The 230,686-nt window shown below is 44.2% G+C and carries 175 protein-coding genes, 1 tRNA gene and 9 pseudogenes (2 of these 185 running past the window's edge); 94 read left to right on the forward strand and 91 right to left on the reverse strand.

Annotated elements, in window-relative coordinates; translation table 11 throughout:
* From JMX03_RS06960 to JMX03_RS06980, 5 genes are all read left to right on the forward strand, one after another.
* Nucleotides 1-338, forward strand: partial view of a beta-ketoacyl-ACP synthase III gene (locus JMX03_RS06960; protein ID WP_201595524.1) — the end only. The gene continues 808 nt to the left of window position 1, outside the view; only the last 338 of its 1,146 coding nucleotides appear in the window; the start codon falls outside the window, past its left edge; its stop codon occupies nt 336-338.
* A gap of 224 nt (nt 339-562) precedes the next feature.
* Complete coding sequence (prfA, locus tag JMX03_RS06965; RefSeq protein WP_201595526.1) at nt 563-1,681, forward strand: peptide chain release factor 1; 1,119 nt, start codon at nt 563-565, stop codon at nt 1,679-1,681.
* Nucleotides 1,682-1,795: 114 nt separating this feature from the next.
* The gene (gene lysS / locus JMX03_RS06970; RefSeq protein WP_201595530.1) at nt 1,796-3,361 is read left to right on the forward strand and encodes a lysine--tRNA ligase; all 1,566 of its coding nucleotides are present in this window, start codon (nt 1,796-1,798) and stop codon (nt 3,359-3,361) included.
* A 174-nt stretch (nt 3,362-3,535) separates the two neighbouring features.
* Nucleotides 3,536-5,512 (forward strand): DNA polymerase III subunit gamma/tau, encoded by a 1,977-nt coding sequence (gene dnaX / locus JMX03_RS15405; RefSeq protein WP_201595533.1) that lies wholly within the window; start codon nt 3,536-3,538, stop codon nt 5,510-5,512.
* Nucleotides 5,513-5,719: 207 nt separating this feature from the next.
* On the forward strand, nt 5,720-6,619 hold the full coding sequence (locus tag JMX03_RS06980; RefSeq protein ID WP_201595536.1) for a LysR family transcriptional regulator: 900 nt from the start codon (nt 5,720-5,722) through the stop codon (nt 6,617-6,619).
* 146 nt (nt 6,620-6,765) lie between these two features.
* On the opposite strand, the gene JMX03_RS06985 is transcribed toward JMX03_RS06980, so the two are convergent.
* Both JMX03_RS06985 and JMX03_RS06990 read right to left on the reverse strand, forming a co-directional pair.
* Nucleotides 6,766-7,947 (reverse strand): aspartate aminotransferase family protein, encoded by a 1,182-nt coding sequence (locus JMX03_RS06985; RefSeq protein ID WP_201595539.1) that lies wholly within the window; start codon nt 7,945-7,947, stop codon nt 6,766-6,768.
* Nucleotides 7,948-8,032: 85 nt separating this feature from the next.
* Entirely contained in the window at nt 8,033-8,224 is a 192-nt protein-coding gene (locus JMX03_RS06990) for a DNA gyrase inhibitor YacG (RefSeq protein ID WP_201574789.1), read from the reverse strand.
* A gap of 214 nt (nt 8,225-8,438) precedes the next feature.
* On the opposite strand from JMX03_RS06990, the gene JMX03_RS06995 reads away from it, so the two are divergent.
* The gene (locus tag JMX03_RS06995; protein ID WP_201595542.1) at nt 8,439-9,116 is read left to right on the forward strand and encodes a DUF938 domain-containing protein; all 678 of its coding nucleotides are present in this window, start codon (nt 8,439-8,441) and stop codon (nt 9,114-9,116) included.
* A 141-nt stretch (nt 9,117-9,257) separates the two neighbouring features.
* Here the strand turns inward: JMX03_RS06995 and JMX03_RS07000 are convergent, their stop codons facing one another.
* Entirely contained in the window at nt 9,258-10,652 is a 1,395-nt protein-coding gene (locus JMX03_RS07000) for an ABC1 kinase family protein (protein ID WP_201595545.1), read from the reverse strand.
* 301 nt (nt 10,653-10,953) lie between these two features.
* Nucleotides 10,954-12,288: a phosphoribosylamine--glycine ligase gene (gene purD / locus JMX03_RS07005; RefSeq protein WP_201597846.1), complete on the reverse strand. Its 1,335-nt coding sequence runs from the start codon at nt 12,286-12,288 to the stop codon at nt 10,954-10,956.
* Between the two features lie 624 nt (nt 12,289-12,912).
* On the opposite strand from purD, the gene JMX03_RS07010 reads away from it, so the two are divergent.
* Nucleotides 12,913-17,748, forward strand: coding sequence for an NAD-glutamate dehydrogenase (locus tag JMX03_RS07010; RefSeq protein ID WP_201595548.1), 4,836 nt, complete (start codon nt 12,913-12,915; stop codon nt 17,746-17,748).
* Between the two features lie 92 nt (nt 17,749-17,840).
* Complete coding sequence (locus JMX03_RS07015; protein WP_201595551.1) at nt 17,841-18,479, forward strand: HdeD family acid-resistance protein; 639 nt, start codon at nt 17,841-17,843, stop codon at nt 18,477-18,479.
* Between the two features lie 100 nt (nt 18,480-18,579).
* Here JMX03_RS07015 and JMX03_RS07020 read toward each other — a convergent pair whose 3' ends face one another.
* From JMX03_RS07020 to JMX03_RS07050, 7 genes are all read right to left on the reverse strand, one after another.
* Nucleotides 18,580-19,659: a WG repeat-containing protein gene (locus JMX03_RS07020; RefSeq protein ID WP_201595554.1), complete on the reverse strand. Its 1,080-nt coding sequence runs from the start codon at nt 19,657-19,659 to the stop codon at nt 18,580-18,582.
* Nucleotides 19,660-19,713: 54 nt separating this feature from the next.
* Complete coding sequence (locus JMX03_RS07025; protein ID WP_201595558.1) at nt 19,714-23,664, reverse strand: AAA family ATPase; 3,951 nt, start codon at nt 23,662-23,664, stop codon at nt 19,714-19,716.
* 83 nt (nt 23,665-23,747) lie between these two features.
* Nucleotides 23,748-25,310, reverse strand: a complete 1,563-nt coding sequence (locus JMX03_RS07030; RefSeq protein WP_406947694.1) for an exonuclease SbcCD subunit D C-terminal domain-containing protein — start codon at nt 25,308-25,310, stop codon at nt 23,748-23,750.
* Nucleotides 25,311-25,457: 147 nt separating this feature from the next.
* Nucleotides 25,458-27,197, reverse strand: coding sequence for a uroporphyrinogen-III C-methyltransferase (cobA, locus tag JMX03_RS07035; RefSeq protein ID WP_201595561.1), 1,740 nt, complete (start codon nt 27,195-27,197; stop codon nt 25,458-25,460).
* Between the two features lie 265 nt (nt 27,198-27,462).
* A complete protein-coding gene (locus JMX03_RS07040; RefSeq protein WP_201595563.1) occupies nt 27,463-28,101 on the reverse strand; it encodes a phosphoadenosine phosphosulfate reductase domain-containing protein in 639 nt (212 codons plus the stop codon).
* Between the two features lie 65 nt (nt 28,102-28,166).
* Entirely contained in the window at nt 28,167-28,763 is a 597-nt protein-coding gene (locus tag JMX03_RS07045) for a DUF934 domain-containing protein (RefSeq protein WP_201595566.1), read from the reverse strand.
* Entirely contained in the window at nt 28,756-30,447 is a 1,692-nt protein-coding gene (locus JMX03_RS07050; protein WP_201595569.1) for a nitrite/sulfite reductase, read from the reverse strand. The genes JMX03_RS07045 and JMX03_RS07050 overlap by 8 nt, the downstream gene beginning before the upstream one ends.
* 250 nt (nt 30,448-30,697) lie before the next feature.
* On the opposite strand from JMX03_RS07050, the gene sat reads away from it, so the two are divergent.
* The gene (gene sat, locus JMX03_RS07055) at nt 30,698-31,951 is read left to right on the forward strand and encodes a sulfate adenylyltransferase (protein ID WP_201595573.1); all 1,254 of its coding nucleotides are present in this window, start codon (nt 30,698-30,700) and stop codon (nt 31,949-31,951) included.
* A gap of 129 nt (nt 31,952-32,080) precedes the next feature.
* Here sat and JMX03_RS07060 read toward each other — a convergent pair whose 3' ends face one another.
* Nucleotides 32,081-33,202, reverse strand: coding sequence for a Fic family protein (locus tag JMX03_RS07060; RefSeq protein WP_201595576.1), 1,122 nt, complete (start codon nt 33,200-33,202; stop codon nt 32,081-32,083).
* A gap of 311 nt (nt 33,203-33,513) precedes the next feature.
* Between JMX03_RS07060 and JMX03_RS07065 the strand changes: the two genes are divergently transcribed.
* The 4 genes from JMX03_RS07065 to JMX03_RS07080 all read left to right on the forward strand — a co-directional run bounded on the left by JMX03_RS07065 (nt 33,514) and on the right by JMX03_RS07080 (nt 37,538).
* Complete coding sequence (locus tag JMX03_RS07065) at nt 33,514-34,608, forward strand: sulfate ABC transporter substrate-binding protein (RefSeq protein WP_201595579.1); 1,095 nt, start codon at nt 33,514-33,516, stop codon at nt 34,606-34,608.
* A gap of 280 nt (nt 34,609-34,888) precedes the next feature.
* A complete protein-coding gene (gene cysT / locus JMX03_RS07070) occupies nt 34,889-35,773 on the forward strand; it encodes a sulfate ABC transporter permease subunit CysT (RefSeq protein ID WP_227677730.1) in 885 nt (294 codons plus the stop codon).
* 1 nt (nt 35,774) lies between these two features.
* Nucleotides 35,775-36,740 (forward strand): sulfate ABC transporter permease subunit CysW, encoded by a 966-nt coding sequence (cysW, locus tag JMX03_RS07075; protein WP_201595582.1) that lies wholly within the window; start codon nt 35,775-35,777, stop codon nt 36,738-36,740.
* A 75-nt stretch (nt 36,741-36,815) separates the two neighbouring features.
* A complete protein-coding gene (locus JMX03_RS07080) occupies nt 36,816-37,538 on the forward strand; it encodes a sulfate/molybdate ABC transporter ATP-binding protein (RefSeq protein ID WP_201595585.1) in 723 nt (240 codons plus the stop codon).
* A gap of 105 nt (nt 37,539-37,643) precedes the next feature.
* Here JMX03_RS07080 and JMX03_RS07085 read toward each other — a convergent pair whose 3' ends face one another.
* Nucleotides 37,644-37,958 (reverse strand): ArsR/SmtB family transcription factor, encoded by a 315-nt coding sequence (locus JMX03_RS07085; protein ID WP_201595588.1) that lies wholly within the window; start codon nt 37,956-37,958, stop codon nt 37,644-37,646.
* A gap of 541 nt (nt 37,959-38,499) precedes the next feature.
* Between JMX03_RS07085 and JMX03_RS07090 the strand changes: the two genes are divergently transcribed.
* The 3 genes from JMX03_RS07090 (at nt 38,500) to bfr (JMX03_RS07100) (ending at nt 39,924) form a co-directional block, all read left to right on the forward strand.
* On the forward strand, nt 38,500-38,691 hold the full coding sequence (locus tag JMX03_RS07090) for a (2Fe-2S)-binding protein (protein ID WP_201574770.1): 192 nt from the start codon (nt 38,500-38,502) through the stop codon (nt 38,689-38,691).
* A 197-nt stretch (nt 38,692-38,888) separates the two neighbouring features.
* Entirely contained in the window at nt 38,889-39,377 is a 489-nt protein-coding gene (gene bfr / locus JMX03_RS07095; protein WP_201574769.1) for a bacterioferritin, read from the forward strand.
* Between the two features lie 64 nt (nt 39,378-39,441).
* Nucleotides 39,442-39,924: a bacterioferritin gene (bfr, locus tag JMX03_RS07100; protein WP_201595590.1), complete on the forward strand. Its 483-nt coding sequence runs from the start codon at nt 39,442-39,444 to the stop codon at nt 39,922-39,924.
* Between the two features lie 179 nt (nt 39,925-40,103).
* Here bfr (JMX03_RS07100) and JMX03_RS07105 read toward each other — a convergent pair whose 3' ends face one another.
* Nucleotides 40,104-41,480: a DHA2 family efflux MFS transporter permease subunit gene (locus JMX03_RS07105; protein WP_201595593.1), complete on the reverse strand. Its 1,377-nt coding sequence runs from the start codon at nt 41,478-41,480 to the stop codon at nt 40,104-40,106.
* Between the two features lie 336 nt (nt 41,481-41,816).
* On the opposite strand from JMX03_RS07105, the gene yghU reads away from it, so the two are divergent.
* Both yghU and JMX03_RS07115 read left to right on the forward strand, forming a co-directional pair.
* Nucleotides 41,817-42,689 (forward strand): glutathione-dependent disulfide-bond oxidoreductase, encoded by an 873-nt coding sequence (gene yghU, locus JMX03_RS07110; RefSeq protein ID WP_201595596.1) that lies wholly within the window; start codon nt 41,817-41,819, stop codon nt 42,687-42,689.
* Between the two features lie 497 nt (nt 42,690-43,186).
* Nucleotides 43,187-44,305 (forward strand): DUF1176 domain-containing protein, encoded by a 1,119-nt coding sequence (locus JMX03_RS07115; protein ID WP_227677729.1) that lies wholly within the window; start codon nt 43,187-43,189, stop codon nt 44,303-44,305.
* Nucleotides 44,306-44,714: 409 nt separating this feature from the next.
* Here JMX03_RS07115 and JMX03_RS15140 read toward each other — a convergent pair whose 3' ends face one another.
* Nucleotides 44,715-44,837 (reverse strand): hypothetical protein, encoded by a 123-nt coding sequence (locus JMX03_RS15140; protein ID WP_265089848.1) that lies wholly within the window; start codon nt 44,835-44,837, stop codon nt 44,715-44,717.
* A gap of 144 nt (nt 44,838-44,981) precedes the next feature.
* On the opposite strand from JMX03_RS15140, the gene JMX03_RS07120 reads away from it, so the two are divergent.
* Nucleotides 44,982-46,601: a DEAD/DEAH box helicase gene (locus tag JMX03_RS07120; RefSeq protein ID WP_201595599.1), complete on the forward strand. Its 1,620-nt coding sequence runs from the start codon at nt 44,982-44,984 to the stop codon at nt 46,599-46,601.
* 247 nt (nt 46,602-46,848) lie between these two features.
* Complete coding sequence (locus JMX03_RS07125) at nt 46,849-48,093, forward strand: DUF819 family protein (RefSeq protein ID WP_201595602.1); 1,245 nt, start codon at nt 46,849-46,851, stop codon at nt 48,091-48,093.
* A 137-nt stretch (nt 48,094-48,230) separates the two neighbouring features.
* On the opposite strand, the gene JMX03_RS07130 is transcribed toward JMX03_RS07125, so the two are convergent.
* The 3 genes from JMX03_RS07130 to JMX03_RS07140 all read right to left on the reverse strand — a co-directional run bounded on the left by JMX03_RS07130 (nt 48,231) and on the right by JMX03_RS07140 (nt 52,243).
* Nucleotides 48,231-48,971 carry a peptidase gene (locus tag JMX03_RS07130; protein WP_201595605.1) on the reverse strand — a complete coding sequence of 247 codons (741 nt, stop codon included), beginning with the start codon at nt 48,969-48,971 and terminating at the stop codon, nt 48,231-48,233.
* A gap of 40 nt (nt 48,972-49,011) precedes the next feature.
* On the reverse strand, nt 49,012-49,797 hold the full coding sequence (locus tag JMX03_RS07135) for a transglutaminase family protein (protein ID WP_201595608.1): 786 nt from the start codon (nt 49,795-49,797) through the stop codon (nt 49,012-49,014).
* Between the two features lie 106 nt (nt 49,798-49,903).
* Entirely contained in the window at nt 49,904-52,243 is a 2,340-nt protein-coding gene (locus JMX03_RS07140; protein ID WP_201595611.1) for a circularly permuted type 2 ATP-grasp protein, read from the reverse strand.
* Between the two features lie 631 nt (nt 52,244-52,874).
* Here JMX03_RS07140 and JMX03_RS07145 point away from each other — a divergent pair.
* From JMX03_RS07145 to JMX03_RS07165, 5 genes are all read left to right on the forward strand, one after another.
* Nucleotides 52,875-53,618, forward strand: coding sequence for a M90 family metallopeptidase (locus JMX03_RS07145; RefSeq protein WP_201595614.1), 744 nt, complete (start codon nt 52,875-52,877; stop codon nt 53,616-53,618).
* Nucleotides 53,619-54,019: 401 nt separating this feature from the next.
* Complete coding sequence (gene capB / locus JMX03_RS07150; protein ID WP_201595617.1) at nt 54,020-55,783, forward strand: caprolactamase subunit beta; 1,764 nt, start codon at nt 54,020-54,022, stop codon at nt 55,781-55,783.
* Nucleotides 55,784-55,868: 85 nt separating this feature from the next.
* Nucleotides 55,869-57,950, forward strand: coding sequence for a caprolactamase subunit alpha (capA, locus tag JMX03_RS07155; protein ID WP_201595620.1), 2,082 nt, complete (start codon nt 55,869-55,871; stop codon nt 57,948-57,950).
* Nucleotides 57,951-58,111: 161 nt separating this feature from the next.
* A complete protein-coding gene (locus JMX03_RS07160) occupies nt 58,112-58,825 on the forward strand; it encodes a cupin domain-containing protein (protein WP_201595623.1) in 714 nt (237 codons plus the stop codon).
* The gene (locus JMX03_RS07165) at nt 58,825-59,163 is read left to right on the forward strand and encodes a helix-turn-helix transcriptional regulator (protein ID WP_201595626.1); all 339 of its coding nucleotides are present in this window, start codon (nt 58,825-58,827) and stop codon (nt 59,161-59,163) included. The genes JMX03_RS07160 and JMX03_RS07165 overlap by 1 nt, the downstream gene beginning before the upstream one ends.
* Nucleotides 59,164-59,335: 172 nt before the next feature.
* Here the strand turns inward: JMX03_RS07165 and JMX03_RS07170 are convergent, their stop codons facing one another.
* Nucleotides 59,336-60,010 (reverse strand): hypothetical protein, encoded by a 675-nt coding sequence (locus JMX03_RS07170; protein WP_201595629.1) that lies wholly within the window; start codon nt 60,008-60,010, stop codon nt 59,336-59,338.
* A 600-nt stretch (nt 60,011-60,610) separates the two neighbouring features.
* Nucleotides 60,611-61,519: a LysR family transcriptional regulator gene (locus JMX03_RS07175; protein WP_201595632.1), complete on the reverse strand. Its 909-nt coding sequence runs from the start codon at nt 61,517-61,519 to the stop codon at nt 60,611-60,613.
* 348 nt (nt 61,520-61,867) lie between these two features.
* Here JMX03_RS07175 and JMX03_RS07180 point away from each other — a divergent pair, with 348 nt between their 5' ends.
* From JMX03_RS07180 to JMX03_RS07205, 6 genes are all read left to right on the forward strand, one after another.
* Entirely contained in the window at nt 61,868-62,995 is a 1,128-nt protein-coding gene (locus tag JMX03_RS07180) for a zinc-binding dehydrogenase (RefSeq protein ID WP_201595636.1), read from the forward strand.
* A gap of 362 nt (nt 62,996-63,357) precedes the next feature.
* Entirely contained in the window at nt 63,358-64,284 is a 927-nt protein-coding gene (locus JMX03_RS07185) for a bestrophin family protein (protein WP_201595639.1), read from the forward strand.
* A 156-nt stretch (nt 64,285-64,440) separates the two neighbouring features.
* Nucleotides 64,441-65,805, forward strand: coding sequence for an amidase family protein (locus JMX03_RS07190; protein WP_201595642.1), 1,365 nt, complete (start codon nt 64,441-64,443; stop codon nt 65,803-65,805).
* Between the two features lie 99 nt (nt 65,806-65,904).
* Nucleotides 65,905-66,807 carry a polysaccharide deacetylase family protein gene (locus JMX03_RS07195; RefSeq protein WP_201595645.1) on the forward strand — a complete coding sequence of 301 codons (903 nt, stop codon included), beginning with the start codon at nt 65,905-65,907 and terminating at the stop codon, nt 66,805-66,807.
* 97 nt (nt 66,808-66,904) lie between these two features.
* The gene (locus JMX03_RS07200) at nt 66,905-67,192 is read left to right on the forward strand and encodes a hypothetical protein (RefSeq protein WP_201595648.1); all 288 of its coding nucleotides are present in this window, start codon (nt 66,905-66,907) and stop codon (nt 67,190-67,192) included.
* Between the two features lie 5 nt (nt 67,193-67,197).
* Complete coding sequence (locus JMX03_RS07205; protein WP_201595651.1) at nt 67,198-68,181, forward strand: CobW family GTP-binding protein; 984 nt, start codon at nt 67,198-67,200, stop codon at nt 68,179-68,181.
* Between the two features lie 96 nt (nt 68,182-68,277).
* Here the strand turns inward: JMX03_RS07205 and JMX03_RS07210 are convergent, their stop codons facing one another.
* The gene (locus tag JMX03_RS07210) at nt 68,278-68,991 is read right to left on the reverse strand and encodes a hypothetical protein (RefSeq protein ID WP_201595654.1); all 714 of its coding nucleotides are present in this window, start codon (nt 68,989-68,991) and stop codon (nt 68,278-68,280) included.
* Between the two features lie 479 nt (nt 68,992-69,470).
* Between JMX03_RS07210 and JMX03_RS07215 the strand changes: the two genes are divergently transcribed.
* From JMX03_RS07215 to JMX03_RS07260, 10 genes and pseudogenes are all read left to right on the forward strand, one after another.
* Entirely contained in the window at nt 69,471-70,451 is a 981-nt protein-coding gene (locus tag JMX03_RS07215) for a LysR family transcriptional regulator (RefSeq protein WP_201595658.1), read from the forward strand.
* Nucleotides 70,452-70,627: 176 nt separating this feature from the next.
* Nucleotides 70,628-71,899, forward strand: a complete 1,272-nt coding sequence (locus tag JMX03_RS07220; protein ID WP_201595661.1) for an NRAMP family divalent metal transporter — start codon at nt 70,628-70,630, stop codon at nt 71,897-71,899.
* A 384-nt stretch (nt 71,900-72,283) separates the two neighbouring features.
* Nucleotides 72,284-73,174, forward strand: a complete 891-nt coding sequence (prpB, locus tag JMX03_RS07225; RefSeq protein WP_201595664.1) for a methylisocitrate lyase — start codon at nt 72,284-72,286, stop codon at nt 73,172-73,174.
* A 91-nt stretch (nt 73,175-73,265) separates the two neighbouring features.
* On the forward strand, nt 73,266-74,393 hold the full coding sequence (prpC, locus tag JMX03_RS07230) for a bifunctional 2-methylcitrate synthase/citrate synthase (RefSeq protein ID WP_201574741.1): 1,128 nt from the start codon (nt 73,266-73,268) through the stop codon (nt 74,391-74,393).
* Between the two features lie 225 nt (nt 74,394-74,618).
* Nucleotides 74,619-77,279 (forward strand): Fe/S-dependent 2-methylisocitrate dehydratase AcnD, encoded by a 2,661-nt coding sequence (gene acnD, locus JMX03_RS07235; protein ID WP_201597853.1) that lies wholly within the window; start codon nt 74,619-74,621, stop codon nt 77,277-77,279.
* Between the two features lie 112 nt (nt 77,280-77,391).
* Nucleotides 77,392-78,645, forward strand: a pseudogene (gene prpF / locus JMX03_RS07240) (2-methylaconitate cis-trans isomerase PrpF).
* Between the two features lie 140 nt (nt 78,646-78,785).
* The gene (locus JMX03_RS07245) at nt 78,786-80,633 is read left to right on the forward strand and encodes an ABC transporter ATP-binding protein (RefSeq protein ID WP_227695433.1); all 1,848 of its coding nucleotides are present in this window, start codon (nt 78,786-78,788) and stop codon (nt 80,631-80,633) included.
* A gap of 151 nt (nt 80,634-80,784) precedes the next feature.
* Nucleotides 80,785-81,219, forward strand: coding sequence for a hypothetical protein (locus JMX03_RS07250; RefSeq protein ID WP_201574737.1), 435 nt, complete (start codon nt 80,785-80,787; stop codon nt 81,217-81,219).
* Nucleotides 81,220-81,371: 152 nt separating this feature from the next.
* The gene (locus JMX03_RS07255) at nt 81,372-81,980 is read left to right on the forward strand and encodes a GNAT family N-acetyltransferase (protein ID WP_201595667.1); all 609 of its coding nucleotides are present in this window, start codon (nt 81,372-81,374) and stop codon (nt 81,978-81,980) included.
* Nucleotides 81,981-82,184: 204 nt separating this feature from the next.
* A complete protein-coding gene (locus tag JMX03_RS07260; RefSeq protein ID WP_320158301.1) occupies nt 82,185-83,690 on the forward strand; it encodes a bifunctional 2-methylcitrate dehydratase/aconitate hydratase in 1,506 nt (501 codons plus the stop codon).
* Between the two features lie 103 nt (nt 83,691-83,793).
* Here the strand turns inward: JMX03_RS07260 and JMX03_RS07265 are convergent, their stop codons facing one another.
* Entirely contained in the window at nt 83,794-84,558 is a 765-nt protein-coding gene (locus JMX03_RS07265) for an SDR family oxidoreductase (RefSeq protein ID WP_201595670.1), read from the reverse strand.
* A gap of 167 nt (nt 84,559-84,725) precedes the next feature.
* Between JMX03_RS07265 and tnpB the strand changes: the two genes are divergently transcribed.
* The 3 genes from tnpB (at nt 84,726) to JMX03_RS07280 (ending at nt 89,551) form a co-directional block, all read left to right on the forward strand.
* Entirely contained in the window at nt 84,726-85,874 is a 1,149-nt protein-coding gene (gene tnpB / locus JMX03_RS07270) for an IS200/IS605 family element RNA-guided endonuclease TnpB (RefSeq protein WP_201595674.1), read from the forward strand.
* Between the two features lie 323 nt (nt 85,875-86,197).
* Nucleotides 86,198-87,592: a DUF2868 domain-containing protein gene (locus JMX03_RS07275; protein ID WP_201595677.1), complete on the forward strand. Its 1,395-nt coding sequence runs from the start codon at nt 86,198-86,200 to the stop codon at nt 87,590-87,592.
* A 258-nt stretch (nt 87,593-87,850) separates the two neighbouring features.
* On the forward strand, nt 87,851-89,551 hold the full coding sequence (locus tag JMX03_RS07280) for a DUF3482 domain-containing protein (RefSeq protein WP_201595680.1): 1,701 nt from the start codon (nt 87,851-87,853) through the stop codon (nt 89,549-89,551).
* A gap of 82 nt (nt 89,552-89,633) precedes the next feature.
* Here the strand turns inward: JMX03_RS07280 and JMX03_RS07285 are convergent, their stop codons facing one another.
* The 4 genes and pseudogenes from JMX03_RS07285 to JMX03_RS07300 form a co-directional block, all read right to left on the reverse strand.
* Nucleotides 89,634-90,629 carry an ArsA family ATPase gene (locus tag JMX03_RS07285; protein ID WP_201595683.1) on the reverse strand — a complete coding sequence of 332 codons (996 nt, stop codon included), beginning with the start codon at nt 90,627-90,629 and terminating at the stop codon, nt 89,634-89,636.
* A gap of 57 nt (nt 90,630-90,686) precedes the next feature.
* Nucleotides 90,687-90,962 (reverse strand): cory-CC-star protein, encoded by a 276-nt coding sequence (locus JMX03_RS07290; RefSeq protein WP_201595686.1) that lies wholly within the window; start codon nt 90,960-90,962, stop codon nt 90,687-90,689.
* A 40-nt stretch (nt 90,963-91,002) separates the two neighbouring features.
* A pseudogene (locus JMX03_RS07295) lies at nt 91,003-91,750 on the reverse strand (IS5 family transposase).
* 227 nt (nt 91,751-91,977) lie between these two features.
* Nucleotides 91,978-93,657 carry a carbon starvation CstA family protein gene (locus tag JMX03_RS07300; protein WP_201595689.1) on the reverse strand — a complete coding sequence of 560 codons (1,680 nt, stop codon included), beginning with the start codon at nt 93,655-93,657 and terminating at the stop codon, nt 91,978-91,980.
* 499 nt (nt 93,658-94,156) lie between these two features.
* Here JMX03_RS07300 and JMX03_RS07305 point away from each other — a divergent pair, with 499 nt between their 5' ends.
* Together JMX03_RS07305 and JMX03_RS07310 are read left to right on the forward strand one after the other, a co-directional pair.
* A complete protein-coding gene (locus JMX03_RS07305; protein WP_201574729.1) occupies nt 94,157-94,837 on the forward strand; it encodes a hypothetical protein in 681 nt (226 codons plus the stop codon).
* Between the two features lie 108 nt (nt 94,838-94,945).
* On the forward strand, nt 94,946-95,509 hold the full coding sequence (locus JMX03_RS07310) for a hypoxanthine-guanine phosphoribosyltransferase (RefSeq protein ID WP_201595692.1): 564 nt from the start codon (nt 94,946-94,948) through the stop codon (nt 95,507-95,509).
* A 99-nt stretch (nt 95,510-95,608) separates the two neighbouring features.
* Here JMX03_RS07310 and recD read toward each other — a convergent pair whose 3' ends face one another.
* The 3 genes from recD to JMX03_RS07325 all read right to left on the reverse strand — a co-directional run bounded on the left by recD (nt 95,609) and on the right by JMX03_RS07325 (nt 107,082).
* Nucleotides 95,609-97,816 (reverse strand): exodeoxyribonuclease V subunit alpha, encoded by a 2,208-nt coding sequence (recD, locus tag JMX03_RS07315; RefSeq protein WP_201595696.1) that lies wholly within the window; start codon nt 97,814-97,816, stop codon nt 95,609-95,611.
* Between the two features lie 101 nt (nt 97,817-97,917).
* Nucleotides 97,918-102,489 (reverse strand): UvrD-helicase domain-containing protein, encoded by a 4,572-nt coding sequence (locus tag JMX03_RS07320; protein ID WP_201595699.1) that lies wholly within the window; start codon nt 102,487-102,489, stop codon nt 97,918-97,920.
* Between the two features lie 84 nt (nt 102,490-102,573).
* Nucleotides 102,574-107,082, reverse strand: coding sequence for an exodeoxyribonuclease V subunit gamma (locus tag JMX03_RS07325; protein ID WP_201595702.1), 4,509 nt, complete (start codon nt 107,080-107,082; stop codon nt 102,574-102,576).
* Between the two features lie 499 nt (nt 107,083-107,581).
* Here JMX03_RS07325 and JMX03_RS07330 point away from each other — a divergent pair, with 499 nt between their 5' ends.
* The 3 genes from JMX03_RS07330 (at nt 107,582) to JMX03_RS07340 (ending at nt 109,155) form a co-directional block, all read left to right on the forward strand.
* Nucleotides 107,582-108,094 (forward strand): hypothetical protein, encoded by a 513-nt coding sequence (locus JMX03_RS07330; RefSeq protein ID WP_201595705.1) that lies wholly within the window; start codon nt 107,582-107,584, stop codon nt 108,092-108,094.
* Nucleotides 108,095-108,187: 93 nt separating this feature from the next.
* Nucleotides 108,188-109,006, forward strand: a complete 819-nt coding sequence (locus tag JMX03_RS07335) for a hypothetical protein (protein ID WP_201595708.1) — start codon at nt 108,188-108,190, stop codon at nt 109,004-109,006.
* 73 nt (nt 109,007-109,079) lie between these two features.
* A tRNA-Arg gene (locus JMX03_RS07340) sits at nt 109,080-109,155 on the forward strand.
* A gap of 232 nt (nt 109,156-109,387) precedes the next feature.
* On the opposite strand, the gene truC is transcribed toward JMX03_RS07340, so the two are convergent.
* The 10 genes from truC to JMX03_RS07390 all read right to left on the reverse strand — a co-directional run bounded on the left by truC (nt 109,388) and on the right by JMX03_RS07390 (nt 123,915).
* Nucleotides 109,388-110,146 carry a tRNA pseudouridine(65) synthase TruC gene (gene truC, locus JMX03_RS07345; protein WP_201595711.1) on the reverse strand — a complete coding sequence of 253 codons (759 nt, stop codon included), beginning with the start codon at nt 110,144-110,146 and terminating at the stop codon, nt 109,388-109,390.
* A gap of 122 nt (nt 110,147-110,268) precedes the next feature.
* Nucleotides 110,269-110,547 (reverse strand): peptidylprolyl isomerase PpiC, encoded by a 279-nt coding sequence (gene ppiC / locus JMX03_RS07350; RefSeq protein WP_201595714.1) that lies wholly within the window; start codon nt 110,545-110,547, stop codon nt 110,269-110,271.
* Between the two features lie 559 nt (nt 110,548-111,106).
* Nucleotides 111,107-112,402: a molybdopterin molybdotransferase MoeA gene (locus JMX03_RS07355; RefSeq protein WP_201595717.1), complete on the reverse strand. Its 1,296-nt coding sequence runs from the start codon at nt 112,400-112,402 to the stop codon at nt 111,107-111,109.
* 67 nt (nt 112,403-112,469) lie between these two features.
* Entirely contained in the window at nt 112,470-113,507 is a 1,038-nt protein-coding gene (locus JMX03_RS07360; RefSeq protein ID WP_201595719.1) for a peptidylprolyl isomerase, read from the reverse strand.
* Between the two features lie 219 nt (nt 113,508-113,726).
* On the reverse strand, nt 113,727-114,926 hold the full coding sequence (locus tag JMX03_RS07365; protein ID WP_201595722.1) for a globin domain-containing protein: 1,200 nt from the start codon (nt 114,924-114,926) through the stop codon (nt 113,727-113,729).
* Between the two features lie 263 nt (nt 114,927-115,189).
* On the reverse strand, nt 115,190-115,915 hold the full coding sequence (gene narI / locus JMX03_RS07370; protein ID WP_201595725.1) for a respiratory nitrate reductase subunit gamma: 726 nt from the start codon (nt 115,913-115,915) through the stop codon (nt 115,190-115,192).
* Between the two features lie 11 nt (nt 115,916-115,926).
* The gene (gene narJ, locus JMX03_RS07375; RefSeq protein ID WP_227695916.1) at nt 115,927-116,760 is read right to left on the reverse strand and encodes a nitrate reductase molybdenum cofactor assembly chaperone; all 834 of its coding nucleotides are present in this window, start codon (nt 116,758-116,760) and stop codon (nt 115,927-115,929) included.
* Between the two features lie 34 nt (nt 116,761-116,794).
* Nucleotides 116,795-118,333 carry a nitrate reductase subunit beta gene (gene narH, locus JMX03_RS07380; protein WP_201595731.1) on the reverse strand — a complete coding sequence of 513 codons (1,539 nt, stop codon included), beginning with the start codon at nt 118,331-118,333 and terminating at the stop codon, nt 116,795-116,797.
* A gap of 36 nt (nt 118,334-118,369) precedes the next feature.
* Entirely contained in the window at nt 118,370-122,128 is a 3,759-nt protein-coding gene (locus JMX03_RS07385; RefSeq protein WP_201595734.1) for a nitrate reductase subunit alpha, read from the reverse strand.
* 407 nt (nt 122,129-122,535) lie between these two features.
* Nucleotides 122,536-123,915 carry a NarK family nitrate/nitrite MFS transporter gene (locus JMX03_RS07390; protein WP_201595737.1) on the reverse strand — a complete coding sequence of 460 codons (1,380 nt, stop codon included), beginning with the start codon at nt 123,913-123,915 and terminating at the stop codon, nt 122,536-122,538.
* Between the two features lie 351 nt (nt 123,916-124,266).
* On the opposite strand from JMX03_RS07390, the gene JMX03_RS07395 reads away from it, so the two are divergent.
* Together JMX03_RS07395 and narL are read left to right on the forward strand one after the other, a co-directional pair.
* The gene (locus JMX03_RS07395; protein WP_201595740.1) at nt 124,267-126,312 is read left to right on the forward strand and encodes a histidine kinase; all 2,046 of its coding nucleotides are present in this window, start codon (nt 124,267-124,269) and stop codon (nt 126,310-126,312) included.
* Between the two features lie 55 nt (nt 126,313-126,367).
* On the forward strand, nt 126,368-127,027 hold the full coding sequence (gene narL / locus JMX03_RS07400) for a two-component system response regulator NarL (RefSeq protein WP_201595743.1): 660 nt from the start codon (nt 126,368-126,370) through the stop codon (nt 127,025-127,027).
* 425 nt (nt 127,028-127,452) lie between these two features.
* Here narL and JMX03_RS07405 read toward each other — a convergent pair whose 3' ends face one another.
* Nucleotides 127,453-128,934, reverse strand: a complete 1,482-nt coding sequence (locus tag JMX03_RS07405) for an MFS transporter (RefSeq protein ID WP_201595746.1) — start codon at nt 128,932-128,934, stop codon at nt 127,453-127,455.
* 311 nt (nt 128,935-129,245) lie between these two features.
* Here JMX03_RS07405 and JMX03_RS07410 point away from each other — a divergent pair, with 311 nt between their 5' ends.
* The 7 genes and pseudogenes from JMX03_RS07410 (at nt 129,246) to JMX03_RS07445 (ending at nt 135,810) form a co-directional block, all read left to right on the forward strand.
* The gene (locus tag JMX03_RS07410; RefSeq protein ID WP_201595748.1) at nt 129,246-129,632 is read left to right on the forward strand and encodes a DUF1971 domain-containing protein; all 387 of its coding nucleotides are present in this window, start codon (nt 129,246-129,248) and stop codon (nt 129,630-129,632) included.
* Between the two features lie 109 nt (nt 129,633-129,741).
* A complete protein-coding gene (locus tag JMX03_RS07415) occupies nt 129,742-130,512 on the forward strand; it encodes a YggS family pyridoxal phosphate-dependent enzyme (protein WP_201595751.1) in 771 nt (256 codons plus the stop codon).
* Nucleotides 130,513-130,748: 236 nt separating this feature from the next.
* Nucleotides 130,749-131,357: a TetR/AcrR family transcriptional regulator gene (locus JMX03_RS07420; protein ID WP_201595754.1), complete on the forward strand. Its 609-nt coding sequence runs from the start codon at nt 130,749-130,751 to the stop codon at nt 131,355-131,357.
* Nucleotides 131,354-132,505: an efflux RND transporter periplasmic adaptor subunit gene (locus JMX03_RS07425; protein ID WP_201595757.1), complete on the forward strand. Its 1,152-nt coding sequence runs from the start codon at nt 131,354-131,356 to the stop codon at nt 132,503-132,505. The genes JMX03_RS07420 and JMX03_RS07425 overlap by 4 nt, the downstream gene beginning before the upstream one ends.
* On the forward strand, nt 132,502-133,704 hold the full coding sequence (locus JMX03_RS07430) for an ABC transporter permease (protein WP_201595760.1): 1,203 nt from the start codon (nt 132,502-132,504) through the stop codon (nt 133,702-133,704). The genes JMX03_RS07425 and JMX03_RS07430 overlap by 4 nt, the downstream gene beginning before the upstream one ends.
* A 4-nt stretch (nt 133,705-133,708) precedes the next feature.
* Nucleotides 133,709-134,419 carry an ABC transporter ATP-binding protein gene (locus JMX03_RS07435; protein ID WP_201595763.1) on the forward strand — a complete coding sequence of 237 codons (711 nt, stop codon included), beginning with the start codon at nt 133,709-133,711 and terminating at the stop codon, nt 134,417-134,419.
* 105 nt (nt 134,420-134,524) lie between these two features.
* Nucleotides 134,525-135,810: pseudogene (locus JMX03_RS07445) on the forward strand (IS256 family transposase).
* 56 nt (nt 135,811-135,866) lie between these two features.
* Here JMX03_RS07445 and JMX03_RS07450 read toward each other — a convergent pair.
* The 12 genes and pseudogenes from JMX03_RS07450 to JMX03_RS07505 form a co-directional block, all read right to left on the reverse strand.
* The gene (locus JMX03_RS07450) at nt 135,867-136,295 is read right to left on the reverse strand and encodes an acetyl-CoA carboxylase biotin carboxyl carrier protein (protein WP_201595772.1); all 429 of its coding nucleotides are present in this window, start codon (nt 136,293-136,295) and stop codon (nt 135,867-135,869) included.
* A 35-nt stretch (nt 136,296-136,330) separates the two neighbouring features.
* On the reverse strand, nt 136,331-137,518 hold the full coding sequence (locus JMX03_RS07455; protein ID WP_201595775.1) for an NRAMP family divalent metal transporter: 1,188 nt from the start codon (nt 137,516-137,518) through the stop codon (nt 136,331-136,333).
* 42 nt (nt 137,519-137,560) lie between these two features.
* Nucleotides 137,561-138,298, reverse strand: coding sequence for a 5-oxoprolinase subunit PxpA (gene pxpA, locus JMX03_RS07460; protein WP_201595778.1), 738 nt, complete (start codon nt 138,296-138,298; stop codon nt 137,561-137,563).
* On the reverse strand, nt 138,288-139,208 hold the full coding sequence (locus JMX03_RS07465) for a 5-oxoprolinase subunit C family protein (RefSeq protein ID WP_201595781.1): 921 nt from the start codon (nt 139,206-139,208) through the stop codon (nt 138,288-138,290). The genes pxpA and JMX03_RS07465 overlap by 11 nt, the downstream gene beginning before the upstream one ends.
* 26 nt (nt 139,209-139,234) lie before the next feature.
* Complete coding sequence (gene pxpB, locus JMX03_RS07470) at nt 139,235-139,888, reverse strand: 5-oxoprolinase subunit PxpB (protein ID WP_201595785.1); 654 nt, start codon at nt 139,886-139,888, stop codon at nt 139,235-139,237.
* Between the two features lie 81 nt (nt 139,889-139,969).
* Nucleotides 139,970-141,322, reverse strand: coding sequence for an acetyl-CoA carboxylase biotin carboxylase subunit (accC, locus tag JMX03_RS07475; protein ID WP_201595788.1), 1,353 nt, complete (start codon nt 141,320-141,322; stop codon nt 139,970-139,972).
* A complete protein-coding gene (accB, locus tag JMX03_RS07480; protein WP_201595791.1) occupies nt 141,304-141,903 on the reverse strand; it encodes an acetyl-CoA carboxylase biotin carboxyl carrier protein in 600 nt (199 codons plus the stop codon). Before accB ends, accC begins: the two co-directional genes overlap by 19 nt.
* 100 nt (nt 141,904-142,003) lie before the next feature.
* Nucleotides 142,004-142,795 carry a putative hydro-lyase gene (locus JMX03_RS07485; RefSeq protein WP_201595794.1) on the reverse strand — a complete coding sequence of 264 codons (792 nt, stop codon included), beginning with the start codon at nt 142,793-142,795 and terminating at the stop codon, nt 142,004-142,006.
* A 269-nt stretch (nt 142,796-143,064) separates the two neighbouring features.
* Nucleotides 143,065-143,262, reverse strand: a complete 198-nt coding sequence (locus tag JMX03_RS07490; RefSeq protein ID WP_265090457.1) for an aldehyde dehydrogenase family protein — start codon at nt 143,260-143,262, stop codon at nt 143,065-143,067.
* Between the two features lies 1 nt (nt 143,263).
* Nucleotides 143,264-143,431 (reverse strand): annotated as a pseudogene (locus tag JMX03_RS07495) (fumarylacetoacetase); the annotation flags it as partial.
* A 463-nt stretch (nt 143,432-143,894) separates the two neighbouring features.
* A pseudogene (locus JMX03_RS07500) lies at nt 143,895-144,029 on the reverse strand (M14-type cytosolic carboxypeptidase); the annotation flags it as partial.
* A gap of 113 nt (nt 144,030-144,142) precedes the next feature.
* Entirely contained in the window at nt 144,143-145,495 is a 1,353-nt protein-coding gene (locus JMX03_RS07505) for an MBL fold metallo-hydrolase (protein WP_201595797.1), read from the reverse strand.
* A gap of 1,104 nt (nt 145,496-146,599) precedes the next feature.
* On the opposite strand from JMX03_RS07505, the gene JMX03_RS07510 reads away from it, so the two are divergent.
* The gene (locus tag JMX03_RS07510; RefSeq protein ID WP_201595800.1) at nt 146,600-147,790 is read left to right on the forward strand and encodes an acyl-CoA dehydrogenase family protein; all 1,191 of its coding nucleotides are present in this window, start codon (nt 146,600-146,602) and stop codon (nt 147,788-147,790) included.
* 216 nt (nt 147,791-148,006) lie between these two features.
* On the opposite strand, the gene JMX03_RS14965 is transcribed toward JMX03_RS07510, so the two are convergent.
* The 3 genes from JMX03_RS14965 to JMX03_RS07520 are packed head-to-tail and all read right to left on the reverse strand — an operon-like array spanning nt 148,007 to nt 150,233.
* A complete protein-coding gene (locus tag JMX03_RS14965; RefSeq protein ID WP_227695435.1) occupies nt 148,007-148,894 on the reverse strand; it encodes a sensor histidine kinase in 888 nt (295 codons plus the stop codon).
* Between the two features lie 20 nt (nt 148,895-148,914).
* A complete protein-coding gene (locus JMX03_RS14970) occupies nt 148,915-149,523 on the reverse strand; it encodes a hypothetical protein (protein WP_227695437.1) in 609 nt (202 codons plus the stop codon).
* 14 nt (nt 149,524-149,537) lie between these two features.
* Nucleotides 149,538-150,233 (reverse strand): response regulator transcription factor, encoded by a 696-nt coding sequence (locus tag JMX03_RS07520; RefSeq protein ID WP_201595803.1) that lies wholly within the window; start codon nt 150,231-150,233, stop codon nt 149,538-149,540.
* 273 nt (nt 150,234-150,506) lie between these two features.
* Between JMX03_RS07520 and JMX03_RS07525 the strand changes: the two genes are divergently transcribed.
* Complete coding sequence (locus JMX03_RS07525; protein ID WP_201595806.1) at nt 150,507-151,088, forward strand: Spy/CpxP family protein refolding chaperone; 582 nt, start codon at nt 150,507-150,509, stop codon at nt 151,086-151,088.
* Between the two features lie 103 nt (nt 151,089-151,191).
* Here the strand turns inward: JMX03_RS07525 and JMX03_RS07530 are convergent, their stop codons facing one another.
* The 3 genes from JMX03_RS07530 to JMX03_RS07540 form a co-directional block, all read right to left on the reverse strand.
* Nucleotides 151,192-152,139 carry an IS256 family transposase, variant Zn-binding type gene (locus JMX03_RS07530; protein ID WP_455233742.1) on the reverse strand — a complete coding sequence of 316 codons (948 nt, stop codon included), beginning with the start codon at nt 152,137-152,139 and terminating at the stop codon, nt 151,192-151,194.
* Nucleotides 152,140-152,325: 186 nt separating this feature from the next.
* Nucleotides 152,326-154,149: a hypothetical protein gene (locus JMX03_RS07535; RefSeq protein ID WP_201595809.1), complete on the reverse strand. Its 1,824-nt coding sequence runs from the start codon at nt 154,147-154,149 to the stop codon at nt 152,326-152,328.
* Nucleotides 154,150-154,223: 74 nt separating this feature from the next.
* A complete protein-coding gene (locus tag JMX03_RS07540) occupies nt 154,224-156,182 on the reverse strand; it encodes a hypothetical protein (RefSeq protein ID WP_201595812.1) in 1,959 nt (652 codons plus the stop codon).
* Nucleotides 156,183-156,483: 301 nt separating this feature from the next.
* On the opposite strand from JMX03_RS07540, the gene JMX03_RS07545 reads away from it, so the two are divergent.
* From JMX03_RS07545 to JMX03_RS07585, 9 genes are all read left to right on the forward strand, one after another.
* On the forward strand, nt 156,484-159,354 hold the full coding sequence (locus JMX03_RS07545) for an alpha/beta fold hydrolase (protein WP_201595815.1): 2,871 nt from the start codon (nt 156,484-156,486) through the stop codon (nt 159,352-159,354).
* Nucleotides 159,355-159,373: 19 nt separating this feature from the next.
* Complete coding sequence (locus JMX03_RS07550) at nt 159,374-160,576, forward strand: patatin-like phospholipase family protein (protein WP_201595818.1); 1,203 nt, start codon at nt 159,374-159,376, stop codon at nt 160,574-160,576.
* Between the two features lie 250 nt (nt 160,577-160,826).
* Complete coding sequence (ggt, locus tag JMX03_RS07555; protein ID WP_201597868.1) at nt 160,827-162,773, forward strand: gamma-glutamyltransferase; 1,947 nt, start codon at nt 160,827-160,829, stop codon at nt 162,771-162,773.
* Between the two features lie 238 nt (nt 162,774-163,011).
* On the forward strand, nt 163,012-166,692 hold the full coding sequence (dnaE, locus tag JMX03_RS07560) for a DNA polymerase III subunit alpha (protein ID WP_201595821.1): 3,681 nt from the start codon (nt 163,012-163,014) through the stop codon (nt 166,690-166,692).
* Between the two features lie 255 nt (nt 166,693-166,947).
* Complete coding sequence (locus JMX03_RS07565) at nt 166,948-167,352, forward strand: Hpt domain-containing protein (RefSeq protein WP_201595824.1); 405 nt, start codon at nt 166,948-166,950, stop codon at nt 167,350-167,352.
* Nucleotides 167,352-168,206, forward strand: coding sequence for an RNA methyltransferase (locus JMX03_RS07570; protein WP_201595827.1), 855 nt, complete (start codon nt 167,352-167,354; stop codon nt 168,204-168,206). The genes JMX03_RS07565 and JMX03_RS07570 overlap by 1 nt, the downstream gene beginning before the upstream one ends.
* Nucleotides 168,207-168,424: 218 nt before the next feature.
* On the forward strand, nt 168,425-169,315 hold the full coding sequence (cysE, locus tag JMX03_RS07575) for a serine O-acetyltransferase (protein WP_201595830.1): 891 nt from the start codon (nt 168,425-168,427) through the stop codon (nt 169,313-169,315).
* A gap of 165 nt (nt 169,316-169,480) precedes the next feature.
* Complete coding sequence (locus JMX03_RS07580) at nt 169,481-169,927, forward strand: PACE efflux transporter (protein WP_201595833.1); 447 nt, start codon at nt 169,481-169,483, stop codon at nt 169,925-169,927.
* Between the two features lie 166 nt (nt 169,928-170,093).
* Nucleotides 170,094-170,828, forward strand: a complete 735-nt coding sequence (locus JMX03_RS07585) for a glucose 1-dehydrogenase (RefSeq protein WP_201595836.1) — start codon at nt 170,094-170,096, stop codon at nt 170,826-170,828.
* 127 nt (nt 170,829-170,955) lie between these two features.
* Here the strand turns inward: JMX03_RS07585 and JMX03_RS07590 are convergent, their stop codons facing one another.
* The 8 genes from JMX03_RS07590 to JMX03_RS07625 all read right to left on the reverse strand — a co-directional run bounded on the left by JMX03_RS07590 (nt 170,956) and on the right by JMX03_RS07625 (nt 180,337).
* Entirely contained in the window at nt 170,956-171,549 is a 594-nt protein-coding gene (locus tag JMX03_RS07590; protein WP_227695444.1) for a 2-amino-4-hydroxy-6-hydroxymethyldihydropteridine diphosphokinase, read from the reverse strand.
* On the reverse strand, nt 171,512-171,922 hold the full coding sequence (folB, locus tag JMX03_RS07595) for a dihydroneopterin aldolase (protein WP_201595838.1): 411 nt from the start codon (nt 171,920-171,922) through the stop codon (nt 171,512-171,514). Before folB ends, JMX03_RS07590 begins: the two co-directional genes overlap by 38 nt.
* 50 nt (nt 171,923-171,972) lie before the next feature.
* Nucleotides 171,973-172,935, reverse strand: a complete 963-nt coding sequence (gene rarD / locus JMX03_RS07600; protein WP_201595841.1) for an EamA family transporter RarD — start codon at nt 172,933-172,935, stop codon at nt 171,973-171,975.
* Nucleotides 172,936-173,185: 250 nt separating this feature from the next.
* On the reverse strand, nt 173,186-175,465 hold the full coding sequence (locus JMX03_RS07605; protein WP_227695917.1) for a bifunctional prephenate dehydrogenase/3-phosphoshikimate 1-carboxyvinyltransferase: 2,280 nt from the start codon (nt 175,463-175,465) through the stop codon (nt 173,186-173,188).
* 255 nt (nt 175,466-175,720) lie between these two features.
* Nucleotides 175,721-176,869, reverse strand: a complete 1,149-nt coding sequence (gene hisC, locus JMX03_RS07610) for a histidinol-phosphate transaminase (protein WP_201595847.1) — start codon at nt 176,867-176,869, stop codon at nt 175,721-175,723.
* Between the two features lie 189 nt (nt 176,870-177,058).
* On the reverse strand, nt 177,059-178,213 hold the full coding sequence (pheA, locus tag JMX03_RS07615) for a prephenate dehydratase (protein ID WP_265090496.1): 1,155 nt from the start codon (nt 178,211-178,213) through the stop codon (nt 177,059-177,061).
* A gap of 361 nt (nt 178,214-178,574) precedes the next feature.
* Entirely contained in the window at nt 178,575-179,729 is a 1,155-nt protein-coding gene (locus tag JMX03_RS07620) for an RNA-guided endonuclease InsQ/TnpB family protein (protein WP_201595853.1), read from the reverse strand.
* Nucleotides 179,726-180,337, reverse strand: a complete 612-nt coding sequence (locus tag JMX03_RS07625) for an IS607 family transposase (protein ID WP_105243824.1) — start codon at nt 180,335-180,337, stop codon at nt 179,726-179,728. Before JMX03_RS07625 ends, JMX03_RS07620 begins: the two co-directional genes overlap by 4 nt.
* Nucleotides 180,338-180,677: 340 nt before the next feature.
* On the opposite strand from JMX03_RS07625, the gene JMX03_RS07630 reads away from it, so the two are divergent.
* Nucleotides 180,678-181,616: a transaldolase gene (locus JMX03_RS07630; protein WP_201595856.1), complete on the forward strand. Its 939-nt coding sequence runs from the start codon at nt 180,678-180,680 to the stop codon at nt 181,614-181,616.
* A gap of 120 nt (nt 181,617-181,736) precedes the next feature.
* Here JMX03_RS07630 and JMX03_RS07635 read toward each other — a convergent pair whose 3' ends face one another.
* Nucleotides 181,737-182,330 (reverse strand): adenine phosphoribosyltransferase, encoded by a 594-nt coding sequence (locus JMX03_RS07635; RefSeq protein WP_227695446.1) that lies wholly within the window; start codon nt 182,328-182,330, stop codon nt 181,737-181,739.
* A gap of 283 nt (nt 182,331-182,613) precedes the next feature.
* On the opposite strand from JMX03_RS07635, the gene JMX03_RS07640 reads away from it, so the two are divergent.
* Nucleotides 182,614-182,778 (forward strand): rubredoxin, encoded by a 165-nt coding sequence (locus JMX03_RS07640; RefSeq protein ID WP_201574662.1) that lies wholly within the window; start codon nt 182,614-182,616, stop codon nt 182,776-182,778.
* 13 nt (nt 182,779-182,791) lie between these two features.
* On the forward strand, nt 182,792-183,841 hold the full coding sequence (locus tag JMX03_RS07645; RefSeq protein ID WP_201595859.1) for an alpha/beta fold hydrolase: 1,050 nt from the start codon (nt 182,792-182,794) through the stop codon (nt 183,839-183,841).
* A 122-nt stretch (nt 183,842-183,963) separates the two neighbouring features.
* Here JMX03_RS07645 and JMX03_RS14975 read toward each other — a convergent pair whose 3' ends face one another.
* Complete coding sequence (locus JMX03_RS14975) at nt 183,964-184,317, reverse strand: WG repeat-containing protein (protein ID WP_227695448.1); 354 nt, start codon at nt 184,315-184,317, stop codon at nt 183,964-183,966.
* Nucleotides 184,314-184,991 carry a WG repeat-containing protein gene (locus tag JMX03_RS07650; RefSeq protein WP_227695451.1) on the reverse strand — a complete coding sequence of 226 codons (678 nt, stop codon included), beginning with the start codon at nt 184,989-184,991 and terminating at the stop codon, nt 184,314-184,316. Before JMX03_RS07650 ends, JMX03_RS14975 begins: the two co-directional genes overlap by 4 nt.
* A gap of 260 nt (nt 184,992-185,251) precedes the next feature.
* Here JMX03_RS07650 and JMX03_RS07655 point away from each other — a divergent pair, with 260 nt between their 5' ends.
* Entirely contained in the window at nt 185,252-186,184 is a 933-nt protein-coding gene (locus tag JMX03_RS07655; RefSeq protein WP_201595861.1) for a DMT family transporter, read from the forward strand.
* A gap of 81 nt (nt 186,185-186,265) precedes the next feature.
* On the opposite strand, the gene JMX03_RS07660 is transcribed toward JMX03_RS07655, so the two are convergent.
* Nucleotides 186,266-187,585: a solute carrier family 23 protein gene (locus tag JMX03_RS07660; protein WP_201597874.1), complete on the reverse strand. Its 1,320-nt coding sequence runs from the start codon at nt 187,583-187,585 to the stop codon at nt 186,266-186,268.
* Nucleotides 187,586-188,240: 655 nt separating this feature from the next.
* On the opposite strand from JMX03_RS07660, the gene JMX03_RS07665 reads away from it, so the two are divergent.
* Nucleotides 188,241-189,674, forward strand: coding sequence for an L-serine ammonia-lyase (locus JMX03_RS07665; protein WP_227695461.1), 1,434 nt, complete (start codon nt 188,241-188,243; stop codon nt 189,672-189,674).
* A gap of 131 nt (nt 189,675-189,805) precedes the next feature.
* Here the strand turns inward: JMX03_RS07665 and JMX03_RS07670 are convergent, their stop codons facing one another.
* From JMX03_RS07670 to xthA, 3 genes are all read right to left on the reverse strand, one after another.
* Nucleotides 189,806-190,204 (reverse strand): DUF4377 domain-containing protein, encoded by a 399-nt coding sequence (locus JMX03_RS07670; protein WP_201595864.1) that lies wholly within the window; start codon nt 190,202-190,204, stop codon nt 189,806-189,808.
* 573 nt (nt 190,205-190,777) lie between these two features.
* Nucleotides 190,778-192,001: a bifunctional glutamate N-acetyltransferase/amino-acid acetyltransferase ArgJ gene (gene argJ, locus JMX03_RS07675; protein WP_201595866.1), complete on the reverse strand. Its 1,224-nt coding sequence runs from the start codon at nt 191,999-192,001 to the stop codon at nt 190,778-190,780.
* A 43-nt stretch (nt 192,002-192,044) separates the two neighbouring features.
* The gene (gene xthA, locus JMX03_RS07680) at nt 192,045-192,869 is read right to left on the reverse strand and encodes an exodeoxyribonuclease III (protein ID WP_201595869.1); all 825 of its coding nucleotides are present in this window, start codon (nt 192,867-192,869) and stop codon (nt 192,045-192,047) included.
* A gap of 262 nt (nt 192,870-193,131) precedes the next feature.
* Here xthA and JMX03_RS07685 point away from each other — a divergent pair, with 262 nt between their 5' ends.
* The 4 genes from JMX03_RS07685 to JMX03_RS07700 all read left to right on the forward strand — a co-directional run bounded on the left by JMX03_RS07685 (nt 193,132) and on the right by JMX03_RS07700 (nt 197,425).
* Nucleotides 193,132-193,698 carry a hotdog domain-containing protein gene (locus JMX03_RS07685; RefSeq protein ID WP_227695463.1) on the forward strand — a complete coding sequence of 189 codons (567 nt, stop codon included), beginning with the start codon at nt 193,132-193,134 and terminating at the stop codon, nt 193,696-193,698.
* Nucleotides 193,699-193,707: 9 nt separating this feature from the next.
* On the forward strand, nt 193,708-194,577 hold the full coding sequence (locus JMX03_RS07690; RefSeq protein ID WP_201595875.1) for an ABC transporter ATP-binding protein: 870 nt from the start codon (nt 193,708-193,710) through the stop codon (nt 194,575-194,577).
* A 129-nt stretch (nt 194,578-194,706) separates the two neighbouring features.
* Nucleotides 194,707-195,498: an ABC transporter permease gene (locus JMX03_RS07695; protein WP_201574653.1), complete on the forward strand. Its 792-nt coding sequence runs from the start codon at nt 194,707-194,709 to the stop codon at nt 195,496-195,498.
* A 235-nt stretch (nt 195,499-195,733) separates the two neighbouring features.
* Nucleotides 195,734-197,425 carry an AMP-binding protein gene (locus tag JMX03_RS07700; protein ID WP_201595878.1) on the forward strand — a complete coding sequence of 564 codons (1,692 nt, stop codon included), beginning with the start codon at nt 195,734-195,736 and terminating at the stop codon, nt 197,423-197,425.
* Between the two features lie 64 nt (nt 197,426-197,489).
* Here JMX03_RS07700 and JMX03_RS07705 read toward each other — a convergent pair.
* From JMX03_RS07705 to JMX03_RS07715, 3 genes and pseudogenes are all read right to left on the reverse strand, one after another.
* A pseudogene (locus JMX03_RS07705) lies at nt 197,490-198,584 on the reverse strand (RNA-guided endonuclease InsQ/TnpB family protein); the annotation flags it as partial.
* Between the two features lie 8 nt (nt 198,585-198,592).
* Nucleotides 198,593-199,909, reverse strand: coding sequence for an IS4 family transposase (locus JMX03_RS07710; protein ID WP_265090459.1), 1,317 nt, complete (start codon nt 199,907-199,909; stop codon nt 198,593-198,595).
* A gap of 61 nt (nt 199,910-199,970) precedes the next feature.
* Nucleotides 199,971-200,201 (reverse strand): annotated as a pseudogene (locus tag JMX03_RS07715) (helix-turn-helix domain-containing protein); the annotation flags it as partial.
* 83 nt (nt 200,202-200,284) lie between these two features.
* Between JMX03_RS07715 and tnpA the strand changes: the two are divergent.
* Both tnpA and JMX03_RS07725 read left to right on the forward strand, forming a co-directional pair.
* A pseudogene (tnpA, locus tag JMX03_RS07720) lies at nt 200,285-200,530 on the forward strand (IS200/IS605 family transposase); the annotation flags it as partial.
* Nucleotides 200,531-200,568: 38 nt separating this feature from the next.
* Nucleotides 200,569-201,219: an IS1595-like element ISPssp3 family transposase gene (locus JMX03_RS07725; RefSeq protein ID WP_201595881.1), complete on the forward strand. Its 651-nt coding sequence runs from the start codon at nt 200,569-200,571 to the stop codon at nt 201,217-201,219.
* 71 nt (nt 201,220-201,290) lie between these two features.
* Here JMX03_RS07725 and JMX03_RS07730 read toward each other — a convergent pair whose 3' ends face one another.
* The 3 genes from JMX03_RS07730 to JMX03_RS07740 are packed head-to-tail and all read right to left on the reverse strand — an operon-like array spanning nt 201,291 to nt 202,325.
* Nucleotides 201,291-201,512: a transposase gene (locus JMX03_RS07730; protein WP_320158302.1), complete on the reverse strand. Its 222-nt coding sequence runs from the start codon at nt 201,510-201,512 to the stop codon at nt 201,291-201,293.
* Nucleotides 201,509-201,796: a transposase gene (locus JMX03_RS07735; RefSeq protein WP_201595885.1), complete on the reverse strand. Its 288-nt coding sequence runs from the start codon at nt 201,794-201,796 to the stop codon at nt 201,509-201,511. The genes JMX03_RS07730 and JMX03_RS07735 overlap by 4 nt, the downstream gene beginning before the upstream one ends.
* Nucleotides 201,797-201,830: 34 nt before the next feature.
* A complete protein-coding gene (locus JMX03_RS07740; protein WP_201595887.1) occupies nt 201,831-202,325 on the reverse strand; it encodes a winged helix-turn-helix domain-containing protein in 495 nt (164 codons plus the stop codon).
* A gap of 34 nt (nt 202,326-202,359) precedes the next feature.
* On the opposite strand from JMX03_RS07740, the pseudogene JMX03_RS07745 reads away from it, so the two are divergent.
* A pseudogene (locus tag JMX03_RS07745) lies at nt 202,360-202,485 on the forward strand (transposase); the annotation flags it as partial.
* Between the two features lie 141 nt (nt 202,486-202,626).
* Here the strand turns inward: JMX03_RS07745 and JMX03_RS07750 are convergent.
* The 5 genes from JMX03_RS07750 to sohB form a co-directional block, all read right to left on the reverse strand.
* Nucleotides 202,627-203,496, reverse strand: coding sequence for an SDR family oxidoreductase (locus JMX03_RS07750; RefSeq protein ID WP_201595889.1), 870 nt, complete (start codon nt 203,494-203,496; stop codon nt 202,627-202,629).
* A 139-nt stretch (nt 203,497-203,635) separates the two neighbouring features.
* Entirely contained in the window at nt 203,636-204,388 is a 753-nt protein-coding gene (locus tag JMX03_RS07755) for a histidine phosphatase family protein (protein WP_201595891.1), read from the reverse strand.
* Nucleotides 204,389-204,589: 201 nt separating this feature from the next.
* Entirely contained in the window at nt 204,590-205,840 is a 1,251-nt protein-coding gene (locus JMX03_RS07760; protein ID WP_201595893.1) for a phosphotransferase family protein, read from the reverse strand.
* A gap of 208 nt (nt 205,841-206,048) precedes the next feature.
* The gene (locus tag JMX03_RS07765) at nt 206,049-207,284 is read right to left on the reverse strand and encodes an acyl-CoA dehydrogenase family protein (protein ID WP_201597894.1); all 1,236 of its coding nucleotides are present in this window, start codon (nt 207,282-207,284) and stop codon (nt 206,049-206,051) included.
* A 314-nt stretch (nt 207,285-207,598) separates the two neighbouring features.
* Nucleotides 207,599-208,567: a protease SohB gene (sohB, locus tag JMX03_RS07770; RefSeq protein WP_201595895.1), complete on the reverse strand. Its 969-nt coding sequence runs from the start codon at nt 208,565-208,567 to the stop codon at nt 207,599-207,601.
* Between the two features lie 613 nt (nt 208,568-209,180).
* Here sohB and aspS point away from each other — a divergent pair.
* The 4 genes from aspS to JMX03_RS07790 all read left to right on the forward strand — a co-directional run bounded on the left by aspS (nt 209,181) and on the right by JMX03_RS07790 (nt 214,070).
* Nucleotides 209,181-211,007 carry an aspartate--tRNA ligase gene (aspS, locus tag JMX03_RS07775; protein WP_201597896.1) on the forward strand — a complete coding sequence of 609 codons (1,827 nt, stop codon included), beginning with the start codon at nt 209,181-209,183 and terminating at the stop codon, nt 211,005-211,007.
* Between the two features lie 104 nt (nt 211,008-211,111).
* Nucleotides 211,112-212,092 (forward strand): lysophospholipid acyltransferase family protein, encoded by a 981-nt coding sequence (locus tag JMX03_RS07780; protein WP_201595897.1) that lies wholly within the window; start codon nt 211,112-211,114, stop codon nt 212,090-212,092.
* A 114-nt stretch (nt 212,093-212,206) separates the two neighbouring features.
* Nucleotides 212,207-212,983 carry a glycosyltransferase gene (locus JMX03_RS07785; protein ID WP_201597897.1) on the forward strand — a complete coding sequence of 259 codons (777 nt, stop codon included), beginning with the start codon at nt 212,207-212,209 and terminating at the stop codon, nt 212,981-212,983.
* Between the two features lie 256 nt (nt 212,984-213,239).
* Nucleotides 213,240-214,070, forward strand: coding sequence for a hypothetical protein (locus tag JMX03_RS07790; protein WP_227695473.1), 831 nt, complete (start codon nt 213,240-213,242; stop codon nt 214,068-214,070).
* A 200-nt stretch (nt 214,071-214,270) separates the two neighbouring features.
* Here JMX03_RS07790 and JMX03_RS07795 read toward each other — a convergent pair whose 3' ends face one another.
* Complete coding sequence (locus JMX03_RS07795) at nt 214,271-215,353, reverse strand: glycosyltransferase (RefSeq protein WP_201595900.1); 1,083 nt, start codon at nt 215,351-215,353, stop codon at nt 214,271-214,273.
* A 55-nt stretch (nt 215,354-215,408) separates the two neighbouring features.
* Entirely contained in the window at nt 215,409-216,272 is an 864-nt protein-coding gene (locus tag JMX03_RS07800; RefSeq protein ID WP_201595901.1) for a glycosyltransferase, read from the reverse strand.
* 489 nt (nt 216,273-216,761) lie between these two features.
* Between JMX03_RS07800 and JMX03_RS07805 the strand changes: the two genes are divergently transcribed.
* Both JMX03_RS07805 and JMX03_RS07810 read left to right on the forward strand, forming a co-directional pair.
* Nucleotides 216,762-217,835, forward strand: a complete 1,074-nt coding sequence (locus JMX03_RS07805; RefSeq protein WP_227695918.1) for a glycosyltransferase family 8 protein — start codon at nt 216,762-216,764, stop codon at nt 217,833-217,835.
* 503 nt (nt 217,836-218,338) lie between these two features.
* Nucleotides 218,339-219,451: a glycosyltransferase gene (locus JMX03_RS07810; RefSeq protein WP_201595903.1), complete on the forward strand. Its 1,113-nt coding sequence runs from the start codon at nt 218,339-218,341 to the stop codon at nt 219,449-219,451.
* Between the two features lie 77 nt (nt 219,452-219,528).
* Here the strand turns inward: JMX03_RS07810 and JMX03_RS07815 are convergent, their stop codons facing one another.
* Both JMX03_RS07815 and glnE read right to left on the reverse strand, forming a co-directional pair.
* The gene (locus tag JMX03_RS07815; protein WP_201595905.1) at nt 219,529-220,458 is read right to left on the reverse strand and encodes a branched-chain amino acid transaminase; all 930 of its coding nucleotides are present in this window, start codon (nt 220,456-220,458) and stop codon (nt 219,529-219,531) included.
* Nucleotides 220,459-220,638: 180 nt separating this feature from the next.
* Nucleotides 220,639-223,473 carry a bifunctional [glutamate--ammonia ligase]-adenylyl-L-tyrosine phosphorylase/[glutamate--ammonia-ligase] adenylyltransferase gene (gene glnE / locus JMX03_RS07820; protein WP_201595907.1) on the reverse strand — a complete coding sequence of 945 codons (2,835 nt, stop codon included), beginning with the start codon at nt 223,471-223,473 and terminating at the stop codon, nt 220,639-220,641.
* Nucleotides 223,474-223,934: 461 nt separating this feature from the next.
* On the opposite strand from glnE, the gene tusD reads away from it, so the two are divergent.
* From tusD to JMX03_RS07840, 4 genes are all read left to right on the forward strand, one after another.
* On the forward strand, nt 223,935-224,444 hold the full coding sequence (gene tusD, locus JMX03_RS07825; protein WP_201595909.1) for a sulfurtransferase complex subunit TusD: 510 nt from the start codon (nt 223,935-223,937) through the stop codon (nt 224,442-224,444).
* A gap of 35 nt (nt 224,445-224,479) precedes the next feature.
* A complete protein-coding gene (locus tag JMX03_RS07830; RefSeq protein WP_201595911.1) occupies nt 224,480-224,803 on the forward strand; it encodes a hypothetical protein in 324 nt (107 codons plus the stop codon).
* 223 nt (nt 224,804-225,026) lie between these two features.
* Nucleotides 225,027-225,356, forward strand: coding sequence for a hypothetical protein (locus JMX03_RS07835; RefSeq protein WP_201595913.1), 330 nt, complete (start codon nt 225,027-225,029; stop codon nt 225,354-225,356).
* Entirely contained in the window at nt 225,353-225,682 is a 330-nt protein-coding gene (locus tag JMX03_RS07840) for a TusE/DsrC/DsvC family sulfur relay protein (protein WP_201595915.1), read from the forward strand. The genes JMX03_RS07835 and JMX03_RS07840 overlap by 4 nt, the downstream gene beginning before the upstream one ends.
* Nucleotides 225,683-225,737: 55 nt before the next feature.
* On the opposite strand, the gene JMX03_RS07845 is transcribed toward JMX03_RS07840, so the two are convergent.
* Entirely contained in the window at nt 225,738-226,301 is a 564-nt protein-coding gene (locus JMX03_RS07845) for a tRNA (cytidine(34)-2'-O)-methyltransferase (protein ID WP_201595917.1), read from the reverse strand.
* A 376-nt stretch (nt 226,302-226,677) separates the two neighbouring features.
* Here JMX03_RS07845 and JMX03_RS07850 point away from each other — a divergent pair, with 376 nt between their 5' ends.
* Nucleotides 226,678-226,821 (forward strand): entericidin A/B family lipoprotein, encoded by a 144-nt coding sequence (locus tag JMX03_RS07850; protein WP_201574635.1) that lies wholly within the window; start codon nt 226,678-226,680, stop codon nt 226,819-226,821.
* 57 nt (nt 226,822-226,878) lie between these two features.
* Here the strand turns inward: JMX03_RS07850 and JMX03_RS07855 are convergent, their stop codons facing one another.
* Together JMX03_RS07855 and hemW are read right to left on the reverse strand one after the other, a co-directional pair.
* Nucleotides 226,879-228,195, reverse strand: a complete 1,317-nt coding sequence (locus JMX03_RS07855) for an IS4 family transposase (protein ID WP_265090460.1) — start codon at nt 228,193-228,195, stop codon at nt 226,879-226,881.
* Between the two features lie 135 nt (nt 228,196-228,330).
* Entirely contained in the window at nt 228,331-229,626 is a 1,296-nt protein-coding gene (gene hemW, locus JMX03_RS07860; RefSeq protein WP_201595919.1) for a radical SAM family heme chaperone HemW, read from the reverse strand.
* A gap of 260 nt (nt 229,627-229,886) precedes the next feature.
* On the opposite strand from hemW, the gene JMX03_RS07865 reads away from it, so the two are divergent.
* Both JMX03_RS07865 and JMX03_RS07870 read left to right on the forward strand, forming a co-directional pair.
* Nucleotides 229,887-230,366, forward strand: coding sequence for an EVE domain-containing protein (locus JMX03_RS07865; protein ID WP_265090461.1), 480 nt, complete (start codon nt 229,887-229,889; stop codon nt 230,364-230,366).
* A 249-nt stretch (nt 230,367-230,615) separates the two neighbouring features.
* A protein-coding gene (locus JMX03_RS07870) for an MATE family efflux transporter (RefSeq protein WP_201595921.1) crosses the window boundary here: on the forward strand, nt 230,616-230,686 show its beginning. It continues 1,297 nt past the right edge of the window; 71 of the gene's 1,368 nt are visible here — the first part of the coding sequence; its start codon is at nt 230,616-230,618; the stop codon falls past the right edge of the window.

The raw sequence follows: 230,686 nt of genomic DNA on the forward strand, positions 1-230,686 counted from the left end.
ATGGCCGTAAAGTATTCCGTGAAGTCTGTCCAAAAGTGTCCGAAATTATTCTTGAGCACTTAAAAGAAAATGATATTCAGTCGAATGAAGTCAAGATGATGTGGCTACACCAAGCCAATGCCAATATGCTCGATCTAATCTTGCGTACGGTCATGGGTAAAGAAGCGGATAAAGGCATCGTGCCAAGCGTCATTGACGAGTTTGCTAATACCAGCTCTGCCAGTCCTATGATTGTTTTCCATCGTTATAAAGATGAGCTGAAATCTGGTGACTTGGGCGTAATATGCTCATTTGGGGCTGGTTACTCTATTGGTTCAGTATTGGTACGTAAAGTTTAATATTTAACCAAAGCGTACCCTACTGTCATTATAAAAATAGCCAAGAGAAATCTTGGCTATTTTTTATGATGTTTTTTAAAATATGACAAGTTTAGAGAATATTTAAAGAATATTGAGAGAGGTATGCTGATATAAGCGTTAAGATTACGCACTGGTTTTAATTTACCCCTAAAAATTTGCTATAATCTCGGTCTTATTTTCCTCATTTAGATAAAAGCCCTTTTATGAAAGAATCCTTGCGCTTACGCTTAGACCAGATGGTAGACCGCTACGAAGAGGTTACCGCCTTATTGTCCGATCCTGGTGTCATCAGCGATAATAATAAATTCCGTGAGCTGTCGGTTGAACACAGCGACTTGATGGACATCACTACTTTATGGCAAAACTATGTGCGTGCTGAAACGGATCAAGCCGATGCCGAGAGTATGCTGGCCGATGCATCAGATCCAGAAATGAAGGAGATGATGCAGGAAGAGATTGACAGCGCCCGCGAAGCTATCTTAGAGATGGAAGAAGCGCTCAACGTCATGATGTTGCCAAAAGATCCGAATGATAAAGTGCCTGCTTTTTTGGAGATTCGTGCGGGCACTGGCGGTGATGAAGCGGCGATATTCTCAGGTGATCTGTTCCGTATGTATCAGAAATACGCACAGACGCAAGGGTGGACGATAGAGATACTATCCGCCAACGAAGGCGAGCATGGCGGTTATAAAGAGATCATCAGCCGTATATCGGGTAACAGCGTTTATGGTCGCCTTCGTTGGCGGAAAGTATCTCTATCGTCCACCCTTGAGTCTGGTGCGCATCGTGTTCAACGTGTCCCAGATACAGAAAGCCAAGGCCGCGTACATACCTCTGCTTGTACCGTGGCAGTGATGCCAGAAGTTGAGATTGATGATACAGTAGAGCTCAATCCTGCCGACATCAAGATGGATACCTTCCGCTCAAGCGGCGCAGGGGGTCAGCACGTTAACACCACAGACTCTGCGGTGCGTTTGACTCACATTCCAACAGGTACGGTGGTTGAGTGTCAGCAAGAGCGTAGTCAGCACAAAAACCGTGACAAAGCGATGAAAATGCTGGTCTCAAAGATTCAGCAAGCCAAAGTACAAGCGCAGGTCGATGTGGCAGATTCTATACGCCGCGACTTAGTGGGTAGTGGTGATCGTTCAGAACGTATCCGTACTTATAACTTCCCCCAAGGTCGCATGACTGATCATCGTATCAACCTAACGCTGTATAAGCTTGATTCCATTATGGAAGGTGACTTAGACGAGCTGCTAGATGCTCTATTACGTGAGCACCAAGCGGACTTGATGGCAAGCATCGGTGGTGGAGATTAGTAGAGCCCGTAGGCTACGTAGGTGTCAGTAGCTACAACAACAAGCTACTTATTATTAATCTAAATTTATTATTTTACTTTATTCATCGAATTATCTAACAATTTTGAGAATTTTATGTCAAAGCCCAACAATCAAAATCAAAATCAAAATCAAAATCAAAATCAGAACCAAGAACAAGCCCCAACTGTCGAGGAAGCCAATGAGCTTATCGCCCAACTGCAAGCGAAGCTAGATGACATCAAAGCTTCAGGCAAACAGCCTTATCCAAACGATTTTAAGCGTACTGATTTTGCCCAAGATCTGCAAACTGCCTTTGAAGGCGTCTCAAAGCAAGAAATTGAAGATAATGCTGCCAAAGGTGAAAAGACACAGGTCAATGTGGCTGGTCGCGTCATGCTCAACCGCGGCGCATTCATTGTCATTCAAGATATGACAGGTCGTATCCAGCTGTACGTTGCACGTAAAGAGTTAGATGAAGAGACGCTGGCTAGCATTAAGTCACTAGACTTAGGAGATGTGGTTGGCATATCGGGTTATATTGGTCGTTCAGGTAAAGGTGATCTTTATGTCCATATTGAAGAGTTTCAATTATTAACCAAAGCCCTGCGCCCAATGCCAAATAAGTTCCATGGCTTGGCAGATGTGGAAGCGCGTTATCGTAATCGCCATCTGGACTTGATGACCAACGAATCTACTCGTGATACTTTTGTTGTGCGCAGCCAAGTGATCAGCGGTATTCGCAAGTTTATGCTGAATGCGCGTTTTATGGAAGTCGAAACGCCGATGATGCATCCTATCCCTGGTGGGGCGGTGGCGCGTCCGTTTGTGACCCATCACAATGCACTAGATATGCCGCTATATCTGCGTATCGCGCCTGAGTTGTATCTAAAACGCTTGGTCATTGGTGGTTTTGAAAAAGTATTTGAGATCAACCGCAGTTTCCGTAACGAAGGTGTATCCACGCGCCATAACCCTGAATTCACCATGATTGAGTTTTATCAAGCGTATGCTGATTATCATGATTTGATGGATTTGACCGAGCGCTTATTTAATCAATTAGCGATGGATATATTAGGCACAACTGAACTGACGTATCAAGGTGAGAGCATCAGTCTAAAAGCACCGTTTGCGCGCATAACGATGACTGAGGCTATCGAAAAATACGCTGAAGACTTTGATATGTCACGCATTGATGACCGAGAGTACTTAGCTGACTATGTCGCCAATACGCTTAAGCAGCCAGTAAATGATGTCTTTGGCGTTGGTAAGTTAATCACTATCATATTTGAAGAGACAGCTGAGCATCAATTACGTCAGCCAACTTTTATCACTGAATACCCAGCTGAGACGTCACCGCTGGCACGCCGCAACGACGACAATCCTGAAATCACGGATCGTTTTGAGCTGTTTATCGGTGGTCGTGAATTGGCCAATGGCTTTAGTGAGTTAAATGACCCTGCTGATCAGGCGGAGCGCTTCCGTGATCAAGTCGCTGAAAAAGACGCAGGTGATGTAGAGGCCATGCACTTTGATGAAGAGTATATCGAAGCCTTGTCTTATGGCTTACCGCCAACGGCAGGTGAGGGTATCGGCATCGATCGCTTGGTTATGTTATTCACTGACTCTGCCAGTATTCGTGATGTTATTTTATTCCCGCATATGCGCCGCAAGACTGATTAAGTGGGAGTCAATCTTTGAGTAAGGCTACTTATAATAAAGCCACTTATTGAGCGTACTATCAGTCACTGTTAAATCGGTAAGAAGCCAGACGAATGCGCTGGCTTTTTGCTACAATGAATAATCAAAATCTCACTTCAAACAAGTACTTCAAGCCACTTGGCATAATGGATAGATATGACGCAGCAATATCAAGTCTTAGCGCGTAAATACCGACCCAAAAACTTCCATGAGTTAATTGGGCAAACGCATGTCTCTCAGGCGTTAATCAACGCGATTGATTATAACCGACTGCATCATGCTTATCTATTTACTGGTACACGCGGTGTTGGTAAGACCACCATTGCTCGCATCTTAGCTAAATGTCTGAACTGCGATACTGGTGTGACCAGCACGCCGTGCGGTGTCTGTGATAACTGTGTGTCGATTGATCAAGGCCGCTTTATCGATTTGATTGAGATTGATGCCGCCTCGCGTACCAAGGTTGAGGATACGCGCGAGCTGCTTGATAACGTCCCTTATGCGCCAAGTCAAGGTCGCTATAAAGTGTACCTGATTGACGAAGTGCACATGCTATCGACGCATAGCTTTAACGCGCTCCTCAAAACCTTAGAAGAGCCGCCTGAGCATGTCAAATTCTTACTCGCGACCACTGATCCACAAAAACTGCCGATTACCATTATCTCACGCTGCTTACAGTTTGTGCTGCGTCCTTTACCGCAAACCTTGCTCAGTGAACATTTGGCCAATATTTTAACCCAAGAGCAGGTGGGCTTCACGCAGCCTGCACTTTGGCAGCTAGCAAGTGCTGCCAAGGGCTCGGTTCGTGATGCACTGTCATTAACAGATCAGGCGATTGCTTTTGGTCAAGGTGGATTAGATGATGTGACGGTCAATGCCATGCTTGGCTTGATCGACGCTGCTGATTTGGTCAGTTTGATCACAGACATTTATAATCATGATAAGCCTGCTGTTGCCGCCCATATCGAACAGATGCGCGCACAAATGGTCGATGCGACCAGCATGTTTGATGGGTTGGCTGAGCTACTTCACCAATTGGCATTGGCTCAGTTATTACCTGAGGTTGCTTTGAATGTGAACGAAGCGCAAGCGCAGGATATTAATACGCTTGCCCAGCACATCAGCCCTGACGTCTTACAGTTATATTATGAGATTGTGGTACAAGCACGAGAAGGCATCAAGCTTGCTAGTACTCCCATGCAAGCGCTTGAAATGTGTATTCTACGCCTACTCGCATTTCGCCCGTTACCGACCAATGAAATATTAGCTGAGGCACCTGCCACCACGGCCACGGCGACATCAACTGCACCTATAGAAAACACTTTCTCTACTGAGCCTGCAAAAGTCTCTGGACACTTGGCATCGGAAGCACCGACGCAGGCTTATGACGTTGATTATCAAAACCAAAGTAAGATAGAAAGTTCAACAAATTATTACGCTGATATTGAGCCAGTTCTAGACGACAGTCGTAGCGACATTGATGAGTTGCCAACGTTAATTAATAACAGCGCGCCTGAACCGATTGTTGAGCCTGAACCGATTGTTGAGCCTGAACCGATTGTTGAGCCTGAACCGATTGTTGAGCCTGAACCGATTGTTGAGCCTGAACCGATTGTTGAGCCTGAACCGATTGTTGAGCCTGAACCGATTGTTGAGCCGAGTCGAAATGATTCTCAATTAATATCACAATCGAATGATCCGCGTGTACTACTACGTTGTCCACCGCAAGATCTAACGGGGGAATGGACGCCAGAAAAGTGGGACTACTGGTTACAAACTGCTCGTGAGGCAGGTAGCCTCGCAACAGATGAGCTGGCTCTGGCGCGTCAAGGCATGATGAGTGGTAGTTGTAATGGTCAATCCGTCTTTGTGACCGCTGTAGATAGCAAACACTTACAAACTACCTTTGAAGCATTGGCTGAAAAACTGCAACACCAGTTCCCGCAAGCGGAGATTGCTTTACAAGTAGATGGTAGCGTGATGCAAGATGAGAATAAAACCCCTGAGCGCCGCCAGCGTCAAAGGGTAGCACAAGCTTCTTCAGTGGCAGAAACGATGTTACTTGAGTCACCGGTAATGCAGTATTTGCTGAGCCGTGGAGAAGGGAAGATGGGTAAGGTTAAGTTAACTTAAACAATTGAGGGAAAACTGGTTCTATGCCTTAGTAAGAACACTTAAGGTAGTATTGAATAATGGTTTTTTGTACCGTAATTCATTGATGTTATTGAGTATTAATAAAGTATGGTTTGCGTATTGATTTGTGGAATGGCTATATACTCCGCTATAATAGTTAAGTTATATTAAAAAATGAAATTAGCTGAAAACAGCTTAGGTGAAACTATGTTAGATAATTTACGCGGTATGGCCGTGTTCGCCAGCGTGGTCGGACACGGTTCTTTTAGTGGCTCAGCTCGTGAGCTTGGTATTACAACCAGTGCAGTTAGCCAACAGATTCGATCGTTAGAAAATGAGCTGGGCGTGGTGCTATTGCACCGTTCTACTCGTAAGCTAAGTCTAACCGAAGCCGGCGCGAGTTTTTATGAAGCGGCAAAAGATGTGGTCAGCGCTGCTGAGCAAGGTCGAATTAAGGTTAACCAGTTGCGTGATGAGTTAGCGGGCAGTCTACGTATCGCTACTACCCCTGAGCTGGGTGTCAATCATATTTTACCCGCCTTATCCACTTGGATGGCGGCACATGATGATTTAAGTATTACTTTTTTGGCAGACAACCACTATGTTGACTTGATCGATGAGCGTATTGATATCGCCATTCGTATGAGCCCTAGCATTAATGATCTAACATTAAGTAATCATCCCCTGTCTGATGTGCGTCAAGTGTTAGTGGCTTCACCGCAATATCTGCGCCATCACAAAAAACTCGAGTCTCCCAAAGACTTAAATGAGCATCAGCTCATTTGTATCGAAATCATGAAAGACTCCAACCAACTGGATTTCATACAAACCGAAACCGGTAAAAAAACACGGTTAAAAATGACATCACGTATCCATACCAATAATGTATTCATGGCGACGACTTTGGCCAAAGAAGGTCATGGTGTGGTCAGAATGATGGAAATGGACATCAAAAAAGAGCTTGATAATGGTGATTTGGTTGAGGTGCTCACGGGCTACCAATTACCAAGCTTTGTTCTATATGCCGTAACCTTGAACCGTGAGCAGCAACCTGCAAAAGTTACGCGCTGTTTAGAGGTATTAAAAAAATACTTTCATGCTGGTTAATTATCCAGAGCAAAATATAAAAGCTATTATGCATAACTAAAAACCTCCAGATTTTTTATCTGGAGGTTTTTTTAATTGCAGTTTTGAATAGTCAGTATTGAGCGTTCTAAGCGTTGACACCTATACTAAAAAACTAAAAACAGCGGCTAAAACAAGGGATTTAATAAGTTTAATAATCGTTCGACGACTTGCTCACTTTCGTTACGCTTCATATTTAATGGCGGCAGTAAGCGCACAACATGTCCGCCAGTGACGTTAATGATGAGATTTTGCTCATCGCGTGCACGGTCCACCAACTTACTGCAGTCGATAGACTCAGGTAGGGCGATACCTATCATCATCCCCGCTCCGCGACTACTGACCCCATGCGCTTGCAGTTTGTCTGTTATGCTATCACGGATGAACTGCCCCTCAGTGACAGCATTGCTCATGATATCGCTGTTAGCCAATACATCATAAACACTATGTACTACGCGGCTTGCAAGTGGCGTACCGCCATAAGTAGAGCCGTGGCTGCCGGCACCAAACAAACCATTGGCGCGGCCACGTACCATACAGGCGCCTACAGGGAAGCCATTACCAAGGCCTTTTGCAGTCGTTAAGACATCGGGACGGGCGTTGCTGTGCTGATAAGCGAAATATTTCCCTGTGCGACCATTGCCAGTTTGCACTTCGTCGAGCATAAATAGCCAGTTATGCGCGTCACATTCAGCTTGTAGCTCTTCCAAATAGGCAAAGCCATTGATCGCTGTATTCAGTCCACCTTCACCCTGAATAGGCTCTACAAACAGCGCACAGATATCATCGTGATCGGCGGCAGCTTGCTTAACGGCTGCAATATCACCAAAAGGCACACGAATAAAATCATCATCTAACGTAAAGAAACCCTCGCGTGCTTTAGGGTTGGCAGTCGCTGATACTGATAATAGCGTGCGACCATGAAAGGACTGCTCCATGACAATGACTTTAGGGCGCTTAAAGCCTTGTTGGTAGGCATATAAGCGTGCCATTTTTAGTGCCGCTTCATTGGCCTCGGCGCCGCTATTGGCAAAAAATACGCTATCCATGCCAGCGGCAGTACAAAGTGATGCGCCAGCACGCTCTTGCCACTCTATGCCGAATAAGTTGCTGGTATGGACTAAAGTAGCTGCTTGCTGCTGAATGGCCTCAGTGATTTGCGGATGGCAATGTCCAAGACCGCATACAGCGATGCCTGTGAGCGCGTCTAGATAGGGCGTATCATCTTTGGTATATAACCAACTGCCTAAGCCGCGGGTGAAGCTAATCGGTTGACGATTATAAGTAGGCATCAGATAAGTGGCTGACATACGGACATCCTTAGCGTGTTAAATAAATCAATGAAGTAAAGACATATTAGAGAAGATAGAGTGATAAGAGGTTCGCAGTATTAGGTTACAACTCGTCAGAAAACGGTGTTGTCTCAGCAGGGACACTGTATTCTTCATTTGCCCAAGCACCTAAGTCAATCAGTTTGCAGCGATCACTACAAAACGGCTTATATTTATTATCCTGCCACGCAGTGAGAGTGCCACAGTTTGGGCATGGGTAGGTTTTGGGTGCGGAATTGGGAGTAGGTTCTGTCATAGTAAAGTGAGGTTGCCCTGATGATATCAATATTGTATTGAGAAGAGTGTTATCAATGAATGAGAGCGGTTATAATAGCACGCAGTGGCTAAAAGTCAAATACAAGTCCATATACATGTAAAAAATGTCGATAAAACAACCATCTACAAGTAAAATAGCCTAAGCAATTATCATCTAACTAAAAAACTAAAATATAAACCAAATAGAGTAATCCATGAACCAAACAGAACTCTTCTCACATAATCAAAAAAGAGCTTTTCAGCATAAAAAACTCTCAGCACCACGTAATTTTAGCATTCCAAAAATTATTCAAAGTGATAATAAACTACCATTGGTACTTGAGATTGGTGCAGGGAAGGGCAAGCATGCCCTAAGCTTTGCCGCAGAAAACCCTGACAAGCATCTAATTGCTATTGAGCGTACACGCAATAAGTTCGAAGCTTTTACCAAGCTATTTAACCAACAGTCGCTTGATAATTTGACTCCTATCCATGCAGATGCGATCGCATGGACGGTATACGCCATCCCTCCTAGCAGTCTCGCCAGCATATATATCTTATATCCCAACCCTGAGCAGCATAACCCTAATCAGCAATGGTTAAACATGCCGTTTTTTGAGTTTTTATTATCACGCTTGCAAACAGGAGGGAAGATTGTATTGACCACTAATATCGAGGCTTATATGGACAATGCAGAGCAGCAAACTTCGAGTCTTTGGCAGCTACCACATGAGCGGCAAGTAGTAGCAGCGGAGAGTCAACGTACTCATTTTGAAGTGAAGTATCTGGCTCGTGGAGAACGCTGTTGGCAGCTAACCATGACAAAACCACAAGGCTATAGAACCAGATTTGATAGTTGGCATGCGCCTGCTGTTGATAAAGATATTAAATAAATAGCCTAAGTAATATAACTAATAACTCAAATAAAGTCTTTATTTGATAAGATTAAATTAAAAATAGCCTAAGTAAAAATAATTATTCAAATTAAAACCGCTACAGAAGAGCGGTTCCAAGATTTAAGTACTTTTATAGATTCATAAAAAAGGCTTTACTAGTTTTTCAGAGTCAGTATGAGCATTCACTACCGTTAAGAATGTGTAAGCACCGATAAACTTACGGCTAATAAACATAAACTCTTTCGGAGGCAAATTAAATTCAAAAGACTGCACTGCTTTGGTAGCACTTGCCGATATACGAGAATGTAGTTTACTGTTTGCCCAGATATAACGGTTTTGTGAATCCAAGCAGTCTGCTGGAATGTCTGGATTTGAGTCAGGATGACTAAATGGCTCGGTAGCAAGTAAGAACAAAGAGGCAATATCAGAGCGCACTTTGTCACTCATCGTATCGAAAAATTCATAACCCGTCATACTTTTCATCATTGCTTGATGATCATGATGATAGCCTGCACGTAGGAGGTTATGTGCAATTGTTAGAAGACCATCATCAAACTGACGAATAGCACCAAAATCTAACAATACCAGTTTATCTATCTCATTTTCATTCTCGCTAATGCGCACCAAGTAATTTCCAAAGTTTGGGTCAGTCTGCATCTCACCCCAGACAAAAATCTCTCGCATCATGATCTCGATTGCCGCTTGACCAATAGCATTTTGACGTTCATGCGGTAATAGCTGAAGTGCTTCGGAGGTGACAGAGACACCAGGCTCATAGGTCATGCATAGCAAGCGCTTACTTGAGTACTGACGATTGACTTTTGGCACGATATAACGTGGATCATCTATCAAGCGCTCATAAAAGCGTTCAGTCGTATTTGCTTCTGCATCATAATCAACTTCGTGGTGGAGTAGGTCGCGGATTTCTTCGAACCAAGTATCCAGCGCACGTGTTTGCGGCACCATATTGCTTACCTTAAGTAAGCGTTTAAATAAGGCAAGATCGGAGTCGATAGCTTCTGCAACGCCCGGATATTGAATTTTTAATACGACTTCTTCACCAGTAGCAATGACAGTTGCACGATGCACTTGGGCGAGGGAGGCGGTACCAATAGGTATAGGATCGACTTCAAGCTCATCGAGTTTTTCTCTCAGAGTGCGGCGCAACGTCTGTTCGATTTTTGGCCAGCTGAGAGTGGCAGTGTCATCGTTGAGTGCTTGTAGTGCACGAGTGATTTCAGGTGGCAATACATGCTCACCATATAGTGCCAGCATTTGGCCAATCTTTACCACTGAGCCTTTTAACTTACCAAGCTCTTCTACGACATAATTTGCCTGCGCCTCCATAAACTCTTGGTTGCGCTTTGAGCGAGTGTCTTTATCTAAGAATATGCCAGACATACTGTTACCCGCCCAACGTCGGCCGATATTGAGAGATGTCTTAGCGATTGACAGTCGACGCTCAAACCCAGAAGTTTTTAGGTTGTCAATTGACTGCTTATCATTAGAAGGTTTAGATGTATTTTGTGCCATAGATATAACCATTCATCAGTTGCAACTGATTTGCGGGTTGAAGACCAACAATACAAGAGATATGTAATGTCAGAATACAAAATCGTAATGACTCGTAGGTCATAGTACGAATGATGGTATTACGGTATCAAAGCAGATGCATTAAAGCTCTTCATTTATCGTAATATTTTTTACGGTAGTAATGTATTGTTCTTAAGTGACTGTCTTAAGTAGTAAGGAGCACCCCAGTCTTTATCAAAACTGGGGTTTATCTATAGAGTTTATCAGAGAACCAAAGACTTTGTCCCAGTAGTGTTTAGCCTTAAGAGTCTTTACGAGCAATCGCGTGGTGCCCGATGTCGCGGCGATACTGTGCTCCATCAAAACTAATCGCAGCAGTAACCGCTAAAGCCGCTTGTTGTGCACCCAAGATACTATCCGCAAGGGCAGTGACGCAAAGCACGCGCCCACCATCGGTGACGACTTCTTTAGGATGGCTGGTGCTGGTATCCGCGTCAAAACTATCATGAGTAAACGCAGTACCTGCATGAAAGACCTTGACTGCTGAAGTGTCATGAGGATCTAACTCTGGCAGACCAGTAATGACATCACCTTTAGAGGAGGTTTCGGGATAGCCTTTCGACGCCATGACGATACCAAGGGCAGGGCGCGCATCCCAGTCTGCTTGACTTGGCAGCTCGCCTGCGAGACCTTTAGCAACCAACTCGACCATCGACGATTGCAAGCGCATCAAAATAGGCTGCGTCTCTGGGTCGCCAAAACGGCAGTTAAACTCAATCACGTAAGGGTCGCCTGCTTTATCAATCATCAAGCCTGCATATAAAAACCCAGTGTAAGGGTGACCTGCCGCATTCATCGCATTGACAACTGGCTGAATCACTTGTGTCATCACTTTATCATGAACGTCTTGAGTGACCACTGGTGCAGGAGAATAAGCGCCCATACCGCCAGTGTTCGGGCCTGTATCGCCTTCATAAGCACGTTTATGATCTTGGCTGGTCGCCATGGGTAAGATGTTATTGCCATCAATCATGCAAATAAAGCTGGCTTCTTCGCCTTCTAAGAATTGCTCAATGACCACACGGCTACCAGCATCACCGAATTTATTGTCTGCAAGCATGTCATCGATTGCTGCATGTGCTTGTTCAATGGTCTCAGCAACGATCACGCCTTTCCCTGCTGCCAGTCCATCAGCTTTGATAACGATAGGTGCGCCTTGCTCGTCAATATAAGCTTTGGCGCTTGTAGCGTCTGTGAATCCTTGATAGGCAGACGTTGGGATATTATGCTCTGCCATGAATTCTTTGGCAAAAGTCTTAGAGCCTTCGAGTTGTGCGCAATACGCTGTTGGCCCCCATGCTTTGATACCAGCAGCACGGCAAGCATCGATGATACCAGTGACCAATGGCGCCTCAGGACCGACGATGACCATGTCAATGGCATTGTTTTGGCAAAACTCGATGACAGCGCTGTGCTCACCATTGGTATCTTGCAAGATAACATTCTGGCATTTAGGTTCAAGGGCAGTGCCAGCATTACCAGGCGCGACGTAGACATTTTTTACAGAATCATCTTTAGCACACTGCCATGCCAGCGCGTGTTCGCGACCACCTGAGCCAATCACCAAAATATTCATCATACGTTTTGCCCTTAGTATTAATAGTATTAAGCGTTAATAGTAAATCTTTAAGCACTGTTAAATATAGTGCCGTATTCTAACAAAAAAAGCGCAGCGATTGCCATGAGTATCCACTTGCCAGCACTGAATAGTGACGATAAAAAACAACCGACCGCTTTGCTATCTTGTTTTTGGTCCGTTATTAGCAATTATTAGACTGTCATCGGTATAGGGATAATCATATCCCAACAATCAGCCAATAAAACTATCTAATAAATGTTGGGTAGTAGCGTAAACCGTTTATATGAGTGAAGTATTTAAGTAAGCAATCAACTTGGGTCTGTTGCAGTAATAGACACTAAATTAATAATAATTCATGAAATAAATTTTTACACTTTAGCTATTCGTTCAGGTGCGTTACACTCTTATAGATTGATGGGCTAATGGCACTCAAAACCTAGGTTGCAAAGTCATCTACTAATCTAGATGCATCATTAAAAGGGAAGAGATGGAGGGTTGTGACTCAAATTAATCTAGTGTTGACCTGCTAGAGAAACATACCGTTTAAAAACATCAATAATTGCAATAAAGATTAAACTGATTTTATTTTAAATACCAAACCTATAAAAAGGACAGAAAGTTATGCATAACTCTCTTGGAATCACGGAAGAACGCATTGGCCAGATTAGCGATATTGCCACTAACTATGTACAAACGGATCAATCATTGCTTGAGCGTTTTATTCATAGCTATTATGAGCTATTACATAATGAGATAGCTGCTGCGATTAGTAACGCCGACTTAGCAGGTATGGCATTACATCATTTCACGCTACTAAAAGCCTATGATGGCAATAAACCCATACTCGCTATTTTTAACCCTGTCGCCGAAGAACATCATTTTCACAGCTCACACAGTGTTATCCAGATGGTTGCGTATGATCGCCCATTTTTGGTAGATACTATGCTCATGAGTTTGGAAGCTCAGGGCATTGATGTACACCGCATTTATAATACGATTGTCAGTGTAGAGCGCAATGAAGATGGCAGTCTTGCAAAAATTGATAGTGCGAGTGAAAGCGCTACCTCTCATATGTCGCTGATTCATTGTGAGATTGCTTATCAAGACACTGAAGAATTGGCAACACTATATCAAATATTGTTAGACAAAGTGGATACGCTCGATACCGTAGTCGGTGATTGGAAACAGATGCGGTCGCGTTTGATTGAAATCAAATCTGAGTTATCACAGCAGCCATTGCCTGAAGTGTTTTATCCACAGCAAGAAATACAAGCATTTTTAGACTGGATATTAGATGATCACTTTATCTTTTTGGGATACCGTGAATATCGCTTAGAAAATGGCAAAAAAGTAGCGTTAGATAGTGAGGACGCTGATCTGGACTTATATGCCATTGGTAACAGTGGCCTGGGTTTATTGCGCGGCGCAGCAGAAGACACACTATCAGAGAGCTTCAATAAGCTCCCTAAAAACCTCAAGCAGCTGCTCACTGAACCACGGGTATTGATGCTCTCAAAGTCAAGTCGTGTTTCACCTGTGCATCGCTCCGTCTATATGGACTTTTTGGGTATTCATAAGTTTGATGAAAATGGCGATCTGGTCGGCGAATGTCGCTTTATTGGCTTATTGACCTCACAAGCCTATCAATTGCGCGTGCAAGAAATCCCACTGTTGCGTGAAAAAGCCAACAAAATAATGGCGATGGCAAAGCTGCCAAGTGAAGGTCATGCTTATTATAAAATGATGCATGTAATCAACACCTTGCCACGTGATGACTTGTTTCAAGCCAGCGTTGAAGAGCTGTATCCTATGGTGTCGGGAATCAGCCAATTACAAGACAAGAAGAGCTTGCGCTTATTCAGCCGTATTGACCATTATCAGCGTTTTGTCTCCTGTTTGGTATATATTCCACGCGATAAATTCAATACTGAACTGCGACTCAAAGTACAAGAGGTACTAAAGGAAGCTTACGGCGGCACTTCATCTGGCTTTACCACCGAATTTAATGAATCTGAGCATGCCCGCGTCCATGTGCATGTGCGTACAGTACCTGGTCAAATAAACGAGGTAGACACCGCTGTGCTTGAAGCCAAGCTCTCTGCACTGATGGAGTCTTGGTCTGATCACTATCAGCGCATGCTGCTAGACAATGTCGGCGAGCAACAAGCCAATACCTTAAAGCGTCAATTTTTAGAGTATATTCCAGCTGCTTATGAAGAACGTTTTGATGCGCGCTCTGCTGTCGAGGACACCAAGCGTCTGGCCGCTTTGAGTGATGAGCAGCCGATGAACTGGCATTTGTATCGCTCTACAGGAGATGCTGGCAATAAATTGCATTTAAAGCTATATGGCCGCGAGCAACCCACCATATTGTCTAAAGTATTACCCATACTTGAAAGCTTCGGGGTGTCGGTGATCTCAGCACAGACTTATGAGTTTGATCTGCCAGAGCAGCCAATTTGGATGCAAGAGTATGAATTAATATTGGAGAATGTCGAAACGGTCAATATGCAAGTGGTAGGCAGTCAGTTTGAAGACAGTCTCAAGCAGATTTGGGCGGGACGTGTTGAAAACGATAGTTTTAATGAGCTGATACTTACGACCCAACTAGGTACATACGATGTGGTGCTGCTGCGGGCGTTGTCGCGTTATATGGTACAAGCACGAGCGCCATTCTCTAGCACTTATATTCAGCAAACTGTCGCAAAAAATAGCACTATAAGTGTGGCGCTGTCTGAATTATTTGATGCGCGTATGAATCCTGAACACAGCGAAGAAGAGCGTGCCAGCAAAACTGAGAAGATTCAGGAACAAGTTTTGGCGGCTCTGGCAAATGTCAGTAGCTTAGATGAAGATCGTATCTTTCGTTGGTTCTTAGATTTGATTAATGCCATGGTGCGTACCAACTTTTATCAAAGAGAGGCTGACGGTCAGCGTAAAGACCGCTTGTCGTTTAAGTTTTTGGCGGATGATATTCCAAACTTACCGAAGCCGAAACCCATGTTTGAAATCTTTGTCTATTCGCCACGTGTGGAAGCGGTGCATCTACGTGGGGGCAAAGCAGCGCGTGGTGGTCTGCGTTGGTCAGATCGTATGGAAGACTATCGTACCGAAGTGCTCGGCCTAGTCAAAGCTCAGATGGTCAAAAACGCTGTCATCGTCCCTGTCGGTTCAAAAGGCGGTTTCATCGTCAAGACCAAAACCATGGCCGATGGTCGTGAAGCGTTTCAAGCAGAAGGCATTGCCTGCTACCAAGCGTTCCTTCGCGGTATGCTCGATGTCACTGACAACATTGTTGATGGAGAGATTGTCCCGCCAGCCAATACCGTGCGCCATGACGAAGATGACCCGTATTTAGTAGTTGCCGCCGATAAAGGCACGGCGACCTTCTCTGATATTGCCAATGCTTTATCTAGCGAGTACAACTTCTGGCTCGATGATGCCTTTGCCTCTGGTGGTTCGGTTGGTTATGATCATAAAGCGATGGGTATTACTGCACGCGGTGGTTGGGAGTCGGTCAAACGTCACTTCCGTATGCGCGGTATGGATATTCAAAATCGTGATGACTTTACGGTTGTCGGTATTGGTGATATGAGCGGGGACGTATTTGGCAATGGTATGCTGAGATCCGCTCATACCAAGCTGGTCGCCGCCTTTAACCACTTGCACATCTTTATCGATCCAAATCCGGATACCGCCGCTTCTTTTGCAGAGCGCGAGCGCTTGTTTGAGATGCCACGCTCGACCTGGGATGACTACGAAAAGTCTCTCATCAGCCAAGGTGGTGGTGTCTTCTCCCGCCAAGATAAAACGATTGCGATCAGCGCTGAGATGAAAGCGCTGTTTGATATCAGTGAGGATAATCTATCGCCAAACGAGCTCATCAGCGCGTTATTAAAATCGCCTGTCGATCTTATTTGGAATGGTGGCATCGGTACTTATGTCAAAAGCGCCAATGAAAGCCATGCCGATGTTGGTGATCGTGCCAATGATGCAGTACGTGTTAATGGTGGTGAGCTACGTACATCTATCGTTGGTGAAGGTGGCAACCTAGGATTTACCCAGCAAGGTCGTATCGAATACGCGCAGACGGGTGGACGCATCTATACTGACGCTATCGACAACTCAGGCGGTGTCAACTGCTCAGACCATGAGGTCAATATCAAAATCTTACTTGGCAAAGTGGTTGAGCAAGGTGATATGACTCTCAAGCAGCGTAATGAATTGCTTGAAAGTATGACAGATACCGTCGCAGAGTTGGTACTGCGCCAAAACTATCTACAACCACAAGCGATTGAGCTTAGCCACATTCGGGCGGCGGCTAATTTAAGTGATCATCAGCGCTTCATTCAGATGCTAGAAGGTGAGGGACGTCTTGACCGTGCAATTGAATACCTACCATCAGACGAAGAGATTGCAAAACGTCAAAAAGCGGGGACTGGATTAACCAATCCTGAGCTAGCGATCGTGATGGCTTATGGCAAAATGTGGGTGTATGACAACTTATTATTGTCAGATTTGCCAGAAGCACCGTATTTCGTTAATGAGCTGAGCAAATACTTCCCTGATGAGCTGGTCGGGCGTTTCTTTGATGAGATGAAAGAACATAGGTTGCACCGCGAAATTATCAGTACTTATCTGACCAACAGTGTGGTCAACCGCTTGGGTATCGAAGCATTATTCCGCTTGTTTGAAGAAACAGGACAAACCCTTGCCACTATCATTCGTGGCTATGCGATTGCCCGTGATGTCTTTGATGTGCCGACTGCTTGGAAGACGCTAGAAGCGTTGGATAACAAAGTCGATGCGACTTTATTGTTGGAGCTTGAGCTGCGTCTGCGCGATGCCATTGAACGCGGTATGGTCTGGTTCATCAATGCCTTTGGTCAAGACTTGCGAGTCGCTGACATGATCAGCCGCTTTGAGGCCAGTGTCGAAAACTTAACCAAATCTGGCGGCTTTATTGAGCAGCAGTTTGCCCAGTATCTACAAGAAGATACCACCAAGTTAACGCAAGACGGTCTGTCAGATAGTGATGCGGCGCTGTTTGCTATGTTGCCTTATCATGTCGACGCGCTGGATGCAGCATTACTTGCTGAGCAATATGAGCGCCCTGTCAATGAGATTGCAACACTGTACTTTGAGGCCTATCAAGTACTGCAGTTAGATTGGATGATGGATAATATCGCCTCCTTACCGCAGCAAGACTATTGGGATCGCCGTGCACGCCACGCATTGGTAAATGAGTTATCACGTAGCTTGCGTCTACTAATGGATGCAGTATTGTCAAAGCCAGATGCCAAGCAAGCATTTAGTGAGTGGCGCTCACGTCATCTCGATCAGTTAGAAACAGTAAAAACCGAGATGCAAAAGCTTGACGACAATGATGATAGCGTGATCAGCCTATCTACTTTGTCAGTATTGATGAGTGAGCTGAGTAGTTTGGTTACTAAATAGGCTGTTCAGTAAGCGACTAAGCCAGTCTGCGTAACAATCCCTTATCATTCTCTTGTTAATAAAACATAATAAGAGAATATTAAGGGAAAGTTATGAGCACGCAAATCTTTAAAATGGTCAGGAACTCAATTAAATATTGGTATATACCACTTATTGTAGGGGTCATCCTTATTGGGTTAGGGATTTATACGTTTACTTCACCACAAGAGTCATATTTAGCGTTGGCTTTACTGTTTAGCCTATCATTTTTGCTATCAGGCTTATTTGAAATTGCATTTTCTGTTGTTAATAGACAAGTCTTAGATAATTGGGGTTGGATATTGGCTTTTGGTATTTTGACGTTTGCCATGGGTGTATTACTTTTAATTAATCCAGCAATCTCAATAATCACTCTTGCTTTTTATGTCGGGTTTTTAGTGCTCTTTCGTTCTATTAGTGCCATTGGTTATGCAATAGACTTGAAGCGCTATGGTATTTCAGATTGGGGTGTTTTAATGGTCGTGGGGGTCTTAGGTTTGATATTTTCACTCTTATTAATATGGAATCCTATTCTCTCTGGCATGACCGTTGTTATTTGGACTGGCTTAGCGCTAATCACCAGTGGTGTCTTTAGCGTTTATTTTTCATTCAAACTCAAAAAGTTAAATGCTCTGCCCAATAAAATCTCTGATAGACTGCGTAATCAGATAGAGTTGCTGCAACATGAAGTTAATGAAGAATTAAGAAGATAAGCTATTATTATATTTTTGATGCAAAAAGCCACCATTAATGGTGGCTTTTTATTGGCTGACTATCACCAGAGTGAAATAAAGGTCATAATAAAAGCTACATTCAATCCAAATCAATCAGACTGTTTAAACGCAGCATTTCGCCATTCTTTTCAAACCATACCTTATCTGCGTCATCACGATAGCTGTCAAACTGTGGCTCTAATACGACATTGCCTTGATCGTTAATCACACCAATCTTGCCAGCCTGCTTATAAGTATAAAGTTGGTGATATAACAGCTTTCTAATAGGTGTGTCTGAAGAGAGAATTAGCTTGCCATTGGCATCAATAATTTGGGCGCTCTCGATATCGTCTTGAATATCCTCGCTCATGCCCTCTGCGGTACTGCCAGCGACCAAAGTACTGCGCAGAAATAACGGCACATCGCCATAACTGTTAAACAACTCAATATGTTGGTTGGCTGCTAGTGGAATGATGACATCATTATTTTGGTCAATCAGCGCGGTTTTGTTTTGCAGGCTAGCTTGTAAATATAAAGGCTCGCCAGTACAAGCGTTCAGCGGATTGATTACATCATACTGCGGCATAATTGCCCAGTAACCTCTATCATCAAGCAGTCCTGTCAGACCATTATTTTTAGCGACTGTATTTTTAGCCACTATAAAATAATCTTGGTCATAATCAGGGGCGTAGTGTGCGTGCTGGATATGCACATCTGCTAATGGATAAATCCAGTCACCATGACGATTGATGATGCCTTGCTTGCTGGTGTTTTTGGCACTGCTGGCATCGTCTGAGGTGTGAATACTGACGATAAAGCTGGTCGCAATATCAGGCTCTGTTTGAATCTCATCATACTTAAAAGGCACGATAATCTTGCCAGCGGCATTTATAACGCCATATTTTCCGTGCTGTTTGGCAAGCACATAAGTGTCCATCAATATATAAGCATTGGTAAGATTGTCTATGATGATATTGCCGTTTAGGTCTTGTAGCTGCTGCGTATCATTGGCTTGTTTGACTAGCTTGCCAGCGAATTTATCATTATTTTCGATACGCTCGAAATAGCTATTGGGTAAGTAACCAGCACAACTGATGGTAGCGTGGGCAGGGGTGATAGCACTAACTGCACCAACAGACAAAATAGATATCGATGTTAAGAGCGCTAATTTGTTGGTCATTGCTATTGCCTTATTATCATACTTTTTATTAACTACTTTAACTGCTGTCTTAATTTACGAGGCTTTTTCATCGGTAGCATTGCTAACTCGGCGACAGCCTTGACCACTGATTTGGCTAAAGCCGCCAGAGAGTTTTTCGACCTTGATTTGGGTTAGGATACGATCCTTTAATGCCTGTACGTGCGAGATAATGCCAATGAGCTTACCTTCTTGCTGCAAGTTGGTTAAGGTGTCGAGCGCTATATCAAGTGACTCTTCATCAAGCGTACCAAAGCCCTCATCCAAAAATAATGAATCGACGCGAATGTTGTGACTGGCCATTTGCGATAGCCCAAGTGCCAGTGCCAGACTGATAATAAAGCCTTCACCGCCAGAGAGATTTTTGGTACTACGAATATCGCCGCCTTGATAGTTGTCGATGACATTGAGCTCAAGCGGATTACTGTCATCATGAATGAGCAAATAGCGGTCACTCATTTTTTGTAATTGCGTATTGGCATGGCTAATCATGACCTCAAACGTTAATCCTTGGGCAAAGGTACGATATTTTTTGCCATCAGCCGAACCAATTAACGTATGTAGCTGCTGCCAAACTTGTAGTTTTTGTTTTTGCTCATCAATCGCAATAAGCTGTGCTGCTTGTTCGCCTTTTCGATCGTCATTGTCCTTGAGCTTTTGGTCGATGGCACCGATCTGCTGACTTAACTCGTCGATATCCGTTTGTATTTGCTGATGCTGGCTTGCAAGCGTTTCTTGGCTTTCATCTGTCATGGGGTTGGCAAGTTTTTGTTCTAACGCTTGCTGAGTGCTTTCCAACTGCAACTTAGCTTGATGCAATGCGTTATTAATCTCTAATTTACGTGTATGTAGTGCTTCGCGCTCTTCTTTAGGCAGGCGGGCACTCAAAAAAGCAGCTTCATTGACGAACTGTGACTCTGCGAGTAAATCAGAAAAGGTGCTTTGCTGCGTATTCAGTGTGGTAGTCGCCGACTGTAGCTCTGTATCTAGCTGTTTCTCTCTAAGTTTTAATTGCTCTAGAGTCTGCTGTACGGTATCTAACTGTCTTTGTGCGACTACTTGCTTGGTTTTAGCTGCATCAACCGCACTGCGTAATTGAGTCTCTTCATTGTCCGTATCTTTATCTGCAAAAATCTCTTTTCTATCGTGCTTTAATTGTTCGATAGCCTTGGTTTTATGAGTAATTAAGCGCTCTAGCTCTTTAAGCGCTGTGTCTTCATTGCTCAGCTGTGCCTGCTTGGTTTCAATCTGCGCGGCCAAACTGCTTAAGGTATTGGCTAGCTGCTGCTGACGGTCTTTCTGCTCATTAAATTGTCGTTTTAACTGGTTTAAAGCGCTGCGCTGTTGACGCAATTTTTCGATATGACGGTCATATTCTGCGCTGTCCATTACCGTTTGCTCATCAAAACTATGACGCAGCTGCATAAGTGCGTCAGATAAGTCTGCCGCATTGAGCGCTGTAGTTAAGTGCTCTTTATATTTATCCGCTGGGTATTTATGCGTTAGAGATGAAACGGTGGTCATGAGAGGCGTTAATTCTGAGAAATTAGCGTCAATCTTATCTTTTATTCCATCAACTTTTTGTGAGTTAAGCTTAATGTCAGTTGTTAGATTATTAATATCGTGACTAACTGTTTGTTGCTGTTTTTCGTCGGTTTCGATGGCAGTACTGAGCTTTGCCGCACTCTCAGTTAAGTTTTCATATTCGACCACTATAATTTTAAGAGACTGTTTATATTCAGTCAGATCATGTTTGGCGGTGTCTAATAAGGATAAGCTATGACCTATATTCGTGATGGTCGTATTAATATCATCGTTTATCTGAGTAAGAGGATTGATAATTGCTGCGATTACTTCAGAGTAATCGTTCTTAGTCTCAAATAGTGACGATAGGTAAGACTGGATATCACCATGTAAGATTTTGGATTGCTGCTGTAGAGCCGCTAGCTGTTGTTGCTGGTTATTAAGAGCTTCTTTCTTTGTGGCGTATTCGATATTGTATGTTGATAAAGCCTGCTCAAGGTTATCAATAACAGTCTCTAATTCAACTATTTGCTGCTGAGTTTGTTGCGTCTTAGTCTGTTTTATTGTGGACGACTGGTCTTGCTCAGCATTGTCGTCGCTATTACTATTATCTAATAATGGATGATGTTTGCTATAAGGATGCTCATGCGCACCGCAAAGTGGGCAGGGCAATCCATCTTCTAGTTCTGCTATGTAGTCTTCAAGCTTAGCGACCTTTTGTAGTAAACTCAGATGCTCTTGCTTTTCTTGGCGTTTAAGTTTGGCGTTTTGAATATCTGACTGACGACTAGCAATGAGTTCTTCTAAGGTCGTTAATTCCTCGTTTAGCGTAGGTAGCGAGAGGTTGGTCTTTTTGATTTGGTTAGCAAGTTCAGACAGCTGGTGTAATTTAAAGCTGGCTTGCGTAATCTGAGTGTTGATCTGATCGATTTGCTCTTGCTCGAAGCGCATACTCGCAAGCGACTGTTTTTCGATGAGTGTTGCTTGCTGCTGTTGTACACTGACCAATTGCTCGCGTTTTTGCTTAATTAACAATTCATCTGCTTCTTGTTGCTTAGATAGCTTATCGAAATGACCTTGTAGCTGGCTTGATTGGTTGTCATGCGCAAGCTTATCCGCCGCTAAACTGACATTATCTTCTAGCAGCGTCTTTAATCGGCTACAGCTGCTATCAAAGGTCGCCATATCTGTATCGAGGTCGTTTAACTCTTGGTAATCGCTAAAATACTTTTCTATATTGGCAAGTTGAGCCTTAGTCTCTTGCTCTGTTTGTCCATGGCTGGCTATTTCTTGGCGTAATCGCTGCGTATTATTGACTAATATGTCTTTACGTTGATTGTCATCTGTTAAAGAATGGGATTGCTGTTTTATCTCAGCATCGAACTCGCGTATCTTTGCAATGATAGGCAAGGTGTCTTGCAAATTGTCCGTGGCTTGCTTTTCAATTTTATTGACATCGTTTACATGGGTAGAGGCTTGTGCAAGCGCTTCTTTCTGAGATGGAATCTTGCTAAGCAAATCCTGTTGTTCAGTGCTAATTCGATTGACCAACTCTCGGCTATAGCTAAGCTCTCGGAAGTGGCTGTCAATCTCTAAAGCTTTATTAGCAATATCTAGGCGCTGTGCTTCTGGAGTAAAGGCTGTCTGAGCCTGCTGTGCTACTGCAAAATCGGTCTGATAGGTCGATAGATTTCGCTGTAGCTGTTCAACACTATCCAGCCATTGCAGTTGCTCACTCAGGGTTTTGAATATTTGCCGTTGTGTGCTTTGCTGTTGATTAAGGCTATCTAAATCTGCTACTAGTAGCTTTTCATCTTCAAGACTTAATAATGATAAGCTACTAACGCCCGCTTGTAGCTTGCCAAGCACTTCTTCCTCAAAGCGTTTCTTTTCATGGACGTTTAACGATATTTTTGCATAGATAGCAGTGCCCGTTATTTTCTCTAAAATCGCTGCTCTATCGCCAATATCAGACTTTAAAAACGCGGCAAAACTGCCCTGTGCTAGCATGATAGAGCGGGTAAATTGATTAAAATCCATGCCAATTAGGTCTTGAATATAGGCGGATGTCTTAGATTTCTTCTCTTCTAAAATCTTGCCAGTTTTGACCTCACTAATCTCATGCTTAATCGGTAATAGGTTGCCCTTGGCTTTTTTGTGGGCGCGATGCTGGTACCAGTAGCATTGATAGCGTTTGGAATCTATTTCGATAATAACTTCTGCTGAGCATTCCCCCGTACCTTGGGTCATGATCTCGTTCGTTGAGCCGGTAATATCACCCAATCTTGGCGTCTGACTATAGAGTGCTAAGCAAATCGCATCCAAGATGGTGGTCTTGCCCGCGCCCGTCTGCCCAGTAATAGCAAAAATGCCTTCATTTAAAAAAGCGGGATCACTAAAATCAATGTGCCATTCGCCTTTTAAGGAGTTCAGGTTTTTAAGTCGTAGTTCTATCAGTCGCATGGGCAGGTCTTATTTTTATATAGAGTAGTTATAAAGAGAGTGGTGACCAGAAGTTCTTGACTAGCATCTAAAATGCGCTGCTATTATTCGGCCTGAGTGTCTTCATGACGCAGGTTATAAACAATTTGATCATAGGCGTCACGTAAGGATGATTTTTGCTCATCAGGAATATTGTGAGCAATTAAGCAGCGCTCAAATACCTCCTCCTCATTTAAGTCTTGTAGCGTTTCAGAGATCTGTTGTTGGTTAAGTACTTTATTATAGGTGCGCGTGTTTTTTATTTTTAATACCTCGCACGGCAAGCCATCTACCATCGCCTGAATATGTTCACGCAACTCGCTGACCACGTCATCACCCGTATAAATAACTTCCAACCACACGGATTCTGCTGCATCAAGAGCTTGGATGGTTTTATCGATAGTCTTATTAATAGACTCCAAATTACCTGAGATTTGCGCCAATTTTTGGAATTTTGGAATGGGTAGGGAAACCACTTGCATCTGACGTGACTCATCATGATGCAGAAGTTGATGTGCTAACTTAGCACCTGTTTGAGTTAAACCTTCTTCAACCGTGCTTTCCTCCTTTACATCACTTTCTACTGAGTCATCAAAGCCAAACAAGTCATCTATAAAACCAGTTGACCGACTTGCTACTTTTTTAGCGGCTTTTTCTACCGACTTTTCAATCTTGGTCACTGTATCAGTAAGCTTAGGCATATTGCTTTCAGATGTACTATTTGACGCTGGCATTTGATCGCTAAAATCATTTTCTACTGCGCCAAACTGTACCAGCAATACTTGCTTTTGTTGCTTGGACTCACCAAAACCCATCGCAATAGGCGATCCTGAATAGCGAATGCTCTCACGACCACCGACACGCTGCGGAACATGCAAATGTCCAAGTGCCACATAGTCAAAGCTTTCATCGAACATATCAGCAGAGATCTTACCGAGTGAGCCGACATAAAGCTCACGCACACCATCATCTTCAGTAGTCGTACCACCTGCCGCGAATAGATGCCCTGTAGCGATGATAGGGATATGACGCTGATGGGATTTTGTTAATTCAGTTTGCTTCGCTTTGGCAATGCTAGCCACTTCATCATAATGGGCACGAATGCCTTTGATAACGTTGGCGTCTTTACTATCTGCGGACTCGCCAGCGCTACTGCTACGCACGTCACGGTCGCGCAAATAAGGGACTGCGGCGATGATGCAATGCGGTGTACCGTCTGCATCGTCTAACACCAAGACCTCATCGTTTAAGTCTTCACAAGCGGTGCCAATGACATGCACGTTTAAAAACTTAAGCACGTTACTCGGTGCATCCAAAAAAGTAGGGGAGTCATGATTGCCCGCGACGATGATGATATGCTCACAGCATGATTTTGAGACCCTGCCTAAAAATTCATAATATAGCGCTTGTGCTCTGTTACTCGGCGTCATGGTATCAAAGATATCACCCGCGACGATAAGGACATCGACTTGCTGCGTGCTAATAGCATCCTGCAGCCAATTTAAAAACGCTTCAAATTCATCATAACGCATACGACCATAAAGCCTACGCCCCAAATGCCAATCTGAGGTGTGTAGGATATTTAAGGGTTTCATAGGCATGAATTTGGTATTGGCAGGTGTGGACATAGTTGAGCTTAAAGACATTTAATAGAAAGCTGTCATTCTAGCAAGAATTGTTGCGGTTTGCTCTTCTGCTCTGTTGCAAGCGCATAAAAAAAGTCCTGCCAATATATTATCGGTAGGACTTAATTTTTTAGAAATTAATAATAAAACCTAACCAATCACCAACTGCTCCAAGCCTTCTTCTTGCTGTGCAGCCAAATTAGCGACCATAGATAGCGCATGCGCTTGCTGGTCTATAGGTTGTTTTGCGCCTTTATCTTTAGTAGTTCCCTCACGTAGCCAGTTACCCGCTGTGTCAGCAGTATTTTGATTGTTTTGCTGATTGTGTAGGTTATACCAAGCCAAATCATGATGCAATGCAACTACGTCTCCCATAATTAATAGAGCTGGCGTGGGCAGTTGGTTCTGCTCTTGCTGAGCAACAATAGTCTCAAGCGTACCAGTTAATACTTGCTGATTGGGCATACTGGCGTTAGAGACGATAGCAATTGGGGTGTCGCTACTGCGCCCTGCGTCAATTAAACCTTCAGTCAAACGTGCCAGCGAATGCAAACCCATATAAAACACCACGGTTTCATCAGTGTTTAAAAAGCTTTTAAAATTGCTATTAGGTGCGCCAGCCTTCAAAAATCCTGTAACGAAACGCACTGATTGTGAGTGGTCACGGTGAGTCAGTGGAATTCCTGCATAGCTGGCGGCAGCGTTAGCAGCGGTAATACCAGGCACGACTTGATAAGGCACACCGTGCGCACGTAGGCTTTCAATTTCTTCACCGCCACGTCCAAAGATAAAGGGATCGCCACCTTTTAAACGCACCACACGGCGACCTTCTTTCGCACTTTTTACCAACAGCTCATTGATACCTAATTGTGCTACCGCATGGTTGCTGCGCTTTTTACCGACAAATACTTTATCGGCATCACGGCGGCATAAATCTAATACTTGTGGAGAGACTAACGCATCATAGTAGACGATATCTGCTTGCTGCATGAGACGCAGCGCTTTAAAAGTAAGCAGTTCTGGATCACCGGGGCCTGCACCAACGATATAGACTTCACCTACGGCTACTTGGGCTAGTTTTGTCTGACTGTTATTTTGAATAGCAGCGTTTTGAGTAGCCGTTAATTCATTTGTTGATACGGGCGCAGTCGCTGATAGAGACTCTATACTGTGCTCATTAGCATGTTGGCTAGTGAGCGTAACAGGGTTACATGTATTAGGGCTAATAGTATTATTGGCGCTATCTTCAAGAGTAGCTACTGTATTTTCTAAATCTGCTTTTAGCTGCGCAGTGGCTTGCGCTTCATTACCTGCAAACATCAGCTGACTGACTTGACCTTCAAAGGCGCGCTCCCAAAACTGCCGACGTCCTGTAAGAGTTGGTATCTTAGTTTTTACCTCGCTACGAAACACACCAGCAAGCTTGGCCAGTTTGCCATAACCTTGCGGAATTAGAGTTTCAAGACGTGCCCGCAATAGACGTGCCAGCACGGGCGCTTTGCCATTAGAGGAGATACCAATCACAATGGGATTGCGATCGACGATTGCTGGAAAGATGAAGTCACATAAATGCGGGGTATCAACCACGTTTACTGGAATATTAAGATCGCTAGCATCAGCGTGAACTTGATGATTCAGCGCCTCAATATTAGTCGCGGCGATGATAACGCGCGCACCTGTCATATAAGCTTTATTATAATTTTCATAGATGAGTTCGTGCTTACTATCTGATAGCAAGGCTTGTATTTCAGCGCTGATACTTGGTGCAAGAATCGTAATGGCAGCACCAGCGCGGCTGAGTAAGTCTGCTTTACGTAGCGCGACATCACCGCCGCCAACGATAAGTACTTTGCGGTCTTCTAATTTAAAAAATAAGGGAAAGGTGTTCATAGCATCACCAGCAATTTATTCAATGTAAGAGATGTCGCCATTATGAGGTATCACAGGCGCACTCTCACTTAGTGAATTGGCATTAGCATATTCGTTTTTGTCATGTTAGCGATAAGTTTTGGTGGAAAAAAGAATAGGGACAACAATAGAAAGAAAAATAAAAAAGCAGATGAGAATAGAGGAGAATAAAGGTGTTTGCCATAAAAAAACCCTCTTACCTATGTGTAAAAGGGCTTTCAAAATTATGGCTGACTATAGCTGTGTACTACAGCTGCGTATGTAAACCACACTCACGGCTTTCTTCAACCTTGGTTGGATCAAAGTAATCAAACTCATTTGGCAGATTATGCTCAAGCAGATAATCGTCTAAATCAGCGTCAGTCTTTTCAAATAAAGGCGCTACTTTCAGCACACCATCTTTTGATAGGCTGAGTACATCAAGACCTTGGCGGAATTCCGTTTGATCTTTTCGAATAGCATTGAACCACACGTCAGGCTTCAGCTCATCTAGCGCGCGGCGGAATGGCTCAAGTTTTACTTGGTCGGTAAATTTGTCATGCTGCGGATTATCAATGCCTGGAATACCGTTCATGGTCGCATTACGATGAGCAGCGGTTTGTTTAGGAATGTAAGTGATAACGTTCAAATCAAGGTCGTTTATCAGCTTATTAGCAAATTGGTAAGTAGCATCAGTGTTATAACCTGAGTCTACCCATAGTACAGTGATATCCGGACGCTGCTTGGCGACCAAATGTAAAATCGCTGATTCGTAAGGGCGGAAGTTGGTGGTGATGATCGGGTTTTTCGCTTGGGTCAGTGCCCATTCTACGATTTCTTCTGGTGACTTACCTTGCAGGTCTTGGTTTGCTTGGTCGATATCTAGATTTGGGTGTAACTGGCTCATGGTAAACTCCTCAATTGTTGTGAATATAAAAATGATTAATAATAAGTTTTATGATTGATGCTACATTAAGCGCCTGCAAACATTGGTAGTGCGGCGGCATTGCGACCATCGTAGCTACTGGCAAGGGCGGTAAACGCTTGTGAGATATTAAAGTCCGATTGTAAGTCGTGTTCATTGAGCACAAAGCTGTCGACGCCCACGCGTAATAGATAAGCAATTTGATCACGGCCAAACGCGCCAGCGACACGAATCTCACCTTGATAGCCAATTTGGCGCAAGGTTTGTGCAAAGCTAAAATTGCGTCCATCAGCGAATTTTGGCACATGAATGACGATGAGATCCTGCTTTAACAGCAGCTCACTGAGCGCTGCCAAGGCATCTGTATCTGTGTCAGCGGTCACCCATAATCCAATACGGCTACTATGCTGTTTGATCAGCTCATATACCTCTTTGACCAAACCCGTTGCTAGTGTCCCTGAACCATCTAATAGGTCAGCCAGTGGTACTAAGACATCAGGTTTTTCCTGTCTTTGCAGCAGCTCAAGTATCGTGAGGTCTATCGAGGCAATACCATCTGGCAGGGTATCAGTGGTTAACGCATGCCAGCTATCGTTATGGCTAATATCGACGCCCTGACTATCCAAAATATGGTGATTAGCCATAGACCTTCTCCTTAAAGGGATCAATACCAACGCGCTCAACCAATTCGCCAAAGCTTTCAACGTCATTATCAGTGGTGGCACGCAGATCGACATAGACATCAACGATCTTTTGAATGGTGTCAGCAACCGCTTCAGTAGGGACGGAGCGGCCTAGTATTTTGCCAAGTTTGGCATCGTTACTCGAGTTGCCGCCAAGACTGATTTGATACCAGTTTTCGCCTTTTTTATCGACGCCCAGGATACCGATATCACCCGTATGATGGTGCGCGCAAGCATTGATACAGCCCGACATGTTTAAGCGGATATCGCCAAGATCATATAGGTAGTCCAAATCGCTAAACTGCTTTTCAATTTGCTCAGCGATATTATGGGTGGTGGCGTTAGCCAGCGAGCAATAATCCCAGCCAGGGCAGACGATCATATCGGTTAAGGTGTTGATATTAGGTCGCGCCAGATGTAGCTCAGACAGCTGTTGCCATAACTCGTATAACTGATTGGTTTGCACGTCAGCGAAGACTAAATTCTGCTGATACGTACCGCGCAGCTCGCCAAAGCTATATTTATCAGAAAGGTCAGCAAGCGCATCCATCTGCGATTCGGTAACATCACCGGATGGTACATACTTACCATCGACTAAGCCTGCTTTTAAAGAAATCACTACCGCGCGGTAACCAGCGACTTTATGCGCCACAGTATTTTGGTTATACCAATTGGCAAAGTCTTTATCAGCGCTTAGTTGCTGCTGCAAATCAGACTGTGTTTGTAGGGCATCAAAGGTCACATAATCAGGTTCACTAAAGAAGCTGCTGGCATGCTCAAAGTTGGCATCCGTCAGCGTCAGTGGCCCGTCCTTGGTATGCGCTTCCCATTCGGCATCGACCAATTTGGCAAAGGCAGGGCCGCCCAAGGTGTCAACCAAAATCTTGATGCGTGATCGGTATTTACTGCCTTTATCACGACGGCCATGTAGGTTATAAACCCGCAATATGGCATCTAGATAGCTAAGCAGATGCTCGCGTGGCAAAAATTTATTGATAACTTTACCAAGGACGGGGATACGACCAAGACCACCACCGACCAAGACTTCAAAGCCAAGCTCGCCATCTTCATTTTTCTTTAAATGCAAACCAACATCATGCACTTGTGTCGCTGCACGGTCATTATCGGTGCCGATAACGGCAATCTTAAATTTACGCGGCAAAAAAGCAAACTCAGGATGAAAGGTCGACCATTGGCGAATGATTTCGCAATAGGGACGCGGATCGGCAATCTCATTTTGATGAATGCCGGCATACGGGTCGGTGGTGGTATTACGGATGCAGTTACCAGAGGTTTGAATAGAATGCATCCGTACCGAGGCCAACTCCGCCAAAATATCTGGCACTTCTTCTAGTTTCGGCCAGTTCAGCTGCATATTGGTACGGGTAGTGAAATGCCCATAACCTTTGTCATATTTACGGGTAATCTCCGCGAGCTTACGCAATTGGTAGCTGGCAAGCAGACCGTAAGGAATAGCGATACGCAACATCGGCGCATAACGCTGGATATAGAGGCCGTTTTGCAAACGCAGCGGCAAAAATTGCTCTTCTGGCAGCTCGCCTGCCAAAAACCGCTCGGTTTGGTCGCGAAACTGGGCGACTCGTTCTTCTACCAAGGTTTGGTCAGCGTAGTTATATTGATACATGACGTAATCTCAATTTTTTAAACATAAAAGCAGCGACGAAAATGATTGGCGTGTGTACTCAATCTTATTGCCAGTCGCAAGGTAAACAATTCAGAGTCACATCATATAAGCTTGCGCCTGCAAACATAAATTCCTTTAAGACATATGTATATCCAAAGTCAGCATAAATTTTCATAACGAAAGTTAGGTAGCCTATGCTTATCAAATTTATCACGACTTATTTCATCACTACCTATAAAGGTTTCAAAAAATGACATCTACCACTGCTAACCAACAGCCATCAAAACTTGTTCCGCCACATGGCAGCAGCGAGCTTAAACCGTTACTATTAAAGGGTGATACCCGCAACCAAGCATTGAAACTTGCCAGCAGCTTGCCGACGATTACTCTGAGCTCGCGTGAGCGTGGTGATTTGATTATGCTCGGTATTGGTGGCTTTACGCCGCTAAATGGCTTTATGAACCAAGTGGATTGGCAAGGGGTTGTTGATGATATGCGCCTGCAAAGTGGTGACAATGCTGGCTTGTTTTGGCCGATTCCCATCACGTTATCAGCGCCTAAAGCGACTGCCGATAACTTAAACCAAGGTGATAAGGTCGCGTTAGTGGCGAAAGATGGCGAAATCATGGGTATCTTAACGGTAGAAGAAACTTATACCATCGATAAAGAACATGAGTGTCAGCAAGTCTTTACCACCACTGATAACGAACATCCGGGCGTGCAGCAAGTACTTAACCAAGGTGAAGTAAACATTGCAGGTAGCGTCGAAGTGCTAAGCGAAGGCGAGTTCCCAACCTTATATCCAGAGATTTATAAAACCCCTGCTGAAACGCGGGAAATACTGGATGCTAAAGGCTGGAAGACGGTTGCCGCCTTCCAAACGCGTAATCCAATGCATCGCTCACACGAGTACCTTGCCAAGATTGCTATCGAGATTTGTGATGGGGTATTGATTCATTCATTGCTCGGGGCACTCAAACCAGGCGATATCCCAGCCGAAGTGCGCCAAGAAGCGATTAAAACGTTGATTGATAATTACTTTAGACAAGACACCGTTATTCAAGCCGGTTATCCGTTAGATATGCGTTATGCTGGACCACGTGAGGCACTACTACACGCGGTATTCCGTCAAAACTACGGCTGTAGCCATCTGATTGTCGGCCGTGACCATGCAGGCGTTGGTGATTATTATGGTGCGTTTGATGCACAGGCTATCTTTGAATATGTCGGTAAAGATGATTTGATTACGCAGCCGTTAAAAATTGGCTGGACGTTTTGGTGCAATGCTTGTAATGCTATGGCTTCAGACAAAACTTGCCCGCATGAAGCGTCTGAACATGTCAAAGTATCAGGCACTAAGTTGCGTAAGGCGCTATCAGAAGATGAAAACGTGCCAGAGAACTTTAGCCGTCCTGAGGTGCTAGAGATTTTGCGCAATTATTACGCAGGTATTGCAAGAGAGGAACGTACTGAGGTGAAGTTAGTCGGTGCGTCTGCGGTATAGATTCTATTAGTTGTAGCTAACACAGTTGTAGCTAACACATTTAAAAAACCCCCAGTCTAACGACTGGGGATTTTGCTTTTTTATCTATTCTATATGAGTCTATGCTATCTACATGAGTCTGCGCTACAGTTACAGCGTTACCTCATAACTCGTACTACGTCCTGAAGCAACAGACTTCTCTAACATGCCTTTTTCTACCAAATCATTAATATCTCTTAATGCGGTATCCGCTGAACACTTCGTCATCGTCGCCCACTTTTTGGTCGTGAGCTTGCCATAAAAGTCAGTCAGTAATATATTGAGCATCTTTACTTGCCTTGGGTTTAATGATTGCTGACGGTGGGTCTGCCAAAAGCTGGCTTTACTGATGATTTTATCCGTTGTTTTTTGTGCAGATAACAGTGCTTGCTCTAGCGTTTGTAAAAACCAAACCAACCATTCTGTAATATCTGAATCCCCTTTTTGAGTACGCTCTAGTATTTTGTAGTATTCATTACGCTGTTTAAGTATTTGAGCCGACATGCTGTAAAAGCGTTGCATGCTACCGTCACTCTGCGCCAGCATTCTTTCGGTTATTGCACGTGTTAAGCGGCCATTTCCATCATCAAAAGGATGCAGTGTCACAAACCATAAATGAGCGACACCTGCTTTGATGACGAGGTCTAAATTATCCTGCTCATTAGCTGAGGTATTGAACCATGATAAGAAGCGCTCTAACTCTATGGGCAACCTATCTGCACTTGGCGCTACAAAATGAACCTGTTCGCGCCCGTAACCATCAGACATCACTTGCATAGGTCCTTTACTATCATCACGAATTGCTCCTGTTTTAATGCTATACATCCCACTATATCCTGTTGGGAACAAAGCGTTATGCCATCCCAGTAAGTCGTTTAGTGTCAGCGCTGTCTGATAACCATAAGTGGCCGCAAGCATCATCTCAACAATCGCATCAATTTCGCGCGTGGCAGCAGGCATGTCATTAGTCTCTATGCCCAAATGCCGTGCGACAGAGGAGCGTACTTGCTCATCATTTAACGTCTCACCTTCGATCTCAGATGTTTTAACCACTTCAAGAGTGACCGCATCTAACTGTGCTTCAACGTTCAAATCAAACCCTAACGTTAATAGTTGACCAAGCAAATGCCCCTGCAATATCCGTACACGACTCACTAATGGTAGCAATCGTTTATCCGACCAGCACCACTGTGTCCAGTCTGGTCTTTCATGGATATAAGTCACATGTTTCATCGTTATTCCTAAGTGATGCGGTCATTAAAAGTCTAATCTCTGCATATTATGCGGTGATTATAGGAGTTATTCAATGCATTTTGAGTATTCAGGTCATGTGCAGCATCTTGAATCCTCAAGCTCGCCTTACTACCGTACTTACAAATCGTTTTTTTTTATATCACAGCGAGCACGTACTTTTATGATCATTTGCCTGTCAATCTCCTGTTATTCCATTGTGGCAATAACATACGCATATTCGTCATTAAACATAATAACAAGGTGCTGTTAGCATAGCTGCATTACATAACAAACACCTTTTGGGGCATTTAATGACATCTTACACTGCACGCTATCAACACAAAAATAAAACCCTTTTAAGCATTGCTGGAGTAGCGCTCACGCTAGGTCTGGTTGGCTGTAGCAACAGCGACCAGCCAGAAGCCGCTGCTAATGCTGATGGCACGCCAGCAGCAGAAACGCAAAACATTGAGTTGCTAAACGTCTCTTATGATGTGGCACGCGACTTTTATAAAGACTATAACCCGCTGTTCGTTGAGCATTACAAAAGCGAGCACCCAAACAGCAATATTCTAATCAAACAGTCTCATGGCGGCTCAAGCAAGCAGGCATTGTCTGTGGCTAACGGTCTACAAGCAGATGTTGCGACCATGAACCAAGGCTCAGACATTGAGCTACTAGAGAAAGAAGGTTTGGTTGAGTCAGATTGGGAAAGCAAATTCTCTGATAATGCGGTGCCATTTACCAGCACCATCGTATTTTTGGTGCGTAAAGACAATCCAAAAGGCATCAGTGATTGGCAAGATTTGACCAAAGAGGGCGTTGAGATTGTGATGGCCAACCCAAAAGTGACGGGTAACGGTCGTTATGCGTTCTTAGGCGCTTATGGTTACGGTCTACATGCTTTTAATAATGAAGAAGCACCTGCCAAAGGCTATGTCCGAGATATGCTCAAAAACGTCAAAGTCTATGAGAATGGCGGCCGTGCAGCGACGACGACTTTCGTGCAGCGCGGTATTGGTGATGTATTGGTCACTTTTGAGAACGAAGCCAACCTTGCAGCGACTGACTTTGGGGTTGGGCAAGTAGACATCGTTTATCCTAAGTATTCGATCAAATCTGAAAGCCCAGTTGCTATTGTGAAGTCGGTGACGGATAAGAAAGGCACCACGGACGCGGCAACAGCCTATCTTGATTACTTATGGAGCGAGCCTGCTCAGCAGTTAGCGGCCAACTTATATCTACGTCCTAGCGTACAAAGCGTGCTAGAGAAGAATGGTGATAAGTTACCTCCAATTGAAACTTTCCGTCCAAATGACGCCTTTGGCACATGGGATGAGATCATGGGTACGTACTTTAGTGATAATGGTGTCTTCGATCAATTAGCGATAAATGCACCGCAGTAATGATTGATACGGTCGCGGTACTAGCAGCAACAGTCATGCAGTCACCAGTCGTAAACAATCATCAATCGTCATGAAAAACCGCATAAAGGACATGGCATATACGCTATGTCCTTTATACCGTAAGCATACTAATAATAAGTTCGATACCTCACTCTCAACTGCTCTAAAGCCACAGTCTACGATAGTTCAAAACATATTGAGAGTCAGGTAGTTCGAAATAACAGGGTCTTACGATAAGTAGCAATGCTAAGTGCTATTAGTTAAGCAACAGGACATCACTATGAGTGCAACAACATCTTCTGCCCGCAAAGCCCCTGCCAAAAAAGGCTGGCTGACCCGTTTGCGTCAACGCAATGTACTGCCAGGTTTCGGTCTGAGTATGGGTATCACTGTCTTTAGCTTATCGCTATTGGTGGTACTACCGTTTGCCATGATGGCCTATACCACCACGCAAATGGGCTGGACGGGCTTTTGGGAGACCATCTCTCAGCCGCAAGTGACTGCAGCTATCAAGCTAAGTCTATGGATGTCGTTTTTAGCGATGCTGACCAACATGGTGTTTGGGACGTTGGTTGCTTGGGTGCTCGTGCGTTATGAGTTTTGGGGCAAGTCTATGATTAATGCCTTGGTTGATCTGCCGTTTGCACTACCAACCGCGGTCACTGGTATCTCTCTTGCCACCCTTTATGCGCCCAATGGCCTCATTGGTCAGTGGTTTGCCAAGTTTGATATTCAGGTGGCTTTTACGCCATTGGGGATTTGGCTGGCATTGGTGGTGGTCAGTTTTCCATTTATTGTCCGCGCTGTGCAGCCAGTACTGGCAGAGCTATCGGTTGAGTTTGAAGAAGCGGCTGCGGTACTCGGTGCCAATCGCTTAACAACGTTTCGTAAAGTAATCTTACCAGAGCTGTTGCCAGCACTACTGATGGGCGCAGGCATGATGTTTGCCCGCGCGACTGGCGAGTACGGTTCAGTGATTTTTATCGCGGGTAATATTCCGATGCAGTCTGAGATTTTACCCATCATTATTATTAGTAAACTTGAGCAGTTTGATGTGCAAGGCGCATCGGCAGTAGCATTGTTTATGCTGCTTATCTCTTTTGTTATTTTACTAAGTATCAACATCGTACAGTGGAAACTGTCGCGCCGCGTAGGAGCCCGCTGATATGCAAATATCCAATAGCTACGACTATCAGAGCAACCCTGCAACCAAAGACACCCCATGGATTAGACGTATTTTTATCGCGGTTGCGGTGTTATTTATGATTGTCATGTTGGTTATCCCTTTGCTGGCAGTGTTTTATGAAGCCTTTAAAAACGGCTGGCAGTTATATATCGCATCCTTAGTTGACCCAGAAGCGCTACAAGCGATTAAGCTGACGCTGATTACCGCTGGTATCGTGTTACCGATCAACATGGTGATGGGTATCGCCATTGCTTGGCTGGTGACGCGCTATCAGTTTAAAGGTAAACAACTGGTCACCACCTTGCTTGATTTACCGTTCTCGGTATCGCCCGTGGTGGCGGGTTTGATGTTTGTATTGCTATTCGGACTCAATTCTACCGTTGGTGGCTGGCTTGAGAGCATGGGGTTTCAGGTTATTTATGCCGTTCCTGGCATTATTTTGGCGACATTATTTGTCACCTTCCCATTTGTGGCACGTGAGCTGATCCCGCTTATGCAGACCCAAGGCGATAGTGAAGAGCAGGCTGCGCTCACTTTAGGCGCTACGGGTTGGCAGACTTTTTGGCATGTGACCTTGCCAAATATCAAATGGGCACTGCTTTATGGCTTAATCTTGACCAATGCAAGGGCGATGGGTGAGTTTGGCGCGGTAAGCGTGGTATCAGGCCATATTCGCGGTGAGACCAATACCATGCCGCTGCTCGTCGAGATTGCTTATAACGATTATAACTTTACCGCAGCTTTTGCTTTGTCGAGCTTACTTGCCGGACTGGCTTTGATAACCCTATTGGTTCAGCAAATCATGACCAAGATGCAAGAGCGCAAGTTTGCCAAATCCGCACGGATTGACAACATTCCGACGTTATTGGTCAGCACTGAAGCAAGTACTGACACGGATGGCGAAACGATAGCCGATCTAAACAAAGCATTGGCTAACAAAAGCTAATTTGCTTTGGGCGTGTCATCACTTAGATGGCGAGGCTTAAAATGAGATAGGAAATACAAAATAAGAGAGACAGACATGAGCATCGAGATTCGCAGCGTTAACAAAACTTTTGGCGACTTCACCGCCTTAGATGATATCAATATCACGGTACCGACTGGTAAGTTGACGACTTTGCTTGGGCCTTCTGGCTGTGGTAAGACGACTTTGCTACGCATTATTGCAGGTCTGGAGTATGCTGACTCTGGGCAGATTTTATTTGATGAGCTGGACGTGACCAATACCCCAGTACAAAAGCGTCATATCGGCTTTATGTTTCAGCACTATGCGCTATTTCGACACAAAAACATCACCGATAATGTCGCATTTGGCTTGAATTTATTACCAAAAAATGAACGACCAAGTAAGGCTGACATCAATAAGCGCGTGGCAGAGCTCTTAGACTTGGTACAATTGCCGCAACTGGCGAATGCTTATCCGCATCAGCTATCTGGTGGTCAGCGTCAGCGGATTGCGCTGGCACGTGCTTTGGCAGTAAAGCCAAAATTATTATTACTCGATGAGCCGTTTGGTGCACTCGATGCAAAGGTACGTAAAGAGCTACGCACTTGGCTAAGAAACATTCACCACGAGCTGGGAATCACTAGCATCATGGTAACTCATGATCAAGAAGAGGCGCGTGCGGTATCGGATGAGATTGTCGTCATGAATCATGGCCGTGTGGAGCAGGTCGGTACATCAGAAGAGCTGATACATCAGCCAGCCAGTGCCTTTGTGAGTGATTTTTTAGATTTGGTGTAGGTTTTTTCGTTTCGTACTACAATAAAATTTGACCCAAAAAAAGACCTATAATAATTTATAGGTCTTTTTATAAACATGATAATAAAAGAGCTTGCCAGCGAAGCGTTATATCTCTTCGGCATGAATTTTGTAATCCAAAGCATGATAAGTGGTTTCTAAGATGTCTAGACACCACTCAGGCAAATTATCGGCTACTTCATACCACATCCAAGTACCATCACGAACACAATTGAGGATACCGAGTTTTCTAAGATGGTTTAAATGGCGCGATATGGTAGGCTGTGGTTGATTAAGCATCTCAACCAACTCACCGACACAGCGAGACTCTTTTTGAAAAAGTATGTGAAATAGCTTGAGACGAGTAGGGTCGGAGAGTACTTTGAATAACTCTAGCGGCTCTATCTGAATATGGTTAGACATAAGGATTTCCAAGTAGTGATGAGATCTGAATAATATCTCTATAGCTAGTGAACTATCATTTGCGTTTAGCCAATGTCTGAGCAGCCATATTTGGTTAGTGAAGAGGATATTTCACAAAATAGCGGCTACAATCTAGCAAATAGTAAGTTTGTATCTCTATATACGTAGCAATAAATATACCCACATTCATGAGTTTCGTAATATTTAATTTATTGGCACTTATTAGAAATTTACCATTTGTCCGCATTATAGCACCTTTCATCTAACCTGAGAAATGTCGATTACATTAAGTCACTATTAGATTTAGTATTCACTAACATAAATACAAACCACACATCATTATTGATTTGTGTAAAGCGAATAAATAATAGCTTCACAAAAGTTATTGAAAATAACAATGATTATCGTTATCATAAAAAATAGATAATAACATGATGCTATCGCGTGCTGATTTAATGGTCTGAGATATTATTTTTGCAAAAAAGCATCATATTTATCAAAAACTTTATGAATATTGGCCCTATCCTTAGGAGAGAAGCCCATGCATGTATGCATCTGCAATAACGTGAACGATAAGCAAATCAAAGCTGCTATTGCCTCAGGAGTTGACACCCTTGATGGTCTCAAACAGACACTGAGCGTTGCAACATGCTGCGGATGTTGTGAGCCAATGGTCAATGACTACTTAGATGAGCACTACGCTAAGCTCGATGTGTTGGCTTATGCGGTATAGACATAACTTGATTGAATGACAATCAGCTTGGTATTGTTAATCGGCTTGCAGCCTTTGTGCTGACTGAATACTTTTACATCGTAAAGATCCTCGTTGGCTTAAGGCTTACTTAGTTTGCTGACAAGAGGGTTATGCTATATATTGAGTAATATAAACAGAGAATAAGCTAAAACAATAACTATAGGAGAGTACACATCATGATAGGTAGCCAAAAGGTCATAGATTATCTGAATTTTTTGTTGGGCGGGGAGCTGGCTGCACGTGACCAATACTTTATTCACTCAGAGATGTATGCTGAGTGGCAGTACGGCAAATTATTCGATCGTATCAATCATGAGATGGAGGATGAGACTTTACATGCTCAGGCCATTATCCGCCGTATCCTAATGCTCAGTGGCACACCCAAAATGACCGTCAATGAGATCAACATCGGAACTAGCGTACCTGAAATGCTACAGTTCGATCTTGATTTGGAATACGAGGTACAGCAGCACCTAAAAGACGGTATTGCACTCTGCGAAGAGGAGCATGACTACGTCACACGTGAGATGTTGGTTGAGCAGCTGAAGGACACTGAAGAAGACCACGCCCATTGGCTTGAGCAACAACTGCGCCTCATCGACATGATTGGCTTGCCCAATTATCTACAAAGCCAAATGGCTGAAGTCACTCCTAATACTGTTTGATACTATTATGGATATGATTAGCAATGATATTTAGATAGATAGCAGACATGAAGGGAGAGAGAGGATGAAAGGGAATAAAGAGGTCATTCAAGCTTTAAATAAGGTTCTTGGACAGTCACTGATTGCGATAAATCAGTATTTTTTGCACGCACGTATTGCACGGCATTGGGGGTTAGAAGCGCTTAATGATTCGTTATACAAGCAGTCCATCGCCGAAATGAAGTGGTCAGATGATTTGATTGCGCGTATCTTGTTATTAGGTGGTCTGCCGAATCTGCAAGAGTTAGGTAAAGTATTGGTGGGTGAAGATGTACCAGAGGTGATTGAATGTGATCTGCGCCTAGAAAAGCAAAAATTCGCCATCCTTACCGATGCCATTACCTTATGTGAAGCGCAGCGCGACTATGTCTCTCGTCAGCTGCTCACCACTCTAAAAGATGGCAATGAAGAGTACCAAGATTGGCTTGAGACCCAAGAAGACTTGATTCAAAGCATTGGGGTAGAGCGCTATATCCAATCGCAAATGCATGACGATAGCGCACCATAGAACTATCACGCGCCAGCCTATGCTTTGATAAGTCTCAATTTGACTTGTCAAAGCATAGGCTGGCATTTTTGCGGTTAGACTTTATGCATTTCTATTTAAGCACTTCTAAAAGACAGGTGTTTTTATCTATTTTTCATTTTTTCGTTGGCACTCAATAGTTGGCACGCAACAATTGGTACTCAATATAAGCCGCGACCATCTTCAGGTTTTAGACGTAAGAAATATAGCCCCGACAGGATAGTTAGACACCCTAGAATCCAATATGTGGTCTGGAAAGCGGCCAGAGTATCGAGATGAAACTGCTCTCGCAACAAGTTTAGTACCGCTGCACCAAAAGCAATGCCAAAACTGATGGCCAACTGCTGATTGACTGCCATTAGACTATTGCCACTACTGGTTTGTGTGCCCTCTAGGTCACCAATGGTAATCGTATTCATGGCGCTGAACTGCATGGAGTTACAAGCACCCATTACGATCAACAGAGGGATAAACCATAACCAGTTTGACGGATCATTGAACTGTGCCAACAAGATGATTAATATGCCAATCAAAGTAGTGTTATAGACCAGTACGGTGCGATAACTGTAGCGCTGGATTATTTTGCTGACCCAAGGTTTAATGCCCATCGCCCCTATAGCGATGGGTGCAAGTAACCAACCTGCCTTGGATGGTGAGTACTCAAACACTACTTGTAATAATAGTGGCAGTAAGAAGGGTACAGCGCTGATGCCCAGTCGGGTAAATAAGTTGCCCGTGATACCGATTCGAAAGGTGCGAATATCAAATAGGCTTAAGGGGAATAAAGGCGCTGATCGGCGTTTGGCATGTGCCACATAAGCCCCTAACAAAACACTAGCAGCCACAGCCAGCACGAGACCATACAGACCGCGCCCAACCTGTGAGCCAAACTCGACAGCAAGGGTGAACCCGCAGGCAGCAGCGGCAAACAAGACAAAGCCCAACCAGTCGAGGCGTTTAGTATCTTCAAATAACGCGGGTATCAGTTTTTTACCGATGATAAAACCCGCCAGCCCCATTGGAATGTTAATTAAAAATATCCAATGCCAACTGGTGTATTCAACGATATAACCGCCAAGTACTGGGCCTACTAAAGGCGCAATTAGTGCTGGTATCACTGCAAAATTCATAACCGTCAGTAGCTGATTGCGTGGATACGACTTCACTAAAATCAAGCGGGCAACGGGTGTCATCATGGCGCCGCCAATACCCTGTACAATGCGTGAACCTATCAAGAAATCTAAACTAGGCGAGGCTGCACATAGCAAAGAGCCAACAGAAAAAATAACAATGGCAGATAGAAAAACACGGCGTGTGCCATATTTGTCAGCTAAGAAGCCGCTGATCGGAATAAAAATAGCCAGGGTCAAAGCATAGCTGATCACCGCCCATTGCATTTTGAGTGGTGATTCACCAAGTGCTTGCGCCATTTGTGGTAGTGAGGTGTTTAAGATGGTGGCATCCAAAATCTGCATAAACAGCGCCAACGCCAGTACATAAGGCAGATATTTACTTTGTGTTTCTGTGAGCGTTACCATATGTACATCACCATAAAACAGATAAAGCGGCCGAGAGCTAAAAGCTCTTGCGGCTTGGGGCTATATAGAATTCATCTCTGAAACTCTATATAGCCTCTAATAAAAAAAACGTCAATGATAACGTGATTAACTCAGATTAGAAACCACTACCTTAGGGTCTGTTGAACAGATCCTATTTACAAGAGGGACTTTGAAAAGCTGCTAGATACTCGTTATAGTAAGGCCAATATACATTTGTAGCCGCTGTATCCTAGTATCAATGCATCCCAAACCATCAGTCATTTGTACACTTATCAAACCGTTCATTAGGTTTTTTATAATAAAAAAGGATAGATTATGAGTAATATTGATAATAAAACCCAGACCGATAGCGACGCCCATACCAACAATAATGGCTATACACCGCCCAAAGTGTGGAAAAACGATAAAGAAAATGGCGGTAAATTCGCTAGTACCAATAGCCCAACTGCTGGCGCGCGCCATGAAAAGGTGTTACCAGTAGGGGATGCACCGCTTCAGTTGTACTCACTAAATACACCGAATGGCGTTAAGATAAATATCCTTTTGGAAGAATTGGCCGAGCTTGGTATCAAAGACGCTGCCTATGATGCCTATAAAATTGATATCTCTGAAGGCGATCAGTTTGGCTCAGATTTTGTCTCTATTAACCCGAACTCTAAAATACCAGCCTTGGTGGATTATTCTCCCGATACAGAGGACGGGAAGCCTATAGCTATTTTTGAATCGGGCGCCATTGCATTATACCTTGCAGAAAAATTTGGCAAGTTTGTGCCGTCTGCGGCTGGAACGCAAACCAAAGCCCGAGCAGAGTGCTTATCATGGCTGATGTGGCAAATGGCTAGTGCTCCTTATTTAGGCGGCGGCTTTGGGCATTTTTATGCTTATGCGCCTGAACCTATGGAATATCCTATCAATCGTTTTACCATGGAAACCAAGCGTCAACTTGATGTTCTGAACAGACATCTAAAAAATAGTGAATATATGTGTGGTAATGGCGAAGATGCCTATAATATATCCGATATGGTTATTTGGGCATGGTATGGTCAGTTAGCACTCGGAAAGCTCTATGATGCTGCCGAGTTTTTGCAAGTTGATGATTATTCTCATGTCCAACGCTGGGCGCAAAAAATAGCCGAGAGACCTGCGGTAAAAAGGGCTGTAGAGTTAGAGTTATCTCCAATTGGCTAAGATAGCTTTACTGGCTAATGACTAAAAAAGACCCCATATAATACTGATATTTATAAGACTGATAAGCATCATGCTTATTAGTCTTATTTTTGCGGGCATGAATAAATTGATAATTAGAAGATATTCAACTAATACCAAACCCAAAAAGTGCGATTAACTTTGTCAAACTTGCTAAGCCTACTAGATGTAGTGCTTGCGCAGGTTTTCCGCGTTACTCTAATTTTTGGAAATGGTATAAAGTTGTTTACTTATGGAATTACATAATGCTACATTAGTATAATAGACTGAAATATTAATGCGCTAACATTAGACGGGCACAAAACAGACTCGATATTTGCTTACCAGTGTTGATGAGTAAAAGCTATAAAAATGAATGAGCATCGGCCTGTATCCTGTACCGCTATAGTAAAAAGCGAAATATAGCAAAGAGCGAAACGTAATAGCAGTTATATTATGAATACTAATAAAAAAACCATTTTATATGGTTATTCGAAGCCGTGAGAAATAACAAATTGATGGATAAGTTGATAAAAACCAATATTTTAAAATATAGGCTGGCGCTGCCAATAGTGATGGCTATCAGTACCGCTGCCATCAGTCCAATGAGTAGCGCTGCATCGTCGGCAGTGGAGATGACTCATCATGATTGGCAAGTGGTGTGCGACAATACACGCACATGCCGGCTGGCAGGTTACCAAGCTGAAGGTAATAGCGAGCTTCCTGTATCGGTTTTATTGACACGCCGTGCAGGTAGTAATGCTAGCGTGACTGGCCGTGTCAAGATCGGCGCTGCCAAAGAAAGCTCCACCAAAGCATTGCTACAGTTGGGCAGACGTCATCGTATCTCGCTGGTCATCGACGACAAAGACTTGGGTGAAACCAAGCCTTTTTTGACAGCCGCTGGCGATGCGGAGTTGACTTCAGCGCAAGTCACAGCTTTGCTCGAAGCATTGACCAAATCGAGTAAGATTGAGCTGGCACTGCGCAATACTCGCTGGCAGTTGTCTGACAAAGGCGCTGCAGCTGTCATGCTAAAAGCAGATGAGGTACAAGGCCGAGTAGGGACGCCGAGTGCTTTTGTGCAGACAAATCCTCCGACGAAATCTAATAGTAGTGTGTTGGCACCGCAGCCTGCACCGCAGCTACAACTTATCATCCCAAGCTCTAGACCAAATACCAATAGAAAATTTAGTATGAAGTCATCACAGCTTACCGAGTTGGTCAAAGGCACCGTCAAAGATGTCAGTGCTGATTGTCCAAAGTTAACGGACAATTCGCCTTGGCGTGTTAATCGCTTGAATAGTAGCCAGCTCTTGGTACAGCATAGCTGCTGGACAAGTGCGTACAACTCAGGCACTGGTATGTGGGTAATCAATGACGGCAGCCCATATAGTCCAGCACTCGTGACCACTGATGCGACAGAATATACTAACGGTAAGATAAGCTCGGTACAAAAAGGGCGCGGGGTTGGTGACTGCCTATCCAGGACCGATTGGATTTGGACTGGTAAGCGCTTTGTCAAAAGTTATGAAGGCACTACAGGACTCTGCCGTATGGTTGAAGCGGGTGGTACCTGGCAGCTACCAACCTTCGTAGCGGAAGTAAAAAGCATCTAAGCTAATAAGCTAATAAGCTAAAGGATATCTGAGGTAATGGGTATCTAAGATTACAGTGAACACGTTGCGTGTTGCCAGACAATTGATTTATATATTACCCAATCCTTTGGGGTGCCAAAAAGCAGTCGGTTAAGGTCTTTCAGCTGTTTTTGAGGGCTGTAATTGATCATAAATATGACCGTGTTGATCGAAATGCAAAAATAAAGCGTTTAGTATAACTTTACTGTGCTATGCTGCGTCCCCACGTTAGCATAGACTAACGTGAATTATGAGATTGATAACATCGCCTGCGATTTTGGGTCTAGGATTGACCGAGAGTAATTGTTGCCGATGATTTTGTGTACTTAAATAATCAATTATTATTTCTGACTCATATCTTATCTACTAGCCAATGAGGCTAGATTGGTTGTTATTTGCCTTTATCTGCTTTGGACAAAGCTTCGATAATGCGCTTATAGCAGACAAGGATGAGACACTCGGCACTACCACCAAAATACGTCAGACAACGCACAACCCCTTTTATAGAAGTCATGGGCTCCAATGAGCCTGGCTGCTAATTGTCAATAATTTCATTATTATTGACGATGATTAAAATGAGGTTGCGCGATGAACGGTTATCAGTGGTGTGCATCAAGTTTGCTGAATTTACAGCAGCTTAACACCACCAAGGATCTTCATGACTGACATCTTATCTACAATCGCTGCCGAAAACGGCATCATCGAAAGCAACAAAGCATCAAATACTGACACTCAAGCGGCCAATACTGACGCTGCTGAAGAAAATCAAGTAACCTTTAAAGACCTCAATATTGCCAAGCCGATTCTTAGCGCGCTTGATCGCAGTGGTTATACCAACCCAACTCCTATTCAAGCACAAGCCATTCCTTTTGCTCTAGACGGCCGTGACCTTTTATTGTCGGCGCAAACGGGCAGTGGTAAAACAGCTGCATTCGTTATTCCAGTACTCGACCGCTTAAGCCGTGCTACTAGTTTTGACAAACTAACCAAAGCCCTTATCTTAACGCCAACGCGTGAGCTTGCTCAGCAAGTTCATGATAGCGTACGTACGTATTCTAAAGATATGCGCGGTGTATTTTGTGTACCATTAGTTGGCGGCGCACCTTATAACGGTCAGATCACCGCTTTGAAAAAAGGCGTACAAGTTATTGTTGCGACTCCTGGTCGTCTACTTGACCATATCAATGCTGGCCGCGTTGATTTATCAAATCTAGAAGTGTTGGTACTTGATGAAGCTGACCGTATGCTAGACATGGGTTTTGCTGATGACATCAACGACATCTTAAAAGCAGCACCTTCTAACCGTCAAACGATCATGTGTTCGGCTACTTGGGACGGTCCTGTTGGCAAAATTGCTGCCAGCTTCACCAAAAACCCAGAGCGCGTTTCAATCAAGGTTGAATCAGCACATATTGACGAAAAAGTGTACTACTGTGATGATTTTGATCACAAAAACAGATTGCTTGACAAAATCGTTTGCCAGCCTGAGATGGAGCAAATTATTATCTTTGCTGCCACTAAGCGTAGTACTGAAAAACTGGCGAAGTCTTTACAAGAACAAGGCCATAAAGCCAGCTTCTTACATGGTGACTTGCCACAAAGCAAGCGTAACCGTATCGTGCAAGACTTACGTAATGGTAAATGCAAAATCTTGGTAGCGACTGACGTTGCTGCTCGCGGTCTTGACGTGCCGGCACTATCGCACGTAATCAACTATGATCTGCCGCGTCAAACGGAAGACTATGTACACCGTATTGGTCGTTGTGGCCGTGCTGGTCGTACGGGTGTTGCAGTGAGTCTATGTAGCATGGATGATCGCCCACAGTTAAACGCTATCAATCGCTATCTCGATCGCAAAATGGAAGTCAGTGTCATTGAAGGCCTAGAAGCCAAAAAGACTTATGTTCCTAGCGAAAACAAAGGTGGTCGTGGCCGTGGTCGTTCAGGCGGTGGTTATGCTGGCAAGTCTAGCGGCGGTGGTCAAGGCCGTGGTCGTTCAAGCGATAGCAACACTGGTCAACGCGCAAGCAATGACAGCGGCTATCAAGGTAAGCCACGTGACTCATCTGGTAAGCCAAATGAGCGCTCTGGTGGCAAGCCATATCAAGGTAAGCGTAGCGGTGGCCCTAGCCGCGGTGATGGCACTGGCGTTCCACGCGGTGATCGCGCTGCAACGGGTCGCGGTCGTCCAAGTGGTAGCCAAGGTCGCCCAGCAGGTCGTTCTGATAGCCGTGGTCAAGGCCGTCCAACTGGCGGTAACCGTGGTAGAAACTCGTAATAAAGTGATTGCTTGCGTTAATAAAGGCTTAATATAAAGCCATATATTTAAACGTATTGCGTAGCACGAAAAAAAGCCAGATACTTGTTATCTGGCTTTTTTGTGTTTGCTGTTCCGTCCTATAAGTGTCAAAACTCTGTTAGAGCCAAGAGTAATCAGACAATACTTGCTTGCGTGTCTTTTTGGCCTTGTCTATACTGACCCATTTTTATAATTTGAAATTACTCAAAACATCCGGAGCGCTTTGATGCCCGCCACCTCAAATTTAGCAATTGATAGTCTGCCATTAGCGTTTGGCATCATCATGGCCATCATCGGCTTGGTTTTTTATACTCAAGGCTTGCCAGGGAAGTATTGGCGCCGTTTTTATGCTGTATTGCCAGGGATTGTTCTGTGCTGTTTTATACCCGCGACGCTCAACAGCTTAGGGGTGTTTGCAGACGGTGTGGGCTCGCAAATTTATGGCTTTACAGCTACCTATCTATTGCCAGCCAGTTTGCTGCTCATGACCTTGTCGATGGATGTTCCCAAGATACTTGGCTTGGGCTGGAAAGCGATTGCGATGTTTTTCGCTGCTAGTATCGGCATTGTGATCAGTGGCCCGATGAGTTTGGGTGTGGCCAAATGGGTGTCGCCCCAGATGTTTGCCGATGATACTTTATGGCGCGGGTTTTCGGCGGTCGCTGGCAGCTGGATCGGCGGCGCGGCAAACCAAGCGGCGATGAAGGAGCTGTTTGGCGTCAGTGATGACTTGTTTGGTATGATGATATTGGTCGACACCACCAATGCGTCGTTATGGCTACTGGCTATCTTGGTAATGGCTAAGCATAGCGATAAGATAGATCGTCTATTGAAAGCCGATAGCAGCAGTATTCACAAAGTTATCAAAGCGGTAGAAAGCTACGAGCGTGATCATGCGCGTCCAGCGACACTGAATGATTTGATGGTGATGTTTGGGCTGTGCTTTGCCATGGTAGGGGTCGCGCACTTCGTCGGTGGTCAAATCGCAGGGTTCTTTGCGCCCTATAGTTGGGCAGTACAATACAGCTTTGCCAGTAGCTTTTTTTGGATGGTGGTGATCATTACCTTGATAGGGGTTGGCTTTTCATTCACTAAGGTTCGCAGGCTTGATCATGTGGGCGCATCAAAAATCGGTACGGTATTTATCTTTGTACTGATTGCTGCGATTGGTATGCAAATCAATCTAGCGGGTATTGTCTCACAGTGGCGACTGCTTTTAATCGGCCTGCTATGGATGAGTATTCATGTGCTAATTATATTTGCTGTCGCTAGACTCATTCGTGCACCGTTTTTCTTTTTGGCAGTCGGCTCTAATGCCAATACCGGCGGGGCATCATCAGCACCGATTGTGGCGACGGCCTTTCATCCATCGCTTGCGCCAGTAGGGGTGTTTTTGGGTATTTTGGGTTATGCAGTTGGTACATTTGGCGGTTATATCAGTACGCAATTGATGCGCTTGGTGGTAGCATAAACAGTAACATCAAAGCAGTAATACGGAGTATTTTAGTTACTATCAATCATTAAAAAAAGCAGCATAAGCAATAGCTCATGCTGCTTTTTAGCAAGTGTTACGGCTATAAAAGATCAAGGGCAAAGCTAACTCATAGTCTATCCCAAGTATTCAGCAGGGCACTCAGGTAAGTCAATCAAAGTCTGACGCAGTGCCTCTGACCACTGACGGCTAATGGCATTGAAGTATTCATCGTCCTGATTGATACGTCGTCCTTCAGGTATCTTGAAGCTGTCATTTTTGTACACCACAAAGTCAATCGGCATACCTACGGATAGGTTGGAGCGCATGGTAGCGTCAAAGGATAGCATCAGTGCCTCTGCCGCGTGCTTGATTTCAGTGGTGTAGTCAACGGACCGATCTAGGATAGGCTTGCCATACTTACTCTCGCCAAGCTGAAAAAACGGCGTATCGCGAGTGGCTCTGATACAGTTGCCTTCAGGGTATATCATATATAGTTCGGGTAGCTGGCCTTTTATTTGACCGCCTAATAAGAATGAGCTAGAAAACGTGCCACTATCGCTATCATTGGCGATCATTTGTGCATGCTCCATGACATCACGCAAAATCTCGCCTATCATTTTGGCGCCTTCAAATAACGTCGTTACCGTATTGACACTAAGCTCGGCGCTGGTATTCACATCGTTCTGCAATTTATTGTATACCGCTTGAGATGTGGCAAGACTACCAGCCGTTTGTAGTACCATAAAACGCTCGCCTTCCACGCCGTATTGGTACATTTTTCTAAAAGTTGAGATATGGTCAACGCCCGCATTGGTACGGGTATCGCTTGCGAAGATCATGCCGTCTTTGAGACGGATAGCAGCACAATAGGTCATAAATTATCCTTAACAGAGACTATGTAAAGAGCAGCAAGCGCTATGATAGTCTAGTGACCAATACTTGGCTATAAAGATTTTCATAGCCGCCGCCCATGCGTACACCGCGTACTGGGGCGGTGTCTAAGTAGTCGCGACCGATGGCAACGTAGACATGAGAGCTGGGTTGAAACAGCTGGTTTGAGATGTCAAAGGTATACCAGTAGCCATCAAGCCACACTTCGGCCCAAGCATGGCTGGCCATATGGTTTTCGGTGTCATCATACAGATAGCCAGATACATAGCGCGCAGGTATCTCTTTGTCACGGCAGCAGCCGACAAACACATGAGTATGATCTTGGCACACGCCAGCGCCGGTCGCAAACGCCTCGGCCGCCGTGGTGCCTACATGGGTGGTGTCTTTGATGAAGGGCATCTTCATGATGAGTGCATTGGCCATGGCTTTTAGGCTGTCGTGGGTAGGGTTTTCAAGATAAGGCGCTGCAAATGCGCGCATCGTCTCTGAGCACTTAGTCAAAGGCGTCTGCACTGTGAATAACAAATAGGGCACATGTTTCATATCCTCTAAACGCTCAGTTTCTGTATCAATCTCCACAATACCTGACGCTTGCATCTGTAGGTTATTATGCGCCTCGTTACGGCTCAGAGTAAGCCAGTGATTGCCAAAGCCATCTTTTTGACCTGTGGCTACTTTGGGTAGCATGACATCCCAGCGATGAATGGTTTGATGTGACAGCTCCATGGGAGTCATCCGAATATACTGGACGCTACGCTGCGCCAGCTCGCCATAGTAATAGTTGGTTTGATGGCTGATTTGAAGTTTCATAATCATTGCTTCCTATAGTCAGGCTTAATGTCTCACTTAGTATTTAAAAGTCTCAAATTCATTCCTTTAGCTTTTGGCTAGCGTGTCTCCAGCTTATCCTGCTGTATCACACCCCTTGCTGAAGTATGATATTGAACTCTCGGCTTATAAGCTTAAAGTCACTAAACTGCTTCGAGCGGATCATCTGATTGGTCAAGCGCAGCAGCTCACGCCAGCGGGTATTTTCTGGCAGCTCATTAATCCAATGCTTAAACGCCAAGCTGACCGCTATAGGATCCTCATTTAATAAGACAGTGCGCTCTAGTCGCTCAAAATGTCGCCCTAATTGCCAAAAGCAAGTAACGGTCGGATGTTCTTGCTCCATAGCAGCGTTACAGGCGTATAGCTGCAAGGTTGCCGCACGATAGGTGCCAGCACTTGATAAACGTTTAATCAGGTTATAAAGCTCAGCGGTGTCCTTACCGATGACACCTTTGGTCTCTTGTACATTGGTCTCAATGGACTGCACCACATTGGGAATTCTTTTTTGTTCTAATTCATACAAGAGCTGCGCTTTCATGACTTTTAGGGACTCGCTGCTATCGACATCAAAGCCTAAATGGTCAATCAGATGCTGTACTTGCGATCTTCTAAGCTTGCCCTTGATGAGCTGCTTGATTATGTTGTCATAGTAATAGAGCCGCTCGCTATATCTGCCAAGCCAAATCAGATGGCTCGCCGTAGACAGCAAGAGGATCATCGGTGCATCATCGAGATCTTCAAAACCTGCTTCGATAGGCTGGGTACGGCTTTGGTAGTTGGCGTAACCAGCAGCAACGGGCGATGGACTACTCTGTTGCTGAATGGCTGAGCGGTCTTTACCCAAATCGCTGTCGTCGATGACCCACGTATCTTTGATACCGCCACCTTGCGATGAGTTGACGACCAATGAGCCCTCAACCATAGCGACTCGCGTCAAGCCGCCTGGTACGATGTCTACCGAGCCGTCGCCATGACTGAGTATAAAGGGGCGCAGGTCGATATGACGCGGGGCAATACCATCACTGACAGCGGTAGGGTTGGTAGATAGGGAAATGGTTGGCTGAGCAATGAAACCTGCAGGGTTCTCCAGCAGGCGCTTGCGATAGTCGCTGATTTCTTGTTTGGTAGATGTCGGTCCTATCAGCATACCGTAGCCACCTGAACCTTGCGTCTCTTTGACCACCAGTTTGTCTAGATTGTCGAGCACATAGCTGAGCTCGTCAGGCTTGCGGCATTGATAGGTCTCAATGTTTGGCAGTTTGGGCTTTTCACCCAAATAAAACTCTATCATATCGGGCACAAAGGCATATAAGCACTTGTCATCTGCGACCCCCGTACCTGGAGCGTTGACGATGACCACATTGCCAGCGCGATAGGCACTCATTAGCCCTGATACCCCGAGGATAGAGCTAGATTGAAACGCCAGTGGATCCAGATAAGGGTCATCAATACGGCGATAGATCACATCCACTAGCACTTTGCCGCGGATGCCTTGCATATAGACCTTGCTGTCCTCAACCACCAAATCATAGCCGTGCACTAGGGGTACATTCATCTCATTGGCCAAAAAAGCATGCTCATAATAAGCGCTATTAAAGCGGCCAGGGGTCAATATAACAATCTGTGGGTCGTACTTGCTGGTTGAGCTGGCAAGACAGGCTTTGAGACGCTGCGGATAATCACCGATATCCAGCACTGGCGTATGGGTAAATATATCAGACAGTAGGGTTTCTGAGATAGTACGGCTCTCGAGCATATAAGAGACGCCAGATGGGGTGCGCAGATTGTCTTCTAACACACAAAACTGACCACTCTCGTCACGGATGAGGTCGATACCGCTGATATGCGAGTAGATGGGTTTGTCCAGTTCGATACCCATCATCCACGGCTCATAACAGCCACTGGCATAGACGTAGCTGGCGGGTACAACCCCTGCTTTCATGATGGCTTGGTCATGGTAGATATCGTGCAAAAACGCGTTCAAAGCCGTAATACGCTGCTGACAGCCCGCCTCTATCTGCTGCCACTCACTCGCGGCGATGATACGCGGAATGATGTCAAACGGTATCATGCGCTCGATATTTTTGGCATCGCTATAGACGGTAAAGGTGACGCCTTTACGGTAAAATATGTTTTCGGCTTGTTCGTTAAGGTGATTGAGTCCATCAATACTGATATCATCTAGCCAGTCGCCAACTGCTTTGGCCGCTGGACGATAGTTACCATCAGCGTCCTTTAGCTCATCAAAGCACTTTTTATCAAAATCTGGCAATTGATTTGCAGTATTTTGCACTGTGTCTTTGTTTTCGGCCGTAGGGGCTTTTGTAGGACTTTTGACAGGGCTTGTGGGGGCAGATTTTGTTTGAGTTTGCTGTTGGCTATTATTGTCGCCTTGAGTTTGGCTCTGGTCTGATTTTTGCTTCATAAATACCTCACGCATCCTTGGTAAAGTTTTGGTTTGTGACAAACACAACCAGCTGTAGTAGGCAGGCTATGGTAGATAAGTTGATAGGTGCCATACGTCCAGTGTATGGCTTGTGCCTTGTATTGACTATACAACGTATAGAGGGCAATACACAACAAGAGTTCGATAATACATGCATTTGTGCCCGCACCATCTAACCTATGCAAATAAAGAAGAGATCAATGAAAACCACTAATATGAATGAAGATACTTCGAAAATTGAGATATATAAGCTAGCTGATGGACAATCTGATATTCGGGTACAGTTTGATAAAGATAGTGTCTGGTTAAGTCGGTCGCTAACAATTTTCAGAACTGTTCGATCGTGATATCAAAACATTAGGCAAACACATTAATAATGTCTTTAAGGAAGGCGAGTTGGATAAAAAAGCAGTTTTCGCAAAATTTGCGACAACTGCCACAGGTAGTAAAACCTACTAAGTAGAATACTATAACCTCGACAGCCTTACTGATACGATTATGCAGCAGATCGATATGATAAATATGGTTTAATTATTAAAAGATATTTTTAACAAAACCCGCACAGAAACCTCATACCTCTAAGGTAGTGGGTAGTTCATAGGATAAAACCATGTTTGAGATGATAAAAGACTGGCGCGAGCAGCGTATATTAGACAACAGCGAATTTACCACCGCCGACTGGAGCCAAGCTGCCAAGCGCATTGTGATACTTGATAGGCTAAATGAGGACGAAAGGACTCGTCTGTTTGAGTTGGCGACGTTATTCTTAGACGAAAAGTCGATTACCGGCGCGCAAGGCTTTGAAATTACAGATGCAGTTAGGCTATCTATTGCCTTACAAGCCTGCCTGCCGATTTTGAACCTAGGGCTTGAATGGTACAAAGGCTGGTCGTCTATTATCATCTACCCTGGCTCTTACAAAAGCGCAACTAAAACCGTAGATGAGTTCGGTATCGTCCATGAGGGCACCCAACATCGTAGCGGAGAAGCGTGGCTGCGTGGCCCTGTCATTCTGTCATGGAAAGACGCCAAGCACTCAGGCGAGCGCGATGGTCACAACGTCGTCATTCATGAGTTTGTGCACAAGCTCGATATGCTCAATGGTAGCGCCAACGGCTTTCCGCCCATGCAGCCTGATATGGATCCCGAGCGTTGGACAACAATTATGAGCCGTGATTTTGAAGACTTCCAAAAGCATCGTAAATCAGGACTGGATCGCTATGGTGCGACCAATCCAGCGGAGTTCTTTGCGGTGCTTAGTGAAGTGTTTTTTGAGACCCCGCAAAAGCTGGTAGACGCTTATCCTGATATTTACGACATTATGGTGAAGTTTTTTCGGCAGACACCGATGTAATCACAGTAGTTAAATAGATCAGAAATACTAGGGCGTGTTGAACATTTAGAAATAAAAGACAATGAATAGAAGACTGAGGCAGTGCATCGTATGTGATGCACTGTCTTTTTTGTTTTAACTTATTTTATTTTAACTTCAACGCTGGCAGGCATGAAAAACAAACAAAGTTAGATTGTTATAGACACCAGTGTGCACTCACAGTCAAAAACCCTGCACTGTCAGCCAATCTATTTGCCAAAAACCCCGTTATAGTAAAAAAGCTTAGTCATTAGGATGGATGACAGCCAGACAAAGAATGAGGGTATTTGTAAACATAAACGGCCACATCGGCCTATTTTACATATTACTTTTACATAGTCTCTCATATCTTCTGATATAAATTACTAGACAGGGAGTCTCACATGAGCAACGCTCACACTTCAATTGATCCTATCACCTTGTCCGTCGTACGAGGTGCCTTAGAAACGGCACAGCGCGAGATGACGACAACCTTAGAAAAAACCGCCCGCTCTAGTGTCTTCAACCTAGCTCACGATTACAGCAATGCGTTGTTTGATCATCTGCCTGAGATGATTTTGCAGGGTCAGGATATTCCTATTCATTTAGGTTCACTCATGCCAGCCATGAAAGCCGTTGCCGAATATTATGGCGATGATATTCATGAGGGCGATGTTATTTATCACAACGATCCTGTGATGATGGGCAGTCATATCCTAGATTGCTGTATGTATAAGCCCGTATTTTATCAGGGCGAGTTAGTATTTTGGACAGTGTGCAAAGGTCACGTCACGGATATCGGCGGCCCAGTACCTGCAGGCTATAACCCAGATGCCAAAGAGATATATGCCGAAGGCCTACGTATCCCGCCCATCAAAATCTGGGAAAAAGGCGTTAAACGCCGTGATGTCATCAACTTAATTCACAGTAATATGCGCTCTCGTCGCAACCAAGAAGGCGATCTCAACGCTCAGTTTGGTGCTTGTGCGGTTGGTGAGCGTAACATGATTGCGCTGCTAGACAAGTATGGCGTCGAGACAGTACGCGCGGCAATTGAAGAGCTAAAAAACATGGCTGATACCCATATGCGCTCTTTAATCGCCTCTATCCCAGATGGTCAGTATCATGGCGAAGCGGTGTTGGAAGATTCAGGGCATGGTTTGGGCGACTTGACCATCAGCGCGGATATTGAGATTACAGACAGCGACGTGCACATCAAGATTACCAGTCCGCCGCAAGTGCCTTACTTTATCAACTCCTACGCGGGCAACTCGATGTCTGGTGTGCTGCTGGGGCTGATGATGTTTGCACAGGTAGATCCACCATACAACGAAGGACTGTACCGCTGTGTCACGGTGGACTTGGGCGAGCATGGCACGCTATGTAATGCCAAAGAGCCAGCTCCTCATGTCAACTGTACCACCACGCCGATGGAAACTTTGACTGATGCCGTACGTATGGCATTTGAAGATGCTGCCCCAGATCGGGTGATTGCCTCTTGGGGTCATGCCTCTGGCATCAATATCTCAGGTATCGACCCAAAGACGGGCGAGCAGTACGTCACCATGATTCTGGCCTCGATTATCTCTGGTGCGGGTGCTACTCAGCAGATGGACGGCTGGCATGCTTGTGGCCCATTGTGCTGCTTCGGTGCTCTGAGCTCAGGTGACATCGAGCTGCTCGAGTATCAGTATCCTATCTTGATTCATAAATACGGTCTGGCAGAAGACAGTGGCGGCGCTGGTGAGTACCGCGGCGGCTGCGGCACGGTATGGGAAGTTGAGCCATTGGGTCATGAGATGACAGTGGTGGCATTTGGTGAAGGCCGTGAGCATCCGACGATGGGCGCTGCAGGTGCGGAGCAAATCTCACCTGAGCTGAAGCTAGGACGCTTGGAGATTATCCATAAAGACGGTGTCACTGACCTATATAAGCAAAACACCGTGACCGAAATCCAACCTGGTGACCGTGCGCGTAATACCAACCCTGGCGGTGGCGGCTACGGCAGCTCGTTTGTTCGACCCATTCCAGCCGTATTAAAAGACGTACAAGAAAGAATCATATCAGTAGCAGCGGCTAAGACTGAATACGGGGTAGTGATTGACCCACAAACACTGGCAGTCAATGAAGCCGAAACAGAGGCGCTGCGTCGTAAGCTGACGGCATAGCTATATCAAAATCAAATGGTATTAAATGACCAAATGACATTACGATACTGAACTGATATCAAATAATTTGAGTTAAGGATGACTTATGAAAAATGATTTCCGAATTGGCGTCGACGCTGGCGGGACGTTCACTGACTTTGTACTGGCAGAAAAAAGCGGCGACGTGCATCTGTTCAAAGCCCCTTCCACGCCTGAAGACGGCACCTTGGCCATTGCCAATGGCCTACAGCAGATCGCCACCCAGTTTGACCGTTCTATCGAAGAGATTATCCAAGCCTGTGACCTATGTATCAATGGTACAACTGTGGCGCTCAACGCCTTGATTCAGATGAAAGGTGTGAAAGTTGGACTATTATGTACCAAAGGTCACGAAGACAGTATCGAGATACGCTTAGGGCATAAGGAGGAAGGGCACCGCTATGATGCCAGTTACCCGCCAGCGCCACAAATCGCCACCCGTGATCGCCGCTTTCCCATTCGTGGTCGTATCTTAGCTGACGGTACTGAGCATGAACCACTAAATGAGCAAGACGTCCTCGATGCCATCAAAGTGTTGAAAGAAAAAGACGTCAAGGCAGTGGCCATCTCTTTTGTCTGGTCTATTCGCAATACCCAGCATGAGCAGCGCGCAAAGGAGCTGGTAGAGCAGCATATGCCAGGGGTGTTTGTCTGCTGTGGCAGTGAAGTATATCCACAAATTAAGGAATATACCCGCACCTCAACGACGCTGGTGAATGCCTACCTAAGTCCAGTTATGGCCTCTTATGTCCATAAGATCGATGATTATTTTAAGGCGTTAGGCGCAGAGCAGCCCGTGCGTTATTTTCAGTCCAATGGCGGGCTTGCGGTTGGCGAGATCATGCGTGAACGGGCGGTGAATGCCATCAACTCAGGCCCAGCGTCAGCACCACAAGCGGGTCTATATATCGCCAGTCCTTTTGGTATTGACGATATCATCACCGTTGATATGGGCGGCACGTCTTTTGACATCACCATGGCAAAATCAGGTAGAACCAGTCTCAACCGCGATATAGATTTTTTACGTAATCGCATTGGCGTGCCGATGATTCATGTCGAGACCTTGGGCGCAGGCGGCGGCTCTATTGGTCATGTCAATACCTTTGGTATGTTAGAAGTCGGCCCTCAAAGTGCTGGCGCCACCCCTGGGCCGGCGTGTTATGGTAAAGGTGGCGAGCAGCCAACGGTGACTGATGCCAACTTGGTATTGGGTTATCTACAGCCAAATGCGGTGTTAGGCGGTAGTGTGACCTTGGATAAAGAAAAAGCAGTACAAGCGGTACAGACGCACATTGCTGATCCACTGAAGATTGATCTGGCTCACGCGGCTTTTGGTATCAGTGCCATCGTCAACCAAAACATGTCCAATGCGATTCGCCGTATTACTATTGAAAAAGGTTATGACCCGCGTGACTTTACCCTGATATGTGCTGGCGGCGCTGGTGGTATGCATATTATCGCGCTTGCTGAAGAGATGGGTATTCGCACTATCTTAATCCCCAAGATAGCTTCTTGCCTGTGCGCCTTTGGCCAAATCATCTCTGATATCAAGTATAACTACTTGGCGACACAAATGATGATCATCGCCCCCGAGGCTGATTTGCACGATCTCAATGCAAAACTACAAGAGCTCGAAGAGCAGGGCGTACAAAAACTACTCGAAGATGGCTTTACAGATGAAGACATCTCTATCGAACGTACCATGGAGATGCGCTACGTCGGTCAGGTACATGAATGTAATGTGCTGATACCAAACGGCAAGCTCGATGCTGAGAGCGTGCAAACCATCTTGGAGTCGTTTCATCAGCGTCACAAAGAGTTGTATACCTATGATGAGCGTGATAGTAAGGTTGAGCTAGTCAATATCGAAGTGGCGGTGATTGGTAAGATTAGTAAGCCAAAGCTACCAACTCTGCCTGCCCAGCAAGGTGACATCAGCCAAGCTCAGATTGACAGTCGTAAGATGTTATTTGATCAATCTTATGACTGGATCGACACGCCTATCTATGATGGCGAACAGTTCGGAGCTGGCGCTGTGGTCACTGGCCCTGCGCTTATTCAAGAGCCAACCACGACTCTGGTGATTAAGGACGGCTGGCAAGCAGAGCTACATGAGACTGGGACCTATAAGTTGACCAGAGCGGCATAAAACAAAATTTAAGCTTTATATTAATGTTAAGGCGTCAGGTATTGAACAGCGTTCAGTTCCTGACGCCTTTTTTGGCTTTATTTAGAATATAAAAGAGAATCGTTCATTATTAACTGCTAGGATATCAGTACAGTTGTGTACCAATTACTGAGTATTCAAGGATGACTGCAAATCACAAGCCAAACAACCCTCAATACACTGATCAAAATCCATCAGTTGAGTTATCGGTCACTGTCAAGGATACCTTAGATGATAAGAGTGTCTTAGACGCCCCTGTGTTAGCGATACCACCGATAGATAAGGTACAGACACTGGACGCACTTGACTGGAAGCGCACCATTAATGATACTTATTTTGATCTTGATGTCAGCTTCAGGCAGCCAAATAAGTTTTCTGGTTTTTTGCAGCATTCTAAGCTGTTAGACATAGGCGTGTCGCGTTATTATGCTAATACGGTACACTATGATCGCGGTGTGCAGAGCTCTGATTATACTGACGACAGTATTTTGATTACGTTTCCTATCACAGGCGATGTGCATTTTGCCCAAAAAGGACGGCAGCTGACTTCTAAGCCTGGGCAGTTCTTTATTGAGCTATCCAACTTACCTTACGAGTTTTACCATCTGCATGAAGCGTCGCTATATGTGATCAAAGTACCGCTCGCATTACTCACTGCGCAAATACGCACCATAGAGCGCCAGTTTGCGCGTAGCTTATCTATCGATGAAGGCGCTGGCAGGCTACTGGTTTTTCAGATGCGGCAAATACTGGAGTTTATGCAGAGCCATCAGCTGGACGATTTGGAGATCAAAATATTAGAGCAGCAGCTACTAAATCTCATTGTACTCACCTTAGCGCACCTAAAGAAGTCATGATGAGTAACACTTCTTCTATACAGTCGGTGCATTTAAAGCGTATCGAGCATTACGTATATTTGAACTTAGAAAACCCTGCTTTGACCCCAAAAAAAGTCGCCACTGCTTGCCATATTTCTGTCAGATACCTGCACAAGCTTTTTGCTGACCTGCCTTATAGTTTTTCAGAGTGGGTAAAAGAGCTGCGTCTAAAACAAGCCAATCATATTTTAAAGAGTAAAAGTTATGTGACCATTGAGGAAGTCGCTCATAAAGTAGGCTATGGCGATCAAAGTTACTTTTCGCGTATCTATAAACAGTACTTTGGTTATACGCCTCGGGATACGCCCAAAACGTGATAATAAGGTATTGTTAAGGCTATACTGGCAAACTTGAGATTAAGTCATAATATAACTTCTATACCTATATATGTAAAAATATGAATATATAGTATAAAAGACAGCAAAAAAGGGCAATGCATCACACAAGACGAACGTACTGCCTTCTTTAATCATCTAAATAATTAAGCATCTATACTGTCCACTGCTCATTAATAATAGCAACTAGGTAGCGTTTTCCCTGATACTCATCAAACACCAAACGCATGATGCGCCAGTCCATACCGTCAAACTCTTCTGTTCCCTTATAGTAAAACTCAACAAATTCTGAGTTTTGATATATGTTTTTTAAGTTGTTTATCATGTTTCCGTTTTGCTTAAACTCATTAACACTCAGGGTAGATTCATTAAACTTATCAGCATCGACCCAAGTCTCCAAATAATCAGGTAGTGGAATGACCAAGGGATCGCCAGTACCGTCACGTTCACCCCAAGTAAAGCGAATTTTAGATTCTTGTAGATATTGGGCAAACTGTGCAGGACTGAAGACTTTATCTGACTCTGGACGTACATAGGCATACATCGAAAAACGCACACCGCGAGTTGGATGGATGTCGTTGGTGATTCTGGCATAGTCGTTATTGGCAAGCGCACGTTGGATACGTAATGCTTGCTGTCTAAGCGTTTGCTGACTCATGTCAGAGACGACAGGCGCTGATGAATTGCCGTTTTGATGATTGGGAATGGTCGTGTTGGACTCAGCAGAAGATTGACAGCCAGTTGCAGTTAGGATGGATGCGAAACACACAGCAGCAGATAACTTATATAGACAAGACTTAGAGATACTAAGGCAAGATGACGGCATCATAAAAATATCCTTATCGTAACTAAATTAAGTTAATTGAAATTATAATCAGTACTGCAATAAGCTTTGATTGAACAATGCTTGCTTAAGCGTACAATGAATATCCTTACTAAATTAGCAAACATTAGGAGGGAGTTTTGTAATATTTGGTTTACAGAATACTCTCAAAGCCGTTGGTTTGTTTTCGCATAATGTATATTATGTTAAATAGACTCTATTTGTGATTAGGCTCAGAAGTTTTTTTATTATATTTATCAGTTATTTATATAGGACACTGTATCCATAGGAACTTTGTTTCAGATTTATCTTGTTACTGTCACTCTTGCTCTGCATTGTTGCTAATATCACTGATTCTTATATCAACTCATACGCCGGCAATGTTCTGTTTAAATCTCACGCCATTGAGGTGCCTTCGTATCTTCTGCTGTACTCTGCCGATTGCTTAACCAAAATTGGTCTATGAAAAATGCTATGAGACTATCTTTGATTTTGATACTGCTTGTAAAACCTCTTGTAGTATCTACACTGGTACCAAAGACAGTTATTAAATACTATCTACTGTTACTTGATAATCAGTGATATCAGTCTGATTAATATTTATTTTCATGATGCTTCCTCTTTTATCCTCTCAACCAAAAAGTCTACCGCCGCTTTTACTTTTGGCACTAAATAGCGCTGCTTTTGATACAGCAAATACACGGCCATATCAGCATGTTGCGTAATCGCCAGTTCATGCTCAAACTTAAGCGCTTGCAACTGCCCTGACTCAAGATAAGACGCTAATGCCCAGCGAGTTGACATCAGAATGCCCTCACCCTCACAAGCTTTTCTCGCCAGCCACGGCCCATTATTTGAAATCGCAACCGCTGGTCCTGAGACATCATGCCATTGACCATCCACATGACATAACCAAGGCGTTGGCCCTGTCGGCGCTTTAAAATACAGACCGTTATGTTGCTTTAACTCCATCACATTTTTAGGCATACCGTATTTTTCTAAATAACTTGGTGAAGCGACAGGGATAAACCCATTATCCATGAGCCTTATCGCTAATACACGCTCATTGGGTGCGTAACCACCACGAATAGCGATATCAACATCGTCCCGCCCCAGCGTTGACAATTCATCACTTAAGCTGACATCTAGGACAATCTCGGGGTATAACGCGCTAAATTCATCCAACAATGGCAGTAGGATTTTTTCACCAAAGCCCACCATCGAGCTGATGCGCAAACGTCCCATTGGCGTGGTTTGGTAACTGCGCACCGTTTCATGGCTTTGTTTTAATTGACTTAATATTTGCTGTACATCGTTATAGTAAATCTGCCCCACTTCTGTCAGTTTGACGATGCGGGTCGAACGCTTTAATAACGTCGCACCCAAACTCTTTTCTAAATCAGCGACTCGCCTTGAGAGCGATGAGGGCGGCACATCAAACACTTTTGCCGCTTTGGTAAAGCTGCCCGTTTCGGCGACTTTACTGAAATAACGTATTGCCCGTAATTGATCCAACTCACTTCTCCCTTTAAGAAACAATCATCAATAATTAGCTTTTAAGAAGCATCTACGCATTTTCGCTTTATTATTGTCTTAAAAGCAATAGTGATTCACATTTACCCTTATATACAAGCCAATTAAAACCAGTAATAATAGATTCAACTTAGACATTGCAGCCTTAGTTTCGTTTCTTTGGCAGTAAAAACAACAATCACACTAATAGTGGAAAAGTGACTAATACCGAATAGCATTTATCAATCGAAGCACTCAAACTAAGCTCTATCTAAATTCAATAACACATACTTTGACCAATCTGAAATTGATTGGTTTAACACCCTTAATTATTTGCAGGAGCAAAACACAATGTCAGATACAAACATCCAACTAGTCTCAACCATCAGCGCAGACAACAAACTAACCTTATCTTTGCAAGACATCGATATGCCGCAGCCAGGTGCTGACGAAGTCGTTGTACGCATTGAAGCAGCGCCATTAAACCCATCTGACCAAGCGGTGTTGTTTAGCGCTGCTGATATGTCCACAGCGACTGAGTCAGGTACAGAAGAGCGTCCCGTTATCACAGCGGATGTTCCCGCGCAGTTCATGCCAGCGCTGAAAACGCGCGTTGGTAAAGACACACCTGTAGGCAATGAAGGCGCAGGAACCGTGGTTGCAGTGGGCTCATCACCTGCAGCACAAGCATTGATGGGTAAAACAGTAGCGGTGATTGGCGGCGGTACTTATCGTCAATATTTATCTGCTAATGTACAAAGCTGCTTAGTATTAAAAGACGGCACGACGGCTAAAGAAGGCGCTTCCTCTTTTGTGAACACGCTGACTGCACTGGCAATGGTTGAAACCATGCGTGCCGAAGGTCACAAAGCCATCATTCATGCGGCAGCAGCTTCTAGCCTCGGTCAAATGCTCAACCGTATTTGTATGGCTGATGGCATTGATTTAATCAACATCGTACGCAAAGAAGAACAAGAAACCTTGCTACGTGATATGGGCGCAAAATATGTGGTTAACTCAAGCAAAGATTCTTTCCTTGCTGACTTGACGGCAGCAATTACTGAAACGGGTGCGACGATTGCATTTGATCCTATCGGTGGCGGTAAACTAGCCAGCGATATCCTTAACTGCATGGAAGCGGCAATCACTCGCGATGTCGAAGAATACAACGTGTATGGCTCTAATACGTTCAAACAAGTTTATGTTTATGGCGGATTAAACCGTGGCCCTATTACGCTCAATCGTAACTTCGGTTTTGCTTGGGGTGTTAACGGCTTCTTGTTATTCAATGCACTAGGCAAATTAGGCACTGAAACGGTCATGTCGATGCGTAAACGTGTGGCAGAAGAAATCACCACCACCTTTGCTAGTCGTTACACCCATGAAGTGTCATTGGCAGAAGCGCTACAATTAGATTCAATAGCGGCTTACTCTAAACAAGCGACAGGTGAGAAATACTTAATTACCCCGCAAAGCTAGTGGCTGTAGAAATAATAGATTTTTAATAACTGGTTCGTTCATAACTGGTTTCTCAATAAAAAAAAGCAGATACTCATTGATGGGTATCTGCTTTTTTTACATGCTCGTAAAAGCATATCGGTATTACCAGAGAAACAACCGATTATTTTTAGAGACTGTGATTTATCGTTATAAGCCAAGCGTACCTTGTCGCGATTTACCCGAACGCTTTAAAGAAAGGGATTCAGCATACTAAGAGGATTAACATTGGCTTGACAGCTTTTATTCGAGCAGCAGCTGTACTATCATGCCAATGCACAAGCGCCAATTTTACCCTTAAATCCTTAATACTGCAGTCACTGCCCCATCGCTAGGAAGCTGACATGATTGTTCGGCAAAAACCAAATGCCCTTAAGATATTTTTTACTCTACGTGGCTCAATCATCCCAAAGATTTACTATCAAATACTGCTGATTACTTTTTTGAGTTCTTTAATTACGGCTATTCAGCACTGGTATCCCAGTTATTTCTCATCTTATGGTACCGCTCCTTTTATTTTACTGGGCGTTACCCTATCATTATTTCTTGGATTTCGCAACAATGCCAGCTATCAGCGTTGGTGGGAAGCTCGAGGATTGTGGGGTCAATTGGTGTTTGATGCGCGTAGCCTGACCCGTCAAGTGATTTCCTTTATAGACGACGATACTGAGACTGGGCGTGATACCCAGCGGCAAATGATCCATTTAACCATCGCTTTTACCCATGCTTTGCGTCACCGACTTCGGGAGACTTCGCCTTGGGAGGACGTCGAGCGCTTTGTGGAACCAAAGCATCATGCAAGCATGCGGCAAACACAAAATCTGCCTGACTATTTAATGCGATTGATGGGCAAAAAGCTTGGTGATAGCCGCCGTCAGGGGCAGTACTCGGAGCTGATGGTACAAAACATGGATGAGCGTTTGACCTCTATGACCATTGTTTTAGCGGCCTGTGAGCGTATTCACAACACTCCTCTACCCTTTGCTTATATGCTCTTGGTACATCGTACTACCTACTTATACTGCTTTATGTTACCCTTTGGCTTGGTTTCATCTTTGGGCTGGGCAACGCCTTTAATCTGCGCCGTGATCGCTTATACTTTTTTTGGTTTAGATGTCCTCAGCGAAGAGTTGGAAGAGCCTTTTGGCTTAGCTGCTAATCAACTGCCACTGAGCGCTCTGTCACGAACTATCGAAATTAACTTGCTAGAGGCATTGGGAGAAGATGAACTTCCGCCTGCTATTATTCCTGAGAATGGTTACTTACAGTGAGTAGTCATTCTCCTAAAACTCTCCAAAAGTTTGTGTTTACTACCCTGTCTGTGAATTTGGATCTGCTTCCCAATCCTTAAGTGGATTGACTATAGTGCTCTTTAGGCCTATATTTAGAAGTATAATTTCCAAAAAATCAATACCATGGAGTGGGATATGAACAGGGTTGTCAAAGGATCTGTTTCAGTCATAGACATGGTCGCCGACCTAAAAAAAGGCAACCTTTGTCCAGTTAAGCTTGTTGAAAAGACCTTTGCGGACATCAAATCTTCCGACCCGACTATTTTTACAGAATTGCTCGAAGAACGGGCACTTAAAGAAGCCCATGCTTCAAGAAAGCGGCACCGCGAAGGCAATCTGCTCAGTGCCTGGGATGGTATCCCTGTTGCGTGGAAAGACCTGTTTGATATAGAAGGCCGTGTGACCACCGCAGGATCGGTGGTGCTCAAATCCAACGCGCCAGCTACCCGCGATGCCAACATGGTAGCAAATGCCAGTCAAGCCGGCCTTATCTCAATAGGCTGTCTGAATATGACTGAGTTTGCCTACTCAGGCCTTGGTCTCAACCCTCACTTTGGCACACCCAAAAACCCACACGCTACTGGCCCTGATCGCATTCCTGGTGGCTCTTCCTCAGGTTGCGGAGTCGCTGTCGCCCGCGGATTGGTGCCACTCGCTATCGGTAGCGATACTGGCGGCTCAATACGTATACCTGCTGGACTAAATGGCATAGTTGGCTACAAAGGCTCTAGTATAGCCTTTCCAAAAGGAGGGACGTTTCCACTCTCACCGACATTGGATACCTATGGTCCACTTGCCGCTGATGTAAAAAGCTGCATCGGTGCGGCAGAGATTCTCAACGGTCGTAATATCAAAACCCCTCTCCCAACACCTATTCACACGCTTAAATTCTTTATTCCGACCAATGTTGTCTTTAAAAATGCGCAACAGGCAGTGATACAGAATTTTGAAGAAAGTGTCCGCGCGCTTGAGCTGGCAGGCGCTACGGTGGTACGTGGAGTCTGTAGCGAGTTTGACGAGATAGGCAGGCTTGCTCGGGAACATGGCTACTTAGTTGGCCCAGAAGCCTTAGACATACACTGGGATCTGGTGCATTCTGAGCGTGCGTCGCAGATGGATCCACGAGTGCTTGAGCGTATTTTTGATGCAGGAGACATGACGGCACGTGACTTACTGGTGATTTTGAGAGAGCGCGCTAGATTGATTCAAAAAAACCGTCAAATTCTGGGCGATCAAATTGTGCTATTTCCTCCTACACCCATCACGGCCCCCGAACTTGAACCACTTGAGCAAGACGATGAGCTATATATCTATACCAATGCGCTAATGCTACGCAATACAGCACTTGGTAACTTTTTGGACTGGTGCGGGGTAACCTTACCTAATGGTGTAGATGACAATCAGATGCCTACCAGTATTTTGCTATCGATGCCAGGCGGCCGAGAAAGCGACTTGTTGGCTGCTGCGCTTTCTGTAGAAAGCTTACTTGCTCAAAACTGAAAACAGCGATTTATAGAGACAATTAAATAAAGGTAAAGTAAATAAAGTTAAAACAAGCAAAGGAAGAAGAAACAACCCATACCATCAAAGGAGTGAGACATGTCAAAAACTATTATATGCGGATTCGGCACGGACGTTGACTCAGTGGCAGGTCAAATCGGCTCGTACGGCGGCGGCGAAAGCCCATCAGACATTCAGCGCGGTGTCTGGGCTTCTGAAGTTGGCGTCCCGCGCCTATTACGGCTGTTTAAGAAATACGATATGCGCACCTCGTTTTTCATCCCTGCGCATAGTATCGAAACCTTTCCTGATATTGCCAAAATGATCGTCGATCACGGTCATGAAGTAGGCGCGCATGGCTACTTACATGAAAACCCAATTGCCATGACCCGCGCTCAAGAAGAAGCGGTTATGGAGAGATCGGTTGAGCTGATTATAAAGCTGACTGGTCAAAGCCCGCGTGGTTATGTGGCACCATGGTGGGAGATGTCAGCTGCGACCCCTGAGATCCTCGCCAAATATGATTTTAAATATGACCATAGCCAAGGCTACCGTGATTTTCAGCCGTTTTATGCTCGGGTTGGCGATAAGTGGAACGTGATCGATTATTCTAAAACAGCGGAAGAATGGATGCACCCTATGACCCATGGTGAAGAGATCGATCTGGTCGAGATTGGTGCCAACTGGTACATGGATGATTTGCCACCGATGATGTTTATGAAAAACGTCCCCAACAGCCACGGGTTCGTCAATCCACGCGATATCGAAGAGATGTGGCGTGACCAGTTTGATTGGGTTTATCGCAATATGGATTATGCGGTCTACCCCTTTACTATCCATCCAGATGTATCTGGGCGTCCGCAAGTATTGCTGATGCTTGAGCGGCTCATTGATTACATTAATAGCCATGAAGGCGAAGTTTGGATGCCGTTTGAAGATATTGCTGCAGATTTCCGCCAGCGCTTCCCGTTTGAAGGTGGGAAACGTCCAGAGGTTATTTAAGCACTTTGTATTAATAAGTTTATGGGCCTTGGTAGTACTAGTAGGGTTTAAAGAATTCTTCAAAGCGCTGCCAAGGTCATCTATAAGGAGAACAGTGATGTGTAATGCATGTGGTAATCCAGCGGCTCCAGGGCATTGGACAGAAGCAGGCGCCCAAACTGGCGGTATTCGCCTCAGAGCCATGTTTCATCGAATATCAATACTAAAGCGCGTACTAAAACCTTATGGTTTTTCAGTATATGCGGATGGGGTAATCCCGCAGATTCAGCTGATATGTCCAGGCGGAGCCCGCGTCATGGTCAATAATTTAACTGAGCTGTGGGCTGAAGTAGAACGTCGTCAAGGCTTTGCAGTTGACCCTTTAAAAATGCATGCCGTGGCTTGATCTATATGCAAACCTCACAAGATAACCGTCTGGATATCGTTCTACTAAGTGGCTATCTGGGTTCAGGTAAGACCACATGGCTGCGTCATGCGCTTTTTACCAAAACCTTTGGTCACACGCAAGTCTTCACTCAAGAAGCGGCAGAGCAACCTGTTGATGACCTGCTATTAGGCGAAGCGATGAGCGTCAAAGTTCTGACTGGAACCGCGGGCACCCCAAAAGGTAAAGAAGAATTAATATCAGCACTGCTTGAGGTTGCCGAATCCCGAACAAACGGACAAAAGCGTGATTTGACTACCACTCAGCCTGACATCTCTCCTACTCCTGATACTCTGATCATAGAAACCAGCGGTTTAGCTGATCCCGAAGAGATTATCGTAGCGATTAGAGAGCATCCTATTCTGGTTTACCATTTTGCGCTTAAAGAAACCATCATCATGGCTGATGCGCTACATTTCCACGTAGCGCTAAAGACTGACGCTTTATGCCGTCAGCAAATACTATCGGCTGATCGCGTTGTCATTGCAAAATCAGAGGAAGTATCCGAGCAGTCTTTATCGAACCTTGTTTCAACCCTCAGCAAAATTAATCCAGCCGCCCCGATTTCATTATCCGCATTCGGTGTCGAAAGCCCTGTGCCACCACTGCCAGAGCCGACCGAAATCTACGAATCAACTATCGCTAATGTAGGAACACCAACGACTGTGGTTTCGCTACCGATTCCAAAAAAAATAGATTGGGTTGAGTTTACCGTTTGGCTGTCGGCATTGCTGCATGCTCGGGGTGATACAATCCTGCGAGTCAAAGGCGTATTGCAGACAGACGAAGGTGCGCTATTACTGCAGTCTGTACGTAAGGTGATGCAACAACCAGAGATCCTGCCTGCGGAAGAAAGTGACTCTAGACCTGGAGATATTGTGTTTATAGGAGAAGAGATGAATCAAGAGGCTTTACTGAAATCTCTGTCTTCTTTCATTGGAAAAGAATAATAACAATGGAAGTCTGAGCTAAAACAATGAAAGGCATAGTAAGTGTTGGACATGGAAACATTCAGTTGATCTTATAGCTGCTTACTATCATTGATGCTAGTCTGGAACTTCACGGTATATAACAATCTGTGCTTCTTCTCTAAAATCATCGAAACTTATGGCAGACTCAGACTCATTTTGGGAGGCCTCGTCATCTGTTTTTTCTACCGTCTTGTCTGGAAGTTTTAATGTCTGTGTTCTCGTGACCATCCTAGGTTTGGTATGTACGGGATCATAATTTTCAGTACCAGCAGCGCGCTTGACAGAATAGACTGTGCTTAGCTCATCTACCTTTGTATTCTCTACATTTTCATTGGTTGGTTTGGCTGCAGCAGTTATGGAGAGATGACTCAAGTTGTCATTTTCTATCTTTGAATCACCTGTATTGGTACTTTCACGGTCAGTGACTGTTTCATCTGCTACCGCTTGCGCGCTCTCAATAACTGGCGAGCTGCTGCTCACCATTGCCGCTTGAGAATCACTAGAAGCTAAGCGATCGGTTAACGATACCAAGACGCCTGTGGCATTCAATATCACTACGATAACGCCAATCAATAAAGCAGCGCAGAAAACACCAAGAATAATCAACAGCTTGACACTACTGCTCGACCTGTCCTCTATTGGCTCTGCGTGTTTGGTAGAAGTTGTCTTTGCTTTTGCTGCTGTATCAAAAGAAGTGTTTTTGCTTGTTGCGACTGTTTTATCATAGCTAGAGACGTTATTATGAGCGTTTACTGCACTGGGCGGCTTATCAGAGCTGTTATCCTGCATCACCTTTTTGAGGTAGCGCTCATACACACTAAGGCTGCGGTCATTAATATTTAATCTAAGATCATCGTCAACAAACCCTGAGCCACCATCATGGTTACCTGTATTATTATTTGAATTTTTCTTAAGATGATACCCAGTCAGTTCGCATTGCAAATCAGGTTAAGGGAATGTTATCGTCGATTTGCGTCTTTTCTGGGATCTTATCAGCGATCCTCAGTGACTATATGCGAATATTCATAACGCTCTATATAAGCGTTGAATTGACATTATGAGGGCAAGCTTTGATGGTAAGCAACAGATGTTGGGATGAGTAATACAATTGACCGATAAACGGTTTTACAACATATTTTTAGCATCATAAGAACCTTATATCTCTTTGTTTTTCTCAACATAAGTCAACGACAAACAGGTATTGAGAATGATAAGTCAGTAAAAATGCAGTATTAAGCAATAAAAAGGTCTCTTGTAAGGACATAATCATGGATTTAAAGCAGCTCAACGCCTTTATTGCCATTGCTGAGTTACAAAGCTTTAGCGCAGCAGCGAAGATGACAGGTTTATCGCAACCAAGCCTTAGTCGACAGCTGAAACAGCTCGAGACAGAAATGGGCGTGGTGCTGATTGATCGTTATCATAGGCCGCTGCAACTGACGGAAGCTGGCCAGTTTTTTTATGACAAAGTCAGCACGGTACTGACAGAGCTCAATAACATCACTAGCATGACTCAGCGGCTATCAGCGCCAAGTACGGCATTGAACATTGGTTTTGTGCCCTCCGTACTTTATGGGCATTTACCAGAGATTATTGCGACGTTGAAACGGCAAAACCCTGATATTGCGGTTAATCTCAAAGACATCAGCTCCTACCAACAAATCGAGGCACTTAAATCTGGTGAAATTGATATCGGCTTTGGCCGCTTTGCCCATCAAGATGCTTGGGTGCAGCAGATTTTATTACGTCATGAACGCTATTTGGTGGCATTACCCAAAGCACATCCCCTTGCTGATAACCAAGAGCAGCGCTTGATTGACTTGGCAGATAATCGTTTGATTCTGTATCACCAAACCCATTTGCCCGTGCCTACTATGACCAATGCAACCACCAAAAGTTATAGTCCAGATGATCCGCCACCAACGAACAAACCAGTCACTGAACCTTTGCTGTATTTATTTGCTCAGTATGGCATCACACCATTCATGACGACCGAAGTCAGTGATCTGCAAGTGGCCCTTGGATTAGTCGCTGCTGGTGAAGGCATTACTTTGGTGCCCGCTAGTCTAAAAACCGTGCGTACTGAACAGATCAGTTATCAGCGTCTGATTCATGAAAACGCCACCTCCCCTATTTATTTGCACACTCTCAAAGATTTTGTGCATCCCAAAATACCTAACTTGCTCAGTGCTGTCTATCGGGTCTATGAGCAGCGCGGTATTACCTATCGACGTCAGCAGTTTGTCTAAGGATGATAACCAACTATCTATTGGCAGTAATAGAAAAAATGATTATTATCATGCACAGCATGAGTTGTGATACAGTCAAAGCTTATTTTCTTAAATTTTCCTAATGCGCTGTCATGTTTACTAGCAGTGCATCACAGGCCAGTTATGACTGGCCTTTTTATATACTTGAGGTATTCATGACCGCACAACCCCTTAACACTGCCAATAGTGACGCAGCGCCAAAAGGCTTTAGTTGGCGTATATTTGGCCCAGGTATCTTGATGGCGACGGCTGCCATCGGTGGCTCACATCTGATTTCATCCACCCAAGCGGGTGCCATATACGGTTGGCAGTTGGCGATTATGATTATCCTTGCCAACTTTTTTAAGTATCCGTTTTTCCGTTTTGGTACTGACTATGTCTATGAGACCGGTGAGAGCCTGATTGCAGGCTATGCCAAGCGTTCAAAAGCCTATCTATGGATTTACTTTATCCTTTCGATCTTATCTGCAGTGATTAGTACTGGCGCCGTGACGCTACTGGCTGCGGTGATTTTGGGCTTTATGCTGCCAGCTTCTGTGGGGCTATCTAGTATCAGCTTAGCGGTCATAATCGTTGCGGTATCTTGGTTCTTTCTGATTGCTGGTCATTACAAGCTGCTTGATGGAGTGACCAAGTGGATTATGATTGCTTTGGTCACTGCAACGGTATTAGCGGTCATGATTGCTGCTGGCAAGCCAACAGTGATGACGCCTGATTTTGTCGCGACTTCCCCTTGGAATTTAGCGACGCTAGGGTTTATTGTTGCCCTTATGGGCTGGATGCCAGCGCCACTTGAGTTTGCAGCTATCACCTCGATGTGGACCTCTGCTAAAGCAAAAGCAGATCACACCACGCATCGTCAAGGCTTGCTTGACTTCAATGTGGGTTTCTTAGTCTCTGCTATCCTAGCGTTGTTCTTTTTGTCACTGGGTGTCTTTGTGCAGTATGGCTCTGGTCAAGAGATTGAATTGGTTGGCGGCGCCTATATCAATCAGCTCATAAACATGTATACCGCCACGATTGGTGAATGGTCAAGACTGCTGGTCGCATTCGTTGCCTTTATGTGTATGTTTGGTACCACCATTACCTGTGCTGACGGTTATGGACGTGCCAACGCTGAGTGCTGGCGTTTGATCAAAGGTGAAAGCGAAATCAATAAAAAGCAGGTTGCTTTTTGGACGACTTACGCGATTGGTGGTGGACTGGTTATTATCACCTTCTTCACTGGACAGTTAGGCGCTATGCTGAAGTTTGCCATGGTATCTGCCTTTGTATCCGCACCTATCTTTGGTTGGCTCAACTACACATTGGTAAAAAACCACAAAAAACTCTCCCCTGGTATGAATGCCTACTCGATTGCAGGCTTGCTGTTCTTAAGTGGCTTTACACTGCTATTTTTGGCAAACCTTGCTGGTCTATTTGGCTAAGGTCTTATCAAGTAAAAAACGCATTGAATAAAAAAGCCCTTGTAGCTGATAGCTATGAGGGCTTTTTTATGGGTATATTTGAAAGGTGACACAGAATTAATGTAACAAATTATTTCCTAGAGTTAAGCGTTATCCTAGCCAATTTTACCGATATGAATAATGGTCACAGCAAATCATTACTATACGGATATTACTATTCGTAATTCAAATACTACTACTACAAACCAACGCTTTGCTAGCGTAAGCGAAGGCATTAAGGATAATCACCACTTCCATATAGGGGGAATTGCGTATACTCTAAGTCAACTAAGGTTCAATGAATGCCCAGTGCTACTTATTTATTTACATTAAAATAAGACCAACTACTTACCCAAGGATTATCAAATGACATCTTCAGCTGGCGCGCGCTTTCGCAGTGCGATGAAACAAAAAAACGATAATAATCAACCACTACAGATTGTTGGTACCATCAATGCCTATACTGCCATGATGGCAACACAAGTCGGTCATCAGGCACTATATCTTTCAGGTGCCGGCGTAGCAAATGCCTCTTTTGGCTTGCCAGATTTGGGTATGACGAGTCTTGATAATGTCCTAGAAGATGCTCGCCGTATTACTGATGCAGTAGATACGCCACTATTAGTCGATGTTGATACGGGTTGGGGCGGCGCCTTTAACATCAGCCAAACCGTTAGAAAAATGGAAAAAGCGGGCGTCGCAGCGGTACATATCGAAGATCAAGTGGCTCAAAAGCGCTGTGGTCATCGCCCTAATAAAGAAATCGTCAGTATCTCTGAGATGGTCGACCGTCTAAAAGCCGCTCTTGATGCCAAAACAGACCCTGATTTTGTGGTCATGGCACGTACTGACGCTTTGTCTGTTGAAGGACTGGACGCTGCTGTTGAGCGCGCGGTCGCTTTCCAAGAAGCAGGCGCTGACATGATCTTTGCTGAAGCATTAACAGACATTGAGATGTATCGTAAGTTTACCGACGTGCTAGATATCCCAGTACTAGCAAACATGACTGAGTTTGGTCAAACTGATCTGTACACCACTGAGCAGCTGTACGGTGTTGGCGTAGACATGGTGTTATATCCATTATCAGCCTTCCGTGCGATGAATAAAGCCGCTCTAAATGTTTATCAGCATATCTTGTCTGATGGCACACAACAAAACGTCGTTGACACCATGCAGACGCGCATGGAGCTCTATGACTTCTTGAACTATCACGAGTTTGAGCAAACACTAGACAAACTTTTTGCTGACAACAAGTAAGGTAAAAACTTGTTTTCTCATTGAGAATTTTTAACAGTTAACCCTGTTCAACCCAAGCAAGCAACAAAACCATTAACAAAAGGAATTTATCATGGCAGCAGGCAAGCAATTATCAGGCGCAGGACTACGTGGTCAGGTCGCTGGCAAGACTTCATTATCAACTGTCGGAAAGTCAGGCTCAGGTCTAACTTATCGCGGTTATGATGTGTCAGATCTTGCAGAAAAATGCATCTTTGAAGAAGTGGCATATTTGCTACTTTATGGCAACTTACCTACTCAAAGTGAGCTAGATGCCTATCAAGCTAAGCTCAAAACAATGCGTGGCCTACCACAAGCCCTAAAAGACGTGCTTGAGCGTATTCCGGCTGAGGCCCATCCAATGGATGTGCTGCGTACTGGTTGCTCAATGCTTGGCAACCTTGAGATGGAAACGGACTTTGATCAAGAGAACGATAAGACTGATCGTATGCTGGCTGTGTTCCCATCCATCATCAATTACTGGTATCGCTTCACCCACGACAATGTGCGCATCGAAACCGAAACCGATGATGACACTATCGGCGGTCACTTCTTACATCTATTAAAAGGTGAGAAGCCAAATGAGCTACATGAAAGAGTGATGAACGTCTCACTTATCTTGTATGCAGAGCATGAGTTCAACGCCTCTACCTTTACCGCGCGCGTTTGTGCCTCCACCCTGTCTGATATTCATTCATGTATCACAGGTGCTATTGGCTCACTTCGTGGCAACTTGCATGGCGGCGCGAATGAAGCAGCTATGGATATGATCCAAGACTTCAAGTCAGCTGACGAGGCTGAAGAAGAGATGATGGCAATGCTGGCGCGTAAAGATAAGATCATGGGCTTCGGTCATGCGATTTATAGTGAATCAGATCCGCGTAACGTTATCATCAAAAAATGGGCTGAAAAACTGGCCGAAGATGTGGGTGACACGGTCTTATACCCAGTATCAGTACGCTGTGAAGAAGTGATGTGGCGTGAGAAAAAACTGTTCTGTAATGCTGACTTCTTCCATGCATCAACTTATAACTTCATGGGTATTCCAACCAAGCTATTCACACCAATTTTTGTATGCTCGCGCCTAACAGGTTGGGCGGCTCACGTATTTGAGCAGCGTGCAAACAACCGTATCATTCGCCCAAGTGCGGAGTACATCGGTGAAGAGCCAAGAGACGTGCCAGATATTGCTAATCGTTAATTTTTTGAGGTAAAACTTGTAGGGTGTGCCGTGCGCACCCTACATTTCTACAGCTTTTAGAAAAATCAAAACTCTCCATACGTTAATCTTATGTTTATTTAGCAAAATCTATCATTAATCATAAATTTTGCTAAACAAATCTTCTCCTCTCTTTCATCTCACAATAAAGGAAAGCACGCCATGAGCGACAACAAGCAGCCTTTAACGCAAGTTAATCCGCAGACCATGAATGAAAAGTACAAAAAACCACTGCCAGCTTTTGATAATAGCAGTACCGATTTGCATTACTTTGATGTCGAGCAAGCTGTCAATGAGATTGAGCCTGGTGCTTATGCCAAGCTGCCGTTTAGCTCAAAAGTATTGTGTGAAAACTTACTACGCCGCTGTCCTCCAGAGGATTTAACCGAAGCCTTGTCACAGCATATCTACCGTAAGCAAGACATCGATTTCCCTTGGTACCCTGCCCGTGTCGTATGTCACGATATTTTAGGTCAGACCGCTTTTGTCGATTTGGCAGGCTTGCGTGATGCTATCGCTGCTGAAGGAGGTGATCCCTCCAAAGTAAATCCCATCGTGCCAACGCAGCTTATCGTTGACCACTCGCTAGCAGTAGAGCATGCAGGTTTTGAAGAAGACGCGTTTGAAAAGAACCGTGCTATCGAAGAGCGCCGTAATGAAGACCGTTTCCACTTTATCAACTGGTGTCAGTACGCCTTTGATAACGTCAACGTCGTACCGCCTGGTAACGGCATCATGCACCAAATCAACTTAGAGAAAATGTCCCCAGTCGTGCAAGTCGTTGCCGACCAAAACGGTGATGCGATTGCCTTTCCTGATACATTAGTAGGTACCGATAGTCATACGCCTATGGTTGATGCACTGGGTGTTATCTCAATCGGTGTTGGTGGACTAGAAGCCGAAAGCGTGATGCTTGGCAATCCCTCATACATGCGCCTGCCAGACATCATCGGTGTCGAGCTGACTGGTAAATTACAAGAAGGCATTACTGGTACGGATTTAGTACTAGCAATGACTGAGTTCTTACGTGATGAAGGCGTGGTATCAGCTTATTTAGAATTCTATGGCGAAGGTGCACGCAACCTAACGGTTGGTGACCGCGCTTCTATCTCAAATATGACACCTGAATATGGCGCAACCGCAGCGATGTTCTCCATCGATGAGCAAACCATTGATTATCTACGCCTAACGGGTCGTACCGAACAGCAAATCAAAACCGTAGAAGCTTATGCAAAACAGGTTGGCCTGTGGGCTGATGGCATGGTAGATGCTGAATACGACCGTGTATTACGCTTTGATTTATCAAAAGTCGTGCGTAATATCGCTGGTCCTTCACGCCCCCATGCTCGCGTATCTACGACTGATTTGGTCAAAGAAGGTATTGCTCACGGCGAAGGTAATAAGTTGCCAGAACCAAAAGACGGTTTGATGCCAGATGGTGCGGTCATTATCGCCGCTATCACAAGCTGTACCAATACTTCAAACCCACGCAACATGGTGGCCGCTGGTATTGTCGCTCGTAACGCAGTTGAAAAAGGTTTAATCCGTAAGCCTTGGGTGAAGTCGTCATTAGCGCCAGGCTCAAAAACCGTTAAGCTGTATTTAGAAGAGGCAGGCTTGCTACCTGAGTTACAAAAATTAGGCTTTGACGTCGTTGCCTTTGCTTGTACGACATGTAACGGCATGAGCGGTGCCTTAGATCCAGAGATCCAGCAAGAAATCATCGACCGTGATCTATTTAGCACGGCTGTCCTATCTGGTAACCGTAACTTTGATGGTCGTATCCATCCATATGCCAAGCAAGCGTTCCTCGCCTCACCGCCTTTGGTTGTGGCTTACGCTATCGCTGGTAATATCCGCTTCGATATCGAAAAAGACTCACTTGGCAAAGATAAAGACGGCAACGATGTGTATCTAAAAGACATCTGGTTTGATGATGCTGAAGTTGATGCCATTGTTAAGTCAGCGGTGAAGCCTGAGCAGTTTAACCAAGTATATATCCCAATGTTTGATGAAGCCAAGTCAGACGCTGGTCGCAATGAAGCATCTGTCATCGATCCGCAGTATGACTGGCGTGAGATGAGTACTTATATCCGTCGCCCTCCTTATTGGGAAGGCAAAATGGCAGCGATGAACAAGCTAAAAGGCATGCGTCCGTTAGCAGTATTGGGTGACAACATCACCACCGATCACATGTCACCGTCTAATGCCATTATGGGTGATAGTGCGGCTGGCGAATATCTCGATACGATGGGCTTGCCTGAGGAAGATTACAACTCCTATGCGACTCACCGCGGCGATCATTTAACCGCACAACGTGCCACTTTTGCCAATCCAAAACTGCTTAATGAGATGGTACGTGACGAAGAAGGTAACGTCATCCAAGGGTCACTCGCTCGTGTGGAGCCACAAGGTGAAGTCATGCGTATGTGGGAAGCGATTGAAACCTACATGAACCGTGAACAGCCGCTGATCATTATCGCTGGTGACGGCTATGGTCAAGGCTCAAGCCGCGACTGGGCTGCCAAAGGCGTGCGTTTGGCTGGTGTGGAAGTCGTCGTCGCAGAAGACTTTGAGCGTATTCACCGTCAAAACTTAGTCGGTATGGGCGCACTCCCCGTTCAGTTCAAAGAAGGCGTCAACCGTAATACGTTAAACATCGATGGCAGCGAAGTGTTCGATCTCGAAGGTGAAGTATCGGCTGGTGGTGAGATGACACTGGTCATTCATCGTAAAGATGGCAGCATCGATAGAGCGCCCGTTATCTGCCGCTTAGATACGGCTGATGAGGTAAAAATGTACAACTCTGGCGGTATGCTCCAGCGTTTTGCCAAAGAGTTTATCGATGGCACGCTAAATATTGCGTAAGCATCATGACTTTTAAGTAATTATAGAACCGATGTTGTATAGACTGTCTATATGGTATCGGTTTTTTTATTAGCATTTATTAAGCATATAATTTATATAAAGGACTCCCATAATGACCCAATCAACCTCTCACAACAAACCAAAATTCGCCCCGCAAATCTCCGTACCCGCCACCTATATGCGTGGCGGCACGTCAAAAGGCACCTTCTTTAAGTTATCCGACCTACCCGAGCGCTGCCAAGTGGCTGGCAAGGCGCGCGACAACTTTCTACTAAGAGTTATTGGCAGCCCAGATCCTTATGGCAAGCAAATCGATGGCTTAGGCAACGGTAGCTCTAGCACCTCTAAGACGGTTATTTTATCTAAAGCGAAACAAGCAGACCATGATGTCAACTATCTGTTTGGGCAAGTTAATATTGCCAAACCGATGATAGATTGGGCAGGTAATTGTGGTAATTTAACTGCTGCGGTAGGCGCTTGTGCGATTAATATGGGCTTAGTTGACGCGGATAAAATTGCTAGTAGCATTGATAAAGACGCGGATAGCGGTATTTGTGAAGTGCATATTTGGCAAGAGAATATCAGCAAAACCATCATTGCACATGTGCCTGTATACAAAGATGAGAATAGCAAGGTACAAGTCCAAGAAACGGGTGACTTTGAATTAGATGGTGTCACCTTCCCTGCTGCTGAGGTCAAAATTGAATTTATCGACCCAGTAGACTCTTCCAGTGATATGTTTCCGACCAATAATTTAGTCGATGATTTTGATGTCTCTGGTTGCGGACTAAAGACTGATAGCGTCAAAGCGACCTTTATCAGCGCAGGTATCCCAACTATCTTTATGAAGGCAGAAGACTTAGGATTTACAGGGACTGAGTTGCAAGGCGATATCAATAGCGATGATGACACCTTAGCTAAGTTAGAGGCAATCCGTGCGCGTGGTGGCGTTGCAATGGGCTTATTTAAAGACGAGTCTGAGGCGCAAAGTAGCCAGCATATACCCAAAATCGCTTGGGTTGGCGCTGCACAAAGTTATACCGCGTCAAGTGGCAAAGAAGTTAATACAGCAGATATAGATTTAGTGGTGAGAGCGATGAGTATGGGACAGCTGCATCATGCGATGATGGGCACAGCTGCAGTGGCGATAGCTGCAGCAGCGACCACGCAAGGTACATTGGTCAATGAAGCCGCTGGCGGTGGTAGCCTTGGTGAAGTTCGTTTTGGTCATCCATCAGGTACGTTGCTCGTTGGTGGTAAGACCTAACAAGTCGATGGACGCTGGCAGGCCAAGAAAGTCTCTATGAGTCGTTCTGCCCGTCGTATTATGGTGGGTGAAGTTTTTGTGCCAAATAATAGTTTTTAGTTAACGTATTTTGGGATGCCAATTAAAGTCTCTATAATAGCTATCTATCTGTAAGGTACATTACAATCACTACTGGTAAGCAATTAACGAAGCTCTTTGACCGTAGTGATTTAACTGACATTAAATAGCGCTTTAATATTATGCCCACTTCCCCACGCCGCGTTCCTTTAGATATCAAGCCTCCCACTAAGAAAACAGAACGGGGGGCTTTGCTGTGGTCTATCCTAAAAAGACTTGGCGAGTTTGCTAGACCTTATCGCGGCCTATTTATACTCACGCTTATACTGACGGTGCTTGGGTCGTTTACCGCGCAGGTGAATGCCTTTGTACTGCAATATACCATTGATACCTTAACCAATCTTGTTGACTTGCCTGATCCGTGGGAAGAAGGTTTAAATTTACTGATACTCATTAGTACGGTTTTATTGGTAAAAGAGATACTAAACGTTGGTATTACCTTTGGTCAGCGCTATTTTGGTGAGCGTATCCGTATTAACTTGTCGCGTGATCTCTCACAAAAAGTAGTCGATCGCATTTTGTCTTACAAGATGGCGTTTTATACCAGTGATGAAAACGCCAGTGGTAAGCTACAAGCCCGTATTGATTTGGGTGTTAGCAGTCTCACGCAACTGGTGCAAAATTTCTTTATTGACATGCTGCCGCTGTTTGCCAGTGCCATCGTGTCATTAATCATTATGTTTAATGCCAACTTTTGGGTCGGCATGGTTGGGCTGATTATTGTCCCAATTTACTTTTTTGTCAGTCAGAGGCAAGCGAATCGTTTACAAGGGTTTCGTAAACAAATGCGCCAATACCGTGAGACCAAAAGCGGTTTGGTCATTTCAATTATCGACTCTATTACTGTCATTAAATCCTTTGTGCGTGAGCCGATTGAGTCTGATAAGCACTGGGAAATCCAGAAGGACATGACGGCCAATCAGCTGCGTATTCGCAGTATCGCCTTTATGTATAATGCTGGTAAGAGCTTTATTGAGCAAATCGGCGTCGTGGTAATTATTATTCTAACCGCTTATTTCGTGCTTAATGGGCAGATGACCATTGGTGCGATTATGTTTCATATCTTACTGTTTCAAAACGTCGCCGCCCCTATTCGTGAATTGCACCGTATCTATGACCAAATCAATAATGCCCTGACCTATGCTGAAGGGTTCTTTGATATCTTGGATGATGATCAGGCGATTGAGAGCGAAGGTAAAATAGAATGCACCGACTTAAAGGGTCATATTGAGCTAAAAGATGTTAATTTCTCCTATCCTAACGGTAAGCAGGCGCTTAAGGATGTGAGCTTTAATATTTATCCCAACCGCATTACGGCTTTGGTCGGATTAAGCGGTGCAGGTAAGAGCACCATTATCAATCTATTGGTGAAGTTTTATGATCCAAGCAGCGGCACTATTTGCTTAGATGGTCGTGATTTAGAAGAGTACAGTACCCAGAGCTTACGTGAGCAAATCGGCTTGGTACTACAAAAAAACCATATTTTTTCGGGTACTATCGCTGACAATATTCGTTATGGTGCCATGGATGCCACTGATGAGGAGATTGTTGACGCGGCGAAACAAGCCTCTATCCACGAACAAATACTAGGCATGCCTGAAGGCTACGAAAGTGAAGCCAAACTACTCTCTGGCGGTCAGCAGCAGCGTATTGCGCTGGCACGTATGTTCTTAAAAGATCCACCGATTGTATTTTTGGATGAGCCAACAGCTAGCCTTGATGCCATTGCTACGCAGCAGATTAAGCAGAGCTTAGATTTAATAAAAAAAGACCGTACCGTGATTATCGTCTCACACAATATCTCACAAATTATCGATGCCGATGATTTGGTGGTTATTGAAGATGGACGAGTTATGGAGACAGGAACGCACGAAGAGCTGTATGCCAATCATGGTAAGTACTATGAGATATTTAATGCTATGTCGGATAGTTTGAACTTGGATAAAATCAGCCAGACTATCAGTGGTTGATCTAAGAATCTTAGCATTATAAGGCGCTTCTCATGAGGACATGCCCTCGTCATAAACTCATGATTTATAAAATAAATAACTCTGATTAGTGGTTGCTAATTGTCATCATCGGAGTAGAATGCCCATTATTCATACTAACAACGAGACACAAATGATTGATTTTTCAGCAGTTGGCTTTTCATTACCGACTACAATACCCACACTTTCAGCACCTGCTTTGAGACTTCAAAAAAAAGCTCTAGAAATGTACTTGGCTATTCCACAAGTAATGGCCACTCGTATCTGGAAGATTGCTACCACGCCTATGGATTCTAGTGCGCAGCAAGAAGAGATATACACCATGGTAGCTGAGAAAGAAAAAGCATTTATTGAGTCTATAGGCGATATCAACTCGCAAATCATAGCGTCGCAAATTGCCTTGGGCAAACAATGGATGAGTGATTGGCAGCGTCTTATATTAGGTAATTACAACGCCTTTAATGACTATGGCGTGCACATTGATGTAGAGGCCACCAAGATTATGGATAAAGGCATTAGCCCTTATGCCAAAACGGTAGAAGCAAATAAAATGCGTTTGGTCAATTAACGACATTTTATTACCATCAAATGGTAGTGGTATCAGCATCAAGGGATTAAGAAAGACAGCTTTCTTAATCCCTTTTTCTTTAATAAGTAGACAACTGTTATAATGACAGAAATTCATATCAAACCCGTTTAAGGCATAAAGAAACCCTCACTATGAATTGTGAATTTTCAATAAAAACCTTCGATGAGCTAACCTCAGTTGATCTCTACCATATTCTCAAAGCCCGCTCGCAAGTATTTGTTGTGGAGCAAAACTGTGCTTATCAAGACATGGATGAGGTAGATTTTGATTGTTTGCACCTAATCGCTCATCAAAATCAAGCACTGGTTGGCTATTGCCGCATCATCGGACCTGAATTCAATCCTAAGAAATCTTTAGAGCATCCATCATACTCAATGCCTGCCATTGGTAGAGTGCTGGTGTTAAGTGATTATCGAGGTCATGGCTTGGCGCGACAGCTAATGACGCACGCTATCAAACACTGCCGCAAAAAATACGGCAAAAAACCCATCATTATCTCAGCACAGACCTACTTGCTTAGTTTCTATCAATCATTGGGATTCATCCCTGAAGGGGATTATTATCTCGAAGACAACATCGAACATGTCGTCATGGTTTTACCAATACTTAAAAAAGTCAAAGTAAAGAAGCCAAGAGCCGTCAGCTCAGAAGGGTCAGGATTTGTGACTAAGCTGTTGAGCTTTTTGCTGTTGGTACTGGGGCTTATGTTTATCGCAGGTTTGGTTTATTTAATGACTTAAGCAGCTGCTTAGGGTTACTGAGTACTTAAATCAGTCCCTAAAATCAAGCACTCAAAAAACATTCCTTTAAAAAAGCGTATTTATCATCACATAAAGTACCAAGTCCTCATACACTAAGTCACTGTTGTTCCATATTGAGTATGTTACTTTTGAATCATGACGATCAATAATTGTCAAAAAAGTAGCGAACTCAAGGAAGAGGTAATGACTATGTCCAATGTAGAAAGCAATATCCGTCCAGAATATGACGATGAGATTCAAAAAATCGCCGATTACGTGCTCAATTACTCCATTGATAACGACTCTCCAAATAGCGCTGATGCCTGGAACACCGCGCGCTACTGCTTAATGGATACATTGGGCTGCGGTTTACTGGCACTACGCTTCCCTGAATGTACCAAGCATCTAGGCCCTGATTGTGCGGATCAGATTACGCCAAACGGTGCGCGCGTCCCTGGTACTTCTCATAGACTTGATCCCATCAAAGCCGCTTTTGATATCGGCTGTATGGTGCGCTGGCTTGACTATAACGATACGTGGCTTGCTGCCGAATGGGGACACCCCTCAGACAACTTGGGCGGTATTTTGGCAGTGGCGGATTATATCAGTCAGAAAAACGTCAGCCAAGGTCGCGCAGCGCTCACCATGAGAGACGTGCTTGAGGCCATGATCATGGCGCATGAAATTCAAGGTGTGATGGCACTTGAGAACTCATTCAACCGCGTTGGGCTAGATCATGTGCTGTTAGTTAAGCTGGCCTCAACCGCTGTCGTCGCAAAGCTATATGAATTGCCACGCGAGCGCATCATGGCGGCTATCTCACAAGCCTTTGTCGATGGTCAAGCATTACGCACCTATCGTCATGCGCCCAATGCTGGTAGCCGTAAATCATGGGCGGCAGGTGACGCAACCAGCCGTGCTGTACGTTTGGTCGATATTACCCGTCGCGGTGAGATGGGAGTGCCTGGTGCATTAACCGCCCCGCAGTGGGGGTTTTATGATGTCTTGTTTAGTCATACCAATAAAGATCTGGCACTCAAACCTGAAAGCGAGCGCCGCTTTACTTTCCAGCGTGACTTTGGCAGTTATGTAATGGAAAACATCTTGTTTAAGATTAGCTTCCCCGCTGAGTTTCACGCCCAAACTGCCTGTGAAGCGGCGGTGATATTGCATCCACGTATCGAAGATAGAATCGATGATATCGAAAAAATCGTCCTGACCACCCATGAGTCAGCGATTCGTATTATCTCCAAAGAAGGAGCGCTTAATAATCCTGCTGACCGTGATCACTGCCTGCAATATATGGTTGCTGTACCACTGTTGACTGGGGATCTAATGGCAGAGCACTATGAAGATGATTATCATGAACAGCATCCACGTATCGATGTGCTGCGACGCAAAATGGTCGTAGTAGAGGACGAAGATTACTCAAAAGACTATCATGATCCAAGCAAACGCTCTATCGCCAACGCCATCCAAATTTTCTTTAAAGATGGCAGCAGCACTGACAAAGTCGCCGTGGAATACCCCCTCGGGCACAAACGCCGCCGCGAAGCAGGCATTCCTATCTTAGAAGCGAAGTTTATGGCTAGCCTTGCCACCCGCTTTGTCGAGAGTCGTTGTGACGAGATCGTTGAGCTGTGCGCTGATCAAGCCCGACTGGAACAGACGCCAGTGCATGAGTTTATGGACTTGTTTGTTATTAATTAGCCGATGAATAACTAGGTTTTATGCATTAAATGTCTATAAATTAAAAGGGTGTGTTATGGATTTAATCTACAACACACCCTTTTTGATTTTTCCAAGCTCTAATTTACCACGGGATTGACTCCCCTGCCCAATCGATAAAACTGCCTGACTTATCAGCACTCATACCTGATAGCACTTCCAGTAGGCATTCTGCGCTGTAGGCTGGCGAGAACAACTGCCCATCCGCGACATTACCTTGAAACGGTGCCGACAGCTGCGTATTGACCGTACCTGGTTGCATTACCACTATGCACACGTCTTTGAGTGAGCGTGCCCATTCTATACTTAAGTTTTTCATACCCATATTCAGCGCCGCCTTACTCATTCGATAGCTATACCAGCCGCCCAATTGATTGTCACTGATACTGCCCACACGAGCTGATATGGTCGCAAAAATCGCAGGTTTGTCAGCACTGCGCTCTGCTTTTGCGAGCAGTGGTCTGATGTGCTTGGCTATGAGCAACCCTGCTAATGCATTGATTTGCATGTTTTGTAAAAAGAAATCCGTTTCCACCTGCCGAAGTGCCTTTTCTGGCTGGGCAGATTCAGTATGCAGTAGCCCCACACAGTTAATGACCCAGTCAAGATGGGTACTTTGCTGCTTAATATCGTCGGCAGCTTGCTTGATGCTGCTCTCATCGCTGACATCCATTTGCAGCCAATACAGATTATCCGCCTCAAAATCAGGCACGCTTCTATGGTAAGTGGCAAATACTTGAATGCGATTGTTGTCATCTTGCTCATTAGCCGTCGCTGTTACCAGCTGCTGAACCATAGCCTGACCAATGCCGCCAGTTCCGCCGATGATAAGATAGGTTTTATTGTCCATATGGCACATTCCTTTTCAGTTTTATTCCTTTTAGGTATCATTTTAACATTTCAGCGCAGAACTCCCCTACTTCTAAAGTAGTGGTATGAATGCGTTATTGATAACTACCCTTACTCCCTATGGTATTATAATTAATAATTATAACGCCAATTAACGACAAGCTCCTTATGACCAAGCAAATCCTAAAAGCCCATAAAGTCAGGCTGTACCCCAATGAAGAACAGCAAATATTCTTTGCCAAATCATTCGGCTGCACACGCTTTATCTGGAATAGGATGCTTAGTGACAAGATTGAGCATTATAAAAGCACCAAGACCGAGCTTAAAAACACTCCTGCGCAATATAAAAAAGAATTTGACTGGCTAAAAGAAGTCGATAGCTTTGCACTGGCTAACGTCCAGCAAAATCTTAGAGCCGCTTATAGTAAATTCTTCAAAGGTTTTGGCTTCCCAAAATTCAAAAAAAAAGGACACCGCGACAGCTACACCACCAACAACCAAAAAGGCACAGTAGCGGTCACAAACAACACCGTCAAACTACCTAAAATTGGTCATATTAAAGCCAAATTCCCAAGTATTATTAATGGCCTAATCAAAAGTACCACCATCAGCAAAACTCCATCAGGCAAGTACTATGCCAGCTTATTGGTTGAAACGGTTGTCGAACCATTCACTAAAACACACTCAAAAGTAGGTATTGATTTAGGCTTAACCGACTTTATCGTCTTATCAGACGGCACAAAAGTGGCTAATCTTAAGTTTCTAGCAAAGCTACAAGCTCAGCTTACGCGAGAACAAAAAATTTTAGCCAAACGACGAGAGGGTGCTAAAGCCGCCAATCGCAAATTATCAGACAGTCGCAACTATCAAAAGCAAAAAATCAAAGTCGCCAAAGTCTACGAGCGTATCACCAATTGCCGAAAAGACTTTCTACACAAACTCTCATTCAATCTCATCAAAAACCACGATGTGATTGCCATAGAGGACTTAAACGTCAAAAGCATGGTTAAGAACAAAAAGTTGTCTAAAGCCATATCAGACAGCTCATGGTCAGCCTTTACTACCATGCTGGCTTATAAAGCGGACTGGTACGGCAAAAAGCTTGTCAAAATAGACCGATGGTATCCATCTTCTAAGACCTGCTCAGGCTGTGGGCACTTACTGACTAAAGCTGAGCTACCATTACAGGTGAGATCATGGAATTGTCCAGACTGTCTGCAGGACAATGATAGAGACATCAACGCCAGTATCAATATCCTCAATGAGGGTTTGAGACTGGCAACACTCAAAACCGTCGGTGCGACGGGGTTAGCTTAGTCCATTTGCCTAACCGCTGATACAAAACATCGTATCAAGTATGGGTATTACCTAAGAAACCCTTACCTCTTTAGGTAGTGGGTAGTTCATTATAAACGCTATTGTTAGCTTTAACATAGCATACTGTATGGCAGATAATTAGAGACAATTTATTATTAGCTGAGCAGTTGCCAAGGTATAGCTATTGTTTCTAGGAAAATACGCATGGATTAAGTATGGACAATCCTAAATAATACTATTTCCAAATGCGCTACAATACATTTGAATGACTATTTATTTGCACGACTTAATATTTGTATTATTTACAGGGATATCACCCCATCATGCTATCACCACAAGATCAACTCACTGAACTGGTACGCTCGCTTGAGACCCAGCAGCATGTCTTTACTACTGATCCATTGCTTGTGACTGAAAAAATGCAGGCAGAAGACGGCAAGCCTATGCAAAAGTTGCATCGACGTGCATCACGTATAGACAGTAATGGCAATCTTGCGCGGGTGCTGGGTAAAATCGATGGCCGTATCAAAGGCATCATGGTCATCATGAGTATCGTGTGGTGCGTGTCAGGATTTTTAGGGCTATTTACTTTATTGCAGTCCAATGTTGTTAATTTCTTTTATGTGCTGGTTTGCTTGCTAGGCTTTCATACCATTATGCTTGGCGGCTGGCTGGTCATGGCCTTGATCAATCAAGGTCGTCAGTCTCCTAGTTGGTTTGCAAACTTTGTTAGCCCAAGTTATTTGATACGAGGTAAGGACGATGTCACCAAGGCGGCAGTCGACTTATACGAGCGTCAACTGCAGCACAGCGGTATGCGTTGGTATCTAGGTCGTTTTAGCCACCAGTTATGGCTAGCTACCTTGACAGGAATGATGTTTGCCATCATCTTTTTATTAATTGTACGTCAGTATAGTTTTAGTTGGGAGTCGACGTTATTATCAGATCAAGCGCTGATTGGCTTAACCAATGTACTTGGTTGGCTACCAAGTATGGTCGGTTTTGATGTGCCAGACAGCGCAGCTATTGTACAAAGTCGACTGGTCACAGATGCTATGCCATTATCTGTTGCACGGCAATGGGCAAGCTTGTTAATCGGCAGCTTGCTTATGTATGGTATCGTGCCCCGTGCAATAGCGTGGGCATTTTGTGCGTTGATGTTCCGCCGCAAAAAAATGCGTTTGGATATCAAACTACCCTACTATCAAAAGATTTTGAACTTTTGGCAGCGGCAAGTAGTTGATGCTGATGACTTTAAAGAAGCACCCGCTCCGGTAGCACCAAAAGCGACTGTGAGTGCAGGCAAGAAGTTGGTTGCCTTACTTGAGTATCCTTCAGAGCAGGATAACTGGTGGCAAGTAGGAATCGACGCCCCTGATAATGACATCAATGACATTGAAAACTTTGGCATCGTTGATGATCGTGATGATATGGATCGTCTGACTACTTATCTAGAGCAGCATCCAGTACAGGTATTATTGGGTATTCATAGTCAAGCACTGCCTGATCGCGGTACGCTGCGTAAGCTTGATCGTATTGCCAACGCCGCAAAACACGGTCTGATTGTGCAATTGTTAAATAACGAAAGCACTGATACCGATACCATCCCGACATCTACGACAAACGCTAATGATCCAAAAAACCCTCAAGCTGTCCGTTATCAACAATGGCAAACGGCACTAGCCGCCCGAAAGATTGGCTTGATAGCTAACAGTTAGCAGTGTTAGTCATCGACTACTGACTGAGTCAGTTATTACTTGATAGCTATATTCACCTTAACTGTGTTTGTTGTAAACTTGGATAGACAATTGAATAATATAGCTATTAAAATCTTCTTCTTAACTGTCTTCACGTAGGCTGTGGCTTTAGCCCAGCATTTTGCTTTCGCAAAGGTTTAAGCTGGGCTAAAGCCACAGCCTACGATAACTCACACTAAGTTGAGAGTCAGCTATTAACATTAAAAATAAGATCCTAATATGAACCACGACAATAATAATTCTAATACTCAGCCCAAAGGCCTTTTTGCAGACAAGGCCTATCCTCCAGAGCCTGATATATCACAGCCTACTGAAATTAATAAGCCTATTGATATCAATAAAGAGCAAAAGATCAGCAACTCTATCTATCCTGCTGATGAGTCTCTTTCAGCTAGTAACACGCCGCTGTCAACAATAGCACCTGAATTGTCTGAGCGCCCTACAGCCAACAAAACCACAATCGCCAGTGATGAGCCGCTAAAACTGGCGGTCGTTGGTCATACCAATACGGGTAAGACATCGATATTACGTACCCTACTACGTGATGTCTATTTTGGAGAAGTCAAAGACGAGGCTGCCACGACCCGTCATGTAGAGAGTGCACAGCTGACAGATAACCAAACAGGCGAAGTGTTAGTGATTCTATACGATACGCCTGGCTTAGAAGACGCTTCTGGCTTGATGGATTGGCTAGAAGACAATACTGCCAGTCGCCGCGATGGGATTGAGCGTCTGCAACAGTTTTTGGCGGCAGATGTTGCTCAAGGTGATGCTTTAGATAGCAGCGAGGACTATAGTCAAGAAGCTAAGGTTATTCGTCAGCTGCTGGCAATTGATATGGCCATTTATGTAGTAGATGCGCGTGAGCCTGTACTCGGTAAGTATAAAGACGAGTTAAGCATTTTATCGTGGGCAGCGATTCCTGTGATGCCAGTGTTTAACTTTACTGATAGCCAAGACGCCAATATTGACGAATGGCAAACCATGCTGGCACGTCGAAACTTGCATATTTCTACTCGTTTTGACTCGGTGGCTTTTGAGTTTGCAGATGAAATGCGACTTTGGCAGAGTCTTGCTACGATGCTGACTCATGCGGAAATGCTTGAACAACTGATGCAGCGCCGTACGGAGAATTGGGCACGTCTTTATGAAGAGGCAAATATCATCATCGCTGATTTTTTATTAAATGTCGCAGCCTTTGTGCATGAGATTAACGAAGACGATGACCCACTACCAGTGTTGCAGCAAATGCAAGAAGCCGTACGCCAGAGCGAGCGTAGCATGCAGCATAAGCTATTAAATCTTTATAAGTTTTATGATAATGCGGTAGCAGCGACTCCGCTTGAGTTGCAAGCTTACCAACAAGACCCATTTGATCCTGAATTGCTCAAAAGCTATGGTATTCGTACCACTTCAGGTGCAGCCGCTGGCGCGTTACTAGGTTTGGGTATTGATGCGGCCGCATTAGGTACTACATTAGGGTTGGGTGCAGCATTGGGCGGTATCGCAGGTGGACTGTTATCTAATACTGGTAGTATTGCCGATAAGATAATTGGCGTAAAGCGTTTGTATATCGACCCCGCCACCTTAACCTTGCTTGCGACCCGAGCTATGGACTTACTGGTAGCCTTGCGCCATCGTGGTCATGCTGCCACTGATGCCACGCAGCTGCTATATGCTAAAGAGCAGTATGCTAAAGAAAAAATAACAACGGATGACAGTGAGCTTGTTGATGATGAGAGCAACCCGATTACCCCTTGGCCGACACATAAATTGCCAAGCGAGCTAAAAAAGGCTCGTGGCAAGCCGCAATGGTCATCGCTCAGTAGTGGCAAGTCAGAACAAGCCGAAAGTTTACGAATTGACGCTGCATGGTCGCTTTCAGCTAAGTTACAGTCGCATAATCTTGATCGTGAATGATTGGTTTTTCTTAATTTTTTATTGTATTCGGTATAGTCTATACGAAAGTCCATATTAAGTTGAACTAGGCTTACGGTCAGACTTAGCTTAATAACTTACTCAAAGCTTCAGTTCCGCGCACGTCTGTCTGCTGTAAATAGATTGGATATACTGGATAATCTGCAAAGCTGCTTTCAATCTCATTCATGAGCTGCTGCTGCCTATCGGCACGTTTGCGCCAAAACCCATCCGTCTGCATAGGCGTTATCAGTTGATTGACGACAATTGCTGCTGGCGTGAGCGTGGTCTCTTCTAACTGCTGTATGGCACGTTTGGTTTCGGCCAAGGGCAACACATCGGCAGTCATCACCAATACAATGGCTGTTTTCTCACGATCATGTAGCAGTGCTCCTGCCTGACGAAACAGTTGCTTGCGTTTCTCTAGTACCGATACCGCTTGCTCCCAGCGATCAGGTTTGTGTTTGGTGAAAGGATTACTAACATCAACCTTTTTCTCAGTATCTAGACTGCTTGCTACCGAGCGCAGTTTAGCCTGCCGCCTTTGTTGTGCCAATAACCCATCTGTCCACGCTCCCATCATCTCTGGTAATACCAATAAACGTAAGGTATGTCCAGTCGGCGCCGTATCAAAAACAATGTGCTCATAGCCGGCATCTGCTGCCGCTACCAAGTGCTGACACATGGACTCGAGCATGGCGGCTTCTTGTGCCCCTGGGGCTGATTTTGATAGACGCAAATGTTCACGAATCTTGGGCATCATATCAGGATTGGCGTAGCCTTTGATGGTACGCTCAACTTGCTTGAAATGTGCGTCAACGATGACATCAGGATTGAGCTCAAGCGCATCAAGGTAAGGGGTAATTGCCGTTTTTTCATTACTTAGTGACATATTAAGTACATCACCTAAGCTATGCGCGGGATCAGTTGAGATAATCAGAGTCTTTTTTTGCTGCGCGGCATAGCGGCTGGCAAGCGCTGCCGCTGTCGTTGTTTTGCCCACACCGCCCTTACCACCGACAAATATAATCGGTTGAGTCGCCAGCTGCGTGACCAATGCATTTAAAGGATGTAGAGCCATGATGTTTTCTCGTTTTTCTATTTATATATTCTTAATATAACCAATAGCTTACACTAACTAGCAACAGCCAATATGATCAAAGGGACATTTCTCCATCCCCATACGTGTATGCCATTCATGAAAGTTTTCCAAAAACAGCGGTTGCAGCTCCAGGGTATAAAAACTGGCGGGATTATCAATGCCGAGGCTCTCTGCAAACATCATGAGCATAAAGAGATCTTCTTCATCACGTGCTGCCCGCGCCATCGTTTGTCGATACGGAGCATGATAAAACTCATTAAGCCCTGCAAGGAACCTTTGCCATAAGGGCTGGTCGTTTTTTTTATCGTCCATAGTTCTGCCTTAATCTTAAGAACTTATTTAGGGCGTGTCATCAATTAAGCCAAACGACACAAGAAACTAAGTGAATGGCACTAAGGAAATGACTGGCTAACTTATCATAGCGAGTGGCAATCGCACGATACTGCTTAATCTTGGCAAAGAAGTTCTCTATTAGGTGCCTCGCTTTATAAAGCTCTTTATCGAAGTCTCTTGGCTGCAGCCGATGACACTTAGATGGTATAACTGCATTACCTTGCACTGCTTTAATCGGTTCAATAACGCGGGCATCAGCATCGTAAGCTTTATCGGCAAGCCACGTTTGGCTAATACTGACATCAAGCAATTCATCTGAGCCACACAGATCATGAGCTGCCCCACCTGTTAGATAAAAGCCAGTAGGATTGCCTAGCGCATCTGTTCGAGTATGTATTTTAGTCGTCAGTCCACCTTTGCTGCGTCCAATGGCTTGATCCCTTTTTTCCAGCACTGTGCTGGTGGGCTTTAACAATCGTGGCATCTAGCATGGCATATTCGTCATCGGATTGTTCAGAGAGTTGATTAAAAACCTGCTCCCATACGCCTTTTTTTGACCAGCGACTAAAACGAGTATGAATCACTCTGAAGTCGCCAAAGCGTTCAGGTAGGTCACGCCAAGGTATGCCGGTCTTGTAACGGTACAGAACCGCTTCTACGAACAAGCGGTTATCCTTTGCAGTAACACCAACGTCACTTGGTTTACCAGGTAGAATGTCTTTAATTCTCTCCCATTGGTCATCACGTAGGGCATGTCGTCTTGTCATAGTCATTGAGCTCAAATTCCTAAATACGATCTAAGTATAGCTTATTCTGAAATATCTATGCTAATTGATGACACGCCCTAGATATTACCATTAAGTGGTGGGTTACGCTGCGCTAACCACACCCTACACTATCTTAAAACATAAAAACGCCAGCAATTGCTGCTAGCGTTTTTTTCTCTAATACTATCTTGAAGATTACTGTCGTCATGAACAGCTATACGTACACATCACGCTTTATCTTTGCCTTTATGTGATGACCACTCACGGCGTAAGACAGAGAAACTCTCAAAAGTCACTAAGATTGTGGCAATCAAGATGATGAGATCCATGATGATAAGCAACCAGTTACCATCTACGTAGAAGGTTTTTAACTGAATCAGCAAGGCAAAGATGGTCATCACTAATAAGAACGACAGTGGCGCTAAGGTATACCAAACCGTCTTGCCGTTACGCAGTAAGATAACTGTCACGATCATCAGCGTGAGCGCCGCCATTAGCTGGTTGGTCGTACCGAATAGTGGCCAGATAATCATACCGCCTGAGCCATCAATACCGCCGGCACCGAATGCTAATAGCAAACAAGTTCCCACGGCTAACAAAGTGGCAACCACACCTTTGGTCAATATTGGCAAGTTATAGAACTCTCCAAACTCTTGGAAAATATAACGTTGCAAACGCACGCCTGTATCCATTGTCGTACCAGCAAACAAAGCCGCCATGACTGTAAGCATGGTTTGGGATAATACCATTTCTATACCAACGCCTGCGTTCAAGATAGCAGCACCGCCATCAATAAAGGCACCGATAGAGCCGTCACCAAACTTTTGATAGACTGCTTGCCAATCCCCAAGAGTAGCAAAGCCTGCAGTGGCAGCCAAAATAGCCCCTAGCGCCAACATCCCTTCACCAAGCGCTCCGAAATATCCAACAAATCGCGCATCTTCTTCTTTGTCAATTTGCTTGGACGTTGTACCCGTTGCCACCAGACCGTGGAAACCTGAGATAGCCCCGCAAGCAATGGTGACAAAGAGCAGCGGCATGATTGATGGTGTACCTATCGGTAAATCAGTATTAATGGCTGGCGCGACAATATCGGGTGTTGAGATAAAGATGGCAGCATACAGTAGAATCAAACCAACGAATAACTGCAGTCCATTGATATAGTCACGTGGTTGCAATAGCATCCATACTGGTAGTAGCGATGCAATTGCAGCATAGGTGAATAGAATGATGATCCAAATAGCGTTGTCTGGTAAACCAAAAAGAGTCTCAGGTAACACGACTGGGAACATAGGCCCAAAATAAATCAATCCGTATAATGCCGTTACCCCAATGATAGAAACCCATACTAGGCTCATGTTATAGCGATAAATACATTGACCAATGATAAAGGCAACAATCAACGCACCCCACACTGGCAGTACCGCTGATGGGGTTTTAATCAGCATATTGGCGATGGCGACACCGAATACGGCGTTGACCATGAGTAATAATAAAAATATAACCACCATCATGAGGCTGCGGACGCGGGTACCCATCACTGTGCCCGCAATAGAGCCAATGGATTGACCACGATTACGCATACTTGCCCAAATGGCTGACATATCATGGACCCCTGCCATGAATATCGTACCAAAGACTACCCAGAGTACCGCTGGTACCCACCCCCAAATAACAGCAATGGCTGGACCGATAATGGGAGCCGCACCAGCGACAGAGGTAAAGTGATGCCCCCAGAGGACATATTTATTGGTGGGTATATAGTCCACACCGTCTTTCATGGTATGGGCTGGAGTGGGGCGACTATTATCTAATGCCAAAATCTTAGTCGCAATGAACTTCGAGTAAAAAAAGTAGCCGCAGAGCATAGCGGCAATCCCAAGTAATAATACAATGGCACTATTCATCTTATCTCTCCTTAGACAAGTGGCGACGGACAATCCATCTCATTTTATACTTTTATATTTATCCTTACTTCATATTAGTGCGAGCATAAAGTAAGTACTTAACAATCATCATTTCACTGTGCTTATAATCATTCATAACGGTTATTAAATGTACTACTTTCCGTTAAAGGTAAACGTTTGTTAATTTGAACCTCGAGTCAATTGTAGCTTATCCCTTATAATATGTAACCTTTATTATCTATAAAGAATGAATGCTGTAACAAAGCCATCGCTATAAAAAATACAAGCTTAGAATCTGCTGAACATTCAAATATTGGGCTTATATCTTTTTGATACAAAACACAACCCCCTAAGCACTTAAGTAAGGCTACGTTTTAACATTTTTTGTGGTGACTATTTGGTTATAATAAGGCCACATCTAACACGTCACCATTAACACGTGCTCGTAACTTGAATACTAAACCACAGTTAATAGATTTTAATGAATTAAAGGGCTGGCATGACATACTATTTTGGATTTATACCCTCAGACAAATTAAACCAGATGATTGATGAAGCTGAGCATGTCATCACATCAAATGCACAAACGGAGTATTATCCGTATCGTAACGAGCTTACCCAACAAATTGCTCGCGAACTGATTGATAATTTACTTGTCGGCCTGATTGACGTCATTCCAAACTCTGAACGTCAAGCCGCTATGAAAAAAATTGTCGGTACCATAGAGCGCACTACAGAAACGCTGTTAAATGTACTACTTGGTAAAGACGAAAACGAAGATATTCTACCCAGTTTTAATTTTTTGAAAGATCAGACAATGTTTATAGATAATGATGGCATACGCCGCGTAGGCTATGAGTTGTCTGAGGAGTCAGCACAGACTATTATCAAAGGCTTTGAAGCTGTCAAACTTGAAGTGGTCGATAAGCCGGCTTTTGAAAAGGCACTGGAAACCATCAACGAAGACTCTCTTACCCACTTTCTTACCCGATTCACTGAAACTCTAAAACTGGGTATGATCAAACGTAAATCGATTCCAGTAGCAAAAGCCGCTATTGATAAAGGATTGAGTATGGCGCTGAATAAGCTACTGCCGCAGCTACCCGATGCTGGGCTCAAGCGTTTGGCACGTTTTTATCAGCCATTTTTTGTTGAGATAGCAGACGAATCAACCAACTAATTACCCAGTCTCTCTCTGTAGTAATTTACTTTGCTTAAAGAGCAGTTGGTATTGGGCAAATTCACTAAAATTTGCTAAAATAAGCGGTTTTCACCGAAGGCGCAATTCATGACTCAAATCAGTAATCAAGAGATAGAAAAAACCCTGCGTAATTCAGAGTGTCTTATCAGTAGCATTGAAGTAGCCGCTGCTTATGAGCGCTTGGCCGCCCAGCTCAATCTACATTATGCCGGTCTCAATCCTATTGTGATGGTGGTTATGAATGGTGGCCTTATCCCAGCCGGTCAACTATTGACTCATCTAACCTTTTACCATCGCATGCATTATATCCATGCATCACGCTATCGTGATAATGCGGGTACCAATGAGCTTGATTGGAAATTTAAGCCTGACGTAAGTATCGAAGGCGAACACGTTTTATTAATCGATGATATTTTTGACGAAGGTATTACTTTAAAAGCCATTGTTGAAGAATTAGGTAAAGAAAAACCCTTATCGATTGAATGTTGCGTATTACTCAATAAAGAGCATGATCGCAAAGTTGCAGACTTTGATGTTGATTTTGTGGGTATCAATGTTGATGATCGTTATGTTTATGGCTGTGGTATGGATTTCCATGGTTACTTGCGTCATCTGCCTGGTATCTACGCTATTAAAGAAGACAAAATCTAGTCATTCTTTGGTTGAGTGTTTTGAATGTATCGCATAATAAAAAAGCATCCGACTGGATGCTTTTTTATTGCTTATTGCTTTGATTGTAGTCAGTGGCAATTAAAATTGCAATGCCAAACCCGTATGGCGCTCAGTAGGTGTTTGGACGGCCTTTTCCAAAGCGGATTTCGTACTATATATGGTTACCTGTTTTTTGGCACGAGTCACAGCGGTATAAATAAGTTCTTTACTCAGCAATCTTGCATGACTATTATCAAAAGTAATGGCCACATGATCAAACTCAGACCCTTGCGATTTGTGAATAGTCATCGCATAGGCTGTGGCGATCACCTCTTCATTAAGAAGATTGACGGCTATCCCCTGCTTCTTATTTTCAAAAAACACTTCGAGTCGACTATGATTATCACCAGTCTGCAAACAAAAACCAATATCGCCATTAAATAATCCTAGCTCATAGTTGTTTTGAAGGACCATAACGGGACGACCATGAAACCATGTGTTTTGACCCAGTGGTAGCTTAAGCTCAGTCAGATGCCATTGAGTAAAGTAATTATTAATATAATGGTCGCCCCACTCGCCATTGTGGCCGGCAGTTAACACCCTGAACTGATTAAAGGTTTCCATTAATGAAGCAATAGTATTTTTAACTGATTCTGGTATGGATTTTTCCATTGGATTCTTTAGTAATGTTGTGATTTCGTTTATGTAAGAACGGTAATTTGAAGTGAGGTTTGAGATATTTTTATTTTTGCTTAGGCTATTTTCTCTCTTATTATTTAGAGAAGCTTCTGTTTGTAAGGGGTTGATGCTATTCACATATTGAAGACTCAGTGCCTTATCATGCTTTAACAACTGCCAAATAGCATGAGTATCTGTCTTTGCCTTATTGATTTGATAAGCAAGCTTGCCAATACCCGAATCTGCTGTAAATCGGCGGCTCTCTGTTAGCTCTGCATGGATAGGCTCTAACCGCGGAATACGGCACAAGTCAGCCAGTACCGCCCCTGCATCTACAGCTGCCAATTGGTTCGCATCTCCTAACAATATGAGCCTTGCGCCAGGCTTTTCCGCACTCACAAGATAGTTCGCCAGCTCAACCCCTAGCATCGATGCCTCATCGACGATGATAATATCTTCGCCAAGTGGATTATTGGCATCGTAACGCGGTCTGCCCGTCCGACCGATACCTAACAAGCGATGAATGGTTTTTGCTTCTTGCAACTGTAGCTCAACATCTGCTGCGTCCAACGCCGCCTGCAGAGACTCTTGCATCCGCTGTGCAGCTTTACCAGTTGGTGCTGCTAATGCCAAGCTGGCACTGTCAGTGCTAAACCTAATGCTTTTAGACGCATCTGCCCCACTCTCTGTTGCCTGTTGCAGTGCAATCACTAGCTGAGCAACGGTGTAGGTCTTCCCCGTACCTGGTCCACCAGTAATAATACTAAAGGCGTTGTTGTTGGCGACATTAATTGCCTTTATCTGATGTTCGTGAAGGTTTTTGGGTATTGCAATCTCTAGCGGTGTCACCTGCTGCTCTAAAATAGTGTTGATGCGCGCGGCTAAGTTAAATTCTGCTTGCCAAGCTCTGTGTAACCAAAAAGTGATTGCTGCGTTTTGTTTATCAGCCTTTTTGTTATTTACAAGCTGATAAACGATAGGTTGATTATTCTTGCTTAGGCTATTTATATTTTCATTCTGGTTTGTATTAGCATTAACGTCAGCGAACAAAGTGTGCTCATCGATTAACTTAGAAAAAAACGTTAAGTTACTATTTTTCAATAATTGGTAGAGTGCCGCTACTGTATCAAGCCTTTTAACCAAGATCTCTTTTTCATGATTACTGAGTGCCAGCTGCGCCCATAGCTGGTCTTGCTTAGCAAACAAGTTCTCTAGCAGTACGAATATTGATACCTCAGCCGTAATATCCACCTCTGACTGAACCTCTATTTGAGTGTCATTCAAGGCAATAAGCGGCATTGCTAGCATCTCTAACAGCTGCTGTTGCCAAGCATATAGTGTCACCACTTCGTCATTGATATGACCGCTGAGCGGTACTTCGTGCTCAGTTTCCTGAATGGTGAGTACAGTATGCCCCTCTTCTAAATGCGCGGCTAACATAGTAAATAAGGCTGCAAATAAACCGCTGTCTGGTGTTCTGTCTATTTTTTCACTACCAGTATTAAGCTTGGCATCGGTCACGTTATACGCTAAATGCGTTTGCTGACGGCGCAGCAAAATATAATCACTGATGTTGCTGGCCCAGCTTTCTTGTAAGCTAATAGCAGCGCTGCTCTTATTATTATTCATAAATTATTACTCATGGTCTGTTTTTCTCTATACTTATAGGATTAATCGCTACAGTAATTTGTTGCATCAAATTCGTAATTGCATTCATTTTATGTACCCTGCTAACTGGGCATGCCAAACAATGCATCTAAGGCCTTAATAAAATCAATAGGAATATCCCACGTCACCAGTCCATAGCGGGCCCTGTTTGTTGGTTTGTCATGCATTGTCTCACTGGCTATTGAGTCGCCGCCACTCAGTACATTCGCCTCTTTTGCTTTAGTCACCAACTGAGAGGTTGGATCATATACGCCTCGTAAAAAGACATACTCCACCGCGCCCAAATACTTAGCTTCATTGCCTACATAATCAGCAATTCGCATCGACAAAAACCGATGCAATGCCACTTGATAAATGGCTGCTTGCAACCAATACCCTGCTTTGGACATCGCTTGCTTGAGCGTAGCTTCGTTATAATCGCTTAGGCTATTTCCTAAAAAGTTACTTTTATAATCGACGACATAATACTTGCCAGCATGCTCATACACCAAATCGATTTCACCACGTAAATAACGATATAAATGCGCTTTGTTTTGCGGGACAAGATTAACATGTTTGTCGGTTTCATTAGGCAGGTACTGTTGAAAGAGTCTATTAATATCTTGTGCTTTAAAACGCTCTGACAGTCCCATATTGAACTCTAATTCAGCGAACCTCTGACTTGCATCGATAGAGCGTAACGGCTGATCAGACGCTAATAGCGGCGTATGTAGCACCTCTTCAATCCAGCCAATGAGAGCTGCATGCTTGCTAGCATCTATCGAGTCCGAATCCAATGAATCAGTATTTAATGAAGAACTATCGCCTTGCTCTTGCTTCTTCGCTTGTAATCGACGGCTTTGGGTTTCAGTACTGCTATACACCAACGGCAGCTGATAGCTACTAATAGCTCTATCGATAACCTGAGACCACTGGGATTTATTATTAAAATCAATTTTTTCAAATATCTCATGCAAAAATGTACCCGCATTGGCACCTTTCACAAAGGTAAAACGAATATCATCCTCTAACTTGGGACTTGCCTGATCGACTTGCGCGGCAGCGTCATGACTATCTGATGCATGACCACCCAGTGACGGTGAAACTGACGTTTCGGTGATATTGATATCAATATCAACATCAATATCTATCGCATCATCAATACGCTCATCCATCACAGCCATTGTCTGCGTTGACTCATCTAGCTGACGGGCTAAGGCGGTAAAACTGGTCTTAGCCCAACCGTAAAAGTAATTGATTTTCATAACTTCTGAAAAATCATCATACTCAATAGGTTCGGTTTTGGGCGTAATAAAATCGGGCGATCCACTTTCTGTTAATTTGCCTGCTTTAGCAGCAGCACAGTTATCATTATAGAACTCATTGACCTTATGCCCTCTTATCATACCTATGGTGCCTTTGAATCTATCTGGCAATTCAAATTTTGGCTCTGGTGACTCAAACCAATAGAACACCGGCTTTAATTCAAACCCTGTTTTGTTGTGGGGATCTCGCAGTACCACATAAAGCTGTTCACTGGCGCGCGTAAAGGCCACATAACCAAGCCGGCGCAGCTCCTCGAAGCCCTCCTGCGTTTCAATATCGGTATAGTAACCCTTTGTGGTCGCAGAGCCTTGTACAGGAGAGAATCGGCGCTGATTGCCTGTCGATTGCTGCGCCAACGCTAACTGACTTTGTTGAGTAGCATCTTGTTGGGTAGGGTTTTGTTGCGCGTTGTAGAGATACAACCCATAGTCTTCTTTATTACCTGACTTCCTACTGGCATCACCCATACCCAGCACATAGACAATAGGAAACTCAAACCCCTTTGATTTATGAATGGTCATTAGCTGCACGCCAGATTCTGTCGGTAACGGATACTGCTTGGCCCAATCGCTGCTAGGCGCGCTATCTATGTTTTGTCTAAACCAGGCCAGCAGCTCGTACTCACCCATGCCGATACCATACTGCGCTAATATATCCATTACATGACGCAAATCCATAATATGACGATCGCCTTCTGGATGCGCGGCTAATGCTTGCCAAACGCCTTGCGGCTGCACAGGGCTTTGATCTAACAAGTAATGCATGGCCGATAATACGCCAAAGTGCTGCCAACGCTGGGCACCTTCTTTTAAATAGCTAATAAAGTCTTGATAGCTTTTCTTATTGTCGATGGCTTTTGTATTAGCGCTATTTAAATCTACAGCTCCTGCCTCATGGTCAATCATCATGACTTTGACATCCCTGATGCTCAGGCCATATAAATGACTAGTCAGCACCCGATTGATCATATCATGACGATACGGGTATAGCATGGCACTTAGCAGCGCTGCCACATCCTCTGCCATAATGGTTTCAAATATACTCACATCACTGGTGGTCAAGGTTGGCACACCAAGCTTGACAAGCTCATCTTCTACTTGTTTTAAATCTTTTTTGGCACGTGCCAGCACACCGATATCGCTCGGCTGAATCGGCTTGCCTTTTAATGTCTGATCACTGCTGAGTAAGGTCGCAATATGACGCGCTGTGATTTCATGTTCATCGTACTCAAGCTCCTTGTCCTTATCATAAGGTAGGTGCAACACACTCACTGGCTGAGCAGAGAGTACGTCATTTACTAACTCGCTACTTAGTATGTTTGAATCATTAAACCAAGACAGCTGATTTTCTTGCTTTTCAGCTTTAATGTGCTGGTAATAAATACCACTACCTAACTGTGCCAGCCTATTCTCTTGAGTCACTGGCGCAGGCATACCGAACCAACAGTTTAGGGCATTAATCACACTGGCGTTTGAACGACGATTAACATCGAGCGTCCATAGGCTGCTTTTTTCAAACTGAGCTTTCATATAATTGTAGTTGGCGACATCACCGCCGCGAAACCCATAAATGGCCTGCTTAGGATCGCCTACCAACAACAAAAACTCATGGTTGGTTTTATTGCTCGCTTTATCACCCGTAGCCTGCTTGTCATTAGCCGACGGTTTACGTTTATTTGTTGGCAAATAGATGCTTTCAATCATAGTGGCTTGCTCGCCATTGATATCCTGCGACTCATCAATCAATGCCACTGGATAGTGATGACGAATATAACGTGCCAGCTTCTCTCCTTGCCGACCCGTTAATGCTTGGTTTAAACGCACCATCTGCAAGCTAAAGGTGGTTTCACCGCGCTCTTCTAATATAACCGGTAGCCTGTCACGTACCGCCAACACGATATGGCGATTGAGATTGGCTAAAATAGTAATAACGTATTCATCGAGCTTTTTGCTTTCTTCAATATACCGTTTAAAGTCACGAACCACCTGCAACTCATTAAATATCAAATTAACTCTTTCACCATCTTTTGGCTTGTAGAACTGTTTGCCTATATCATCAGTTTTCTGAAACGCTTCAATTAACTTTCCAGTATAAGTTTTTTTGTCTGATATGAAATTATAAGCAGCTGGACCAGACTCTTCTAACACTTGAACGATTTTCGGCCAAGACTCTCTGTTATTCTGCAACTGTCCTTTGGGAACTTCATAATATTCGCCGTCAGGCTTAAAGAAAGCATCAAGCTCATCGCTGCGCTCAATGATACTATGGATAAGCCGCTCGTAACCCTCAAAAGAAAAATCACTGCTCACAACTTCATCAATTGGCGCAGAAATAAAATTCAGCGACCGAGTTACATAGTTTTTATGATCGCCCACCGCCGTCAGCTTACCTTGCTGATCCATCAATGCATACAATTTAGGTTGCTCGTGATACAGCCTACTTTGAAACTGACGCAGCTCATCATGAACAATACTGTCCGTCACTTGCTCAATGCTGCTGTCTTCAATAATAGCCATCCCTTGCTGATGACCGGTCTCGCTACTGTATTCCTTCAACCATTTTTGCGCCAAGCTATCGAGGGTACCGACAAACAGCTTATCCAAGGTGGTTAATACCAACGCCGTACGTCGAATGGCTTCCGTCATGGGATAGCTGTATACATGGTCAAGCAAGTAGCCGACCAAATGCAGATTAATAGGGTCTTGCATGATGTCATCTAAGCGCGCATATTTAGCCTGCGCGACCAACCAATCCTCACGATCTTTTTTTGCTTGTGCGCGCTTTTCAACAGCGGCTTTTTTGTCATGAACGTTGTTATAAACAAAGTCTTGATTTAGTTCATCTGCATCTATTTCAGCGTTTGAATCCGTATTTGAGCTATTGACTGCTTGCTTATCATTATCAGGTGTCACCTGTAATATATGTGGATACAAACTCTCTTTATTAGCGCGGTCAGCACTCAGGCTATTCACCCATTGCAGCAGCTGATAGAAATCCACCAAACGATCATGAATGCGCTGACGCATCTCAGCAGCCGCAGCGCGAGTAAAGGTCGTCGCAATGATTTGCTCTGGTGCACGCCGTGCCTCAATCAACAGACGCAGTACAATGCCAGTTAGTGTCCACGTTTTACCAGTACCAGCTGACGCTTCGATAAGATGCCGACCCGTCAATGCAACATCAACCGCTGGTATCACATCCACCTTATTCTTAGGCTTAATCATGTCGTGATTCGCAACCTCACTGTCAGTCATACCCTGATATGTATCAGATGCGTGTGGCTGGGTAGAAATGTCCATCATGTGAGTGGTGGCGGTAAATTCTGTCATAGGGGCGTACACTTTTTATTATTAATTAAGCCAAAGGGCAAAAAACGAACCGTTTTAAACAGTTTTAAGTAATCAGCTAGCCTGCTAACTATCTAGACCAACTAGCGCTGTGAACATTGGCTCATACAGCGGCTGTGCTAACGTCGTTAATGCTGCTGATAGGGCTTTAAATGCGTCTTGATCACGCAGTAAGTATTGCCAAATGGCATGCTGCGAGCAGGTATCGTATACCGTATCTATATGATAGTTGGGTCTTAGCCAATCTGAGAAGTCTGCGCGTTTTGGCCAATAGCTGCCGCTCTCATCTTCACTCTCTGCCGCTTTTGCACACTTATCAAGATAACTGAGCGCATATTCTGGCAATAAGGTAATCGGCACTTGACCGACTAGCTTGCCAAATATCGCCCACTTTATCAGCTCAACTGCGGCATCTTCATACACAATTGGGCTTAACTTAAATGCAATTACATCTTTATATTTACCAATTTGCGAGTTGGACTTGTTAAAGCGCCAAATACTCACGCCATCATTTAGAGCCACTTGCTCAGCAGTGGTACGTCTGGCAACTTGCCAATACAGATGCGACAACCAAAACTTGATTAAATGTTTGGGACTAGCAGAATTGGGCAGTATGTTTAACCACTGCTTGGGGGATTGCTCGGCATAGGACACGCCAGCCTGTAGATTAGCGCGATGGTGATTGGCATCTATTAGCACTGATGTTTTTACTAATATCGGTACTGAGCCTCTTATCTTAATGAATTGGGGTAATAGCTTCAGTAATGGCGCATTATTAGCATGATTTAATACAGCCGCCAACTCTAGCTGAACGGGATGCTCGGTGGTTGGGGTCAGTAGCTGCAAACCACCTATCTCGCTTGCCTCTAATATCTGGGCATCATCCAAGCCATTAGCAACTAGCTGTTCTTTAAATTCCTGACATTGCTGCTGCAGTTTTTGTTTTTGATTGGGCAAGGTCGTTTGGCGCGCCACACCTGCTGGCATGATTTTTTGATACATCAAGATTGGACTGTCTTGCGTGGCGGTGCTGTCGGTACTATTATTTACTGCATCGCTCGCCAGCTCGTTAATCAGATACTCTTTTATCTGATAAGTCGTTAGATTGTCTAGGAATAGTGGCTCTTGATGTGCCATCGCTTCCTCACCCTGCACCACATGCACCTTTTGAGTACGCAAAAATGCCTTGGCAGGATGGCGCACTTGATAGGTCAATACCCCTTCAACGTCTATCTCTCCAATATTAAATACAGTTTCGGAAAGTGCCTTTTTAGTAAGGTCATTAACCTCACCAGAATCATTGAATACAGCTGTTGCGTCTAGTGACAACATCTCAGCTATTACATCTAAGGTTTGATTGTCTACTTGTCCTAACTGACCTAGAGATTGACCAAGCAGCTGAGCAATTGATTCGTACTGTGCTTTGGTAGGCAAGCTAACCAGTTCGGCATGCTCACTAAATGCTCTGCCCTTTAAGGTATTAAACACTGCTTGCCAAAGCGGCGCCGGAGGAAACTGACGTTTTTGCGCAAGCTTGGTTCTGCGCATGGCTGTATTCAAAAGAACATCTAACTCATCTGCATTATCAATAAGTCTGTTGTCTTGAATATCATTTTCAGTGTGCATAGCTGTGCTTTCATTCAAATTGAGCTTAGGAGTGTCAGACGCTTGCTCACAAACATCTGCGTCTTCAATGTCTGTTTCAAACAAACTCTCATGAAACGGCAGTGCCGGATGCTCAGTCAGCAGCCACTGTTTAATCAATTTAGGTAAATAACGCTTAAGGCTCTCGGTGGTAGAATCAACATTCTCAGGTAATGTGTCTAACGCTTCAAGCGAGTTGACCTGCCACTGCACCTCACCTTGCAAAAATTGTAATAGCTCACTAACTGGGTTGGCTGGCAGGTGCTCGTGGGTATCCAACAGACTTTGACCGTTATAAAATATCCAGCAAGCACTGCGCGCACACAGCAAGGCATCTAAAAATGCACCATTATCATCATCTTCACTGACTCTATCACCGCGGCGGGCATTGGTGGCTTTCATCAAATCATAGCGATTATCAAGATCACGCCCAGGAAATTCAGACAGATCCATATTGAGCATCACCACCAAATCAAAAGGCACATTTCTGAGCGCCCCAAATCGACCAAAGGTAATCACCCCAGTCGGCTCGGCACTGACCTGCTGACTCTCAAGCTCTGCTTCAATACTGTCCAGCATAAAATTCAGCTTTAATGGCAACTGCTCAACGCCTGCCAGCCTTTGCTCTACTTCTTTTTTGTTAGCATTACTGACACTATCGCTACTGGCGTACTGTCTATAGTGACGATTGGCCCTCAGGCTTGATTTAAAGCCATTCATAGCGTTATAGATGGCGCGCATCGTACGCGTTTGATCGACATCACTAAAGTAGCGATGAATGACTTGTTTCTCAATCTGATCAAGCCAATCTTCCGCTTTTAGTTTTTGTGTATGATCATCACGGCGCGCAGTCAAACCGGCATAAATACGACAAAGCGCTTCAATAATTATCGCATCATTTAGGCTCACTTGCGGCAGCGGCAAACTCATTTCCGGCAAGGCAGTGCTTGGCCACTCTTCCTGTGCCAAAGGATATAAGCAATCGCTTAAACTGGCCTCTGGCATCACGAGACCCAAGGTTAATCTATCTAACGCTTGAGCAAAGGTAAATCGGTAGTCATAATCGTTGCTATCTAGGGTTTGTTTCAGATGCCATTCATCAAAGCCGCGAATAAAGCCTGCCTCTACCAGTAAATCACAGCCACGGCTCATCTGATCATGGGTTAAGCCAAAACTTTCATGCAGCGGTGGCAGCATTAGCCAATCAAGCACCTCGGCGGCTTCAAAGCGGGCACTATGACTGCCTAACAGCTTATAAAAACCAATGATGGCTTCCCATAGCTGACGAATATCTGCATCGACCACACCAGTTACCTTTGCAGGCAAGGTCAAACCGTCTTGACCTTTACCACTGACGAAAATAGAGCTGATCAGCGCATGGTGACGCTCAACATCGGGCAGCAACACGACAATATCGGATATATGGCGTTTTTTCTTACCAGGTTTTAATGGCTCATTCAACCAGCGCCCAATCATAATACGCAGTACTTCAAGTTGACGCTGCAAACTATGGCATGAATGAATACTTAGGCTATTATCTTGTGCAGACATTGCCCAAAAACGCTCCTTCTCAAAGCGTTTATTCTCTAATGCTTCATCGTCATACCACGGCGTCTCTTGCTCATCTTGATCAGAGCCGGTCTCTAGTTGTTTACTGACTGCTTGCGATACTTTGGCCGCGGTCGCTTGCTGGGTAGACTGCTCATCGAGCATCAACACATCATTTTGTAAACGTCTCAATAAGCTTACGCTCTTTTGCAGCTGTTGCGCACTATCATCAAAATCAATACTGAACTCGTCGCTCAAGCCATCATTGCTATCATCGCCCTCATTAAAGATGTCCTGCCACTCAACGAGTGCGTCTTGGTATTGCTCATTACCCGATAAATTAGCAAGCATGGCAAAAGTATCACGCGACTGTTTGCCCAAACGTGATAGCAAACTGTGCCCATAATCACGCAGAAACACGCTTTCAGGGTTAATGATCTGTTGACGCTGTAGCCATGATTTATCAACAATATCCGCCCAAAACAGCTTGGATGGGTTGTAGTGCAGCAGTGTGATATCCATGTATTGTGACAAGCGCTGTAAAAAGTCGAGCTCGGTTTGTGGCAATTGCTGAATGGTAAAAATGCGCAGAACTTTGGGCAGTTGAGCACGCTCATTCGCCTTGTTGCTTTTTAGCGCTGACCAAAAAGTATCCTCAAGTGCCACCCGGTGCTGATGCACATCGGCAAACAAATGCGACCATAAGAAACGCTGCGCGACCCCTAACTCTACATAGTGCGCCACCAACCATTCAGGGGTGCCTCGCGCATACTTATCGAAGCGCAGGGACAGAGCATCCTTTTCAGCGATCAGCGCCTCTACAGTCAGCGGTTTATCATGCGACCAGAGATCTAGCCAGTCCTCACGGTGGGTTAAATAGCGGTTAAACACCCTCGCCAAATCACTTGCCAGCTGCCAAATGCGCGCGTCTTGCTGTGCCTTATCCTGCTGCACTTCTTCTTGCGGCTCATCAATCAAAGATGCTAGCAGTGGATGAACGGGATGTTTTTCATCAGCGACAATGGCTTCTTGATAATAAGTCAAATACCCAAACAAGCGCCACTGCATCACCGTTGGCGACAACACTGCCACCTCAGGTACATTCAGTGTGGCCGCATTAGGGTTTTGTTCTAGCAAATAGGCATTGTGACGGCTCAACACATCTTGCATCAACGTCCACTGATACTGACCCCAAAAAGTCGTCGTCACTAAGGTACTGATACCCGCTTGACTTGCAATAGACTTATCTAGCCAATCACCAAGCACCATGGATTGCACGATGACCACAAACTTCTCAAAGACGGGTTGGTTTTTGGACTTATAGGCAACTAACAACTGCTCAACCAACAGCTCGGTACGGTGGGACTGAATGATTTTAAACATAGGTTGTATTCTAATTATGATAATAAGATGAAAAACATGCAAAAAACTGACCGCTAAATAAAAATATAGACCATAAGCTTTTAGCTAAAAAGGTTTAAATGGAACCAAATAAAATAAGCAAGTACAGCATAATACGTCATCAAATGCTAAAAAACGATGTATAGGCGCGAGAAGAGAAAAGCACAACCTCATGAATTCATGTTTAGCTGTCGTACCTATTATATATTTCTGCTAAGATGACTGCGTTGAATGATAGGCTGCATACAAGACAATTAATTGTTGCAGATAGTGTGCCACTGATACCTTCAATTTACTAGCACACTACCGAGATACCAGCAGCACTTACGACAACCAGTGTCGCCTTGTCTTAGTTTTGATTTTGCTATTATCATTTATTATCCAAAAGTCATATATTTACCAATTTTAGTAGCTACTAGCTTGGCCACCATGTCTTTAACCTTGTAACAATTAACCTTGCAATAACGAGATAACCTAATTTATGCCACTGCGTCCCATAGATGCTATTTTTGTGAATCCCGAAAGACGACGTTATGTCGTTTACTTTCGCGGTGAGCTGTGGCAATTGCCTCGCATGAAAATTGATTACGCCGCTTGGCAGCGTCGCCAACCGTATGATGGCGACATCAATACGCTGTACCTAAGTAGCAATCAAGCCATCGCTGATCCTATATTGGCGCAAAAGCTGCGCACTTTAAACTTGCCCGCCGCAGTACGTGGTAGTACACTTCCGCGCTTTGAGTCATGGTGGGCATTTCATGGTTTTGAATGGCTAAAAGAGCTACTGAATGCTGGCAAGTCGCCATTGGCTGCTCACCAATCAACCACCACAATACCCAGCTCAGATGACAAGGCTGCAAAAATCTCGGTAAAAAACGAGACAAATGACACTATTAATAATACTAACAACCCCTCTTCCTCTTCTGCAGAAACTGATGTCTTTGCCGATATGCTCGCAGACTTAACCAATGACGTGCTCAATCGTCACCGCTGATTTAACAATAGTAATCAGAGCAATTTATATATAACAAACCAACAGCCCTAATATTTGAATGTTCAACAGACCCCAATAAATGAGCCTTGCATCATGAAAGACCATAAGTTCCTACTAGCCATGCTAGTTTTGCTAATACTGATCATCTTTATTGGTATTTTTGCTTGGCTATGGAGCAACAATCGCAAGAATATAGACCCAATGCCAATTTCATTTAACGAAACTCGTGAAGAAACTATCGACAGTGAAGAGAATACGGAGAAGGTTGCTACTGATGTATTGCACCTACAAGCAGAGGACGATCTAAAGACCGCTCTGGATGATGTCATCGGCTATTTTGAGGCCCGTCATTCAAATGTGCAAGTCATCGCTCACTACGTTCCCACTTATCGCTTGATGACCTTGCCAGACACTTCTAACAGTCTGCCTTCTAAATACGCTGTCAACACCGACATTATCTTGGCCAATGATATATTGCCTGAAGAGCGCTTGTCGCCGCTACAGAATCTACTAAATGATGCTCAGAATGAAATTAATAATAATTCTGATACTATCAATAGCCTAGCACAAGACGATGTCGTAGCAGATAACATGACCGGCGATGATGAAGCCAGCGAGGCATCTGTTCAAAGTGACAATACACAGGCGCGTAAATTGATGTCCTTTAGCTATGCTCTCAAAGGCACTCAAGCAGTAGATGGTGTCATAGTGACAGATAACCCTGCTGCAGTCAGCTTTCGAAACTTTTTGCTATCAAGCATGGGACAAGATATCTTGAAACAGTATGACTGTGGCAATATTGAAGGCTATAGAAACACTCTTGATGATTTGTTCAATCCCACCTCACGTGCACAACCAACAGAAAATGAAAGCTCAGTAGAAGTTGCCGACGCGCTCAGTAATGGCGAATAAATACAAACCTTATCTATTTGGGTTTTATTAGTTGCTTTTATGACTGCTTTTTTCTACAATGTCACCCCACAATGCGCTTATAGCTCAACAGGATAGAGCAGTTGCCTCCTAAGCGATCGATCGGGGTTCGAGTCCCTGTAAGCGCACCAGTTAATATATGAATAACCCCAGAAATCCCTTGTAAGTCTTATACTACAAGGGTTTTTTATTAGGTGTCTGTTGAGATAGCAGCTGATATACTTTATATGTGTGCGAAAGATAATTGACTTTGTGCATTATGTGAACATGCTATGTGGAATAATACTTGGAGAAATAGTTTTGCGAGTAAGTGAATGTTCAAATGATATGACCTTCTCAGATAAATGCTAAACCTGACATTGCCTAACCTTTAGCGCTATCTACCCAAGAGAACGCTTCCAAAATGCGCATCCATTGATCGTCTAATCCTGCTTTTAGCAATAATGGCTCACCAGTGATCGGATGACTAAGCGCTAAACTCTGGGCATGCAGCAGCATACGCGTGCAACCATACTGACTACGAAAAAATCGATTGTGCTGTCCGTCTCCGTAGCTTGTATCACCCACGATGTGATGGAATACATGTCTCATGTGCCGACGCAGCTGATGCTTGCGCCCAGTCTTAGGTGTTAAGCGCACCAGACTATAGCGGCTGGTATCATGCTTTTTTGACACTGCAAATGGCAGCTCAACTTGTGCTAAGCTCTGCCAATGAGTCACTGCCTCTTTAGCGGGTTTGTCCAAGTCAGCAAACTTATCGGCGATGGCATCGGGCTTAAAGCTCAACGCATAATCAACGACTCCTTGCTCTGCCATATAGCCACGCACCACGGCTAAATACTGCTTGGTAACCTTGTGTTCCGCAAAAGCCTCGGTAAGGCTGCGCGCCACAGCTGAGCTCTTGGCAAACAACAACACGCCCGATGTCGGCCTGTCTAACCTATGCACTGGAAATACATGGCACCCGACTGCATCACGGGTGAGTTGCAAGGCAAAGCGCGTCTCGCCTTTATCCAGCCAACTGCGATGCACCAAGAGACCGGCTTCTTTGTTAATCGCCACCAGAAACTCATCTTCATAGATAATGTCTATTTGGTTAGCGGTGCCGCTTTCGATGTCCATGTTTTTAATGCCCTTACTTTAGATAGCTTGACTTTGAATCCTATAACTATGTATCTACTATCTTTGATATACCCTTTTCATCATATCGTGCCAAGAAATCTACAAAACTCCGATTTCAACGCTTACGTTCTGTAAAGCACCTTAACCACATGCCAGCCAAATTTGGTTTTCACTAAGTGTGGGGTGAATAGTTCGCCGTTAAAGCAGACTTTATCAAATGCCGGTACCATCTGACCTTTTGTAAACTCACCTAAGCTACCGCCCTTTTTACCTGATGGGCAGGTTGAGTGCTTTTTTGCCAGCACATCAAACTGCGCGCCTTTTTTGAGCTTGGCAATAATGTCTTCGGCCATCTCTTTGTCTTTTACTAAAATGTGTAATGCGCTAGCGGTACGAGCCATAATGTAAACCTTTCATATATTATCGATTATCGCGGCATTATATCACTACTTGCTTTGGTTACTAACCTCACTTGTATGCGCTACTTGTTCAAAAGTCATTTGGGATACTGTCGTTATCAAGAAATACAGATAGAAGTAATATCTTTATAATCAATACATCCCTGTTTTCATAGTCGATCCACTATAAAATAAATACAGTGCTACTGGGATGAATTTCATGCAGCCTCTGGAGTGACGCAGTCGCACAGCAAGCAAAGAAAATTTATACCAGTAGCACGCCGTAAAAGCTGTACTCTTTTTATTTATGACTCACTATAATAGTAGAGCAACCACCATAACGACATAGAAATTTAAAATTGATGAAAACCTTTATTTGACAGACTATCGTCTATTCTTGGTGGACGCACCATCATATATAGCAAAAACCCCTTATGGCACTTGGCCTATAAGGGGTTTTTGGTACGCATCGGTATCAATGTGGTGTTGTTAAAATCTCTCTACGCCTTTATGACAAAGATATAAATCAGACGCAGCCTAGACATATCGTTAAATCAAGCGATTAAATATGTAACCATGGAAATGGCTGCACAGTCACTGTGCTGCCTGATGTGACATTACCACTCTCTTGAGCCAATACTATAAAACAGTTGGCGCGGCTAAGCTGTTTTATCCGATGCGACTGCTGGCTGAAACAGCACTCAACTTGGTAGCTACCATCTTCAGCCTTTGACAGTATTCCTCTTTGAAAGTCCGTACGACCGACTGATTTTGTGATGTCATTGGTAAGTGTAGCCGCGAGAGTCAGCTGCATGGGTTGCTCTTGTATAGCAGCGCCAGACATTCTCCATAATGCTGGAATCACAAACTGTAGAGCGCCCACTACCGTTGATAACGGATTACCTGGTAAACCAAAGTATAAAACAGGCACCTCAACTTTTTGGCTCAGCTCACCAAACACGAAAGGTTTGCCGGGTTTCATCGCTACTTTATAATGATTTATTTGGCCCAACTGCTCCACTACCGTGGTCAAATAATCATAATCTCCGACCGAGACACCAGCGGTTGAGATTAATACATCGCATTTCTGCATGGCCTTAGTGACCACTTTGGTGATTTGATCTTTGTCATCAGCAATGATGCCGTAGTCATTAATGACGATTGGCAATGGCGCTAACAAGCTTTTGAGCGTTGGTGTGTTTGAGTTATATATTTGTGCTGAGCTTTTTAGCTTATCACCAAGCGCGACCAGTTCATCTCCAGTTGTCAGCAGCCCCACTGTGAGCGGCTTGAACACTTTTACTTTGCTGATACCAAGGTTAGCAAGTAAGCTGATATCAGCTGGGTTGATACGCTTACCTTGCTGTAGCACCAGTTCGTTTTGCTGTATCTCTTCTCCTTGCTTACGAATGTTCGCATCTGTCTCTGCCGCCTTTGACAAAATAATGTCATAAGGCTCGGTTTTATCGATACTGTCTTTGATATAAGCAAAATTAGTGTTTTCTTGCATGACAACCGTATCACAGCTATCTGGTACGACAGCTCCAGTGAAGATACGGATGCCTTGGCCTGCTTTGAGGGTTCCGGTATAAGGATCGCCTGCTTGTGACTCTCCAACGATCTCAATGATACCGCCTTTTGGCAGATCAGTTTTATGGGCAATAGCATAGCCATCCATTGCAGATATATTCTCTCTGGGCACAGGAAATGATGAAATAATGTATTCGGCCAATATCTGGTTAAGGCTGTCCGACAAATTAGAATTACTCACTGGCCTTTTAGCTATTGGAAAGTCATTTTGATTATAGCTATTTACTCGCTGCATGATTGCAGACCGTAACTGTTCAACAGTAATCATAAACGTATACTCTTTTGATTGACCATCAGCAAACGTACCTCAAAAGAGATACGCTCATATAAACTCCCTATCCACGGAATACATTTTCTTGCTCAAGCGTCATCTCAATACCTTCTATGTCTGCTTCATCTGCTAAGGTAAACAGATAATCGCACAGTGACTGATGAAAGGCTTGTTGGCTGAGCTTGTTGTGTATGGCTGGGCTGACTTGCTCGTAAGTCATTTGTATTCCTGGTTTTTTATCCAGTACATCGACGACGTGAAAACCATATCTGCTTTCGATGGGACTAGGCGCAAGCCCTGTATCCAACTTAAACAAAGTACCTTCAAACTCTGGCACGGTTTGTCCTTTACTCACAATCCCTAATTCGCCGCCTTGTTCTTTTGAAGGACAAGCAGAGTATTGCTGTGCCAATTGAATAAACTCAGCATTTGGGTTTGAGTCGTTTTTAATCTGTTCAATAAATTCGTAAGCGCTCTTTTTGAGCTTTAGTCTTTCATCACCATCTTCGGGTGGACAGGCTAATAATATATGGCGAACCGTCATAATAGGGTCTGTTTTGAAGTCAGCCATATTTTGCTGATAGTAGCGCTCGCACGTTGCCATATCAGGTATTGTCGCTTGAACGTTTTTGTCTATTAGCGCAGAGATCGCTTGCTCTTCATCTTTGTCCCATGCAGCCTCGCCAAGGCTTGGCTCATCCAGCACAGCCAGTCTTAATAATTCACGTACCACCAGTGCTTGAGTCGCCAAAAACACCGCGTCTTCTTTATTGGCGGCTGGGTGATACTGCAGCTCTTGCGCGATAGCCGTTCTATCGATCATGACGCCATTGACGAAGACAGAAGGCAGCTCATCTCGGCTAGAGGCGATGAGGTTCTTATGATTGCTACGCTCTTCTGCCATCGCTTTTTCGATGAATTCTTGATCAGAGTGCGGCTTTTTTAGATCCGCCAGTGTCGGCATGATACGCACGATATCATCACCATTACTCATGGGAATATTGTTGGTTGTAGTAGAAGTATGAGCGGCGTGGTTATGAGAGTTATTACCGTTGATACTGCTATTTGTATGGTCTGCTGGATTATAGGTACTGACGGTCATGGCTGATACTCCACTAAAAGTGCGTGTAATAAATAAGAATATGATAGAAATATAAAAATACTATTAAAACTTTGATTGACGATAAATGTATAAAATAAAGCAGCACTTAAAACCTTAATAATCATGCAACTTAGCTTTTTTAATAAGCCAGCTGTTTAATAAGCTCTCTCAGTGCCGCTTTATTGTTATTATTCACTGACAGGTTGTCAGTACTAAATACTAAGACAGCTCCAAGCTCATCTTAGGGCCAAACGGCTCATAATGAACGCTATCAAGACCGTGATCCAATCTCATCAAGCCATCGATAATGCTTTCCATAAACGGCATCGAACCACAGACATATATATCGGCAGGCATTGGTAAGTTCGCTAGCCAAGCTTCATCCAGTATTTGCCCTGATTCAAAATAGAAAACATGCTTCTCTAACGTGGTTGCAGATTCTAAGAGCTGATTCACCTGACTATCAAAGGCATGATGCTGTTCGTTTTGGCACGCATAAACCCAAACGATAGGTCGTTGTGGATTGGCAGTCACCTGCGCTTCTAACATCGATAAAATAGGCGTTACCCCGACCCCAGCGCTGATAAATACTATCGGAATCTCGTTTTGTTTGACCAGATCTTGATTGAGGGCAAAGTCGCCAGCAGGTGCGGATAATAAAACCGTGTCGCCTACTTCCAAATCGTCATGTAAGTGGTTAGAGACTAAGCCGTGGTGTTCATTACGGTTGTCGCGTCTGACCGCAAACTGAATGCCTTTATCCGTATTGGTTGAGCATAAAGAATAATGACGTAATGCCAGATGATCACTGTCCTTTGGATCTGTTTTTACCGTGATATATTGACCTGCTGTTAAAGTGAGTTTACTCAGGTCGATGTTTTGGGTGTTTTCTGCATCAGTATCCGCTGGTACTACGGTAAAGGCGGCAATATCAGTGGCGACTGCGACTTTTTCAGTGACTGTGAAAGGGACAAAACCTTGCCACATCTCCTGCTCATACATGCCCTTTTCTAGCTGAATAAAGACGTCCGCTATTTCATCATAAGCTTCGGTCCAAGCATCGATGATGTCGTCATTAGCTGCCTCTCCTAGCACTTGTTTGATAGCGCCAAGTAGATGCTTGCCAACGATAGGATAATGCTCTGGCAAGATTTGTAGGGCACGATGTTTATGGCTGATTTGGGTGACTTGCGGCAATAAAGTCGCTAGGTTTTCTAGATGCTTGGCAGCCGCTAACACCGTCATCGCCAAGGCAGTCTGTTGACGACCTAGCTTTTGATTGGTCTCATTAAATATGTCTAACAGCTCAGGATGCTCGTCAAACATATTTTGATAAAACACGGTGGTAATCGCCGTCCCATGCTCTTCAAGTACAGGTACCGTTGCTTTTACGATTTCTATGGTTTTTGGTGAGGCCATTATGTCTCTCTTAGTGAATCATCACATTGATAAGTTAGGGAATCTTTATTAAATATTTAAGTTCAGGGCTTAGGTTAAAGTACGACTACTGCTAGCAACCTCGATTGGACTTTTTAGGCAGTCATTAAACTTTCATAAGTTGAACAATCAGAATATTACCATAAGATTCATTTTAAATGAACCTTATGGTATCCCCCTCAGAACTTCAATGCTGTATCACTGTTGTGACTATTTCTATTACCAGTGTTTCTGTCACTATTGTCTTACTGTGATTTCTTTTGTCTAACGATCTGATAGCGGCGACCAGAGTACCAAACTGGCGCACTAATGATATGAATCAGTCGTGTGAATGGGAAAATCATGATAAGAGTAATACCTAGGACTATATGCAGCTGATAAATCAAGTCCGCTTGCTCGATACGTGCTGCTGCATGCCATGGTCTTAAGATAGTAATATCCTGTGCCCAGCCCGCTAAGTTCATCATCGTATAACCATCTAAATGCTGCACAGAGGTAAAGATGGATATCAAACCTAAGTTCAGCTGCACAAATAACAGTACCAGTACCATCTTGTCCGAAAAAGACGAGGTATTAGAGATACGATCGTCAGTGAAGCGTCGCCACAGTAGCATCGCCAATCCAATCCAGCAGAACACGCCTGCGATACCACCGACCACGACTGCTAAGATTTGTTTGTTCCCTGCACTGATGAATCTGTCATACAAAAAGTGTGGGGTTAACATACCGAATAGATGTCCCAAAAGCACCACAATGATACCAACATGGAACAGGTTGCTTGCCCAGCGCATGTTTTTGGTTCTTAGCATCTGGGTAGAGCCTGTCTTCCACGAATACTGAGATAAATCAAAACGTACCCAAGTACCAACAATAGCGATAGCCAATGCAATATAGGGATAGACGCCAAAAAGGAATATCTGCAGCCAATTTAGATTGGCTAAAGACTGTACACCAGGATCTGCAATATTCATGTCCTTTCTCCTTATGACTGTTTGACCGGCTGGTTGGTTTTAAAATCGACCCAATGCACAGGGGCATCAACCATATTTGCTGCAGACTTATTAACGCCAGCTTTCGCAGCAAGATTTAGGGTACTCGTCTGTGAGGGGCAGCGCTCTTCTTGTTGCGCATCTAAGAAGGTGACGACTTCTTCTTCCCATTCTTTATCTAAGGCATCAAAGCTGTCATCACGCTTCTCTTTACTGACTTTTTCTTGATACTCCTCCACCACATCGAGCGGCTTGCCAGCAATCTGCAGTAGCGCATTGAAGCAGCCCTGATAGACACTGCCGCGATCGACAAGCCTTGCCGCTAATAAAGCAATGATATGACTCACATCAGCAATATCCATACGAATCTGAATATCATCGTTAATGACGGTCGCTTGATAGGCCAAAAACTCTAAATATAAAGGCAGATAATCTGGCAGCTCTTTGATACTAATGTCAAACCCAGCATCGGAGTATTGATTCATCAAATCGACCATGGCTTGCCCGCGGTCGCGAGACTCACCATGGACATGCTCAAACAACCAAAGCGATAAAGAACGACCACGCTCAAACAGACCATCATAGCGCGCTTGCGCTTCAAGAGAGCCTGTCTCTATTAAGTCTTCAATCAAGTCGATGATCTGCGCGCGCACGTCTGGGCTAATCAAAGTCGATGTCGCCACAATCTGTGCACAATCAGCGAGCGTGTCGCCAGTAAACAGCTCATTACTTGGATAGTCTATGAGTAAGCTCAACACCTTTAATAGCTTAAGCTCCGAGGGTCCGATAGTAGCAGGAGCAGTAGGCTCGTTTACTACGCTGTTCATAGACTGAGGATTATGTAACTGAGTAGCTTGCATCTTACGACTCCCACTTTTGTACAGTGTCAATAAAATCACGACGGTTGGCTTTGCGTTGTCCAAACATACTGTTGTCAGAATGTCCCGAACAGCCTTCACCGAAACTAAAACCACAGCCATTACGCTCTGCAAAGGCATCACTTAACGCCTCTTCACGATGCGCCGTTGGGATGACAAAGCGATCTTCAAAGTTGGCAATGGCCAAATAACGATACATCTCTTCTACTTGGTGTTTGGTCAGACCAACTTCATCCAAGATGCTTTGTACCTCTTGCTTTTCGACCAGTTGCATACGCTTGTAGCTACGCATAGCAAGTAGACGCTTTAGTGCCAAACGTACTGGCTCTTCATCGCCTGCTGTGAGCATATTGGCAAGATAACGCAGTGGAATACGTAAGCTGTCTACATCTGGAATCAAGCCGTCCATACCGACTTTGCCAGCTTCGGCCGCATTCTGAATCGGTGACAATGGCGGTACATACCAAACCATTGGCAAGGTGCGATATTCAGGATGTAGCGGCAGTGCCAGTTTCCAGTCCATCGCTAGCTTGTAGACAGGTGAGCGCTGGGCTGAATCAATCACCGACTGCGGCACGCCGTCTTTTAACGCTTGTGCGATCACGACAGGGTCATTCGGATCTAAAAACACATCCAACTGCGCCTGATAGAGATCCTGCTCATTTGGAGTACTGGCTGCTTCGGCGATTTTGTCCGCATCATAGAGCAGCACGCCTAGATAGCGGATACGACCGACACAAGTCTCAGAACAGACGGTTGGCAGGCCAGCTTCAATACGTGGGTAACAAAAAGTACATTTTTCCGACTTGCCCGACTTCCAGTTGTAGTAGATCTTTTTGTACGGGCAGCCTGAGATACACATACGCCAGCCGCGACATTTGTCTTGATCAATCAGTACGATGCCGTCTTCTTCACGCTTATAGATCGCCCCACTAGGGCATGACGCCACACAGGTAGGGTTCAAGCAATGCTCGCAAAGACGAGGCAGATACATCATAAATGTGTTTTCGTACTGCCCATAAATATCCGCTTGGATATCATCAAAGTTCTTATCTTTACGGCGCTTTTCAAACTCCGACCCTAGGATTTCTTCCCAGTTCGGACCCCACTCAATCTTTTGCATACGCTTGCCGGTGATCGCAGAGCGTGGGCGCGCGATAGGCTGGTGGTTACTGATAGGCGCGGTATGTAGATGCTGATAGTCAAAATCAAACGGCTCATAATAGTCATCAATCTCTGGCAAATCAGGGTTGGCAAAGATATTTGCCAACACTCTGAATTTACCACCGATGCGCGGGTTTATGCTGCCGTTGGCATTACGTATCCAACCGCCCTTCCATTTGGTTTGGTTTTCCCACTCTTTGGGATAGCCGATACCTGGCTTGGATTCAACGTTGTTGAACCACGCATATTCCATGCCTTCACGGCTGGTCCAAACGTTTTTGCAGGTGACTGAGCAGGTGTGACAACCGATACATTTATCAAGGTTTAGCACCATGCCTACTTGTGAACGAATTTTCATGGATCTGTGCTCCGAATATTAGTAGAGAAAATGCCTTTACCCATCAATGCTGGTTGGCAATGGACGTGGTAATGCGTTATCTGGCTTGTCTTCTAACCAGTCGATTTTTGACATCTTACGGATCACGACAAACTCATCACGGTTACAACCCACGGTGCCATAGTAGTTAAAGCCATAAGACTGCTGCGCGTAGCTACCAATCATATGGGTCGGCTTAAGGATAGTACGTGTCACCGAGTTATGGATACCGCCGCGAGTGCCTGTCTGCTCAGAGCCTGGAATGTTGACCAGCTTTTCTTGCGCGTGGTACATCATCACCATGCCTTCTTTGACCCGCTGACTGACGACAGCGCGAGCGGTGATAGCACCGTTGGCATTGAACAGCTCAATCCAGTCATTATCGACGATGCCTGCTTTTTGGGCATCGACTTCTGACATCCAAACACAAGGGCCACCGCGACTGAGCGTCAACATCAATAGGTTTTCGGAGTAAGTACTGTGGATGCCCCATTTTTGGTGCGGCGTTAAGAAGTTCAGTACGATCTCTTTATTACCATTAGGCTTGACGTTTTCGACAATATCAGTGGTTTTGGTATCAATTGGTGGACGATACTGCTGCATCTGCTCACCGAATGCCTGCATCCAAGGGTGATCTTGATAAAACTGCTGGCGGCCAGTAATCGTACGCCAAGGGATCAGCTCATGGACGTTGGTATAACCCGCGTTATAGCTTACCTCATCAGACTCAATACCTGACCACGTTGGGCTAGAGATGATCTTGCGTGGCTGCGCGACGATGTCTTTAAAGCGAATCTTCACATGCTCGCTAGATACCGCAAGATGGGTATGGTCGCGACCTGTAAACTCAGACAGTGCTGCCCATCCTTTGACTGCGACATGACCATTGGTCTCAGGAGCCAGCATCAAGATAGTCTCAGAGGCATGAACGGCGGTGCTAATCTGCGGGCGTCCTTCAGAAACACCAGGATCAGTGACACGGTAGTTAAGGTCGCCTAACTGCTTGACCTCAGTTTTCATATCCCAATTCAAACCTTTTGAGCCATTGCCTAGTTTTTCTAAGGCAGGGCCAAGCGAGGTGAACTTCTTATAAGTGCTCGGATAGTCACGCTCAATGACCTTGATCATTGGACAGTTTTTACCAGGTACTGGTTTTTCACCCGCTGTTTTCCAGTCGGTACCACCAAACGGCTGTGCAAGCTCGCCTGGGGTGTCATGTTGCATCGGTAGGGTGACGACATCCGTCTCAACCCCTAAGTGACCTTTTGAGACTTCAGAGAAGCTCTTGGCGATGCCTTTATAAATCTCCCAATCCGTTTTGGATTCCCATGCAGGGTCAGTCGCTGCGGTTAATGGGTGAATAAACGGATGCATGTCTGAGGTATTCATGTCATCTTTTTCGTACCATGTTGCCGTTGGCAGCACGATGTCAGAGTACAGACAGGTCGATGACATACGGAAGTCTAAGGTGACAACCAAGTCCAGCTTGCCGGTTGGGCCTTTTTCTACCCAATCCACTTCTTTTGGTTGCAAGTGACCTGCAGGGTTCTCATCATTCAATAGGCCGTTTTTGGTGCCCAAGAAATAATGCAGCATATACTCATGACCTTTACCCGATGAGCCCAATAGGTTTGAGCGCCAGATAAACATATTACGAGGGAAGTTCGCAGGGTTGTCTGGTGACTCACAAGCGAAGCGTAAGCTGCCTTCATGTAGCGAGTCCACTACATACTCTTCTACATCCTTGCCACTTTTCTTCGCTTCAGCAGCGATGGTCAGTGGGTTACGGTTCAGCTGCGGCGCCGATGGCAACCAACCTGCACGCTCTGCTTGAATGTTGTAATCAAGCATATGCTCAGGGAAGAACTTTTTATCAACGAGTGGCGATAGTATGTCGTGGGCAGAGATACTCTCATGACGCCACTGTGAGCTATGATTATAGAAAAAGCTCGTACCATTCATATGACGTGGCGGACGATGCCAATCAAGCGCAAATGCTAATGGCAACCAGCCCGTCTGTGGACGTAGTTTTTCTTGGCCAACATAATGCGCCCAGCCGCCACCTGACTTGCCGATACAGCCGCACAGCATCAGCATGTTGATGACACCGCGATAGTTCATATCGAGGTGATACCAGTGGTTCATGCCCGCGCCAATGATGATCATGGATTTGCCATGCGTCTTATGGGCGTTTTCAGCGAACTCACGCGCGACTTGGATGATGCGCTCACGGCTAACACCTGTGATCACTTCTTGCCATGCAGGGGTACCTGGCACGGTAGCATCATTATAATCATCAGTGGCATGCTCGCCACCAACGCCATTATCGACCCCAAGGTTGGCAACCGTTAAGTCAAATACGGTCGCGACGATAGCGGTCGTGCCATCAGCCAGTTGTATGGTTTTACAAGGAACCGTTTTTTGTTGAATTGGTTCGCCTGGTACTGAGGTGAAGTGCGGATGATCGACATGACCAAAGTAGTCAAAGCCGACTACGCAAGTCTCGCCGCTGTCTTTTAGCGTGAGCGTCAGATCAATCTCTGCGCCTGTGGTACCGTTCTTGCTTTCTAGGTTCCACTTGCCCTTCTCTCCCCAGCGATAACCGATAGAGCCAAGTGGCGATACGAGCTCACCATCATGGTTAAGTCCGATGGTTTTCCATTCTGGGTTATTTTCTTGACCCAAATCTTCCACCAAGTCAGAAGCACGTAGATAGCGACCAGCACGGCGCGCGCCTTCTTCACCCTCTAACATGACCAAAATAGGTAGATCGGTATAACGCTTAGCATAATCTAAGAAATAGTCGCTTGGCTGCTTGAGATAAAACTCTTTGATAATGACGTGACAAAACGCTTGCGCAACAGCCGCATCAGTACCTTGCTTTGGGTTTAGCCATAAGTCGGTAAGCTTAGACACTTCCGCGTAGTCAGGCGTGATAGAGACTGTCTTAGTACCTTTATAGCGCACTTCGGTGAAGAAATGCGCATCTGGTGTACGCGTTTGCGGAACGTTAGAGCCCCAAGCAATGATGTAGTCAGAATTGTACCAATCGGCTGATTCTGGCACGTCTGTTTGCTCGCCCCAAACCATTGGCGAGGCTGGTGGCAAGTCGCAATACCAGTCATAAAAAGACAAGCAAGTACCGCCGATAAGCGACAGATAACGACTACCAGCTGCATAGCTCACCATCGACATCGCAGGAATAGGAGAAAACCCAATAATACGGTCAGGACCAAAAGTCTTGGCGGTATAGACGTTACTAGCAGCGATGATTTCATTCACCTCAGCCCACGTCGAACGGATAAATCCGCCCAGACCGCGCTTAGACTTATATTGCTCTGCTTTGACAGGATCTTCGACGATACTGCCCCATGCATCTACAGGATCTGGATATTGTCCTTTGGCTTCGCGCCATAGTTTCAATAACGGCTTGCGCACTTTTGGGTACTTGACGCGGTTGGCAGAGTACATATACCAGCTATAGCTTGCGCCGCGAGGACAGCCACGTGGCTCATGGTTTGGCAGGTCTGGACGGGTTTCTGGATAGTCTGTTTGCTGAGTTTCCCAAGTAACTAGGCCGTTTTTGACATAGATCTTCCATGAGCAAGAGCCAGTACAGTTGACACCATGGGTCGAGCGCACCACCTTGTCATACTGCCAGCGGCTGCGATAGGAGTTTTCCCACTCACGAGATTCATCACGCGTCTCGCCATGCCCATCGGCGAACTCTCCTTTTTTGCGTTTAAAAAAGCGGAATTGGTCGAGTAAATGACTCATTTTGCTATCCTCTATTTTGTGACCTAGGGTGTATTTAGAGCTGGGCGTATAAAGACGAATACAGAGTCTCTACTGTGTGCCGAAAAGCTGTAAATATTGCTTTAATTAATGCTGCTTTGTTTAATACTGTTTCGATATCATCATTCTAAATAAGCGGCGATAGTCTTACTATCATCTAACATGAGCAGAGCACTACCCCCTAAGTAGTAGTCAAAAATATACTTTTGGTAAAAACACTCCAGTCAAAAACCCAACCAAATATATTGAAAACATCCAACAGCGCTCGTTTTTGATAGCTCAGCACCTCGCAAACAAACAAAAAAAAGTGCGACTCACCTCAGCAAGTAGCACTTTTGAAACTTTTAAGCAGGATGTTTTGGACCATACCCTCTTTTAGAATAATGGATTTAGCATGGAATCTCAGCGTTACCGCGGCTGTAATACCACCAAGTCAAAACGATACAGAGAATATAAAAGACGATTAATGCGATGAACGTCCCATTCACCCCTAAGCCTGAGCCAAACATCTTCGGCACAAAGAATGCACCATACGCAGCAATGGCAGCGGTAAAGCCAACCACAGCAGCAGACTCTTTTCGTATCTCGACAAACAGCTCTTCAGTACCAACCTTACTAGGCTTAAGCCGCTCTAAAAAAGTCTTAAAAATAACAGGTATCATACTAAAGGTAGAGCCGTTACCAATGCCTGTGGTAATGAACAGCACCATAAAGGAGATGAAATAACCACCAAAGCTGCCTGCATGGCTTTCACTAGGTAAGAAGTACATCACCGACATGACTGCTAATACCATGACGATATAGTTCCAAAAGGTCACTCTAGCGCCGCCTACTTTATCAGCGATCCAACCACCTAATGGACGAAACAACGCGCCTACTAACGGGCCTAAAAAGGCAAACTTCAGCGCATTGATTTCAGGAAAAGAGCTTTTGATCAGCATCGGAAATGCCGCTGAAAACCCAATAAACGAGCCAAAAGTAGCCATATAAAGGATACACATGATCCAGTTGTGCTTACGCTTAAAGATAACCGACTGGTCTTTAAAAGACGCTTTGGCAGATGAGATGTCATTCATCATGAACCATGCAGCGACAGATATAAACACAATAAACGGCACCCAAATAAAGCCAGCATTTTGCAGATAAAGCTCTTTTCCCGCTGCCGTTATTTGAGGCGCGCCGCCCAATGCACCAAATATGCCAAGGCCAATGACTACAGGCACCACAAACTGCATGACTGACACGCCTAGGTTACCAAGTCCGGCGTTGAGACCAAGTGCTGTGCCTTGTTTGGCTTTAGGATAAAAGAAGGAGATGTTGGACATCGACGATGAGAAGTTAGCGCCACCCAAGCCGCATAACAGCGCAATAATGGCAAAGACACTGAAGGGGGTTTCGGGGTTTTGTACCGCAAAACCCATCCATAATGCTGGGATTAATAACGAGGCCGTAGATATCGCTGTCCAACGTCTGCCACCAAATATCGGCACCATAAAAGAGTAAAATATGCGCAGCGTCGCGCCTGTCAATCCAGGCAGCGCCGCTAGCCAAAACAGTTGACCATCATCAAACGCAAAGCCAATCTCTGGTAGGTTTACAATGACTGCACTCCATACCATCCACACGGCAAAGGCAAGTAACAGTGCAGGTATCGAGACCCACAAGTTGCGATTGGCGACTTTGTTACCACCTCCTTCCCAAAACTCTTCTACTTCAGGCCGCCAATCAGTAATGAGCTTGCCGCCTTTTACATTGTATTTACTGCCCATGTTATTCCTCACTTAGTATCGTCTATGCTTGGTTATGATTGGTATTTTTATATCATCAACTTATCATGCTAAGCAGCTATAACAACGCAGTGACCATCGGGGGCTTATCCTGATAAGCTACGTATTACGATTGCCTCTCTGCTTTATGACTCATTGATGTCTTAGAGCAATGACTTACGGTACTTTGTTTTCATTATTATGAGTATTAATACATAGTGGTATACTGATGGCTTAAAGGGGTATATTGATGACGGACTCCGCATCGATAGGAGTACATTTAAATTCATACTCTCAAGTACTGAAAGCTGTCGTCTCTCAAAACCCGTCCTATTGATAGGTGTATCTTAATTAATGATGAACCGAATATTACGACACTCACTACCACTGCGTGCTTGGGCTGCGGTCTTTGCCATCTCTGCCTTGTGCCTGCTTTCGGCGTTGAGTAGTGGCATGCTGGCATGGGTATCACAAGCAGATGCGCAAGCCATCAACAGCGCAGGCTCGATACGCATGGCGACGTATCGCATCAACTTTCAGCTGGCAAATGATTTTGATGATGACTATATTGCAGGTTTGGACATGGGTCTTGCAGCTGATGATAGCGCGAGTCGAAACCAAGGCTCCACTCAAGGTAATAATAACAATAGCGACCAAAGCAAGTCTGCCATCGTACTGTCTTTGGTTGAGGATATGGAAAACAGGCTGGCAAGCTTGCGTGAATATCAGTTAAATTATGCCAACCAACATGACGTCATCAATAACCAGTTTGAAAGGATTGAATCGCAGTGGCTAAGCAATTTAAAACCTGCTTTGTTGGCGCAAGATAAGCAAGGTTTTTATACTTTTTCCTCTCAATATATTGAAGATGTGGACAGCTTTGTCAGTGAGTTGCAGCATAGGAACGAGCAGCGCCAGACTTGGCAGCAGTCGCTGCAAGTCGCGTCGATCATCCTGACTATCATCATTTTGTTGATTGGTATGCATAAGCTGCGCAGAAATGTATTGATACCCGTACAACAGCTAATCCAAGCCAACCGTCAGTTTAGACAAGGTAAGCACGATACCAGAGTGTCTATCACAGGCTATGGAGAGTTCAATGCATTGGGGGAGTCTTTCAATGATATGGCTAGTACCATTGAGACTTATAAGCACTCACTTAAGAGTGAGGTAAACACAAAAACTCAGCACTTAGTCAAAGCCAACGAAGTGCTATCGCTATTTTATGACTTCTCTAAGCATCTAACGACCAGCAAAGTAAGCCTACATAAGCTGGATAGCCTCATCACCGACTTCGGTAATATTTTTCCGCATTTAGACTTCACTTTATGTCTACAAAATAACGCCCTCCACAATAAAGACTCTATCGCTCTCCACGATGACAAAATGAAAGAGCTATGTAGCAAGCTCAACTGTGACAACTGCTCAATCAAAGAAGACATCTACACTCAAACTTACCCGATCACTCATCTGAATGATGAGTTTGGCGAGTTAAAGGTGAGACCTAAGTCTATCTTGCTGATGAGCAGCTCTACGTCAGGTGTTAATAAGTCAAAGGATGATAAAAAGTCTGTATCGCCCTCACAGCGCATTAAAACCATAGAGATTGATAGTACTTATCTAGATACGGAGAATAGCGAGCTTATCGTCGCGCTCACTAACCTGATCAGCACCGCCCTATCTCTGCGTAAACAAAGACAGCAGGAGCATCAGCTCATTTTATTTGAAGAGCGTTCTACTATCGCAAGAGAGCTACATGACTCTCTAGCGCAGTCGTTGTCTTATCTCAAGATTCAAGTCAGTGTCCTAGAAAGGCACCTAAGGAATGTCTCTGACCAAGAGTGCGCGACCAATATCTCGCAGCATATCGAGCAAATAAAAGCAGGTCTTAATTCGGCTTATCAACAGCTAAGAGACCTGCTAGTCACTTTCCGTCTGACCATTGATAGTGATAACTTCGATGACGCCCTGCACGAGGCTGCCAACGAGTTCGCTGCGAAGGGCAACTTTGAGGTTGTCGTCAATAACAAAGTGATGACGCTCAACTTAAATGCCAATGAGCAGGTGAACTTGATTCAAATCACACGAGAAGCGCTGTCAAATATCAGCAGACATGCTCAAGCCACAAACGTCGCCATCGAGCTGGGTTATGATGAGACAAACGAGCACATTGTTATGCAGATCATCGATGACGGCATTGGTATCTCAGGTAGCGTTGATCAGTCTCAGCATCATGGCTTAATGATTATGCAAGAGCGCGCCCGCCATTTAGGAGGGAATGTGACTTTATCGGACAACGAGCCTACTGGCACGATAGTCACTACCCTCTTTACCCCTAATTTTTTTAATGACTACACGACTCTACAAACCACTGGTAGTGCCAACAAAGAATCCATTTAAAGGTTCAGAGATTGAAAGCACTTAATTTGTATGAGTTTTAATTTGTGAGTATTTTATGAGTACTAAAGTTTATACCGCCACCTCTCCTGCCAAGCTTTTATTGGTAGACGACCATCCTATGCTACGCCGAGGTATTGCAGAGCTGTTGGGGCTGGAGAATGACGTAAAAGTCGTTGGTGAGGCAAATAACGGCATGGAAGCATTGGAATTTTTGGAAAACAATGACGTAGACCTGGTTATCCTCGATCATAAAATGCCGATATTGACGGGACTAGAGACGCTCAGAGAAATCAAGGCCAGAGGCATCGATGTAAAAACTCTCTTATTTAATGTTTCTGATAGTGGGGAGGATGTACAAGAGGCGCTCAAGCTAGGAGTAGATGGCTATCTATTAAAGGACATGGAGCCAGAGCTAATCATCGTCGATATCAGAAAGGTGCTACGAGGAGAGCTGGTCATCAGTCCAAATCTGGCATCGATACTGGCGCAAACCATGCGCAAGCCGAGCATTGATGATATCGCAGGCAATCTGACCGCCAGAGAGCTGCAAGTTATCCAAATGATCGCTGAGGGTCTCAGCAACAAAATGATTGCCAATAAGCTCGATATCGCAGAGTCCACGGTAAAGGTACATGTCAAACATATCCTTAACAAAACTGGACTGCGTACCCGCGTAGAAGCTGCGGTATGGACGGTAAATCATTTGTCTAAATAGATGCCTTAAAACATTGTGGCCGTTTGTATAAGTCACCCCACTCTCAACTTAGCATGAACTATCGTAGGCTGTGGCTTTAGCCCAGCATAGTAACTTTGCAAAAGCAAGCTCTCGTAGGGTGGGTTAGTTTTATTAAATTCTCGTAGAGAACGAGGATGAAACGTAACCCGCCGATGTTATATTGGCGAATGTTATCTAAACTACTTGGCGGGTTACGCTGCCGCTAACCCACCCTACAAAATAAGTTGAGAGTGGCGTATAAGTCATAAAAAACCACCCAGTTTATTCATCACTAGGTGGTTTTTTATATTTTAAATTAACGTCTCAAGTCCAACTAGGACGTGTCATCATTTAGATGGCGAGGCTTAAAATAAGATAAATTGCGGTCAAATATTTATAAGTGCTAATTGGTGACACGCCCTAGATTATCGAGCTTCTTCAGCCGCGATATGACGATCCACTGATGACATTTTGTATTCATCACCAAAGGCATCTTCAGGCTCTTCTAGCCAGAAGTAACAAACCAACCAAGCGATGAAAGCACCGACTGCGATAATCAAGAAGAACTGATTTGGCTCTACAAAGGTATAAATAAACAAGTAGAACACTGCGCCAACGTTGCCATAAGCACCCGCCATACCAGATATCTGACCTGTCAGACGGCGCTTGATCGAAGGAATAATACCAAAGGTTGCGCCCTCAGCCCCTTGTACAAATACCGAGCACAAGATAGTGAACACAACGGCGATAAATAGTGGCCACTGAGCATTGAGCAACCCCATTAGCCCAAACCCAATACCAATACCGAACATATATATGAGCATGACCAGACGGCGGTTGCCGACCTTGTCAGAGATATAGCCACCCAATGGACGCGCCCATAAGTTTACAAAGGCAAAGGTTGAGGCGACCAGTCCTGCTGCGGTAGGGTCAAGCTTCCATGTCGCAGCAAAGAACATCGGCAGCATAGAGACCACCGCAAGCTCTGCGCCAAAGTTGGCAAAATAACTGACGTTGAGCGCAGCCACTGACTTAAAGGGATACTTATCATCTTCAGGTATACCTGCTTTTAGCATTGGTACGTTGACACTAATCGCCTTATAAATCTGATACGCAACCACAGCAGCGATGACAATATAAAGTATCCAAGCCCCTGTCTCACTCAAAAATCCCATGTCTTGAGTACGATAGACCAAGACCCCTAATACGCCATATAAAGGAATGGTAAACAAACAATACAACCATAGATCACGCCAGCTAGATACTTCTAAAGCCCCTGACTTACGTGATTTCTTACGAGTACCCTCTGTCGGACCATCTGTGATTAAAAACCAATAAGCAACGCCGTATAGCGCCATCAATAGCCCAGATAAGGCAATCGCCCAGCGCCACCCATCATCACCACCAAAGAACTGTAGCGCCACGGTCGGGATGGTAATCGCCGCAGCCGCAGAGCCAAAGTTTCCCCAGCCCGCATAGAAGCCTTCTGCAAAGCCAATATCTTTTGGCTTAAACCATAGCGCTGTCATATGGATACCGACGACGAAACCTGCACCGACGATAGACATAAATAAGCGCGCAACAAACAGCTGCATGGCTGATGTACCAAAAGCGAAAAACCAGGTCGGTATCGCCATTACCACCATCAATATCGAAAACACTCTTCTAGGTCCGAAACGATCCAATGCCATTCCCACCACCACACGACCTGGAATGGTCAAAGCCACGTTGGCAATTAAGAAAAGCTTGATATGATCTGGTGTCAAATAGCTCTCGGTCTGTAGCATAGACGTCGCAAGCGGCGCCATGTTGAACCAGACATAAAACGTCAGAAAAAAAGCGATCCACGTGTAGTGAAGCGCTCTTATCTCACGGCGTTCCAACTCAAGTAGCTCTTTTGCATGCATAACAAATGTCCTCCAAAAAAACTTGATAGTCCTAATGGAGACAATGTAACAATAATGTATCCGCTTCACTATCGAGCAAAAGCGGTACGTACTCTACATTTAGTACTACTAAATGAGCATCAAAAGGTAATACCAATTGGTGCTGTACCCATTAGCTAATCATGGGATGATAAAACAGTAAAAACACCTTAGCTCTATAGCACAAAAGGTGCTATACTTAGTAATGATTATCATTATTATTTATATTACTTGCCAAATACGACATCAAGATGCTCAAAAGACATCTATAACCAACACATCAAGGAGTTACCATGAACCAACCAACCATCATCCCAAGTCACTGGAAAATAAAACGCTCTACGCACTTTTTTACCAAAGATAAAGTTCCCAAAGCCTTATTAACTCATCACAATACTGCAGAGGGCGTATTTGGCCAAATTTGTGTCATGCAAGGTGTTGTCACCTTTTACGGATTTGCCAACGAAGCCGCCACTGAACCTGAGCAAACCATAGTCATTCGAGCAGGACAGTTTGCTGTTAGTCCGCCGCAGTATTGGCATCGGGTAGAATTAAGCGATGACGCTCAATTTAATATTAACTTTTGGACAGAAGGCGATACAGGCAATAAGTCACTGTTTAATAGCTCGACCATCCATAGCAAACCTATTGAGGCGCTATTTGACAAACCCGAAACTTAAAGACGTATCACCTTTGCACATTAAACAAATGCACATTAAACAAATACCTCAGATGGCTATTAGCTATCCGATTCATGAATGATTCCCAACGCACTAACTAGGTGAGCGGATGATGACAAAACCTTTGTACCAAAAAGCAAAAAGTATCGAAGCATTGTCTGCAAACTTTGCTGATATCGAAAAACGCATTCAACAAGCCTGTCAACGTGCAAATAGAGAGACAGGCTCTGTACGTCTTTTACCAGTCACCAAGACAGTTGATGAAGACATCATAAGAATGGCGTTCACGCTTGGCTATGACTACTTTGGCGAAAACAAAGTACAAGAAGCTGTAGAAAAACAGGAGTCGATGAATGATTTACCTATTAATTGGTCTGTCATCGGTCACCTTCAAACCAACAAAATCAAGTATGTGGCTAGATTTGCCACAGAGTTTCAAGCACTTGATAGTTTAAAAGTGGCTAAAAGACTCAATGAGCGCTTACAGCTTGAAGATAGACACATGGAAGTACTGATACAAGTGAATACGTCAGATGAAGCAAGCAAATACGGGCTACACCCTACTGAAGTTGCTGATTTTATTGAACAAATTAAGTCACTTGATAGATTAAGAGTTAAAGGGCTTATGACCTTGGCACTCTTGTCTAACAATGCAGAAAAAGTGAGAGACTGCTTTATCTTATTACGAAATATCAGAGATGGCCTGCTAGACACCCTACCCGCTAATATGAGTATGCAAGAGCTCTCTATGGGTATGTCTGGTGACTTTGAAATAGCTATTGAAGAAGGGGCGACTATTGTTCGAGTAGGTCAAGCAATCTTTGGTGCTAGAGCCTTGCCAGACAGCCATTATTGGCCAGAAAACCATATAAACAATTAGATCCTTTTGCAGTGCTTAATTTCCCCGATGAAGCTGATACAACCAGTGAACATAAGATACTGAAATAACCACCTCCTACTAGCGACAACCATACGCTCAAAGCCTATTTTTAAATAATCTTTCAAAGAGCCCGTCTAACAATTAACCTAGATTTAGCATGGATATTGACTTATCCCTTGCTTAAAGGGCGCTTTATAAATAAGATAGTAATTGATTACTATCTTTTAGGAGCGCCCGTGAGTCCTTATCCAAAGCATCTACCTGCCGATGAACGTCGTGCCGTCACTGTCGAGTCCGTCGTAGAGCTCGCCAGCTTACAAAATCCTAGCAAAATTACGACTGCGGCTATCGCCAAACACATGAACTTAACTCAGGGAGCACTGTTTCGGCACTTCCCAAACAAAGACGCCATTTGGCAAGCGGTTATGGAGTGGGTAGCAGAGCGCCTGCTCACCAAAATTGATCGATCCACCCAAGGAATCGAGTCGCCCTTAGCTGCCATGGAGGCGATGTTCATGAGTCATATCGAATTTGTGTCTGAGCATCCAGGAGTACCAAGAATCATTTTTGGTGAGCTTCAACGTACCGAATCAACAACAGCCAAGCGCATGGTACAAACCTTGATTCAGCGCTATAGCGAACGTTTGTACCCTCTCATTGAAAAAGCTAAAGATAGTGGTGAGTTGCCACAATCCCTCGACAGCGAAGCAGCAGCGACACTGTTCATTGGCACGATTCAGGGTTTGGTGATGCAATCGATGCTGGCAGACGATGTGAAACGCATGCAGCACGATGCACCGCGAGTTTTTGCGATTTATCGGCGCGGTATAAGGAGTACGCAATGAAGAAACTGCCCCTGCAAGGCCGTACTTTAGCACTGCTGGCTGTCATCATTCCGTTGCTGGCGCTCTTTATTTATGTCGGTCTACGCTCAGGACCTCTCGCCCCTGTCGCTGTAACAGTGGCAAAGGTGGAGTCAGGCGTTATCTCGCCTTCGCTGTTCGGCATCGGTACTGTGGAAGCACGCTACACCTACAAGATAGGGCCGACATTTGCGGGTCGCGTAAAAAGCTTGGATGTGCATGTAGGCGAACAAGTGCAGGCAGGACAAGTACTCGGTGAGATGGAGCCTATCGATCTCGATGATAGAATTCGCTCGCAGGAGTCTGTATTAAAACGGGCGGAGGCGGCATTGGTGGAGGCAGAAGCTCGGAAAGTCTTTGCAGAGCAACAACTACAGCGCTATGCGCAACTGCTTGACGTGCAAGCGGTCAGTGAGGAAAGCATCACTGTAAAACGACAGGACTTACAGGTCGCTGATGCAGCCTTATCCGTCGCCAAAGCCGACATTGCCCGAGCACGCTCTGACGGTGAAGGACTTATCGCGCAGAAAAGCAATCTGCGCTTAATCACCCCTGTTGCTGGTATCGTCGCTGTGCGTGATGCCGATCCTGGCACGACCATCGTTGCAGGGCAAGCTGTGGTAGAGGTAATTGACCCCAAAAGCTTATGGATCAATGTGCGTTTCGATCAAATCAGTGCCTCAGGTTTGGCAGAAGGTTTGCCAGCATATATCGCTCTGCGTTCACGCAGCGATCAGGTGTTGCAAGGAACAGTGCTGCGTGTGGAGCCGATAGCCGATGTGGTCACCGAAGAGATGCTGGCTAAAGTGACGTTTGATAATCAGCCACAACCTCTACCTTCATTGGGCGAGTTGGCCGAAGTGACGGTTGACTTGCCAGCGTTACCGACTACTCCACTAATACCCAACGCTGCTGTGCAACGTGACGGCGATAAAGTTGGTGTGTGGCAGATTGTAGATGGTGATTTAAGTTTCGCGTCAGTCAAGTTCGGTACATCCGATCTCAATGGCTTCGTGCAGGTGCTTGAGGGGCTCGCAGAGGGTGACCAAATCGTGGTTTATAGCCAAAAGCAACTAAAGGCGAACAGTCGTATCAAGGTGGTCGACCAAATTCCAGGAGTGTCACCATGATAAGCTTAGCAGGCCGTGACATTCTCCATGCTTGGGGGAAGTTTGTCTTCACCGGCATCGGTCTAGGTTTGCTGATTGGTGTCACTCTCGTCATGGCCGGCGTGTACCGAGGCATGGTGGATGATGGCAAGGCCTTGCTCGATAATAGCGGCGCTGACCTCTGGGTAGTACAAAAAGATACGCTCGGGCCTTATGCAGAAGCGTCTAGCATCAATGATGATGTGTATCGCTCTATCCTTGGCATGCCGGGCGTCGCCCAAGCCGCGAATGTAACCTACCTGACCACCCAAGTACATAGAGGCGAAAGCGACGTACGTGCTATGGTGGTTGGCATCGCTCCTAGCGAGTCGGGCGCCACACCAGGATGGCCGCCCTATCTCGTCTCTGGTCGCCATATCACGCGCGGGCACTATGAGGCAGTGGCTGATATTGCCACTGGTTTTAAACTGGGAGATCGTATCTCTATTCGCCGCAATAACTACGCCGTCGTAGGGCTGACTCGGCGCATGGTCTCATCTAGCGGTGACCCGATGGTATTCATTCCACTCAAGGATGCTCAGGAAGCTCAATTCCTCAAAAATAACGACGCTATTTGGCAAAGCCGGCGGCGTACCGAAGCCAATCCTGCCTTCAATCGACCCGGCGTACCAGGCCTGCTAGATGCCGTCATTGCCTCACAGAGCACCAATGCCTCCGTTAATGCCGTGCTAGTCACCCTAAAACCCGGCTATGCGCAGGACGAGGTAGCCGAAACTATCGAGCGCTGGAAACGTATGACCGTCTACACGCGAGCACAGATGGAAGAGATTCTCGTTGGTAAACTAATCGCCACCTCAGCCAAGCAAATCGGTATGTTTTTAGTCATTTTAGCCATCGTTAGCGCGGCGATTGTCGCCTTTATTATTTATTCACTGACGATGGATAAAATCCGCGAAATTGCAGTATTGAAGCTTATCGGTACCCGCAATCGAACGATTGCGGCGATGATCATGCAGCAAGCACTCGCCTTAGGCGTGATTGGCTTCGTGGTCGGTAAAATCACTGCCACCTTCGCCGCCCCCCTATTTCCCAAATATGTACTGCTCACGCCAATAGATTCTGTGATTGGGTTTTTTGCTGTACTCGTGATTTGCGTACTGGCCAGTATCATCGCCATTCGCATGGCACTCAAGGTCGATCCGGCCGAAGCGATAGGATAATTTAATGAGCAAAACAGGCATACATATAGAAGGCTTAAGCAAACGCTTTGGCAAAGGTGACACCGCAGTCTACGCATTGAAGGATGTCAATATGCAGGTAGCGCCAGGTGAAGTGGTCGGATTAATTGGCCCTTCTGGCTCGGGCAAGAGCACGCTGCTCAAATGCTTGGGCGCGGTTATTGATCCAAGCGCTGGACGCATGACGCTGGGCGATGAGTTAATCTACGACGATGGTTGGAAAGTTCGTGACTTGCGTGCCTTACGACGCGACAAAATTGGTTTTATTTTTCAATCACCCTACCTGATTCCGTTTCTTGATGTCACCGACAATGTCGCTCTATTGCCGATGCTTGCAGGCGTCTCCAACTCTCAAGCACGAGCGAGGGCGTTAGAGTTGCTTACGGCACTTGATGTGCACCAACGAGCTCACGCCATGCCTGCACAGCTCTCGGGCGGCGAGCAGCAACGGGTTGCCATCGCGCGCGGATTGGTCAACCGACCACCAGTAATCCTAGCGGATGAACCCACTGCGGCTCTCGATGGGGTGCGCGCTATGGCTGTCATTCGCATCATCAACGACATGGCTCGGCAGTTCGAGACTGCCATTATTGTGGTCACACATGATGAAAAGATCATTCCTACTTTCAAGCGTATCTATCACATTCGTGACGGCGTCACCCATGAGGAGGTTGGTGAAGGAAGAGAGTTTGAATAAAAGATACATTCAGTGAAAGCTTAAAGCGCACAGTAGATTTTAAAAAGAAAGGTTAAATAGACAAACTGTGTAACTGCTTATAATCCCCTAACAGGAGAATAAGCAATGACTAACCAATCTGACATCAAGAAACTGGCCGAGCAAATGGCTGGTAGCATGAACAGCTTTGATGACATCAAAGACTTTCAAAAGCAGCTCATGCAGTCGTTTATCGACACTGCACTAGAAGCTGAGATGGAAGACCATCTCGGCTATCCTAAGCATGAGAAAGCAGACAAGCCTAATAAGCGCAATGGACACACTAAAAAGACCGTCTGTAGGTAGCGACACAGGCGATCTTGAGATATCAACCCCAAGAGACCGCGGTGGCAGCTTTGAGCCTGTACTCGTCAGTAAGCATCAAACCCGTATCTCAGGTCTTGACGATAAAATCATATTTAACTACAGGCACAGCCTTACGTCTTACGCTTCGGGCAACTGTCCCCCGGACACTTGATTCTCCTCGCTCATATGCCAAGGGTCAAACCACCACCGAGATTGTAGAGAGCATTAAAGAGCTCTACGACGTCGACATCTCAAGCAGCTTGGTTTCCAGAGTCACTGACAACCTCTTGGATGACATCACCGCTTGGCAGAACCGGCCACTGAGCAGTGTTTATCCTATCGTCTACTTAGACTGCATTGTCGTCAAAGTTCGTCAGGACAAGCAGATCATCAACAAAGCTATCTATCTGGCCTTAGGCGTTGCTCTTGATAGTAAAAAAGAGCTGCTTGGTATGTGGCTATCAGAGAATGAGGGCGCTAAATTCTGGCTTGGTGTTCTCACTGAGCTACAAAACCTCGGGGTTCAAGATTTCCTCATTGCCTGTGTCGATGGTTTAAAAGGCTTCCCTGATGCCATTAACACCGTCTACCCCAACGCTCAGGTTCAGCTGTGTATCGTGCATATGGTGCGCTATTCGATGAAGTTCGTACCTTGGACGGACAAGAAGGCCGTAGCAGCTGATTTAAAGGCCATCTACGGTGCTGATACGCTTGAGATGGCAGAGGCCAATCTTGAACACTTTGATGAAGTATGGGGCACAGAGTACCCGCATGTCATCAAGTCTTGGCGTAATAACTGGGAGGGCTTAACGGTGTTCTTTGAGTACCCGAAAGACATCAGAAAAGCCATCTATACCACCAATGCTATCGAGTCGCTAAACAGCGTGATTCGAACGGCGGTGAATAAGCGTAAAGTATTCCCCTCTGATCAGGCTGCATTCAAGGTAGTATATCTGGCAACCCAGCAGGCCTCTAAAAAGTGGTCAATGCCCATCCGTAACTGGACGTCTGCTTTAAATCGCTTTATGATTATGTTTGATGACCGTATTAGTAAGCATTTAATCTAAATGGCAGTTACACAGAATCTGGGATGGGCTCGCGATAATGCCTTTTTAGCCGCTTCTTACCCCTTTAACTCAAAAATAGCTTGTCCATACTCCACGTTATCGCCACTTTTGACTAAAATATCGCTAATCGTACCAGACTTATCACTGACCACGGGTAATAAGCGGCTTAACTCATCAATAAAACAAACGGTTTGACCTTGCTCCACCTGATCGCCCTTACTGACCAAATCATCGTTAGCACCGTCTTCACTTAAATAAATGCGACCAACGTAAGTGGCAGTGATTTGCGCCTTACTGCTATCACTACTTGCATCATTCTGCGTAGTACTTGTCTCTAAAGAATAAGTTTCCTCTACAGGGTTCATAGTATTATGATGTAAATTATTGACGACCCTAATTGACTGCCAACCTTCAACAATCGTTACCTCATGCAATTGACTGAGTTCAACCAATTCCACTGCGCGTGCTATTTGCTTAATATCCATAAAAAAACCCCTTAACTGATTACTTTACTTATTTTCTAACCCATACCAAGATACTTAGCGATAGTCATCACACTTAGAATACTCATAGCAATAGCGATTATCCAGCCAAATACCGCAATCCAAATAGGATGCTTATAACTGCCAACGATGTTCTTTCTATACGCGGCGATAAGTATGATTACCATGGCAATGGGCAACACTAAACCATTAAGCGTACCGACCAATACCAATACTTGTGCAGGTTTACCGATAGTAGCAAACACCAGTGTTGAGATTACAATAAAGCCAATAATGAAGTAGCGCTTGTGTGTCTCAATAAAGGGATGAAAATTGGTCATAAAAGATACGGAAGTATAAGCAGCTCCGATAACGGAGGTCACTGAGGCCGCCCAAATCACCATACCAAAAATGACTTTGCCAGTATTACCTAAGATAAACTGAAAAGGTGACATAGCTGGATTGGTTGGATCTAGCGCGAAACCTTGAGAGACTACGCCTAGCACGGCAAGGAATAAAAACACCCTAATAACAGAGGCAATCAAAATACCTGAGACCGAGCTTCTCGTGACCAAATCTAGATTTTCTTCACCGCTCACACCAGCCTCGAGCAGTCGATGCGCACCAGAGAAGGTAATGTAACCACCGACCGTTCCGCCTACTAAGGTTACGATCGCTACCGCATCTATCTTATCAGGTATAATGGTTTTGGTAACTGCTTCTGCTAATGGTGGATCTGACTTAAACATCACATAGATAATTAATACAATTAAAATAAAGCCCATTAGCTGAGCGAACTTATCCATAATAGGCCCAGTTTCTCGGCCTAAGAAAATAGCGACTGCGATGACACCGCTAATCAAGGCACCAGTAATGGGAGAGATATTGAACATTGACTCCATACCAAGACCAGCGCCGCCAATATTACCAATGTTAAATGCCAGGCCTCCAGCAATGATTAAAAAAGCCAGCAGATAACCCACCCCAGGAAACACTAAATTAGCAATTTCCTGCGCACGCTTTTTAGAGACAGCCACTATTCGCCAAACGTTGAGCTGGACACCAATATCCATAATAATAGAGATTAAAATGACAAATCCGAAACTTGCCATCAGGCTTTCGGTGAAAGTGGCAGTTTGCGTTAAGAACCCTGGTCCTACTGCTGAGGTCGCCATCAAAAAAGCTGCGCCCAAGATAGCAGTGTTATGTTTTTTTAGAGTACTCATAAACATCCTTGTTTAGTATAGAGCAGCTCATATGAGCTGATGTTATGCAGCAGATATTTCAATACCTTTAAGCTCTAATTGTTTTTTTATCTCTTTAGCAAATAAAATAGCATGTTCACCATCGCCATGTAGGCAGATACTTTGCGCCTCTACTGGCACCTTCTCGCCGCTAACACTGGTAACCACGCCTTCAGTAATCATCTGTAATACGTGCTTGGTAGCCTCATCAGTATCCGTTATTAGTGCGTTATCTTTGCTGCGCGAAACCAGTGAGCCATCGTTTTCATAGTTCCTATCGGCAAATACCTCTGAGATCGCTTCTAGACCATGATTTTTAGCGGACTTAACCAAATAACCACCATACAAGCCCATCACTTTTAAACGAGGATCAAAAAGCTTGATTTCAGTAACTAAAATATCTGACAATGCTTCATCAACAGCCGCTTGGTTATACAAAGCACCATGCGGCTTTACGTACTCTAAAGTCACGCCGACCAAATCACAAAGCGCTTTGGTCGCACCTAATTGGTACCTCATTAAGGCACGATAGCCCTCTTCATCTAGAGCTTGATTGGTACGTCCAAAGTTCTCTCTATCATCTAGCCCTGGATGGGCGCCTACTCTGACATTATTTTTCTTTGCCAGCTGTAAAGTCACTAACATCTCAGCATAAGAACCTGCATGCAAGCCGCAGCAAACATTTGCAGAGCTGACTATGGTTAGTAATTGTTCGTCTTGTCCGCAGCCTTCGGCGGCGTCAGCATTTAGATCAACTTTCATGAGCGTACTCCTTGATTTGTTCAATATAACGTTGTCTTTGTTGCCTTTCATATAAGGCTTGCTCAATGTCTATCACGATGAATTGGCAGGTTTTACCAAAGCGAATTAGTGCCATCAGCCCTATATCAGCATCAATAACTGTGGCGATTTTTGGGTAGCCACCTGTCGTCTGTGCGTCTGCCATCAGCACTATCGGCTGTCCTTGCGGTGGCACTTGGATCATACCCATATCGACGCCATGTGAGCTCATTTGTAATGGTTCAATAAATTCGAGTGCCTGGCCTCTTAGTCGATAACCCACACGGTTGCTACTGCTTTGTAATTGCCATTGTTGGGTCTCAAACGCTTGTTTGGAGGCAAGTGTAAAATGGTCGTACTCACTATTCTTTACTACCCTAATAGTATTAGTTGGAGCAAGACGAGCCACACCTACTACCGCTAGATTTGAGGCGTTCTTTACCTTTAAGATATCATCTGCCTGAAGATATCTTCCTGCAAAGCCACCAAAGCCCGCTTTTAGATTAGTGCTGGCTGATTGCAATATTGGTTCAATAGCAAAACCACCGTGAACGCATAGGTAGCCATACATACCCTGTAGTGGACGCAGAAGTTTGAGTACTTGTCCAGCGTGTGCATTGATACGCCAATAGCAAGGAATGCGCTTATTATCAAGATAAGCTTCATACAGCGCACCTGTTAAGCAAAAGCTAACGTCTTTTTCAAACTCAATAGTCAGACCGCCTAAAGCCACTTCGATAGCTGGCTCGTTAAGATCGTTTTTGAGCAAGGCATTACCGGCTTGTAATGCCCAAAAGTCCATCACACCACTTCTATCCACACCCATACTACGATAGCCTAATCGGCCTGAGTCTTGGATGCTGGAAAGACCGTTTGCGCTTAAAATCTTCATCAATATCATCCCTACATGTCTAGCGCTTATTCATGAATATCAACAGCTACAAATTTCAAAGTATCGCCAGCGCTAAGTAAAGTAGGAGACGCTTTGCTTAGATCAAATAGCCGTGTGTCTGTCTGACCAAGTAGCTGCCAACCACCAGGCGACTCAAAAGGATAGACGCCGGTTTGTTCGCCGCCAATACCGACCGAACCTGCCGGCACTTGGGTACGTGGGGTAGCATGTCTTGAAAAATATAAGGATTCTGCTAAGCCGCCAAGATAAGGGAATCCTGGCTGAAAGCCGATGAAGTAAACGGTATATGTCGTCTCAGTATGTCGCCTCACTACGTCTTCAACAGATAGACCTAATGCAGTCGCCATAGATTTGAGGTCAGGGCCATAGTTGCCACCATAATGCACGGGAATCTCCACGTGCTTGCCGTCGATGGTTTTTGAGGGGATATTATTAAGTAATGCGGAAAGTTTGTCTTTGAAGGCTTTAAGCTTAGGCCAAGTTAAGGATACTGTGAACACACTTAAAGTATTCATGCCAATAACCACTTCTAAAACTTCTGGCATCTTCTGTATGCTATCGGCAAGCGCCCAGCACTGCTGCTGCTTCTCGAGCGTTATGGGCTTAGAGAAAAACAACGCTAAATTAGTCTCGCTGCACAGTTGCCATTGTAGCTCCATAAGCCTATGCTCCATTTTTATTTACGTGACTCTTGCTTACACTTTATAATGTTTAAGTAGTGTCTGAGTATGGTCAAACCGTTATTGCTCAATATTTTGTTTTATCCATTCGGTTAAATAATGGATATTTACTTGACCCTGACAAAACACTTCATCTTTGAACAGTCGTTGATGCAAACCAATATTGGTATCGATACCAGTTATTTGTGCCTCTAATAAGGCAGCCTGCATTTTCTTAATCGCCGCTTCTCTTGTATGCTCATGCACGCATATCTTAGCGATTAAGCTGTCGTAAGAAGGTGGCACGGTATAGTTTGATTCAATATGAGTATCGACTCTAATACCTAGACCTGCTGGCATATGGCAATAATCTATGTGTCCTGCATTGGGTAAAAAGGTATTGGGGTTCTCAGCATTGATACGACACTCAAAAGCGTGACCTGTAATAGTGATATCGCTTTGTTTATACGTAAGCTCTAGTCCCGCGGCCACGCGGATTTGCTCTTGCACAATATCAACGCCAGTGACCATCTCACTAATCGTATGCTCAACTTGAATGCGCGTATTCATCTCGATAAAAAAGAACTTCCCATTCTCAAATAAAAACTCAAAGGTGCCAGCTCCTCTATATTGCATTTGCTGGCAGGCCGTTGCGCAAGCTTCGCCTATCTGCCGCCTTTGCTCATCAGTAATACCTAAAGCAGGTGCTTCTTCAATTATTTTTTGATGACGGCGCTGCATAGAGCAATCACGCTCACCTAAATAAATAGCATTACCATAGGTATCAGACAGCACTTGTACTTCAATATGGCGCGGAGCTTGTAGATATTTTTCAAGATAAACAATCGCGCTACCAAAATTCGCTTTGGCTTCGGTCTGGGTCATGGAGATAGCGGTCAATAAATCAGCTTCCTTTTCAACCACGCGCATACCACGGCCACCGCCACCGCTTGCCGCTTTTATGATGACCGGATAGCCAACATCATGGGCAATTTTAATAATCTGCTCACTCTCACTAGGCAGAGCACCTTCGGAGCCTGGCACACAAGGTACACTGGCGGCAAGCATTTGCTTTTTGGCCGCGACTTTATCGCCCATTCTTTGTATGTTCTTTGCCGTTGGCCCGATAAAGACTAGCCCTGACTTGTCGATTAAATCAGCAAAATCAGCATTTTCCGCCAAAAACCCATATCCCGGATGAATGGCTTCAGCACCAGTAATAACAGCAGCAGAGACAATCGCTCTTTGGTTAAGATAGCTCTTAGTGGCATTTGCAGGGCCAATACATATGCTTTCATCAGCTAGACGCACCGGCAACGAGTCTCTATCTGCTTCGGAGTGAGCAATCACAGATTGGATACCTAACTGCTTGCAAGCTCGAATAATACGAAGAGCAATCTCACCACGGTTGGCAATTAATATTTTTGAGAACATATCGGTCTTCCTAACCTAAAAAGTACAATGCATAAGTAGTGCTGGCATATCAACCAGTCTTGGATAACTGCTTCAACCACAAACAGAGACTGTCCGTATTCTACAACGTCACCTTCTTCTATTAAGACTTCCTTGATAGTACAAGCATAATCGGCTTTAACTTCGTGCATCATCTTCATTGCTTCAACAATGCATAACGTCTGCCCTATGTCTATCTTATCACCTACTTTAACAAACTCGTCAGCGCTAGGTTCTGAGCGCCGATAAAAGGTACCGAGCATGGGCGCTGTTATTTGCATTGGCTGTTTGTCATCTTCGATAGTGGCTTCATCATCACTTACCTTACGTATACCATTATCATTTTTATTACTATTAACATTCGTCGGTGTTTGTGGTTGTGAACTTGGATTGGAAATGCCAACATTAGACTTACTATTATCTCTATTGGTAGTGACTTCATTGCCAGTAGGTTGGCAAACTATTGAGATACGCGCCTCACCATCAGTCACTTCCAATGACTTTATATCAGAGCGTTCCGCCAGCTTTATTAGCTTTTCTAGGTCAGTAAAATTAATATTCATATGGTTTCACCGATTATGATATTTTAATAAGTTAGTATATCTCTTTAGTAAAAATTACTGCAAGGCTATATTGGTGTCAAACTCTTAATAGGTATTTTATTTATAGCACCGCCAAATCTTCATCTTTAGGATCGCAGATAAACATATATCCTGGTGCATGGGTTATCATCAGCTCAGGCTTACTAGTCATGGCTATGCTTTGAGGCGTTACGCCACAAGCCCAAAACATGGGAACTTCGCCTTCTTTTATGACAGATGAATCACCAAAATCAGGTAGATTGATATCTTTAATACCTATGAGGCTGGGGTCTCCTATATGAATCGGTGCACCATGTACTTGCGGGAATCTAGACGTTGCTTGCACGGCTCTGGTGACTAGCTGATAAGGTATCGGCCGCATACTTACCACCATTTTTCCATGAAACTTGCCAGCAGGTTCTGTCTCAATATTGGTGATATACATAGGCACATTATGATTGTCCTCGATATGCCTGATAGGAATAGACGCATTCAACATGGCTGTCTCAAAAGAGAAGCTACAGCCTAAAAGAAAGCCGACAAGATCATCTCTCCAGTAGTTTTTCAAGTCTGAAACTTCTTCTACCAGTTCACCAAATTTATATATTCTATATTTTGCAATATCACGTCTTAAATCCGCTCCTTTTGCCATTAGTCTGGGCTCGGCACTACCCATATCTGTCACATCCAAAACAGGACAGGGTTTAGGATTTCTTTGCGCAAACAATAAAAAATCATAAGCCATATCTTTTGGAACTATGACAAGGTTTGCCTGTACATGACCTTTGCACATGCCAGAAGTAGGCTTATCAATCTTATTTTTGCTGATTAACTCTCTGACTTCTTTTGGGCTCATGGTTGCTAAATCTAACATTGTCGATGCCTCGTTAAATAGATGGGTGGCGTATCAAAAAGTATGCTGATCAAAGAACGATCTATCTTGTCATAGAGATATCTCACCACTCAATAGCCATTAGCTCGCACACATTGTTTAAAAATATAGCCTAATGCTATACTTGTTTAGATGACGTTCTCTGTGATTACTATTAGTTATTGAGTTCTTTGCATTCGACGTTTTACTTAGGTGATGTTGTTAATATTGAGATTTGTGTTTAGACATAATCTCTTAACGAGAGTAGTAGTTTACTCTGCAACAATTCCAGGCTGCAAGACAATGTGTTTGACCTCAATAAAGTCCTCTAACGTCGACTGACCACGTAGGCGACCTACGCCACTTTGCTTATAACCGCCTTCCTCAAACTCATCGCGCATCACCACCCAGTCGTTAAACCATATAGTACCTGCTTCAACTTCGCGAGCCACGCGTAATGAACGCTGCAAATCCTTTTTCCTCAAGCACAGAGAGATCTACAACGTGATCACCAATGGCAACACCAGCTCGGCGCTTGCCCTCAGCAGTGTCGCTAAAAATACCATAAGGTAGGTTATGAATAGAAAAGTCAGAATCGCTAGCGATATCGATAAATGATGTGAGATTTTTGTCAATCATTGACTTTGTCAATCATTGACATAGATGGCTCCTTGCGGTGATGTTAGTTTATTTCTACCAGTGAGTTTACGTATAAGATAACGCATTTCTTATAATGTAATTTACATTTGTTCATTTTGCAAGTAGTTTCTATATTTTATGAGCAAGTAAGAGGTCTAATAACATCGAAGCATCTTTCCCCTAACTTGTATAGCTACTACTAGTGAAATGAATAACTGCTACTAGACTATATCGATTTCTTGAGTTGACCACACTTAGTGTTAATAGGTAGTGACCCATGCTGTCAAATCCGTAGAACCAAACTTGGGAGATTTTAATTACGCAGCCTGACGATAGTAGTCAAACCACACCTGTCTTGGCGCTCGATAGCCCAAGCCCTTTTGAATCCTAGTCTGATTATAATACTGACGTAGGACGCCTCCCCTGCATTAATAATATTGAGAATATACTGCTCGCCAACCTGACCTGTTAGACGAAAATTAAACCACTGGAAAAACGCTTCACCAACATCTGGACGAATAGCCAATTGAATGTCTTTTTTGTCTTCTAAACTGATAACATCAATATTACCTGCATCGAAATTAGCAGTGATATGCATAACCTTTCCTTAATCGATTTTATGGTTGTATTTTTTTAAATTATGTCGAAATATAAGAAAATATAAGACTTATCTTACCTCAAAGTGGCCATACCGTATTTATGAACTCAGAATCAATCATGGTGTGCATTCCAAGCACTTATTCCTCCAAGATAGATATCTAGCTTGTCGAACCCTCGACTAGCGAGCCATCCTGCTGCCACGGTTGACCGTTCGCCACTAGCGCACATTAAAGTGTAGTGGCGGTTTTTGTCAAGTTCACGCCAGCGCTCATTAAGATGCCCGACATAGATATGCTGCGACTCTGCGATCGCATCAGATGCGCGCTCGTCGGTGTCACGGACATCAAGTAATGTCCAATTGTCAGCATCGCCTGCGAGACGACTTTTAACCTCAGCCGTGTCAATCATTGGAATTTTTTGCATCTCCTCACCCTTTTTAGCAGCAGAGATTATCCCAACATAACCACCCTCGACATTATCGAAGGCGATTCTCACTAAGTGCTCCATAGCGGTAGCAAGCTGCTCTTCATCAGAGGCAATTAGCGCTAAGCTCTCCCCTTCATGGATATACCATCCAGCAAAAGCAGAAATCATATCGACAGGCAAGCTCATTGAGCTAGGCAGGTGACCGGAAGCATAAGCCATCGGTTCACGGATATCAATGAGATGATCAGCGTTGCAGTTTTTGAGCTGTTGAAGCGATAGATTGCGCGGGCGAATAACAGATGGAGGCGCTTCACTGCCTTCCATATTGAGTCGCTCCATTAAGCGAAAGTATGGCGGCTGATAATGGTTTTCGCTGACTTTGAAATGAATAAATTCGTCGCGATCCATAATCTGTAAGCGTGGGTTGTTCAACCTTTCGTGACCAACTGTAGAGAACTCACGTTCTGCCATGCCTGAGCCGCAAACAGAACCAGCACCGTGAGCAGGATAAATAATCGCCTGATCTCCCAAAGACAGTATTTTTTGTAGCGAGTCATAAAGCAGACCTGCGACCTCCTCGCGTCTGTCAGGATAAAAATCAGTACGGCCAACATCACCAACGAACAAAGCATCACCGGTAAAAACCCCAACAGCTCCCTCTGGATAAGCAGTATCGAATAAAACATATGCTAAATGATCATCGGTATGCCCAGGCGTCTCTAACACGCGAATCTCAAGTTGACCGATGGTAAAGCAGTCGCCGTCATGCACTGTTTGTGCATAGACGATGGGCTGCTCTGGGTTTGGCCCATGTAGTACGCTTGCTCCCGTCATCTCTGCCAATATCGGCGCACCAGAAACCAAGTCTTCGTTGCGATGCGTCTCAAAGATATGGGTAATTTCAAGCCCTGCCGCACGGGCTTTATCCACATAAATGGTACAGTCACGGCGTGGATCAATCACTGCTGCTTGCCCGCCTGACCCCACTATATAAGACAGGTGCGAAAGCCCAGGTGTTTTAATTTTCTCTAACAACATAATCGTCTCCCTTCTTGGAATAATAATCGAGCGAATATTCACAGCAGTAGCATGTTCACAGTTAACAAATTTTCGCAGTGCTATATTAATTTCTAAAAATTAGCATAGACCAGCAATGACTATCAATCGATAACAACATATATATACATAGCCGTTGTTAGATGGTTTCATTGCATTACTGGACTTCACTGACGATCAACTTATGAGCCACAGATACACTATTAGTAGTAGAAGAAGAATCTAGAAAAACAATAGACAATATGCTGAGATAACCTATCAACATCCCTGCCTGTTAATAGTTTATCTTTCAACAACTTATCATCCGAAATTTACAAAGCATGAACAAAAAGCACACTGGCTTGCTAATGTAAAATTGATATTGAATGCTAACATTCTGTTAAGAATTATTTACTAATATATAGCAACTATTGAAGCTGTTTTAAATATCTAATGTCCGCTATTATGAATAACTCTTGTGTCTCAACAACATTAGATCCCTTAAACCATTGTATTTTGGCTTACAAAGCCATGCTGCAAATGCGGTTATTTATGTAATTACGAGTAATGGACTCAGGCCGTTTGAGTCTAAACTTAAACTGGCTGACCGTATTTAGACGTGACCGCGCTTACCTCAGCACACCCTAGTCATAAGTAAGTAAAATAGAGAGTAATACTGAACATTTATGCTGTATTTGTAAAACCTATGATTTGATGAAAATAGATATTATTGGACAAAAGTTTTTAAATATTTAATTTTTTTATTATAAGCATTATAGATTTACTACTATATACCTATAAAACCACCTTTTATCATTTGACCTAATACTCTAGTCAAAGTCATATCTAGCTATCTATGACCGTTCATTCATCAATAGACACCTCTCTTCAGGTAGTAATAGTCCCATATTGCAATCAAATAACAGCAACACTACAATAGTGTAACATCATTACAATGCACATTTAAAAAACAACACTTTAAACCAAACTTCAGTTGTCTACTATTTATTGATGTGCTTATTAATCTATTCATGTGTGTAATGACAAAGTAAAAGCTAAAAACAAACCAAAGTTATTACTTACATTAAGCAAAATAAGGTAAAAAAAATGAGTTACATATCTTCAGTAAAAGTCAAAGACAGCCTACCCTTTGATTCAGCAAAAGAGATTTACGGATTAGCAGATTTGTATAGAGGTGAAACAGAAAGTACTAGAAAAATTGCTTCAGCGGTTGTGGAAGGACTCATAGATCTAAAGTTATTTAGAATGGGATTACCAAAATCGTTAGGCGGCTGGGAAGACAACCCTGTAGAGACCTTAAAAGTCTATGAGATATTGGCAAGCGCTGATGCTTCAGTCGCTTGGGTGGTTTGGAATAATCACATGTCTTGTACGCTTGGCAGATATCTAGACGAGGATAGTATGAAAGAGGTCTATGGCAACCCCTCTCATGCGTACTCAAATTCAGCGCGTCCTGAAGGAGTCGCTACCATTGTTCCTGGAGGCTACAGCGTATCAGGTCAATGGACTATTGTATCTGGATGCGAGCTTGCTGACTGGTTTGTTTTACGATGTTTAATCAGCTCACCTGAGGCCCCTGTAACTCTTGACGACCTTGGCCCTGGAGCGAACTTAAAGCTGTTTTTTATTCCAAAAGAAGATGTCAAGATTGCTGATACATGGAATGTCGGTGGATTAAACGGCACAGGAAGTCATGATGTAGTCATAAAAGAAGCATTTGTGAAGGAAGAGTATGCGGTAAACTTTGGTGATCCAGTAGGCATTGATAACGCCTATAGTCGCTTACCGATTGGTTGTATCAATGCTGCTGGTTGCGCTGCAATGGCTTTAGGTGTTTTGAGAGCAACCATGGATGACTTAATTAAAATATGTCTCGAGAAGGTCACCCCAGGAAAAAACCCAGATATACGTGACCGTATTGTCGTGCAAGCGACTATTGCAAAAAGTAAAACGTTATTGGATTCTAGACGCTTACAGTTGCACAATAGTGTCACAGCACTGTGGGAGGTTGCACAGGATGACGGTACTTTCAGCGACGTGCAGCTGGCTGATATATGGGCCGCTTCTTGTGAAGCGGCAAGAGAAGCAAGAGCGATGACTTCTGAGCTTTATTCAGTTGCGGGTATCTCTTCTATATACAAAATTTTCAAGATTGAAAAAAGACACAGAGATATTCATGCAATCCTACAACATGGCATTATTCAGCCACACTGGCTAAGCCAAGCAGGTATGGCTTATGTTGGATTGAAACCAACTGCTGCGATGTTTAGAACTTAAAAACCTTTGAGTTAAGGTGTCATTATTGTTTCTAGCTTACACCTACTATGCTTATGAGACCTACCCTACGTCAAGATATTAGCTTAGGACGATTTTTATAGATATATTATAAGAATCTTCCTAGGCTTTCTTATGGGTTTTGAGATCAGGCGAAGTAGCATCATAGACTTAGCCAGTTGTCCAAGTCAGTCGCGACACTACTCTGACTCATAATTCTTAATGAACAGGCAACACCATCTTCACCACCAGCCCTTTTATACCATCTCGTCTATTATCGACACTGATCTGACCCTTATGCGCCATGACCACCGCATGGACGATTGCTAGCCCCAGCCCATAGCCACCCGTTTCGCGATGACGCGCAGAATCAAGTCGCACAAACGGCTGAAAAATACGCTCTAAATCCTTATCCATTATCCCGCCGCCTTCATCTGTTACACTAACCTGAATAGCAGGTCTGTCATTATCCATTTGTACTTTTGTCATCTCTACCGCCACTTTTGAGTCAGCTGCCGTATGCATAAAGGCATTGCGAATGACGTTCTCAAGCGCACTATGCAACTGCTCTTGATTGCCTTGCACTGTCCAAAAAGTGTCTAAAGCAGTAGTTGATGAGCCTCCTGGGGAAGAGAGTGAAGCGTCAGGTGTCTGCCATTGCCAACGCACATTCTTATGTTGAAACTCAAAGCAGACGTCTTTGCCAATTTTACTAATGATCTCAGAAAGATCTACCGCTTCGCTTTCTAAGTTATCGATCGTGTATTGCTGCATTTGCAGGGATTGGATATGAATGATGTGTTCAATCAGCTCGTTCATCCGCGCAGATTCTTTGTCGATGCGATCTAAATAACGACTGGCATGCGGCGCAAAGTCTCGAGTCAGCTCAGTCGCAACGTCGAGACGAGCCAGTGGCGAGCGTAGCTCATGCGAGATATCACTTAACATCTGCTTACGTGCCAGCTCACTATCCGCCAGTCGTGTTGACAGCGTTGATACATCTTTTGCAAGCAACCCTAGCTCATCATCTCCAAGCTTGGATAGATTTGGATTGGTCTGATAGTTTCCATCGATCAATTGCCGCACGGTATGCTGCACATTACGCATACGCCCAGTCATCGTACGGCTCAGCAAAAGCTGACCAAAGTACTGAATAAAATGATCAGGATGAGCCGCACTATAAAGTTACCGCGTTGCAGCGCGACAACTTCGGAAAATGGTAGGTTTGGACGTATTTGTAAAATAACGCTTGTGCTATCTGGCAACGTCACTACGGTATCCGCCAGTTCAGGACGATCATTGATATTAATAATCGTATTTGCCATGTCATTATTATTTATAACAGCCTCAGGACTAATCGGGGTTTGAGGTAGTCTAGTCGCTGCAGAAGGTATCGATGGCATTCTTTGTCTATGCTGTTGCATGCGACCATATCTGGGAAAAAGAACCACTCCTTGTTCATCATATATGCTTATCTGCTGCATAAAACGACGGTCGTGCTGGTACAACTGTCTAACCTGAGATATCTCACCGACTTCTAATGCGGCCACTAGTAACTCACGTTTAGCTAATAACTGCTCAACCTGCAATTCCATTCGAGCATTTAGCGCCCTCTCATTGAGCCAACGCTCGATTAAAACCGATGAGATAGCAGTAAATATTATCGTCAACAATAGGCTGAAAAACAGTCGCCAAAATAGCGTCATACGACCTTTAAACATACGTGGCTTTTTCATCGATGCGTCCATCATTACAGTACCAGCTGATAGCCTTTACCACGAATCGCTTTGATAGGCTCATCATGAAAAGGTTGTAGTTTTTTGCGCAGGCGCGAGACATGCACGTCAAGGCTGCGATCAAATGGCTGCAACTCACGCTGCAAGACATTCTCTGACAACGACGACTTACTCACCACCTCCCCTTTTTGTCTTAATAAAGCCACTAACAAATCAAACTCGGTGCCGGTGACATGTAAATCTATCCCATCTATCTGGCAGAGGCGCTGGGTTTGATCAAGGTGCAAGCGGCTATCTGGTAGTGGCGTATGCTCTGAGTGCACAGCGTTGGTACGTTTGATAACGGCATTGATGCGTGCCAGCAGCTCGCGTGGGTTACAAGGCTTGGTAATATAATCATCCGCACCAAGCTCTAAGCCGATAATCCGATCAATCTCCTCGCCCTTTGCCGTCAGCATAATGACTGGAATATCACTGATGGTCGGCAGTTGCCGTAGCACACTTAATCCATCAATTTTTGGCATCATGATATCGAGCACCAATAAGTCATAAGCTGAACTGGCAGAAGCATCATTGCTCACCGCTTTGAGCTGCTGTAAGACTGCCTCTCCATCATGGACACAGTCGCATTGAACGCCATGATTGTGCAGATATTCTTGTAACAACTGAGCCAACTCTTCATCATCATCACCTAGCAATATCCTTGCCATACCCATCTCCTCACAGGTTAATAGTGTTATTACCCATGATATCAGGCAAGTACCTATCAATGCGCTATCTGAGCCACAAACGTTACCTTTCTTAATACTTCATAAATGTTCGCAACCTTTAAACTGTCGTAAGATAGGTTCTATCAGCAGCAGGTGCTACGTTTAAGTTAAATACTATATTTGCGTAGTACTGGTCAGATTTACTCATGGCCCTGTCGAAACTAAAATTTTGAAAAAACCTATTCATTAACCAAGTCAAACAAAGGATTTATTATGAAAAAATTATTAATGGGCTCAGCATTAGCACTCTCTAGCGTATTTGCCGTAAGCGCTTGTACCAGTGTCGGGGCAACGACGGATACGTCACCCACCACTAACATGCAAAAAAACTATAAAGCAGGTATGAAACAAGGCATGCACAAAGGCGACATGAAAAATCCAATGTCACAACTCAACCTGACAGCAGAACAGCAAACAAAAATAGCTGCTATTAGACAAAACAACCGTGGCGACCGTATGCAAAACCATAGCGCAGTTATGGAAGTATTAACTGCCGAGCAGCGCGCGCAGCTTGAAACATTAAAGTCGCAACGACAAGCCGAAGGGCGTCGTGGCTCAAATCAAAAAGGTGGTAAGAACAGCCCACTATCAGAGCTGAATCTAACAGCAGCGCAGCAGGCAAAAATACAAACCATCAGGCAAAGCAACTCTGGTAATCGTATGCAAAATCATAGTGCGATCATGGAAGTTCTAACGGCTGAGCAGCGCACCAAGCTTGAAGCGTTAAAAGCAGAAAGACAAGCAAAAGGACGCCAAGGATCTAACAAAGGTCAAGGTAAGTTCGTAAATCAATAAGACTAGCACTCAGTTAACTGTCAAATTGATACATATATCGCGGTGTAATGGACAAAATTCATGCTAAAAAGTAGAAGGTAGTCGCTAATGGACATAATTCATGCTATTTGCGTGACTTTGAGAGTAAAAAGTCTTTAATAAACCGTAACTTACGGTGCTCATTTAAGCCATGATGACTGTGTAATTGCCGCTTGAGCTTACTAAATAAACCTTCAAGCGTATTGGTTGTATTTGGTATATCTAAGTGCTCATATTCTTGATAAGTAAACAACCAATCACTGTTGGTTCGCAGGCTACGATAAGCACTTCTAAGACGCTTATGCGTGTACCAAGTTCTACCCGTATCCTCATTGGTACTACGTTCACTGAGATAGGCTTCGTAAGTCAGGTACCAGTGATCTAAGCACTTTATGAACGCGGCTTTATCAAGCTGTGTTAGGGTCAAAGTAAGCTGCCTAAGCTCAATGCTAGCGATATTCTTAGGGCGACGAGTCAGGTAGCGAGTCACTATTTGTATCTGATGAAACTGGCACATCTGACAAGGAGTACTGGTAAATAGCGTTCTAAGTCCTCGTCTACCACCACAGGTGATGCTTTGTATATCAATGCCTAGCACCTTTAAGTAATCAATCCCTTGCTTATAGGCACTATTGGTTTCATGACTGACTATAGCGTAATGGAGAACCATTCTAGTAGCGTTGTCCATAAATACCATGAGACCAAACCCACGGCCAAAATAGGTCGTGTCCATGATGATATTAGCACGCTTAGGTCGTTTGATTTGGTACTCAATACTCACTTTGTCTAAGCGTCTTTGAATGGTTTTAAGACTACAGTGGTACTTGTCAGCCAGTTGTTTATACGTCTGTTTCCCTTGCGTATATTCAGTCCAAAGCATTTGGTTATTGAGTCTTGTGCCCCCTAAAAACTGCCGTTTGCAAGATAGGCATTGGTACTGTTGTTTGCCTAGTTTGCGTCCATTCCTTTTAGTGTGTTTATCACTACAAAAAGGGCAGTTTTTTGATTCATAGCGTTGATTCCTTGCAAATATAGACAGTATATAGCGTTAGACCCTGTGTCAGCATGAATAATGTCCATTACACCTATATCGCTCATCTAGATCTCAGCTAATAAAAAAGCGCATCGAATAATCGGTGCGCTTTTTCTTGCTTTCAATGATAATTCAGTTTGATTTAGTTTGTTCTATCTCGCTTTAGGCAGTCTTTAGTCAGAGCTTCTAATCAATAGACCCTAGCTGATCTTTTGCTAGCGGCATGACACTAAACATCATCTTACCCATCGCAGTACCCTTGCCATCACGGTAGTACTGGATAAGCTCGCTACCATACTCACGTAAGTCAATACTATTACTCGCGTTCGGAATCTGCACATCGGCTGCTAAATTAGGGAATGCCATATCCTGCGTGCGCAAAGGCGAATACTGCTGCAGAATATCAATGACGATACCTTTATCTGACTTGTTGCGTACTGACTGAGTCTGGCTTGGAAACTCGCTACGTATATGCTGCCATTTAATCTGCCCACGTTTATCGAGACCGTACAGCTCTTGTATGGCTAAGTCCTCGCTTAGACTAGCTTTTGGAATGACATCTGTCGGGCTACTGCCGTTATCAATCATGCTTTTTATCAACGCTAGCGCCTGTTGTACCATGGCCTTACTGGTAAATCCTCTATCTTCAGAATCAGTGATATTTTCTGCCTGCTCAAACATCTGATTGTCCTTTACCAGCTCAGGATACTGCTTGGTAATACGATCGTAAAAGAGGCGCATATAATCTTGATAAAACTGCTCATAATCCTCTGTACTTTGGACACGGCTGATCACTTGAGTACTTGCTAGCATTGTTGGCAGTTGATGCTGAGGCATTTTAGGAGTAAGCGAGGCTAAGGTGTTAGGCGCTACATAATTGAACTGGCTAACAGGGGCGCGCTCATAAGTACGATCTAACGCTTCAAAATGGGCTTTTATCACCTCGCCACCAAAACCTTTGGGCAGCGTCCCATCATCCATGGCTATTTTTAGCCACTTATTTCTCCACTTAGTACCCAGCTTATCGTCTAACAGCTCTGAATTTAGCATAGCAAAGTTATCTGCCCATAGATAAATATTGCCATTTTTAAAATCGATATAGATAGGCTGATTGATACTGCTTTGATGATTACGTGCTTGATATTGCACACTGGCGAGCATGGTAGCCTTGCCAGCCATTGGCTGATAAATCCCTTGCGCATTAATAGACAGTGGCTTTAGCAAATAAGCATCCAACAGCTGAGCTTTTTTGATATCTTGCGGCGTTGGTTTGTCGTCATAATTATCAAATAGCTGCTGATAGTATGGCGAAACAGTCTTTTCTTTGACAACATTGTCATTACTGGCGTTACTCTTAATGGTTCTTGTCTCAACAAGACTATCTCCTTCACCTCCATATTCTTCCTCTATGGCAGTCAGCAATTTACGATTACTATCTTCGTTAGCTTCGTTAGCATTATCGCTGTTTTGTGACGTATGATCAGAGCCGTAATTGTAATTAGAACTGTCATCATAGTCAGCGTTATAGCGACTATTGTACTGATTGTCTTCCCATGCTTGATAAGCGTCTGAACATGCTAGATAAGACTGTTTGATGGCGCTACGCTGAGCATCATACTCTGTCGCTAATACTTCCTTATCTTGTGCTTCAGCTTGCTCTAATAATGCCGCGTATGCCTTGTCGTGAGTATCTTCACAGTGCGCTTCGACATAATCTGACACGGCCAGTTGCTGACTATCCACATCGGTGAATTGCTGATCATTACTGACTTCAAGATTGCTATGGTAGCTAAAAGACTGGCGGCGCTGTTTTTGTAATGCATTTGCCAATGCCGTTTTGGCAGCCGCTGGCGTTTGGTTTGTAGCCATCGTATTGCTTTGACCCAGACTGGTCGATTGGCAGCCAGTAGCTAATATAGCCCCAGACAAAACGCTACCAATCAATAAAACCTTATGTTTTGTAATCGTAAAATGCCAAGGTGACGTTACAGAGTGAGAGTCAGTTTTCATGTTTATTCCTTAAAAATCATTATCTTGAATGTGAACAAATAGAGTTATTCAATGCCGGGGTTGCTGCTTCGGCATCAAAATTTATTTTCTTCAGCGACGTCATACTCAAGATCATCCTCAGCATCGGTAATATCATATGGTGTGTCGTAATCGCTCATGTAGCTGTCATCGTTATAATCATAGTCATAACGCGCATAACGTGCCGCTCTCAGTCTCTCTTTGTGTTGGCGTTGTTTTGCAATCCAAGCATTACCATCGATAGCAGGCGCAGCATTCGCGCCAAAAGACTCTGCTAATAAGGGGGTTAACGCATGTTTATTAAAGCTGGCTTTATCGTAGCGTATTTGGTTCACGACTGTCGTTGTAGAGCCCATCAAATCCCCACCGATGTTCATGCGCTGCTGCTTGGCAAGGAGACGATCTGAGCTGTCCAAGTAATAATAATTGATCTGGTTAAACGAGATAGGAGCAATGGCTTCGATGAGCTGTAATAGTGCGCCCACATCGGCACTTTGATAGCCTTTATTGTACAGCTGCAACTTATCGAGCGCAGTTTTAAGTTTTGCACCATCAGGATATTTCCCTGGATTGGCATCGACATACTCTTGTAAAGATTGCGTCATGTATTTGAGCACTTTGCCAATCATCTCACCGCTTTGCTGGCTACCAAAATATACCTTTACCGCTTTAGAAGCGCCTACCTGCTTGGCAAATTGATCACCGCGTATGTCTACCGCGCTAAAGTGCTCTGGTGCCAACTCGGCCATACTATCCTGTATGGCGGCAATGGCGGCATCATAGATCACTGCTGATGGTAGCTGCGAGGCAATGCTCTCAGGTAAGCCAAAATTTACGGTATGCGAGGTCATCTGCGCAGGCAGTGGTGTATTATCAGGGTTGGCAAGCGCCACAATAGGCATGATTGCCGAAGGGTCAACAGTGATGCTACTGTTAGCAAAATCAAAGGCCAAAGGTATCTGCACCGATGAGCTAATCGTCGGTGTGACATAGTCATAGCTATAGACACTTTGTAGTTGCTTTTGCTGAGGCTTGTATTGGCTGACACTGTTAAAAGTCAAATTTTGATACTGATAGGCATTCGACGCCGCTACCTGTTCTGGAGTGCGATGGATCATGCTAAGTAGTTGACCAACCATGCCTGCTGATGATGAAGGTGGAAACTCATTTTCTGCGCTAGCAGTCTCTTTTTGCTGCTTAGCCGTTTGCATGGCTTCGTAGTTTTTTAACAGTTTTCTGGGCTGTAGGCCTGACATTTTTGAGAGCAAACTATTATCTGCATCACGACTACAATCATCTTCTAGGCTATCTCCATACCGATCATAACCATACTCATCGTAGCCATCAGGATCATAACCTTCTTCGTCATAGCCGTACCAGTCATAGCCGTCTCTATCATAGCCATTCTGATCGAAACCGTCCTCATCATAGCCATATTCATCGTATTCTATAGCAGCCGATTCGTATGCTTCCTCTTCTACGACGACCACTTCATCCGCGGCATCAACATAAGCGTCATAGTCATAAGCTTCCTCTGCTTCTGCTGCGGCTTCTTCTACAGCATCATACTCGCCGTATTCATCATAGCCTTCATAGTCCGAGTCATATTCCGAATCATAGTCGTCTGAGGCTGCCTTTTTATAAGCATAGGTTTCAATAATCGTTCTGAGTAAACTGCTAGAGCCCGCATCGATACTGTCTGGATGAATAAAAGGCACCGCTTGATAATTGGCTTGTGCCACTGCCACATGCTCTGTGGCTAAGTGCTGACGAATAGCGGTCAGCAGGCGCAATTTGGCTTGATTTTCAGTATTGGGATATTGGCTTTGGTCAAATAACTGCGCGTAATGTTCGGACTTCGCATTTAAGCTTGCGTTAAACGCTCGACCCTGTGCTTGGTTTTGCGTAGTATTTGCGCTATTAAAATCAATTAAGGATCCTGACACGCCAGCAGACTGCGACACAGTCGGGCTTGATTGACAGCCTGCTAGCACCATAGTTGCACTACCTAGCAACAGCGCGCACCCTACTAAAGATGGCCATTTATGCCTATGGTTTGTATCATTTATAGATAAGCGATTAGATACTGAATGAGCGCTGTACTTTTGATCATGGTTGCTAACGTGGTGTGATGGCATAAAGATCCCATTGTTTAGACGGATGGACATTTGTAGATAAGATATGGTTATTATTTATAACACAAAACATTACAAATGAGTGAGTAATAAGTAGCCTCTAATTAAAATTCTGCTTTAATTAAGGTATGATAAGATTCATATTGCCTTTATAATCATTATCTGAGCTAAATTATTCGCCATGTCCGTCTATCAATTAAAGACTCAATTTCAAGATAAGCTGCGCCCTATCAGTGACCAATTGGTAGATATGGGTGTGACTGCTAATCAAGTCACCATTAGTGCCATCGTACTAAGTGCTAGTACGGCTTATGTCATTGCGACGCTTGATACACAATCAAATACTGTTAATAACGCAACAGATAAGGATTTAAAAGAGTCAAACTCTGCAAAACCATCCATATATAAAAGCCAGAAACATAACAGCCATCAAGTTTGGTGGCTATTACCTATTTCTTTGTTTGTACGCATGGCGTTAAATGCCATAGACGGCATGATGGCACGCGAGCACAAGCAAGCCTCTCGTCTTGGTGCTGTACTCAATGAAGTGGGTGATATCGCTTCAGATGGCCTTCTCATCGCTGGCTTAGCGCCACATCTGCCTACACAAAGTCGCCATGGCAGCCATCACCTAGGACTCATTATTGCTCTAAGTACGCTTACTGAACTGATAGCCATTGCCGCCAATATCACGACAAAACAACGCGCGAATCACGGACCTTTGGGTAAAAGTGACCGAGCATTAGAATTGGGTATTATCGGGGCATTTATAGGCTCTGGCATTACGCAGCGTTATTCAAATAGCAGCTATATGTGCGCCATACGCCCATTATTGTGGCTCAATGGGCTACTACTATTAAAAACTACTGCCAATCGCTTAACTTTTATTGCTAGCCATTATTTTGCACAATGGCATCCTGCACCAGCTCTAAAACCGGCTACCAATCAAAACTCCTTCATTATTGACAGCCTAATAACAATACCAACATCTAACACCAAGCCTGATATAAAATCTCGTATGCCTATTAATATCAACAACACTCATAAAAACACCACTGCATCTGCTTTGCAACCGCATGGCTTACAAGGACGTATCAATATGCAACCATCCAACACCAAATCAAATGCTTATAAAAATACGAACATAACCAAATCAAACGCTAGTACCACCTCTAAAACTTCGGCTAATGGTAAAGCCATGCCTATCATCGCTGAGCAAAGCTGCTTTAATGCTTATGATGGCACAGCGATTTATTATCGTTATTGGTTGACCCTGCCACTGGCAGATATTGCAGACCACGCCAAGCCAAATAAAAAGCGACAAGTCATCTTGTTGCACCGTGGTCATGAGCATTCAGGGCGCTTAACTGAGCTGGCTGAACGCTTTGTGCAAGCAGGCTATCAAGTATTTGCTTGGGATGCGCGCGGCAATGGACGCTCTGGCGGTATAAAAGACCACGCCGATAGTGTCACCGAGCTTGAGCGTGACCTCAATGATTTTGTGAACTTAGTCATCATGCAGACGGGTATCGCTATTGAAGATACATTGATAGTCGCTAGCAGCATCGGCGCAGTATTAGCCGCTGCTTGGGTACACGACTATGCGCCAACCATCCGCGGTATGATACTGGGCACGCCAGCACTGAGTATTCGCCTATATATACCCTTGGCAATACCTGCATTGAAGGTTGCCCGCAAGTTTGGCCTTATGTCACGCGTCTCAAGCTATGTCAAAGCCCAAGTGCTCACCCATGATAAAGAAGCACAGGCCGCCTACAATGCCGATCCATTGATATCAGGTTCTATCTCTAGCGACTTATTGATAGATACCCATGCCACCGGTCAAAGGCTGTTAGATGATGCCAGCGTTATCACCACACCTACCTTTATACTGTGCGCAGGTAAAGACTACATCGTGGACAAGCAAGCTGAGCGCACCTTTTATGAGCAGCTGAGCTCGCAGAATAAACGTTGGCAGCTGTATCCTGACAGTTTTCACGCCATTTTTCATGAGACCAATAAAGCGGATGTTTTTACGGATTGTATCGACTTTGCAGACAGTCTATTTGCACAGCCTGTTACGACGCAAGACTTAACCCATGCGCATATGGGTAGCGCCAGTAAAGATAAAGTCGACCGCCTAGCGATCAAGCCATTCAATCCAAGCTTTGCCCTGACTCGTTTTGCCATGCAAAAATTCGGTCACGTCAGCGATGCTATTGCTACTGGGCTTGAACACGGATTTGACTCTGGCAGCTCTTTAGACAAGGTTTATGCCAACACGCCTAAAGGTAAAAACGCCTTTGGTAAAGCCGTTGATAAGTTTTATCAGAGCAACATTGGCTGGCAAGGGATTCGTATTCGCCGTCAGCATATATTAGAGCTGACGCGCATGGCTATTCATAATAAGGAGAATAAAAAGCATCAGCAGCCAGCAACCGCAAAACTTGCTGCAAAGCCTATACGAGTGCTAGATATCGCCAGTGGTAATGGTTATTACGTGTTTGACTTGCTTGCTGAGTTTGAGCAATTAAGCGCCGAGCTGAGAGATTATGATGCGCATAATGTGCAAGTGCTCAGAGACAAGGCGCAAAGACTTGGCTTTGATGAGCGCGTTATCGCTGTGAAGAAAGATGCTTTTGACGCAGATAGTTATCGTGACAATTATTTAAAAAATAGCGATTCAAAAAATAGCGATTCAAAAAATAGCGTTGAAAACAATAGCATCGAAAACAACAGCTTTGATATCGCCATTGCCTCTGGTATTTTTGAGTTATTCTCAGATAATGCTTTAGTGAGTACTGCATTAAAGGGTATAAACGACAGTTTGGCATCGGGAGGTTATTTGCTTTATACCAACCAGCCTTGGCATCCTGAACAAGAATTCATCAGTAAAACCCTCAATAACCATCGTGGCAGCAGCTGGGTGATGCGCTGTCGCTCACAAGCAGAGATGGATCAACTGGTCATGCAAGCAGGCTTTAAAAAGCTAGACATGCGCATTGACCGCTTCGGTATTTTTACCGTCTCCCTCGCTATTAAAGCCAATTGATAAAAAGCCACTTGATAAAATGACAGACTCCTCTTTTCATCCTTATGCGCGCGTTCAGCTGTTTTCTGGTGGTGGCGCGCGCTTTGGTTACTACCTTGGTAGTTATGCGGCATTATGCGCTCATGACTTAAAGCCTGACCTGATACTCGCGACCTGTGGTGGTAGTCTATCTGCGCTATTGATAGACATCAGCTCAGACCCACAGCAGCTTAAAACATTAGCAGAGAGTAAGACCTTATATCAGGTGGTGCAATCTATTCAGGCACGCCAACATTACCGCTCATCAGTAGATCTATTAACAAAGATCAGTAGTACATCAAAACCGCGCTACTTTTACCATGCTTTAAAGCGTTGGGGTCTTATGCAAAGATCCGCGCTGCTCGGCAGCATCCACAGCCGTGAGACATCTGACGATCTGTTATCAGAATTGAATCGCCTTGCTATGTTCGAAATCGATAATGATGACTATTGGCTTGATGAGCTTATCAAGCTAAAAGAGCCTTCAATCCCAACTAACGCCCTTGCTAATTTCAAACCAACAGCACCAGATATCGCCATCGTTGCCAGCCGAATAGCGCAGAGCGATATCGACCTACAACCTAAACAGCAAGCCGTCGCTCGACTACAAGAGTTACTGTTCACCCCGCATAAGCTCACCTCTCACTTAGAGCAATTATCCTTACACTGCCCTACCCATCATTATGCACCGCAGCGCATTCTCAAAAACACTCATGTCGTTGACCATTGGGATATCAAGCAAGCTATCAGAGCCTCGAGGGGTGATATGTATTATCTGCGTCCAACCCATATTCCCACCTTAGGCTGGCGTCTCGGGGGCGTGATTAACTTGACACCCATTGAGCTGGCAGCGCAGTTTGGCAGCACTGTATTTGCTGAACACAAATCTCCTTACGATAAGGTACTGGCCGCGCCAGCCATTAGACGTATCTTTGGTTTTGATCCAAATAGGCGCTTAGCAGAAACGCTGGCTTATCAAAGTAATTTATCTGGTACTCCGCCTAACAATGAACGCATTCACTGGTTGCCTTTTGCTGACAATGGAAAGGCTTTATCAGGTCAGCATGTACGCAAGCGTCTGAACATCTTAAACGGGCGCATAGACTTGATTCATGCAGATTACGATGGCTTCGTACAACAAATGCAAGCGCAGTGGCAATACGGCTATGAGCGTACGCGTGATTATTTAAAAACCCAACAGTAGGTTTTACCTCGATACTTACTAATCCTATATCCAACAAAGAAAAACAATTAAAGGGCAAAAGTTGATAAATAGCTTTCTACGATCTGTTATTTTCGTTACTATCTAACTTAACACTCTCTAAGACTCGCCTGCTCACTCTTTCACTCGTAAAAAGGAATTTGCGATGCCATATCCATTTTTTCATAGTAATCACGATGCTGCTCACTCTAATACCAAATCCTCCAAAGTCACCGCCCTAGTCATTAGCAGTATGCTATTGCTGTCCACCTCTGTTCATGCGCTTGAGTCAGGTGCGACTAGCACGCTTGCAAACAATACCATTAATAACAGCTCACTGAATCTGGAGGCGATAAACCTCGCTATCATGACTGATTCGCCCATGGTTTTGACTGAAAACCGGCGTGTGACCCTTGCAGCACCAAATAGTGCGCTTAGCCCGAGCGTTAGTACCGTTGCAAAAACTGATCAAGCCATTTACTCAGCTGATGCCATTCATCACCCAGTCTGGGCAAAAAGTGGCATGGTCGCCTCTCAAGAAGCGCTAGCGTCAGATATTGGTTTGAAGATTCTAAAAGACGGTGGCAATGCCGTTGATGCTGGCGTCGCTGTTGGCTTTGCTTTGGCCGTGACCCTGCCGCGCGCGGGCAACATTGGTGGCGGCGGTTTTATGATGATTTATGATGCCAAGCAAGGCAAAACAGTGGCGCTTGATTATCGTGAAAAAGCGCCAAGCAGCGCCTCGCGTGATATGTATCTCGATGAGGAAGGCAATGCGGTAAGTGACTTATCTCGCTATCATGGCTTAGCTGTTGGTGTGCCAGGGACAGTCGCAGGGCTATTAAAAGCCTTAGAAGATCATGGCACCATGAGCCGCGGCCAAGTGATGGCACCAGCGATTGCACTGGCTGAAGACGGTATAGAAGTCACTGCTGGCTTGTCGGAGTCGCTAGAAGCCTTAAGCGATCGTTTGCAGAAATGGCCAAGTACCAAAAAGGTGTTTTTTAAACCTGACGGCAGTGCCTATCAGCCTGGTGAACGCTTAAAACAGACAGAACTTGCTCGCTCGTTAAAGCTCATTGCATCACAAGGTGCAGATGGGTTCTATAAAGGAGAAACGGCTCGTAAGCTTGTCAAAGCTGTCAATGAAGCTGGTGGTAGTATGAGCTTGCAGGATTTGGCTGACTATCAAGCCATCGCTCGCGAGCCAGTCAAAGGGGACTATCGTGGTTATGAGATTGTCTCTATGCCGCCGCCCTCTTCTGGCGGAATCCACATCGTGCAGATTTTAAATATCTTGGAAGGCTTTCCGCTGGGTGACTACGGGCAAAATAGCGCCCAAACCATTCACTTGATGGCGGAAGCCATGCAACTGGCTTATGCTGATCGTGCTGAGTATTTAGGGGATTCGGACTTTATCGATGTCCCTGCCAGCGGTCTTACCTCTCAAGCGTATGCAGATAAACTGCGCACCTTGATTAATCCAAACAAAGCCACGCCAGCGGCGACCATTAAAGCCAACAATCCACTACCTTACGAGAGCGACCAAACCACGCATTTCTCTATCGTTGATAAAGACGGTAATGCGATAGCCAATACTTATACGCTGAACTTCTCTTACGGCACGGGCCTTGTCGCTGAAGGTACGGGCATATTACTTAATAACGAGATGGATGACTTCTCTGCCAAGCCTGGCACAGCCAACGCCTATGGTTTAACTGGCGGTGAGGCAAATGCAGTAGAAGCAAATAAACGTCCGCTGTCCTCGATGAGTCCAACCTTAGTATTTAAAGACAGCAAACCATATATCGTCACTGGCAGCCCCGGTGGTAGCCGTATTATCACTACCGTCACTCAAATTATCTCCAATGTCATCGACCATGATATGAATATCGCTGAGGCCACTCATGCGCCGCGTATCCATGACCAGTGGCTGCCTGATGAGATTCGCACTGAAAAGGCGTTAAATATTGATACGGTTAAAAAACTTGAATCTATGGGGCATACGGTCAGTCCAAAAGCGACAATGGGCTCAACGCAGTCGATTATGATTACGCCAAACGGTGTCTATGGTTCTTCTGACCCGCGTATCGTTGATGCGGCGGTGGTTGGGTATTTAACCAGAAAGACTTCAATGCCGAAAACCATCACTCGCAAAAACCCTTCTATGCCTCAGCGTATAGAAGGGTTTTTGACATAGTTTTTATGAGTTTTTTATATCCCGCAAACAACTGATCTATCAGTCTCAAGGAGATTAAGCCAGACGAACCAGTGGCTGTCTGTGACAAACAATGCTATTATTAACGACCTAATTTAAAACGCCTAAATACGACCAACAACGTCTTATTTACCTCAAATCAGCAATCTAAATCATTGATAATAATAAATTATTTCTTAGTAGCTTATTCTCCCTTTGATCGTATCAGTAAGAGTCCTCTATGGCATTTGTACACCTTGGCATCCACAGCGAATATTCAATCACCGATTCTATCGTGCGCATAAAGCCGTTAATTAAGGCGGCGGCAGCAGACAATCAACGTGCACTTGCGCTGACCGACCTATCCAACCTTTATGGCACCGTGAAGTTTTATCGTGCCTGCCTAGGCGCTGGTATCAAGCCGATTATCGGTAGCGAAGTCATCATGGATAATGAGGACACGCGTCTGGTGCTACTGGCGATGAACAATGAGGGCTATCAAAACATCACCCGCATTGTCTCACTTGGCTACACTGAAGGACGGGCCGACCCTGACAATCATGGCACCCCAGTCGTCAAGCGCAGTCATATTCTTGAGCATGCCGCTGGTGTGATTGTCTTATTTACGGAAAAATCAGACGTCGGTCAATCCCTTGTCAGCTCTATGCCAGAAAAAGCCGATGAGCTTATTTTAGAGTGGCAAGCACAATTTGACGATCGCTTATACTTCGCCATCAAACGTACCAGTCGTTCTGGCGAAGATGCTTTTATCAAGGCTGCCATTCATGCAGGCGCTAAGCACAGTCTACCTATTATCGCGCACAATGATGTGCGTTTCTTAGAGCAAGAGGACTTTGACGCTCACGAAGCTAGGGTTTGTATCGCAGGGTCTTATGTACTGGCTGACCCAAATCGTCCTCGTCTGTATTCTGATGAGCAATATCTAAAGACGCAAGCGCAAATGGAGCAACTGTTTGCTGATATTCCTCAGGTTGTTGACAATACTTTACGGCTCGCTACTCGCTGCAACGTGACGCTGACACTGGGTATCAACGTATTACCTGAATTCCCCGTACCTGAAGGTGAAACCATTGAGTCGTTTTTTCGAGCAGAATCTCAGTGCGGGCTAGACAATCGCTTAGACAAGCTATTTCCTGTGGAGGCGCGCGATGATAGTTGGAGCGACTTTCGCAAACAGTATGACGAACGCCTAGAGTATGAGCTTGAAGTGATCTTATCCATGGGTTTCCCTGGTTACTTCCTAATCGTTATGGATTTTATCCGCTGGGCAAAAGCCAATGGCGTGCCAGTTGGGCCAGGTCGTGGTTCTGGTGCGGGCTCGTTAGTCGCTTATGCGCTAAACATCACCGATCTAGACCCTATTCATTATGATCTCTTATTTGAGCGCTTCTTGAACCCTGAGCGTGTCTCCATGCCCGACTTTGATATTGACTTTTGTATTGAAGGTCGTGACCGAGTCATTGAGTATGTCGCGCAAACTTACGGCCGCGAAGCAGTGTCGCAGATTATTACCTTTGGTACCATGGCGGCAAAAGCGGTGGTACGAGATGTGGCACGGGTACAAAGCAAATCTTACTTTTTGGCCAACAACCTCTCTAAACTGATTCCTAAAACCCCTGGTATCACTCTCAGTCAAGCGCTTGAACAAGAGCCGCAGCTCAAAGATTTGGTTTCGAACCCTGACAACATGGACTATGAAGACGCCATTGAGATTTGGGAGATGGCGATTAAATTAGAGGGCGTGTGCCGAAACGTTGGTAAACACGCTGGTGGTGTATTGATTGCTCCACATAGGATTACCGATTTTAGTGCTATTTATTGTGATGATGAAGGCCACCGAGTCAGTCAGTTCGATAAAGATGACGTCGAAGACGTGGGGCTGGTAAAATTTGACTTTTTGGGTCTACGTAATCTAACGGTTATTAATGCTGCCGTTGAAAACATCAATAAACGCCGCGCTAGAGAAGGCAAAGAGGCGCTAGTGCTAGAAGACCTGCCACTAGATGACAAAAACGCTTATAAACTACTGCAAGAAGCCAAGACCACCGCTGTCTTCCAGCTTGAAAGTACAGGCATGAAAAAGTATCTGGCCAAATTACAACCAACCAATATCGAAGACGTCATCGCGATGTGTGCGCTGTATCGTCCAGGGCCGCTTGATGCTGGTATGGTAGAGATGTATATCGATCGCAAACATGGCCGCGAAGAAGTCATTTATGACCACCCAAATCTTGAGCCTATTTTAGAAAACACCAACGGCGTTATTGTCTATCAAGAGCAGGTCATGCAAATATCACAGGTCATGGCAGGTTATAGCTTAGGCGGTGCTGACATGCTGCGCCGTGCAATGGGTAAAAAGAAACCCGAAGAGATGGCCAAGCAGCGTGATATCTTTGTGACTGGTGCCACCGCGCAAGGTATCGATGAAGCGACCTCTGGCGGCGTCTTTGATCTGATGGAAAAGTTCGCAGGTTATGGTTTTAACAGATCGCACTCTGCCGCTTATGGAGTCTTGGCCTATCAAACTGCTTACCTAAAACAATACTACCCTGCTGAATTTATGGCGGCAGTACTCACTTCTGACATGAACAACACCGACAACGTGGGGTTCTTTATCAATGACTGCCGTGAGAATTTTGACCTCACCGTTGTAAACCCTTCTGTTAACCGCAGTGAGTGGCATTTCGTTTCAGACACACCGACCAATATTATCTACGGGCTTGGCGCGATCAAAGGCGTGGGTGAAGGTGCTGTTGAATCCATCGTTTCAGCACGTCGCCGCGACGGACCTTTTATCGATCTTTACGACTTTTGTCGCCGTGTGGATATCAAAAAGGTCAATAAACGCACGCTTGAAGCCTTGGTCAGCGCAGGCTGTTTTGATGATTTTGCCGCTACCTTAAGACCTGACTTGCCAAGCGACGAAGCCTACGAGATACGTGGCGCGCTGATGAGTCAGCTACCCAGTGCCGTGCAAGCGGCAGAGCAAGACCGTCAGAACCGCGAGATCGGTATGATGGACTTATTTAGCGAAATGGACGGCGTAGTAGCGGCACCGCCATTGGTGATGACACCAGAGCTCATTTGGGGAGACAAACATCGCCTAAAAGCTGAAAAAAACACCTTGGGATTGTACTTAACTGGACATCCCATCGACGAATACCGTGATGAGCTGAAACGCTATACCTCAGGTGCGCGTCTTGATGGCTTAACAGATACTGGCTATAACGGCAGCTGTTACTTTGCTGGCCTTATCATTGATATGGCAAACTTTGGTAACCGTCACGTCATTACCTTAGATGATGGCACTTCACGACTGGAAGTCAGCTGCTATGCTGAGCGTTTTAACCGCGTAAAAGATCAGCTAAAAGTCGATGAGGTGGTCATCATTAAAGGCAGTATTCGTGAACGTGATGGTCGTATCTTTGCACGTCTTGATAACGCAATGAGCATGGTTGACGCTCGCCTGCGCTGGCTAAAAAAAATCAGCGTCAAAGTCCATGGCAGTGATATCAACTTACTGACACATATGCAGCCATTACTCAAGTCAGCGCAAGCTCATCTGATACCGCCGCAGCGCCTGGCTTATGATAACGAGCAGGACGAGCAAGACACAGGTAGTAGCCATTCCTATGATCCAACCATGGGTGGCAACTTATATGATGAAGAAGGCAATGACTTATTGGCACTAGACCAAGGTATGAGCTCTGACGCGGCATTTGTGAATTCAGAAGCTGTCATCAATGACAATTGCATCCCGCTTGGATTGAGCGTTTACGAAGATTATGGTATTGCCAACGTAACCCTTTCTGAACACTGGCGTGTCTATCCCAATGACGATAACTTGCAACAGCTAAAGAGCATGATTGACGAAGAAGACCTATACTTTCATTATAGTTAGTATCTATCTTTACGCTTTATTGATAGTGCAAAATTGATAATGCAAACTTATACCATTTCCAAAAGTTAGAGTAACGCGGAAAACTTGCGCAAGTACTACACATAGCAGGCTGAGCAAGTTTGACAAAGTGAATTGCACTTTTTGGGTTTGGTATTACCTCACAATTAGCTTAGGGCGTGTCAGGCATCAAAGCATTTATAACTTTACTATTATAAACCAATAGATAACACGCCCTAAATTATCGGATACTCGATTATGACCAAAGCTAGCGTTAATGATAGTGACAACAACACTGTCAATAATAACAACCATACTGTCGATGGTGAAATCATCAACTCTGAGCAGTTTGAAGACATGCGTGACCTTCTCGAAGAAGACTTTATAGAATTGGTGCAGACTTACCTCACTGATAGTAAGCAGCGTATTATCACTTTACGTGCGGCTCAAGCGGCCAATGACAATGCCGTTGGGTTTGATGCAGCTCACGGTCTCAAAGGTGCCAGTGCTAATTTAGGTGCGTCACAGCTGGTGGCCCTCAGTGATCAATTAGAATTCCACTGCCGTGCACAAACTATCAGCCAACAAGCTGACCTTATAGAAAACCTATCAATGGCATTACAACGTGCCGAACAAGAGATTAATCAACGATTGAGTCAATAATGAGCACTTCTCCTTCATCTTCAGTACCTCCTCAAACCTCTCTATCAGCGCTCAACGTTGAGGACTATCTCACTTGCCTACAAGTTGTCATGGTTAACACTACCTTGCCTGCCAATATTGGCTCAGCAGCACGGGCCATGCATACCATGGGCTTATCACGATTGACAGTAGTGGATCCCAAGCTACCGATTGATGACACCAGTGAGTCTCATGCGGCAGGTGGTATTGAGGTATTATCGTCAGCTACCATTACACCAACGTTAGAGGCTGCCATTGATGATTGTCAATTAGTCTTTGCGGCCAGTAGTCGCAGCCGTCACTTGCCGCGGCCTGTCGTTACGCCAACCCAAGCGGCAAAAATCATGTTTGACTTTATTGATGCTCAAAGCGCTCATCTCACAGGCCAGCCAAACATCGCCATATTATTTGGTCGTGAGGATCGCGGTCTGACCAACGAAGAGCTCGCTTATGCTGACTACCATATTCAGATTGACGCCAATCCAGCTTACCCAGTACTGAATGTGGCATCAGCCGTACAGGTGATTGCCAGCTTTATCTTTGCTTATGCTCAAGCACATTTAAAAGACTTTGATGACAATAATACAAATATAACCTCTCACCCTATATTGGATGTGCATTTGCGCCAGCAATGGGATGAGCCGGCTATCACTCATCAGCAGCTGCAACAACTGACCCAGCGTACGACTGAACTTATGATTCAGCGCGGCTTAGCAGATAGCGATCATCTAAAATCATTGCCATCAAGATTGTCTCGACTTGGCTCTCGCGTGCAGCTTGATCAAAAAGAGTATCAGCTATTGAGCGCATTGATTGCAAAACTATTAAAAAGCTAAAGGTAAACAAAAACCTCATCAATTAAAAACAAACCGACGTTGATTGGTGGTTTTTATGGGGTTTTATAGGCCAGCGCTATATTTTGTCACACAAAACTGTTATAACTTTAATAACACGGATGCAAAAATATACTGATAAGCTTGCTAGATAGATTTATCTTTTTATATTGACAAACTTTCACTGACGAAATTCTACTAAAGAATAGATAGGACTTTTTATGTCATTGCCAACCACCTTATTCAAATCGATCGCCAATATCAAACAAGACCTGAAAGAAGATATTGAAGCGGTATTCAATCGTGATCCAGCAGCTCGCAACAGTCTGGAGGTGCTATTAACCTACCCTGGCATTCATGCTCTGATTCTGCATCGCGGCGCGCACTGTCTATGGAGGAATGACCAAAAGTTCGCCGCTCGTGCAATATCTTACGGCTCTCGAATCATGACAGGCATTGAGATTCATCCTGCTGCCAAGATTGGTAAGCGTTTCTTTATTGATCACGGTGTGGGTGTGGTGATTGGTGAGACGGCAGAGATTGGCAATGACGTGACCTTATATCACGGTGTGACTCTTGGCGGCGTCTCCTGGAATAACGGCAAGCGCCATCCAACTCTAGAAGATGGCGTGATTGTAGGTGCGGGTGCAAAAGTTCTAGGCCCATTCACGGTCGGTAAAAACGCCAAGATTGGTTCAAATGCTGTAGTCGTCAAACCTGTACCTGCCGGCGCGACGATGGTCGGTAGCGCAGCTCGCATGATTTCAGAGCATCACGATGAAAAAGGTAATCCAATTACTCCCAAAACAGAGGGCAGCAAGCAAAAGGATTCCGCTGCCGAAAAGCAAGCGCAAGACACTGTACGCAGCGCCCGTGAGACAGCCTTTCAAGCTTATGGTATTGACCCCTCTTCACAAGACCCTGTCGCTGAAGCTTTTGCTAAAATGCTCGAGCATATTCAGCAGTCAGAAAATCGTTTGGATCAACTACAAGCTGCCATGTGCAAACTTGATCCTGATTTCTGCCGAAAGGAATATGACAAACTATGTCTAGAAGACTTAGATGTGATTGATAGAGATGAATTGGATGTTGTAAGCACTGAGCAAAAGTAAGTGCTATTCGAGATATAGTAGAGTATATAAATTACAGTAGAGCGCGTGAGTATTTCGATCGTGCCAATGAATGCTCTAATCTTATGCTTATCTCTAGCTAATAGCTATAATAGACATACAACACATCCTAAGCTAACAGCTCAATGAAGCGCATTGGAGTTTTGGTTGATTACATTAAGCCCCATCAAACGTCGCTTGGTATATGTCTTTTTTTTCGAAATACTTGCCATCACTTTGACAACCTTTATTCTTATAGTATTAAGCGGTAGCGACGCGCAAGAGTCTCTACCGCTCGCTATCATCATCGCTATCGTTGCTGTTGTTTGGAATTTCGTCTACAACACGCTCTTTGAGTACTGGGAGAGACGCCATCAAATCAAAGCTCGTACTTTTAAGATACGTAGTGTGCATGCGATATTCTTTGAAGGTGGACTTACTTTAGTCTGTTTACCGCTTTATATGTTGTGGTATGGGGTTGGAATATGGACAGCCTTGACGATGGAAGTTTCTCTTGTCATCGCTTTCTTAATATTTACTTTTATTTTTACGCTTATTTTTGACCATATATTCACCCTACCACAGCAAACCAAAGCCGTTGATTGCCCTACTTAATAAAGTATACAGCCACTCTTCTAATGACTCGTTTTCAAATACACTTAATGAAATTACCTATCTAAGACAAGTCTTTAAGGTTCGCAACTGCAAGGCCCTTACTTATAAACTATACTTGTTGACTGATATAAAACCTCAACCATAATTAAAATAATTAGGAGACATCATGGCTCGTTTACAAGATAAAGTCATCATCATCACTGGCGCGGCTCAAGGTATGGGCGAAACTCATGCACGCTTGTGTCTGGCAGAAGGCGCTAAAATCGTATTGACTGATATCAATAGCGATAAAGGCGAAGCCTTGGCAAAAGAGCTTGGAGATAATGCCTTATTTATCAAGCATGATGTCACTAATGAGGACGACTGGGCGCAGGTAGTGCAGCAAACTGAAGGTAAGTTTGGTCAAATCGATGTGCTGGTCAATAATGCCGGTATTACCACCCATAAATCAATCTTAGATACCTCAGTAGAGGATTACCGCAAGATTCTTGAGATTAATCAGGTCTCGGTCTTTTTGGGCATGAAAGCCGTTATTCCATCCATGAAAGGTGCCAAGCAAGGCTCTATCATCAATATCTCATCGATTAATGGCTTGGTTGGCGGTGCTATCGGTTATACCGATTCGAAATTTGCCGTGCGCGGTATGACCAAAGCGGCAGCGCTAGAGTGCGCCCCGTATGGCATTCGCGTCAACTCCATTCATCCCGGCGTTATTGCCACGCCCATGATTATGCAGGGCTATACCAAAGATGCCGTTGAGGCTTTTGCTAAGAGTATTCCTATGAAACGTGTGGCACAGCCAGAAGAAGTCAGCGGCATGGTGCTATTCTTGGCATCAGACGACTCTAGTTACTCAACGGGTTCAGAGTTTATCATTGATGGTGGCTTGACCGCGCAGTAAGACTTTGAGAGCGAAACCATTTGAGTTTGATAAAAGCTGGGCATTTTTCCCAGCTTTTATTTTGTGATTTTTTTGATAAAAACTTCATTTTCGCTCACTCTTGATAACTTCCAACTACCTGCTCAATTTAGTCTTTTAAAAACCCATTCAAAATTAACTCTTCAATCCCTGCTCTTTCATGGGCCTTAAATGGATATCGATCTGCCATGATAATCCATGTAGTCCGCGTAATATCTGGTGTTTTAAATGTCTTTTCTCTGCTTAGGCTATTTTTATCAAGAGCCGTCTTTATCAACAAAATATCGATATCCATCGTGACTTTTTTGCTTGTCGTCTGCGCTTCCGTTACACGCTGCCTGTTGCAATCACTTTCAAACTTTTTAAAGGTTTGTTGCAACTGCTGTAGTGTCATTGGTGACGTTAAAGCGATATAAACACATTGATTGGTATAGTCAGGTTTTGGCTGCTCCAAAGTTGCGGTGAAGTCAGGGTTTTGAAAAGCAGTAGATAACTTAATCTGACCAAGCATAGCCAGACTATCACGTACGCGCGGCAAGTAGTAATCCGCTTGATAATTACTGCCCAGAGCCAATAGCACGGCTGTCACTGGCTGTACTTGTAACATGTGAGGCGCACAGACTGTTAACGTTTCAAGGTTCAAGTCCGTCAGCGCGTTATGCACCTTATGCATCATCGCCCTTGTTTGCAACTGGCTTGTCACCAATGACCTTTGCATAACGAGTGATTTGCACGCCAACGCCATCCGCTTGGGTAATAGCAGTCGGCTTGGCTATGCTTAATGTCACTTTATGACAAGCATAGTCGGTAAGCAGCATAGCAGCGACCTTCTCTGCTAAATGCTCAAGCAACTGCGCTTGCACTTCTTGGCACAAACGACTGACGTCATCACAGACCGCTTTGTAGTTCAGTGCATCATTCACATCGTCTGAAGCAGCAGCACGGCTAATGTCTGTCTCAAGCGCAATATCAATCAGTAGCGGCTGAGTAATGGCGCGCTCCCACGCGTAAACCCCAATCACTGCTTCTACTTTCAAGCCTTTTACAAATACCACATCAGATTCGGTATGAAACATGTGCTCATCCTTGTTTGCTTAGTTTTTAATTTGGGTTTTTAGCTCAAGTTCTATTTAATTTGCTGCAAAGCCTCTTCACGCAGACGCGCCGCTTTTAGTACCTTACTTGGGCGATGGCGCCACAAGTCAATGCTGAATAATAACAGACCGAGCCAAATCAAACCAAATACGGCCAAACGGTTAATATCAAAAGGTTCTTTATAATAAAACACGGCTAAGAAGAAAATAAAGGTTGGGGTTAAATAATTCATAAAACTTAGAATACTATAGGCAACCAGTTTTGTAGACTTATTAAACAATAATAAGGGAATCAGCGTAATAGGACCTGCCAACATTAATAGCCAGATGTTTGATGTAAACCAAAAACCAATCTGGCTACTGACCACCTCTGCCTGCCAAAACCACCAAATACATATCGGTACCAACATCGTTGTTTCAACGAACATCGCATCAACAGCGGTCAATGGCGTTTGTCGCTGTATGGTGCCATAAGTGCTAAAACTAAAGGCCAATATCAATGATATCCATGGCAAACTACCGAGCATAACCACCTGAATCACCACAGATAAGAGCGCAAAACCAATCGCCACCCATTGCAGCGTCCGCAAGCGTTCTTTAAACAAAATCATCGATAGCGCCACACCGACCAAGGGACCGATAAAATAGCCCAAACTGGCTTCTAGTATCTGGTCATGATTGACTGCCCAAACATAGGTGAGCCAATTGGTCGCGATGATCAATCCAGATACAAAAGTCAATGCTATCCATTTAGGATGCTGTTTGAGCGTTGCAATCCATTGCCAGCGTTTGGTGACGACCAACACGACCAACAAACATAAAAACGTCCATATAATTCGGTGTCCAATGATTTCAGTCGCATCATAAGCAGCTAATTGCTTGAAATATAATGGAAAAGCGCCCCAAATCGAAAAAGCGATAAGCGCAGTGATGATACCGCGCCTGGTCGTTTGAATCGGAACAACTGGTTTTTTGAGAACATTTTGGGTAGTCATAAGACAAAACAACTTAATTTGGAGCAAAGCGCGCGCCTGACTATTTTGATAAATACTGAAAACGATAGGCAAGAACGCAGGGTTACTAAATAGCGTATAAAAACAAAAAGCAATGCGTTCATACCAAATGAGGTATCAACACATTGCTCACGATCACAACCTTTAGCAACAAGACTTTAAGGCTGGCAATGAATCGCGTTACACTTAAAAACCACTATTATTATGAATCAAGCTACTACTAAACTTCATATTAAGCATCGCCCGTATCGACTTCGATAGACATGCCGATTTGATTGGCAAGCTCTGCGAAACCTGGGAAACTGGTATTGACTGTCTCAACACCTTCAATGATAATCTGCTCAGACGCTCTTAGGCTAGCAACTGCAAAGCTCATGGCAATACGATGATCATGATGTGAAGTAATATGACCGCCACCAAAGACAGGTTGGCTATTATTTACTGCACCGTTTTGACCTTCAGCGCCCTTGCCTTCAATAATCAAACCATCTTCGGTAACCGTACAATCAATGCCTAACGTTTGCAGACCATCTGCCATGACAGCAATGCGATCTGACTCTTTGACACGCAGCTCTTTTGCACCAGTTAACACTGTGCGTCCCTGCGCACAGCTGGCAGCAATGAACAAGACTGGGAATTCATCAATTGCTAGTGGCACGAGATACTCTGGAATTTCAATACCGACCAAGTTTGAGCCACGAATGGTAATGTCTGCGACTGGTTCGCCGCCAACGTGCGTTTCATTACTCAGGCTAATATCGGCTTGCATCAGCTTTAGAATATCGATGATCCCAGTACGGGTCGGGTTAATACCGACTTGCGTTAGGGTCAGCTCGCTACCTTGACTGATGGCAGCGGCGACCATAAAGAACGCCGCAGAGGAGATATCTGCAGGGACAGCAATATCACCACCTGTAAGCGTGCCGCCGCCTTCTACACTGATCCGATTACCCTCTACAGTGACTGGATATCCAAAGGCCGATAGCATACGCTCAGTATGGTCACGGCTAACCTCAGGCTGAATCACTGTCGTTGTCCCCTCTGCCCATAGCCCTGCTAATAGCAAGCAAGACTTGACCTGTGCAGACGCGACTGGCATATCATACTCCACACCTTGCAGTGGCTTACCGACAGAGCTACGGCCAGCGATACTAAGCGGCGCGGTACCGCTATGCCCTGTACTTTGAATAACGGCACCCATGGCGCGCAGTGGTGCCGCCACACGCTCCATTGGGCGCTTGTTTAAGCTGGTATCGCCTGTCAGCACACTATCAAACGTCTGTGCGGCTAAGATACCCGCTAGCAAGCGCATACTGGTACCTGAGTTGCCCATATACAGCGGTGTTTTGCTTGGCTTTAAACCATTCATACCGACGCCGTGAATGGTTAATTCTCCATTATTGGGGCCTTCAATGGTCACGCCCATATCACGGAACGCTTGCAAGGTTGCCAGCGCATCCTCACCTTCCAAAAACCCAGTGACATGGGTCACGCCTGTCGCAAGGCTACCAAGCATGATACTGCGATGAGAAATGGATTTGTCACCAGGAATGGCAATGGTGCCTGTGACGGTGTTACTGGGAGAAATAAGGTAAGAAGCTGACATGGCAGAGGTATCCGTATAAGGGGTGCTGGCTAACATATGGCCAAAATGTCGCCGTGCGGCTTGCGCGCGGCCCAAAAGTCCCATCAGGGCGGTTGAATCTTTATCAATGATAAGTTGGCGCATTTTTTGTAAATAGACGCTGTACTCATCAAGGGCGCTAACAATCGCGCTTTCGTTGGCAAAAAATATATCATGCCACATTTTAGGATCGCTGGCAGCGATGCGGGTAAAGTCTCTAAACCCGCCGGCAGCGTAGCGAAACATATCTAAGTTATCATCATGGCTCGCTAACTGCTCAACCAAATTAAAAGCAAGCAAATGCGGCAAATGACTGGTATGCGCCAGTATGGCATCATGATGCTCAGCAGACATAGCCATCACCGACGCGCCTACCGACTCCCATAGCTGACGTAAACTAACAATCGCAGTAGCGCTGGTCGTTGGTAACTCACAAATAATAACGCTGTGATTGACAAACAATTCGGCACGCCTGGCATGATACCCTGAATTTTCGGCACCAGCAATCGGATGCGCAGGCACAAAACCTGTCGGCAGTGATTCGAAAACGGCCTTAGCAGCATCCACGATATTGACCTTGGTACTACAGACATCAGTAATAATACAATCGCTGGCAAGCTGGCCGCTCTTCATGGCGTTCTTAATATCAGCAAACACCATTTTTGCCGCTTGTACTGGCACCGCAATGACAATCAAATCACTGCCACTGACCACATCACTCAAGACTGAACTACCTGCATCCAGCAAGCCCTGCTGCATGGCCTCCGCTATGCTAGGTGCATGCCTGTCCACTGCCACCAGTCGCGTAGTTAAACCTTTATCCTTAATCGCTTGCGCAAGGCTTGCACCGATTAGACCTAGACCAATGACACAAACTTGTCTAAAGATGACCGACTCATTGGCTAAGGAAACAGGCTTATTTGCAGCTGTAAGTGGTTGTAGGGGTTTATTATTCTGGTTGTTTTTTTGAAGACTCACGGCTTTTCTCATTGAACAAACCAGTCTTAACCTACTTAAAGGCATCTATAGGCTAAAACTGGTGTCAGGTGTATTAGGGCGTGTTCTCAATTCAATTGATGGACATCTAAATGAGCTAAAAATGAGGACACACCCTAATTAAAAAAAATATTTTTGATGGAGCAACTATACTTGATCGTCTAGCAAAATGGAGCGTAAAGTATCTATCAAACGCAGATTATCTTCTGCCACACCTACAGTGATACGTAGCCAGTTTTTTAGACCATAAGCGATTAGTGGACGCACGATAACGCCCTGCTCTAATAGCGCTTTATTGACCGTAATGGCGCTCACATCTTCCATCTCAACTTCTATTTCTACCATAATAAAGTTGGCATGCGATTTTACAAAACCCAAGCCTAGCGCATCAAACTGCTTTTCTAACCAGCGCATTTGTTCTTTATTTGACTCTCGAGAGTTTGCAATAAAGTCTTGATCGCCAAGGGCAGCCTCAGCAGCCGCGAGTCCAACACGGCTAACATTAAAAGGCTGACGGATGCGATTCAGTAGCTCTGCGACTGGTGCCGAGCTCAGCGCATAACCAACACGCAAACCTGCCAGCCCATAGGCTTTAGAAAAAGTACGCACGATGACCACATTATCATACGTATCTAAAAGTGCACGGTTGTTGCTATCAGGGCTGTACTCTATATAGGCTTCATCCAAAACCACCAGTACTGAGGGCGGCAAACCAGCCACAAATTGATGCAATTCATCTTGCTTGAGCTGGGTACCAGTTGGGTTGTTTGGATTGGCAATAAAGACCATCTTGGTATTTGGATTATCCAGAACGGCCTGAGACATCGCTTTTAAATCATGCCCATAGCGCTGCGCTGGCACTTCTATGCCTGTCGCCCCTTGCATTTTAGCCAACATAGAATACACCACAAAGGCATACTGGCTATAGACAATGGCGTCATCAGAGCCCAAAAAACTACGGGCTAAAATATCAAGAAAATCATTGGAGCCATTACCCAAAGTAATACGCTCTATGTCTATATCATTAAAGTCTGCGAGTGCTTGCTTGAGGTAGTAGCCATTGCCGTCTGGATAGCGTGCCAACTGGCCCAACTGCTCAGTAATGGCCAGCGTCACTTGTGGTGAGCAGCCTAGCGGGTTTTCATTACTGGCAAGTTTGACCACATCAGAGATGCCATATTCGCGAGTCAACTCTTCAACCGGCTTCCCCGTTTGATAAGGTGCCAACTCTAAGATACTGTCATAGGCAGGCGCTAGCGGCAACAAACTCGACTCTGACGATTTGGTAGACTGCATGGTTGATCCTTAGATGTGATGGCGCATTTATTATTTAGTAATATCCATAAGCGGTTTGGCGGGTAGCTTTACCAAGCCAGTGTTATATAGTCAGTTAAAAATAAAAGAGCGTCAAGGCAACCGAACGCAGATGCACTTGTAATACCTCAAGCGTGGTTAACGCTATCACTCCTTTATAGTGGATTTTTACTATAGCACTGCTTCTGGATATGAACCTAGTATACGCAAATCTTTCACCAACGGACGGATATCCGCAATAGCCGCACTCACATTTGGATCGTTGATATGACCATTCATATCAATAAAGAATACATACGCCCCCTTATTGGGACGTTCAGGACGCGTCTCAATACTGGTCATCGATACGCCATGATAGGATAACGGCTTCAGAATTTCGATAAGCGCCCCTGCTTTGTCGTGAGCTGACACCACGATAGAGGTTTTATCTTGACCTGATGGGGCAATCGCTTCATGACCAATGACCAAGAATCGCGTGGTATTACTAGGGTTGTCTTCGATATTAGTATATAACTTATGCAGACCGTACTCTGCAGCGGCGACATCACCTGCAATGGCGGCTGAATGCCATTCATTTTTGAGACGACGAGCGGCTTCACCGTTGCTCGATACAGCCACACGCTCCACATTCGGGAAGTTTACATCAAGCCAATGGCGACACTGAGCCAGTGACTGCTGGTGCGAGTAAATACGGCTGAGTCCATCGACCTTGGTATGCTCAGCGACCAAGAAGTTTTGATGAATGGGTAGCTCAACTTCACCGATTATTTTTAATGTAGAAGATAAGAATCCATCCAACGTATGATTGACCACCCCTTCTGAAGAGTTCTCGACTGGCACCACACCATACATAGCCGTACCCGCCTCCACTTCACGGAACACATCAGTGATGGTAGTCAGTGGGACAGTATCCGCAGCTTTACCAAAGTGTTTGAGCGCAGCAGCATGCGTAAAGGTGCCGACAGGGCCCAAGAACGCGATGCGTTGCGGCGCTTCTAGGTCCAAACAGACTGACATGATTTCACGGAACAGACGCGCCATTTTTTCATCAGCGATAGGCCCAGTATTACGTGCCATGACGGCTTTTAGAACTTGCGCTTCACGCTCAGGACGATAAAAAATAGGATCGTGATCTGCAGCCTTATCACTCTTGGCGGCGTGGTCTTTTTTGACAACAGCCACTTGCTGAGCCAGCTTGGCACGATTATTGATTAAGTTTTGAATCTCGCAATCCACTGCATCAATATTTTGACGCAAACGATTTAAAAACTCTTGGTCAGTTGAGATGTCATTGGCGTCTGCAGCCGCTGGGTTTAGATTATCCATATTTTTCTCTGATGACTGCTCACTCATTGCCACATATCCTTTTCAAACGTATTATTTATTACTATGATGAGATTGACCGCTCATACTATAGCAAAAACTGCGTACAGTGCCCATGCGTAAACCAAGCTAATTGCAGCAAAATCTTTATATAGGGTATTCCTAATGATGATTAGGTGATGCTTTTAGAGGATATCCCGTTCCAAAAATCTTACTCAAACCTTGCCAATATTGACTATTAGATAGGTTTGACGTTTTCTTTCTGCTTCATTGTCACGCGCTATTTCTCATTTGAGATTTAGACTGACCACGACTCCACAGACTTTTTTAATTGGCGATGGAACTCACCGTCCAATAAACAGGATTATGCAGCTGTTAAGATAACTGTTGCGTTATTTAAAATATTAATACTGGCGTTCAGGTCACGGTCATGAGAAACCTGACAGTTAGGGCACAACCACTCACGCATTTTCAATGTTAGCTCATCTTTACCAAGGATATGATTGCAGTTTGAACAGGTTTTTGAGCTTGGGTAGAAGGGTCCGACTGATTTCACAACCTTGCCTTGCTCAGTGGCTTTGTAGATAAGCTGTCGCTTAAACTCAAAGAAACCCAAGTCACTGATAGCTCTTGATAGCCGCCTGTTCTTAACCATACCTTTGACGTTTAAATCCTCAATCGCAATCACATCGAACTCATTAACCAGACTTGTTGTGATTTGATGGAGAGAATCCTGCCTGATACACCTGATTTTGTAGTGCAAACGAGAGAGCTTGGTTTTCGCTTTTTCTCTGTTTTTACTGCCTTTTTTAGTGCGACTGAGCGCTTTGTTTAGCGTTCTTAGTTTTTTAAGGTTTGCTTGAAGTGGTTTTGGCGCTTTAATTTTAGTGCCGTCTGATAAAACCAGTAAGTCGGTAATACCAAGATCAACACCAACGCTTTTACCTGTCTTTTTAGTAGGAATTACAGCTTTTTGTATTTCAACAGCCACACTAACAAACCACTTACCGCCACGTTTAGAGATGGTGGCTGACATGATCTTGCCGTCAAAACGTAAAGCTTCTTTTAAGCGAACCCAGCCCAAGTTTGGGATACGAATGGATTTACCTTTAATGGCAAATTGGTCGTTGGATAAACTGAATCTATCGTCACGGCCTTTTTTACGAGCGGTTGGGTATTTCGCTAAGCCTTTAAAGAAGTTGTTATAAGCATCACCCAACTGCATGATTGCCGCCTGCGGAGCGCATTTGGTCACTTCCAGCATATAGGGGAATAATTCACGCTTAATGGCGTTCAATTCGCGTCTGAGCTTCGCCTGTGAGGGCTTGTTTAGATTTTTAGTATCAACCTCAACGCCTGCGGCCAAACACGCATCACGGTACGCTTTGTCAAGCGCATACTGCCGCTGCCACTCATGCAAAGCCCAGTTGTAGGCTTTTCTCGCCACGCCACAATCACGAGCAAGGTGATTTGCCTGTACGTTGTTTGGCTTGAGTTCGATAATGTGTCCACGGATCATAATGCTTTTTTAACCGCCTCTATTAATTGTTGGTTTTTCTTGCTGCAAGAGCCGTATAGCCTCGCTGAAAATACGGTGATAATCTCCAATACATCTTGGGCTAATTCTTGCTCAAAACTCAACTCTTCACCTTGATTGATTATTACCACTTCAACGTCACGAGCCTCACACAACATGAAAACCAGTTCTGCACCAAATCGTAAAAGCCTGTCTTTATGGGTAATTACCAGCCGTTCAACTTTATTGCTCAGTATGTCATCAAGCAGGTTTTTTAAGCCTTTCTTTTTATAATTCATTCCACTACCAAGATCGGTAATCGTCTCAAAAGTCCAGCCTTGCCTGGCACAATAAAGTTCCAAAACTTGAGACTGGCGAAGTAAGTCGTCTTTTTGATCACGACTCGACACACGAGCATAAGCAATGGTTTTTCGGTCTAATTTAGGTGGTGTATTTAAGGAATGCGGTCTGATTTCACTTAAATCATATCGCCTATGCCCGTTTTCGGTTCGCTTGGCGACTAACGTACCATCCTCATCCCAACGTCTTAATGTGGATTGAGCAACCCCGAAATGTTTGGCAGCCTCCCCAATACTAACCAGTTTCCCCATAACTTGCTCTCTATATTATACCATTTCCAAAAATTAGAGTAACGCGGAAAACTTGCGCAAGTACTACACCTAGTAGGCTGAGCAAGTTTGACAAAGTGAATTGCACTTTTTGGGTTTGGTATTATAGATATAATCTATCTATTATAGTAATAAATAGGTAGGTTTGTATATGTTTTATTTAACTGTTTGCAACCCTTAATATCGCCGCTCAAAGCCCACTACCCCCTAAAACTAGCGACAAAATTATGTTAAAGTCCATTACTGGATAATAGATTGTTAAATACTAGCAGCATCGCTATCAGCGAATAGCCACCGTTAATTGTTTTCATAAGGATGTATGATGAGCGCTTTACAACAGCTTCGCACCATGACCACCATTGTCGCCGATACTGGTGACCTTAGCGCCATCGCGCGCTTAAAACCGATTGATGCGACCACCAACCCAAGCCTGATTACCAAAGCACTCGTCCATCCCGATAATCAGGCCATGCTGTCAGAGACCATGAGCCGCCACAAAGGTGATGTCGATGCCGTCATTGATGCGCTGACCATCCAAATCGGCTGTAACATTCTAGAGGTAATCGAAGGCCGCGTCTCAACCGAAGTTGATGCTAGGCTGTCTTATGATACACAGGCGACGATTGATAAAGCCTTGGAGTTTATGGAAGCTTATGAAAAAGCAGGGGTTGACCCAAAGCGGGTACTGATAAAAATCGCCGCAACTTGGCAAGGCATCGAAGCAGCACGCTATCTTGAAACCCAAGGTATTCATTGCAATTTGACCTTACTATTCGGTCAGCATCAAGCCATTGCCTGTGCTGATGCGGGTGTCACCCTAATCTCACCGTTTGTAGGTCGTATTTTAGATTGGCAAAAGCGTCAGCAGAGCCGTCAGAATGTACCTGCCTCTGATGATATGGGCGTACAATCCGTGAAGCTTATTTATCAATACTACAAACAGCATGGCTATGATACGCAAGTCATGGGCGCAAGCTTTCGCTCAACTGAGCAGATATTGGCGCTGGCAGGCTGTGATCTATTGACCATCGCACCAAACCTCATTGACGAGCTGGCAGCAATGGACAGTTCTGTCACCCATCAGCTGTCGGCTGATATGGCCATGCAAATGGATAAGATGAATCGTGTGAGCTTAACCCGTGAGGAGTTTAATGACGCGTATCAGCAAGATAAGGTGACGCAAGACCTCCTTCCAAAAGGTATTGATGGCTTTATCCGTGCGCGTGAGGATTTAATCAAAGCTTTGGCAGAGATTCGCTAAAGTTAGCCATCAAATCTAGCACCGCGTTTCTCTCACTTCAGGCTTCTATCAACTCACCACCTCACAAAAAAGCGCCCTAACCAAATCGTTAGCGCGCTTTTTATTTTGTATGATTAACTTTTAAGCTCTTAACACGGTATAAACAGGCACAGGAAACTCACCATGTAGGCCAACCAAATCTAGTAATACTAAAGCGCCTACTACCGTATGCTCAGCGGATTTACACAGCTCATAAGCAGTGGTCAATGTACCACCAGTCGCTAAGATATCATCCACCAGCAATACGCGCTCAGGGGGTAAATTATTTTGCATCTCAAGCGTGTCTTTACCGTATTCTAACGCGTAGGCTTTGTTAGCAACAGGTGGCGGCAGCTTGCCTGGCTTACGTAACAAAATCATACCTTTGCCCAGACGACCTGCCAGCAAGCTTGCAAAGACAAACCCACGTGCTTCAACTGCACCTAGGCAATCTACTTCATCCATCAAACCATCAGGCAACGCGGCTAATAGCGCATCGATGACGTCGTCGATATGACTGCGCAGTAATGGCGTAATATCATAAAAATCGATACCAGCTTTCGGAAAATCTGGTACGGTACGTATAATCTGCCAAAATGGATGGTCAGTATTGAGCGCGTTCAACGCTTCAGTTTCGATATTGGCTGGATTGGCATTGGTTGGATTGTCTGACGGTGTAGCGGCAATAGCGCTCATAATGACCCTTTACTAGATAATAATATAACAGCGATAACCAAGGTAAATAATGCAGATATTAACGGCGTTATCATAGCATAAATGGCATTATCTGGGTGCATATAGCCATAAATACAGCGCACATTAATTATAATAAACTTTTAATATTTACTTGATAAGCACTTACTTATCTCAATATACAAGTGTAAACTTAACGGCGTAAAGTATCGTTATATGATAAACTACGTGCGTTTTTGCAGGCTGCTAATGAGCGATAAAATTAGTAAAATTGATAGGACTATGTATGAAACGTTATGAATGTATTGTTTGTGGCTGGATTTACGATGAAGAGCTTGGTTGCCCCGAAGAAGGCATCGCTCCTGGCACCAAATGGGATGATGTACCAGACGATTGGATTTGCCCTGAGTGCGGTGTGGGTAAATTAGATTTTGAGATGTTAGAGATCTAATATAGGAGATCTCATGAAAGATTCAAACGATCAACAGCCGTTAAGTCAGCCCAATCAGGCTGCTGACGGCGACCTACCTGAAGTAGCTATTAATTACCCGACGCCTGAGTGGCATCAGTTCGGTGAGCACTACTGGCGTCAATCTGATTTGAGTGAGCACTTACATCAAGCCATGATCGATATCGGTGATGGTATTGAATTGTGCGTTGAAGCCGGTGGCAACCCAAATAACCCGCCACTACTGATGGTCATGGGGCTGGGCTCACAGATGATATTTTGGCCAGATGATTTTATTAAACGTCTGATTGATGCTGGGTTTTTTGTGATTCGCTTTGACAATCGTGATATTGGTCTGTCTTCTAAAGTACGCATCGACGGCCTACCACGTGTCAGTCAGCTAAAAATGATGCTACGCCTGCAGACAGGACTGTCTAATAAAGGTCAGCAGGTCGCTTACAATCTAACAGACATGGCTGAAGATACGGTACGGCTGATTAAAGCGCTGCACCTTGGCAGTACGCATTTACTTGGTGCTTCAATGGGCGGCATGATTGCCCAGATCGTGGCAGCACGTTACCCAAGCTTGGTACAGCGCATGGCTTTGCTATTTACCACCACCAATCGCGGGTTTTTACGGCCACCAAAACCAAGGCAGCTATATACCCTAATCAACCGTCCCGAGAGCCATTCTGAGCGCGATATTGTGCGCCATAGTGTCTGGTTTATGAAGACGGTAGGCACACCTGGGCATGTCAACGTCCGTACAGTGCGTGAGATTGCCAAACTACGCTATCAGCGTAACTTTCATCCACTCGGTACGGTACAGCAGCTAAATGCTATTTTAGCATCAGGCTCTATCAGCCGCTTTGCTAAGCAAGTCAAAGCGCCAACCATCGTGATTCATGGTAGTGCTGATGGATTACTGCCTCCATCACAGGGACGCGTGGTTGCAAAGACCATTCCTAATGCTAAGTTCCATCTTATTGAAGGGATGGCGCACGATATTCCTGCGTACTATCAGCCTTACTTGGTTGATTTGATTCGTAAGCACTTACTGGATTAAGCCACCTTTAAAACCCACTGTTTTAAATTTAGCCCACCAAAAAGAGGTCGCAGCGCATAGATTGTATATGCACTGCGACCTCTTTTCTAATACTCGTCACAACTGACCTAATCACAAATGATCTAGTCACAGCTCACGTTAGTGCCTTCTTTATTGATACAAAGCTTCCTGCCATTCTGTAGATTACCTACCCAAGCTTTGCCGTCTGTAAAGACAAATGAGGCTGCTCCATTATAGTTATCTTCAGCTTGTACACCACTGTTTTCAAAGCGGAAGGGAACAACCAACTCACCGCCTAAATTAACAAATCCCCACTTACTATCAACACGTACCCCAGCCATACCTTCAGAGAATGGCCGTACCTCATCGAATGAATAAGTAATCATGGTCACATTATTTTCATCAACAAAACCCCAACGTCCATCTTGCTGATGCGGTTGTAGAGTTGTAAATAGCGCAGGTCTGGCCGGTATCATGGACTCATTGTTTGGAGCTTGTAAGATGCCATCGTGGTCGTTTTTGCTATTTGGATCAGTGGTCGGATTGCCACTTTTGTCCAGCCAGCTGACTGCTTTGTTTTTACGTACCCGCGCATACCGCCTTTATAGTCGTCAATGCCACTGATCGTCGAGGAGAATGAGACGATGGTTTGATTGCCTGTGTTGATAACCCCATAATTACCATTTCTTTTGACCACGATGCGCCCCTCGGATACTGGACGCGCCCAGCTCTGCCCTTCTTTGATCATATCGTACATTGTCGGCACGACTTCACGGCCTTGCATATTTAGGTAACCCACGCGCCCATTACGCAGTACAGGTAGCAAACCCTCTGAGATTTTATTGGGATCCACTTGCTGGTAGCGTGATAAATCCACCACTCTTTTGCCTTTACTATCAATAATAGCGACAGGCGCACCAAAGTCTTTGATGGCCAAAAAGTGACCACGACTGGAGGTACAAGAGACGTTTTTATAATAGCTCTTTGGTATCTTACAACTGGCTGCCTGAGCGCTAGGCACTAAAAACATCGTGCTTAATAAGACACCAACGGCGAGGTATAAGCGTTGATTGGTCAGTCGCTGTGGCTTTATGAGCTGCGACGTTGATAATTGCGACGTTGATAGTTGCGGCATAGATCGTTGAGACATAATCAGACCTGAATTATGGATATGAGTGTGATACTAAGGCGTGTTATTAGCATACTGCTTTTATTTTGAGCTGGCTATAACATTTAGCTTTCTAATAGCTAAATGTTATAGCCAGCTCCTAACGTTTACAATTGTACCTTTTTATTATTTGCTGAGCTTCAATGGCTAGTGATAGCATACTCCATAGACTATTGGCAGTCTTCTAGCAACTACTTTCCCTTTCTCTGTCATTGTACGTTTTATCGCGGTAAGGACATCTTATGGCTATCGCATCTTCCCGTTCTGCTTTGATCGGTTTGATTATTGGTTGTATTATTTTTGGTTTGGGCAGTCTAATAGTGGCTCATGTCGATATTGGCGGTTGGGCGATGTCTTTTTGGCGACTGGCGATCTCAGGGGTAATATTTACCTTTCTGGCCAAGATGACAGGACAACGGATGCCGCGTGCTCGTCGCGCTATTGTCTACGGATTGCTATCAGGTGTGTTTTTAGGTTTGGATCTGGCATTATGGCATGAGAGTATTTATGCTGTTGGCCCTGGCATTTCCACCTTACTAAACAGCTTGCAGATCTTCTTTTTAGCGGCGATTGGCTTTTTGATCTTTAATGAACGCCAGTCAATCCTGCAACTGATTAGCTTGTTTTTAGCGATGTTTGGCGTGGCAATGATTGGTAGTCCTGAGTTTGCGCATAACTCGGACGCCACTTGGGGTTTTATCGCTGGTATTGTCTCTGGGGGTATGCTGGCGGCTTCTATGACTTTTATCCGCAAAACTCATGATACTGAGCCAACGCCTATATTTGTATTGATGCAGCTGGTCAGTATCGGCGGTGGGCTTGCTATGGTAGTGCCAATGTTTATTTTTGACATGGGTAATATACTGCCAAATACTTGGTCCGAGCTTGGTTGGGTGCTGGTATATGGGGCAGTGATGCAATGTCTGGCGTGGGGGTTAATCGCCTACTCTATTCCAAAGTTGTCACTGGCGTTGTCAGGCTTATTGCTCTTGACTGAGCCGATTGCTGCTTTGATTATTGATTATAGCTGGCTAGATAAGCCCATTAACTCACTTCAATGGGCAGGCGCGCTGCTGACTATGTTTGCCATTTATTTAGGCTCGCTAAAGCCAAAGCCGCGTGCGCTGCGTCGCTATCGGTTCTTTGCCCGCTTTTATCGACGTAAATACAAGTAATACCCCTTTAATAAAAAAGCAGTTAGTCTACAACCAACTGCTTTAAAAGAGACTGCTTTTATTTAGTCAAAAGCAAATAGCTCAGTCCTTTTGACGGTTAAACAGAGCATTCAGTACAATAGCCGTCAAAGTTGCCGTACCGATACCGCCCAAATCAAAACCGCCTAAATGCAAGCTGAAGTTGCCCGTACCCATGATAACAGTGACTGCAGCAATGATTAGATTGCTGTTTTTACTAAAATCAATGTGGTTGTCTATCCAGATTTTTGCACCAGCAATGGCAATCAAACCAAAGACTACGATAGAAGCACCGCCCAATAATGCTGCTGGAATGGTTTGGATAATGGCGCCAAACTTTGGTGACAAACCAAGCAAGATAGCAACCAGCCCTGCCACCACAAAAATAGTAGTGCTATAAACCTTGGTCACTGCCATGACGCCGATATTTTCGGCATAAGTGGTCACACCCGTCCCCCCAAAACCTGCTGAAAACGTCGTCGCCACACCATCAGCAAAGAACGCCCGTCCCATATAAGGGGTAACACGTGCTTTGGTCATTCCTTCTACCGCTTTAAAATGCCCGAGGTTTTCGGCAACGAGAATAAAGGCCACAGGTGCAATCAAGATAATCGCACTCATCTCAAAACGCGGCGAGTGAATACTTGGCAGGCCAAACCATGAGGCAGCAGCCACGCTACTAAAGTCGATGGCTGTCCCAAACCCTAATACATTGGTCATGACAAAATAGGCTATATAGGATAGTACCAAACCAACTAGGAGTAACAAACGTCTGAGCATACCACGGGTAAATACCGCCACACCACTGATTAACAGTACAGTCAAGGCTGCCATCCATGCATCAAACTGATTGGCTGATACCCCTTGAATGGTAACAGGTGCCAAGTTCAGACCGATAATCATCACAATAGCGCCAGTCACAATCGGGGGCATCAGGCGCTCTATCCAACCTGTGCCTGTCTTCATGACCAGCAGCCCTATCAGCGCATAGATGATGCCGCAGGCCATGATGCCGCCTAGCGCAACATCTAGATTACTATTAAAGCCTACCCCAGCATAAGCAGTCACGGCAATCACGGGACCAATAAACGCAAAGCTTGAGCCCAAATAGCTAGGCATGCGGCCACCTGTTATCAAAAAGAACATCAGCGTACAGATGCCAGACATCAAAATAGCCAAATTGGGGTCAAAACCCATCAATAAGGGTGCCAGTACTGTCGCACCAAACATCGCAAAGGTATGCTGAATACCAAGTAAGATACTTTTAGATGGCGGTAGATACTCATTAATACCGACTGGATTGTGATCAAGATCTCCTTGATACGGTCGCCAAGTTGGGAACCAACGTCCATTCTCAAAATCTGGGTTGTCTATGAGCTGCATCGAGGCTGGATCTATAGCAGCTGTTTGCGCAGTTGAAGAAAGTGGCTCTTTAGAGTTGTTTTCTGATTGAGAGGAGTGCTCTGAGGGAGATACCATGCGCGCGTTTCCTATGTGACTGTTTGTAACTGAGACTTTGAATTGAAGCTTAAATATAGAGTTTTTATCAACGATGGCAAACATTGTTTTATGCAGTCTGTCATCTATTAGGTCTAGCAAGTATCAGGCATAAAGAGTTTTAGTTGTACTAGAACATACTTATTTTTATGAATGCGCTAGATTCTACTAGATGTCTTAGCCCAGATATGTTCTACTAAACTCAGCGCTTAGGTTGATTACGTCATGATATATTCTATAGTGACAAACAGCTTACAGGATGTTACATAAGCGTCGATGCTGAGCATCATAACGGAATTCAATAATAAACAAAAGATATTATTCTCCCATCATCCTTACTACTACGTTTACATACTTTCATAGACAACTCGCCGAATCCATCTTTGATGATGATATTGATTATTGATATAAGCCATATCTGTGATGCTTGTATCAGAGGTCAGTATCTGGGTGTTATGGTAGCCGCGAAACGCTCAAAGTTGTAAAGCTATTTAGGATGAAAAACCATGCTCATTCCATTTCACTTTTTTGGTAACTTATTATGATCAGTGTATTTGATTTATTCAAAATCGGGATTGGCCCTTCAAGCTCACATACCGTAGGCCCTATGGTGGCGGCCAACTTATTTTTGGCTTCATTAGCAAAGCAAACAGAGCTGACAGATGTTAAAGCCATAGAAATCGAGCTGTATGGTTCTCTCGCTGCGACAGGTAAAGGGCATGCGACCGATACAGCCGTGTTGTTAGGACTGTTGGGTCATACTCCCAGTACCATAGACACCCGCTTAACCAGTGAGTATCTAACCCCTATATTTTCTGCTAAACAACTCAATCTTGCTGGCAAGCATACTATTGCCTTCAATAGCGAACGCGATATCCACTGGTACGGCGACACTGTCCTCTCCTATCATCCGAATGCCTTAACCATTCGGGCAGTATTGGCAGATGATACCAGCTATCAGCAAACCTATTATTCCATCGGTGGTGGGTTTGTTATCAATGAAGAAGATGCCAATAACCCAGACGAAGATCAAGCCAGACCCAATATTGACATCGCCCCCTACCCGTTTAGTACGGGTGCAGAGCTTCTCGAGCAGTGCCGCAAACATCAGTTGAGTATCAGCGAGATAGTGCTTGCCAACGAATGTCATTATCGCGACCAAGAAGAAGTCTTTGCCTATTTAGATACCATCTGGGATGTGATGCAAGATTGTGTCAAACAGGGCTGCGAAAATTCTGGTATCTTGCCTGGCGGGCTTGATGTCAAACGCCGTGCCCAAGATCTGCATCTACAACTGATCGCTGAGAAGGATCAACCTATCTCAAAGACCGATAAGTTGGCGGCGATGGATTGGGTAGATCTCTATGCACTGGCCGTCAATGAAGAAAACGCCAATGGCGGCAAAGTAGTCACCGCACCGACCAATGGTGCGGCTGGCATCATTCCAGCAGTGCTGCATTATTATCGTGACTTTCTACCAAGCTATAACCAACAGGGTGTCCGCAACTTTTTATTAAATGCGACTGCTATTGGCGGCTTAATCAAGCAAAACGCTTCTATCTCTGGGGCTGAAGTAGGCTGTCAAGGTGAAGTGGGCTCAGCCTGCTCAATGGCAGCCTCTGGACTAGCAGAGCTGATGGGCGGTGATCCTGCCAAGTGTCTTAACGCTGCCGAAATCGGTATTGAACATAACTTAGGTCTCACTTGCGACCCTATTGGCGGTCTCGTACAAGTGCCTTGTATCGAACGCAACGCTATGGGCGCGGTAAAAGCAGTCAATGCGGCGCGCCTTGCCTGCCGCGGTAATGGACAGCACTTCGTCTCTTTTGACAAGGCCATCCAAACGATGAAACAAACCGGTGCTGACATGTCAGATAAGTATAAAGAGACTGCACGTGGTGGCCTAGCGGTTTATGCTGATAACCGAATTCCTACCGCGACCCATGGTGTCAGTGTCAACTACAGCCAATGTTAATTGTTAGGGTCTATTCAAACCACCATAATCATTAAAAATAGCCATAAAAAAAGCCTCTAACGAATTAGAGGCTTTCCTTTAATCTAAGATATAGCTATAGATTAAACTATTAAGTTGCTCAATAAACCCTATTACTCAGCGGTTTTTGAGATAACTTCATTCAAATACCATACTGGCTTCACAACGCCTGCAGCTTCGTCAGCCACTGCTTCTTGACGTACGTCTAGCACATAGCGATAACCTGGCTCATAAGTGAAGCCTTGGATATCACCATTAAATGTGGTGTAGTTTCTTTGGAAGGTTTGACGGAACTGCAAGCACTCAGCTTTAATCATCTCGCCAGTAGCAGTCTGTACATCACATACTGCTTTGTGCGGTGCAAGCTCTACTTTTAGACTTGGAATATTAACGACTTTAACATCCATCGCCTGACCTTCTACTACCATGGTGCGCTTATCATCTAAGTTCATAGTAGAACAACCCGCTAGGGCAAATGTTGTCATCAATGCTGCGATTGCTAATTTTTTCATTATTCTTCCTCAGTTAATTATTTATGCTCATTAATTATGTTGGTTACTTCTGAAGTATTAATGCTTAAGTATTAATGTCTAATTTGGCTTATTTACTACTTTACAGTTAACGATCCGTAAAGCGTAATCTTTCAAAACCTATCTAAATATTAAGCATTAATAATAGTGCTGTTAGCACTGCCCGAATTGATAGACAGCCATGTTTCAACAGCACCGTTTATTGTTGTACTTCACTAAGTATAGAGTGCCTAAGGCCTTATCCTCTATAACTACTTTGTAACATAACGTCAGTATTTGCAACCCATGTTAAACAAACGTATAAAATAATAGTTTAAAGGGTATCTGTAGCAGATTTACTTTTATTATATAGAGGGTAATTCAAGCGAATCTATTATATAGCCAGTCCAATATGAAAAAGATACAGCGGAACTGGGATAATTTTTTGCAGCCTCTGTCGGCGTAGGCACAGCAAGCTAGAAAAATTTATACCAGTTTCGCGTTATTAAATAACGTATCCATTTTATTTAGTATCGACTATACATAGGCTAAGCGAAAGTCGTACCTACAAATTTTTTAGCTACGATAGTCAGCATTAATCTTGACATAATCATAAGACAGATCACAAGTGTATACGGTGTCAGTGGCATCACCGCGAGCAAGATCGATATGAATGGTAATCTCCGGACGACTCATAACCGTATTGCCCGCCTCTTCCGTGTAGTCAGGCGCCACACCGCCACCTTGCACGATCTTCACCTCATCGAGTGACACATCGACTTGCTCGGTATCAAGATCCTCAATACCTGCATAACCAACAGCCGCCAAGATACGTCCCCAATTAGCATCACTGGCAAAGAATGCTGTTTTTACCAGTGGCGAATGTGCAACGGCATAAGCGACATCACAGCACTCTTGACTGGTTTTGCCGCCCGTTACTTTGACGGCCATAAACTTAGTTGCGCCTTCCCCATCACGCACGATTAATTGTGCCAAACGTACAAACACGTCGGTCAAGGCTGCATATAGTGGCTGATAATGCGGATGCTCTGGACTATCAATCACATCTGAGCTAGCAGCGCCCGTGGCTATCAATACACAGCAATCATTGGTTGAAGTATCACCATCGACAGTGATTCGGTTAAATGACTGCTCATTGATGGCACTGAGCATCTCTTGTAAGACATCAGCGGCAATGTTGGCATCAGTCGTTACATAGCCGAGCATGGTCGCCATATTCGGGCGTATCATCCCAGAGCCTTTAGAGATACCTGTGACATGGTAGCTAGCACCAGCAACATCGACCTTTTGACTGGCAAGCTTAGGGATAGTGTCAGTGGTACGAATACCATTGGCGGCTGCCAGCCAGTTATCGGCAGCTAGGTTGGCTAGCGCCTTATCCAACCCCGCGATTACCGCTTCACTATTGAGCGGCTCACCAATGACACCAGTAGAGAATGGTAATACGCTATTGGTATCGACGCCTGCTTTACTGGCTAATGCCGCACAAATATCCTCTGCACGGCGCATGCCGTCAGCACCCGTACCTGCGTTGGCATTACCCGTATTGGTTACTAAATAGCGCGGGCTTGCTTTGGCGAAGTGCTCACGCAGTACACGGACAGGAGCGGCACAAAAGGTATTTTTAGTCGTGACAACCGCACTGGTCGCGGTCTCAGAAATCTCGATAATCACTAAATCGTCACGATCTTTGTAGCGCACCCCTGCGGCGGTAGCGCTTAGCTTGATACCATCAATGGCATAAATAGTCTCAGGTATTGCAACATTTCCGACAGCCATAGCTCAATCCTTATTTATTGATATTTATCATGGTTTATTTAGATTAGGGTTTACTAAAATCAAACGACGACCAAATCGGCGCATGGTCAGAAGGTTTTTCCATTCCGCGCAGCTCATAACTGATACCAGCGTCTACCGAGTGCGCCTGAAGATCTGCTGTGCATAAAATATGATCGATGCGTAACCCACGCTTTGGATCATCATTGAAGCCGCGACTGCGATAGTCAAACCAGCTATACAGCTCTGTGCTATCTGGATAATGCAGGCGATAGGTATCAAAAAGCTCACGTGACATCAGTGTCTCATACCAGTCACGCTCCTCTGGCAAAAACGAGGTTTTACCCGTTCTAAGCCAGCGCTTAGCATTGGCCTCACCAATACCAACATCGATATCTTCTGGTGCAATATTCATATCACCCATGATGATAAGCGAGCGACCTTCCGCCTTTAGAGTGTCAATATAAGCGGTTAAATCCGCATAATAGGCACGTTTCATAGGAAATTTGGTCGGATGGTCTTGACTCTCACCTTGCGGAAAATAACCATTAAGCACATCAATCTCGCGACCTTGTAGCAGATAACGTGCATGGATGAAACGCTTTTGCGCTTCCTCATCTTCCCCAGGAAAGCCTTTTTGGACAAAAATAGGGGCAACCTTTGATAACAGTGCTACCCCATAGTGTGCCTTTTGCCCGAAGTATTCAACATGATAGCCAAGACCTTCTACATTTTTGAGAGGGAATTGCTCGTCATGTACTTTGGTTTCTTGCAGACCCATTACATCGGGATCAATCACTTCTCGTATTGCTTCGAGCTGATGTTGACGGGCGCGGATACCATTGATATTAAAACAAACAAAACGAGTCATGCCTTATCCTATATTAATTTATTCAAATTTGATTATTTTTGGGCGTCACTATGATAACAGACCTCAGCCAACCTAGCTGTTGCGTGTCCTCAAATCTTAAGCTACAGTAGAAAAAATTGATACATTAAGATCCTGTGTTAATAATCCTATAAAGTACTGTGCTAATAAACGCTGTATTTTGATTCACTCTTACATGGCATTTTTCAATAATCTCTCAAGAAAACGATGAAATCCCTATCAACAAAACTACATGAGCCAAACTATGACGACAACCGCTACATACCACACAGCCACACCGCTGTTTTCTACTGACTATCATATCTACATTAATCATACCGATGCAGGTGGCATAGTCTACCACGCTAATCACTTAGTGTTTTTTGAAAACTGTCGCCGTGACTGGTTTACCAAGCTTAACTTAAACGGTTATTTTATGCATTCTGATGAGGGTCAAGTTCAGCATTTTGTCGTCAGTCAGGCACAGCTACAGTACAAAAAAGCCATCCTGTTAGATGAGGTCATTAATGTGCGTATCGATCGTGTTGAGCTAAAACCTGCCAGCATCGTATTTTATCAGAGCATTCATCGCCGTCTGCCAGCAGATGCGGACGAAAAACAGCGCTCATCTACAAATACCTTGTTGAGCAGTAGCAAAATCGTCATCGCCTGTGTACAAAACCAAATCAAGCCTGAGCCACCACAGTCAACCAATGCATCAAGCACCACGACTGCAGTAGATAATGCCACGCCTATGCGGCCCATACGCGTGCCAGAAAAGCTCTATAATACCATCCAGCAAGCTATTGCGCACCATGCCGATGAGCAGTGATATCAATCGATGAACGATCATTGCGATACTAGCGCAGCGATGCTTACCTTCGAGGATATTTGGGTTTATAGCAAGCGCACTACTCTAGCAGCCTCTGAGGAAGACCGCACTGCTGTGGCCACTAGTATGCTCGCACCGCATAAGAAATGGCTGACTCGAATAAAGGGTGAAGCCACAGCTGATAAGACTTTGTCTGCGCATCAGCGTACTCTGATCGCTGGCGCTCATGGCAAACTAATAGCTGGTCAAGTGACTGTATTAACTGGTCACTCTGGCAGTGGGAAGTCAGTATTATTGCGAGTGTTATCAGGACTTTCTCCTATAAGCGCAGGTAATGTCTGGCTACAGCATGGTAATGAGAAAGTGAATAGTGAACAAAATAGTAGCAAGAAAACTAGCTACGACCGTCTCAGCATTCACAACACCTCACCCACACAATGGCGCGCGCAAGTCGCTCTATTAGCGCAACACCCGCAACTGCTAGAAGGCAGTGTCCTTGATAATCTGACAATGCCTTATCGCCTACAAGCCTATCAACACAGTCATTTTGATATGGAGTGGCATATCAAACAGCTTGCGCAGTTAAAGCGGACAGCTGACTTCTTACAGCAAGATGCCAACCATCTCTCTGGCGGCGAGCGACAACTGGTCAATACGCTGCGTCTATTGCAGTTAGAGCCGCAAGTACTACTGTTAGATGAACCGACAGCGGCATTAGATGCCGATACCTCAGCCAAGCTTGTTCACCTACTGATCAACTGGTTACGTGCAAAACCAGCGCGCACATTGTTATGGATAACTCATGATACGCAAGACATCATGCCTTTGGCAGATAAGCATTGGCACATGCAAGCAGGTGTGTTAACCGAAGTATTCTAATAGTATTTTGAACCTCACACTTAATAGCAACTTTTAGTAGCAACTTTCAAACTCTAGCTCGATAATTAATCGTTATTTGTCTATTTTATATTAGCTTTTTTCACCGCCATTTTTTTCAAACGAGCACCTATGACTGCTAAAGACGACCTGCAAATCTTACTGACTTATAGTGATATTGTGCTTGCCAGCAGCTTGATTGCCATTGTGCTTATTGTGTCGTGGCGACTACGCTTACGGCTAACATCGACACTATTGATGGCTGCTGTACGTACCGTGGTACAGCTGAGTTTTATTGGTCTGATATTGGCATGGATTTTTGCACGCGAACAGTGGTATGAAGTATTGCTCATATTGACCATCATGACTCTGATTGCGGGTAGCGCTGCTAGGAATCGTGTCAAACGCAGCTACAAAGGCTTGTTTGTCGATACTCTCATGGCTGTCAGCATCTCAGCCGTATTGGTCACTATCATTGCTATCAGTCTTATCTTACGGGTGCAGCCTTGGTATACACCGCAGTTTATCATCCCGATATTGGGCTTGATACTAGGGAATTCTTTGACTGCCATTTCTTTGACCAGTAACCAACTTATCGAGGCCTTTCATGAGCAGCAGGCGCGTATTGAGATGATGTTAAGTCTATCTGCCCGTCCATTTGAAGCCGTACACGAGCAAATACGTGCTGCAATCGTCAATGGTATGACACCCACGCTGAACTCTATGTTAGTCGTTGGTATTGTCAGCTTACCCGGCATGATGACTGGTCAAATACTCGCCGGCGCAGACCCTACTCAAGCTGTACGCTATCAGATTGTCACCATGTTTTTGATATGTGTTAGCAGTACACTTGGCTGCACAATAAGCTCACTCCTGATTTATAGACGCTTTTTTAACAAAAAAAAGCAGTTCATCCTACCTTAAATACCGCCAGTCGAATATAGTTTGACTTATCCGTCAGCCTATTTGTCTATTTTCTCTATCTTAGCCAGTTTTGTCATGCTAGTATGAGCTGAAATTACGTTGTTGTTACTCTTCTGTAGGACTTAATTACAATTAATCATATATCAGTCGTATCCGTGCTGATCCGCTCTACAGATAGCAACAGAGTTATTTTCTCGTAAACATTCCCTATGACTACAACTTGAGGACGCTGGCAATGACAGTGAACAAACCCTGGCTAGATCACTATCCTTCAAATGTGCCAAAAACGATAGATCCAGATCAATATGGCAATCTGATAGAGCTATATGAGGAATGCTTTGAGCGCTTTCGTTTCCATCCTATGAGTATCTGCATGGGGGTTACTCATACTTATGATGATGTTGACAAAGCATCACTCGCAGTTGCTGCGTGGTTACAAGGACAAGGATTGGCTAAAGGCAGTATCGTGGCACTAATGATGCCAAACGTACCGCAGTATTTACCGATTATGATCGGTATCTTGCGTGCAGGTTTTGTCTGTACTCCTATCAACCCTTTGTATACTGGTCGTGAGCTACGCCATCAGCTCAATGACTCTGGTGCTGAGGTTATATTTATCGTCGATAACTTCGCTCAAGCTCTCGAACAAGTCGTAGGTGAGACCTCTATTAATCGTATCATCCTCTCAAAAATGGGTGACATGATGGGTCTAAAAGGCATCTTAGTAAATACTGTTATTCGTCAAGTAAAACGCTTAGTGCCCAAATATGCTCTGAACGACCCTAAATATAAAGTGACCAAGTTTCCTGATGTGCTCAAAGCGGGAAAAAACCTGCCCCATCAAGCACCGGAGATGGAATTAGAACAAAAAGCCATTTTACAATATACAGGCGGCACTACAGGGTTATCAAAAGGCGCTGTATTGACTCAGCGCAATATCGTTGCCGCAGCCATGCAGTCAGAAGCATGGTATCGTCCAGTCACCTCAGAGATTGACGAGGTGTATATCAATATGGTTATGGCATTGCCGCTATACCATATTTTTGCTTTTATGCTGAGTTTGCTCGGTATGCGCTCAGGCTATACCTTTATTTTAGTACCAAACCCACGCGACATACCAGGATTTATCAAAACTCTCTCAAAGCAGCCTTTTCATATATTTCCCGCTGTCAATACGCTGTTTAAAGGACTACTTGATCATCCAAAATTTGGACAGTTGAACTTCAGCTCTTTACGTATCTCACAAGCAGGTGGCATGGCAGCGACTGAGCAAACTGCAGCGCGCTGGTTAGAGGTAACAGGCTGTGCGATGATTGAAGGTTGGGGTATGACTGAAGGCGTCGCTGTAGGCACAGCAAACGTGGTCACAGATCGTCAGTTTAATGGCACAATTGGCGTGCCAGGCCCTGGGGTTGATGTTATCGTCGTTAATGAAGACAATGAGCGTGTCGGTGTAGGCCAAGCAGGTGAGATGTGTATTAAAGGCCCTAATGTCACCTCTGGCTATTTTAATCATGATAATAGTGACAGCTTCACTGAAGATGGTTACTTTCGTACTGGTGACATCGTCAGTATGGACGAAAAAGGCTACTTTACCTTGCTAGATCGAAAAAAAGATATGATCTTAGTCTCAGGATTTAACGTATTTCCCAACGAAGTTGAGTCCGTGATGCTCGACTGTGACGCTATCGTTGACTGCGCCGTCATTGGTATTCCAGATGAACGCCAAGGCGAAGCAGTGAAGATTTATATCGTACCTGCAGACAGCAACGTCACCGAAGGTGTGATTAGATATTTTGCTCTAGACAACCTAACTGGCTATAAGTGCCCGCGCTATATTGAGTTTGTCAGTGAACTTCCAAAGAGCAATATTGGCAAAGTACTACGTCAAAAACTACGTGAAAAGCACATGGCTGAGCATGGTTAGACTACTTGACATACTCCCGCCACTTTCGACAAGCTCAAGCGGGGGATTCTAAAAGCAAAAGCTCTTAGGCGACTTTCTCACGACCGTCGCAAGTTTTCTGCTTCAACGGGCGACCTTTACTGCATCTTCCCTCGACAGACAAAACGGCATGTCCTGCCGCAAGAATATTACGAGCTGCATTAACATCTGCATTCGCAATATAACCACATTCAACGCACTCAAATTTTGCTTGGGTACGTCTATTTTCTTTTGCAACATGCTTGCATTTAAAGCAAGTTTGGCTTGTATAACGCGGGTTTACTTTAATCAGTAACCCGCCGTGCCATTGCTGCTTATAATCCATCATATCAATCATCATGCCCCAACCTTGATCTAAAATGGATTTGTTCAATCCTGACTTGGCTTTGACGTTTTTTCCTTTTTTCTCCATCGAACCACTGGCAGATCTCGACATATTAACTACTTTTAAATCCTCACAGACAATCATGGCGTGGTTTTTGCTGATTGTGGTGGTGATTTTGTGCAAGTAATCATGGCGAATATTGGCGATGTGATGATGGAGTTTTTGAATCTTGCGATTGTGCTTTTTCCAATTTTGACTGAATAAGACTTTCCTACTGAGTTGGCGCTGTAATGCAGCCAGTTTAATTTGATTGGCTTTAAAACTGTTTTTGGGTTTGATAACTTGGCCATCTGAGGTAGCAATCAGTTTAGCGACCCCTAAATCAATCCCTACGGCGGTTTTAGAGGGATGAATTGGGTTTTGGGCCAACTCCCGCTCTGTGCCAAACGACACGTACCAATGACCGGATTTCTTGCTGATGGTGACGTTTTTAATTATCCCAAGAATGTCTTGCGATTTTCTAAACTTCACAAACCCTACACTATTCGGTAGTTTGACACGATTGCCTTCAACACGGCAATATTTATCAAACTGCACTAAGCGTATTGAATCACACCCATCTGATTTGCGTTTAAATCTTGGCATTAGTGGGCGTAATTGGATTTCTGTGCCATCAGTAAGCTTGAAAAACTTAGGCTTTTTAGGTTTTTTCTTATTCTCTTTCAATCGTGCGTGAGCTTTAGGGTCAAAAAAGCGTGACCAAGCAGAAGCGAGATCACGAATTTTTTGTTGTAAAGACACCGCGTTAGAGTAATGCCAGTCAGTTAAGGCTGACTGGTATTTTTTTTGGGATATTTTTGTGGTTTACCCTTAACCACCCTCGGGCAAGATCGCTTTCTGCGTTCAGGAATGACAAACAATTTTCCTTCCTCTAAAACTGCATCTAACAACTTAGGGAAGAGTCCTGCAGCCTGTAAAGGCGCAAACCGTAAAAGATCAACAATCGTAATAGACACCATATGAAAGCTAATTCGTAGAGGGCTAACCTTAGCTCTAACTGCCATATATCGCATCAAACGTCTTATCAGATTATAAGCAATCATAAGCCCCCAGAACTCTTGTAACACAAGCTGTGGCAGCTTACTTCTTAACAACAGCCCCTGCTGTAGATCAGACTTAATTTCCCTAAAAGCCATCTCGATCTCCCAGCGCTGCAAGTACAGCTGTGCCACTTTATCCTTAGTAAAGCGTTTATCATCTATTAAAGAGGTGATGTATCGTCTTATCTTACCCTCATAACGACACTCAATTAATCGAGCTTGCCAAGTATCGGGTAGGTTTGGATTTTTCTTTTGAGCTTGGGGAGAAACCGGCATTTGTATCAAGTAGTCCCCTTCACTAAAGGTTTCAATCACACTGTAACGCAGATTATCTTTAGCCCGCATGAGCCAGTGACTGTTTGGATGGGTTTGTTGCCAACTAATCAGTAGGTCTGCTGAGAAATAGGCTCTATCAAAGAGCGTAATGCTGTTGTCTTGAATATTTAGCTGACGGGCTAATGTGATCTCTCCTTGACCCATATCTCCAAGGGTTGTGTCAATGATCTCATGCGTGTCAGTATTGATCAGGCATACCGAACGCATTTGGGGATAGGGCGCCTCTTTAGTTCTGCCTTTGCTTGAACTAAAGTACTGAAGGTTCTCATCAGTATAGGGTAGTGAGTATACGACACCGTCTACAGCTTGGACGCTAAGTCCCATAAAGTCTTGCTGCTGGGCTCGTGATTCTGTTTGGTAGTGAGCACTTAGTTGATGAAATAGCTGCTTTAGAGGCTCATGCCCGAGGCGTTGTCTTGCTTGTACCACTGCACTGGGTACGCAGGCCTGTGAGTCTATATTAAGCCGCATCTGCTCTGTGATATACCAAATTGAACGGTTTCGATATAAAGCTGTGCCGATGACTATCCAAACAACGTGTTCGGCAGGTAGCTTACGCCTTCTAATGCTCGCTTTGCCGGTATACTCTAAAGCTTGCTGTATCCACTCAGGGTCTATTAATTCACTAAATTGTTCTAGGGTGTCTGGAATCCTTTTATGCGTCTCATTAATAGCGTCTTGTAGTCTCATAGTAAAATAGCCCATCTACTTATTAGATGGGCTATTTTATTACTTTTATTGAGTTTTTGCCTTAACTGACTGGCATTACCGCGTTAGAGCTTGTTTTTAAGAACGCAAACTCAGGATTTGCTTTAATATCCATGATTTTATTAACCAAATTGGTTGCATTAATAAACTCATTTTTAGCAAACATCTCAAACGATACCGCAAGCATTTGATTCCAAACAAAACGTGCAGAACCAACAAGGTTATTTAAGATAACCTCTTGCTCTGCATTAGGCTCAAGCCTAAATTTGTACGCTTTATTAATTTTCATAATGGATGCTTTATTAGTCAGTGTGTTTGTTATTTATACCATGTTATACTATATAACATAAACAATAAAGGGTATTTATTATAATGAGTGAGATATATAAAAACCGTCATTCTGCTTATAATCTGCATGTGCATTTGGTATTCATCACCAAGTACCGCAAAAAGGTTTTAGCTGATAATCATCGTCAATACTTTAAAGAAGTTGTTGCTGAGATATGCAAGGATTTTGGTGCAGAACTCAAGGAATGTAACGGTGAAGGCGATCATGTTCACATGCTGATTCAATACCCGCCAACGGTACAACTAAGTAAGATGGTTAATAATTTAAGGGGCTGTCCTAGATAAGTAAAATTATTTAGGATAGCACTATGAGAAAAAGCAAACTAAGTTGGTATAAACAAAGCAGACTAATCGAGTTATTTGTTGCCGGTTCTACCGCCAGAACAGCAGCAAGCCTAGTTGGTGTTAATAAAACTACAGCCAGTTATTACTTTCATAGGCTACGACTACTTATTTACGAGAATAGCCAAGACCCTGGTCTATTTGAAGGCGAAACCGAAGTAGACGAATCATACTTTGGTGGAACTCGTAAAGGCAAGCGAGGGCGAGGTGCTGGTAGCAAAGTGCCCGTGTTTGGCCTACTAAAGCGTAATGGCAAGGTCTACGCTTGTATTATACCCAATGCTAAAGCAGATACTTTGATCCCCATCATAAGAGAAAAAGTGAAGCCTGATAGCATTGTTTATACTGACTCATTTAAAAGCTATAACGCATTAGATGTCAGTGAGTTTACTCATTATCGTATCAACCACTCTAAAACCTTTGTTAATGACAAGAATCATATTAACGGTATAGAGAACTTCTGGAACCAAGCTAAACGGCATCTACGTAAGTTTAACGGGGTCCCAAAAGAGCATTTTCACCTCTATTTAAAGGAATGTGAGTGGCGTTTTAATCACAGTGACCCAAAGTCGCAATTACTACAATTAAAACAATGGGTTAAACAGGGTTTGAGCTAATTATCTAGGACAGCCCCTAATTTAAAGTCGGTCACAAGTCGGCGCATGAGAGCTAATACCAAACCCAACAATTAAAGTTGCGCCCAGGTACGAGCAGTTAAAGACCGAATCCTTTGTGGCTGTTTAAGTAGATTATTCCAAGCCAAGCATGCGGCATCGACAATAGCCTCATAACTGTCATAACAACGATTAGATAGCTCATTTTGCATAAGGTACTGCCATACCCTCTCAGAGCGATTAAGCTCAGGTGAATAAGGCGGTAGTTTAAGCATAGTGACATTAGCCTGATTCAAGCTTGGTTGATGCCATAATGCGCCGTCCCTCCCACCACCGCATGACGTCCTTTTGGAACGGCTCTACTAATCTCTTGCACATGCAATAACATGGTGTGTTTATTAACGAAAGGCAGTACTAAGCCGACAGCCTTCTTTGTCGCTGGACAAAAGGCACCAAACAGATAAGCGGAATGAAACTGTTGCTGCTTGATCAGTCGAGGTCGCCCACCGCGGTAATGCCAAACTCTGGTCAATGAGCCTTGTTGTCCTATTCGAGTTTCATCTTGAAACCAGATGTCCACTTGATCTAAGCTCACATCAGTAGGCAGTGACGCCTTAACCTGTGCTATAAAGTTTTTTAAAAGCGTCTTGAGCTTGTGGGTCGGCTTTTGGATGCTGACTACGAGCACTTATCCAACTCATATCAATACGCTTGAGTAGCTCGTAGATACCGTTAACGGTGTAGTGAGCGTTGTAGTGTTCTTTAGCCAATTGCTGAATGTCTTTGCCGGTTAGACGACCGCCAGCGCGCTTTTCTTGTTCAGAGACTATCATGGCTTTAAAAGCGGCTGTGTCTGCTTCTGCCAATTTGCTGCGACGACCTCGACGATGACGATCGTAGAGACTCTCAAGTCCTCGTTCATAATATCGCTTCAATGTCCGTCTGGCAGTTTCAGGATGTATGCAGAGGTCTTTGGCAATATCGTTGGTGGCTTTGCCTATACTATATTGGTATAAGATGAGCAGGCGTAGTCGGGCTCTGGGATTGCGCTCAGTCTTTGAGTGTTTGCCAAAATCATGGTCTTCTAGGTTATGTATTGGTATAGTCATAAGTGGATTATACTATATATTTTGGGTTTGGTATAACTTCATTGACTTAAGGGCGGCTTATAATAAGCCTGTGTTGTGGTCGCGTTCTTACTTTGCAGGCTCTTGTAGCGGCGCACCGTTGGAGATTATTAAGCAATACATTCAAAATCAGCAGAGTTAGGCTATACGAAATTTACCTCCACCCTAGCGTCGGGTGGAGGTAAATTTCGTTAGATTGATAGCATATCAATGGTCATAAAAAACCCCTCTACACAATAATGTAGAGGGGTTTTTGCTGTTTAAATAAGCATTGACGAACTGATTAGCTAATTTTGTTAACAATACCAAGTGGTAAGTGCTTCATTGCTTGACCCACAATTGACCAAGGCAAGCTTGGTACACAGGCTTCTGCCACCCCAGACTCAATGGCAGCCACGATGGCTTTGGTGCCTGTATCAGCATCGACTTCAAATGGCAACGGTTTGGCATTGGTATTGATTTCGGTACGAATATAACCTGGATAAATAGTAGAAACCTTAATTGGCAGTTTCTCGAGTAGCATATCCGCACGAATACCTTCTGCCAAATATGCCAAACCAGCCTTGCTAGCGCCATAAGTGGTCATATGCTTAGGCAAGCCGCGCATCGCTGACATGCTAGATATCACCACCAAATGACCACTGTTTTGGGCACGAAATATTTTCATTGCCGCTTCGCACTGTGCCAACGCTGAGATGAAATTAATCTCAGCCGTACGGCGATTGGTCTCAAAACGGCCTTTACCAATGCGGCGACTCTCTCCCACTCCTGCGTTGACTACTACGCGGTCGATGTGACCGAAATCAGCAGCAAAAGCATCAAACACTTCAAATATCGCATCATAATCAGTGACGTCAAGCACGCGATACTCAATACGAATATCAGCATAGCGATCCATGAGCTCAGCTTTTAGCTGCTCCAGACGTTCGGCACGGCGGGCGCATATGGCTAAATTGTAGCCTAGACTTGCAAAGATGCGCGCCATTGCCTCACCAAGGCCTGAGCTGGCACCGGTGATCAATACCGTTTTGTCGAGGCCAACTTGCGATTTCGTCAAGCCTTTTAAATAGCGTGCTGGCTGAATAGCGCTGAATGTCTGATCTTTGCCTTGTTTGGCAGTCTGCGTTACCAAATTCATTAATTTATTTTGCATAAGCAGTCCCTTATATAATAATGCGTTCATAAGAATAAAAAAAGAGGGTTGGCACCCTCTATTATAATGGCAATACCCTAATAAATAAGTACGGATATGTATCAAAGAATCTAAAAAATAAGCGCTATTAACTTTGATTCTAGCGCCAAGTGACAAAGCGCTCTCCATCAGAAAATAAGTGACTGTATTCATTTAACGACAACAGTTGCGGTACTTGATCTCTGACAGTGATGGCCGTCACACCAGTATTTACAAGGCTTCTATTTATTTGATAAGCGGTTTGACTGCCTTGTCGTAATAATTGAGCGGTAATTGCAGCAATCACACCCCCTGAGGTAAAGACCAGCACCGTACTGTCACGTTCCAAATGATTAAGTTGTGATGCTTGCTTACGTACCTGCTCGAGCGCTTGCTGAGCACGCACATTAAACTGTGGCCAACTCTCTAGATAATCCTCATCATTGTCTCCTGCATGCCAGCGCTGCATGGCCAAATCAAACAACTCAGCCAAGCGTTGTTTTGGTACCTCTGCTTTGGCAATCTCTGAGGCGATTGCTTCTTGACTGGTAAATGCAGGATTGGATTTTATAAACACATCCTTATGATTAAACTCATTAAAGCTCTCAATCAAATAGCTATCAGGAACCGTCAAGTCTAATGCTGGTAGCGAAAGACTGGCCGCTGATGCAGGCTGATAAGCCTCCCAAAAGTAGCGCGCTGAGTCCTGTTGTCTTGACAAGCTGCCTGTAAATATCGCATCGATACGGCGCTGAGTGGTTGCATAATGCTGACCAAGTAAACGCGCCTGCAAGCCCCCTAACTCTGAGAGCTGATCGTAGTTTTGTTGTCCAAACGATGCTTGACCGTGGCGTGCCAAGAGAATAGTTGTCATAAAAATACTGCCTATGTCTATAAATACTGTAATATTTTTAATAAAGCTTAATATCAATACATCAAGCTCTCAACTTAGTTAAGCTGTAGGCTGTGGCTTTAGCCCAGCTTGAACCTTTGCAAAAGCAAAATGCTGGGCTAAAGCCACAGCCTACGCCAACATATTAAAATAGTTGGGACTAAGGCATGAATACCCTATAAGCTACTCAGATGGTTGCTCAAAATAGCTTCTGGGTAATATGCCTTTAATGACGGCCTGTACAGGGCTTGGTAGCTTCTCAATAGTAGCCATATCGACACCCATATCTTGCAAATGCGGCTGTACATGACTGTTAAATAGCGCCTCACCTTCGTATTGCGCAATCAGCTTTAAACACTTAGCATGCAGCACATGGTTGATAATCCAAAAGTTTTTGAAGGCAGGATTCTTAGTTTGCTTATGATAGTAGCGATAATAAATCTGCTGTACGATACCTGCTAAGCGAAACAGACCAAACACTTCATAAAACGTCCAGTTGTCTACTTTTAGGCCAGTACGCTCAAGGTAATAATCCACCACTTCACTACGTGTCATCATACCTTCTAAGTGAGTCGGCTGACGGCGCGACTGCTGCATGATGATATTATCATCTTCCTCAATCCAGTAAGCGAGCGCGCTACCTAAGTCCATTAAGGGATCGCCTAAGGTCGCCATCTCCCAGTCGAGTACACCGATCACTTTGGTAGGATCAGCAGCGTCTAAGACAATATTATCAAAACGCCAATCATTATGAATGACGCAGGTTTTAATATCGACGGGTGTATGCTTATTCAGCCACTGACGTACTAGCGCAAAACTTGGTACATTGGGGGTTTTTGCCTTGACGTAACGCTTATCCCAACCATTGACTTGACGCTCGCAGTAACCATCACCGCGGCCTAAGGCTTTTAGGTCAGGATTGTCTTGATAATCTACTTGGTGCAACTCAATCAAGGCATCTATCACATTAGTGCATAGCTCACGCGTTTGAGTAGGCGTTAACACCACTTCTTTTGGCAAGTTGGCACGTGGAATGATACCTTCCATCCGCTCCATCACATAAAAGTCAGCACCAATGACATCCTCATCCGTGCACAAAGCCACCATGTTTGGTACATACGGATAATCTTCTTTTAGCGCTTTTTGTACCGTATATTCACGCACCATGTCATGTGCAGACTTCGCTTTGGTGCCTTTAGGCGGACGACGTAAGATAAGATCTTGGTTTTCGTACTGTAGACGATAGGTCCAGTTTGACGCACCTCCTGAAAACTGAGTCACGCTCGGCTCACCTTTTACTTCTATACCTTGATCTTGCAACCAACTGCTTACTGCCTGTGCATCAAGAGCTTCCCCTTCTCTTACTGGCCCACCTTCATCTACTACTTTATGGTCGTTTTTCTCATTATTCTTTGCGTTACTAGTTGTTGCCATGTGATGTTCCTTATCATCTGCTTATTTTAGAGGCTGTATAGAATTCATAGTAAACTGTTAGAAGTCGTAGGGTGCTCTACACATCTAAAAACTATATATCTAAAAGATATTATAGTAATGGATAGAATTACTCTACGACTCTTCAAAGTCAGTTTTCGTTAACTAACATTTATTGCTTAGGCTATTTTAATAGCTGACTTATTACAACTTAACGTTTAAGACGATATCCTTCACGCTTTAGCTCTAATTTGGCAATCATGGTTTTGTGCACTTCATCGGGGCCATCGGCTAAGCGCAGTGCCCGTGCTTGTGCAAAAAAGCTTGGTAGTAATGTATCTTGACACACACCCATGCCACCATAAATCTGAATCGCCATATCGACCACTTCTTGTAGCACAGTAGGAGCGACTACTTTAATGGCTGATATCTCGGTTAGAGCCGCTTTAGTACCTTGACTGTCCATTTTTTGTGCAGCATATAGCGTCAATAAGCGTGCTTGGTCAATTTTGATACGAGCATCGCTAATACGCTCGAGGTTACCGCCCAACTGCAATAACGGCTTACCAAAAGCCGTACGCTGCATACCGCGGTGAATAGCAAGCTCCAAAGACTTCTCTGCGGCACCAATACAACGCATACAGTGATGAATACGGCCTGGTCCCAAGCGCCCTTGCGCAATCTCAAAGCCCATCCCTGGCCCACCAATGAAGTTAGCGGCTGGCACACGCACGTCAGTAAAGCTCACCTCGCCATGACCATGCGGCGCATCGTAATCACCAAATACCTTTAGCATACGCTCGATTTTGACACCGGCGGTCTTAGCAGGCACCAGCACCATAGAGTGTTGATGATGACGATCTTTACTCTCATCAGGGGTATACGCCATGACTATCAACACATCAACAGCAGGATCACCAAGACCAGATGACCACCACTTGCTACCATTAATGATGATCTCATCACCATCGACCACAGCAGTGGCCTGCATGTTGGTCGCATCACTAGAGGCAACATCAGGCTCCGTCATACAGAATACCGAGCGGGTCTTACCTTCCAATAATGGCGTCAGCCACCTATCTTGCTGTTCAGTACTGCCATAACGCCACAACAGCTCCATATTGCCGCTGTCAGGCGCATTACAGTTAAAGACGTAAGGCGCCAACAAGCTGCGTCCGCTCAACTCTGCAATCGGTGCATAATCAGTGACGGATAGCCCAGCACCTAGATTTTCATCAGGTAAAAACAGATTCCACAAGCCTGCAGCGCGTGCTTTTGCTCTCAGGGTCTCGTACGCTTCTGGCCACTGCCAGTTTTCCCAATTGCCATCAGGATTTTGCTCATGACAGTCTTGCCAGAACTGGGTTTCTATCGGCTCGATATGCGTTTCTATGAATTCTTTGACTTGCTGATGCATGGACTGACCATGCGCCGTTGCGCTAAACATAGTTTGTGATGTATTGGTTGTCATTATTATATTCCTCTTCCTTGTTAAATATTCTAGATTTTACCGTAAGCTATTAGCCATCTGTCTTTAGTGCAGATAGTCAATTCAATTTGCAAGTAGTACAAGGCAACCAAGTGTAGATGTATATTGAATACTTCAAGCGAGGTTAACGCTGTAATACTTTTATAGTGGATTGACTATATTAGGTAGAACGCTTTCTACATTTATAGCATAACCCTTGTTCTGAAACAGAAAAAGGCGCGACCGGCTAGGCCACACCTTTAGGTTGTCAACACACTTTAATGACTCAGTTTTTATTTTAGAATATTTAAGCGACTATTAAAGTCAAAGCGCATCAAGGCTTCTGGTAGCTTGTCAGCGGCGATATTAAGCGTCGCTTCTGCAGCCTGTGCCAGACCCAGCTTTTCGGCCAAAGTTGGCTTTTGGCGTGAGTGCAATGCATACACTTGACTACTATCCATCAACTGCAAAATATAACTGTCCGAAGTCTGTAAGCTATCCACCAGGTTTAGCGCTAAAGCGTCCTCACCATACCAATGCTCGCCAGTTGCAACCTTGTCCAAGTCCAAAGACGGACGATAGGTATTGACGAAATGCTTAAATAGCTGATGTGTTTGCTCAAGCTCTTCTTGATACTTCGCACGATCTTCTTCGTCGTTTTCACCAAATATAGTAACTGTGCGCTTATAATCACCTGCGGTGAACATCTCATAATCAACGTCGTGATTTTTGAGCCATTTATGGAAGTTTGGCAATTGTGATACCACTCCGATTGATCCAATAACCGCAAACGGTGCAGCAATGACCTTATCCGCGACGCAGGCCATCATATAACCACCACTGGCAGCGACTTTATCAACACAGACAGTAAGTTTAAGACCCGCCTCTTTTAGGCGTGCCAACTGCGCTGCAGCCAGACCATAGCCATGCACCAAGCCACCCGATGATTCAAGACGAACCACTACTTCATCACCTTTGTTAGCCGTGCTAATCAGAGTGCTGATCTCTTCACGCAGATGCTTCACCGCTGTGGCTTTCAGATCACCATCAAAATCAAGCACAAATACTTGCTGCGACTTGTCTTTACTTTTGGCTTTAACTTTTAAGGCCTTTTTCGCTTTTTTTGCCATGCTCTTTTTGAGTTGCTTAAGTGCGGCCTTACCTTGAGTCGCTTCCATAAGCTCCTCACGGCGCTTTTCTTGATTTTTATTGAGATGTAGTACTTTTAACTCAACAGGGTTTTTGGGCGGATGAAATAGCATAAAGTTTCCTTAAATAAAATAATCGATATCAATATTGTTATCAGTACAACCCACAACCGCTTAGTATGACAACTTATTAAATTGGGTTGTATGTGAAAGTAATATAGTTAATATCAAACTGATATGCACGCACAGTCGACAGTTTTCAAGCCTACATACGATATTTAACTATTATATGGCAGCTACAGACATCTGTTAAATGAACGTCGAACCATGACGCTATCAGCTTGTCACACGTAACCGAATCTAAAGGTATTGTGCAAGCAGAGTTGTATAAAAATGGCAGATTAGGCATAATATGCGTTTACATCTATTTCTATGCAGCCAGCGCGACGAGGTTTTGTCTTGATCGCGTTTTATTTGCTATTTTTTCATAACATCTTAAATCACATCGACATAAGATACGCTATATTAAAATAGCAGCGCCACTTAAGCCTATACTTAGCAACTGATAAACGCTCATTTCTTGCCTACTGGTTCTCATGCCATGATGGCTTGTCGTGAGCCAATGACAAAAAAGATAGCATTGGTTGAAATCAAATAGCATTGGCTGCATGATTGTACATCGAACTGGGCTGACAACTGGATAACTAATATTATGACGCAAAGTACTATGACGCATGGCAAATACCGAGACGAATATTGCGGAGCCGTAACCGAAAGCTTTATAGAACAAACCATCACTATCGTAGGCTGGGTACATCGCCGCCGCGATCATGGTGGCGTAATTTTCTTAGACATGCGTGATCGTGCAGGCATCCTGCAAGTCGTCATCGATCCTGATACTCCAGAAGCATTTGCGACTGCCGATGCGGCACGTCCTGAATACGTACTTAAAATTACTGGTCGCGTTCGTCGTCGTTATGAAGGCACCGAAAACCCAAATATGACCAGTGGTCAAATCGAGCTATTGGGCAAAGAAATCGAAGTGTTGGCTAAGTCTGATACGCCGCCATTCCCGCTTAACGATGAAAACACCACCGTATCAGAAGACTTGCGCCTGAAGTATCGTTACCTCGATATGCGTCGTCCGCAGATGCAAGAGCGTATGGTATTCCGTGCCAAGGCCACATCAGCCATTCGTCGTTACTTAGATGACCATGGTTTCTTAGATGTTGAAACTCCTATCTTGACACGTGCGACTCCTGAAGGTGCTCGTGACTATCTGGTGCCATCACGTACACGCCCAGGTAACTTCTTTGCGCTGCCGCAGTCGCCACAGTTATTTAAACAGCTATTGATGGTATCTGGTTTTGATCGCTACTATCAGATCGCTAAGTGCTTCCGTGATGAAGATTTACGAGCTGATCGTCAGCCAGAGTTTACCCAAGTGGATATTGAGACTTCTTTCTTAGATGAAGAAGAAATCATGAACATCAACGAAGGTCTCATCAAGCACTTATTCAAAACCATGATGGATGTGGAGCTTTCCGACTTCCCACGTATGACCTATGCGGATGCGATGCGTGACTACGCTTCAGACAAACCTGACCTACGTATTCCACTGAAACTGGTCGACGTTGCAGATCTCATGCAGAGTGTTGATTTCAAAGTCTTCTCCGGCCCAGCCAATGATCCAAAAGGTCGCGTCGCGGCACTGCGTATCCCTAATGGTGCGGCTCTCACCCGTAGACAAATCGATGACTATACCAAATATGTTGGTATCTATGGTGCGCGTGGCTTAGCTTATATCAAAGTCAACGATGTAAGCTTGATCAACAATGGCGTCGATAAAGAGTCTGGATTACAATCGCCAATCATCAAAAACATGACCGATGAGGTGTTAGCCAGCCTAGTCGAGCGCACTGGTGCCGAGGATGGCGACATTATCTTCTTTGGTGCAGATAAAGCCAGTGTTGTTAATGATGCCATGGGAGCACTGCGTCAAAAAATTGGTCTAGATCTTGAGATGCAAACTTGCACGTGGGCGCCACTATGGGTCACCGACTTCCCTATGTTTGAAGAAACGGATGATGGAAAGTGGACATCGGTACACCATCCATTTACCAAGCCAAAGGGCTCAGTAGATGAATTAAAGAACAGCCCAGAGACTGCTCTTTCTGTCGCCTATGACATGGTACTGAACGGTACTGAAGTCGGTGGTGGTAGCTTGCGTATCAATACGCTTGAGATGCAAAAAGCCGTATTTGAAGCACTTGGTATCGATGAGGCCGAAGCAGAAGCTAAATTCAGCTTCTTACTTGACGCCCTTAAGTTCGGTGCGCCGCCGCACGGTGGCCTGGCCTTTGGTTTGGATCGTCTGATTATGCTAATGGTTGGTGCGGACTCCATTCGTGATGTCATCGCCTTTCCGAAAACCAAAACTGCTGAGTGCCCATTGACTCAAGCACCTGCTGAAGTTGACAGCAAACAACTGCGTGAACTGGGCATTCGTGTGCGCGAAAAAGCACAGGCTGACACCAATAAACCTGCCCAATAAAGGGGCTTGATGATGCATACATTTTTTTTACAGCGTGATTGTGTGTTCAGTAGCATCTCGAGTTATGAGAGACTACACAGTCATCTATTACAATGTGAAAAATTATGAATCCTTATCAGGTTTTCAAATACGTGCCACTATCTGTCTTACAGGTATTGGCGCGTTTTGTTGCCTACATCATAATGCGCATGCCTAATGCCAGTCTGACTCGTGCGATTAACATCAACTTATCGCTGGTGGCTCCTGCATTATCTGCTGCTAAAAAACAAGCATTAATTAAAGACATCGTGCTGCATCAATATCTTAGCAGTGTCGAGTCTGTCAAAAGCTGGGCAATGTCTCCTGAATGGAGCATTAAGCAAGTCCGTGACGTCCATAATAAAGACATTTTGCTTGAGGGTCTTAATAACCCAAATGGCATGCTCGCTATCGTACCGCACTTGGGTACGTGGGAGATGATGAACGCTTGGCTCAACCAGTTTGGTGCGCCAACCATCATGTACAAGCCAATGAAAGGCAATATTACTAATGACTTTGTCCTGCAAGGCCGCTCACGGCTCAATGCCACTTTAGTACCTACCGATGCCAGTGGCGTCAAGGCGATATTTAAAACCCTAAAACAAGGCGGTTTTAGCATTATTCTGCCTGATCATGTTCCTGAGCCTTCAGGTGGTGTGGTTGTACCTTTTTTTGGTATTGAGACCTTGTCCAGCACACTGTCCTCAAAACTCGCTAGCAAAACCAAATGCGCCTTAGTAGGGCTATCCTGTATTCGTCGTGACGATGGTCGCGGGTTTGATATCTATTGTTATAAGCTTGACGATCCAGCATTGTATGACCGTAATGTATCTACTGCTGCTCATGCACTCAATCAAGCGATGGAAGGTATGATCTATGACAACTTTAGCCATTACATGTGGGGCTATAGGCGTTTTAAACAAATACCCATCATAGGAAACCCTTACCGTGCAGATAAGGCTGCCCTAGCCGACTTTATTCACGCTCATCACAATAATGACAATCGTAATGAGAAAGCTAACAATGGCAACTCAACGAATCTAAGCGAAAATACTAAAGACAGCTGACACGAAGACTTAGACGTACAGTAAATAAGGTTTATGCTAAAATCAGTACCATTCTTTGCCCTTCTTTGATATCAATAAGAGTCTATTATGACAAGCAATCAAACTGAATCTCTAATGACAGAGCAAGAAGTCTCTACAAGTGATAGCACGCCTGAGCAGCGTTATATCATCTGTATGAAATGGGGTGATAAATACGGTCCTGAATACGTCAATCGTTTATATAATATGGTCAGCAGGCATCTAACTTTAGATTTTCAGATGGTCTGTCTGACCGATGATAGCACTGGCATTGACTCTGCCGTTCGATGCTATCCCATTCCCGAGATGGATCTGCCAGCTGGCCCTGAGCGTGGTTGGAAAAAACTCACTACTTTCAAACCTGAGCTATATGACCTTAAAGGGGTGGCGCTGTTTTTGGATATCGATATCGTTATCGTCGATAATATCGATGCTTTTTTTAATTACGAAGCCAAGCATGATGATAGCGTGGTCATCATTCGTGACTGGAAAAAACCTTGGCGTATGATCGGTAACAGCTCGGTCTATCGCTTCAAAATTGGGCAAAACACCTACCCTGACTTGCTTGCAAACTTTGAACGTAATTTTGACAGCATTCGTAAGCAAGTTCGTCATGAGCAAGCCTATCTCTCTAACTACTTACGTGAGCATCATCATTTAGAGTATTGGGATAAAACATGGTGCGTCAGCTTCAAATACCAGTGTATTGCCCCTATTCCATTTAACCTTGTGCGAGCGCCAAAACTCCCTGATGGTGCAAAGATTGTTATCTTTCATGGTGAGATTAATCCGCCCGATGCGATTAAAGGTGGCGGCGGTAAATGGTATCGTCATGTGAAGCCAAGTCCTTGGCTTGAGAAACATTGGGTATAATTAGACATTGGGTATAATTAAATTAGCAGACTCAGCTAAAGCATTGGCTTGCATTGTTATGAATTTGCGCATTTTCTAGAGCTATGGTTCGTTCGAAATAAAACCGATACGCTAATATGGGCGTGCTGCTGTGATAAATAAATATTGTTTAAAAGCTAAATGATAAAACTCTGTAGGAAATACTATATTGGATAATAATATAAAAAAAGCTATAAACTTTCCTGATGCCATAGCTATAAGTGTCCATGGAAAAAAGGTGAGTATCAAAGCTTTTGACGCCAGTGAAGACAGTCAAAACCTGAACAAGCAAGTGGTCAATATATTTGCATCCGGGCCTTCTATTGCGGATTTGGTTTTTGATAAACATTTGACATCCACACCAAGTATATTTGTCAATGGCAGTTTAAGCTTAACGAAAGAGCATGCTTTTTCTAATATTGTAGGCTATGTGATCAGCGATGCCAGATTCATCAAAAACAATCCAGAGGTTCTAACTCAATATTATAAAGGGCAGCCTCTATACGCTACCCTTGCTGTCTATGAAGCGATAAGCTCAAATTTACCCGATTTAATCTCTCAATATCACCATAAGATGAGGGTAATATTCCCCGTTGATAGACCGTTAGATAACAAGGTTGATGAGCGTTGGGTTAACAAGCGCTGGCTTACTTCATTACCTGTCATTAAGAAGTTTGTAAATAAAAAGATAGCGCTCAGTGAACTTGCCAATCACTCTAACTTTGTGATTGATGACTCTCACAAGCCAGAGGCTATTGGGGTCTCGCTAGATGTCACTGACGGCTTTGTTGAAGCGGGAACTGTTGCCTATATTGCAGCTCAATTAGCGTTTTCGCGGCAAGCAGGCGCTATTCACTTGTATGGTATAGACTTATTAAACAGTCATAAACCACGATTTTATGAAGATGAGGACAACAATGCTCCCTCTAAGCTTGATAAAGCCATCACTGATCGTATCGTGCCTTCTTTTAATTTATTAGGTAGGGTTTATAAAGAGCAAGGTACTAGTGTTTATAACCATTCTCCTATTTCAAAAAAGCTATTCACAGACCTCAATATCAGCTTTTAATGTCTGAACAAATTGTGGGCGTTGATAAATGCCGCAGCTAGGCATAGGTAGCAGCTGATAACTTAATAACACCTTATAGTCTGATCATAAAGACTGATTACTGCCTAATTCATCAGCTTTGCTAATTAGTTAACATCTCCGACGGCTGCTGAGTTTACTTGAATGGTAATCCTCTTGCAACAATGGCTGTTCTCAATAGCTCATTTGACAGTATCCGTAAACTCAATATATTTTTTGGCTATTTTGGAAGGAAGAAGGCTTTCATCAAATGCAGATTGAAATTGTTGTGGGTTTTCCATCGCTTGATTCATTTTTTCAGCTATAGCTTCAACATCTCTCATTGGCATCAAGTTATTTTTTGGCAACAATTCACTGGGTCCAGATGGACAGTCTGTACTAATAACTGGCGTACCTAGTGCTAAGGACTCTGCAATAACCAAGGCAAAACCTTCCCAATCGGAGGTTAGTATCTTAAATTTTGCATGCTTAATGTAAGGAAAAGGATTCTCATAAAAGCCTAAAAAAACAACTTTATCCTGTATATTTAGCGCTACAGCTAATTTTCTTATATCATCTTTACGTTTACCCTCCCCTAAAAGCAATAAAGGCAGAGATTGATTTGTTTGAGCATAAGCTTTCAATAAAATATCATGACGTTTTGCTTCTTTAAAACTGCCAACATGAATAATATAGTCTTGGTATTGTGGAACAAAGACTTCAGCCAGTTTTTGAATATTATCTCTATCAATTGGATTATGAATAGCAGTGGTCGGGGTAATATTACCAAAGCTTTCAATAAAGTCTGTTTCAGCGCCTGAACTTACACATATACAAGGATGCTTAGAATACATATTAATTAGTCTTGACTTTAGTTTATTGGCATGACTGGCTTTATGAAACTTATATAATAATGATAAAGTATTATGAATGACATAAGTAATGTTTTGTAACTTACTATGACTAAGTATACTATCTGAATGCACAAGATTAGATAAAATAATATCAGGTTGACCAATATTATCTAAAACATAGTTATCAACAGCACGCGCAAAGATTTTATGGCGACGTTCTATTCCAGGAATTAGCTTATAAGGTTTAAACTTAAATAAATGATAGTTCAAATTATCATTCAGAGTATACTCTACGAGCGGCTTAAACCTTAATATATGCACTTCATAACCTAACTCATAAAACCCCTGTCCTAACGTAAGAACCACACGCTCTGCACCACCACCTTGTAGACAGTTAATAACGAATAACACTACCTTGGTATGTTGTTTCATAAAATATAACCTATACTTAAATGATTACTCGTTGAATATTGCTTTATCAAAAAGATTAACGCTTAAAAACTCTTGAAAATAACGATCTGGATGCGTTTGGACGAGTCACCTTATTGCCCGTATAGCGTTGCTGAGTCTTTTTTGGAAAAGCACCAAACGGCTCTACCCGATAGTTATCTAACTGGTAACCATTATCGAGGGCTTCGTAATAGTATTTATCGAATAACTCGACTAGATCTTGTCTTGGATGTGGCATTATTTCTCCATCAAACCAATGCTCGCGTCCTTCTGCGCTCAATCTTTTTAATGAGTGCTTATGGCTGAACTGAGTACCCATATCTGAATAATGCAATATCCTGATATCTTCAATCGCTAAATCTTCTCCATCCACACAGTTATAGCTGTCTTGATACGGCTCGACAAGCTCAGGGTCTTTTTTAATGAGCTTCATCATTTTACGATGGCTTTTAGGGTCTTTTTTGAGCTTTGTAACTGCTAGAATAGTATTTCTTGCCTTACTGCAATCCCATACACAAGTACAAAGACGTGTCATATCCGCTTTTGTCTTAGCTGCTACAATGGATTTACCATTTATAGGATGTGTCCATAATTCGGCCAGATCAGACAGCACAATCATATCTGCATCCATGTAGATTGCCCGCCCTGAATAATTACAATATTCTGGTATCGCCCAGCGAAACCCTGAAAAAGGGGTTGGCCATTTAGTGGTGTTCCACCCTTCACCTGTCTCAGGGTTAGAATACCAGAAGCTTTGTGGATCACGTGACAATTGCATCCATACAATCTCAACGGGCAAGCTGGTATACTTATGAATACTATAGTCTAATACCATCATTTGTTCTAAGTCACAGTTGTTTGGATCACAGCCTACAAACACTTTTATAGTCTCATTAGTCATACATTACTATCCTAGATTAGAAATTTCGTAAATAAATTGTGATTGAATTATACCTTAATCTAGTTATCTAGCTAACTAAGATTATGGCTAACACATAGTAGCTTAAAAAATTTTTGTTACTTTAGATATGATCAGAGTCACGATTAAATATTTCTATTGACCTGTATAGGACAGGGACAGCAGAACAAGCTACAATTCAACACCAGCCTAAGCGTAGAAAATTACACAATGAAATCGACTTCTAATATTTTTAGGTCCAATTATGACAGATTTTATACTAGATTATATTTGGCATTCGCTCATAGTATTGACGGAGACTATTTTTAAGTAATACAAAGTTAAACTACTATCAATCTCACTTAGGCAAAATTGCTATAACTTACTCTATATCTGCCTACTATCCAACTATTTTTTAGTTATATTATGGTTATAATGTGTAATAACAATGTATATACTATCAACAGATGAGCTTTTGTACTATGAATATTTCTGCAACGATTTCTCGACAAAGCTGGTAAAGCTGAACATGATAATACTTTAGCTTTTTGCGTTGATGAAAACTACTTACCTTATGCTTTATTCGTAGCTGAACAATTCATCACGCTACATCCAGAGTTGCCCTGCGATATATGTATATGCCTACCTAATATCAGCAAAGTACCAGAAAAATTTCTTAATACAAAAATTCGTTTTATCGAGCTTCATATTGAGGGTATAGAATCTTTGCCTGTAGGAAAGCTTAGTCTTGCAGCTTATCATCGTTTGTTTTTACCTCAAATTTTTGAAGATATCTATCAATACATTATATATCTGGACGCTGATACTTATATCAATAAACCTTTTTATAATGATTTGATAACATACGTTAATAGTCTAGAATCAAGCTTTAGTGTTGCAGCTGCTGCTGATATTGTGGAGTTGAAATTTCGTTCGACCTTTAAACAAAAACCAAAAACTGTTGATAACTATGTGAAATCTTACCATGCACATGGTCATATCTATCGTAATTCAGGTGTCTTAGTATTTAATACTAAAAAATATGTTGAAGAAGACATATTATCTAAAGTTTTTAACTATGCTATTGAAAATGCTGATAGTTTACAATGTCATGATCAGTCTGCACTAAATAGAGCATTATTGAAAGATATAGCACTTTTACCATTTGATTATAATTGGCAAATTAACAAGCTCACATATAAGCTTACTGACACTATAGAGCCTTACATCATACATTTTATTAGCAACAATAAGCCTTGGCGAACAGATAATAAATATACCTATAAATACCAAGTATTCTACAAAGATTTTTTATTAGCCAACTTTCCTGATATTACTATAAACATATTAAACACATTTGATCAAAGACGCCAATCACCCAAATATGACAATCCTACTAAAGAGTTTATTTCTAGAGAATGGCAGCATATAAAAATAAATTTATCTGAAAAGATATTCAAAATATCAGGATCCGAAAAAGTAACAGATAAATACAATGTTAGGCCATTATTATCAGAGGCGCCTTTCTTAGTATCTACTGGTCATGATTTAAATAAAGAACACTAAATTATGATTATAAAAATATAACTCAAAAGCTATATGATTGTATAGAAAAACTACATTTATCATTCATGCGATTACTTTATTACATTCATAAGCAAATAAAGTAATCTTGCTATATGGTGGTTATCCAGCCCACATAGCTACCTTGAAATACTTTTCTGTAATACTTACTTAAGGTCTCTTTTTTTATCTGAGTTTAAATATACTCTTTTCGTTTTGGATTCAAATAAGTGTCTATAATTTTATTTTTCTGAATAACTATTCATCATCGTCTTGACAGCATTGATGCTATTGAAACTCGCTGGATAGATGAATTTCAATATTTAAACAAACAACTCCCAAAATAAATACTTTCTCATCCATTCAAAGTTTTTGATATATGAAAATTTTGAATCTATTTAATATCAGGAACTATCTGCTATCGTAATTTTTAATAACTAAGATAAGATTATTGATCTGTTGATCAAATTTTTATTTGAAATATTTTGCATATCAGGGCTACATATATGAAAAGCAAGAAAATTTTATTTATACTAGATCATCTTAAAGGTGGCGGTGCTGAGCGCATAGCACTAGAAGTGGCTGAAAAATTCTATAATATTGGACACCATGTTAGTGTTGCACTATTAGATGACAAAGATACAAAAATGCTTGTTCCACAAAAAATACATAAAATCAATATCAATTTAGATCCTATTTTTTATACAGGAAGATTTTGGCGAAACCGAAAAAATAAGTTTCTACCCGAAGATAAGAAAAAAGTTCGAGGTTTAATAGATGATATCAAGCCAGATCTTATTATTTTAAGTCATAGCTATGCTCACTTTATGCTACCTATTTTCAAAAATAATGAAAACGTCTGGGCGTGGGTACATGGTGATATAATGCCAAGACCAGAAATAGAAACCTCTAGTTTTTTTTACTGGTATAAAGAGAAACGTCGTTGTTATTTAGAAAATAGATATTTTTTTAAGTTATTCGATAAGAAGAATGTTATCGTAGTAAACGAAGAGCTTAAAAATATTTATCGAAAGAGTATTCCTAATACAAATGTAGTAATAGTTCCTAATGGAATAAATACTGAAAGGGTTTTAAAAAATATACCTGAAAATACAGAGAAACTTTGGGACTGTATCTTTGTAGGACGATTAAGTGCAGAAAAACAGCCAGAACACGCTATACAGGCGTTTGCTAGAAGTAAACTAAATGGCCGAATGGCAGTTGTAGGTGATGGTTTAATGAGAACAGACTTAGAAAAATTGTGTGTAGAATTACAAATTCAAGATAGAGTGGATTCTTTGGGTTGGAAAGAAAATCCGAGTTTATTTATTAAAAAATCTCATTGCCTTGTATTAAGTTCAAAAACAGAAGGTTCTCCTTTAATTGTTGCAGAAGCTTTAACTCTTGGTACTCCTGTAGTCGCATATAGATTAAACTCAGGTATTGAACAACAGCTAAACCACAATCAACTGAAACATGGCCTAGTAGAAAGCCAGAATATAGATGATTTAAGCGATAAACTCCAAGCGGTTGTCAATGAACCTTATGCTATCTCTCAAGAGGATAAAAATAGACTTTCACTTAATTATATGATGGATTCATTTTTAAAGCTACTATAGATATTTATTTATGTACAAATAAGAAGCCATAACTTCTAAGGAGTCTTGGCTTCTTACTTTTATTTTATAAATAAGTTTCAATCAATAAAACTTAACCAATCCATATACTGCTCATTGCGACCATGTACTACATCGGAGTACAAGCTTTGTAGCTTCTCAGTCAACGGGCCACGACCACCATTGCCGATAGTACGGTCATCGTATTCACGAATCGGGGTCACTTCAGCAGCAGTACCTGTCATAAAGATCTCGTCCGCTAAATAAAACTCGTCACGAGTGATACGGCGCTCAACGACTTTGATACCTAAATCGTCAGCAAACTGAATAATCGTACGACGGGTAATACCATCTAGCGCACCACCGCCTAAATCTGGTGTATGTAGTACGCCGTCTTTCACTAAGAATAAGTTCTCGCCAGCGCCTTGACAAACATACCCTTGTGGATCCATCAAAATGGCTTCATCGTAACCATTACGGGTGACTTCTTGGTTTGCCATGATAGAGACTGGATAGTTGCTCGAGGCTTTGGCCTTACACATGGTCACATTGGTCATGTGATGGGTGAATGATGAGGTCTTTACACGGATACCGTTTTTGATACCGTCTTCACCAAGGTAGGCACCCCAGTGCCACGCAGCAACCATCGCATTGATACTGTTATCACGTGAAGACAAGCCCAGCTTCTCTGCACCGACCCAAATCAGGGGACGAATGTAAGCTTCAGCCAAGTTGTTTTGCTTAACCACATCTTTGTGTGCTTGCTCAAGAGTGGCAGCATCGAAAGGCACGTCCATTTGGAAAATTTTGGCAGAGCCTAATAGGCGCTCAGTATGCTCTTTGAGACGAAAGATTGCAGTACGATTATCAGCAGTTTGATACGCACGTACCCCTTCGAACACTGCCATACCATAATGCAGGCTATGTGTGAGCACGTGAACCTTGGCATCAGGCTGTTCAATTATCGTGCCATTCATCCAAAGCTTGCCTTCCTGTGTTGCCATATTCATTTAGTAATCCTTATGTTAGTGCTAGCGACTAACTTTTTTTGTTGAGTAAGTGTTGCAATTTAAACTATAAGCTGACACTGTTTTTATAGTGAAACCGATTATATCACTGGCAGAGCAAACAAATGAAACATTTTAGTTGGTCGCTGTATTTTAGTTAGTTGGCCAATCTAAGTTTTTTATTTATTCTTGCTCTTGCTCTCTTGAGGGCACACCCATCAGACGCTGCCACTGTGCTTGTACCAGTGCGCGAGTTTCTTGCCACAATGTTTCATCTACCAGTAGTGACTGCTCGGCCAACGCTAATTGATGAGTAGCAGCACGAATGCGCAGATAAGCATCAGTGAGATCTTGACAGACCTGCGCTTCCCAAATACCAAGCAGCGCGACTTCTTCAAAGATACGTACGTTATCACTCCATTTGGTCAAGCTTGGATGTTCATGCGAGTAAGCCAATACCGCAAACTGTGCCAAAAACTCAATATCAATGATACCGCCAGCATCTTGTTTCAGCTGAAACTTGCCTGCTTGTTGTTGCCATTGACTGGTACCCAGATGCTTTTGCATCTTGATACGCATGCTGGTCACTTCGGTGCGCACTTGATCGAGGGTACGTGGTAAGGCCAACACCTTGCGGCGAATGTCACAAAAGCGTGCCGTGACGCGTTTGTCACCACATATCGCCCGCGCCCGCACCAAGGCTTGATGCTCCCAAGACCAGGCCTTTTCGCGTTGATAAGTCTCAAATGCGTGACAAGAAACCACCATCATGCCAGCATTGCCTGAGGGTCGCAGGCGCATGTCAATCTCATATGCTCGCCCATCACGGGTTTGGGTATTCAGATAAGTCATCAGCTTTTGTGCCAGACGCGCGGCAAACTTCATCCCACTAACAGACTTTTCTCCAGTCGTCATACCCTGCTCTTTTATCTTGTGCAAAAACACCAAGTCTAGATCAGAGGAATAAGACAGCTCAAGACCGCCAAGCTTACCATAACCAATAATCGCAAAGCCACAGTCCGCTTCAGTCACTGGATCGCCATTTTGGGCAATGGGATAGCCGTGGCGTTTGACCAATTCTGCAAAAGCGCGTTCAAGCGCCGCCTCTAACACCACTGCCGCAATATAGGTCAGTGAGTCAGACACCTTCATAATTGGTCGCTCAGCCAGTACATCACTCGCAGCAACTGCCAATACTTGGTTCTTTTTAAACAGTCTCAGTACGCTTAGTAACTCTTCTTCGTCGTTTGGCTCTACTCGCAGTAGCTGCTGGCGCAAAATATCACGCAGCTCTGGTTTGTCCGGCAGATGACGATAACGCTGTTGCAAAAAAGTATCTAGCAGCACAGGATAACGCGCCAGCTCATTGGCAATCCATGGACTCGCAGACAACATCGGGATCAGCTCAACGGTTGCATTAGGGTTTTCGGCAATCATCACTAGGTAGATAGAGCGCCGACAAATCGCTTCAAGCAAGGCAATCAGTCTTGGTAAGGCGGTATTGGCCAGCTGCTGCTGTTCTTGATGGGCAAGCAAAGCATGAACGATCACTGGGTAAGCGGCATTTAAGCGGCTTCTGGCTTCATCACTGAGGTTTGCAACCATCTTTGATTGCCAAAACGTCTGTAATAGCTCTCGGTTAGACTCAGTTAGCACCTTATCGAGCTGCACAACTTGTTCGTCTAAGTCAGCAGGTTCAAGTGCAGTGTCTTCCTGCGCTGGCACTTGACGCTCGGTCACCATGCGCTCAAATGGCACGTTGACATTATCTCGATGGTGATTCAGCGTTGTCAGTAAGCCTTTCCAGTCCTCAAAACCTAAGGTAACGGCTAGGTTGTGCTGCCACTGAGCATCCTGTGGTAGGCGCTGAGTTTGCTGATCATTAATCGCTTGAATACCATGCTCAAGCCGACGTAAAAAGCGGTAGGCTGCTTGTAGCTCCTCGTAAGTTGATAACTCCAGATATTCAAGCTTACACAATACCTGCATCGCTTGTAAGCACGCCTTCACCTGTAGTTGTGGATGGCGACCCCCATAGATCAACTGAAAGGCTTGCACGATAAACTCAATATCACGGATTCCACCTGCACCCAGCTTAATATTGTCCAAATCTTCTCGCTGCGCTACTTGGTTCTGAATGAGCGATTTCATCTCTCTGAGCGCTGAAAAGGCACTGTAATCGACATAATATCGAAACACAAAAGGCTTAATCAGTGCTTGTAGCTCATCATAAAACGGCGGTGAAATCTGACCGACCACTCGCGCTTTGAGCCAAGCAAAGCGCTCCCATGCACGGCCATGATTGGCGAAGTACTTTTGTAATGCTGACAAGTGAATCGCCAAATCACTACCATCACCCCACGGACGCAAGCGCATATCCACTCGGAATACAAAACCATCTGCCGTGCAGTTATCGAGCAGTTTGATAATACCTTGACCTAGACGAGTCATAAAACGCTTGTTGTCGATACTGCGCTTGCCCTGCGCTTTATCGCCGTCTGTCTCACCGCGCGCTTGATGGACGAAGATCAAATCAATATCACTGGATAAATTCAGCTCATGTGCTCCAAGCTTGCCCATAGCCATAATGGCCATATCATCGATGTGTCGTACGCCTTTACTATCAATGAAGGTTGGATGACCATATTTAGCAACCAAGTGCTGATAGGTATATTCTTTGGCAAACAGAATACAGCCATCCGCCAGCTCCGATAGCTCATCGGTCAGCTGCTCAAGCTCGATTAGTCCTAGTGCATCTTGCCAAATCCAGCGCATCATTAGTAGCATACGCAAATTTCGCAAGCCTTTCATGACAGTGGCTTCGTCACCCAACTGATAATTCTCATCTAAGGTATAGTCTTGAATGAGGTCATCTATCTGCTGGCGCGTCAAGGTCTGATCTAAAGGATAGCTGCGTAAAAACATCTGGCAAGAAGCCGTTCGACTCTCCCATATTTGCGCTGCAAACTCACTGGCAGTAAATAAGACTTGAATTTGTTCGAGCGTAACAGAAGACATAGCTGGTAACATAATAATAAAAGCTCCGTGCAGCATAGGACTATAAGACTACCTGAACCCAGCCGTATTGTTGATAATTTTTTCTTACGAGGTGGTCATGCGTATGCGTAGTGATATGAAATAGACACATCATGTTTGCTTGACTGACTGTCATTACAAAACAAATGGTATTGTATTTGATTCAGCTGTACTTATGGTAGCATGACATCCATAGCACATCCTTAAGAGACAAAGTATTCTTTTACCAGTAAGATGTTGAAGAGTACTAAATAGGCAATTACAATGCCTAGGGCAAGCTTCCATTTTGAGAATATAGATACTAAAGCCCCTAATTTTAAAATGGGTTACTCTCGAACAAGCTTTTTCTCAATCACTTAGTCTCTTAAAACAAAATAGCCCCTTAAAATAAACCAGTCCCCTAAAAAGCGACCACTATTAAAACATGACTGATGACATAACCTATGACTGACAAGCCTACGCCACTACTGTTGATTACCGCTGATCCTAGTCAGCCGCTCGCTCATTTAGCATTACGTTATGCACGTGCCTATTTAAAACAGAAAAAGTTAGAAAAAGAGACGTTAGAACAAACAAAGCTAGAAGAGGCCACGTCGCAACAAACAGCAGCCCATAATAACATCGATCCTGAAATTTCTGACGACATGGCTAAAAACGATACGCCGCCATTAAACCTGTTTTTTTATGCGGACGCCGCACATACTGCCAATCGCTTACGCTGGCAGTCAGCCGACCAAAGCGATTTAACCAAAGAATGGCAAGCGCTTGCCAAGCAACATAACCTCTCGCTACCTGTTTGTGTCAGCACCGCGCTAAGTCGCGGTATCAGTGATACCGACAACAGCGCACGCCATCAATTAGATAGTGAAAATCTTGCAGAAGGGTTTCATCTGGTTGGACTCAGCGAGCTTGCCATGATGATGCAAGACAATTGCCGCCTGATTCAGTTTTAAGTGCTAAAAAAACGCCAATAGTAAAGGTTAAACTCATGAAATTACTCATTCAGCTACGCACTCCGACTGAAATGGCAAGCTATGAAGGCTGCGCCCTAGCCTTAACGCTTGCGACTTTCGGTCATGAAGTGCAGCTTTATTTAGACGCGCCTGTCTTTGGATTGTTAATGCAGCCTAATTCGCGTTTGCATGGCATGATTCAATCTCTTGAACTATACGATATGCCGCAAGCTTGGCTCCCTGACGATGTATTTAGCGGTTGGATGACTGGCATGGTGCCAGACGACCTAGCCTCACAGCTCACCTTGATACCAGAAGTGGTGAACTCACAAGACTTTGAGCAAATCTTAACCTTTTAGCTCTCTATACTATATAGTCAGCTGAATGTAAAACTGTTATGGATTTAAACGCGCTACTGGTATAAATTTTACTTGCGTGCTGCGTACCCAGAGGCTGCGCAACTGTACTTTAAAAGATAGCATCCCAGTAGCGCTATGACATTTTTAGAGTGTATCGACTATAGCATCAGATTCTTTAGCATTAAACATTCGCTCAACGCTTTGCAATCAATCGGAACCTCATATGGCAACTCTATACCAATTACACAGCTCAATGGATAAGCTCAGACGCAGTACAGAACAGATGGCGCAAACTTGGCGCGCTGGTGACAGTATTATTTTATTAGGAGCGACCGCTGCTTTTATTGACTGGCTCAATGCCTATTTAGAGGATAATGATATAGACGGCATCGCCAGCATCTACGCCCTAGCTGATGATGTAGCGCAGCTCGGTGACCATACCAAGGCAAAGCTAAACCTAAATACAAAGCTAACAGCAGTTTTGTCAGATACTGAGTGGGTAACCCTGACCCAAGACCCACAGTTCGATAAAGTGGTGACAATCGCGCTATGACTACTTCTACCTCCAACATTGCTTTAGATCAAGACGGTCATCTTTGTGATCATACTATTTGGACACCTGCTATCGCCCAACAATTGGCCGATACGCTAGAGATAAAGCTAACGGATGAGCATCTGGCTATTCTGCAGCAAGTACGGGCATTTTTTGTCAAATTCAATCACGCGCCAGCGACGCGCCCCCTGATTAAATGGCTACAAAAAACCTTACCTGAGCACGACATGAGCAATCAAAAACTACAGCAGTTATTCAATACTGGCTTGGTAGCAAGACATGTCAATCGCCTCTCTGGATTACCCAAGCCGCCTAACTGTTTATAGTTACTTTTTTTATAGTTACTTTTTTATAGATATTCGTGACAGTTATTCCTTATCGCTATTTGGGATCATATACCGCAAGCGTCTCATAACCAGTACTGCGACCGGTATCACCGTAAAACCCTTGCTGGCGCCACACTTCATAGAGGCATATCGCCACACTATTAGCTAGGTTCAAGCTACGTGAATCAGGCAACATAGGCAGTCTTAGCCAGTTATCCTCACCAATATCATCCCGTATATCGTCGCTCAAGCCTGCTGTCTCGGAGCCAAACACCAATGCCACACTCGCTGCTGCTCCTAATGTATCGGCTGTACTGGTATTTGCTTGCATCCTGAAGTCGTAGTCATAAAACGGTTGACTAAGCTTGGTGGTTAACGCTGTGATTGCCTGGCATCCTGCCGTAAGCAATGCCTGCTTTGCCGCTGCCCAATCTGTGTGTACCTGCAAGTTTGCATATTCATGATAATCCAAGCCAGCACGGCGTAGTTTTTTATCATCAAGCTCAAATCCCAGCGGCTGTACTAAATGCAGCTGCGCGCCGCTATTGGCACACAAACGAATAATATTACCCGTATTACTGGGCATTTTTGGTGCGACTAGCACGATATGAATGGTCATAAGACGATTCCGTAAAGTTAATTGGACAGGGTTCTAAAGGATTGGGAGGATTGTCATCAAAAACTAGCTGACTTTTACTTGTCAATGACTCTTACCACATAACAGCGATGTAAAATAATAGGATAACAAGCGTAATCAAAAGTTACAGTTTACTGTCAATACTTACATTTTGATACTGTGCACAGATTTCAACTTTCACTATGATGTCTGTAATGGATATCCAGACAATGCCGTGATATCAGAAACATATTTTTTTAATATGACTCTGATGCCACTATTTTGCAGTGTGTCCTGTATAGCGTTTATGATATTTGAGCATAGCGCTTAATGTCATTCTCGTGACTTGTAATAACCCACCCATTTTGAGGACTTTATTATGAAAAAAGTAATTATCGCATCTTTAGCTGCTATGTTTGTACTAACTGGTTGCAACACTTTCAAAGGTTTTGGCCAAGACGTCTCAAGCGCTGGTGAAGCTGTTACTGGCGGTGCAGAAAGCGCTCAGCAGAAAATCCAATAGTTAGTAGCTAACCGTTAGGTTTTTTAAAAGACTCACCATTGGTGTAATGCCAGTCAGTTAAGGCTGACTGGTATTTTTTTTGGGATATTTTTGTGGTTTACCCTTAACCACCCTCGGGCAAGATCGCTTTCTGCGTTCAGGAATGACAAACAATTTTCCTTCCTCTAAAACTGCATCTAACAACTTAGGGAAGAGTCCTGCAGCCTGTAAAGGCGCAAACCGTAAAAGATCAACAATCGTAATAGACACCATATGAAAGCTAATTCGTAGAGGGCTAACCTTAGCTCTAACTGCCATATATCGCATCAAACGTCTTATCAGATTATAAGCAATCATAAGCCCCCAGAACTCTTGTAACACAAGCTGTGGCAGCTTACTTCTTAACAACAGCCCCTGCTGTAGATCAGACTTAATTTCCCTAAAAGCCATCTCGATCTCCCAGCGCTGCAAGTACAGCTGTGCCACTTTATCCTTAGTAAAGCGTTTATCATCTATTAAAGAGGTGATGTATCGTCTTATCTTACCCTCATAACGACACTCAATTAATCGAGCTTGCCAAGTATCGGGTAGGTTTGGATTTTTCTTTTGAGCTTGGGGAGAAACCGGCATTTGTATCAAGTAGTCCCCTTCACTAAAGGTTTCAATCACAGTGTAACGCAGATTATCTTTAGCCCGCATGAGCCAGTGACTGTTTGGATGGGTTTGTTGCCAACTAATCAGTAGGTCTGCTGAGAAATAGGCTCTATCAAAGAGCGTAATGCTGTTGTCTTGAATATTTAGCTGACGGGCTAATGTGATCTCTCCTTGACCCATATCTCCAAGGGTTGTGTCAATGATCTCATGCGTGTCAGTTTTGATCAGGCATACCGAACGCATTTGGGGATAGGGCGCCTCTTTAGTTCTGCCTTTGCTTGAACTAAAGTACTGAAGGTTCTCATCAGTATAGGGTAGTGAGTATACGACACCGTCTACAGCTTGGACGCTAAGTCCCATAAAGTCTTGCTGCTGGGCTCGTGATTCTGTTTGGTAGTGAGCACTTAGTTGATGAAATAGCTGCTTTAGAGGCTCATGCCCGAGGCGTTGTCTTGCTTGTACCACTGCACTGGGTACGCAGGCCTGTGAGTCTATATTAAGCCGCATCTGATCTGTGATATACCAAATTGAACGGTTTCGATATAAAGCTGTGCCGATGACTATCCAAACAACGTGTTCGGCAGGTAGCTTACGCCTTCTAATGCTCGCCTTGCCGGTATACTCTAAAGCTTGCTGTATCCACTCAGGATCTATTAATTCACTAAATTGTTCTAGGGTGTCTGGAATCCTTTTATGCGTCTCATTAATAGCGTCTTGTAGTCTCATAGTAAAATAGCCCATCTACTTATTAGATGGGCTATTTTATTACTTTTATTGAGTTTTTGCCTTAACTGACTGGCATTACACCATTGGTGGGTCTTTTTTTATTTAGGCCAAAGCCTTAACTAGGGTCTGTTGAACATTCACAAATGAGCATTATAAAAATGGTTGTAATATTTGATTCATATAGCGACGACCCAGTGCGGTTGGTTGTAATTGCTCAGCGCTATCAATTAATAAACCTTGCTTGATAAGGCCTTGCACTTGCCGTGCAATATTCTCATAGCTCAGTCCTGTGCGCGTCTCAAATAGCGACCACGTCACGCCATCATATAAGCGCAGTGCATTGAGCATAAATTCGCTAACAAGCTCATCATCTGCAATCTGTTGCCAGCCAACCATTTTTGGAGCGTTCTGATAACTCATATAATCTTTTGGTAAGCGAGATTTACTAAAACGATAGATACCTGTGCTGGGTAGCTGCTCATTGTCTGTTAATTCCTCAGCTAATAATAAACCAGAGGCACCTTTATTTAGCGTGCCATTATCTAGCGTTACTTTACCGTGAGCGCCTGCGCCAATTGCCAGATAGTCGCCAAACTGCCAATAGTTTACATTATGTCGACAAGGGGCGTCTGCGGCTCCTGCCCATGCTGATACTTCATAGTTGTCATAGCCTAGACGCTGTAATAATGCCTGACCCTCTGATTCAATATCGGCTAAATTATCTTCGTCTGGTAGCACAGGCTGATTACGATAAAACACGGTATTTGGCTCAATAGTTAGCTGATACCAAGAAATATGCGTCGCGCCAGCCTCATGGGCGGTTTGAATGTCATACAAAGCTTCGCTCAGGGTTTGCTGCGGGAGACCGTGCATCAAATCGACATTTACCCGCTCAAAACCCGCGGCTCTTGCTGATTTGATGGCAGACATCGCCTGCTTGCGATCATGAATACGTCCAAGCGTCTGCAGCTTATCGGCAGCGAAGCTCTGTACCCCTATAGATAAGCGGTTGATTCCCACCTCTAAATACTCAGCAAAGGGCGCATGCTCTAAAGTGCCTGGATTGGCCTCCATCGTCACTTCCACATCGTCCGTAACGTCAAAACAGTCACGTAAGCCAGTAAACAGGCGCTGATACTGGGCAATGGGTAATAATGAAGGCGTACCACCGCCAATAAATATCGAGCTAATCGGGCGTCCTTGCATCAGTGGCTGCTGCATCTGTGCATCTAACAACAGGGCATCTACATATTCGTCATACATGGATAGCGGTGCGTCAGCGCGCAACTCATGCCCCAACTCATGTGAGTTAAAATCGCAATACGGGCATTTTTTGACGCACCATGGAATATGTATGTATAGTGCCAACGGGACACTTTTAACATCTATAAGAGAGGCACTTGTCGTGCTTGCAAGATGGTCGGGCTTAGAATGAGAGATAGGCATGGCATAAACTTATTGGGTAAAGGACTGTGGTAAACAGAAAAAACACGACTAGGATAACGGCTTGACACCATAATGGAAAGCACTGATATTTGCTATTTAATTAGAATACAAATCAAGACTTGCTGCTAATCTAGTGAAATAACGCTTGTTGCTAAACTTATAACAAAATTATTAATGAATGCTCATATTAATCAAAGGTTATTAGCGTTAACTTAGACTGAATTTTACAACTAAAATATTAGGATGCATGACATGGCTTATTGGCTGATGAAGTCCAATCCAAAATTTTTGGCATTGACGATCTACAACGCTTGGGCACAGACAGTTGGGATGGCGTACGTAACTACCGCGCTCGTAATTTTATGCGCGATTATATGAAAGTCGGTGACAAGGTATTTTTTTACCATTCAAGTGCCAAGCCATCTGGCGTGGCTGGCATCATGAGCATCAGCCAAGCAGGCTACCCTGACCCCACTCAATTCCATCCCGAGCATCGACATTACGATCCAATAGCAACGGAAGAGGAACCACGTTGGTATATGGTGGATGTTACCTTTGAGCAGGCGTTTTTGGATGTTTTGCCATTATCAGAGTTAAAGTTTATCCCTACGCTTGAGGATTCATTGCTACTCAGAAAAGGCTGCGAACAATTAACCGTGATTCCGCTTGAACCCAAACACTGGCAGGCTATCATGGCTATGGCAGAGACGCTTGAGATACTGCCTGAGAGTTTTGAATAGCATTACTATGAATATTCGAGTCCTGAGAAGCGTTGACATCACATAACGGCTTCTTTACCATTCTCTCTACTTTTAACCTGTCAGTTCATAACTTGAATTGACGGGTTATTTTTATTTTAGTGTCTTTTATTTTCAATCAGAGTATTATCGTCCGCACTGTTTTTCTCTACACCATCTTACTATGAAAGTGTTGATGGCAGTATTTACTTATCAATAATAACCACCGTGAATAATGAAAAGTTGCTAACTATGGTTTTTCCATTATCCTTTCCAGATTTTAAAAGCTACAGCTTACGCTTGGGCGTGCTTGCATTGCCTAT

Source organism: Psychrobacter fulvigenes, assembly GCF_904846155.1.
Classification (GTDB): Bacteria; Pseudomonadota; Gammaproteobacteria; order Pseudomonadales; family Moraxellaceae; genus Psychrobacter; species Psychrobacter fulvigenes.

What these genes read in the sequence shown, in the direction of transcription:
- prfA (WP_201595526.1), top strand. Translation starts at nt 563, where the DNA reads ATGAAAGAATCCTTGCGCTTACGCTTAGACCAGATGGTAGACCGCTAC.
- lysS (WP_201595530.1), top strand. Translation starts at nt 1,796, where the DNA reads ATGTCAAAGCCCAACAATCAAAATCAAAATCAAAATCAAAATCAAAAT.
- dnaX (WP_201595533.1), top strand. Translation starts at nt 3,536, where the DNA reads ATGACGCAGCAATATCAAGTCTTAGCGCGTAAATACCGACCCAAAAAC.
- JMX03_RS06980 (WP_201595536.1), top strand. Translation starts at nt 5,720, where the DNA reads ATGTTAGATAATTTACGCGGTATGGCCGTGTTCGCCAGCGTGGTCGGA.
- JMX03_RS06985 (WP_201595539.1), bottom strand. Translation starts at nt 7,947, where the DNA reads ATGTCAGCCACTTATCTGATGCCTACTTATAATCGTCAACCGATTAGC.
- JMX03_RS06990 (WP_201574789.1), bottom strand. Translation starts at nt 8,224, where the DNA reads ATGACAGAACCTACTCCCAATTCCGCACCCAAAACCTACCCATGCCCA.
- JMX03_RS06995 (WP_201595542.1), top strand. Translation starts at nt 8,439, where the DNA reads ATGAACCAAACAGAACTCTTCTCACATAATCAAAAAAGAGCTTTTCAG.
- JMX03_RS07000 (WP_201595545.1), bottom strand. Translation starts at nt 10,652, where the DNA reads ATGGCACAAAATACATCTAAACCTTCTAATGATAAGCAGTCAATTGAC.
- purD (WP_201597846.1), bottom strand. Translation starts at nt 12,288, where the DNA reads ATGAATATTTTGGTGATTGGCTCAGGTGGTCGCGAACACGCGCTGGCA.
- JMX03_RS07010 (WP_201595548.1), top strand. Translation starts at nt 12,913, where the DNA reads ATGCATAACTCTCTTGGAATCACGGAAGAACGCATTGGCCAGATTAGC.
- JMX03_RS07015 (WP_201595551.1), top strand. Translation starts at nt 17,841, where the DNA reads ATGAGCACGCAAATCTTTAAAATGGTCAGGAACTCAATTAAATATTGG.
- JMX03_RS07020 (WP_201595554.1), bottom strand. Translation starts at nt 19,659, where the DNA reads ATGACCAACAAATTAGCGCTCTTAACATCGATATCTATTTTGTCTGTT.
- JMX03_RS07025 (WP_201595558.1), bottom strand. Translation starts at nt 23,664, where the DNA reads ATGCGACTGATAGAACTACGACTTAAAAACCTGAACTCCTTAAAAGGC.
- JMX03_RS07030 (WP_406947694.1), bottom strand. Translation starts at nt 25,310, where the DNA reads ATGTCCACACCTGCCAATACCAAATTCATGCCTATGAAACCCTTAAAT.
- cobA (WP_201595561.1), bottom strand. Translation starts at nt 27,197, where the DNA reads ATGAACACCTTTCCCTTATTTTTTAAATTAGAAGACCGCAAAGTACTT.
- JMX03_RS07040 (WP_201595563.1), bottom strand. Translation starts at nt 28,101, where the DNA reads ATGAGCCAGTTACACCCAAATCTAGATATCGACCAAGCAAACCAAGAC.
- JMX03_RS07045 (WP_201595566.1), bottom strand. Translation starts at nt 28,763, where the DNA reads ATGGCTAATCACCATATTTTGGATAGTCAGGGCGTCGATATTAGCCAT.
- JMX03_RS07050 (WP_201595569.1), bottom strand. Translation starts at nt 30,447, where the DNA reads ATGTATCAATATAACTACGCTGACCAAACCTTGGTAGAAGAACGAGTC.
- sat (WP_201595573.1), top strand. Translation starts at nt 30,698, where the DNA reads ATGACATCTACCACTGCTAACCAACAGCCATCAAAACTTGTTCCGCCA.
- JMX03_RS07060 (WP_201595576.1), bottom strand. Translation starts at nt 33,202, where the DNA reads ATGAAACATGTGACTTATATCCATGAAAGACCAGACTGGACACAGTGG.
- JMX03_RS07065 (WP_201595579.1), top strand. Translation starts at nt 33,514, where the DNA reads ATGACATCTTACACTGCACGCTATCAACACAAAAATAAAACCCTTTTA.
- cysT (WP_227677730.1), top strand. Translation starts at nt 34,889, where the DNA reads ATGAGTGCAACAACATCTTCTGCCCGCAAAGCCCCTGCCAAAAAAGGC.
- cysW (WP_201595582.1), top strand. Translation starts at nt 35,775, where the DNA reads ATGCAAATATCCAATAGCTACGACTATCAGAGCAACCCTGCAACCAAA.
- JMX03_RS07080 (WP_201595585.1), top strand. Translation starts at nt 36,816, where the DNA reads ATGAGCATCGAGATTCGCAGCGTTAACAAAACTTTTGGCGACTTCACC.
- JMX03_RS07085 (WP_201595588.1), bottom strand. Translation starts at nt 37,958, where the DNA reads ATGTCTAACCATATTCAGATAGAGCCGCTAGAGTTATTCAAAGTACTC.
- JMX03_RS07090 (WP_201574770.1), top strand. Translation starts at nt 38,500, where the DNA reads ATGCATGTATGCATCTGCAATAACGTGAACGATAAGCAAATCAAAGCT.
- bfr (WP_201574769.1), top strand. Translation starts at nt 38,889, where the DNA reads ATGATAGGTAGCCAAAAGGTCATAGATTATCTGAATTTTTTGTTGGGC.
- bfr (WP_201595590.1), top strand. Translation starts at nt 39,442, where the DNA reads ATGAAAGGGAATAAAGAGGTCATTCAAGCTTTAAATAAGGTTCTTGGA.
- JMX03_RS07105 (WP_201595593.1), bottom strand. Translation starts at nt 41,480, where the DNA reads ATGGTAACGCTCACAGAAACACAAAGTAAATATCTGCCTTATGTACTG.
- yghU (WP_201595596.1), top strand. Translation starts at nt 41,817, where the DNA reads ATGAGTAATATTGATAATAAAACCCAGACCGATAGCGACGCCCATACC.
- JMX03_RS15140 (WP_265089848.1), bottom strand. Translation starts at nt 44,837, where the DNA reads ATGACTTCTATAAAAGGGGTTGTGCGTTGTCTGACGTATTTTGGTGGT.
- JMX03_RS07120 (WP_201595599.1), top strand. Translation starts at nt 44,982, where the DNA reads ATGACTGACATCTTATCTACAATCGCTGCCGAAAACGGCATCATCGAA.
- JMX03_RS07125 (WP_201595602.1), top strand. Translation starts at nt 46,849, where the DNA reads ATGCCCGCCACCTCAAATTTAGCAATTGATAGTCTGCCATTAGCGTTT.
- JMX03_RS07130 (WP_201595605.1), bottom strand. Translation starts at nt 48,971, where the DNA reads ATGACCTATTGTGCTGCTATCCGTCTCAAAGACGGCATGATCTTCGCA.
- JMX03_RS07135 (WP_201595608.1), bottom strand. Translation starts at nt 49,797, where the DNA reads ATGAAACTTCAAATCAGCCATCAAACCAACTATTACTATGGCGAGCTG.
- JMX03_RS07140 (WP_201595611.1), bottom strand. Translation starts at nt 52,243, where the DNA reads ATGAAGCAAAAATCAGACCAGAGCCAAACTCAAGGCGACAATAATAGC.
- JMX03_RS07145 (WP_201595614.1), top strand. Translation starts at nt 52,875, where the DNA reads ATGTTTGAGATGATAAAAGACTGGCGCGAGCAGCGTATATTAGACAAC.
- capB (WP_201595617.1), top strand. Translation starts at nt 54,020, where the DNA reads ATGAGCAACGCTCACACTTCAATTGATCCTATCACCTTGTCCGTCGTA.
- capA (WP_201595620.1), top strand. Translation starts at nt 55,869, where the DNA reads ATGAAAAATGATTTCCGAATTGGCGTCGACGCTGGCGGGACGTTCACT.
- JMX03_RS07160 (WP_201595623.1), top strand. Translation starts at nt 58,112, where the DNA reads ATGACTGCAAATCACAAGCCAAACAACCCTCAATACACTGATCAAAAT.
- JMX03_RS07165 (WP_201595626.1), top strand. Translation starts at nt 58,825, where the DNA reads ATGAGTAACACTTCTTCTATACAGTCGGTGCATTTAAAGCGTATCGAG.
- JMX03_RS07170 (WP_201595629.1), bottom strand. Translation starts at nt 60,010, where the DNA reads ATGATGCCGTCATCTTGCCTTAGTATCTCTAAGTCTTGTCTATATAAG.
- JMX03_RS07180 (WP_201595636.1), top strand. Translation starts at nt 61,868, where the DNA reads ATGTCAGATACAAACATCCAACTAGTCTCAACCATCAGCGCAGACAAC.
- JMX03_RS07185 (WP_201595639.1), top strand. Translation starts at nt 63,358, where the DNA reads ATGATTGTTCGGCAAAAACCAAATGCCCTTAAGATATTTTTTACTCTA.
- JMX03_RS07190 (WP_201595642.1), top strand. Translation starts at nt 64,441, where the DNA reads ATGAACAGGGTTGTCAAAGGATCTGTTTCAGTCATAGACATGGTCGCC.
- JMX03_RS07195 (WP_201595645.1), top strand. Translation starts at nt 65,905, where the DNA reads ATGTCAAAAACTATTATATGCGGATTCGGCACGGACGTTGACTCAGTG.
- JMX03_RS07200 (WP_201595648.1), top strand. Translation starts at nt 66,905, where the DNA reads ATGTGTAATGCATGTGGTAATCCAGCGGCTCCAGGGCATTGGACAGAA.
- JMX03_RS07205 (WP_201595651.1), top strand. Translation starts at nt 67,198, where the DNA reads ATGCAAACCTCACAAGATAACCGTCTGGATATCGTTCTACTAAGTGGC.
- JMX03_RS07210 (WP_201595654.1), bottom strand. Translation starts at nt 68,991, where the DNA reads ATGCAGGATAACAGCTCTGATAAGCCGCCCAGTGCAGTAAACGCTCAT.
- JMX03_RS07215 (WP_201595658.1), top strand. Translation starts at nt 69,471, where the DNA reads ATGGATTTAAAGCAGCTCAACGCCTTTATTGCCATTGCTGAGTTACAA.
- JMX03_RS07220 (WP_201595661.1), top strand. Translation starts at nt 70,628, where the DNA reads ATGACCGCACAACCCCTTAACACTGCCAATAGTGACGCAGCGCCAAAA.
- prpB (WP_201595664.1), top strand. Translation starts at nt 72,284, where the DNA reads ATGACATCTTCAGCTGGCGCGCGCTTTCGCAGTGCGATGAAACAAAAA.
- prpC (WP_201574741.1), top strand. Translation starts at nt 73,266, where the DNA reads ATGGCAGCAGGCAAGCAATTATCAGGCGCAGGACTACGTGGTCAGGTC.
- acnD (WP_201597853.1), top strand. Translation starts at nt 74,619, where the DNA reads ATGAATGAAAAGTACAAAAAACCACTGCCAGCTTTTGATAATAGCAGT.
- JMX03_RS07245 (WP_227695433.1), top strand. Translation starts at nt 78,786, where the DNA reads ATGCCCACTTCCCCACGCCGCGTTCCTTTAGATATCAAGCCTCCCACT.
- JMX03_RS07250 (WP_201574737.1), top strand. Translation starts at nt 80,785, where the DNA reads ATGATTGATTTTTCAGCAGTTGGCTTTTCATTACCGACTACAATACCC.
- JMX03_RS07255 (WP_201595667.1), top strand. Translation starts at nt 81,372, where the DNA reads ATGAATTGTGAATTTTCAATAAAAACCTTCGATGAGCTAACCTCAGTT.
- JMX03_RS07260 (WP_320158301.1), top strand. Translation starts at nt 82,185, where the DNA reads ATGACTATGTCCAATGTAGAAAGCAATATCCGTCCAGAATATGACGAT.
- JMX03_RS07265 (WP_201595670.1), bottom strand. Translation starts at nt 84,558, where the DNA reads ATGGACAATAAAACCTATCTTATCATCGGCGGAACTGGCGGCATTGGT.
- tnpB (WP_201595674.1), top strand. Translation starts at nt 84,726, where the DNA reads ATGACCAAGCAAATCCTAAAAGCCCATAAAGTCAGGCTGTACCCCAAT.
- JMX03_RS07275 (WP_201595677.1), top strand. Translation starts at nt 86,198, where the DNA reads ATGCTATCACCACAAGATCAACTCACTGAACTGGTACGCTCGCTTGAG.
- JMX03_RS07280 (WP_201595680.1), top strand. Translation starts at nt 87,851, where the DNA reads ATGAACCACGACAATAATAATTCTAATACTCAGCCCAAAGGCCTTTTT.
- JMX03_RS07285 (WP_201595683.1), bottom strand. Translation starts at nt 90,629, where the DNA reads ATGGCTCTACATCCTTTAAATGCATTGGTCACGCAGCTGGCGACTCAA.
- JMX03_RS07290 (WP_201595686.1), bottom strand. Translation starts at nt 90,962, where the DNA reads ATGGACGATAAAAAAAACGACCAGCCCTTATGGCAAAGGTTCCTTGCA.
- JMX03_RS07300 (WP_201595689.1), bottom strand. Translation starts at nt 93,657, where the DNA reads ATGAATAGTGCCATTGTATTATTACTTGGGATTGCCGCTATGCTCTGC.
- JMX03_RS07305 (WP_201574729.1), top strand. Translation starts at nt 94,157, where the DNA reads ATGACATACTATTTTGGATTTATACCCTCAGACAAATTAAACCAGATG.
- JMX03_RS07310 (WP_201595692.1), top strand. Translation starts at nt 94,946, where the DNA reads ATGACTCAAATCAGTAATCAAGAGATAGAAAAAACCCTGCGTAATTCA.
- recD (WP_201595696.1), bottom strand. Translation starts at nt 97,816, where the DNA reads ATGAATAATAATAAGAGCAGCGCTGCTATTAGCTTACAAGAAAGCTGG.
- JMX03_RS07320 (WP_201595699.1), bottom strand. Translation starts at nt 102,489, where the DNA reads ATGACAGAATTTACCGCCACCACTCACATGATGGACATTTCTACCCAG.
- JMX03_RS07325 (WP_201595702.1), bottom strand. Translation starts at nt 107,082, where the DNA reads ATGTTTAAAATCATTCAGTCCCACCGTACCGAGCTGTTGGTTGAGCAG.
- JMX03_RS07330 (WP_201595705.1), top strand. Translation starts at nt 107,582, where the DNA reads ATGCCACTGCGTCCCATAGATGCTATTTTTGTGAATCCCGAAAGACGA.
- JMX03_RS07335 (WP_201595708.1), top strand. Translation starts at nt 108,188, where the DNA reads ATGAAAGACCATAAGTTCCTACTAGCCATGCTAGTTTTGCTAATACTG.
- truC (WP_201595711.1), bottom strand. Translation starts at nt 110,146, where the DNA reads ATGGACATCGAAAGCGGCACCGCTAACCAAATAGACATTATCTATGAA.
- ppiC (WP_201595714.1), bottom strand. Translation starts at nt 110,547, where the DNA reads ATGGCTCGTACCGCTAGCGCATTACACATTTTAGTAAAAGACAAAGAG.
- JMX03_RS07355 (WP_201595717.1), bottom strand. Translation starts at nt 112,402, where the DNA reads ATGATTACTGTTGAACAGTTACGGTCTGCAATCATGCAGCGAGTAAAT.
- JMX03_RS07360 (WP_201595719.1), bottom strand. Translation starts at nt 113,507, where the DNA reads ATGACCGTCAGTACCTATAATCCAGCAGACCATACAAATAGCAGTATC.
- JMX03_RS07365 (WP_201595722.1), bottom strand. Translation starts at nt 114,926, where the DNA reads ATGGCCTCACCAAAAACCATAGAAATCGTAAAAGCAACGGTACCTGTA.
- narI (WP_201595725.1), bottom strand. Translation starts at nt 115,915, where the DNA reads ATGAATATTGCAGATCCTGGTGTACAGTCTTTAGCCAATCTAAATTGG.
- narJ (WP_227695916.1), bottom strand. Translation starts at nt 116,760, where the DNA reads ATGAACAGCGTAGTAAACGAGCCTACTGCTCCTGCTACTATCGGACCC.
- narH (WP_201595731.1), bottom strand. Translation starts at nt 118,333, where the DNA reads ATGAAAATTCGTTCACAAGTAGGCATGGTGCTAAACCTTGATAAATGT.
- JMX03_RS07385 (WP_201595734.1), bottom strand. Translation starts at nt 122,128, where the DNA reads ATGAGTCATTTACTCGACCAATTCCGCTTTTTTAAACGCAAAAAAGGA.
- JMX03_RS07390 (WP_201595737.1), bottom strand. Translation starts at nt 123,915, where the DNA reads ATGGGCAGTAAATACAATGTAAAAGGCGGCAAGCTCATTACTGATTGG.
- JMX03_RS07395 (WP_201595740.1), top strand. Translation starts at nt 124,267, where the DNA reads ATGATGAACCGAATATTACGACACTCACTACCACTGCGTGCTTGGGCT.
- narL (WP_201595743.1), top strand. Translation starts at nt 126,368, where the DNA reads ATGAGTACTAAAGTTTATACCGCCACCTCTCCTGCCAAGCTTTTATTG.
- JMX03_RS07405 (WP_201595746.1), bottom strand. Translation starts at nt 128,934, where the DNA reads ATGCATGCAAAAGAGCTACTTGAGTTGGAACGCCGTGAGATAAGAGCG.
- JMX03_RS07410 (WP_201595748.1), top strand. Translation starts at nt 129,246, where the DNA reads ATGAACCAACCAACCATCATCCCAAGTCACTGGAAAATAAAACGCTCT.
- JMX03_RS07415 (WP_201595751.1), top strand. Translation starts at nt 129,742, where the DNA reads ATGATGACAAAACCTTTGTACCAAAAAGCAAAAAGTATCGAAGCATTG.
- JMX03_RS07425 (WP_201595757.1), top strand. Translation starts at nt 131,354, where the DNA reads ATGAAGAAACTGCCCCTGCAAGGCCGTACTTTAGCACTGCTGGCTGTC.
- JMX03_RS07430 (WP_201595760.1), top strand. Translation starts at nt 132,502, where the DNA reads ATGATAAGCTTAGCAGGCCGTGACATTCTCCATGCTTGGGGGAAGTTT.
- JMX03_RS07435 (WP_201595763.1), top strand. Translation starts at nt 133,709, where the DNA reads ATGAGCAAAACAGGCATACATATAGAAGGCTTAAGCAAACGCTTTGGC.
- JMX03_RS07450 (WP_201595772.1), bottom strand. Translation starts at nt 136,295, where the DNA reads ATGGATATTAAGCAAATAGCACGCGCAGTGGAATTGGTTGAACTCAGT.
- JMX03_RS07455 (WP_201595775.1), bottom strand. Translation starts at nt 137,518, where the DNA reads ATGAGTACTCTAAAAAAACATAACACTGCTATCTTGGGCGCAGCTTTT.
- pxpA (WP_201595778.1), bottom strand. Translation starts at nt 138,298, where the DNA reads ATGAAAGTTGATCTAAATGCTGACGCCGCCGAAGGCTGCGGACAAGAC.
- JMX03_RS07465 (WP_201595781.1), bottom strand. Translation starts at nt 139,208, where the DNA reads ATGAAGATTTTAAGCGCAAACGGTCTTTCCAGCATCCAAGACTCAGGC.
- pxpB (WP_201595785.1), bottom strand. Translation starts at nt 139,888, where the DNA reads ATGGAGCTACAATGGCAACTGTGCAGCGAGACTAATTTAGCGTTGTTT.
- accC (WP_201595788.1), bottom strand. Translation starts at nt 141,322, where the DNA reads ATGTTCTCAAAAATATTAATTGCCAACCGTGGTGAGATTGCTCTTCGT.
- accB (WP_201595791.1), bottom strand. Translation starts at nt 141,903, where the DNA reads ATGAATATTAATTTTACTGACCTAGAAAAGCTAATAAAGCTGGCGGAA.
- JMX03_RS07485 (WP_201595794.1), bottom strand. Translation starts at nt 142,795, where the DNA reads ATGTTAGATTTAGCAACCATGAGCCCAAAAGAAGTCAGAGAGTTAATC.
- JMX03_RS07505 (WP_201595797.1), bottom strand. Translation starts at nt 145,495, where the DNA reads ATGTTGTTAGAGAAAATTAAAACACCTGGGCTTTCGCACCTGTCTTAT.
- JMX03_RS07510 (WP_201595800.1), top strand. Translation starts at nt 146,600, where the DNA reads ATGAGTTACATATCTTCAGTAAAAGTCAAAGACAGCCTACCCTTTGAT.
- JMX03_RS14965 (WP_227695435.1), bottom strand. Translation starts at nt 148,894, where the DNA reads ATGCGTAATGTGCAGCATACCGTGCGGCAATTGATCGATGGAAACTAT.
- JMX03_RS14970 (WP_227695437.1), bottom strand. Translation starts at nt 149,523, where the DNA reads ATGAAAAAGCCACGTATGTTTAAAGGTCGTATGACGCTATTTTGGCGA.
- JMX03_RS07520 (WP_201595803.1), bottom strand. Translation starts at nt 150,233, where the DNA reads ATGGCAAGGATATTGCTAGGTGATGATGATGAAGAGTTGGCTCAGTTG.
- JMX03_RS07525 (WP_201595806.1), top strand. Translation starts at nt 150,507, where the DNA reads ATGAAAAAATTATTAATGGGCTCAGCATTAGCACTCTCTAGCGTATTT.
- JMX03_RS07535 (WP_201595809.1), bottom strand. Translation starts at nt 154,149, where the DNA reads ATGAAAACTGACTCTCACTCTGTAACGTCACCTTGGCATTTTACGATT.
- JMX03_RS07545 (WP_201595815.1), top strand. Translation starts at nt 156,484, where the DNA reads ATGTCCGTCTATCAATTAAAGACTCAATTTCAAGATAAGCTGCGCCCT.
- JMX03_RS07550 (WP_201595818.1), top strand. Translation starts at nt 159,374, where the DNA reads ATGACAGACTCCTCTTTTCATCCTTATGCGCGCGTTCAGCTGTTTTCT.
- ggt (WP_201597868.1), top strand. Translation starts at nt 160,827, where the DNA reads ATGCTATTGCTGTCCACCTCTGTTCATGCGCTTGAGTCAGGTGCGACT.
- dnaE (WP_201595821.1), top strand. Translation starts at nt 163,012, where the DNA reads ATGGCATTTGTACACCTTGGCATCCACAGCGAATATTCAATCACCGAT.
- JMX03_RS07565 (WP_201595824.1), top strand. Translation starts at nt 166,948, where the DNA reads ATGACCAAAGCTAGCGTTAATGATAGTGACAACAACACTGTCAATAAT.
- JMX03_RS07570 (WP_201595827.1), top strand. Translation starts at nt 167,352, where the DNA reads ATGAGCACTTCTCCTTCATCTTCAGTACCTCCTCAAACCTCTCTATCA.
- cysE (WP_201595830.1), top strand. Translation starts at nt 168,425, where the DNA reads ATGTCATTGCCAACCACCTTATTCAAATCGATCGCCAATATCAAACAA.
- JMX03_RS07585 (WP_201595836.1), top strand. Translation starts at nt 170,094, where the DNA reads ATGGCTCGTTTACAAGATAAAGTCATCATCATCACTGGCGCGGCTCAA.
- folB (WP_201595838.1), bottom strand. Translation starts at nt 171,922, where the DNA reads ATGTTTCATACCGAATCTGATGTGGTATTTGTAAAAGGCTTGAAAGTA.
- rarD (WP_201595841.1), bottom strand. Translation starts at nt 172,935, where the DNA reads ATGACTACCCAAAATGTTCTCAAAAAACCAGTTGTTCCGATTCAAACG.
- hisC (WP_201595847.1), bottom strand. Translation starts at nt 176,869, where the DNA reads ATGCAGTCTACCAAATCGTCAGAGTCGAGTTTGTTGCCGCTAGCGCCT.
- pheA (WP_265090496.1), bottom strand. Translation starts at nt 178,213, where the DNA reads ATGGATAATCTAAACCCAGCGGCTGCAGACGCCAATGACATCTCAACT.
- JMX03_RS07620 (WP_201595853.1), bottom strand. Translation starts at nt 179,729, where the DNA reads ATGATCCGTGGACACATTATCGAACTCAAGCCAAACAACGTACAGGCA.
- JMX03_RS07625 (WP_105243824.1), bottom strand. Translation starts at nt 180,337, where the DNA reads ATGGGGAAACTGGTTAGTATTGGGGAGGCTGCCAAACATTTCGGGGTT.
- JMX03_RS07630 (WP_201595856.1), top strand. Translation starts at nt 180,678, where the DNA reads ATGAGCGCTTTACAACAGCTTCGCACCATGACCACCATTGTCGCCGAT.
- JMX03_RS07635 (WP_227695446.1), bottom strand. Translation starts at nt 182,330, where the DNA reads ATGAGCGCTATTGCCGCTACACCGTCAGACAATCCAACCAATGCCAAT.
- JMX03_RS07640 (WP_201574662.1), top strand. Translation starts at nt 182,614, where the DNA reads ATGAAACGTTATGAATGTATTGTTTGTGGCTGGATTTACGATGAAGAG.
- JMX03_RS07645 (WP_201595859.1), top strand. Translation starts at nt 182,792, where the DNA reads ATGAAAGATTCAAACGATCAACAGCCGTTAAGTCAGCCCAATCAGGCT.
- JMX03_RS14975 (WP_227695448.1), bottom strand. Translation starts at nt 184,317, where the DNA reads ATGATACCGGCCAGACCTGCGCTATTTACAACTCTACAACCGCATCAG.
- JMX03_RS07650 (WP_227695451.1), bottom strand. Translation starts at nt 184,991, where the DNA reads ATGTCTCAACGATCTATGCCGCAACTATCAACGTCGCAATTATCAACG.
- JMX03_RS07655 (WP_201595861.1), top strand. Translation starts at nt 185,252, where the DNA reads ATGGCTATCGCATCTTCCCGTTCTGCTTTGATCGGTTTGATTATTGGT.
- JMX03_RS07660 (WP_201597874.1), bottom strand. Translation starts at nt 187,585, where the DNA reads ATGCAGCTCATAGACAACCCAGATTTTGAGAATGGACGTTGGTTCCCA.
- JMX03_RS07665 (WP_227695461.1), top strand. Translation starts at nt 188,241, where the DNA reads ATGATCAGTGTATTTGATTTATTCAAAATCGGGATTGGCCCTTCAAGC.
- JMX03_RS07670 (WP_201595864.1), bottom strand. Translation starts at nt 190,204, where the DNA reads ATGAAAAAATTAGCAATCGCAGCATTGATGACAACATTTGCCCTAGCG.
- argJ (WP_201595866.1), bottom strand. Translation starts at nt 192,001, where the DNA reads ATGGCTGTCGGAAATGTTGCAATACCTGAGACTATTTATGCCATTGAT.
- xthA (WP_201595869.1), bottom strand. Translation starts at nt 192,869, where the DNA reads ATGACTCGTTTTGTTTGTTTTAATATCAATGGTATCCGCGCCCGTCAA.
- JMX03_RS07685 (WP_227695463.1), top strand. Translation starts at nt 193,132, where the DNA reads ATGACGACAACCGCTACATACCACACAGCCACACCGCTGTTTTCTACT.
- JMX03_RS07690 (WP_201595875.1), top strand. Translation starts at nt 193,708, where the DNA reads ATGAACGATCATTGCGATACTAGCGCAGCGATGCTTACCTTCGAGGAT.
- JMX03_RS07695 (WP_201574653.1), top strand. Translation starts at nt 194,707, where the DNA reads ATGACTGCTAAAGACGACCTGCAAATCTTACTGACTTATAGTGATATT.
- JMX03_RS07700 (WP_201595878.1), top strand. Translation starts at nt 195,734, where the DNA reads ATGACAGTGAACAAACCCTGGCTAGATCACTATCCTTCAAATGTGCCA.
- JMX03_RS07710 (WP_265090459.1), bottom strand. Translation starts at nt 199,909, where the DNA reads ATGGGCTATTTTACTATGAGACTACAAGACGCTATTAATGAGACGCAT.
- JMX03_RS07725 (WP_201595881.1), top strand. Translation starts at nt 200,569, where the DNA reads ATGAGAAAAAGCAAACTAAGTTGGTATAAACAAAGCAGACTAATCGAG.
- JMX03_RS07740 (WP_201595887.1), bottom strand. Translation starts at nt 202,325, where the DNA reads ATGACTATACCAATACATAACCTAGAAGACCATGATTTTGGCAAACAC.
- JMX03_RS07750 (WP_201595889.1), bottom strand. Translation starts at nt 203,496, where the DNA reads ATGCAAAATAAATTAATGAATTTGGTAACGCAGACTGCCAAACAAGGC.
- JMX03_RS07755 (WP_201595891.1), bottom strand. Translation starts at nt 204,388, where the DNA reads ATGACAACTATTCTCTTGGCACGCCACGGTCAAGCATCGTTTGGACAA.
- JMX03_RS07760 (WP_201595893.1), bottom strand. Translation starts at nt 205,840, where the DNA reads ATGGCAACAACTAGTAACGCAAAGAATAATGAGAAAAACGACCATAAA.
- JMX03_RS07765 (WP_201597894.1), bottom strand. Translation starts at nt 207,284, where the DNA reads ATGTTTAGCGCAACGGCGCATGGTCAGTCCATGCATCAGCAAGTCAAA.
- sohB (WP_201595895.1), bottom strand. Translation starts at nt 208,567, where the DNA reads ATGCTATTTCATCCGCCCAAAAACCCTGTTGAGTTAAAAGTACTACAT.
- aspS (WP_201597896.1), top strand. Translation starts at nt 209,181, where the DNA reads ATGACGCATGGCAAATACCGAGACGAATATTGCGGAGCCGTAACCGAA.
- JMX03_RS07780 (WP_201595897.1), top strand. Translation starts at nt 211,112, where the DNA reads ATGAATCCTTATCAGGTTTTCAAATACGTGCCACTATCTGTCTTACAG.
- JMX03_RS07785 (WP_201597897.1), top strand. Translation starts at nt 212,207, where the DNA reads ATGACAGAGCAAGAAGTCTCTACAAGTGATAGCACGCCTGAGCAGCGT.
- JMX03_RS07795 (WP_201595900.1), bottom strand. Translation starts at nt 215,353, where the DNA reads ATGAAACAACATACCAAGGTAGTGTTATTCGTTATTAACTGTCTACAA.
- JMX03_RS07800 (WP_201595901.1), bottom strand. Translation starts at nt 216,272, where the DNA reads ATGACTAATGAGACTATAAAAGTGTTTGTAGGCTGTGATCCAAACAAC.
- JMX03_RS07810 (WP_201595903.1), top strand. Translation starts at nt 218,339, where the DNA reads ATGAAAAGCAAGAAAATTTTATTTATACTAGATCATCTTAAAGGTGGC.
- JMX03_RS07815 (WP_201595905.1), bottom strand. Translation starts at nt 220,458, where the DNA reads ATGAATATGGCAACACAGGAAGGCAAGCTTTGGATGAATGGCACGATA.
- glnE (WP_201595907.1), bottom strand. Translation starts at nt 223,473, where the DNA reads ATGTCTTCTGTTACGCTCGAACAAATTCAAGTCTTATTTACTGCCAGT.
- tusD (WP_201595909.1), top strand. Translation starts at nt 223,935, where the DNA reads ATGACTGACAAGCCTACGCCACTACTGTTGATTACCGCTGATCCTAGT.
- JMX03_RS07830 (WP_201595911.1), top strand. Translation starts at nt 224,480, where the DNA reads ATGAAATTACTCATTCAGCTACGCACTCCGACTGAAATGGCAAGCTAT.
- JMX03_RS07835 (WP_201595913.1), top strand. Translation starts at nt 225,027, where the DNA reads ATGGCAACTCTATACCAATTACACAGCTCAATGGATAAGCTCAGACGC.
- JMX03_RS07840 (WP_201595915.1), top strand. Translation starts at nt 225,353, where the DNA reads ATGACTACTTCTACCTCCAACATTGCTTTAGATCAAGACGGTCATCTT.
- JMX03_RS07845 (WP_201595917.1), bottom strand. Translation starts at nt 226,301, where the DNA reads ATGACCATTCATATCGTGCTAGTCGCACCAAAAATGCCCAGTAATACG.
- JMX03_RS07850 (WP_201574635.1), top strand. Translation starts at nt 226,678, where the DNA reads ATGAAAAAAGTAATTATCGCATCTTTAGCTGCTATGTTTGTACTAACT.
- JMX03_RS07855 (WP_265090460.1), bottom strand. Translation starts at nt 228,195, where the DNA reads ATGGGCTATTTTACTATGAGACTACAAGACGCTATTAATGAGACGCAT.
- hemW (WP_201595919.1), bottom strand. Translation starts at nt 229,626, where the DNA reads ATGCCTATCTCTCATTCTAAGCCCGACCATCTTGCAAGCACGACAAGT.